The organism is Polaromonas sp. YR568 (assembly GCF_943369415.1).
Classification (GTDB): domain Bacteria; phylum Pseudomonadota; class Gammaproteobacteria; order Burkholderiales; family Burkholderiaceae_C; genus Polaromonas.
The window spans coordinates 1-213,875 of the sequence record NZ_CALRNF020000004.1 but is presented as its reverse complement, the minus strand read 5'-3'; the positions used below and the strand labels follow the sequence as shown (position 1 = coordinate 213,875).

At 64.3% G+C, this 213,875-nt stretch carries 210 protein-coding genes and 4 tRNA genes; 116 read left to right on the top strand and 98 right to left on the bottom strand.

Annotated elements, in window-relative coordinates:
- Positions 1–139: IS3 family transposase (locus ACLV74_RS04880; RefSeq protein ID WP_411878256.1), on the top strand; the 139-nt coding region annotated here is incomplete at its 5' end.
- On the opposite strand, the gene ACLV74_RS04875 is transcribed toward ACLV74_RS04880, so the two are convergent.
- The 8 genes from ACLV74_RS04875 to urtA form a co-directional block, all read right to left on the bottom strand.
- A complete protein-coding gene (locus ACLV74_RS04875; RefSeq protein ID WP_411878250.1) occupies positions 132–1,172 on the bottom strand; it encodes an aliphatic amidase in 1,041 nt (346 codons plus the stop codon). The two genes, ACLV74_RS04880 and ACLV74_RS04875, sit on opposite strands and share 8 nt — an antisense overlap.
- A gap of 161 nt (positions 1,173–1,333) precedes the next feature.
- Positions 1,334–1,675: a zinc ribbon domain-containing protein gene (locus ACLV74_RS04870; RefSeq protein ID WP_411878249.1), complete on the bottom strand. Its 342-nt coding sequence runs from the start codon at positions 1,673–1,675 to the stop codon at positions 1,334–1,336.
- A gap of 18 nt (positions 1,676–1,693) precedes the next feature.
- Positions 1,694–2,923 (bottom strand): formamidase, encoded by a 1,230-nt coding sequence (gene fmdA, locus ACLV74_RS04865; protein WP_411878248.1) that lies wholly within the window; start codon positions 2,921–2,923, stop codon positions 1,694–1,696.
- Between the two features lie 59 nt (positions 2,924–2,982).
- Positions 2,983–3,672 (bottom strand): urea ABC transporter ATP-binding subunit UrtE, encoded by a 690-nt coding sequence (gene urtE / locus ACLV74_RS04860; RefSeq protein WP_007866241.1) that lies wholly within the window; start codon positions 3,670–3,672, stop codon positions 2,983–2,985.
- A 10-nt stretch (positions 3,673–3,682) separates the two neighbouring features.
- Positions 3,683–4,426 (bottom strand): urea ABC transporter ATP-binding protein UrtD, encoded by a 744-nt coding sequence (gene urtD / locus ACLV74_RS04855; RefSeq protein WP_411878255.1) that lies wholly within the window; start codon positions 4,424–4,426, stop codon positions 3,683–3,685.
- 37 nt (positions 4,427–4,463) lie between these two features.
- Entirely contained in the window at positions 4,464–5,651 is a 1,188-nt protein-coding gene (gene urtC / locus ACLV74_RS04850; RefSeq protein ID WP_411878247.1) for an urea ABC transporter permease subunit UrtC, read from the bottom strand.
- Positions 5,652–5,706: 55 nt separating this feature from the next.
- Entirely contained in the window at positions 5,707–6,621 is a 915-nt protein-coding gene (urtB, locus tag ACLV74_RS04845; RefSeq protein WP_411878246.1) for an urea ABC transporter permease subunit UrtB, read from the bottom strand.
- 127 nt (positions 6,622–6,748) lie between these two features.
- Entirely contained in the window at positions 6,749–8,011 is a 1,263-nt protein-coding gene (gene urtA, locus ACLV74_RS04840) for an urea ABC transporter substrate-binding protein (RefSeq protein ID WP_411878245.1), read from the bottom strand.
- Positions 8,012–8,260: 249 nt separating this feature from the next.
- Between urtA and ACLV74_RS04835 the strand changes: the two genes are divergently transcribed.
- From ACLV74_RS04835 to ACLV74_RS04810, 6 genes are all read left to right on the top strand, one after another.
- Entirely contained in the window at positions 8,261–11,635 is a 3,375-nt protein-coding gene (locus tag ACLV74_RS04835) for an ATP-binding protein (RefSeq protein ID WP_411878244.1), read from the top strand.
- A complete protein-coding gene (locus ACLV74_RS04830; protein WP_411878243.1) occupies positions 11,628–12,518 on the top strand; it encodes a response regulator in 891 nt (296 codons plus the stop codon). Before ACLV74_RS04835 ends, ACLV74_RS04830 begins: the two co-directional genes overlap by 8 nt.
- A 116-nt stretch (positions 12,519–12,634) precedes the next feature.
- Positions 12,635–13,210: a dCTP deaminase gene (dcd, locus tag ACLV74_RS04825; protein WP_411878242.1), complete on the top strand. Its 576-nt coding sequence runs from the start codon at positions 12,635–12,637 to the stop codon at positions 13,208–13,210.
- A gap of 53 nt (positions 13,211–13,263) precedes the next feature.
- Positions 13,264–13,875 carry a DUF6088 family protein gene (locus tag ACLV74_RS04820; RefSeq protein ID WP_411878241.1) on the top strand — a complete coding sequence of 204 codons (612 nt, stop codon included), beginning with the start codon at positions 13,264–13,266 and terminating at the stop codon, positions 13,873–13,875.
- Positions 13,876–13,910: 35 nt separating this feature from the next.
- Complete coding sequence (locus ACLV74_RS04815; protein ID WP_411878240.1) at positions 13,911–14,201, top strand: nucleotidyltransferase family protein; 291 nt, start codon at positions 13,911–13,913, stop codon at positions 14,199–14,201.
- A 43-nt stretch (positions 14,202–14,244) separates the two neighbouring features.
- Positions 14,245–14,562 carry a DUF86 domain-containing protein gene (locus tag ACLV74_RS04810; RefSeq protein WP_411878239.1) on the top strand — a complete coding sequence of 106 codons (318 nt, stop codon included), beginning with the start codon at positions 14,245–14,247 and terminating at the stop codon, positions 14,560–14,562.
- Between the two features lie 33 nt (positions 14,563–14,595).
- On the opposite strand, the gene ACLV74_RS04805 is transcribed toward ACLV74_RS04810, so the two are convergent.
- Positions 14,596–15,018, bottom strand: a complete 423-nt coding sequence (locus ACLV74_RS04805) for a universal stress protein (protein WP_411878238.1) — start codon at positions 15,016–15,018, stop codon at positions 14,596–14,598.
- Between the two features lie 256 nt (positions 15,019–15,274).
- Here ACLV74_RS04805 and ACLV74_RS04800 point away from each other — a divergent pair, with 256 nt between their 5' ends.
- Both ACLV74_RS04800 and ACLV74_RS04795 read left to right on the top strand, forming a co-directional pair.
- Positions 15,275–15,811 carry a hypothetical protein gene (locus ACLV74_RS04800; RefSeq protein WP_411878237.1) on the top strand — a complete coding sequence of 179 codons (537 nt, stop codon included), beginning with the start codon at positions 15,275–15,277 and terminating at the stop codon, positions 15,809–15,811.
- Positions 15,812–15,815: 4 nt separating this feature from the next.
- The gene (locus ACLV74_RS04795) at positions 15,816–16,349 is read left to right on the top strand and encodes a hypothetical protein (protein ID WP_411878236.1); all 534 of its coding nucleotides are present in this window, start codon (positions 15,816–15,818) and stop codon (positions 16,347–16,349) included.
- A gap of 6 nt (positions 16,350–16,355) precedes the next feature.
- Here ACLV74_RS04795 and ACLV74_RS04790 read toward each other — a convergent pair whose 3' ends face one another.
- Positions 16,356–17,273 (bottom strand): delta(1)-pyrroline-2-carboxylate reductase family protein, encoded by a 918-nt coding sequence (locus ACLV74_RS04790; RefSeq protein ID WP_411878235.1) that lies wholly within the window; start codon positions 17,271–17,273, stop codon positions 16,356–16,358.
- 160 nt (positions 17,274–17,433) lie between these two features.
- Between ACLV74_RS04790 and ACLV74_RS04785 the strand changes: the two genes are divergently transcribed.
- Together ACLV74_RS04785 and ACLV74_RS04780 are read left to right on the top strand one after the other, a co-directional pair.
- Positions 17,434–17,823 carry a hypothetical protein gene (locus ACLV74_RS04785; RefSeq protein WP_411878234.1) on the top strand — a complete coding sequence of 130 codons (390 nt, stop codon included), beginning with the start codon at positions 17,434–17,436 and terminating at the stop codon, positions 17,821–17,823.
- 61 nt (positions 17,824–17,884) lie between these two features.
- Positions 17,885–18,139, top strand: a complete 255-nt coding sequence (locus ACLV74_RS04780; RefSeq protein ID WP_411878233.1) for a hypothetical protein — start codon at positions 17,885–17,887, stop codon at positions 18,137–18,139.
- Here the strand turns inward: ACLV74_RS04780 and pcp are convergent.
- On the bottom strand, positions 18,136–18,810 hold the full coding sequence (gene pcp, locus ACLV74_RS04775) for a pyroglutamyl-peptidase I (RefSeq protein WP_411878232.1): 675 nt from the start codon (positions 18,808–18,810) through the stop codon (positions 18,136–18,138). The genes ACLV74_RS04780 and pcp overlap by 4 nt on opposite strands.
- Positions 18,811–18,854: 44 nt before the next feature.
- Here pcp and ACLV74_RS04770 point away from each other — a divergent pair, with 44 nt between their 5' ends.
- Complete coding sequence (locus tag ACLV74_RS04770; protein WP_411878231.1) at positions 18,855–19,703, top strand: 2-keto-4-pentenoate hydratase; 849 nt, start codon at positions 18,855–18,857, stop codon at positions 19,701–19,703.
- 18 nt (positions 19,704–19,721) lie between these two features.
- Here the strand turns inward: ACLV74_RS04770 and ACLV74_RS04765 are convergent, their stop codons facing one another.
- Positions 19,722–20,444, bottom strand: coding sequence for a DUF4136 domain-containing protein (locus tag ACLV74_RS04765; RefSeq protein ID WP_411878230.1), 723 nt, complete (start codon positions 20,442–20,444; stop codon positions 19,722–19,724).
- A gap of 153 nt (positions 20,445–20,597) precedes the next feature.
- Here ACLV74_RS04765 and ACLV74_RS04760 point away from each other — a divergent pair, with 153 nt between their 5' ends.
- The 3 genes from ACLV74_RS04760 to ACLV74_RS04750 all read left to right on the top strand — a co-directional run bounded on the left by ACLV74_RS04760 (position 20,598) and on the right by ACLV74_RS04750 (position 24,290).
- Entirely contained in the window at positions 20,598–21,476 is an 879-nt protein-coding gene (locus ACLV74_RS04760; RefSeq protein WP_411878229.1) for a neutral zinc metallopeptidase, read from the top strand.
- A gap of 339 nt (positions 21,477–21,815) precedes the next feature.
- A complete protein-coding gene (locus ACLV74_RS04755) occupies positions 21,816–23,261 on the top strand; it encodes a DEAD/DEAH box helicase (protein WP_411878228.1) in 1,446 nt (481 codons plus the stop codon).
- Between the two features lie 93 nt (positions 23,262–23,354).
- Positions 23,355–24,290, top strand: coding sequence for a YihY/virulence factor BrkB family protein (locus tag ACLV74_RS04750; RefSeq protein WP_411878227.1), 936 nt, complete (start codon positions 23,355–23,357; stop codon positions 24,288–24,290).
- Here ACLV74_RS04750 and ACLV74_RS04745 read toward each other — a convergent pair.
- Positions 24,282–25,154, bottom strand: a complete 873-nt coding sequence (locus ACLV74_RS04745) for a symmetrical bis(5'-nucleosyl)-tetraphosphatase (protein ID WP_411878226.1) — start codon at positions 25,152–25,154, stop codon at positions 24,282–24,284. The genes ACLV74_RS04750 and ACLV74_RS04745 overlap by 9 nt on opposite strands.
- Entirely contained in the window at positions 25,139–25,393 is a 255-nt protein-coding gene (locus tag ACLV74_RS04740) for a hypothetical protein (RefSeq protein ID WP_411878225.1), read from the bottom strand. Before ACLV74_RS04740 ends, ACLV74_RS04745 begins: the two co-directional genes overlap by 16 nt.
- Before the next feature lie 141 nt (positions 25,394–25,534).
- On the opposite strand from ACLV74_RS04740, the gene ACLV74_RS04735 reads away from it, so the two are divergent.
- From ACLV74_RS04735 to ACLV74_RS04685, 11 genes are all read left to right on the top strand, one after another.
- Complete coding sequence (locus tag ACLV74_RS04735; RefSeq protein ID WP_411878224.1) at positions 25,535–25,804, top strand: hypothetical protein; 270 nt, start codon at positions 25,535–25,537, stop codon at positions 25,802–25,804.
- Positions 25,801–26,178 (top strand): hypothetical protein, encoded by a 378-nt coding sequence (locus tag ACLV74_RS04730; RefSeq protein ID WP_411878223.1) that lies wholly within the window; start codon positions 25,801–25,803, stop codon positions 26,176–26,178. The genes ACLV74_RS04735 and ACLV74_RS04730 overlap by 4 nt, the downstream gene beginning before the upstream one ends.
- Positions 26,175–26,426 (top strand): hypothetical protein, encoded by a 252-nt coding sequence (locus ACLV74_RS04725; protein ID WP_411878222.1) that lies wholly within the window; start codon positions 26,175–26,177, stop codon positions 26,424–26,426. Before ACLV74_RS04730 ends, ACLV74_RS04725 begins: the two co-directional genes overlap by 4 nt.
- On the top strand, positions 26,423–27,625 hold the full coding sequence (locus ACLV74_RS04720) for a replication initiation factor domain-containing protein (RefSeq protein WP_411878221.1): 1,203 nt from the start codon (positions 26,423–26,425) through the stop codon (positions 27,623–27,625). The genes ACLV74_RS04725 and ACLV74_RS04720 overlap by 4 nt, the downstream gene beginning before the upstream one ends.
- A gap of 24 nt (positions 27,626–27,649) precedes the next feature.
- Positions 27,650–27,982, top strand: coding sequence for a hypothetical protein (locus ACLV74_RS04715; protein ID WP_411878220.1), 333 nt, complete (start codon positions 27,650–27,652; stop codon positions 27,980–27,982).
- Positions 27,983–27,984: 2 nt separating this feature from the next.
- Entirely contained in the window at positions 27,985–28,212 is a 228-nt protein-coding gene (locus tag ACLV74_RS04710; RefSeq protein ID WP_411878219.1) for a hypothetical protein, read from the top strand.
- Positions 28,209–28,373, top strand: a complete 165-nt coding sequence (locus ACLV74_RS04705; protein WP_411878218.1) for a hypothetical protein — start codon at positions 28,209–28,211, stop codon at positions 28,371–28,373. The genes ACLV74_RS04710 and ACLV74_RS04705 overlap by 4 nt, the downstream gene beginning before the upstream one ends.
- A 10-nt stretch (positions 28,374–28,383) precedes the next feature.
- Positions 28,384–28,518, top strand: a complete 135-nt coding sequence (locus ACLV74_RS04700; RefSeq protein ID WP_411878217.1) for a hypothetical protein — start codon at positions 28,384–28,386, stop codon at positions 28,516–28,518.
- A 150-nt stretch (positions 28,519–28,668) separates the two neighbouring features.
- A complete protein-coding gene (locus ACLV74_RS04695) occupies positions 28,669–28,881 on the top strand; it encodes a hypothetical protein (protein WP_411878216.1) in 213 nt (70 codons plus the stop codon).
- Between the two features lie 95 nt (positions 28,882–28,976).
- Positions 28,977–29,234, top strand: a complete 258-nt coding sequence (locus tag ACLV74_RS04690) for a hypothetical protein (RefSeq protein WP_411878215.1) — start codon at positions 28,977–28,979, stop codon at positions 29,232–29,234.
- Between the two features lie 100 nt (positions 29,235–29,334).
- The gene (locus ACLV74_RS04685; RefSeq protein WP_411878214.1) at positions 29,335–29,904 is read left to right on the top strand and encodes a hypothetical protein; all 570 of its coding nucleotides are present in this window, start codon (positions 29,335–29,337) and stop codon (positions 29,902–29,904) included.
- Here ACLV74_RS04685 and ACLV74_RS04680 read toward each other — a convergent pair.
- Positions 29,885–30,166, bottom strand: a complete 282-nt coding sequence (locus ACLV74_RS04680; protein WP_411878213.1) for a hypothetical protein — start codon at positions 30,164–30,166, stop codon at positions 29,885–29,887. The two genes, ACLV74_RS04685 and ACLV74_RS04680, sit on opposite strands and share 20 nt — an antisense overlap.
- Before the next feature lie 406 nt (positions 30,167–30,572).
- Here ACLV74_RS04680 and ACLV74_RS04675 point away from each other — a divergent pair, with 406 nt between their 5' ends.
- Positions 30,573–30,875, top strand: a complete 303-nt coding sequence (locus tag ACLV74_RS04675; protein WP_411878212.1) for a hypothetical protein — start codon at positions 30,573–30,575, stop codon at positions 30,873–30,875.
- Between the two features lie 484 nt (positions 30,876–31,359).
- Here ACLV74_RS04675 and ACLV74_RS04670 read toward each other — a convergent pair whose 3' ends face one another.
- Positions 31,360–32,454: a ParB/RepB/Spo0J family partition protein gene (locus ACLV74_RS04670; protein WP_411878211.1), complete on the bottom strand. Its 1,095-nt coding sequence runs from the start codon at positions 32,452–32,454 to the stop codon at positions 31,360–31,362.
- Positions 32,455–32,903: 449 nt separating this feature from the next.
- Here ACLV74_RS04670 and ACLV74_RS04665 point away from each other — a divergent pair, with 449 nt between their 5' ends.
- The gene (locus ACLV74_RS04665) at positions 32,904–33,515 is read left to right on the top strand and encodes a recombinase family protein (RefSeq protein WP_411878210.1); all 612 of its coding nucleotides are present in this window, start codon (positions 32,904–32,906) and stop codon (positions 33,513–33,515) included.
- 18 nt (positions 33,516–33,533) lie between these two features.
- On the opposite strand, the gene ACLV74_RS04660 is transcribed toward ACLV74_RS04665, so the two are convergent.
- Complete coding sequence (locus ACLV74_RS04660; protein WP_411878209.1) at positions 33,534–34,154, bottom strand: hypothetical protein; 621 nt, start codon at positions 34,152–34,154, stop codon at positions 33,534–33,536.
- A gap of 118 nt (positions 34,155–34,272) precedes the next feature.
- Between ACLV74_RS04660 and ACLV74_RS04655 the strand changes: the two genes are divergently transcribed.
- Positions 34,273–35,610, top strand: coding sequence for a hemolysin family protein (locus ACLV74_RS04655; protein ID WP_411878208.1), 1,338 nt, complete (start codon positions 34,273–34,275; stop codon positions 35,608–35,610).
- 173 nt (positions 35,611–35,783) lie between these two features.
- The gene (locus ACLV74_RS04650; RefSeq protein WP_411878207.1) at positions 35,784–36,656 is read left to right on the top strand and encodes a DUF2726 domain-containing protein; all 873 of its coding nucleotides are present in this window, start codon (positions 35,784–35,786) and stop codon (positions 36,654–36,656) included.
- A gap of 275 nt (positions 36,657–36,931) precedes the next feature.
- Here the strand turns inward: ACLV74_RS04650 and ACLV74_RS04645 are convergent, their stop codons facing one another.
- The 5 genes from ACLV74_RS04645 to ACLV74_RS04625 form a co-directional block, all read right to left on the bottom strand.
- Complete coding sequence (locus tag ACLV74_RS04645; protein WP_411878206.1) at positions 36,932–37,291, bottom strand: hypothetical protein; 360 nt, start codon at positions 37,289–37,291, stop codon at positions 36,932–36,934.
- A 46-nt stretch (positions 37,292–37,337) separates the two neighbouring features.
- Positions 37,338–37,805, bottom strand: coding sequence for a hypothetical protein (locus tag ACLV74_RS04640; RefSeq protein ID WP_411878205.1), 468 nt, complete (start codon positions 37,803–37,805; stop codon positions 37,338–37,340).
- A gap of 10 nt (positions 37,806–37,815) precedes the next feature.
- Positions 37,816–40,212: a filamentous hemagglutinin N-terminal domain-containing protein gene (locus ACLV74_RS04635; RefSeq protein ID WP_411878204.1), complete on the bottom strand. Its 2,397-nt coding sequence runs from the start codon at positions 40,210–40,212 to the stop codon at positions 37,816–37,818.
- A gap of 20 nt (positions 40,213–40,232) precedes the next feature.
- Complete coding sequence (locus ACLV74_RS04630) at positions 40,233–41,897, bottom strand: ShlB/FhaC/HecB family hemolysin secretion/activation protein (protein ID WP_411878203.1); 1,665 nt, start codon at positions 41,895–41,897, stop codon at positions 40,233–40,235.
- A 440-nt stretch (positions 41,898–42,337) separates the two neighbouring features.
- Complete coding sequence (locus tag ACLV74_RS04625; RefSeq protein WP_411878202.1) at positions 42,338–42,625, bottom strand: hypothetical protein; 288 nt, start codon at positions 42,623–42,625, stop codon at positions 42,338–42,340.
- Positions 42,626–42,769: 144 nt separating this feature from the next.
- Here ACLV74_RS04625 and ACLV74_RS04620 point away from each other — a divergent pair, with 144 nt between their 5' ends.
- Complete coding sequence (locus tag ACLV74_RS04620) at positions 42,770–43,135, top strand: response regulator transcription factor (protein WP_411878201.1); 366 nt, start codon at positions 42,770–42,772, stop codon at positions 43,133–43,135.
- 500 nt (positions 43,136–43,635) lie between these two features.
- The gene (locus ACLV74_RS04615) at positions 43,636–44,184 is read left to right on the top strand and encodes a hypothetical protein (protein WP_411878200.1); all 549 of its coding nucleotides are present in this window, start codon (positions 43,636–43,638) and stop codon (positions 44,182–44,184) included.
- 139 nt (positions 44,185–44,323) lie between these two features.
- Here the strand turns inward: ACLV74_RS04615 and ACLV74_RS04610 are convergent.
- The 10 genes from ACLV74_RS04610 to ACLV74_RS04565 all read right to left on the bottom strand — a co-directional run bounded on the left by ACLV74_RS04610 (position 44,324) and on the right by ACLV74_RS04565 (position 57,644).
- Positions 44,324–44,399: transfer RNA gene (locus tag ACLV74_RS04610), tRNA-Thr, on the bottom strand.
- Positions 44,400–44,421: 22 nt separating this feature from the next.
- A complete protein-coding gene (locus tag ACLV74_RS04605) occupies positions 44,422–45,429 on the bottom strand; it encodes a class 1 fructose-bisphosphatase (RefSeq protein ID WP_411878199.1) in 1,008 nt (335 codons plus the stop codon).
- 73 nt (positions 45,430–45,502) lie between these two features.
- Entirely contained in the window at positions 45,503–46,360 is an 858-nt protein-coding gene (locus ACLV74_RS04600) for a tetratricopeptide repeat protein (RefSeq protein ID WP_411878198.1), read from the bottom strand.
- A gap of 17 nt (positions 46,361–46,377) precedes the next feature.
- Positions 46,378–49,101, bottom strand: a complete 2,724-nt coding sequence (gene pepN, locus ACLV74_RS04595; protein ID WP_411878197.1) for an aminopeptidase N — start codon at positions 49,099–49,101, stop codon at positions 46,378–46,380.
- 90 nt (positions 49,102–49,191) lie between these two features.
- Positions 49,192–50,296, bottom strand: a protein-coding gene (prfB, locus tag ACLV74_RS04590) for a peptide chain release factor 2 (protein ID WP_411878196.1) whose coding sequence is annotated in 2 segments (ribosomal slippage) — positions 49,192–50,214 and positions 50,216–50,296 — 1,104 coding nt in all. Because the reading frame shifts where the segments join, the coding sequence is not laid out codon by codon here.
- Positions 50,297–50,427: 131 nt separating this feature from the next.
- Positions 50,428–51,630: an ATP-binding protein gene (locus tag ACLV74_RS04585; RefSeq protein ID WP_411878195.1), complete on the bottom strand. Its 1,203-nt coding sequence runs from the start codon at positions 51,628–51,630 to the stop codon at positions 50,428–50,430.
- Positions 51,627–52,244 (bottom strand): chemotaxis protein CheB, encoded by a 618-nt coding sequence (locus tag ACLV74_RS04580; protein ID WP_411878194.1) that lies wholly within the window; start codon positions 52,242–52,244, stop codon positions 51,627–51,629. The genes ACLV74_RS04585 and ACLV74_RS04580 overlap by 4 nt, the downstream gene beginning before the upstream one ends.
- Positions 52,241–53,065, bottom strand: coding sequence for a CheR family methyltransferase (locus tag ACLV74_RS04575; protein ID WP_411878254.1), 825 nt, complete (start codon positions 53,063–53,065; stop codon positions 52,241–52,243). Before ACLV74_RS04575 ends, ACLV74_RS04580 begins: the two co-directional genes overlap by 4 nt.
- 92 nt (positions 53,066–53,157) lie before the next feature.
- Complete coding sequence (locus ACLV74_RS04570) at positions 53,158–56,625, bottom strand: response regulator (protein WP_411878193.1); 3,468 nt, start codon at positions 56,623–56,625, stop codon at positions 53,158–53,160.
- Between the two features lie 83 nt (positions 56,626–56,708).
- The gene (locus ACLV74_RS04565; protein WP_411878192.1) at positions 56,709–57,644 is read right to left on the bottom strand and encodes an alpha/beta fold hydrolase; all 936 of its coding nucleotides are present in this window, start codon (positions 57,642–57,644) and stop codon (positions 56,709–56,711) included.
- Positions 57,645–57,652: 8 nt separating this feature from the next.
- Between ACLV74_RS04565 and ACLV74_RS04560 the strand changes: the two genes are divergently transcribed.
- Positions 57,653–59,416, top strand: coding sequence for an acyl-CoA synthetase (locus ACLV74_RS04560; RefSeq protein WP_411878191.1), 1,764 nt, complete (start codon positions 57,653–57,655; stop codon positions 59,414–59,416).
- A gap of 60 nt (positions 59,417–59,476) precedes the next feature.
- Here ACLV74_RS04560 and ACLV74_RS04555 read toward each other — a convergent pair whose 3' ends face one another.
- Positions 59,477–60,142: an OmpA family protein gene (locus ACLV74_RS04555; protein WP_411878190.1), complete on the bottom strand. Its 666-nt coding sequence runs from the start codon at positions 60,140–60,142 to the stop codon at positions 59,477–59,479.
- A 267-nt stretch (positions 60,143–60,409) separates the two neighbouring features.
- On the opposite strand from ACLV74_RS04555, the gene ACLV74_RS04550 reads away from it, so the two are divergent.
- From ACLV74_RS04550 to plsY, 4 genes are read left to right on the top strand one after another with little or no spacing between them, the layout of a single operon-like run.
- Entirely contained in the window at positions 60,410–61,471 is a 1,062-nt protein-coding gene (locus tag ACLV74_RS04550) for an aldo/keto reductase (protein WP_411878189.1), read from the top strand.
- Positions 61,468–61,920 carry a hypothetical protein gene (locus ACLV74_RS04545; protein ID WP_411878188.1) on the top strand — a complete coding sequence of 151 codons (453 nt, stop codon included), beginning with the start codon at positions 61,468–61,470 and terminating at the stop codon, positions 61,918–61,920. The genes ACLV74_RS04550 and ACLV74_RS04545 overlap by 4 nt, the downstream gene beginning before the upstream one ends.
- Positions 61,921–61,923: 3 nt before the next feature.
- Entirely contained in the window at positions 61,924–62,430 is a 507-nt protein-coding gene (locus ACLV74_RS04540) for an aminoacyl-tRNA deacylase (RefSeq protein WP_411878187.1), read from the top strand.
- A 43-nt stretch (positions 62,431–62,473) separates the two neighbouring features.
- Positions 62,474–63,106 (top strand): glycerol-3-phosphate 1-O-acyltransferase PlsY, encoded by a 633-nt coding sequence (gene plsY / locus ACLV74_RS04535; RefSeq protein WP_411878186.1) that lies wholly within the window; start codon positions 62,474–62,476, stop codon positions 63,104–63,106.
- Between the two features lie 36 nt (positions 63,107–63,142).
- On the opposite strand, the gene ACLV74_RS04530 is transcribed toward plsY, so the two are convergent.
- Both ACLV74_RS04530 and ACLV74_RS04525 read right to left on the bottom strand, forming a co-directional pair.
- A complete protein-coding gene (locus ACLV74_RS04530) occupies positions 63,143–63,835 on the bottom strand; it encodes a TIGR02281 family clan AA aspartic protease (protein WP_411878185.1) in 693 nt (230 codons plus the stop codon).
- Positions 63,836–63,837: 2 nt separating this feature from the next.
- Positions 63,838–64,323 (bottom strand): YajQ family cyclic di-GMP-binding protein, encoded by a 486-nt coding sequence (locus tag ACLV74_RS04525; protein ID WP_411878184.1) that lies wholly within the window; start codon positions 64,321–64,323, stop codon positions 63,838–63,840.
- A gap of 45 nt (positions 64,324–64,368) precedes the next feature.
- Between ACLV74_RS04525 and murB the strand changes: the two genes are divergently transcribed.
- The 3 genes from murB to ACLV74_RS04510 all read left to right on the top strand — a co-directional run bounded on the left by murB (position 64,369) and on the right by ACLV74_RS04510 (position 67,569).
- Positions 64,369–65,433 carry a UDP-N-acetylmuramate dehydrogenase gene (murB, locus tag ACLV74_RS04520; protein WP_411878183.1) on the top strand — a complete coding sequence of 355 codons (1,065 nt, stop codon included), beginning with the start codon at positions 64,369–64,371 and terminating at the stop codon, positions 65,431–65,433.
- A gap of 60 nt (positions 65,434–65,493) precedes the next feature.
- On the top strand, positions 65,494–66,294 hold the full coding sequence (locus tag ACLV74_RS04515) for a glycine-rich domain-containing protein (RefSeq protein ID WP_411878182.1): 801 nt from the start codon (positions 65,494–65,496) through the stop codon (positions 66,292–66,294).
- 129 nt (positions 66,295–66,423) lie between these two features.
- The gene (locus ACLV74_RS04510; RefSeq protein ID WP_411878181.1) at positions 66,424–67,569 is read left to right on the top strand and encodes a Fic family protein; all 1,146 of its coding nucleotides are present in this window, start codon (positions 66,424–66,426) and stop codon (positions 67,567–67,569) included.
- Between the two features lie 65 nt (positions 67,570–67,634).
- Here the strand turns inward: ACLV74_RS04510 and ACLV74_RS04505 are convergent, their stop codons facing one another.
- The 6 genes from ACLV74_RS04505 to ACLV74_RS04480 form a co-directional block, all read right to left on the bottom strand.
- Positions 67,635–68,828 carry a GIY-YIG nuclease family protein gene (locus tag ACLV74_RS04505; protein WP_411878180.1) on the bottom strand — a complete coding sequence of 398 codons (1,194 nt, stop codon included), beginning with the start codon at positions 68,826–68,828 and terminating at the stop codon, positions 67,635–67,637.
- The gene (locus ACLV74_RS04500; protein ID WP_411878179.1) at positions 68,821–70,944 is read right to left on the bottom strand and encodes a DEAD/DEAH box helicase; all 2,124 of its coding nucleotides are present in this window, start codon (positions 70,942–70,944) and stop codon (positions 68,821–68,823) included. Before ACLV74_RS04500 ends, ACLV74_RS04505 begins: the two co-directional genes overlap by 8 nt.
- A gap of 91 nt (positions 70,945–71,035) precedes the next feature.
- Entirely contained in the window at positions 71,036–72,130 is a 1,095-nt protein-coding gene (locus tag ACLV74_RS04495) for a hypothetical protein (protein WP_411878178.1), read from the bottom strand.
- Complete coding sequence (locus tag ACLV74_RS04490) at positions 72,127–74,922, bottom strand: class I SAM-dependent DNA methyltransferase (protein WP_411878177.1); 2,796 nt, start codon at positions 74,920–74,922, stop codon at positions 72,127–72,129. The genes ACLV74_RS04495 and ACLV74_RS04490 overlap by 4 nt, the downstream gene beginning before the upstream one ends.
- Positions 74,923–75,043: 121 nt before the next feature.
- The gene (argG, locus tag ACLV74_RS04485) at positions 75,044–76,372 is read right to left on the bottom strand and encodes an argininosuccinate synthase (protein WP_411878176.1); all 1,329 of its coding nucleotides are present in this window, start codon (positions 76,370–76,372) and stop codon (positions 75,044–75,046) included.
- Between the two features lie 54 nt (positions 76,373–76,426).
- Positions 76,427–76,753, bottom strand: coding sequence for a pyrimidine/purine nucleoside phosphorylase (locus tag ACLV74_RS04480; RefSeq protein WP_411878175.1), 327 nt, complete (start codon positions 76,751–76,753; stop codon positions 76,427–76,429).
- A 201-nt stretch (positions 76,754–76,954) separates the two neighbouring features.
- On the opposite strand from ACLV74_RS04480, the gene ACLV74_RS04475 reads away from it, so the two are divergent.
- Together ACLV74_RS04475 and ACLV74_RS04470 are read left to right on the top strand one after the other, a co-directional pair.
- Entirely contained in the window at positions 76,955–77,530 is a 576-nt protein-coding gene (locus tag ACLV74_RS04475) for an RNA polymerase sigma factor (protein WP_411878174.1), read from the top strand.
- A 103-nt stretch (positions 77,531–77,633) separates the two neighbouring features.
- Complete coding sequence (locus ACLV74_RS04470) at positions 77,634–78,407, top strand: anti-sigma factor domain-containing protein (RefSeq protein WP_411878173.1); 774 nt, start codon at positions 77,634–77,636, stop codon at positions 78,405–78,407.
- Positions 78,408–78,493: 86 nt separating this feature from the next.
- Here ACLV74_RS04470 and ACLV74_RS04465 read toward each other — a convergent pair whose 3' ends face one another.
- Together ACLV74_RS04465 and ACLV74_RS04460 are read right to left on the bottom strand one after the other, a co-directional pair.
- Complete coding sequence (locus ACLV74_RS04465; protein ID WP_411878172.1) at positions 78,494–79,228, bottom strand: glycine zipper 2TM domain-containing protein; 735 nt, start codon at positions 79,226–79,228, stop codon at positions 78,494–78,496.
- A gap of 202 nt (positions 79,229–79,430) precedes the next feature.
- Positions 79,431–79,775, bottom strand: a complete 345-nt coding sequence (locus ACLV74_RS04460; RefSeq protein WP_411878171.1) for an ArsC family reductase — start codon at positions 79,773–79,775, stop codon at positions 79,431–79,433.
- 115 nt (positions 79,776–79,890) lie between these two features.
- Here ACLV74_RS04460 and pip point away from each other — a divergent pair, with 115 nt between their 5' ends.
- The 10 genes from pip (at position 79,891) to ACLV74_RS04410 (ending at position 88,341) form a co-directional block, all read left to right on the top strand.
- The gene (gene pip / locus ACLV74_RS04455; RefSeq protein WP_411878253.1) at positions 79,891–80,823 is read left to right on the top strand and encodes a prolyl aminopeptidase; all 933 of its coding nucleotides are present in this window, start codon (positions 79,891–79,893) and stop codon (positions 80,821–80,823) included.
- Positions 80,824–80,959: 136 nt separating this feature from the next.
- Positions 80,960–82,273: a bifunctional tetrahydrofolate synthase/dihydrofolate synthase gene (folC, locus tag ACLV74_RS04450; RefSeq protein WP_411878170.1), complete on the top strand. Its 1,314-nt coding sequence runs from the start codon at positions 80,960–80,962 to the stop codon at positions 82,271–82,273.
- A gap of 91 nt (positions 82,274–82,364) precedes the next feature.
- Positions 82,365–83,165 (top strand): SPOR domain-containing protein, encoded by an 801-nt coding sequence (locus tag ACLV74_RS04445; RefSeq protein WP_411878169.1) that lies wholly within the window; start codon positions 82,365–82,367, stop codon positions 83,163–83,165.
- An 18-nt stretch (positions 83,166–83,183) separates the two neighbouring features.
- Positions 83,184–83,669 (top strand): CvpA family protein, encoded by a 486-nt coding sequence (locus ACLV74_RS04440; protein ID WP_411878168.1) that lies wholly within the window; start codon positions 83,184–83,186, stop codon positions 83,667–83,669.
- A gap of 34 nt (positions 83,670–83,703) precedes the next feature.
- Positions 83,704–85,233 carry an amidophosphoribosyltransferase gene (purF, locus tag ACLV74_RS04435; protein WP_411878167.1) on the top strand — a complete coding sequence of 510 codons (1,530 nt, stop codon included), beginning with the start codon at positions 83,704–83,706 and terminating at the stop codon, positions 85,231–85,233.
- Between the two features lie 2 nt (positions 85,234–85,235).
- Entirely contained in the window at positions 85,236–86,456 is a 1,221-nt protein-coding gene (locus ACLV74_RS04430; protein ID WP_411878166.1) for an O-succinylhomoserine sulfhydrylase, read from the top strand.
- A gap of 8 nt (positions 86,457–86,464) precedes the next feature.
- Positions 86,465–87,859 carry a glutamate--tRNA ligase gene (gene gltX, locus ACLV74_RS04425; RefSeq protein ID WP_411878165.1) on the top strand — a complete coding sequence of 465 codons (1,395 nt, stop codon included), beginning with the start codon at positions 86,465–86,467 and terminating at the stop codon, positions 87,857–87,859.
- A gap of 77 nt (positions 87,860–87,936) precedes the next feature.
- Positions 87,937–88,012: transfer RNA gene (locus ACLV74_RS04420), tRNA-Ala, on the top strand.
- Positions 88,013–88,089: 77 nt separating this feature from the next.
- Positions 88,090–88,165 (top strand) — tRNA-Glu (locus ACLV74_RS04415).
- Positions 88,166–88,264: 99 nt separating this feature from the next.
- Positions 88,265–88,341, top strand: a tRNA-Asp gene (locus ACLV74_RS04410).
- Positions 88,342–88,503: 162 nt separating this feature from the next.
- On the opposite strand, the gene ACLV74_RS04405 is transcribed toward ACLV74_RS04410, so the two are convergent.
- The 3 genes from ACLV74_RS04405 to ACLV74_RS04395 are packed head-to-tail and all read right to left on the bottom strand — an operon-like array spanning position 88,504 to position 92,384.
- The gene (locus tag ACLV74_RS04405) at positions 88,504–89,895 is read right to left on the bottom strand and encodes a c-type cytochrome (protein ID WP_411878164.1); all 1,392 of its coding nucleotides are present in this window, start codon (positions 89,893–89,895) and stop codon (positions 88,504–88,506) included.
- Positions 89,892–91,664: a GMC family oxidoreductase gene (locus tag ACLV74_RS04400; RefSeq protein ID WP_411878163.1), complete on the bottom strand. Its 1,773-nt coding sequence runs from the start codon at positions 91,662–91,664 to the stop codon at positions 89,892–89,894. The genes ACLV74_RS04405 and ACLV74_RS04400 overlap by 4 nt, the downstream gene beginning before the upstream one ends.
- A 9-nt stretch (positions 91,665–91,673) precedes the next feature.
- On the bottom strand, positions 91,674–92,384 hold the full coding sequence (locus ACLV74_RS04395; RefSeq protein WP_411878162.1) for a gluconate 2-dehydrogenase subunit 3 family protein: 711 nt from the start codon (positions 92,382–92,384) through the stop codon (positions 91,674–91,676).
- Between the two features lie 186 nt (positions 92,385–92,570).
- Between ACLV74_RS04395 and ACLV74_RS04390 the strand changes: the two genes are divergently transcribed.
- The gene (locus ACLV74_RS04390; RefSeq protein ID WP_411878161.1) at positions 92,571–93,230 is read left to right on the top strand and encodes a DUF1345 domain-containing protein; all 660 of its coding nucleotides are present in this window, start codon (positions 92,571–92,573) and stop codon (positions 93,228–93,230) included.
- A 16-nt stretch (positions 93,231–93,246) separates the two neighbouring features.
- On the opposite strand, the gene ACLV74_RS04385 is transcribed toward ACLV74_RS04390, so the two are convergent.
- From ACLV74_RS04385 to ACLV74_RS04370, 4 genes are all read right to left on the bottom strand, one after another.
- Positions 93,247–94,410, bottom strand: a complete 1,164-nt coding sequence (locus tag ACLV74_RS04385; RefSeq protein ID WP_411878160.1) for a serine hydrolase domain-containing protein — start codon at positions 94,408–94,410, stop codon at positions 93,247–93,249.
- Positions 94,411–94,730: 320 nt separating this feature from the next.
- On the bottom strand, positions 94,731–95,669 hold the full coding sequence (locus ACLV74_RS04380) for a DMT family transporter (RefSeq protein WP_411878159.1): 939 nt from the start codon (positions 95,667–95,669) through the stop codon (positions 94,731–94,733).
- A complete protein-coding gene (locus ACLV74_RS04375) occupies positions 95,666–96,187 on the bottom strand; it encodes a methylated-DNA--[protein]-cysteine S-methyltransferase (protein WP_411878158.1) in 522 nt (173 codons plus the stop codon). The genes ACLV74_RS04380 and ACLV74_RS04375 overlap by 4 nt, the downstream gene beginning before the upstream one ends.
- Before the next feature lie 195 nt (positions 96,188–96,382).
- A complete protein-coding gene (locus ACLV74_RS04370) occupies positions 96,383–97,891 on the bottom strand; it encodes a DNA-3-methyladenine glycosylase 2 family protein (protein WP_411878157.1) in 1,509 nt (502 codons plus the stop codon).
- A gap of 218 nt (positions 97,892–98,109) precedes the next feature.
- Here ACLV74_RS04370 and ACLV74_RS04365 point away from each other — a divergent pair, with 218 nt between their 5' ends.
- From ACLV74_RS04365 to ACLV74_RS04350, 4 genes are all read left to right on the top strand, one after another.
- Positions 98,110–99,495, top strand: a complete 1,386-nt coding sequence (locus tag ACLV74_RS04365) for a phosphomannomutase/phosphoglucomutase (protein ID WP_411878156.1) — start codon at positions 98,110–98,112, stop codon at positions 99,493–99,495.
- Between the two features lie 227 nt (positions 99,496–99,722).
- Positions 99,723–100,736 carry a lipopolysaccharide heptosyltransferase I gene (gene waaC, locus ACLV74_RS04360; protein ID WP_411878155.1) on the top strand — a complete coding sequence of 338 codons (1,014 nt, stop codon included), beginning with the start codon at positions 99,723–99,725 and terminating at the stop codon, positions 100,734–100,736.
- Positions 100,733–102,121 (top strand): 3-deoxy-D-manno-octulosonic acid transferase, encoded by a 1,389-nt coding sequence (locus tag ACLV74_RS04355; RefSeq protein ID WP_411878154.1) that lies wholly within the window; start codon positions 100,733–100,735, stop codon positions 102,119–102,121. The genes waaC and ACLV74_RS04355 overlap by 4 nt, the downstream gene beginning before the upstream one ends.
- A 3-nt stretch (positions 102,122–102,124) precedes the next feature.
- Complete coding sequence (locus ACLV74_RS04350) at positions 102,125–102,268, top strand: hypothetical protein (protein WP_411878153.1); 144 nt, start codon at positions 102,125–102,127, stop codon at positions 102,266–102,268.
- Between the two features lie 17 nt (positions 102,269–102,285).
- Here ACLV74_RS04350 and ACLV74_RS04345 read toward each other — a convergent pair whose 3' ends face one another.
- The 9 genes from ACLV74_RS04345 to ACLV74_RS04305 all read right to left on the bottom strand — a co-directional run bounded on the left by ACLV74_RS04345 (position 102,286) and on the right by ACLV74_RS04305 (position 113,258).
- Positions 102,286–103,311, bottom strand: a complete 1,026-nt coding sequence (locus tag ACLV74_RS04345) for a cupin-like domain-containing protein (protein WP_411878152.1) — start codon at positions 103,309–103,311, stop codon at positions 102,286–102,288.
- Positions 103,312–103,372: 61 nt separating this feature from the next.
- Positions 103,373–104,731, bottom strand: coding sequence for a TolC family outer membrane protein (locus ACLV74_RS04340; RefSeq protein WP_411878151.1), 1,359 nt, complete (start codon positions 104,729–104,731; stop codon positions 103,373–103,375).
- A gap of 57 nt (positions 104,732–104,788) precedes the next feature.
- Positions 104,789–105,145 carry a rhodanese-like domain-containing protein gene (locus tag ACLV74_RS04335; protein ID WP_411878150.1) on the bottom strand — a complete coding sequence of 119 codons (357 nt, stop codon included), beginning with the start codon at positions 105,143–105,145 and terminating at the stop codon, positions 104,789–104,791.
- A 36-nt stretch (positions 105,146–105,181) separates the two neighbouring features.
- Entirely contained in the window at positions 105,182–105,871 is a 690-nt protein-coding gene (locus ACLV74_RS04330) for a protein-L-isoaspartate O-methyltransferase family protein (protein WP_411878149.1), read from the bottom strand.
- Between the two features lie 86 nt (positions 105,872–105,957).
- Positions 105,958–109,185 carry an efflux RND transporter permease subunit gene (locus ACLV74_RS04325; RefSeq protein WP_411878148.1) on the bottom strand — a complete coding sequence of 1,076 codons (3,228 nt, stop codon included), beginning with the start codon at positions 109,183–109,185 and terminating at the stop codon, positions 105,958–105,960.
- A 12-nt stretch (positions 109,186–109,197) separates the two neighbouring features.
- Positions 109,198–110,400, bottom strand: coding sequence for an efflux RND transporter periplasmic adaptor subunit (locus ACLV74_RS04320; protein ID WP_411878147.1), 1,203 nt, complete (start codon positions 110,398–110,400; stop codon positions 109,198–109,200).
- A complete protein-coding gene (locus tag ACLV74_RS04315; protein WP_411878146.1) occupies positions 110,397–111,095 on the bottom strand; it encodes a TetR/AcrR family transcriptional regulator in 699 nt (232 codons plus the stop codon). Before ACLV74_RS04315 ends, ACLV74_RS04320 begins: the two co-directional genes overlap by 4 nt.
- Before the next feature lie 162 nt (positions 111,096–111,257).
- Positions 111,258–112,037 (bottom strand): YdcF family protein, encoded by a 780-nt coding sequence (locus ACLV74_RS04310; RefSeq protein ID WP_411878145.1) that lies wholly within the window; start codon positions 112,035–112,037, stop codon positions 111,258–111,260.
- Between the two features lie 24 nt (positions 112,038–112,061).
- Positions 112,062–113,258: an acyl-CoA dehydrogenase gene (locus ACLV74_RS04305; protein ID WP_411878144.1), complete on the bottom strand. Its 1,197-nt coding sequence runs from the start codon at positions 113,256–113,258 to the stop codon at positions 112,062–112,064.
- Positions 113,259–113,405: 147 nt separating this feature from the next.
- Here ACLV74_RS04305 and ACLV74_RS04300 point away from each other — a divergent pair, with 147 nt between their 5' ends.
- The 3 genes from ACLV74_RS04300 (at position 113,406) to msrA (ending at position 115,343) form a co-directional block, all read left to right on the top strand.
- On the top strand, positions 113,406–114,302 hold the full coding sequence (locus ACLV74_RS04300) for a LysR family transcriptional regulator (protein ID WP_411878143.1): 897 nt from the start codon (positions 113,406–113,408) through the stop codon (positions 114,300–114,302).
- 48 nt (positions 114,303–114,350) lie between these two features.
- On the top strand, positions 114,351–114,686 hold the full coding sequence (locus ACLV74_RS04295; RefSeq protein WP_411878142.1) for a hypothetical protein: 336 nt from the start codon (positions 114,351–114,353) through the stop codon (positions 114,684–114,686).
- Between the two features lie 114 nt (positions 114,687–114,800).
- On the top strand, positions 114,801–115,343 hold the full coding sequence (gene msrA, locus ACLV74_RS04290) for a peptide-methionine (S)-S-oxide reductase MsrA (protein WP_411878141.1): 543 nt from the start codon (positions 114,801–114,803) through the stop codon (positions 115,341–115,343).
- Positions 115,344–115,404: 61 nt separating this feature from the next.
- On the opposite strand, the gene ACLV74_RS04285 is transcribed toward msrA, so the two are convergent.
- Entirely contained in the window at positions 115,405–116,376 is a 972-nt protein-coding gene (locus ACLV74_RS04285) for a succinylglutamate desuccinylase/aspartoacylase family protein (protein ID WP_411878140.1), read from the bottom strand.
- 173 nt (positions 116,377–116,549) lie between these two features.
- Here ACLV74_RS04285 and ACLV74_RS04280 point away from each other — a divergent pair, with 173 nt between their 5' ends.
- Positions 116,550–116,930: a hypothetical protein gene (locus tag ACLV74_RS04280; RefSeq protein ID WP_411878139.1), complete on the top strand. Its 381-nt coding sequence runs from the start codon at positions 116,550–116,552 to the stop codon at positions 116,928–116,930.
- Between the two features lie 107 nt (positions 116,931–117,037).
- Positions 117,038–117,307 carry a hypothetical protein gene (locus ACLV74_RS04275; RefSeq protein ID WP_411878138.1) on the top strand — a complete coding sequence of 90 codons (270 nt, stop codon included), beginning with the start codon at positions 117,038–117,040 and terminating at the stop codon, positions 117,305–117,307.
- Positions 117,308–117,315: 8 nt separating this feature from the next.
- On the opposite strand, the gene ACLV74_RS04270 is transcribed toward ACLV74_RS04275, so the two are convergent.
- Genes ACLV74_RS04270 through ACLV74_RS04255 form a run of 4 tightly spaced genes read right to left on the bottom strand, consistent with a single transcriptional unit; the run spans position 117,316 to position 120,069 of the window.
- Positions 117,316–118,227: a metal ABC transporter substrate-binding protein gene (locus ACLV74_RS04270; protein ID WP_411878137.1), complete on the bottom strand. Its 912-nt coding sequence runs from the start codon at positions 118,225–118,227 to the stop codon at positions 117,316–117,318.
- A 38-nt stretch (positions 118,228–118,265) separates the two neighbouring features.
- Entirely contained in the window at positions 118,266–119,180 is a 915-nt protein-coding gene (locus tag ACLV74_RS04265) for a metal ABC transporter permease (RefSeq protein ID WP_411878136.1), read from the bottom strand.
- Complete coding sequence (aztA, locus tag ACLV74_RS04260) at positions 119,180–119,944, bottom strand: zinc ABC transporter ATP-binding protein AztA (RefSeq protein ID WP_411878135.1); 765 nt, start codon at positions 119,942–119,944, stop codon at positions 119,180–119,182. The genes ACLV74_RS04265 and aztA overlap by 1 nt, the downstream gene beginning before the upstream one ends.
- Entirely contained in the window at positions 119,938–120,069 is a 132-nt protein-coding gene (locus ACLV74_RS04255) for a hypothetical protein (protein ID WP_411878134.1), read from the bottom strand. Before ACLV74_RS04255 ends, aztA begins: the two co-directional genes overlap by 7 nt.
- A gap of 207 nt (positions 120,070–120,276) precedes the next feature.
- Between ACLV74_RS04255 and ACLV74_RS04250 the strand changes: the two genes are divergently transcribed.
- From ACLV74_RS04250 to ACLV74_RS04200, 11 genes are all read left to right on the top strand, one after another.
- The gene (locus tag ACLV74_RS04250) at positions 120,277–120,804 is read left to right on the top strand and encodes a Fur family transcriptional regulator (RefSeq protein ID WP_411878133.1); all 528 of its coding nucleotides are present in this window, start codon (positions 120,277–120,279) and stop codon (positions 120,802–120,804) included.
- Positions 120,801–121,457, top strand: a complete 657-nt coding sequence (locus ACLV74_RS04245; RefSeq protein WP_411878132.1) for an ABC transporter ATP-binding protein — start codon at positions 120,801–120,803, stop codon at positions 121,455–121,457. Before ACLV74_RS04250 ends, ACLV74_RS04245 begins: the two co-directional genes overlap by 4 nt.
- Positions 121,454–122,656 carry an ABC transporter permease gene (locus ACLV74_RS04240; RefSeq protein WP_411878131.1) on the top strand — a complete coding sequence of 401 codons (1,203 nt, stop codon included), beginning with the start codon at positions 121,454–121,456 and terminating at the stop codon, positions 122,654–122,656. Before ACLV74_RS04245 ends, ACLV74_RS04240 begins: the two co-directional genes overlap by 4 nt.
- 7 nt (positions 122,657–122,663) lie before the next feature.
- Complete coding sequence (locus ACLV74_RS04235) at positions 122,664–122,957, top strand: hypothetical protein (RefSeq protein WP_411878130.1); 294 nt, start codon at positions 122,664–122,666, stop codon at positions 122,955–122,957.
- 52 nt (positions 122,958–123,009) lie between these two features.
- Positions 123,010–123,570, top strand: a complete 561-nt coding sequence (locus ACLV74_RS04230; RefSeq protein ID WP_411878129.1) for a DUF3299 domain-containing protein — start codon at positions 123,010–123,012, stop codon at positions 123,568–123,570.
- Positions 123,551–123,982 carry a hypothetical protein gene (locus ACLV74_RS04225; RefSeq protein WP_411878128.1) on the top strand — a complete coding sequence of 144 codons (432 nt, stop codon included), beginning with the start codon at positions 123,551–123,553 and terminating at the stop codon, positions 123,980–123,982. Before ACLV74_RS04230 ends, ACLV74_RS04225 begins: the two co-directional genes overlap by 20 nt.
- A gap of 80 nt (positions 123,983–124,062) precedes the next feature.
- Positions 124,063–126,186: a TonB-dependent receptor gene (locus ACLV74_RS04220; protein WP_411878127.1), complete on the top strand. Its 2,124-nt coding sequence runs from the start codon at positions 124,063–124,065 to the stop codon at positions 126,184–126,186.
- 48 nt (positions 126,187–126,234) lie between these two features.
- Positions 126,235–127,197, top strand: coding sequence for an AEC family transporter (locus ACLV74_RS04215; protein WP_411878126.1), 963 nt, complete (start codon positions 126,235–126,237; stop codon positions 127,195–127,197).
- A gap of 22 nt (positions 127,198–127,219) precedes the next feature.
- Positions 127,220–127,582, top strand: a complete 363-nt coding sequence (locus ACLV74_RS04210; protein WP_411878125.1) for a DMT family protein — start codon at positions 127,220–127,222, stop codon at positions 127,580–127,582.
- A gap of 187 nt (positions 127,583–127,769) precedes the next feature.
- Positions 127,770–128,417 (top strand): DUF47 domain-containing protein, encoded by a 648-nt coding sequence (locus tag ACLV74_RS04205; RefSeq protein WP_411878124.1) that lies wholly within the window; start codon positions 127,770–127,772, stop codon positions 128,415–128,417.
- A 127-nt stretch (positions 128,418–128,544) separates the two neighbouring features.
- Positions 128,545–129,582: an anion permease gene (locus ACLV74_RS04200; protein ID WP_411878123.1), complete on the top strand. Its 1,038-nt coding sequence runs from the start codon at positions 128,545–128,547 to the stop codon at positions 129,580–129,582.
- Here ACLV74_RS04200 and ACLV74_RS04195 read toward each other — a convergent pair whose 3' ends face one another.
- Both ACLV74_RS04195 and ACLV74_RS04190 read right to left on the bottom strand, forming a co-directional pair.
- Positions 129,583–130,068, bottom strand: coding sequence for a hypothetical protein (locus ACLV74_RS04195; protein WP_411878122.1), 486 nt, complete (start codon positions 130,066–130,068; stop codon positions 129,583–129,585).
- A 7-nt stretch (positions 130,069–130,075) separates the two neighbouring features.
- On the bottom strand, positions 130,076–130,612 hold the full coding sequence (locus ACLV74_RS04190; RefSeq protein ID WP_411878121.1) for an N-acetyltransferase family protein: 537 nt from the start codon (positions 130,610–130,612) through the stop codon (positions 130,076–130,078).
- 216 nt (positions 130,613–130,828) lie between these two features.
- Here ACLV74_RS04190 and rpsP point away from each other — a divergent pair, with 216 nt between their 5' ends.
- The 7 genes from rpsP (at position 130,829) to hisC (ending at position 136,247) form a co-directional block, all read left to right on the top strand.
- Positions 130,829–131,089: a 30S ribosomal protein S16 gene (rpsP, locus tag ACLV74_RS04185; protein ID WP_411878120.1), complete on the top strand. Its 261-nt coding sequence runs from the start codon at positions 130,829–130,831 to the stop codon at positions 131,087–131,089.
- A gap of 14 nt (positions 131,090–131,103) precedes the next feature.
- Positions 131,104–131,712 carry a ribosome maturation factor RimM gene (gene rimM / locus ACLV74_RS04180; RefSeq protein WP_411878119.1) on the top strand — a complete coding sequence of 203 codons (609 nt, stop codon included), beginning with the start codon at positions 131,104–131,106 and terminating at the stop codon, positions 131,710–131,712.
- A gap of 62 nt (positions 131,713–131,774) precedes the next feature.
- On the top strand, positions 131,775–132,554 hold the full coding sequence (trmD, locus tag ACLV74_RS04175) for a tRNA (guanosine(37)-N1)-methyltransferase TrmD (RefSeq protein WP_411878118.1): 780 nt from the start codon (positions 131,775–131,777) through the stop codon (positions 132,552–132,554).
- Positions 132,555–132,697: 143 nt separating this feature from the next.
- Positions 132,698–133,063, top strand: a complete 366-nt coding sequence (rplS, locus tag ACLV74_RS04170) for a 50S ribosomal protein L19 (RefSeq protein WP_411878117.1) — start codon at positions 132,698–132,700, stop codon at positions 133,061–133,063.
- A gap of 81 nt (positions 133,064–133,144) precedes the next feature.
- The gene (locus tag ACLV74_RS04165) at positions 133,145–133,852 is read left to right on the top strand and encodes a CoA pyrophosphatase (protein ID WP_411878116.1); all 708 of its coding nucleotides are present in this window, start codon (positions 133,145–133,147) and stop codon (positions 133,850–133,852) included.
- A gap of 269 nt (positions 133,853–134,121) precedes the next feature.
- A complete protein-coding gene (locus ACLV74_RS04160) occupies positions 134,122–135,150 on the top strand; it encodes a CobD/CbiB family protein (protein WP_411878115.1) in 1,029 nt (342 codons plus the stop codon).
- A complete protein-coding gene (gene hisC / locus ACLV74_RS04155) occupies positions 135,147–136,247 on the top strand; it encodes a histidinol-phosphate transaminase (protein ID WP_411878114.1) in 1,101 nt (366 codons plus the stop codon). The genes ACLV74_RS04160 and hisC overlap by 4 nt, the downstream gene beginning before the upstream one ends.
- Before the next feature lie 24 nt (positions 136,248–136,271).
- Here the strand turns inward: hisC and rsgA are convergent, their stop codons facing one another.
- From rsgA to ACLV74_RS04140, 3 genes are read right to left on the bottom strand one after another with little or no spacing between them, the layout of a single operon-like run.
- The gene (gene rsgA, locus ACLV74_RS04150; protein ID WP_411878113.1) at positions 136,272–137,255 is read right to left on the bottom strand and encodes a ribosome small subunit-dependent GTPase A; all 984 of its coding nucleotides are present in this window, start codon (positions 137,253–137,255) and stop codon (positions 136,272–136,274) included.
- Positions 137,252–137,572 (bottom strand): 4a-hydroxytetrahydrobiopterin dehydratase, encoded by a 321-nt coding sequence (locus ACLV74_RS04145; protein WP_411878112.1) that lies wholly within the window; start codon positions 137,570–137,572, stop codon positions 137,252–137,254. Before ACLV74_RS04145 ends, rsgA begins: the two co-directional genes overlap by 4 nt.
- Positions 137,569–138,858 (bottom strand): M48 family metallopeptidase, encoded by a 1,290-nt coding sequence (locus ACLV74_RS04140; protein WP_411878111.1) that lies wholly within the window; start codon positions 138,856–138,858, stop codon positions 137,569–137,571. Before ACLV74_RS04140 ends, ACLV74_RS04145 begins: the two co-directional genes overlap by 4 nt.
- Positions 138,859–138,893: 35 nt before the next feature.
- Here ACLV74_RS04140 and orn point away from each other — a divergent pair, with 35 nt between their 5' ends.
- On the top strand, positions 138,894–139,457 hold the full coding sequence (gene orn, locus ACLV74_RS04135; protein ID WP_411878110.1) for an oligoribonuclease: 564 nt from the start codon (positions 138,894–138,896) through the stop codon (positions 139,455–139,457).
- A gap of 176 nt (positions 139,458–139,633) precedes the next feature.
- Here the strand turns inward: orn and ACLV74_RS04130 are convergent, their stop codons facing one another.
- A complete protein-coding gene (locus ACLV74_RS04130) occupies positions 139,634–139,816 on the bottom strand; it encodes a hypothetical protein (protein ID WP_411878109.1) in 183 nt (60 codons plus the stop codon).
- Between ACLV74_RS04130 and ACLV74_RS04125 the strand changes: the two genes are divergently transcribed.
- Positions 139,815–141,761, top strand: a complete 1,947-nt coding sequence (locus ACLV74_RS04125; protein ID WP_411878108.1) for a DEAD/DEAH box helicase — start codon at positions 139,815–139,817, stop codon at positions 141,759–141,761. The genes ACLV74_RS04130 and ACLV74_RS04125 overlap by 2 nt on opposite strands.
- 192 nt (positions 141,762–141,953) lie before the next feature.
- On the opposite strand, the gene ACLV74_RS04120 is transcribed toward ACLV74_RS04125, so the two are convergent.
- The 3 genes from ACLV74_RS04120 to ACLV74_RS04110 are packed head-to-tail and all read right to left on the bottom strand — an operon-like array spanning position 141,954 to position 144,786.
- A complete protein-coding gene (locus ACLV74_RS04120; protein ID WP_411878107.1) occupies positions 141,954–142,922 on the bottom strand; it encodes a Bug family tripartite tricarboxylate transporter substrate binding protein in 969 nt (322 codons plus the stop codon).
- Positions 142,923–142,926: 4 nt separating this feature from the next.
- Positions 142,927–143,859, bottom strand: coding sequence for an alpha/beta fold hydrolase (locus tag ACLV74_RS04115; protein ID WP_411878106.1), 933 nt, complete (start codon positions 143,857–143,859; stop codon positions 142,927–142,929).
- 60 nt (positions 143,860–143,919) lie between these two features.
- Positions 143,920–144,786 carry a fumarylacetoacetate hydrolase family protein gene (locus ACLV74_RS04110; protein WP_411878105.1) on the bottom strand — a complete coding sequence of 289 codons (867 nt, stop codon included), beginning with the start codon at positions 144,784–144,786 and terminating at the stop codon, positions 143,920–143,922.
- A gap of 259 nt (positions 144,787–145,045) precedes the next feature.
- Between ACLV74_RS04110 and ACLV74_RS04105 the strand changes: the two genes are divergently transcribed.
- Complete coding sequence (locus ACLV74_RS04105) at positions 145,046–145,717, top strand: FadR/GntR family transcriptional regulator (protein ID WP_411878104.1); 672 nt, start codon at positions 145,046–145,048, stop codon at positions 145,715–145,717.
- 24 nt (positions 145,718–145,741) lie between these two features.
- On the opposite strand, the gene ACLV74_RS04100 is transcribed toward ACLV74_RS04105, so the two are convergent.
- From ACLV74_RS04100 to ACLV74_RS04085, 4 genes are all read right to left on the bottom strand, one after another.
- Positions 145,742–146,638: an NAD(P)-dependent oxidoreductase gene (locus tag ACLV74_RS04100; RefSeq protein ID WP_411878103.1), complete on the bottom strand. Its 897-nt coding sequence runs from the start codon at positions 146,636–146,638 to the stop codon at positions 145,742–145,744.
- A 94-nt stretch (positions 146,639–146,732) separates the two neighbouring features.
- Positions 146,733–148,091, bottom strand: a complete 1,359-nt coding sequence (locus ACLV74_RS04095) for an NAD(P)H-dependent oxidoreductase (RefSeq protein WP_411878102.1) — start codon at positions 148,089–148,091, stop codon at positions 146,733–146,735.
- Positions 148,092–148,249: 158 nt separating this feature from the next.
- Positions 148,250–149,131: a phytanoyl-CoA dioxygenase family protein gene (locus ACLV74_RS04090; RefSeq protein ID WP_411878101.1), complete on the bottom strand. Its 882-nt coding sequence runs from the start codon at positions 149,129–149,131 to the stop codon at positions 148,250–148,252.
- A 33-nt stretch (positions 149,132–149,164) separates the two neighbouring features.
- Entirely contained in the window at positions 149,165–149,851 is a 687-nt protein-coding gene (locus tag ACLV74_RS04085) for a GntR family transcriptional regulator (RefSeq protein WP_411878100.1), read from the bottom strand.
- Positions 149,852–149,987: 136 nt separating this feature from the next.
- Here ACLV74_RS04085 and ACLV74_RS04080 point away from each other — a divergent pair, with 136 nt between their 5' ends.
- Positions 149,988–150,881: an alpha/beta hydrolase gene (locus tag ACLV74_RS04080; protein WP_411878099.1), complete on the top strand. Its 894-nt coding sequence runs from the start codon at positions 149,988–149,990 to the stop codon at positions 150,879–150,881.
- 7 nt (positions 150,882–150,888) lie between these two features.
- Here the strand turns inward: ACLV74_RS04080 and ACLV74_RS04075 are convergent, their stop codons facing one another.
- The 3 genes from ACLV74_RS04075 to ACLV74_RS04065 form a co-directional block, all read right to left on the bottom strand.
- Entirely contained in the window at positions 150,889–151,866 is a 978-nt protein-coding gene (locus ACLV74_RS04075; protein ID WP_411878098.1) for a GMP reductase, read from the bottom strand.
- A 217-nt stretch (positions 151,867–152,083) separates the two neighbouring features.
- Positions 152,084–155,122, bottom strand: a complete 3,039-nt coding sequence (locus ACLV74_RS04070; protein WP_411878097.1) for a VIT domain-containing protein — start codon at positions 155,120–155,122, stop codon at positions 152,084–152,086.
- Positions 155,123–155,193: 71 nt separating this feature from the next.
- Positions 155,194–155,799, bottom strand: coding sequence for a hypothetical protein (locus ACLV74_RS04065; RefSeq protein WP_411878096.1), 606 nt, complete (start codon positions 155,797–155,799; stop codon positions 155,194–155,196).
- A 363-nt stretch (positions 155,800–156,162) separates the two neighbouring features.
- Between ACLV74_RS04065 and ACLV74_RS04060 the strand changes: the two genes are divergently transcribed.
- Positions 156,163–157,512 carry an NAD(P)/FAD-dependent oxidoreductase gene (locus ACLV74_RS04060; protein WP_411878095.1) on the top strand — a complete coding sequence of 450 codons (1,350 nt, stop codon included), beginning with the start codon at positions 156,163–156,165 and terminating at the stop codon, positions 157,510–157,512.
- Positions 157,513–157,580: 68 nt separating this feature from the next.
- Complete coding sequence (locus ACLV74_RS04055; RefSeq protein ID WP_411878094.1) at positions 157,581–160,010, top strand: UvrD-helicase domain-containing protein; 2,430 nt, start codon at positions 157,581–157,583, stop codon at positions 160,008–160,010.
- 3 nt (positions 160,011–160,013) lie between these two features.
- On the opposite strand, the gene ACLV74_RS04050 is transcribed toward ACLV74_RS04055, so the two are convergent.
- The 4 genes from ACLV74_RS04050 to ACLV74_RS04035 form a co-directional block, all read right to left on the bottom strand.
- A complete protein-coding gene (locus ACLV74_RS04050; RefSeq protein ID WP_411878093.1) occupies positions 160,014–160,778 on the bottom strand; it encodes an iron dicitrate transport regulator FecR in 765 nt (254 codons plus the stop codon).
- Complete coding sequence (locus ACLV74_RS04045; RefSeq protein WP_411878092.1) at positions 160,775–161,620, bottom strand: BPSS1780 family membrane protein; 846 nt, start codon at positions 161,618–161,620, stop codon at positions 160,775–160,777. The genes ACLV74_RS04050 and ACLV74_RS04045 overlap by 4 nt, the downstream gene beginning before the upstream one ends.
- A gap of 149 nt (positions 161,621–161,769) precedes the next feature.
- Positions 161,770–162,720, bottom strand: a complete 951-nt coding sequence (locus tag ACLV74_RS04040) for a homoserine kinase (RefSeq protein WP_411878091.1) — start codon at positions 162,718–162,720, stop codon at positions 161,770–161,772.
- Positions 162,721–162,774: 54 nt separating this feature from the next.
- Positions 162,775–163,125: a hypothetical protein gene (locus tag ACLV74_RS04035; RefSeq protein WP_411878090.1), complete on the bottom strand. Its 351-nt coding sequence runs from the start codon at positions 163,123–163,125 to the stop codon at positions 162,775–162,777.
- A 155-nt stretch (positions 163,126–163,280) separates the two neighbouring features.
- Between ACLV74_RS04035 and polA the strand changes: the two genes are divergently transcribed.
- A complete protein-coding gene (gene polA, locus ACLV74_RS04030; protein WP_411878089.1) occupies positions 163,281–166,112 on the top strand; it encodes a DNA polymerase I in 2,832 nt (943 codons plus the stop codon).
- An 18-nt stretch (positions 166,113–166,130) separates the two neighbouring features.
- Here polA and ACLV74_RS04025 read toward each other — a convergent pair whose 3' ends face one another.
- The 5 genes from ACLV74_RS04025 to ACLV74_RS04005 form a co-directional block, all read right to left on the bottom strand.
- Complete coding sequence (locus ACLV74_RS04025) at positions 166,131–167,183, bottom strand: SRPBCC family protein (protein ID WP_411878088.1); 1,053 nt, start codon at positions 167,181–167,183, stop codon at positions 166,131–166,133.
- 16 nt (positions 167,184–167,199) lie between these two features.
- Complete coding sequence (locus tag ACLV74_RS04020) at positions 167,200–168,138, bottom strand: methyltransferase domain-containing protein (protein WP_411878087.1); 939 nt, start codon at positions 168,136–168,138, stop codon at positions 167,200–167,202.
- A gap of 46 nt (positions 168,139–168,184) precedes the next feature.
- A complete protein-coding gene (locus ACLV74_RS04015) occupies positions 168,185–168,598 on the bottom strand; it encodes a hypothetical protein (protein WP_411878086.1) in 414 nt (137 codons plus the stop codon).
- A 35-nt stretch (positions 168,599–168,633) separates the two neighbouring features.
- Positions 168,634–169,143: a thiol-disulfide oxidoreductase DCC family protein gene (locus tag ACLV74_RS04010; protein ID WP_411878085.1), complete on the bottom strand. Its 510-nt coding sequence runs from the start codon at positions 169,141–169,143 to the stop codon at positions 168,634–168,636.
- A 67-nt stretch (positions 169,144–169,210) separates the two neighbouring features.
- On the bottom strand, positions 169,211–169,783 hold the full coding sequence (locus tag ACLV74_RS04005; protein WP_411878084.1) for a GbsR/MarR family transcriptional regulator: 573 nt from the start codon (positions 169,781–169,783) through the stop codon (positions 169,211–169,213).
- A 140-nt stretch (positions 169,784–169,923) separates the two neighbouring features.
- Between ACLV74_RS04005 and ACLV74_RS04000 the strand changes: the two genes are divergently transcribed.
- The 12 genes from ACLV74_RS04000 to ACLV74_RS03945 all read left to right on the top strand — a co-directional run bounded on the left by ACLV74_RS04000 (position 169,924) and on the right by ACLV74_RS03945 (position 178,985).
- Positions 169,924–170,832, top strand: a complete 909-nt coding sequence (locus ACLV74_RS04000) for a helix-turn-helix transcriptional regulator (protein WP_411878083.1) — start codon at positions 169,924–169,926, stop codon at positions 170,830–170,832.
- 153 nt (positions 170,833–170,985) lie between these two features.
- Positions 170,986–171,786 (top strand): fumarylacetoacetate hydrolase family protein, encoded by an 801-nt coding sequence (locus ACLV74_RS03995; RefSeq protein ID WP_411878082.1) that lies wholly within the window; start codon positions 170,986–170,988, stop codon positions 171,784–171,786.
- A 143-nt stretch (positions 171,787–171,929) separates the two neighbouring features.
- Entirely contained in the window at positions 171,930–172,844 is a 915-nt protein-coding gene (locus ACLV74_RS03990) for a dienelactone hydrolase family protein (protein WP_411878081.1), read from the top strand.
- A gap of 408 nt (positions 172,845–173,252) precedes the next feature.
- Positions 173,253–174,089 carry a ZIP family metal transporter gene (locus ACLV74_RS03985; RefSeq protein ID WP_411878080.1) on the top strand — a complete coding sequence of 279 codons (837 nt, stop codon included), beginning with the start codon at positions 173,253–173,255 and terminating at the stop codon, positions 174,087–174,089.
- An 83-nt stretch (positions 174,090–174,172) separates the two neighbouring features.
- On the top strand, positions 174,173–174,529 hold the full coding sequence (locus ACLV74_RS03980; RefSeq protein ID WP_411878079.1) for a helix-turn-helix domain-containing protein: 357 nt from the start codon (positions 174,173–174,175) through the stop codon (positions 174,527–174,529).
- Positions 174,519–175,763 (top strand): type II toxin-antitoxin system HipA family toxin, encoded by a 1,245-nt coding sequence (locus ACLV74_RS03975; protein WP_411878078.1) that lies wholly within the window; start codon positions 174,519–174,521, stop codon positions 175,761–175,763. Before ACLV74_RS03980 ends, ACLV74_RS03975 begins: the two co-directional genes overlap by 11 nt.
- A 155-nt stretch (positions 175,764–175,918) precedes the next feature.
- On the top strand, positions 175,919–176,146 hold the full coding sequence (locus ACLV74_RS03970; RefSeq protein ID WP_411878077.1) for a hypothetical protein: 228 nt from the start codon (positions 175,919–175,921) through the stop codon (positions 176,144–176,146).
- Positions 176,146–176,400 carry a hypothetical protein gene (locus ACLV74_RS03965; protein ID WP_411878076.1) on the top strand — a complete coding sequence of 85 codons (255 nt, stop codon included), beginning with the start codon at positions 176,146–176,148 and terminating at the stop codon, positions 176,398–176,400. The genes ACLV74_RS03970 and ACLV74_RS03965 overlap by 1 nt, the downstream gene beginning before the upstream one ends.
- A 255-nt stretch (positions 176,401–176,655) precedes the next feature.
- Entirely contained in the window at positions 176,656–176,853 is a 198-nt protein-coding gene (locus ACLV74_RS03960; protein ID WP_411878075.1) for a hypothetical protein, read from the top strand.
- A 73-nt stretch (positions 176,854–176,926) separates the two neighbouring features.
- Positions 176,927–178,177: an FAD-dependent oxidoreductase gene (locus ACLV74_RS03955; RefSeq protein WP_411878074.1), complete on the top strand. Its 1,251-nt coding sequence runs from the start codon at positions 176,927–176,929 to the stop codon at positions 178,175–178,177.
- 141 nt (positions 178,178–178,318) lie between these two features.
- On the top strand, positions 178,319–178,498 hold the full coding sequence (locus tag ACLV74_RS03950) for a hypothetical protein (protein WP_411878073.1): 180 nt from the start codon (positions 178,319–178,321) through the stop codon (positions 178,496–178,498).
- Positions 178,499–178,676: 178 nt separating this feature from the next.
- Positions 178,677–178,985, top strand: a complete 309-nt coding sequence (locus tag ACLV74_RS03945; protein WP_411878072.1) for a hypothetical protein — start codon at positions 178,677–178,679, stop codon at positions 178,983–178,985.
- 112 nt (positions 178,986–179,097) lie between these two features.
- On the opposite strand, the gene ACLV74_RS03940 is transcribed toward ACLV74_RS03945, so the two are convergent.
- From ACLV74_RS03940 to ACLV74_RS03930, 3 genes are all read right to left on the bottom strand, one after another.
- Complete coding sequence (locus ACLV74_RS03940; protein ID WP_411878071.1) at positions 179,098–179,997, bottom strand: sulfurtransferase; 900 nt, start codon at positions 179,995–179,997, stop codon at positions 179,098–179,100.
- An 11-nt stretch (positions 179,998–180,008) separates the two neighbouring features.
- Entirely contained in the window at positions 180,009–180,911 is a 903-nt protein-coding gene (locus ACLV74_RS03935; protein ID WP_411878070.1) for a DMT family transporter, read from the bottom strand.
- A gap of 123 nt (positions 180,912–181,034) precedes the next feature.
- Positions 181,035–182,153 (bottom strand): aromatic ring-hydroxylating oxygenase subunit alpha, encoded by a 1,119-nt coding sequence (locus ACLV74_RS03930; RefSeq protein ID WP_411878069.1) that lies wholly within the window; start codon positions 182,151–182,153, stop codon positions 181,035–181,037.
- Positions 182,154–182,432: 279 nt separating this feature from the next.
- Between ACLV74_RS03930 and ACLV74_RS03925 the strand changes: the two genes are divergently transcribed.
- The 6 genes from ACLV74_RS03925 (at position 182,433) to ACLV74_RS03900 (ending at position 189,599) form a co-directional block, all read left to right on the top strand.
- Positions 182,433–182,699, top strand: a complete 267-nt coding sequence (locus tag ACLV74_RS03925; RefSeq protein ID WP_411878068.1) for an exodeoxyribonuclease VII small subunit — start codon at positions 182,433–182,435, stop codon at positions 182,697–182,699.
- 55 nt (positions 182,700–182,754) lie between these two features.
- Positions 182,755–183,675, top strand: coding sequence for a polyprenyl synthetase family protein (locus tag ACLV74_RS03920; protein ID WP_411878067.1), 921 nt, complete (start codon positions 182,755–182,757; stop codon positions 183,673–183,675).
- An 81-nt stretch (positions 183,676–183,756) separates the two neighbouring features.
- Positions 183,757–185,658, top strand: a complete 1,902-nt coding sequence (gene dxs / locus ACLV74_RS03915) for a 1-deoxy-D-xylulose-5-phosphate synthase (protein ID WP_411878066.1) — start codon at positions 183,757–183,759, stop codon at positions 185,656–185,658.
- 257 nt (positions 185,659–185,915) lie between these two features.
- Positions 185,916–186,995, top strand: coding sequence for a TRAP transporter substrate-binding protein (locus tag ACLV74_RS03910; protein ID WP_411878065.1), 1,080 nt, complete (start codon positions 185,916–185,918; stop codon positions 186,993–186,995).
- Positions 186,996–187,209: 214 nt separating this feature from the next.
- Positions 187,210–188,289, top strand: coding sequence for a TRAP transporter substrate-binding protein (locus ACLV74_RS03905; RefSeq protein WP_411878064.1), 1,080 nt, complete (start codon positions 187,210–187,212; stop codon positions 188,287–188,289).
- Between the two features lie 230 nt (positions 188,290–188,519).
- Entirely contained in the window at positions 188,520–189,599 is a 1,080-nt protein-coding gene (locus ACLV74_RS03900; RefSeq protein WP_411878063.1) for a TRAP transporter substrate-binding protein, read from the top strand.
- A gap of 171 nt (positions 189,600–189,770) precedes the next feature.
- Here ACLV74_RS03900 and ACLV74_RS03895 read toward each other — a convergent pair whose 3' ends face one another.
- From ACLV74_RS03895 to selD, 3 genes are all read right to left on the bottom strand, one after another.
- On the bottom strand, positions 189,771–191,561 hold the full coding sequence (locus ACLV74_RS03895; protein WP_411878062.1) for a TRAP transporter large permease: 1,791 nt from the start codon (positions 191,559–191,561) through the stop codon (positions 189,771–189,773).
- 15 nt (positions 191,562–191,576) lie between these two features.
- A complete protein-coding gene (locus ACLV74_RS03890) occupies positions 191,577–192,176 on the bottom strand; it encodes a TRAP transporter small permease subunit (protein ID WP_411878061.1) in 600 nt (199 codons plus the stop codon).
- Positions 192,177–192,431: 255 nt separating this feature from the next.
- Entirely contained in the window at positions 192,432–193,505 is a 1,074-nt protein-coding gene (gene selD, locus ACLV74_RS03885; RefSeq protein ID WP_411878060.1) for a selenide, water dikinase SelD, read from the bottom strand.
- 300 nt (positions 193,506–193,805) lie between these two features.
- On the opposite strand from selD, the gene ACLV74_RS03880 reads away from it, so the two are divergent.
- The 7 genes from ACLV74_RS03880 (at position 193,806) to ACLV74_RS03850 (ending at position 203,481) form a co-directional block, all read left to right on the top strand.
- The gene (locus ACLV74_RS03880) at positions 193,806–194,426 is read left to right on the top strand and encodes a hypothetical protein (RefSeq protein ID WP_411878059.1); all 621 of its coding nucleotides are present in this window, start codon (positions 193,806–193,808) and stop codon (positions 194,424–194,426) included.
- Positions 194,427–194,545: 119 nt separating this feature from the next.
- The gene (locus ACLV74_RS03875; RefSeq protein WP_411878058.1) at positions 194,546–195,163 is read left to right on the top strand and encodes a hypothetical protein; all 618 of its coding nucleotides are present in this window, start codon (positions 194,546–194,548) and stop codon (positions 195,161–195,163) included.
- Positions 195,164–195,250: 87 nt separating this feature from the next.
- Positions 195,251–198,250, top strand: a complete 3,000-nt coding sequence (locus tag ACLV74_RS03870; RefSeq protein WP_411878252.1) for a hypothetical protein — start codon at positions 195,251–195,253, stop codon at positions 198,248–198,250.
- An 11-nt stretch (positions 198,251–198,261) separates the two neighbouring features.
- Positions 198,262–198,900, top strand: coding sequence for a tail fiber protein (locus tag ACLV74_RS03865; RefSeq protein WP_411878057.1), 639 nt, complete (start codon positions 198,262–198,264; stop codon positions 198,898–198,900).
- 41 nt (positions 198,901–198,941) lie between these two features.
- A complete protein-coding gene (locus ACLV74_RS03860; RefSeq protein WP_411878056.1) occupies positions 198,942–200,318 on the top strand; it encodes a hypothetical protein in 1,377 nt (458 codons plus the stop codon).
- 7 nt (positions 200,319–200,325) lie between these two features.
- On the top strand, positions 200,326–201,204 hold the full coding sequence (locus ACLV74_RS03855; RefSeq protein ID WP_411878055.1) for an FkbM family methyltransferase: 879 nt from the start codon (positions 200,326–200,328) through the stop codon (positions 201,202–201,204).
- On the top strand, positions 201,205–203,481 hold the full coding sequence (locus ACLV74_RS03850) for a glycosyltransferase family 2 protein (protein WP_411878054.1): 2,277 nt from the start codon (positions 201,205–201,207) through the stop codon (positions 203,479–203,481). It abuts the gene before it with no gap.
- Positions 203,482–203,496: 15 nt separating this feature from the next.
- Here ACLV74_RS03850 and ACLV74_RS03845 read toward each other — a convergent pair whose 3' ends face one another.
- Together ACLV74_RS03845 and ACLV74_RS03840 are read right to left on the bottom strand one after the other, a co-directional pair.
- Positions 203,497–204,999 carry a protein kinase domain-containing protein gene (locus ACLV74_RS03845; RefSeq protein ID WP_411878053.1) on the bottom strand — a complete coding sequence of 501 codons (1,503 nt, stop codon included), beginning with the start codon at positions 204,997–204,999 and terminating at the stop codon, positions 203,497–203,499.
- A 16-nt stretch (positions 205,000–205,015) separates the two neighbouring features.
- Positions 205,016–206,011 carry an FHA domain-containing protein gene (locus ACLV74_RS03840; RefSeq protein ID WP_411878052.1) on the bottom strand — a complete coding sequence of 332 codons (996 nt, stop codon included), beginning with the start codon at positions 206,009–206,011 and terminating at the stop codon, positions 205,016–205,018.
- A gap of 561 nt (positions 206,012–206,572) precedes the next feature.
- Here ACLV74_RS03840 and ACLV74_RS03835 point away from each other — a divergent pair.
- The 3 genes from ACLV74_RS03835 to ACLV74_RS03825 are packed head-to-tail and all read left to right on the top strand — an operon-like array spanning position 206,573 to position 210,136.
- Positions 206,573–207,241 (top strand): hypothetical protein, encoded by a 669-nt coding sequence (locus ACLV74_RS03835; RefSeq protein ID WP_411878051.1) that lies wholly within the window; start codon positions 206,573–206,575, stop codon positions 207,239–207,241.
- Between the two features lie 10 nt (positions 207,242–207,251).
- Complete coding sequence (locus tag ACLV74_RS03830) at positions 207,252–207,920, top strand: glycoside hydrolase family 25 protein (protein WP_411878050.1); 669 nt, start codon at positions 207,252–207,254, stop codon at positions 207,918–207,920.
- On the top strand, positions 207,917–210,136 hold the full coding sequence (locus tag ACLV74_RS03825; RefSeq protein ID WP_411878049.1) for a hypothetical protein: 2,220 nt from the start codon (positions 207,917–207,919) through the stop codon (positions 210,134–210,136). The genes ACLV74_RS03830 and ACLV74_RS03825 overlap by 4 nt, the downstream gene beginning before the upstream one ends.
- A 19-nt stretch (positions 210,137–210,155) precedes the next feature.
- On the opposite strand, the gene ACLV74_RS03820 is transcribed toward ACLV74_RS03825, so the two are convergent.
- Positions 210,156–211,922: a hypothetical protein gene (locus ACLV74_RS03820; RefSeq protein WP_411878048.1), complete on the bottom strand. Its 1,767-nt coding sequence runs from the start codon at positions 211,920–211,922 to the stop codon at positions 210,156–210,158.
- Between the two features lie 453 nt (positions 211,923–212,375).
- Between ACLV74_RS03820 and senA the strand changes: the two genes are divergently transcribed.
- Positions 212,376–213,623 carry a selenoneine synthase SenA gene (gene senA, locus ACLV74_RS03815; protein ID WP_411878251.1) on the top strand — a complete coding sequence of 416 codons (1,248 nt, stop codon included), beginning with the start codon at positions 212,376–212,378 and terminating at the stop codon, positions 213,621–213,623.
- Positions 213,624–213,875 lie beyond the last annotated feature (252 nt).

The following is a 213,875-nucleotide window of genomic DNA, read 5'->3' as shown; positions in this document are numbered from 1 at the left end:
CGCCGCCGACATCTCCGACTACATCGTCGGCTTCTACAACAGCCGGCGCCTGCACTCAACCCTGGGTTATCTGCCTCCCAATGTCTATGAACGACAAATGGCCGAACGTGCCCTTATCGAGGTGTCCGAAATTACTTGACCAGCACACTGCTCTGGTTCGGAATCCCCTCCATGGGCGCCTCATCCGTGCCGATGGTCGTCCGCGTGAACGACTCCACCTGCGTGCGCGCGGCCTCAGGATCGCGCAGCCAGTCGGCGTAAAAAGTGAAGGGGCAGGTCGGTGTTCCCTTGTCACCGTCGCCTGAGTTGATCATGCCGGTGTAGCCGCGGTGCAGCAGCTTGAATAAATGGTTTTCCGACTGGCCGTTGCGGCGGAAGTCGCGGATCAGGCTCTTGGACAGCGCCGCGTACTGCACGCCCATTTCTTCCTCGCCGCATTCGCCCAGCGTGCGGCCGTCAAAGCCTATCAGCGCCGAGTGGCCGAAATAGGAATACACGCCGTCAAAACCCGAGGCATTGGCCACCGCCACATAGGTGTTGTTGGCAAAGGCCATGGCCTTGGAGATCAAAATCTGCTGTTCCTTGGCCGGGTACATATACCCCTGGCAGCGGACGATGAGCTCAGCACCCTTCATCGCGCAGTCGCGCCATATCTCGGGGTAGTTGCCGTCGTCGCAGATGATCAGGCTGATCTTCATGCCCTTGGGCCCGTCGCTCACGTAAGTGCGGTCGCCGGGGTACCAGCCCTCGATGGGTACCCAGGGCATGATCTTGCGGTACTTCTGCACGATCTCGCCCTGGTCGTTCATCAGGATCAGCGTGTTGTAAGGCGCCTTGCGCGGATGCTCTTCGTGCCGCTCGCCGGTCAGCGAGAACACGCCCCAGACCTTGGCGCGCCGGCAGGCCGCCGCGAAGATCTCGGTCTCAAAGCCCGGCACGGTGGCGGCATTCTCATGCATCTCCTTGCTGTCGTACATGATGCCGTGGGTGCTGTACTCGGGGAAGATCACCAGGTCCAGGCCCGGCAGGCCCTTCTTCATGCCTTCGAGCATGCGCGCGATGTTGTTGGCGTTCTCCACCACTTCGGCTTTGGTGTGAAGCCGCGGCATCTTGTAGTTGACCACCGCCACGCCGACGGTGTCCTTGCTGCTTGATATGTCGCCGTGAATCATGTCAAAACTCCTTGTTCTCTTCGGTAGCCGTTACACCAACCGCGACCCAAAGCGATCGGCGTGATTTAACCCAGGAACAGCGCGGAACTGGCTTTGCCAGGCCGCAGATGTCGCCCCCTTGAGGGGGAGGCGCCGCAGGCGCCTTGGGGGGGAGCCCATGTCTAGTGGCTGATCATCCAGGGGCGCTTGCTGGGGAAAGCCTTGTTGCCGTTGGGCGCCGTCAGCGTGGCGCCGCGCTTGCCGCTTGAGCAGCAACCGCAGCCGGCCGGATGCTTGAGCCGCGCATAGTCGCCCGAGCGCTTGGGCTCATGCCGGGCACGCTCGTTGGTGTCCATGGCGCGGCGCGCGCCGTCTTCCATCAGCGCCAGCGAGGGCGCGACGGACAGGATGCGCGCGGCAGGGCCGCCGCAGCCTGGGCAGGCGGCCGCCTGGTTGCGCATGGAGACCGAGCGCAGCGCGTCGAAGCTGCCGCACTGCGGGCAGTCGTAGTCGTAGGTAGGCATGGTGCGGCGCCTTCCGTGTCAGGGCAGGTCGTGCGACAGCGGCATGCTGATCTTGCCGTCGATGTGCTTGATCGGCCCCGAGGCATTCGGGTTGATGTCGAAGTCGAAGATGCCGGTCGGCAGCCACAGCGTGGCGCAGGAGTTCGGCACGTCGACCACGCCGCTGATGTGGCCCTGCACCGGCGCCGTTCCCAGGATGGAATAGGCCTGCGCGCCCGAATAGCCGAATTTCTTCAGGTACTCGATGGCGTTCAGGCAGGCCTGGCGGTAGGCGACGTTCACGTCCAGGTAGTACTGCTTGCCGGCCTCGTCGACCGAGATGCCTTCGAAGATCAGGTAGTCGTCGTAGCGCGGCGTGATTACGCTGGGCTTGAAGATCGGGTTCTTGATGCCGTACTTGGCCATGCCGCCCTTGATCAGCGTGACCTTCATGTGCACCCAGCCGGCCATCTCGATGGCGCCGCAGAAGGTGATTTCGCCGTCGCCCTGGCTGAAGTGCAGGTCGCCCACCGACAGGCCCGCGCCGTCGACATAGACCGGGAAGAACACCTTGGAGCCGCGCGACAAATCCTTGATGTCGCAGTTGCCGCCGTGCTCGCGCGGCGGCACGGTGCGCGCGCCCTCGGCGGCGGCCTTGTCGCGCGCCGCGCCCGTCATCTTGCCCATGTGGGCGGTGCCGGCCGAAGGCGGGTTGGCGAGACCCGTGCGCGTCGGGTCGCTGTCGATCAGCGCCTGTTCGCGCGTGTTCCAGGTGTCCAGCATGGCCTTGTCGGGAAGGCAGCCGATCAGGCCGGGGTGGATCAACCCGGCGAAGTTCACGCCCGGAATGTGGCGCGAACTCGTGAACATGCCCTTGAAGTCCCAGATCGATTTCTGCGCTTCGGGGAAATGGTCGGTCAAAAATCCGCCGCCGTTCTTCTTGCTGAAAAATCCGTTGAAGCCCCAGAGGCTGTCCTGCTTGGCGCCTATGTCCAGCAGGTCGACCACCAGCAGATCGCCGGGTTCCGCGCCCTTGACACCGACCGGGCCAGAGAGGTAGTGCACGGTGCTCAGGTCGATGTCGCGCACGTCGTCGGCGCTGTCGTTGTTCTTGATGAAGCCGCCGGTCCAGTCGAAGGTTTCCAGGATGAAGTCATCGCCCGGGTTGACCCAGCAGGCCATGGGGATGTCCGGGTGCCAGCGGTTGTGGATGTTTTCGTTAAGGGTGGGCGACTTCGTCAGGTCAACCTTGATCAGCGTGTCGGTCATGCCATATCTCCTGGTGGTGGTGGGTAAGAAAAAAGAAGGAAAAGAAAGGAAAGAAAAAATCAGACGGAAAGAAACTGCTTGATGCGCGCCGTGTCGGTGCCGGCACGGGTGCTTTCATGCACCAGCTGCCCGCCCTCGATGACGAACAGCCGGTCGGCCACGTCCATCGCGAAGCTCAGCACCTGCTCCGACACCACAATCGTGATTTCGCGCATCTTGCGGATCTCGTTGAGGGCGCGCGCGATGTCCTTGATGATGGAAGGCTGTATGCCCTCGGTCGGCTCATCCAGCAGCAGCACCTTGGGGTTGGTCACCAGCGCGCGGGCAATCGCCAGCTGCTGCTGCTGGCCGCCCGAGAGGTTGCCGCCCTTGCGGCTGCGCATGTCGAAGAGCACCGGGAACAGCGCGTAGATCTCGTCCGGGATCTGCTTGTGTTTGGCGTTCTCCAGGCCGGTCAGGATGTTTTCCTGCACCGTCAGCGTCGGGAAAATCATGCGGCCCTGCGGCACATAGGCCACGCCCTTGGCGACGCGCTGGTAGCTCTCGTCCTTGGAGATGTCCAGGCCGTCGACTTCAATCGTTCCGGACTTGAGCGGCAGGATGCCGATCAGCGACTTGAACAGCGTGGTCTTGCCCATGCCGTTGCGGCCCATGATGGCCACGGTTTCGTTCTTCTTGGCGCTGAAGGTGATGCCGTGCAGCGCCTCGCTCTGGCCGTAGCTGACGTGGAGGTTGTTGACGTTGAGCATGGTTTTCTCCTTAGTGGCCCAGGTACACGTCGATCACGCGCGGATCGGCCTGCACTTTTTCCATCGATCCTTCGGCCAGGATCTTTCCCTGGTGCATGACGGTGACCTTGTCGGCGATGCGCTTGACGAATTCCATGTCGTGCTCGATGACGATCATGGCGCGGCCCTTGCAGATGCGTTTGAGCAGCTCGGCCGTCAGCTCGCGCTCGCGCACGCTCATGCCGGCAATCGGCTCGTCCAGCATCAAAAGCTCCGGGTCCTGCATCAGCAGCATGCCGATTTCCAGCCACTGCTTCTGCCCGTGCGAGAGCAGGCCGGCCTCGGTGTCGACCTGGCCGTCCAGGCCGATCTCGGCCGCCACGGCCTGCACGCGCGCCTTGACTTCCTCGGTGCGCTTGAAGAACAGCGCGCCGAACACGCCGCGCCCGCGCGGGAAGGACACTTCCAGGTTCTGGAACACGCTGAGGTTTTCGTAGATGGACGGCGTCTGGAACTTGCGGCCTATGCCGGAGCGCACGATCTGGTATTCGGGCAGCTTGGTCATTTCCGTGTTCTTGAACTTGATGCGGCCTTGGCTGGCGCGGGTCTTGCCGCAGATCAGGTCCAGCAGCGTGGTCTTGCCCGCACCGTTGGGGCCGATGATCACGCGCAGCTCGTTCTGGTCGACGTAGAGGTTCAGGCTGTCTATGGCCTTGAAGCCGTCGAAGGACACCGTCAGGTCTTCGACCGACAGCACAAAGTCATTGGGGCTCATGGCGGCGGCGGGGGTCATGATGGATTCCTTGGGTGGTTCAGGTTTGCTGGCTGCTCAGGCCTGCGGGCAGCGTGGGCGATTCAGGCGTCGCGGCCGGCGGGGGCGCCAATGGCGGAGCGGCTGGCGGCGCGACCTTCTCGGGCCGCGTAAACCGTTTGGCCAGCCAGGGCTTGACGCGCTGCGTGTAGACGCCGGCCAGGCCGTCGGGGAAGGCCAGCACCACGCCCAGGAACATGCCGGCCATCAGGAACAGCCAGAGGTCGGGAAAGCTTTCGGAGAAATAGGTCTTGCCGAAGTTCACCAGCAGCGCGCCGTAGACCGCGCCCACCAGCGACATGCGCCCGCCCACGGCGGCGAAGATCACCATCTCGATGGAGGGCACGATGCCGACCAGCGAGGGCGACATGAAACCGACCTGCAAGGTGAACATCGCGCCGCCCACGGCCGACAGCATGGCCGCAAAGCAGAAGGCGAAGACCCGGAACATGGCCACGTCGTAACCCGAAAAGCGCACGCGGTCTTCCTTGTCGCGCATGGCCAGCAGCAGCGTGCCCAGCTTGCTTTTCTGGATCCAGGTGCACAGCACGATGGCGCCCAGCAGCAGGCCCACGGTGAGGAAGTAGAGGATGTACTTGGCGCTGTCGGTGCGCGTGTCCCAGCCCAGGATGGTCTTGAGGTCGGTCATGCCGTTGACGCCGCCGGTGTAGCCCTGCTGGCCGATGATGAGCACCGTGAGGATCAGCGCCACGGCCTGCGTGATGATGGCGAAGTAGACGCCGCCCACACGCCGCTTGAACATGGCGTAGCCGATGATGAAGGCCAGCAACGTGGGCACCACCAGGATCAGCAGCAAGGTCAGCGGGAAGGACTGGAAGGGCTTCCACCAGATCGGCAGCGCGGTGATCTGGTTCCAGTCCATGAAGTCGGGAATGCCGGGCGTGGACTGGATCTTGGTGGTGATGGGGTCGCTGGCTTCGAGTTTCAAAAACATCGCCATGCCGTAGCCGCCCAGGCCGAAGAACACGCCCTGGCCCAGGCTCAGCACGCCGCCGTAACCCCACAGCATCACCAGGCCCAGCGCGACGAAGGCATAACTGAGGTACTTGCCCACGAGGTTGAGGCGGAACAGATCCAGCGCCAGGGGAAAGGCCACCAGCAGCACCAGGGCCAGCAGGGCGACGTTGCCCAGGCCGTTGCGCACTATCCATTGCTTGAGGCTGTTCATGAAAAACTCCGGTTGTCTAGGGTTGCCGTGGAATGCTGTGGAAATAAGGGGAAGCTCAGCGCCGCACCTTGGAGGCGAACAGGCCTTGCGGGCGCAGCATCAGGATGGTCACGATGGTCATCAGCGTCAGCACCTTGGCCGTGGAGCCGGTCATGAAGAACTCGGCGATGGACTGCGTCTGCGCGATGCCGAAGGCCGAGACCACGGTGCCCAGCAGGCTGGCCGCGCCGCCGAAGGTGACGACCAGGAAGGCGTCGACGATGTAGAGCGAGCCGCTGGTGGGGCCGGTGGAGCCAATCGTGGTGAAGGCCGCGCCGGCCACGCCGGCGATGCCGCAGCCGATGGCAAAGGTCAGGCGGTCGGTCTTCTTGGTGTTGATGCCGGTGGCGTTGGCCATCACGCGGTTGGCGACGGTGGCGCGCACACGCAGGCCCCAGCGCGACTTGTGCAGCGCAATCAGCACGCCGCAGGTCACGACCAAAGTCAGCGCCATCACAAACATGCCGTTGATCGGAATGTCCAGGCCTTCAGCCGGTGCCCAGGAGCCCATGAGCCACTCGGGCAGGGTGGGGCTGACTTCCTTGGCGCCGAAGGTGGTGCGAAAGATCTGCTGCATGCCCAGCGACAGGCCCCAGGTGGCCAGCAGGGTGTCCAGCGGGCGTTTGTAGAGATGGCGTATGAAGGCCCATTCGGCCAGCCAGCCGACGGCGAAGGCAAAGATGAAGGCCGCGACGATGGCAAACGGGAAGTAAGCCTGCACGAAACCCGGTGCGTAGGTTTCGGACAGGTGCGAAAAAAGGTAGATGGTGTAGGCGCCTATGGTCATGAACTCGCCATGCGCCATGTTGATCACGCCCATCTGGCCGAAGATGATGGCCAGGCCCAGGCCCATGAGCAGCAGCACGGAAAACAGGCTGAGCCCGGCAAAGCCTTGCATCAGGCCGATGTTGAGCATTTCGGAAAGATTCATGGTGGGGCTCCGGTGCGGGTCAAAAAGGCGGGGCGTCTGCGAAGAAAGAAGATAGGGAAAAGAAGAAGCCCCTGCCGGCTCACCCAGCCACATGGCTGAGTGAACCGGTAGGAGCCAGCGCCGCCGCTTACTGGTAGCCCTTGGGGAAGGGGTTGGGTTCGATCAATGCCGGCGATTCGGCGACCACCTTGAACTGGCCGTCGGCCTGCGCCTGGCCGATGCGGGCCTTGCTCCACAGGTGGTGGTTCTCATGCAGCTTCACGTAGCCTTCGGGCGCGGTCTTGAGCTCGATGCCGGCGGAGGCCGCGGCGATCTTGTCCACGTCAAAGCTGCCGGCCTTTTCAACCGTGGCTTTCCACAGCCAGGGGCCGAGGTAGCCGGCCTGCGTCACGTCGCCGATCACCGCGTCCTTGCCGTACTTGGCCTTGAAGGCGCTGACGAAAGCCTTGTTGTTGGGGTTGTCCAGCGACTGGAAGTACTTCATGGAGGCGTAGAAGCCGTTCATGTTCTCGCCGCCAATACCGAGCACTTCGTCTTCCGTGACCGAGATGGTCAGCAGGAACTGCTTGGCGGCGGTGACACCGGCGGCCTTCAGCTGCTTGTAGAAGGCCACGTTGGAGCCGCCCACCACCGCGATGAAGATGCAGTCGGGCTTGGCGACCTTGATCTTGTTGATCAGCGAGTTGAAGTTGGTGTGGCCCAGCGGGTAGTACTCTTCGCCGACGACCTTGCTGCCGGTGAGGTGGGCTTCAATGTGCTTGCGGCCTATCTTCATCGAGGTGCGCGGCCAGATGTAGTCGGAGCCGACCAGGAAGAAGGTCTTGGCTTTCTTTTCTTTAGACGCCCAGTCCAGGCCGTAAAGGATTTGCTGCGTGGCTTCCTGGCCGGTGTAGATCACGTTCTTGCTCTGCTCCAGGCCTTCGTAAAAGGTCGGGTAGTACAGCATGCCGTTTTCTTTTTCGAAGATGGGCAGCACGGCCTTGCGCGAGGCCGAGGTCCAGCAGCCGAAAACGGCGGCGACCTTGTCGTTGACCAGCAGCTTCTTGGATTTCTCGGCGAAGGTCGGCCAGTCGGAGGCGCCGTCTTCCTTGATGACCTTGATCTTGCGGCCCAGCACGCCGCCCATGGCGTTGATCTGGTCGATGGCCAGCTGCTCGGCCTGGATGGAGCCGGTTTCTGAAATCGCCATGGTGCCGGTGGCCGAGTGCAGCTGCCCCACGGTCACTTCGGTGTCGGTGACGGCCAGCTTGGTCGTGTTGACCTTGGCCGTGGGGAACTGCTGCGCTTGCGCCCAGCCGGGCAGGCCGGCCAGCGGCAGGGCCGCGGCGACGCCCTGCATGAGGCGGCGGCGGTTGATGAAGGAAGATGGATCGCGATCGTCGTTGGACATGCTGGGCTCCTGCGGTTGATGAAAAACTGAAATTGAAAAGTCGAAAGGTGAAGGAAAAAACTGACGCAATAAAAAGAGGAAGGCTTACGTTCGGGTCAGGTGAATCATGTTCACAAGGGCTGCGCATCCCTATACGTCAATCAACGTAGCCCCCCTTGCTGGTGCGCTGCACCAGATGCGGGCACACTTCTTGCGGGACGTTGGGGAGTGAGTTGCCGCAGCCCTACGGCCGTTTGACGGAGACCCGCCTTGACCATCGCCACCCAGAAAATTTTCCGTATTCGACGCGAGTACAACGCGTGGGTGGCCGACGAATCCATCGAGGACTACGCGCTGCGCTACACGCCGCGCGGCTTTCGCAAGTGGTCGGAGTGGCGCGTGGGCAACACGGCTTTCGGCGCGATGTCCTTCCTGGCGCTGGAGGCCATAGGCGGCGCCATCGCGCTCAACTACGGCTTCACCAACGCGCTGTGGGCCATCCTGGTGGTGGGGCTCATCACCTTCTTCACCGGCCTGCCCATCAGCTACTACGCGGCGCGCTACGGCGTGGACATGGACCTGCTGACGCGCGGCGCCGGCTTCGGTTACCTGGGCTCGACCATCACCTCGCTGATCTACGCGAGCTTCACTTTCATCTTCTTCGCGCTGGAGGCGGCCATCATGGCGCTGGCGCTGCAGATGTACCTCGACATCCCGATTGCCTGGTGTTACGTGATCAGCGCGGTGGTCATCGTGCCCATGGTGGTCCGCGGCATCACGCTGATCTCGCGCCTGCAGATGTGGACGCAGCCGCTGTGGGGCGTGTTATTGCTCCTGCCTTACCTGGCCGTGCTCTGGAAGAACCCGCAGGCGTTTTCGGACTTCACGGGCCTCACCGGCCGCACCTCGGGCAGCAGCGAGTTCGACCCGCTCATGTTTGGTGCGGCCGCCACCGTGGCGTTCTCGCTTGTGGTGCAGATCGGCGAGCAGGTCGACTTCTTGCGCTTCCTTCCTGAAAAGACGCATGCGAACCGCAGGCGCTGGTGGGCCGCGGTGCTGATGGCCGGGCCGGGCTGGATCGTCCTGGGCATGCTGAAGATGCTGGGCGGCGCCTTCCTGGCCTTCCTGGTGCTGCAGCACGAGTTGCCGGCCTCCAAGGCGGTGGAGCCCACGCAGATGTACCTGGCCGGCTTCGCCTACGTGTTCAGCGACCCGGCCTGGATCCTGGCCGCGACCGTGGTCTTCGTCGTGGTGTCGCAGCTCAAGATCAACCTGACCAATGCCTACGCGGGTTCGCTGGCCTGGTCCAACTTCTTCGCGCGCCTCACGCACAGCCACCCGGGCCGTGTGGTGTGGCTGGTGTTCAACGTGGCGATCGCGCTGCTGCTGATGACGCTGGACGTCTTCTCAGCGCTCGAAAAAGTGCTGGGGCTTTACAGCAACGTCGCGATTGCCTGGGTGGGCGCGCTGGTGGCCGACCTCGTCATCAACAAGCCGCTGGGCCTGAGCCCGCCGGGCATTGAATTCAAGCGCGCGCACCTCTACGACATCAACCCGGTGGGGCTGGGCTCCATGCTGCTGGCGACCGTGGTTTCGGTGTTCGCCTATACCGGCGCCATGGGCGCCAAGGCAGAGGCCTTTTCGCCTTTCATCGCGCTGGGCATGGCGCTGGTGCTGTCGCCGCTGCTGGCCTGGGTGACCAAGGGGCGCTATTACGTCGCGCGCAAGCCGCAGGCCATGGGCGTGCCCGGCCAGATGGTGCGCTGCCACGTCTGCGAGAACGCCTTCGAGGCCGAAGACATGGCCAGCTGCCCGGCCTACGGCGCGCCCATCTGCTCGCTGTGCTGCACGCTGGAGTCGCGCTGCCACGACCGCTGCAAGACGCGCTCGCGCGCGGCGGAGCAGGCCGAGGAGTTTTTGAGCAAGCTGCTGCCGAGCGCGTTGTCCAGCCGCGTGAACTTCCGCGTCGGCCACTACATGGTGGTGATGCTCTCGCTGTGCGCGCTGCTGGCCACGGTGATGGGCATGGTCTACATGCAGGAGACCACCTTTCCGCCCTCGGGTGATCTTTCAGGGCTGCTGCGCTCGGCTTTCGTCAAGGTCTTCGCCATGCTGCTGCTGATCGTCGCGGTCTGCAGCTGGTGGGTGGTGCTGGGCAGCGAGAGCCGGCGCATGGCGCAGGACGAGTCGAACCGGCAGAACCAGCTGCTGTCGCGCGAGATCGAAGCGCACCAGCGCACCGACGCGGCGCTGCAGACCGCCAAGGAAGTCGCCGAGTCGGCCAACCAGGCCAAGACGCGCTACGTGGCCGGCATGACGCACGAGCTGCGCACGCCGCTCAACAGTATCCTGGGCTATTCGCAAATTCTGCTGAAAAGCGAAGCATTGGCCAGCACGCCGCGCGTCGCCGTGCAGACCATACAGCGCAGCGGCGAGCACCTGTTGCAGCTGGTCGACGGCCTGCTGGACCTGGCGCGCATCGAGGCCGGGCGCCTGCGGCTGGAGCCGATTCCCGTGCCGCTGCCCGACTTCCTCGAAGGCCTGGTCAGCATGGTGCGGCCGCAGGCCGAGGCCAAGGGCGTGGATTTTTTCTATACCCACAGCGGCCGCATGCCGGCCTGGGTGCAGGCCGACGCCAAGCGGCTGCGCCAGATCATCATCAACCTGCTGAGCAATGCGGTGATGTTCACCGACACGGGCAGCGTGAAGCTGCATGTGGACTGCCGGCGCGAGGTGATCCGCTTCGACGTGGTGGACACCGGCATAGGCATCGCGCCGCAGGACCAGCAGCGCATCTTTTTGCCCTTTGAGCGCGGCGCCGCGGGCCGCCGCCGCGGTGAGCCCGGCACAGGCCTGGGCCTGACCATCACGGGCCTTTTGACCGCGCTGATGGGCGGCGACCTCACACTGCAAAGCGAACCCGACAAAGGCAGCACCTTCAGCGTGCGCCTGTATTTGCGCGAGATCGACGACCCCGGCCCGCTCGCCGACCCGCCGCACCAGATCGCCGGCTTCTTCGGCAAACGCAGGACACTGCTGGTGGTCGACGACCAGCCGGTGCAGCGCCAGATGCTGGCCGGCATGCTCACGCCGCTGGGCTTTGACGTCAAGGAGGCGGCCAGCGGCCTGGAATGCATAGACAGCCTCAAGGACGGCGTGCCCGACGCCATCCTGCTGGACATCAGCATGGACGACCTGGATGGCTGGGAAACCGCACTGCAGATACGCCACCGGGGTTATGCCGATGTGCCCATCATCGTGGTGTCGGCCAACGTGTTCGAGAACCAGGCCTCGCGCCTCAAGGCAACCGGCTGCCAGGCTTTTGTCGGCAAGCCGGTGCTCGAATCGGAATTGATGGACGCCTTGCAGCGCCACCTGGGGCTGGAGTGGGTGACCTCGGTGGTCTCGCCGGCGCCGCTGGCAGGCCCGTCGGGGGAAAGCTCGCTGGGCCTGCCAGAGGAGGCCCGCGCCGGGCTGATACGCCTGGTGAAGCTGGGCCACGTGCACGGCCTGCACCGCCTGCTGGACCGCGTCACGGCCGAAGACCCGGCGCTGGCCGCCAGTTGCGCGCGGCTGCGCGGCTTTGTGAGCCGCTGCGAGCTGGAATTGCTGCTCGACCATTTGACGGAGGACGTCGATGCTTGAGGCTGAAGAACAGCGCCCCGTGGTGCTGGTGGTGGACGACGCCCCCAGCAGCCTGGGCATGCTCTGTGACACGCTGGAAGGCGAGGGCTACACCGTGCTGGTGGCGCGCGACGGTGGCTCTGCCCTGCAGCGCCTGGAACTGGTCGCGCCCGACGCCATCCTGATGGACGCCGTCATGCCCGGCCTTTCGGGCTTCGACACCTGCCGGCAGATCAAGGCCAACCCGGTCATGGCGCACATCCCGGTGATCTTCATGACGGGCCTGTCGGAGACGCCGCACGTGCTCGAAGGCTTTGCCTGCGGCGGCGTGGACTACGTCGTCAAGCCGCTGCGCGCGCAGGAGGTGGTGGCGCGCCTGCACACCCACACGCGCAATGCGCGCATGACGCGGCTGGCGCGCGAGGCCGTGGACGTGGCCGGCTTCGGCGTGGTGCTGGTCGATGCGCGCGGGCGTATCGCCTGGCGCTCGCCACAGGCGGCCCTGTGGCTGCAGGGTGCCGAGAGCGGCGCGCAGCCGGGGCGCCTGCCCGATGCGGTGTATGCCGCGCTGGAGAGCGACACCGACGAAGTACTGCTGGCCCTGGCCGGCGTGCAGCTGTCGGTGCGCAACATGGGCCGGGTCGGCATAGGCGAAACCATGCTGCTGCTGGAGCAGCGCGGCGCCAATGCCGCCTCGCCCTCGCGCCTGGCCAATGCCGCGCTGACGCCGCGCGAAACCGAGGTGCTCTCCTGGCTGGCCAAGGGCAAGACCAACCGCGACATCGGCGACATCCTGGGCATGAGCCACCGCACGGTGAACAAGCACCTGGAGCATATTTTTGAGAAGCTCGGCGTCGAGACCCGGGCGGCTGCCGCGGCGCTCGCGACCGGACACGTGTTTTAAGCGCTTCGCCTTGACGGGTGGGTGCCGGCCGCTCCTGAATCCATAGCGGGCCGGAGCTCAAGGCCGGGCGGCTGCCGGCTTGCCTACAATCAGGGAACAGTGAGGAGTTCCCCCGAATGAGCATCAAGAGCGACAAATGGATACGCCACATGGCGGAAACCACCGGCATGATCGAGCCCTTCGAGCCCGGCCAGATACGCGCCACGGCCGCCGGCCAGAAGATCATCAGCTACGGCACCAGCAGCTACGGCTACGACATCCGCTGCGCGCCCGAGTTCAAGGTCTTCACCAACATCCACAGCACCGTGGTCGACCCGAAGAACTTCGACGAGAAAAGTTTCGTCGACTTCCACGGCGACAGCTGCATCATCCCGCCCAACAGCTTCGCGCTGGCCCGCACCGTCGAGTACTTCCGCATCCCGCGCAACGTGCTGACCATCTGCCTGGGCAAAAGCACCTATGCGCGCTGCGGCATCATCGTCAACGTCACGCCGTTCGAGCCCGAGTGGGAAGGCTACGTGACGCTGGAGTTTTCCAACACCACCCCGCTGCCCGCCAAGATCTACGCCGGCGAAGGCTGCGCCCAGGTGCTGTTCTTCGAGAGCGACAAGGACGACGTCTGCGAAGTCAGCTACAAGGACCGCGGCGGGAAGTACCAGGGGCAGGTTGGGGTGACGTTGCCCAAGGCCTGAGCGCCAGCAGTCGGACAGATGTCCGGCAGCATCCTGCTACCGCCTAAGACGGTTTGCGGCAGCTGGCACAGCGGATTGCGCGCCTGGTTCGCAAAGAGCCCGCGCGGGTGTTCACCCCGGCGGATTTTCTGGACCTTGGCACACCCCATGCAGTGGGCATGGCGCTGTCGCGCATGGTGCGCGCAGGCGCATTGCGCCGTGTGGCGCGCGGCCTGTATGACGTGCCGCGCAACCATCCCTTGCTGGGCGAACTGAGCCCGTCTACCGATGCGGTGGTGCAAGCCGTGGCCCGGCGCGACGGCGTAGTGGTGCAGCCCCTGGATGTGGAGGCCACGAACCTCTTGGGTCTGAGCGAGCAGGTGGTCGCCAAGCCGGTGTATGAAACCAATGGCCCCAGCCGGAAGCTGTGGGTGGGGGAGCAGGAGATTGAATTCAAGCATCGATCACCCCGGCGCGTCACGGCCGCAGCCGAGTCCAGCAACCTCGTGTTTGCGGCGCTACGCGGCCTGGGCAAAGCCCATGTGACGATGGAGCGCGTGGCGCACCTGCAGCAGATGCTGCCGCCGAAGCAGCGCGCGCAGTTGCTCAAAGATTTGCCGCTGGCGCCGGCGTGGATGCACCCGTATTTGCGCCACATCTCTTCGCGCCAGCGCGAAGAGATGTGATACAAAGATTCAACTTCCAGCCAGAAAGTCAACCCATGCGCCCATCGACAGCACTACACACGCACCGCGAAGCCATCCGTGCTATCGCTCTGCGTCATCGGGTGACCAACGTGCGCGTGTTTGGCTCGGTCCTGCATGGTGATGACATTGAGGGTAGCGACCTTGACATCCTGGTAGAGCCAACGGCAGAGACCACCATGATGGACATTGCCAAAATTCAGCTTGAACTGGGCCAATTACTCAGCGTTGCGGTGGATGTGCTCACACCCAGGGGTTTGCCTGAAAAATTCCGTTCTCAAGTGATTGCCGAGGCGCAGCCGCTGTGAGCAAACAGACGCTCTACGGGCTCTGGACTATCTGACTCACATTGTGGAAGCTATAGACCGCATTGACCGTTATGCGGACGGCATGACCGAGTTGTCTTTTCTCTCTGATGAAAAGACGCAAGATGCCGTAGTGCGTAACTTCGAAGTTTTGGGTGAGGCGGCCAACAACATTGAAAAGCTACACCCGGTCTATGCCAAAGCGCATGCCGATGTTCCCTGGGCCTTGATGTACACCATGCGCAACCGGGTAGCGCATGGCTATTTCAAGGTTGACTACGAGTTGGTGTGGAAGACCATTCATGCTGATTTGCCGGAATTGCGCGCGCAGGTGGCCGCACTATTGGACGCCTCAGAAAATTGAGGGCCGGTTTCGGCCCCGGCCCCGAAATCCCCCTTACTTCACCAGCAACACAGGCGTCTCGCTCTCAGCGACCACACGCTGCGCCACGCTGCCGATCAGCGCGCGGCTCAGCAAACCTTGTCCGTGTGTGCCCATCACGATCAGGTGGGCTTTTTCGCGCTTGGCGGCGCGCAGGATTTCCGCGGTGGGCGAGCCGACCACGGCGACGGTTTTGAACGACATCTTGTGGCGCTTGAGGAAGCGTTCGATGGGTGCCAGCACCTTCTGGGATTCTTCGGCGTGATACGCCGTGACGTTGGCGGCGCCCAGCATGGTCTTGACGCGGCCCGGGACGGGGGCCTGCACATTGAGCACCACCACCTCGCCTTCGGCGCCCGCGAGGTCTTCGTGGTTGACCAGGAAGGCCAGGGCTTTTTTGGTGTACTTGCTGCCGTCGGCAGCGAACAGAATCTTCATGGTGTTATCTCCGGTTGAACGGGCCAGCGTAACACCAGAGGCCGTCTTGAAACATTGCAGGCCAATGCCGATGCCCAAGCCACCTTTCGAATCTTCACCTTGCGCGGCCTGAAAGTTTTTGGTGCTTGCCGTCTTCCCGAGGCATACCGGGCCCAAAAAAGCAATGGTCATAAACACAAAAAAGCGGTTGTTCAGTGCCGAAACATCGTGTTACATTCGCTGCCGTACCCGATAAGCATGACAAAAAAAGGGAGGCATGAATGTCTGTTGGCCCACTATCAATTTCCATCAAGGCGCTGCCTTTTTTGCGCAGGCCGTTGCCGCTGACGCGTTTTTCGGCGGCACAAGCTTGACCCGCCTGGCAGCCGGCGCGGCCATGGCGCTTGTCTTCTGTCTGGGCGGTTGCGCCTCGATCACCAGCGGCACCAGCCAGCGCATTGCGGTTACTGCCGTGTGTGAGGGCGACATTGTTCCCGCCACTTCCTGCAAGCTGAGCAACGACAAGGGAAGCTGGCAACTCACCACGCCGGAATCCATCGCGATCCGCAAGTCCTACGGCGAACTGACCGTCGCCTGCAGCAAGGCGCAGTCCAGTGGCTCGGCCCGGTTCGTCTCCAAAAACAACAACGGCGCCTGGGGCAACCTGCTCGCGGGCGGCCTGATTGGCTACGCGGTCGACTCGGGTAACGGGGCGGGGTTTAACTACCCCGAGGACGTGGCGGTAGTGCTCGGCAGCCCGTGCCCGCCGCAAGCTGTTTCAACAACACCAGTTTCAACAACCATGAAGGAGTGAGGATATGAAGTTTCTGAAATTATTGTGCGCGGCCGTTGGCGCCGCCGTGGTTCTGCAGCTCACCGGTTGCGCCGCCTCGGCCACCTCGCAAGCCATGACCGTGAAGCCGGGCAGCGTCGCGACCGTCAACCCCAAGCTCAAGGGCGCGGTCAAGCTGGGTGAAGTGACGGGGGGCAAGGCCACCAACCCGATGTGGACCTCACAGGTGGACGGGGCCAGTTTCAAGAAGGCCCTGGAGGACAGCCTTGCCATCAGCGGTTATCTCGCCACCGATCCGGCGCAGGCGAAGTACGCCGTATCGGCCAACCTGGCGGAACTCGACCAGCCTCTTATGGGATTCACCCTGGACGTGAAGTCCAGCATTACCTACCAGGTGGCGGGCCCGGGCGTGACGCGTGACTACCCCGTCAAAGCCACCGGCAGCGCCACCGTGTCGGATGCCTTCATGGCCGTGGAAAGGCTGCGCCTGTCCAACGAACGTTCCATCCTTGAGAACATCAAGGAATTCCTCAATCAGCTGGCGAACTTCAGCGATTAAAAAAGACTAACCCGCCGCGCGCGCCGCGGCCAGGTCCCAGCCCGCCCAGCCGCAGCTTTTGAACAGCACCGGCCCGGCGGGTTTTTTCATGTCCTGGCGTATCACGTCGCCCAGGGTGGCGAAGCGGGCGACGTCCAGGCCGGCCTGCAGCAGGTCGCCGGCTTCATGCACTGCGTCGGCGGTGTCGACAAACACATCGCCCTGCGCCGCGACGTACTGGCACAGCGCGGCGCTCAGTTCCACCATGGTGGGCGTGAAGGCGCCGACGGCGCTGATAAAGCCGTCGTCGCGCGGCAGGGCGCTGAGCACCACGCCGCCGGCGGGCGTGCAGATGGCGGCCAGCGGGCAGTCGGCCAGTGCGACGTCGGCGTCGGGCACGACGCGCGCATTCAGGCCCAGCGTCTCTGCATGCCATGCCAGCGCCTGGGCGCTGGCATGGCTGCGCGAGGTGATGCGGAAATCGCGCACGCCCAGGCCTTCGGCAAATGCCTCCAGATGCGCAAGGCCCTGCACGCCGGCGCCTACGACCAGCATGGGCCCCCGGGTGTTGGGCGCCAGCTTTTGCGCGGCCAGCAGCGAGACGGCGGCGGTGCGCCTGGCGGTGACGGTGGGGCCGTCCAGCATCAGCCGGCGCCGGCCGGTGATCACGTCAAACACCACCACGTCGCCCTGAATGGCGGGCAGGCCGGTGCCGGCATTGGCGGGGGTCAGGGTGATGAGCTTGGTGATCGCGGTGCGGGCGTCCAGCGCCGGCATCACAAACAGGCTGCCGCCGCCGGGCAGGGCCTGCACCACCCGCTGCGGCACGCGGACCGACTCGTCCTTGAGCAGGCGCGTGAGTTCGGTGACCAGCTGCGGATAGGGCAGCCGGGCGGCCGTCTGGCCAGCGTCCAGCGAGGTGGGAAGCGGGTTGGGCGTCGTCATGCCTGAGATGGTAAGCGGGATGGCCGGCGATGTGGTGAATGGGCCGGTGCGCCTGCCGGGTACGCGAGAGGTTTTTATCCTACAGCGTGACGGGCTGGGCGCCGAATGGCGGATTGCAAGGCCTGCCTAACATGGAGCCATCACCACCGGGAGGGCCGCCATGTTTTCTGACCATACGCCAAAAATTGAAGAGACACCTTACAAAAAGCTGCTGCTGATCGCGGCGGGTCTTGTCATTCTTTGCCAGCTGGCCGCCATGGCTTTTGTGGCGGAGTCTCAGGTCGCCAAAGCCAGGGAGCGGGACAACCAGCGCAATGCCCAACTCGCCGCAATCTCTCAATGCATGGAAACCAGCGCCGGCGCTGCGCGCAGCCAGTGCATCCAGCAGGCCAGTGTGGTCGCCACGGCGTCGCCGCAGCCCGCCACCGCCAGCGCGGCCAAGGAACCGGCCTATGCCGATGCCTCCACCTCCTCGGGTGGTGTGATGCCCGCCCATTCGCCGTCGCGGCCGCCGCAAGGCTTTATGGCCGCGTCTTTCGCGATTCGTTAAGCCCTTCCAGCCGTCCGCTGTCAGGCCCGCGTAGGGCTGGCGCGGTTAGCATGGGCGCACGATGAAACCGTCGCGCCCACCCTCCGGCCCCCTCTCACGTCTTTACCAGCCGCGCAATCCGCTGTTCTGGCTGATGCTCACGCTCAATGCGCTTTCGCCGGCGCTTGCCTGGGTGGTCAACAACCGTCCGCTCAATGCGTGGGCGACCGTGGTGCTCACCTGTTTTGCGCTGGGCAACGCGGTGCTGGGCACTTTTTTGCTGTGGCGCCTGCTGCGCGAAGAGCCCGCCGCGCCCGCGCAGGACGACACACCCTAGCTCACAGCCCCCGCGCCTTTGGCGATGTCCTGCGTCGTGGCCAGCGCCGCCGCCACGGCAAGCCGCAAGCCGCGCACGATTTCCTCCAGCGGCAGGCTGGGCGCGCCTTGCTCCGGCAGGTAAGGCACATGGATGAAGCCGCCGCGCGTGCGTTTAAAGCCGCGTTTTGTGGCCAGCGCATGCATGAGCGCATAAAACACGTGGTTGCAGACAAAGGTGCCCGCCGTTTGCGAGACCTCGGCCGCCACGCCCGCTTTCTGCAGCGCCTGCAGCATGGCCTTGATGGGCAGGCTGCTGAAGTAGGCCGCCGGCCCGCCGGCCACCACCGGCGTGTCGACAGGCTGGCCGCCGTGGTTGTCGGGAATGCGGGCATCGTTGACGTTGATGGCAACGCGCTCCAGCGAGATCGCGCCGCGCCCGCCGGCCTGGCCGACGCAGATCACCAGCGCGGGCTTGTGCAAGGCGAGCAGGCGCACAAGTTCGGCGGCGGAGTCCTTGAACACGGTGGGCAACTGCGCCGCAACCAGAAGGTGGCCGCCAATGCGCTTGCCGCGCAGCGCCTTCACCGCCAGCCAGCTGGGGTTGAGGGGCTGGCTGCTGTGCCCGGTATCGCCAAAGGGGTCGAAACCGGTCAACAGGACGCGGGGGAGGGAGGAGGCTGTGGTGGGCATGCCGCCATTGTGAAGGACAGCGGTGTTTTGGCTACCATGGCCCCATGAACACCTCAGCCCATCCGGACATTCCCGCGCTGGTCGCCGACCTCACGCGCGCCCGCCTTGACGCCAGCCCGCTGCCCTGGCCCATCACCGTGCCGGCCGATGTGCCGCTGGCCTATGCCACCGCGCTGGCTGTGCGCGCGGCGCGCAGCGCGCAAGGTGAGCGCCCGGTGGGTTACAAGGTGGGCTTCACCAACCGCACGATCTGGCCGCGTTATGAGGTGTATGGCCCGATCTGGGGAACGGTATGGGACAGCAGCCTGGCGCATGTCGACGCCTCCGGGCCGAACGAAGGCGTGCTGTCGCTCAAGGGCCTGTGCGAGCCGCGCATAGAACCGGAGGTGGTGTTCGGCCTGCGCGAGGCGCCGCCGCCCGATTGCACGGCTGCGCAGCTGGTGGCCGCGATCGACTGGGTGGCGCACGGTTATGAAATCGTGCACACGCATTTCCCGGGCTGGAAGTTCAGCGCCGCGCAAGGAGTGGCTGATGGCGGCCTGCATGGCCGGCTGCTGGTGGGCCACAGCGTCAAGCTGCCTGCCGGTACTGCATCCGAAGCGCTCATGGAAGCCTTGGCGGGATTACGGCTCAAACTCTACGGGGACGGTGTGCTGAAAGACGAGGGCGTGGGTGCCAATGTGCTGGACGGCCCGGTGCAGGCGCTGCTGCACTTTGTGCGCGAGCTGCGCGCCACGCCCGATGCACCGGTTTTGCGGGCCGGCGACCTCATCACCACCGGCACGCTGACCGATGCCTGGCCGGTGCAGGCGGGGCAGACCTGGCATACGGAAATCGAGGCGTCGGGGCCCGTGGCCGGCGCGCTCAAGGGACTGAGGGTGCGATTCGAATAAGCCCCGATAGCGTGACCCTTATTTCTTGATCACGGCCCCGGTCTCGCTGTCGAACTTCACGACCCGCACCTGGCCGTTCTGGCCGGGGAAGTCGTCGAACACCGCGCGCACCAGGTAGGGCACGACCAGCGGCAGCTCGCCGCTGCCGCCTTCGTAGACGGCGCGCGATTCAAACACCGTGCGCGGCGGCTTGCCGGGCGGTGTGTCTTTGGTGTCGAGCAGCCGCAGGCGCAGGCTGCTGGTGTAAATCGTCACGCTCATGGGCCGGTCGCCCACGTAACGCGGCCCGAAGGGGTCGGGCACCCAGCCGCCGCCGTAGAGGCGCCCGGCGGCGTCGCGGTAGGGCGGCAGGAAGACCATGTTGTCCTGGTAGACCGGCTGCAGCCAGGTTTTTTCGTCGCTGCGGCTGCTGGTGGCCACGTCGACCTGCAGGCGCCCCACCTGGCCTTCCGCCGCGCGCCTGAGGCCGCGTCTTTCGAGTTCGGCCTGCACATAGCCTTCGTAGGTGGCCTGCTCCAGCTGCCGCGTGGTGTCCATGGGCGTGATGTAGCTGAAGGTGCTGCCCGCCGCGTCGGCCGGCCACTGGTTGAAGCTGGTCACGCGCGTGGTGATGGGGCTGGCGCAGGCCGTCAGCAATGCGGCCAGCAACAGCGCCAGCCAAAGGCGTGGCGAGAAAAACACGGAGCCGGCGACGCGCTGCGGGCCGGGACCTGAGGGCATGGGGTGGGTCAAAGTGTTCATGGGAAATGGATACACCAGGGTTCAATTTTGTTCCGCGGCGGGGGGCCGCTCAAGTAAAGTCGGCGCATGCGCTGACAGCGGGCCGGGCTCTGGAGCTGCTTACGCGCCCGGCCCGGCAGGCCAGTATGCACCGATGACTGACAGGGAGACACCATGAAGTGGGAAGGCAACCGCGAATCCGACAACGTTGAAGACCGCCGCGATGACGGCGGCGGGGGCGGCGGCTTCGGCTTCGGCGGCCGCAGCATTGGCATAGGCACCATCGTCGTGGCGCTGGTAGGCGGCTGGATCTTCGGCATCAACCCGCTGACCATCCTCGGGCTGCTCAGCGGCGGCGGGCCGCCGGCCCAGGTGCAGCAGCAGGGCCCGGCCCACAAGCCGCCGGCCGACGACCGCATGGCCAAATTTGTCTCCACCGTGTTGGCGGATACCGAAGACGTCTGGACCGACGTCTTCACCAAGGGCGGCGCCACTTACCAGAAACCCCGGCTGGTGCTCTTCAGGGGCGCCACACAAACCGCCTGCGGCCAGGGCCAGGCCGCCATGGGACCGTTTTACTGCCCGGGCGACCAGAAGGTCTACATCGACCTCGGCTTTTACGAAACCCTGCGCAGCCGCCTGGGCGCACCCGGCGACTTCGCCCAGGCTTACGTGATCGCGCACGAGGTGGGCCACCATGTGCAGAACCTGCTGGGCATCAGCGGCAAGATGGACCAGATGCGCGGCCGCGTCAGCAAGGCCGAATACAACGCCCTCAGCGTGAAGCTGGAGCTGCAGGCCGACTGCTTTGCCGGCGTCTGGGCGCACAACGCGCAGAACGCCCGCCAGATCCTGGAGCAGGGCGACGTCGAGGAAGCCATGAATGCCGCCGCCAAAATCGGCGACGACGCCCTGCAGCGCGCCGGCGGCGGCGCGGTGGTGCCGGAAAGCTTTACCCACGGCACCAGCGCCCAGCGCCAGCGCTGGTTCGACACTGGTCTTAAAACCGGCAGCGTCAAGGCCTGCGATACCTTCAGTGCCCGGAGTTTGTAGTTGAATAGGGATTTGGCCTTGCCGGACGGAGGTGAAAAGCTATTAAATCAATAGCAATATGCTGCCGGAACCCCATCCGTCCGCCGGCCTCGAATAGCCATGAAGGCATGAATGGCCGGCAAAACCGGCGAATTCGCCCAAAGTGCGACAATAGAGGGCTAAGGAAGCTCCGTACAAGCCCCGCCTCGCGGCCCCCGTCGCGCGGACCCGGGCGGTCTGCGGCGTTACCTTTCCCGCCAATGGCTGTGCTGTTGGCTGTATACGCGCCTTGGCAATCCCATCCCCGACCGCGCGCTACCACCGCAACAGTTACCCGCTAGTGTTAGGCAGAGCTTTCTTATGACATCCTCTTTTTCCAATCTTTCCCTGGCCGAACCGCTGGCCCGCGCCGTCGCCGAAATGGGCTACGAAACCATGACCCCCATCCAGGAACAGGCCATCCCGGTCGTCCTGCAGGGCAAGGACGTCATGGGCGCCGCGCAGACCGGCACCGGCAAGACGGCAGCCTTCGCCCTGCCGCTGCTGCAGCGCATGATGAAGCACGAAAATGCCTCGACCTCGCCCGCGCGCCACCCGGTGCGCGCCCTGGTGCTGCTGCCCACGCGCGAACTCGCGGTGCAGGTGGCCCAGCAGGTCGAGCTCTACGCCAAGTACACCAACCTGCGCAGCACCGTGGTGTTCGGCGGCATGGACATGAAGCCGCAGACGGCCGAGCTCAAAAAAGGCGTGGAAGTGCTGGTGGCCACCCCCGGCCGCCTGCTGGACCACATCGAAGCGAAGAACGCGGTGCTCAACCAGGTCGAATACGTGGTGCTCGACGAGGCCGACCGCATGCTGGACATCGGCTTCCTGCCCGACCTGCAGCGCATCCTGAGTTACCTGCCCAAGCAGCGCATCACCTTGCTGTTCTCGGCCACCTTCTCGCCTGAAATCAAGCGCCTGGCCTCCAGCTACCTGCAGGACCCGGTGACGATCGAAGTGGCGCGCTCCAACGCCACGGCCTCCACCGTCGAGCAGCACTTCTACAGCGTCAGCGCCGACGACAAGCGCCGCGCCCTGCACCAGATCCTGAAAGAACGCGGCATGAAGCAGGCCTTCGTGTTCGTCAACAGCAAACTCGGCTGCGCGCGCCTGGCGCGCTCGCTGGAGCGCGAGGGCCTGAAGACCACCGCGCTGCACGGCGACAAGAGCCAGGACGAGCGTCTGAAGGCGCTGGAAGCCTTCAAAAAGGGCGACGTCGACCTGCTGGTCTGCACCGACGTGGCCGCCCGCGGCCTGGACATCAAGGACGTGCCGGCGGTGTTCAACTTCGACGTGCCCTTCAATGCCGAAGACTATGTGCACCGCATCGGCCGCACCGGCCGCGCCGGCGCATCCGGCCTTGCCGTGAGTTTTGTGGCCGCCAGCGACAACCGCCTGGTCGCCGACATTGAAAAGTTGATCAAGACCAAGATCGAACTCGAACCCCTGGAATTCGAAGAAGACCGCCCGCGCATCAGCGAGCAGGGCCGCATCAACGACGGCCGCCGCATGTACCGCGAAGGCGAGGACGGCGGCCCGCCGCGCGAGGCGCGCCAGCCCCGCGAGCGCCGCGAATACACGCCGCACCGCCAGCCCGCCGCGGCGCGCGATCCCTTTTTCGACCAGCCTTACGAGGCCACCGCCGCGCCCGACGCCCAGCCCGCCTGGGAAGCCGCGGCCAAGGCCGCCCCCGCGCGCAGCGGCGTGTCGGCCAACATCAAGCCCAAGAAAAAAGTCGCGGCGCTGTTCAAGACCGCCGGCTAAGACTCCCACCGCGCCGCGCCGTCGGTTCACGCCTACGGCGGCTTGCGCGCCTGTCCGGGGCGGCTTGTGCCCCAGGCTTTCTAAGCTGTCGTCATGATGGCGAAAACCGACCCGCACCCGAAAGCCTGGCCGGCCTTCGCGCTTGCCTTGCGCTTTGAAAAACCCCTTCTTTTTGTGCGGCCGGTCGTCCGGCCCTTGTGGCGTGCCGTCGACCACTGGATAGAGGCGGGCGGCATGCGCATGAGCGCGGCCATGTCCTTCTACGGCATCCTGAGCCTGGCGCCGCTGCTGGTCCTGCTGGTGGCCGTGCTCGGCTGGTGGCTGGACCGCAGCTACATCGAAGTGAACCTGGTCGACCAGATCCGCAGCGTCATAGGCGCACAGGGCGCCCAGGTGGTGCAGCAGGCGCTGTCCAGCGCGCAGGCGCCTTCGGAGGGCATCACGGCATCGCTGTTTGCCTTTGCGCTGCTGCTGTCCGGCGCGACCGGCGTCTTCGCCGAGCTGCAGGACGCGTTTGAGCGCCTCTGGCGGCAGGGCAGCGGCGAGCCGCTCCAGCAGAAGTGGTGGCACAGCGCCTCATTGCGCCTGCGCGGCGTGGCCTACATCCTGGCCTTCGGTTTCCTGCTGCTGGTGTCGCTGGCGATATCGACCTTTTTAAGCCTGCTGTCGGGCTGGGCGGGCAGCTACCTGCCGGTCGAAACACTCGCCTGGGTGCTCAACGAAGTCGTGTCTTTCGGGTTTTGCGTCGCCCTGTTTGTGGCCCTCATGAAAATGAGCGTCGGCCCCAAACCTGCTTTACGCTATCTGGTGATGGGGTCTGCCGCGGGGGCCATCCTCTTTGCGGTCGGCAAGCACCTGATGGCCTTTTACCTCTCGACCGCCGCCGTGGTGTCGGCCTACGGCGCGGCGGGCTCGCTGGTGGTGATCCTCATGTGGATCTACTTTTCGTCGGCCGTGCTGCTGCTGGCCGCCAGCATGGCGCGCGCCTGGGCCGACGAGGCGGCCGCGCGGCCGCAGCTTTCAGCCTGACTTGCCGGCCTTGCCTGGTTTTCCTGGCTTTAGCGCCTGCTCGCACTGCACGGCGACCAGCTCAAAACTTCCAGGCTCCGCCCCCAGTTTCGCCGCCGTGAGGCAGCCGCCCCAGACGCAGCCGGTGTCCAGCGGCAAGGTGTTGTTGTGCAATTGGGGCGCGCCGCCGTCCTTGGCCAGCGTGGACCAATGGCCGAAGGCCAGCGGCGTGCCGGCGGTCTTGCGCCCGGTCACGTCGAACCACGGCAGGTAGCCCTCGGGCGCATCGCCGGCGCCTTCGGTGCTGCTGAACTCCATCACGCCTTCGGGCGTGCAAAAGCGCAGGCGCGTGAGCGCGTTGACCACCACGCGCAGGCGGTCGGCGCCCTGCAGGCTGTCGTGCCAGTGGTCCGGCTCATTGCCGTACATCGCGCCGAAAAATTCCTTGAGATTGCCGCCGCGCAGCACCTGTTCCACCTCGGCCGCCAGCGCCATGGTTTGCGCCGCCGACCACTGCGGCAGCACGCCCGCATGCACCATCAGCCAGCCGTGGCGGTGCATGGCCATGGCGCGATGCCGCAGCCAGTCGAGCAGCGCCTCGCTGTCTTTGGCCTGCAGGATGTCCTGCACGGTGTCCTTGCGGCCCGGCTTGCGCGCGCCCTGCCACAGGCCCAGCAAATGCAGGTCGTGGTTGCCCAGCAGGCACTGCGCGGCGTCGCCCAGGGCCGAGAGGCTGCGCAGCACCTGGAGCGAGTCGGGGCCACGGTTGACGAGGTCGCCGAGGATGTAAAGCGTGTCGCGGCTGGGCGAGAAATCCATCTTCTCCAGCAGGCGCTGAAAAGGCGCGTGGCAACCCTGCAGGTCGCCGATCAAGTATTGAGCCACGATCTCCCGGCTTCTTTAACCAGCATTGTTTTGCAGGCGCTGTCTTTCGCCGATTCGAGCGCAGCGATGCAGATCCATTTTTCTACTGATTCGCCCATGAGCTTGGCAATAGCTCCTGCAACTGGCGGGCTCAAGTGCCCTTGAATGCGTGCGTTGTGTAGGGCGTTGCGGTTCAGTTTTAACTCGCGATGCCAGTACGGCGCAGCTTCGATTTTCAAAGCTGCGTCAAGCAGGTTCATGGTGCTTTGCATGGTTGATGCTCCAACTGTATGAAATTTGCAACTAACTTGGGTGCATCGTAACAAACTACTTGCACCTAAAGTAGTTGCATTTTATGCTCCGGCATGCAATCAAGGTGATTGCACTCAAAGGAGCGACCGATGATCAAAGCAGCAGAAGCTAGACCCGCCCAGGGCATGACGTTGCACGATTGTTCGCCCCCTCAAAACGCCGTAAGTCCTGCAAGGGTCGCTCCGGTGGTGCAAGCGGAAGAGGGGGCGAGCATCCTGTATCAGCTGGAATACGTGGACAGCCAGGGCGCTGGCGACCTGGTCATCCAGTCTGGGTACAGCGCAGCTGACGCCGCTGTCTACCTCCGCAGCCTCCTGGCCCTCGGCATTTCGCCCATCACCGTCAGGGTGGTCGCATGAGCAGCGATCTTCAATCAAGCCTAAAGCGCACGCTTTCACTGCCCTACTTCGAAGTCTTGCCAGCCGTCACACAGCGCATCAATCAGGCACGTGATCCCGTCCGGGAGGCCCAGACTTCGGAGCTGATCCTTGCTCTTTTTCAGTCGAGCAATAGTTTTTTCCCGGTGGATTTTGGGAATGCCTTGGAACTCGGCACCGAGGCCGCGCATGAAAGCGTGCGCATTGGCGACGGGGATGACGCCGTCTCCGTCGACTTGTCTGCGCAGTATCTCGAGCCCTTCGTGCGAAGTTTTGGGGATTGGTGGCTTGGTCATGGGCGCCAGCTTATCGCGAAATACATGCCGGAGATGCAGGTAAACGAGGTGATCGCATGAGCCGGCCAATCCAAGGCCAGTCCGGCGCCGCGATGGTCTATTCCAATATCGGCCAGCTTGCCCACGCCGAATTTTTGAAGACATGGCCGTTCATGGCCGGGAAAACTCTTGATGAGATTTACGCCATGAGTCGCGAAGCGGCGAAGCCCGCTCGCGCCGAAGGGGCCCCGCTTGCGGGGAAGGGCGCGAGCGGCAGCGAGCCGGTCTCGAACCTCCCCGTTGGTAATCACGGGGATAACAACCTATGACACGCCCCAGTCGCTCATCACTGGTCCTGGACGGTTCCGAAGTTAAATACCGCCTCGAAGCTGAACGCCTGGCTTCCAAAACCCCGGTCCATGTCGATTGGGTCCGGTTCACGGTCCTGAGGCGCAATGCCCCTTACGTCCCCGTCAATTTCCTGTTCCCACACCCCGACACCAATATTTGGGACGACAGCTACAGGGCGGCGCAGCAAGCCCGCGTGCTACGAGAAATACCCGACTGCGATTTTGACGCATCGACGCAAGCCCTCGACCTCGCGCAAACCGTGGCCGCTGCCCTCGGCCCTGACTTCACCGTCAATCCCGAATTCAAAAAAGGCCATGACTTCTACAAATTCCGCTGGTGCATCGAGCGCAATGGCGCGGAATGCGGATGGGTCGGCTTCCTGTCCTCCGGCGACTCCCCGCGCCAAAAAGCGCAAGCGCAAACCATCCATTGCAACCTGTTCGGGATGGCTTGCACTTTCGCCGCGCACGGCTGGCGTGATCGCCTGGCGGCCATCCTGGAAGAACGCGAAGCGACCTTGACCAGGTGCGACCTGGCCCTCGACTTCTTCGACGGGTTCCCGGGCGGCATCAAGTCCATTCGAGACGACTACAACGAAGGCCGCTGCAACGTCGGCGGCAAGCTGCTCAAGGTGAATTTCGTGGGCGACTGGTCCGAACACTCCAAGGGCGGACGCTCCATCTATTTCGGCTCTAAGGAAGCCGGCAAGGAAACCAACGCCTACGAGAAGGGTGATCAGCTCTTTGGGGTGGACGCCGGTAGCCCTTGGCTCCGCCTGGAGCTTCGCTACGGCAACAAGCTGAGGGTGCTACCCGTGGACATGCTGCGCAGGCCCGCTGACTTCTTCGCAGGTGCATCTGACTGGCACGCTGCGGCGCTTGCCCTGGCTGATGCTGTAGCGAGCCCGCAAAAGGTTTCCACCATCGAGCGCCTGCCGCTCGAAACCATCGAAGCCGAATGCGTAAAAAACATTCGCTGGACCCTCCAGACCGCCGCGCCATCCGTGGCCGCTGCCTTCCAGTACCTCGGCGTTGAAGAGTTCCTGACCTTCGTCAGCAACCAGAAGCTGCCAGGCCGGCTTCAAAAATTCATGCCCGCTGAGTTGGGCCGAGCATTCACGGCGGCATTCGGTCGCCTTTCACAGCCAGAGGGTTCCCCGGCCTTCATAGCGGCTTAACAGGGGGATAGGAGTTACTCAACCATGAAAATGAAAAGCCAAGCCATTTGCACCGGCATTAAAGAGTCGTCGGGCGTCTTCGAAGAAACCAAGAAGGCCTTCAGTTCCACCACGTTCCACCTGATCGTGGACGTCGCCGAAAACTCGGCCGGCCGCTCCATCGGCTCCGTCTCGCGCCCCTTCAAGTTCGGCGATGCCACCGAATTTGAAAAGTGGGCGCACCTGGACAAGTCCTGGCCCGTCACTGGTCTGCTCTGCGATTGCGAGTTCGACGTCGTGGCCGGCGCTGACAACGCCTCCAAGCTCACGCTGGTGGGCATCAAGCCCGCCGCACAGCAAATGCAAAAAGCGGCCTGACCATGCGCCTCCTCATCCAGTCCAAAACTACCGGGAAGTTCCTCTGTCCTGCACTGGATGGGGGCGAACCTGTGTGGGTGGCATCGCTGCGCGAAGCGGGCGGCGGTGTCGTCTCCGACCTCGAAGCGGTGAACCAGCTCGTAGAAGACAACTGCGACTTTGAAGACATGCCGCAGCTCATTGACTTGGACCGTCTCGGCACGGCCCGCGATTACACCAAGGGCGCATGAAAAAGAACATCCAAGCGTTTCGCATGCGAAACCACACCCGCACCCATAACCGCTTTGCGGCGGCATGGGTCTACATCCACCAGGCGCTCATTACCTGCGTCGAGGTCCTGCGCCTCGGCGTGCGCGATGCCCGCGCCATATTGCGCCATCGGGCGCGCTAGGGGAGGGCACATGGCGCAATTCAGCTGCAGCGCGTGCGGGTACGAAGGCCACTTCGTGGAATTCAAGGTCGAGCCCGAGTCGGACGCCGACGAGCCCGACCTGGAATGCCCGGAATGCGGCTCTGAAAAAGTCTCGGAGGACTGATATGCCTGATTGTTCTGGTGGTGATTCTTCGTTTGTCGGGGTTTGCCAAAACTGCCGCTACGTGATTGAAGAGGACGAAATTGATGACTCGCAAGCGGGGGTTGAATGCCCTTCGTGCGGCTCGGATGACGTGGTGTTTGAGGAGGCTTGATGCGCTTCCTCATCTGCACCGTGGACCTGGAGCCGTGCCCTCCACAAAACCTGTCCTCGCTCAGCCTGGCTGAAGCGCTGGACCCCGCCCTCCTGGGAATCACACCCCAGGGGATTCTTAAAACCTACTCATGGGGATTGGGTGCCGTGCTGATGATGTGGCTCATCGGATACGGCATCGGTTTGGCGACTGGGTTGATCCGCAAAGTTTGACTCCAGCCGGGAGGCTGCCAGCGTTGGGAAACGTCGTGGCCTCTCGGGTGTAGTTCCGAATGTCTCGGAAAGCACCATTTGAATAAGGAATTCAAATGAAGCTCTTCAAAATCGCAAAGAAATACGGCAGCACCGCTGCCGCCAAGGTCGCAGCCACCGGCACGGCCCTCACGCTCCTGGCGAGCCGCGCCATGGCCCAGACCGCTGACCCCAGCGTCCTGGACCAGTTCCTGGACGCCATCGGCCTGAGCACTGTTGCCGGCAAGGTGATCGCCGTCGGCCTGATCATCGTCGGCATCGCCCTGGCCTTCAAAGGCCCCGACATCGCCAAGCGCGTTATCCGCAAGGTGTAATCGTGCTGACCGGTGCCCTCGTAGCCCTGTTCTGGGCCGTCATCGCCCTGATCGGTGCTCTGAGCGGCATCGGTTTCTGCATCGCGGTCGGAGGCGGCAAATGAAGCGCCTTCGCTCGCTGTTCGTCGTCGCAGCCCTGCTGCTGCCGCTGTCCCTCCTGGCCGCACCCGTTGCGGCTCCTACCGCGTTCGATAGGTTCATGAGCCTGGCCACCGGCTCCGGCAAAACCACCGTCTCCCTGGGCTCCGACGGCACGCCCCTGGCCGCACCAGGCGTGCCCAGACTGGAAACTGATGGCGGCCTTCCCAAAGCCACCGCGACCGGCAGCGTCGTCAACCCAGCCGGCAACCGCGTACCCGTCACCGCTACCGCCCGCGTGCCTGCTGCTGAGGTCGCTGGTGCCACCGGTCGGCTGTTCGGCAAACTTGCGAAAAGTGCCGCCGTCTATCTCGGCGTGGGCCTTGCGTTGTATGACTTCGCCAAGGAAATGAATTTCATCCTGTCGCGCAACCCGGATGGTTCCATTGACGTCAAGAAAAGCGACCCAAGTGTGTGTTCTGAGGCGCCCTGCTATGAATACAACATCACAGATTATTCAGGTCATTCAGGGCCGTTCTTTTCGACGCCTCAAGGCGCTTGTGCTTGGGGCGTTACCTCGATGGGTGCTTAGCCCTGCCATCGTCCACAAGCTTGATGAACTCCACGCCATCAACAGTTATCAGCTTGATGCCGCCCCAGTGGTCCCAGCCATCCGCCGTTTTGTTCAATGTCTCGATCCTCGCGCCGTTGTGGACGGCGTCTATCACGGTCTGGCGCGAGACCTCAAGCGGTAAGCCTGTTACTTTTTCGTCGTCGTAAATGATGTGGGCGGTATCAATGTATTGATCCGAGTACCGCACCGCGCAGATGCCAAGAGTAGGGGAAGTGATCATGGAACAGTCCTCGAGGGGATGGTGTCAACCATCGTAGTACTGCTGGGAGGGATGGTCTGTTCGGCTTCGTACATACCAATCGCAATGTTGCGTGCACGGCAGCGTGCAGCAGGCGGATACCCTTATCCAGTTGCCCCCGCTGGAAATTTTCCTGCACGGTGCCCGAGACGTGGCCAAGAACGTCCCGCTACCTGGTGTAGCTAGAAATACTCAGGTTTTGACTACCGGAGGGGGTCTACTTTAGAACAAATGACTGTATGCTTGTACAGTGATTTTCGATGTCTACGTTCTCGGCGGAAAGGGTGGCGACCCTGTGGAAGCACTGCGCGCCGGCCCAAAACGGGGAGAGTTGATCATCCGGAGGCGATGGCCGGACGGCCCTCGGACTGATCTGGAATGCTTTCTTATGGAGCCTGGCACCCGTGCCCAGCTGCTGCCGGCGCTGTTGAATCCCGCCGTCATTGCCATGAACAGTCTTGGCATGACCGTTGAAGGCACCATAGCGCACCAATTCCGTAACTCGGCTAAAGCCAAAGTCGAATATTCCAAAGAGCGCTGGTTGTGCAAACTGCCTGGCGCCAAGGCTGTTTTGGACACGGAAAAGCTACTCAAGCGAAGCGCTGCCAGGCTTAATCGCGCATTGGCCAGCGGGTTTGACCCTGCACATGACGACCGGCCGGAACACCCAGATGATGGGCCATTGATGTGACACCAACTTAGTCGTCCGTCGGGCGCTGTATACGTTCCAACGAACCTCCGAAGCGCTTGCTGGGGGTTATCAGCACCCAAGTTTCGTCACAGGACATGCAGTCATATCTGGCTACCAATAGCTCCTTGCTAGGCGTCCTAGCATCTGCAATTTCTTTAAGACTGTTAGCGCTAATCAAATCATCAAGGATGCGTGCAAAAGCGGTGTACGTATTGGTTTCGTTGAATTCAGTGTTTTTAAGGTCGCAATTTTCACAATCCATCCCCATCCTTTGATATTTGAACAAGGTCTGGAGCTTGAATGGGCAGTTTCGAAAGTAGTTGATCCATGTCAATGCATATTGAATCAGTGTGCCAGGCGAACGGAAACGGCTGCATCAGGCATTTACCCAACGCAAGCCGTTGCTTCGCCAAGCCGGTCCAGTCCGACAAGCCAGACAATGAGCATCTCGCCGACCTCATTAACACTTCGCACCCCATCTCTATCAGGCCCCTCCGTGCATCAGTTGGTGTACCTCTCCGGCCAGGTCCGCCAGCGTCAGCTTGATGCTGGAACTGCCCAGGATGAATGCCGCGCTCTTCCAGTTGTCCGCGTCGTAGTTCTCCTCAATCAGCTTGTGCAGGCCGCGCAGCTTCAAAACGTCTGTAGCCTTGGAAAGCGCCTTGCCGGCGTCGTGGTCCTTCTTGTAGTGACCTGCAATCTCTGCCTGCTGCGCCTTGGTCAATCCCTGGATCAGCTCGGCGACAGGCGCATGACCTTCCTCGGTCAGCTGGTCGTTAAGGTCGCGCTCCGCGTCCCAAGCGTCCCATTTAGGCGGCTCAGGCTCCTTCGCTTCTCCATCCAGCGCCAGGCTCCCTTGCTTTGCCGCCTTCTTGTCCGCCTTCTTCTGCGCAATCTCCGCCGCCAGCTCTTCCTTGAGCGTCGCCAGCAGCGCCCGCGCCTCCTCCCGTCCGGCCTTGCCCGCCTCCAGCCGGTCCACCAGCTGGGTCCCCCGCGGATACCACTTACCGGTTTTTTCGATCTGGTTCACCACCAGGACCAGCTCCAGGTCCTCCGTCGTCTCGCTCTGCATGAACTGCCTGGTGTAGTAGCCCAGGTTCTCCACCGACGCCGCCAGGTGCTTTGAAACCCAGGACTTGGACTTCTTCACCAGCTGGCAGATTTCCGAAAGCGTCTTGCCTTGGTCAGCCAGGCTGCGCAGGCCCGCAGCCAGCTCCATCAAGGACAGGTCCTCCCGCTGCACGTTCTCCACCAATTGGAGGATGCCCGACCGCTCCTCGTCCGCCTCCCCAATAAGCGCCGGCACATGGGAGAACCCAGCCAGGTGCGCAGCCCTGCAGCGGCGCTCCCCCGCAATCAGCACAAAACGATCACCCAGCGGCCGCAACAGCACCGGCTGCAGCATGCCCTGGGCTTTCAGCGACTCGGCCAGCTCCTGCAGCTCCTCGTCGCCCAGGCCGGACCCGGTGCGCACCTGCGGCAGGAAGTCGATGATGTTCAGAGACACAAACTCAAGCGTCGGTTTCGCATGCGAAACGGAAGGAACAGCGGAAAGGATCTCGGTAGTAACAGCGGTCATGGAAATCTCCAAAGGAAGTTGATGAACGAGGGGAGTTAAAAAAACATCCTCTCGCTCGGGCTTCCTCGTTCCCCCGAGTAGGGGGCGGAGGGGGGTGCTGGTAGTTCAACAAGAAAAAACCGGGATGACCCGGTTGCCGCTGTATTAAAAATCCCCCCACAAGTGCCCCTCACACCGGGATGGGGTCTTGTGGGGGGATTCAGCGGCTACCGGGGCAGCCCGGTTTTTTCACAGCGCTAGGCCTGGCGCCCGCAGCCGACGTGACACAAAGCGCAGCGACTGGCACCAAAGGGTGCAGCCGGGCCGGATTACCGATAGCAAATTTCGAGCACAAAAGAATTAGAAAAGGTCAGGCCAGCATTAGTACCAATTCGAGCCTGCAACAAGTTCGATCAGGTGCTATGATTTTGTGAGCACACCGGAGCGGCAAGGGATGTGAGGGGAAGCAAGTGCTAATTGGTTACGCGCGTGTGTCTAGTAGGAAGCAAGAGACGTTTCTGCAGTTGGATGCTTTTAAAAAAGCTGGCGTCCAGAAGATTTTTACAGAGAAGGCTGTTTCCGTTGGAAATAGGCCGGAGTTACGTCGTGCTATCGCTGCAGTTAACAAGGGTGACGTTCTTGTTGTATGGAAGCTTGATAGGGTTGTGCGCAGTCTCAAGGAATTGCTAGAGATACTCGAAGCGCTTCAGCAGCGCGGTGTTGGGTTTCGAAGCCTCACAGAGCCGATAGATACGTCTACGCCTGTCGGTGAGTTCATTGTCCAGATACTTGGTGCCGTCGCTCAGCTGGAACGGTCGCTTATACGTGAGAGGGCGATTGCCGGGCAAGTGGCCGCGTTGAATCGGGGTGTGCGTTGGGGTGGTCAGCCTCGGGTTTTGACGGAAGCCGATGCGCAGGAGGTGTTTTTGCTCCGCTCCACCGGCTTATTCACAAAGGCCACGCTGGCCGATATGTTTGGGGTAAGTGAGTCAACTGTCACTCGTGCATTTGTCGCCCGTAAATACCCTGAGAGATTGATTGCTAGGCGAATGCCTGTTCTCGGAAAGTTACTAAACCCATGAGCCGTTTCACCAATAGGATCAAGCGGCGTACTTGCGCATGAAGAGGTTCACCCCTTCCAGCATCAGGCTAGCTCGCGCCTTGTCCGCTACTTCCTCCCATTTTCCGTGAGCTGCACTGTTTCTGAGGCCTCCCCACGACGTGATGTCCTTTATGTCTTGCCTTGTTATCAGACTTTCAGCCATCAAAACCTGGGCATAGGAATCAATTGACGGCTTGCGTCCCCCCATGGATAGCCCAAGGTTTTCAATCCAAGTACGGAGGAATTCTTCTAGTGTCGCGCCTATCAATACTATCGGGGCAGCCGGATGGACTGAGTTCGTGTTTAGCAAAGATTGAGCTTGTTCAAGCAGATCGTTTACTACGTCAAGTTGAGCTTGGCGTTGTGGTGATATCTCGTTGGCGAGACCCGCCTCAATATAGGATGCAAAATTATCTAGAGTCGCTACTAACGTAATGCTGGAGTTGACATTTATTTGATGGTCCGCCGTTTTGTAGAAGGCGCTGTTCTGTCCTGCGAATTTCGCCAAAAACTCGAGGATTTGCGCTTGTACCCCTCGCAAGGTACCCCAGGACGTTCCGGCGCTAGTGACCAGCCCTTTTATGCGTGTTATCTGCTGTATCAGCGCAGCATTGTCCATGGTGTCCCTCGTTTCTATTTTTAATCGCGCCGGCTAGAAAGCACAGCCATTGCCTCCCATATGTAAACCATGTCACCAATGAAGTAAAGTGACATGTGTTTATTTTGCGCCAGGCCCCATGGACTTTTTGCTGATTGCTTTTTTGACGCTGCTCAACGGCGTGTTTGCCATGTCGGAAATGGCCCTCGCCTCCAGCCGCAAGGCCCGGCTCACGGCCATGGGGGAATCCGGTGACAAGGGCGCTCAGGCGGCGCTGGGCCTGCTGGACAACCCTACGCAGTTCCTCTCGTCGGTGCAGGTGGGCATCACCTCCATCGGCATGCTCAACGGCATCATCGGCGAGGCGGCCTTCAGCAGCGGCCTGGCCGCCTGGATACAGACCTTCGGCGCGCCGCCGCGCGCCTCCGAGATCAGCGCCACCGCGCTGGTGGTGACGGTCATCACCTTCATCACCATCGTCTTCGGCGAACTGGTGCCCAAGCGCATCGGCCAGCTTTATCCGGAAACCGTCGCGCGCCTGGTCTCGCGCCCCATGATGTGGGTGGCCACCGGCTTCAAGCCCTTTGTCCGGCTGCTGTCCCTCAGCACGCAGACGGTGCTCAAGCTGCTGCGCGTCGACAACAGCGCCGGCCGGGCCGTGACCGAGGAAGAAATCGCCGCCAGCCTGGAAGAGGGCGTGGACGCCGGCCTGATCGAGGAGCACGAGCACCAGATGGTGCAGAACGTGTTCCTGCTCGACGACCGCCTGCTGACCTCGCTGATGCTGCCGCGCTCCGACATCGAGTGGCTGGACGCCTCCGACACCGTCGCCCAGGCCATTGCCAAAGCCGGCGAGACCGGCCACTCCTGGTACCCGGTGTGCCGCGGCGGCCTGGACGACGTCGTGGGCGTGGTCAACGTCGCCAAGCTGCTGGCGCTGCGCGGCCAGATCGAGCCCGTCCCTTCCGCCAGCGGCCCGGGCGCCGTGCCCTCGGTGGCCGACCGCATAGGCGCTTACGCGGTGCCGGCCGTCTTCGTGCCGGAAACGCTGACCGGCATGGAACTGCTCGAGCAGTTCCGCGCGCGCTCCACGCGCATCGTGTTTGTCGTCGACGAATACGGCGTGGTGCAGGGGCTGATGACGCCCATGGACATGCTGGAAGCCATCACCGGCGAACTGCAGCCCGGCGCCCAGGTCGATGCCTGGGCCACCGAGCGCGAGGACGGCAGCTGGCTGATCGACGGCGTGATGCCCGTGGCCGAACTCAAGGCCAGGCTGGACATCCGGGACCTGCCGGAAGAAGGCCGGGGCCGCTACAACACCGTTGCCGGCCTGCTGCAGAGCGTTTCGGGCCGTCTGCTGAAGACCGCCGAGGTGGTCGAATGCGCCGGCTGGCGCTTTGAAGTGCTGGACCTGGACGGCAAACGCATCGACAAGGTGCTGGCCAGCCCGCTGCCGGCGACTCATGGGTTGTAATTTTGTGTTATTCGGTTACTTGGGTTCTGCCTGCTTTTACGAACCATTGTGTGACTTATGTCGCGTTTTAAAGCGCGCACGCCGACAGTGACACGCGGCAACAACACCCGCACACGTAAACGGTTGTAACTTCAACATGCTGTGTTTAAACTGAAAAAAAAGTGAAGGCACACATGTTTGATGTTTTCGTGTTGGCGCTGACAGCGACGGCACTGTCAGGAATGGCGACGGGGGCGGCTTGCCATCACGGCTGGCTGGCGCGCGCTGCGCGCAAGAAAAGACGCATTCCGAGCCACTGGCATCTGCAGGCCCGGCCCCTGCTGATCAATGCCGAGCAGGAAGTCTGGCACTGGCTGCAGCGCGCCTTTTTCGACCACCACGTGCTGGTCAAGGTCCCGGTCATCCGTTTTGTCTCGCCGCGCAACGAAGCCGAAGGCCAGCGGTCTTTTGAGCTGCTCAAAAGCGTTTACTGCAGCTTCACCGTGTGCGCCGCCGACGGCACCGTCATCGGCTGCCTCGACGTTCCCGGCCCGCAGGGCCTGCGCGCCAGCAACCGCGACCTCAAACGCAAGCTGTTTGCCGAATGCGGCATCGCCTACGCCGTGGTGCGCGCCAGCAACCTCCCCACCCTGGAAGACGTGCGCGCTGCCTTCCTTGGCGAGATCGACCTGTCCGACGACGAACCGGCCCTGCCGGGCACGCTAGGCCAGCCGCCCATGGCCATGCCGGTCGATGAAGCCGATGACATGGCCACCGTGCCCGACACCATGCGCGCGGCCGACGGCGCCGCCCTGGTGGCCGATACCCAGCACGCGAAGCAGGCGCAGCAGACAGCGCATGTGGACATGGCCGCCATGGCCGCCGCGCGCAGCAGCCTGCAGGCCAAGCTGGAGCGCAACCGCAAGATACGCTTCACCAACTTCGACCCACTGAGCACCGGCTCCGGTATTGTTCATGACGACGCCGAGCACCACTTCGCGGTGCAGTGGGAAGACTCCTTCATCACGCCCGACGAGGCACCGCCGCCCGGCGCCGCCGGCGCATAAGGCGTTTCAGGCCGCCCGGTCGCGCCGGTCGGTTCGTCAGTTGGCTTTCGCGGCCTCAAACAAGGCCTTCATCTCCGCCGGCATCACGCCGTCGCGTGCATAACCCGCCGCCCAACCCATCTGCAGTTGGCCCCGCGGCGTCGGGGTTCACGGCCTTGGCCGGCTGCCGGTTCCCAGGTACTCATGGGTGGTGAGCGCGACCCGTGAGGGCATGAAAAAAGCCCCTGTTCCTTGCGAAACAGGGGCTTGGTCCGGGCCCGGCCGGTGTCAGTGGCTCAGCGAACGACGCAATCCACGGCGCTGGGCTTGTTGCCGGAGGCCGCGCCATTGCCGGCGGCCGAGCTGCTGAACGTCGGCGGCGGCGTGAACAGGATCGCCGGGTTTTTCGGCACCAGGACGGGCGGCTGCGTCGGCGAGGCGGTGTAGCCAAACTGGCCCGCCGCGAAGTTGGTGGTGCCGCCTTTGTTGGCCAGGACGATCTGGCCGTCCGTCACGCTGACATACAGCCCGGGTGGGAGCGTGGGAGCGACGAGGGGCCGCGGCGAGGCCGACTGTGGAAGGACGCCCTGCGCCAGGGCTCCGGTGGAGGCCAGGGCGGCCAGCAAGGCCAGCGAATTCAAGGTGAATGTTTTCATGGGGTTTCCTGCGATGTGATGGGCTAAGAGGGTCTGCTCAGGCGGCTCAAGGCTGCCTGAGGGAAACCTCCATGCTGGCACCGCCGCGCAACTCGCCCGCAGGGGTCGTGATCACGGTGGCGTCGCGGCTGCGTTTGGCCAGCGCGCCGGCCGTGCTGCTGAAGCCGCCTTGCGTCAATTCCAGCTCCACCTTGTCGAGTTCGGGCCTGGCGGCGTCATAGCTGTAGCGCGTCAGCACCAGCAGCGACTCGGGCTGCAGCACCATGGCGGCGCCGTCCACAAACTCCAGGCGGGCAAAGGTGTTGCGCCCGGTGGTCACGGTGTCGCCCTGGCGCAGCGGCGAGTTCTCGGCCAGCACCCGGGTGCGGCCCTCGGCGTTTTTGGCCACCGTCAGGCCGGCCACTTTGGTGACCGTGCCGACGACCTGGGCTTGGGTTTGAGCCTGTACCAGCGGGGCCAGCACCAACAGTGCCAGCAGCGAAAACAGGCGGGAAAAAATCAGGGGCAGCTTCATGTCATGCGCCTTAGTTGCAGAAGGTTTTAGGAGGCGGCTTCTGTGACGCCGTCCCGGATTTCACCGCCACCAGCTCTTCTTTTTTGTCGTCGTTTTTCGCGTCCGACTTGCTGTCGTCCGGTGTCGAACTGGTGGCTGCCGCGCCACTGCTGCCACCGCCGGATGACCCGCCGCCGCTGGATCCCGAGCTGCCGGCCGCCGGGATGGAGGCCGGCATGGCGGCGACCTTCTCGGGTGTGAAGTCATCAGACTGCGGAACAGACGGCTTGCCGGTGGTCACGGTTTTGATGATGTCGTTCAGTGCCTGGACAACCGGCCTGATCGGGGCCGAGGCGGTCGGCGGCGACAGTACCTGGCACTGCGCCGAATTCGGCGCAATCGTGCAGATGTCCGGAATGGTTGGGACCGGAACGGTCGCCGTCGGTATCGGTGTCGGGGTCGGTACCCACGGCAAAATGACCGGTGTCGGTATTGGAGGGTCGACCCTAATGCGCGCAGCGGCCGTGCCTGCGCCCGTGTAGCTGATGGCCAGGCTCCTCTGGAAGCCGGCGCTCGACTGCTGGGGCGCATCGATGCTGCTGAAACTGCCGCTGCTGCCGTCGCCCACCGCGGTCACCACGTCAAACGTCGAGTCCAGGGCCGGCACAAAACCGTTGATCGCGCGGATGCTGAGCTTGCCGTTCAGGCTGGCCTTGTTGGTCGCCAGCTGGTCGAAGCCGTCCGCGGCCTGCAGTTCGATGTTGAGCACGCCGGTGCTGCCTTGCGTGTAGTTGCCCTGCACGGTCAGCCTGCCTATGGCGCCGGTGCCGCCCGGCGACACGGTGCCGTTGTTCGACAGCGTTCCCGTCAGGGTGCCCGCGCCGGACAGCGTGCCGCCGGCCAGCACATTGACGGCGGCGGCGTTGATGGCCGAGCCGCCCGTCAGCGTCGTCGTACCGGCTGCGATGTTCAGCGTGCCGTTGGCATTGCCCCCGCTTTGCGACGCCGTGAGCGCGCCGCCGTTCAGCGCCAGGTTGGCATTGAGTTGCACCGCGTGGTTGTCCGCCGGGTAGTTGTTCAGGTAGTTGCTGTTCAGGTTCAGGTCCAGCTTGTTCGACGTGCTGGTGATGGCCGCGTTGATGATGATGTTGTTGTTGGCGCGAAGCGTCAGCGCCGCATCGGCCCCGGCGGTCTTGGCGATGGCGGCCGACACCGTGATGTCGCCGTGCACAACATCTGTGCCCGGCTCGCCCGTGCCCGTGGTGATGCTCACGTTGATGCCGTTGTCCAGCGCATTGGTGATGGTGCTCGCGCTGATGTGGGCACCGGCCGCATTCGACGTGATGGCGTTTTCACCCGTCGCGCCGGAATTCGGCCCGCTCGCCACGATCTCGATGTTGAAGGGGTCGATATGCCATTCGCCGCCTTGGCCCACCGTCGGTGCCTTGACCACGTCCAGGGATTTTTTGCCCGAGGTGTCGACATAGCCGCCGCGGCCCGTGCTGCCGGTGGCCGATACATTGCCGTCAATCACCGCCGCGTTTTCGGCAATCAGCACCACGTTGCCGCCCGTCGTGCCGTTGGCGCTGATGTTCGACGTGGCCGAGGTCTTGATGTCGCCCGAAGCGCGCAAAAAGATGCGCCCGCCTTCCCGCACCGCGCTGGAGGCATTGATGGTGCCGCTGTTGCTCACCAGGCCCGCGGCCAGGCCTACGCGCCCGGCTTCGGCCGTGATCCGGCCCATGTTGCGCGCTTCACCCGGCGTGCCGGTGATGGCCACGGAAACACCGGGCGTAGCCGTGTCCACCAGCTGCACGGTCTGCCCCGCCGCCAGCAGCACCTCGCCCTGGGGCGCATTCAGGCTGCCGTTGTTGGTGACCTTGGCGCCCACCAGGTAGATGCTGCCGCCGCTGGCCGCGTTGACGATGCCTTCGTTGCGCACCTCGCCCGGCGTGCCCACGCCCTTGAAGTTCATGCGGCTGGCCAGGAAATCACCGTCGCTCACGTTGAGCGAGCTGGCGATGAAACGCGCCACGTCGATGCGCGCGCCCGGGCCCACCATGATGCCGGCCTGGTTGATCAGCCACAGCGCGCCGTCGGCCCGGATCTGCCCCTGGATCAGCGACGGGTCCCCGCCCGTGACGCGGGCCAGCAGCGCGGCCGAACTGTTCAACTGGCGTATGTCGACCAGCGCGCCCGAGCCGACGTTGAAGCTCGCAAAGTTGGCAATCGCCTGCTGGCTGGTCTGGTTGATGTTCAGCGTGTTGCCGTTGCGCGTGATGGTCGCGGCCCCTGACGTGACGTTTCCGCCCGTGGGCAGGGCGCCGGCCGGCAGGGCCTGGGCAAAGGCCTGCGTGGCGCAGGCCACCAGCAGGGCGCTGGCCAGCAGCGAGAGGCGAAGTTTTCTGGAATGCAGGTTCGAATGCATGGTGGGCTGCCTTGTGTTTGTCAGAACGCCAGCGAGGCGCTCAGGTGGGCATTCCAGTCGCCCCGCTTTTCCGTGGTGGAGGTGCCCGCGTTGTTTACGCGCGCCAGGTCGACGTTCAGGCTGAAGTCGCGGCTGAACACATAACGCAGGCCCGCGCCCATGCTGGACACCGTCACGCTGGCCGGCACGCCGCTGCTACCCACGTTGTTGTTGCTGCCATGGCCCGCGTCCATAAAAAACACCGCGCGCAGCTGGCCCGGCAGGCCGACGCTGCCGGAAAGCTCAGGCGTATACAGCTCGGCATTCGCCACGATGCCGCTGTCCGCCGCCACCGCCCGCTCCTGGAAGCCGCGCACCGTCGTCGACCCGGCCAGGCCGAATTGCTCGCCCGACACCAGCGGCGTGTTGGTGTACTGCGCATTGCCCGCCAGGCGCGCCTGCCAGCCGTTGGCAAAACCCTTGAACAGCGAGGCCGTGGCGCGCGCCGCCATGAAGCCGTCGCGCGTGCTGCGGTTGCCCGGCGTCAGGTAAGAGTAGCGGTCCGTGCGGCCGTCGATGTTGGTGTAACGCTCGCCGCTGGCAATGTTGCGCGACAGGCCCACGCTGTAACCGGAGATCTGGTCCACAGTCTCGGTCTGGCTGCTGTAGGTGATGCTCAGCGGCGTGGTGGTGTAAGGCACGCAGGACGCGATGGGCGGTGTCGGCGGCGCAATGCTCACCGTGACGCCGCCCACTTCGCAGCGAGAGTCGATCTGCTTGTGGTCCAGGCCCAGCACCAGCCTGGCCGTGCTTTCGCCGCTGCGGCCCAGGAAGTGGTTCCAGTGCAGGCCGTACACGTCGCCCTTGCCGGTAAAGCCCAGCAGCCCGCCCAGCACCGGGGAGGTGGCCGGCGAATTGACGCTCGATTTGCCGTAGATGAAGTCGATGCTGTCGCCAAAGGCATACAGCGGGATGCGGTAGCCCACCGAATAGACGTTCAGGTGCACGCCCGAAGGGCTGTCCGGCGAGGTCGTGTAGGCCAGCGTGCCCACCTGGTCGCGGTTGAACAGGTTGGCATGCTGCACGGCAATGCCGGTGCGCCAGCGGCCGCTGGACGGCGAACCCGTGTTGTCCAGCGTCGTGATGATGCGCAGCGGCTTGTTGTCGCTGACCGTCACCGTCGCATCTATGGTGCCCGGCTTGTCACCCTCGGCCAGCGACACGCCGACCTGCTTGGCCGGGCTTTCATTGGCCAGCTGGATGGATTCCGAAATCGCGCCCAGGCTGGGCGCCTGGCCCACCTGCAGCCGCACCAGGCTGGCTCGGATGTTGGCTTCGTCGAAATGCTGGTTGCCCGTCACGGTGATCGAGGAAATCACCGTTTCCCGCACCAGCAGCTTCACTGCACCGCCGGCCAGTTCCTGCTCGGGCACCGACACCAGCACCGTGCTGTAACCGGCCTTGCGATAGGCCTCCTGCAGGGCTTCCACCGCCAGCTGGATATCGGCAAAACCGCGCTGCGGCCCGGCCAGCGGGCCCACCAGGCGCTCGACCTCGGCTGCCGGCAACAAGGTATTGCCTTCCACCTGGAAACGCGTGATCTCAAAACGCTCATCGACCGCCAGGGCTGTTGTTGCAGCGGCCATGGCAAAAGCGCCGGTCAGGCCGCAACGGGCCAGGTAACTGATCAAGCGGCTTTGTCTCATTTGTTCTTAGTCCACGGGAGGCGGTGGGCTGAACAAATGACTTGGAAAACCAGGCTCTCAAAGGGCTGTGTTCAGGGCTTGGTTGATCGTAACAGGACGTAAGCGAAATGCGTACTTTCGGCGTAACGCATTTTGTAAAGGGCGGGGTTTGTTGTCCGGTTGCCGCAGTTTTTGCGCGGGGGATGAAGGGCGCTGGCGTTCGATATTGCCGCTACAACGAAGAACGCCGAAGCTTCAATTGCAGCGGTCGTCTGAGGCGGGGATTCGCGCACGGATCGAATCGCGCGCACACAAAAAAGCCTCCGCGAGGGGAGGCTTTGTCTTTCGGGGCCTTGCTGCCATCAAATGGCGACTTCAAGAAGAAAGGGGTAGTGATCTAACTGCGCCGCGGTCTTGCCGCAGCTCCAGGTGGTGCCGGACAGCAAACCGCCGGCGCTTTGTTACGGCTTTTGAACTGATTTCGACACGTGCTTTTCAAGGACTTCTGTCGCCTCTGCCAGCTTGGAGGCGGTTGCCTTCAGTTTTGTCTTGACCTCTTTAGTCCGTTTAACGGCTTCCTTCGTATCTTCGGAGGGTTTGGCCTTCACCGTTTCGGTGGCCAAGACGGCGTGGACCACTGCGAGTTCCTGTGCCGCATCACGGATCTCTTCGACCACTTCCTTGTTTTCTTCGACCACATCTTCCAGTGGTGCTTGTGGAGAGGTTGCTTTACTTTTGACTGGGTTCATAGATTTCGATTTTCCGCCAATAACGTAAGCCGTACGCACGGGCAAGAACTATTTCATGTAAAGACTTTGGCCTACAAATCAAGCAAGGCATCTCGGGTTAAATCGCGGCTATTCCGTTACCAACACTCACATGAGTACACGTCGATGCCCATCCTGACGATTCTCATAGAAGACAGCAAGACAATACGGGATGCCCTGATTCCATCGATGGCCGAAATGGCGGACGTGGAGGTTATCGCGATTGCCGACACGGCCGCCGGCGCAATAGAGGCGCTTGAGGAGCATAAAGTCAGCTGGCAATTGGCCGTCTTGGATCTATTCCTGAAAGAAGGGCATGGGTTGACCGTGCTGCGGGCGTGCCGTGATCGACGGCCGAATCAACATGTGGTCGTACTGACGAATTACGCCACTGATGACATCCGGCGCTCTTGCGCTGAATCGGGGGCCGATGCGATTTTTGACAAATCAACTGAACTCGAAGCGTTTTTCGAGTATTTGCGAGCGTTATAGCCGCCATCCAGGCCGTGAGCATCCGTTGTTCACGAAGAGCGCAGGGCAGGCTTCAGCTGTGTGGATCAACCTCAAAGTGCGCCGCTGCTTCCGCGATTTTGTTGCCTCGATTCCGAGTCAGGTGGCCAGCTTCTCGCCGTAAGGATATCGCTTGCTGGCGCTGACCCGCTTTGGGTACTTGGGCTCGCTCTCGTCCGGTCCCAGGTGCTTCTTCATTGTGTTGCGAGCCAGGCTGTAAGCCTTGAAATCTCGCGGATGGACATCTCATCCCGCAATGCCCAACGTCTGGCGGCATCCAATGTCGCCACGTCTGTCCTCCTCAATTCCCCTGCTTTAAAACAAGCAGGGTAGTGTTTGCGTGGGGCAGATTTCGATGGAATTGAACACCGGAAGGTCTCCCATCGGCTACAGGACGGCTGGACTCGATGTTTGTACGCATGCAGCAAGCTCGGCCTTAAGATGTCTGCTATCGGCCAGAAGCGGACATGAGGAGATGTGAAATGTGGAACTGCGTGTGGTTGGGTGCGCGCCACTTAACGGCGCTGACTGTCGTGCTCTTAGCGCCTATTTCTGTCGTGGCGCAGGACAACATTGCCGGTGAAAAATTCATCATCGAACGTGCACTTACCGTGCAAGCCCAAGATCTGCGCGACGGGCCACCATTCACCGCCATTTCTCAAAAGCTTGGCGTCAGCTTTCAACCGGCATTTGATTTGGGCGGCGGCCTGACGATTTCGAAACTTGCAAAGGGGCCAGAATTCCTTGCGCCCGAGACTACGTTGATTACTGTTCAGAGGCAGGGCAAACCGTCCACCGTTCTGAACCTGCTGATTAATCGAAAAGCCGCTTGCATTCCGCTTGCGGAAATCGCGAAGCATCCAAATTGTGGGACGGCAATCGATTTTATCGGGCCCAAGTTGCCTGGCGCACCGACATCCTCGAAACCTGATGGCTTGGCCTGCCAAAAAAGCGCCACGCGGACCACTGAAGCCAGGCTGCACTCACGTGACTTGACATGCGTCGTTACCGTGGTGATTCTTGCCGAATGATGTCTGCTTTGGGCCCAAAGCGGACCTTGGAGTTGATCGAAAAAGGTTGATCCAGGAACCCCGAGTCGCCATAACTGGATCGGGTCACGCGGTGGTTCCATGAAAAAGCCCCTGTTTCTTGCGAAACAGGGGCTTTCATTGGTGCCGGAGAGATGAATCGAACACCCGACCTTCTCATTACGAATGAGCTGCTCTACCGACTGAGCTACACCGGCGTTTTAGGAATACAGCCCGAGATTATAGCCCGGAGTGGTAGGAGGTCACCCGCTCGACCTCATTTTTGGAGCCCAGCATCACGCTGACGCGTTCATGCAGCTTGGTGGGCTGCAGGTCCAGGATGCGCTCTTTGCCGTTGGTGGCGGCGCCGCCGGCCTGTTCGATGAGCCAGCTCATGGGGTTGGCCTCGTACATCAGGCGCAGCTTGCCGGCCTTTTCGGGTTCGCGTTTGTCCCAGGGGTACAGGAAGACGCCGCCGCGGGTCAGGATGCGGTGCACGTCCGCCACCATGGAGGCGATCCAGCGCATGTTGAAGTCCTTGCCGCGCGGGCCTTCCTTGCCCTGCAGGCACTCGTCGATGTAGCGCTTGACCGGTGCGTCCCAGTGCCGCATGTTGCTCATGTTGATGGCGAACTCTTTGGTGTCCTCGGGAATCCTGACGTTTTCTTCGGTCAGCACGAAGGAGCCTTGTTCGCGGTCCAGCGTGAACATGGCGACGCCGTCGCCCACCGTCAGCACCAGGGTGGTCTGAGGGCCGTAGACGCAGTAGCCGGCCGCGACCTGCTTGTTGCCGGCCTGCAGGAAGTCTTTTTCTTCGACGCCGGCATGGCCTTCGGGCTTTTTGAGCACGCTGAAGATGGTGCCGATGCTGACGTTGACGTCGATGTTGCTGGAGCCGTCCAGGGGGTCGAACAGCAGCAGGTATTCACCCTGGGGGTAGCGGTTGGGCACCACGTAGATGCTGTCCATTTCTTCCGAGGCCATGGCCGCCAGGTGGCCGCCCCATTCGTTGGCCTCGATCAGCACCTCGTTGGCGATGATGTCGAGTTTTTTCTGCACTTCGCCCTGCACGTTCTCGCTGCCGGCGGTGCCCAGCACGCCGCCCAGCGCGCCTTTGTTGACGGCCTGGCTGATGCTTTTGCAGGCGCGGGCCACCACTTCGAGCAGCAGGCGCAGCTGCGACGGGATGTGGCCGTCCATGCGCTGCTGCTCCACCAGGTAGCGGGTCAGGGAGATTTTTTGGGACATGGGGGCTCCGTTCGATGAAAGGTTGGATCGGTTGGGCGGTGATGTTGTTGTCGGGTATGGCCGGGCGAGGTGATCAGCGGGGCTTGCCTTGCGGTTTGCGCTCTTCAAATTCGGCCAGCGTGGCCTGGGCGCTCTCCAGCAGGTACTCGTCGTCCTCGGCGCGCGCAATGTCCACGCGTTGCTGGAAGAAGGCGCGTGCTTCGGCAGTCCGACGTGCTTCGTGCGCGAGCACCCCGAGCTGGAACAAGGCGTCGAGCACGATGTCGGTGTCCTCCAGGGCCTTGCCCAGCGCCAGGCGCTGTTGCAGCCAGGTTTTTGCCTCGGCATGTTTGCCCAGCTGGTAGGCATTTTGCGCCAGGTTGTTGATGACGCCGGACATGCGCCTGTCCGTGCCGAAGCCGAAGGCGGCTTGCGCATCGGTGAACAGTTGCCGGTTGTGCGCCAGCGCTTCGGCGAAGCGACCGGCCTCGTGCAGGGCGTAGCCGATTTCTTCGCGCATCCCCAGCTTCTGCTCGACGCTCAGCGTGACGCCTTCGTGCGCGGCCCAGTGGACCGACTGCTGAAGGTGTTCGATGGCGGTGTCGTATTCCTTGGCCTCCAGGGCCGACTCACCGATGGCGTAGTGTTGTTCATAACGCTCGGTGGGGGTCAGCTTGCCTTTGGCGGCGCGCATGGCCAGGGCGCGCAGGCCCAGAGGCAGGCCTTCGGTGTCCTGCTGGCGTTTGCGGAACACCACGAACTGCAGCCACAGCAGGTCGGCCATTTCGTCGGAGTCGGCTCCCACGGCTTCGGCCAGGGGCTGCAGAGCGGCCAAGTCGGCCGACATGCGTGAACCGCTGAACATACTGCTGGTGTCGTACACGGTGCCGCGCAACCGGTTGAACTTCTTCGCGAACCGCTGTGCGGGGGTACCGAATGAGAAGAATGCCATGGCGGTGTCGTTCTCGTTCAGTCGGCTAATGCGCGAGTGACCACTTCATGCGTGTCTTTGCTCAAATCGGTCTTGGCCGCGACGCGCGCAATCGCTTCGCGCGCCGCGCTGCGGTAGGGCTCGGCCAGCTTGCTCCAGCGGTCCAGCGCGCGCGCCAGGCGGGCGGCCACCTGCGGGTTGATGGCGTCGAGTTCCATCACGCGCTCGCTCCAGAACACATAACCGGCGGCGTCGGCGCGGTGGAAGGCGGCGGGGTTGCCCTGGCAGTAGGTGCTGATCACGCTGCGCGCGCGGTTCGGGTTGCGCAGGCTGAAGTCGGCGTGCTTCATGAGCTGCTTGACGGCGGGCAGGATGTTGCCGCCGCGATCCGGCGCGCCGGCCTGCAGGCCGAACCATTTGTCGATGACCAGGGCTTCGTCCTTGAACATGGCGTGGAACAGCGGCAGGGCCTCGGCGGCCAGGGCGTGGCCGCTGGAGACCAGCGCGGCCAGCGCGTTGAAGCGGTCCGTCATGTTGCCGGCGTCCTTGAAGCGCTGCAGGGTTTTCTGCGGCCAGGCGGCGTCACCGCTGGCCTGCGCGGCCAGGCACAGGTTGGTCAGCGCCAGGCCCGCAAGCGCGCGCCGGCCCGAGGAGACGGCGTCGGGCGTGTAGGCGCCGGTGTCGTGGTTGGCCTGGTAGGCGGCTTCCCAGTCGGCCGTGAGCGCCGTGGCCAGCTGCAGGCGCATGGCTTCGCGCACCGCGTGGATGCGCTGCGGGTCGACCACGGCCAGCTGCTCGGCCAGGTAGGTCTCGGACGGCAGCGTCAGCACCAGTTCCTTGAAGGCCGAGTCCAGCGTGGGGTGGCGCAGCACCTGGCGCATGGCGTCCAGGTAGGCCTCGTCGAGCACGGCGGCGGGCGTGGACACCGCGGTGACGGCGGCGATGGCGCGGTTGACGGCCAGGCGCTGGCCGGCTTCCCAGCGGTTGAAGGGGTCGCTGTCGTGCGCCAGCAGGTGCAGCAGCTGGGCGTCGGTGTAGCTGAACTCCAGCACCACGGGGGCGGTGAAGCCGCGCAGGATGGAGGGCACGGGCTCGGCGTCGATGCCGGTGAAGGTCAGCATCTCGCTGGGCTGCGTGAGCACCACGGTGCGTGTGGTGGCCGGTGCGCCGCTCTCGCCGGCGAGCTGCAGCGGCAGGTCCTGGCCGTCCGCGCCCAGCAGGCCCAGGCCGACCGGAATCACAAAAGGCTGCTTGACCGGCTGGCCTACGGTGGGCGCGCAGCTTTGCGCGAGCGTGAGGGTGTAGGTGCGGGCGGCGGCGTCGTAGCTGCCTTGCGCGTGCACGCGCGGCGTGCCGGCCTGGCTGTACCAACGCTTGAACTGGGGCAGCAGGCGCGCCAGGTCCGACGTCGGGTTGGCGTCTGCAATGGCCTGCGCAAAATCGTCGCAGGTCACGGCGTGGCCGTCATGGCGCTCGAAGTACAGCGTCATGCCGCGGGCAAAACCCTCGCGGCCCACCAGGGTCTGCATCATGCGCACGACTTCGGCGCCTTTTTCGTAAATGGTGACGGTGTAGAAGTTGCTGATCTCGACATAGCTGTCGGGCCGCACGGGGTGCGCCATGGGGCCGGCGTCCTCGGGGAACTGGGCGGTGCGCAGCACGCGCACGTCCTCGATACGCTTGACGGCGCGGGCCGAGGCCTCGCCGCACAGGTCCTGCGAAAACTCCTGGTCGCGGAAGACCGTGAGGCCTTCCTTGAGGCTGAGCTGGAACCAGTCGCGGCAGGTGACGCGGTTGCCCGTCCAGTTGTGGAAGTACTCGTGGCCGACCACACTTTCGATGTTGGAGAAATCCACGTCGGTGGCGGTGGCCTGGTTGGCCAGCACGTACTTGGTGTTGAAGATGTTCAGGCCCTTGTTCTCCATGGCGCCCATGTTGAAGTCGCTGGTGGCGACGATCATGAAGCGTTCCAGGTCCAGCGGCAGGCCGAAGCGTGCCTCGTCCCAGGCCACCGAATGCATCAGCGAGGTCATGGCATGCTCGGTCTTGTCGAGGTCGCCGGGGCGCACGTAGACCTGCAGCGTGTGTTCCTTGCCGGCGCGCGAGGTGATGCGCTGCTCGCGGCTGACCAGCTGGCCGGCCACCAGGGCGAACAGGTAGCTGGGCTTTTTGTGCGGGTCCACCCATTTGGCGAAATGCCGCGCGCCGTTGGGGCCGGGCTCCAGCGGGCCGTGGTCGACCAGGTTGCCGTTGGACAGCAGCACCGGGTACTTCGCCTTGTCGGCGCGCAGGGTCACGGTGTAGCTGGCCATCACGTCGGGGCGGTCCAGGAAGTAGGTGATGCGGCGAAAGCCCTCGGCCTCGCACTGCGTGAAGAAGGAGTCGTTGCTGACGTACAGGCCCATCAGCTTGGTGTTCTTGGCCGGGCAGGTGGTGGTGAAGATTTCCAGGTCGAAGGGCTCGCTGCCTTCGGGCAGGTTCTCCAGCACCAGCTGGTTGCCTTCCATCTTGAAGGAGGTGCCCTGGCGGTTGACCAGCACGCGCGACAGGTTGAGTTCCTCGCCGTCGAGCTTGAGCGGCAGGGCCGGCACGTCGTTATTGCGGCGCAGCCGCATCTTGTTGAGCACGCGCGTCTTCGCCGGGTCCAGGTCGAAGCACAGGTCGACGCTGTCTATCCAGTAAGCGGGGGCGATGTAGTCGGCGCGGTTGATGACCACCGAGGGCCCTTGTCCTGATTCACGGTCATCGAGCATTTGCAACATGGCTACTTCCTCAAAACGGTCTAAAAACTCAAAAACAATTTATCAACGATACCCGGGATGGCCGGTGCCGGCCGCCCGGGCGGGCCTGTATCAAACGCCCTGCTTCAGCGAGGCTTCGATAAAGACGTCCAGGTCCCCGTCCAGCACTTTCTGCGTGGCCGAGACTTCGACGTTGGTGCGCAGGTCCTTGATGCGGCTGTTGTCCAGCACATAGCTGCGGATCTGGTGGCCCCAGCCCACGTCGGTCTTGGTGTCTTCCAGCTTTTGCTGGGCTTCCTGCTGCTTGCGCAGCTCGAAGTCGTACAGCCGCGAGCGCAGGCGCTTCCAGGCGACGTCGCGGTTGCTGTGCTGGCTGCGGCCGTCCTGGCACTGCACGACGATGCCGGTCGGGATGTGCGTCAGGCGCACGGCCGAGTCGGTCTTGTTGATGTGCTGGCCGCCGGCGCCGCTGGCGCGGAAGGTGTCGGTGCGCACGTCGGCCGGGTTGATGTCGATCTCGATGGAGTCGTCGATCTCGGGATAGACGAAGACCGAGGCGAAGGAGGTGTGGCGCCCGCCGGAGGAGTCGAACGGCGATTTGCGCACCAGGCGGTGCACGCCGGTTTCGGTGCGCAGCAGGCCGAAGGCGTATTCGCCCTCGATCTTGATGGTCGCGCCCTTGATGCCGGCGGTGTCGCCGGGGGATTCGTCCTCGACGGTGGTCTTGAAGCCCTTGCGCTCGGCGTACTTGAGGTACTGGCGCAGCAGCATGCTCGCCCAGTCGCAGGCCTCTGTGCCGCCGGCGCCGGCCTGGATGTCCAGGAAGCAGGGCAGCGGGTCGGCCGGGTTGTTGAACATCCGGCGGAATTCCATTTTTTCGACTTCGGCGGCGATCTTGGCGGCTTCGCCTTCAATCGTCAGCATGCCGGCTTCGTCGCCTTCGGCCTTGGACATCTCGAAGAGCTCGATGTTGTCGGAGAGCTCCGCCGTCAGGCGGTCGATGACGTGGACCACGTCTTCCAGCGATTTCTTTTCCCGGCCGAGTTCCTGCGCGCGCTTGGGGTTGTCCCAGACTTTCGGGTCTTCCAGCGCGGCGTTGACTTCGTTCAGCTTTCGTTCTTTGGCAGGGTAGTCAAAGATACCCCCGAAGCTCGTTGACCCGGTTGCTCAGGTCCACGAGCTGGTTGCTGATGAGGTTGCTGCGTTCTGCGTCCATGATGAGAAGGTCCTGTGAGGCTGTCGGTGTAGGGGAGCGCCGTGAAGGCGTTAACCGGCTATTTTCTCACGAGCGGGGCCCTGGGGCGGCAAAAAGGGAATATGGCGGGCAGGCCGGCCCGGAACCGCTGCTCAGGCCCCGTTTTCGCCCGGCGGGGACACCGGCAGCGTCACGGTGAAGGTCGCGCCCCGGCCCGGCTCGCTTTGCACGCCGATGCGGCCGCCGTGGGCCTCCACCAGCTGCTGGGTGATGAACAGGCCCAGCCCCAGGCCGCCGGTGCCGTCGTTGCCGGCGGCGCGCTCGAACTGCTCGAAGATGCGCTGCTGGTCTTCCGCTGAGATGCCCATGCCCTGGTCGCTGACTTCAATGCGCACGCCGCCCTCGGCCGGGACCGCGCTGACGGTGACCGGCTTGCCCTTGCCGTAGCGCAGGGCATTGGTCAGCAGGTTGATGACGACCTGCTCGATGCGGAACTCGTCCCAGGTGCCGGTGATGGGCTGGCCGGCTTCCAGCGTGATGCTGCTGCCCGCGGCGGCGGCCTGGTTGGCCAGGTTGCCGGCCACGCGCTGCAGCAGGGCGGGCAGGTCGACCTCGCTGGGGCGTATCGACAGCCGGTTGCTGCGGATGCGCGAGACGTCCAGCATGTCGTCGATCAGGCGCACCATGCTCTGGATCTGCCGCTGGTCGCGCGCCACCATCTTCTGCAGGTAGGCCGCGTCGAAGATCGCGGTGTTGCCCCGGTCCAGCTGCATCTTGCGCAACTGCGCCTCCAGGAACAGCGTGTTGAGCGGCGTGCGCAGCTCGTGCGCCACCATGGACATGAAGTCGTCGCGCATGCGCACGGCGTTCTGCAGCTCGCCCTGGGCGGCCTGCAGTTCCTTGAGCAGCGTTTCCTGCTCCTGCCGGCTTTTTTCGAGCGCCTGGACCTGTCGGCGCACTTCCTGGCGCTGGCGGTACAGCTCGACGAAGACGCTGACCTTGCTCCTGACGGCGTCCACGTCGAGCGGCTTGTAGAGGAAGTCGACGGCGCCGGTCTCGTAGCCCTTGAAGGCGTAGTTGAGCTCCTTGCCGGCGGCCGTCACGAAGACGATGGGAATGCTGCGGGTTTTTTCGGTGCCGCGCATCAGCTCGGCCAGCTCGAAACCGTTCATGCCCGGCATCTGCACGTCCAGGATGGCCAGCGCGAATTCGTGCTGCAGCAGCAGCGCCAGCGCGTCGTCGCCGTTCGATGCCTGGAAGATGACGCGGTCGTCCTGCCGGATCAGCGCATTGAGCGCCAGCAGGTTTTCGGGCAGGTCGTCAACGATCAGGACTTTGGCGCTGTGGTCGCTCATGGCAGGGTATCCAGTTGGAGAAGCAGGCGGCGTATGCCGTCCAGGGGAAGCACGAGGCTGGGTTGCAAAAGGGCGATGGCGGCTTCGGGCATGGTGGCGACCTGGGCCTCGGCCGGGTCCTGCACGACGGTCAGGCCGCCGCATTCGCTGATCCGGGCCAGGCCCGCCGCGCCGTCGAAGTTGGCGCCGGTCAGCAGGATGCCGGCCAGGCGCGGGCCGTAGGCGTCGGCCGCCGACTCCATCAGCAGGTCGATGGAAGGGCGCGAGTAATGCACCGGGGCTTCGCAGCTCAGCGAAAAGGACCTGTCCTTTTCAATCGACAGGTGGTAGCCCGCGCCGGCGAAGTACAGCGTGCCGGGAGCGATGCCTTCCTTGTCGGCGGCTTCGTGCACCTTGATCGCCAGGCGCTTGCGGAAGATGTCCGCCAGCAGGCTGTCACGCGTCTCGGGCAGGTGCAGGATGGCCACGATGGGCAGGCGGTAGCGGTCGGGCAGGCCGCTGAGCAGCTTGAGCAGCGCGTCCACGCCGCCGGCCGACGCGCCTATCACCACCGCGTCCACTTTCCGGAGCGGGAAGCCGTCATCGGCAACAGGGGTGGCTGCGCGCGTGCTCATTTTTTGCGGAAGATGCGCTCGCCGCGGTCCAGCGCCTCGAAATGGTTGGCGTAGGCGGAAAAGTCTATGCTTTCCTTGCTGCCCAGGCCCAGGATGCCGCGGTGGCTCAGGGACTCGTGGAACAGGCCCAGCGCGCGGTTCTGCAGCTGCTTGTTGAAGTAGATCAGCACGTTGCGGCACAGCACCAGCTGGGTTTCCGAAAACACGCTGTCCGTCGCCAGGCTGTGGTCGGCGAAGGTGATGTTCTCGCGCAGCGACTTGTCGAAGACGGCGGCGTTGTAGGCGGCCGTGTAGTAGTCGGAAAACGCGCGCTTGCCGCCGGCCTTCTGGTAGTTCTTGGTGTGGCCGCGTATGCTTTCGAGCGGAAAAATCCCCTGGCGCGCCTTGTCCAGCGATTCGGGGTTGATGTCGGTCGCATAAATCAGCGCGCGGTCCAGCAGGCCTTCCTCGCGCAGCAAAATCGCCAGCGAATACACCTCTTCACCGGTGCTGCAGCCGGCGATCCAGACCTTGATCGACGCGTAGGTGGCCAGGCGCGGCACCACCTGCTGGCGCAGCGCGAGGAAAAACGAGGGGTCGCGGAACATCTCGCTGACCGGAATGGTCAGGTACTGCAGCAGCTGGTGGAACATCAGCGGGTCGTGCAGCACCCGCGCCTGCAGCTCCGAGATGGTCGGGCATTCGAGCTGGCTCAGCGCATGCAGCACGCGGCGCTTTTGCGAGGCGCCCGCGTAGTCGCGAAAGTCGTAGCTGTAGCGCAGGTAAATCGCCTCCATCAGCAGGCGCAGCTCGATGTCGGTGTTGCTGGGCCCGGCCGGCATGGCGGCGGCCATGGCCGCCGAGCTGCGGATCACCGGCGCCTCGGGCTTGCCCGCAACGTCGTCCGCGTTGACAGCCTTGCCTTTGCTCATGCTCACAGACGTTCCAGGTTGGGCATCCAGACGCGCAGCAGCGAGAACAGCCTGTCCAGGTCAATGGGTTTGGCCAGGTAGTCGTTGGTGCCGGCCCGCAGGCACTGCTCCTGGTCGTCCTTCATGGCCTTGGCCGTGACGGCGATGATGGGCAGTTTCTGGAAGCGCGGGTTCTGGCGTATGCGGCGCGTGGCTTCCAGGCCGTCCATGCCGGGCATCATCACGTCCATCAGCACCAGGTCGATGTCGGGAACTTCCTCCAGCTTGCGGATGGCTTCCAGGCCGTTGCGGCCGATTTCGACCTGCACGCCTTTTTGCTCCAGCGCGCTGGTGAGCGCGAAGATGTTGCGCACGTCGTCGTCCACCAGCAGTATCTTGCGGCCCTCGAAGACGCGGTCGCGGCTGCGCGCGGTCTTGAGCATGGTGCGGCGCTCGGCCGAGAGTTCGGACTCGACCTTGTGCAGGAACAGCGTCACTTCGTCGAGCAGGCGTTCGGGTGAACGCGCGCCCTTGATGATGATGGAGCGCGAATACTTCATCAGCTCCGCCTCTTCATCGCGCGTCAGGTTGCGCCCGGTGTAGACGATCACCGGCGGGAAGGAGGAGATGTCTTCGCTGGACATGCGCTTGAGCAGCTCCGCGCCCTGGATGTCGGGCAGCTTCAGGTCGATGATCATGCAGTCGAAGATGGTGGTGGCCAGCAGCGCGAGGGCTTCGGCGCCGGTCTCGACCGCCGTGATTTCCACGTCCTCGTCGCTGATCAGGTGCGTCACGCTGTCGCGCTGCATCGCATCGTCTTCCACCAGCAGCACGCGCTTGACCTTTTGCGTGAGCTTGTCTTCGAGCTTCCTGAACACTTCCTTGAGCTGTTCGCGCGTGGTGGGCTTGATCGCATAACCGATGGCGCCCATCTGCAGCGCGGCTTCGCTGCGGTCCTGCCCCGACACCACGTGAACGGGAATGTGGCGGGTCTGCGCGCTTTCCTTCAGGCGCTGCAGCACCATCAGGCCGGAGCCGTCGGGCAGGCCCATGTCCAGCAGGATGGCGTGCGGCACGAACTGGCTGGCCAGCGCGAAGCCGTCTTCGGCGCTGTGCGCGACCAGGCAGCTGTAGTTGAGCTCGTGCGCCAGGTCGTAGAGGATTTGCGCGAAGGCCGGGTCGTCCTCGATCACCAGCACCAGGCGGGCCTTGAAGGCGGTGTGGCGGTCGTCGGCAAAGCCGGGCGCCAGGGGCTGTGCCGCTCTGGCCGGAACCGCCACCGGGGCCGGGGCCGGTGCGGGAGCGGCCGGCGCGAATGCCGGTGCGGATGCGGGCAAGGCTTGCGGCTTGCTCCAGTCGGAGGGCAGGCGCAGCGTGAAGGTGCTGCCCTTGCCTTCGCTGCTGGTGACGCTGATCGAGCCGCCCAGCAATGCGGCAAGGTCGCGCGAGATCGACAGGCCCAGGCCCGTGCCGCCGTAGCGCCGGCTGGTGGTGCCGTCGGCCTGGCGGAAGGCGTCGAAAATAATGGCCTGCTGGTCTTCGCGTATGCCAATGCCCGAGTCCTGCACGGCAAAGGCGACGTAGCCGCCGGCTTGCGGCGACACGGTCAGGCGCACGGCGCCGGCCTCGGTGAACTTGACGGCGTTGGACAGCAGGTTCTTGAGGATCTGCTCGACGCGCTGGCGGTCGGTGAAGAGCGATGCCGGCGTGGCCGCGTCCACCGTGACCTCGAAGGCCAGGTGTTTCTGGCCGGCCAGCGGCTCGAAGGTGTTCCTGAGCGAGTCGGCCAGCTTGCCGACCTGGACGTCCTCGGGCGAGAGTTCGAGCTTGCCGGCCTCCACCTTGGAGATGTCCAGGATGTCGTTGATCAGGTTGAGCAGGTCGTTGCCGGCCGAATAGATGGAGCGGGCGAACTTGATCTGTTCCTCGCTCAGGTTGCCCTTGGGGTTGTCGGCCAGCAGCTTGGCCAGGATCAGCGAGCTGTTGAGCGGCGTGCGCAGCTCGTGCGACATGTTGGCCAGGAACTCCGACTTGTAGCGGCTGGCGCGCGTGAGCTCCTCGGCGCGCAGCTCCAGCTGCGTCTGCGCCAGGCTCAGGGCCTCGTTTTTCTGGTCCAGCGACACGGCCTGCTCGCCGAGCTGCACATTGGTCTGCTCGAGTTCGGCCTGCTGGTTTTCCAGGTTGGCCTGCGACTCCTTGAGCACGCGCGACTGTTCCTCGAGTTCCTCGTTGGCGGTGCGCAGCTCTTCCTGCTGCACCTGCAGCTCTTCATTGAGCTGCTGGGTTTCGGCCAGCAGGTCCTGCAGCCGCTGGCGGTACAGCGCGCTGTGGATGGAGGTGCCTATGCTGCCGCCTATGAGCTTGACGAACTCGATGTCGCGCGGGCTGAGTTCGCGCAGGAAACCGAACTCGACCACGCCGTTGACCAGTCCTTCATGCGCCACCGGCACGATCAGCACATGGCGCGGCGCGGCCTCGCCCAGGCCGGAGCTGACCTTGAGGTAGCCGGCCGGCAGGTCGTCCAGTTGCAGCACGCGGTTTTCGAGTGCCGCCTGGGCCACCAGGCTTTCGTTGCCGGCGAAGGTGTGCCCGGCCTCATCGGCCTGCCGGCTGAAGCCGTAGCTCGCGATGCGGCGCAGGCCGCCGTCGTCTTCGCGCAGGTAGGCGGCGCCGACTTCAAAACGCAGGTAGCCCGCCAGGAAATCCAGCACGCTGCGGCCCAGGTTGCCCAGCACCTGCTGGCCGATCATGTGCTCGGCGAGCTGTGTCTGGCCGGTGCGCAGCCAGGCCTGCTCCTGCACCACGGCGGCGTCGGCGGCCTGCTGGCGCAGCGCCACGGCGTAGGAGTCGGACAGGCGAACCAGCTCGCGACGGCCGAAAAAGGCCAGCAGGCCGCTCACGCTCACGGTAAAGACGAGGTAGAACAGCACGCTCCACAGCGTGATGGTCTTGGCGTCTTCATTGCGGTCCTGCAGCAGCCGCCTTTCCATGGCGACGAAGGCTTGGAACTCGCGGCGCATCTCGTCGGTGATGACCTTGCCTCGGCCCGCGCGAACGACATCCTGGTAGTTGCCCTGCTGGCGGCGCAACTCGATGGCGTTTTGCCCGAATTCGTTCCATTGGGCCTGCAGCGAGGAGATGCGTCGCAGCCGGTCCACCTGCTGGGGGTTGTCGCCCACCAGCGTCGACAGCGCCGCGATTTCACTGCCGATGCGCGACTTGGCGATGTCGTAGGGCTGCAAAAAGGTTTCGTCGCCGGTGATCAGGTAACCGCGCATGCCGGTTTCCATGTCGATGCTGAGCTTGCTGATCTCGTTGGCGTTGCCTATCACCCGTTCGGTGTGCTCGACCCAGTTCAGGGACGAGAGAAGGAAAAAGATCAGGCCGACGAACAGCGCGGCGCTGAGCGCGCCCATGCCCAGGGGCAGGGTGATGTTGCGCGTCAGGATGCTGCGAAATTTGTCCTGGTCGATGCTGGCTGTCCCGGTCATGCTTGTCTTTGCTTTCAGCTTGTTACACCGCAAAAAGCGTCAAGTGTGCCCCAGGCAGGCCGATTTCCTTGTAGGCGGAAGCCTCAGCTTGCGAAGTTTTCGATCAGCCCGGCCAGCGCTTCAGGCTGGTCGTGGTGCAGCATGTGGCCCGCGTCCTGCACCACCGCGACACGGGCGTCGGGCACCTGTTTGATCCGCTCGTGGTACTCGGCAAGTGAGTACTTGCCCTGCCACCAGGTGGCCAGGGAGTCGTCGGACGCCTCGACGGCCAGCACCGGGGCCGTGATCTGGCGGTAAATCGCGAGCGCTTCATCGACGCGGTACAGCTGGGCGCTGGTGATCTTGTGCGCGGCTTCGCCCAGGATCTGCCATCGGCCGGCCGCGTCCGGCCGCGCCCAGTGGCTGGCCAGCCAGCCGGCCTTGTCGGCCGACAGGCGGGGGTTGGTCCTCATCAGGCGGCGCGCCACACCGTCCACGCTGTCATAGGCCTTGAGCGCCAGCGTGCCGCGCTGCAGGCTTTTGAGTTCATCCATCCATTTGGCATAGCGGCCCGGGGCCTGCTCGGCCTGGCTGGGCGGCAGGCCGAAGCCTTCGAGGTTGACGAGCCTGCGTATGCGCGCGGGCCGCACGCCGGCATACAGCATGGCGACGTTGCCGCCCATGCTGTGGCCGACCAGGTCCACGGGACGCTCGCCCGCATAGTGGTCGAGCAGGAAATCGAGGTCGGCGAGGTAGTCGGCGAACCAGTAATTGTCGGCAGGGCTGCCTTCGGGGCCGGAGCCCGTCAGCCCGAAGCCGCGCCAGTCGGGCGCGATGATGGTGCGGCCCTGCGCGAAGGCGTCGGAGAGCGCGTCGACCATGAACTGGTAGGACGCGGCGACGTCCATCCAGCCGTGAACCAGTACCAGCGGGGGCAGCGCAGGGTTCGTTTCAACTGCGCTGTCCCAGATCCGGACATGGTAGTTGAGGCCGCGTATAGGGACAAACTCGCTGCGGGAAGATCGTTTTTCTTTGTACATTGAATACCATGATAAAGAGACACGAAGCCAAGCGCAGTCAAAAGAGGGACAAGCCGGCCGGCACACAGCCTGATCACTACGCGGCGCTGCACGCCGGCTTTCACTGGCAGGTCGATGACTATTTCAACATCGCCGAGGCCTGCTGCGGCCGCTGGGCACGGTCCCAGCCCCGGACCGCCATACGCGTGCACAAGCCGGGCGCAAAAACCGTGCTGCACAGCTACCAGGAACTGCAGAAGGCGGCCGATGCGCTCAGCCACGTGTTGACGGGCCTCGGGGTCAAGCGCGGCGACCGTGTCGCCATCGTGATGCCGCAGCGCCTGGAAACCGCGGTGGCTTATATGGCGGTGTTCCAGATGGGTGGGGTTGCCATGCCGCTGTCCATGCTGTTCGGGCCTGAGGCGCTGGAATACCGGCTGCAGGACAGCGATGCCGTGGTGGCCATCTGCGATGAAAGTTCGATGGACAGCCTCAAGGCCATTCGCGGCAACTGCCCGGCGCTGCGCACGGTGATTGCCGCAGGCGCGGCGCGGGGCCAGGGCGACCTGGACTATGAAAGCGCATTGGCGGCGCACAAGGGCGCATTCACGGCGGTCAAGACCAAGGCCGAAGAAGGCGCGATCCTGATCTACACCAGCGGCACCACCGGCCCGCCCAAAGGCGCGCTGCTGCCGCACCGCGCGCTGATCGGCAACCTGCCGGGGTTTGTCTGCAGCCACAACTGGTTTGGCTTTGACGGCAAGAGCAACAAAAAATCCGATGCCGTGTTCTGGTCTCCGGCGGACTGGGCCTGGACCGGCGGCTTGATGGATGCGCTGCTGCCCAGCCTGTATTTCGGCCGGCCCATCGTCGCCTTCAACGGCCGCTTCAGCCCCGAACTGGCCTTCAGCCTGATGGCGGAGCAGGGCGTGACGCATACCTTTTTGTTTCCGACGGCCCTCAAGGCCATGATGAAGGCCTATCCCAGGCCGAGCCAGCATTTCAGGATGACGCTGCAGGCCATGATGAGCGCCGGGGAGGCCGTGGGCGACGCCGTGTTCAGCTACTGCCGCGAGCAACTCGGCGTGACCGTCAACGAGATGTTCGGCCAGACCGAGATGAACTATGTGGTCGGCAACTGCAGCCGCCTGTGGCCTGCGCGCCCCGGCAGCATGGGCAAGGGCTACCCGGGCCACCGCGTGGCGGTGATCGACGATGAAGGCAATGAATGCGCTGTCGGTGTGCCCGGCGACGTATCGGTGAACCGCTACGACGTGCACGGCGACCCGGACCCGATTTTCTTTCTGGGTTACTGGAAGAAAGACGCGGCCACCCAGGGCAAGTTCACCGGGGACTGGTGCCGCACCGGCGACCTGGCGCGCCGCGACGCCGAAGGCTATCTCTGGTACGAAGGCCGCGCCGACGACGTGTTCAAGGCCGCCGGCTACCGCATAGGCCCCGGCGAAATCGAGAACTGCCTGGTCAAGCACGCGGCCGTCGCCAATGCCGCCGTGGTGCCCAAGCCCGATCGCGAGCGTGGCGCTGTCGTCAAGGCTTATGTGGTGATTGCGCCTGACCAGGTGGCGGCCCGCGCGGGCCATCCGGGCGGCGCGGCGCGCTTTGAGGAGGAACTCACCGCGAAGCTGCAGGCCCATGTCAAAAACATGCTGGCGCCTTATGAGTACCCGAAGGAGATTGAGTTTATTGACGCGCTGCCCATGACGACGACTGGAAAAGTGCAGCGACGCGTGTTGCGATTGCAGGAGGAAGAACGTTTCAAGGCGCAGTCATAGCCCTGAGGCAGACATAAAAAAAGCACCCGAAGGTGCTTTTTTTATAAGTGAAACCGGTGCTCAGCGTGCAGCAACTTGTTCAGCCACATAGATTTCAACGCGGCGATTCTTGTCACGGCCTTGCTGCGTGGCGTTGTCCGCAACCGGCTCACGCGAACCGCGGCCGTCCGTCACGATGCGGGTGCGGGCCACGCCGCGGCTGACCAGGTAGTCGCGGGCCGAGTCGGCACGGTCTATCGACAGCGGGTTGTTGATGGCGTCGGAGCCGGTGTTGTCGGTGTGGCCGATGATGGTGACCGTCGTGACCGGGTTCTGGTTCAGGCTGGTGGCGAACTGGTTCAGGATGGGCGCGAAGTTGGACTTGATGGCCGAGCGGCCCACGTCAAACGACACGTCGCTGGGGATGTCGAGCTTCAGGCGGTTGTCGGTGGTCTGGCTCACGGCCACGCCGGTGCCCACGGTGGCCTGTTCCATCGCGGCCTTCTGATCCTGCATTTTCTTGGACCAGATGTAGCCGCCGCCCGCGCCGACTGCGCCGCCCAGGACTGCGCCCGTAGCCGCACCCTTGGAGCCGCCGGTGGCCGCGCCCAGCAGCGCACCCGCAACCGCGCCAATGCCGGCGCCCTTGGCCGTGCCCGACTGGGTTTCAGTCATGTTGGCGCAACCGGAAAGGGTGAAAGCGGCCAGGACCGCGCAGGTCAGGGAAGTGATGGTCAGTTTGTTCATGTAAATGCTCCTCGGGAAGATTGGACGATGCCGTTGTGAAGCTGTCTTGATGGATTCAGGATTCAGCCCGAACGGATTAAATCGTTGGTGTGTGAATACTAGGCAGGCAATTGGTGAAGAGTTGTAAGACAAGGGCGCGAATTGGGCTTCCAGCAAGCCGCGGGTTAAGCCCGTAAACTAGCCGCTTTGTGAACTTCGCCGCGCCGTATTCCCGGTGACGCAAGCGCCAATACCGTCCATTTCCATCTTCTTTCAACCGAAACTCCCATGAATAAAGTTCAACTCGGCTCCAGCGACCTGCACGTGACCCCTATTTGCCTGGGCACCATGACCTTCGGCGAACAGGTGGATGAAAAAACCTCGCATGCCATCCTGGACCGTTCGCTGGAACGCGGCGTCAATTTCATCGACACGGCCGAGATGTATTCGGTGCCGGCGCGCGCCGAAACCTGCGGTTCGACCGAAACCATCATCGGCAACTGGTTCGCCAAAAACCCGTCGGCCCGCGCCAAACTGGTGCTGGCCACCAAGGTGGCCGGCCCCTCGCGCGGCATGCCCTGGGTGCGCGAAGGCGGTGGCATGACGGCCCAAGACATCGTGGCTTCCTGCGACGCCAGCCTCAAGCGCCTGCAGACCGAGGTGATCGACCTGTACCAGATCCACTGGCCCGAGCGCCACGTTCCGGCCTTCGGCGCGCTGTATTACAACCCGGCGCAGGAGCGCTCCGCCACCCCCATCCATGAGCAGCTCGAAGCGCTGGCCGGCCTGGTGAAGGCGGGCAAGGTGCGCGCCATTGGTCTCTCGAACGAAACGCCCTACGGCGTGCACGAGTTCGTGCGCCTGGCCGAGCAGCACGGCCTGCCGCGCGTGGCCGCGGTGCAGAACCCGTACTGCCTGATCAACCGCACCGTGGAAAACGGCCTGGACGAAACCATGCACCGCCTGGGCGTCTCGCTGCTGGCCTATTCACCGCTGGGCTTCGGCCTGCTGACCGGCAAGTACGATGAATCGGGCACCGAAGGCCCGAATGCGCCCAAGGAAGCGCGCATCGCCAAGTTCGAGTCCACGCGCAAGCAGCGCTGGGGACGCCCCGAGGCGCTGGCCGCCGCGCGGCGCTACAACGCGCTGGCGCGCGCCAACGGCCTCACGCCGACGCAACTCGCGCTGGCCTTCTGCTACACCAAGTGGCAGGTCGCCAGCACCATCATCGGCGTGACCTCGGTCGCGCAACTCGATGAGGACCTGGACGCCTTTAGCACCAAACTGAGCCCCGAAGTGCTCGCTGAGATCGACAAAATCCGCTGGGAAGCGCGGGATCCGGCATTGTGAAAAGGCTCACGCGGTCTGCAATCTTTTTTAGCTTGCTTGCCGCTGGCTCCCTGAGCGTCGCCTTGTCGAAATTCACGGGGGAACGGATCATCAATTTCAGGACCAACGAGTACTTGTTTGATCAGCGCTCCATCGCGGCATTGAAAAGACACCTGTGCGCGGCGCAGGCGGATGGGGTTTCGATTGAACCCATCGTCGTGGTGGGGGATGCTGAGGATTCCGAGCGCGATGCCGATGCGTTGGCATGGGCAAGAGCCTCGAAAGTGGCTGCTGCACTGGAAGAAATCGGCATACCCAGAAAACTTCTTTTTGTCGGCATCAATCGGGCGGGTGGCCTGTCGCCAAGATTGGCTGATACCGGGAATCGAAAAGGAGTAGAGGTTTCCTTTCAAGGTTTCAGGGGAAAGCCGGTACTGGACTCTTGTGGTGAGGGCTTCAAGCCCTCTTAGCTTATGAAACGGCACGTCAGTGAAACGCCGGCCACGCAGCTGCTGAAGGCCAACAAGGTTGCATTCACCGAGCACCCCTACGAATACCTGGAGCACGGCGGCGCCCAGCACAGCGCCGAGGTGCTGGGCTTTGACCCCTTTACCGTCGTCAAGACCCTGGTCATGCAGGACCAGGACGCCAAACCCCTGCTGGTGTTGATGCACGGCAACCGCAAGGTGTCGACCAAAAACCTGGCGCGGCAAATAGGCGCCAAGTCGGTGGAACCCTGCAAGCCCGAAGTCGCGAACCGCCACAGCGGCTACCTGGTCGGCGGCACCTCGCCCTTCGGCACGCGCAAGGCGATGCCGGTCTATATCGAGGAAAGCATCCTGGCCTTGCCTAAAATCGCCATCAACGGCGGGCGGCGCGGCTACCTCATCGGGATTGACCCGCAGGTCTGCGTCACATTGCTCGGTGCAAAATCGGTGAACTGTGCGCTCAGCCTGGACAATGCCGCGGGCTACGGCTGAACTCCGGCCGGGGCCGGCGGCCACTACATAAAGAGGGAGACCCATGATTTACGCATACTCAATCGGCGCCACGCTGCTGGCTTACCTGCTTGGTTCACTGTCGTTCGCGGTGATCGTCAGCAAGCTCATGGGCCTGAGCGACCCGCGCAGCTACGGCAGCAAAAACCCGGGCGCCACCAACGTGCTGCGCTCGGGCAGCAAACCGGCCGCCGTGGCGACGCTGCTGCTGGACGCCCTCAAGGGCTGGCTGCCGGTGGTGCTGGTCAAATGGTTTGGTGCCGACTACGGCCTGGGCGACGGCACGGTGGCCGCCGTCGGGCTTGCGGCCTTCCTCGGGCATTTGTACCCGGTGTTTTTCCAGTTCAAGGGCGGCAAGGGCGTGGCGACGGCGGCGGGCGTGCTGTTGGGCGTGAGCTGGATACTGGGACTGGCCACGCTGCTGACCTGGGTGATCGTGGCCTTCTTTTCGCGCTACTCCTCGCTGGCGTCCCTGGTCGCCGCGGTTTTCGCGCCCCTGTATTACCTGTTCGGCGACCGCGAGGCCTGGTACGTCGACAAGGCCATCCTGCTGGTGATGTTTGCCATCAGCGCGCTGCTGGTGTACCGCCACCGCGAGAACATCAGCAAGCTGCTCAAGGGGACGGAGTCGAAGCTGGGCGGCGGCAAGAAACGCTGAGAAGCCGTCACGGCGGGTTGCCGCTGCCCGCTGTGATCAGAAGCGGCGCGTCAGCACCATTTCTTCGTTGGTGCGGTTCATCTGGAAGCGCGTGAGGAAGCTGTTGCCCAGCAGGACGAAGGGCATGTCGCGCGAGGCCACCACGGCGGGCACGTTGAAGACTTCCACATCGCCCACGCGCACGGAGCCGAGGTTGACCTGCCAGCCCACCGTCGTGCCGTTGGCGGTGCCCAACTGGACAGGACGGCCCGCTTTGTAGTCGACGCCCATGCGGTCGGCGTCGGCCGCCGACATGGAAATGACGCTGGCGCCCGTGTCGACCAGGAACTGGGTGGTCTTGCCGTTGATCTGGCCGCGTGTCATGAAGTGCCCGTCGCTGCCAGCCATGAGCACGATCCTGTTGCCCTGTCCCGCCTGTGTGGCCGCGCCGCCGCCTGCGCCGCTGCTCACGGGCGCTTCGCCCACCCGCAATGCGTGGCGCTTGCCGGAGAGTTCGACCACTGCCTGGTCGCCCGAGGTGGAAACCACCTTGACGCCCTGGTGCGTCTCGCCGGGGGCCACCGTTTTGGGGGCGCCGCCGTCAACCACCAGCAAGGCCTTGTTTCCCAGCATGCCGGCCAGCTTGACCGATTGGGCCTGGGCCGCGCTGTGCAGCAGGGCCGAAGCCCCAAGCAGCAGAAACGCCAGCGCACGCGTTGCGCAACCCGGTGTCCATGCCAGGGACTTCATGGCTAGTCGCGGAAGTTGTTGAAGCTCAGCGGAAAGTCGCTGATCTCGGTGCGGATCATGGCCATGGCGGCCTGCAGGTCGTCGCGCTTGGCGCCGGTCACGCGCACCGCGTCGCCCTGGATGGAGGCCTGCACCTTGACCTTGCTGCCCTTGATGAGTTGCTGGATTTTCTTGGCCTGCTCGGCCTCGATGCCGTTGCGCACCTTGGACACCTGCTTGACCTTGTCGCCGCCGATTTTTTCGGACTTGCCGATGTCGAGGAAACGGATGTCGACACCCGCCTTGGTGAGCTTGTTGCGCAGGATGTCGTTCATCTGGTCGAGCTGGAAGTCGCTGTCGCCGATCAGCGTGATGTCTTTTTCCTTGAGCTCGATGGAGGCGGAGGTGCCCTTGAAGTCGAAGCGCGTGCCGATTTCCTTGCCGGTGTTTTCCACGGCGTTTTTGACCTTGACCAGATCGGCTTCAAGAACGGTGTCGAAAGAGGGCATGATGCAAGTCTTTATTACGGGTGTTGGAGTGAGACAATCACCCGGATGTTAGTCGAGAAAAACGTTCCGCTCCAGCATTCCAACAGCTTTGGCATCGTGGCCAAGGCCCTGAGCCTGATCCGCGTGGCCGATGAGGCCGATATCGCCGCCGTGCTGCAGGACCCGGCCCTGAAAGCCGCGCCCAAGTTCGTGCTGGGCGGCGGCAGCAACATCGTGCTGACCGGCGACGTCAAGCCGCTGGTGCTCAAGGTCGAAATCATGGGAAAGCGCCTGGTCGGCGAAACCGCCAAGGCCTGGATCGTGGAGGCGGGCGCCGGCGAAAACTGGCACGACCTGGTCACCTGGACCCTGCAAAACGGCTACCCAGGGCTGGAAAACCTGGCGCTGATCCCGGGCACGGTCGGTGCCTCGCCGGTGCAGAACATAGGCGCCTACGGCGTGGAACTCCAGGACCGCTTCGAATCGCTGGACGCCGTGGACCTGACGACGGGCCAGGCTTTCACCCTCCATGCCGCGCAATGCGCCTTCGGCTACCGCGATTCGGTGTTCAAGCACAGCAGCGCCGTGCCCGGCCCGGCCGGCCACGGCTTCGGCCTGGCGGACAAGGCCTTGATCACCCGCGTGCGCTTTGCCTTGCCCAAGGCCTGGAAAGCCGTGCTCGGTTATGCCGACATCGAAAAAAAGATGCAGCAGTTGGGTGTGCAGGCGCCGAGCGCCTTGCAGATTTACGAATGGATCTGCGAAATCCGCAAGGCCAAGCTGCCCGACCCCAAGGTCATAGGCAACGCCGGCAGCTTCTTCAAGAACCCCACGGTGTCGCCCGAGCAGTGCGCCGACATCATCCAGCGCGAACCCAAAATCGTCCATTACCACCTGGCCGACGGCTCGGTGAAGCTGGCCGCGGGCTGGCTGATAGACGCCTGCGGCTGGAAAGGCAAGTCCATCGGCAACGCCGGCGTCTATGAAAAACAGGCGCTGGTGCTGGTCAACCGCGGCGGCACGGCCGACCCCGTCACCGGCGGCGAGGTCATGACCCTGGCCAAGTCCATACAGACCAGCGTGTATGAACGCTTCGGCATCCTGCTGGAGCCCGAGCCGGTGGTGGTCTGAGGCGTGGCGCGGCTGGGCAAGGTTTACAGGGGGCCGCAGGTATCGCCGTGGCGCCGGCTGGTGCTCCGGCATTCACGTTCCACCGCCGGGACCCTGGCTTTCACCTGGGTCTGTCTGCTGTGCGCCATGATGTTTGCGGGCTGGCGCGTGCCGGGCTGGGTGATGACAGGCGTTTTCGTGCTGTTCGTGCTCATGCTCGCGGCCGGCATCTGGGCCACCCGTGAGCGCAGCCGGCTGGTCCGCGAGGCGCCGCTGCCGAAATTCCTCAGGCAGAAGCTGCTCGCGAGTTACCCGCACCTGAACCTCAGGGACGCCGAGCTGGTCGAGCGCGGCTTGCGCCAGTTTTTCATCGCCTGCCAGCGCAGCAACAAGCGCTTCGTCGCCATGCCCTCGCAGGTCGTCGACAGCATGTGGCATGAATTCATCCTGCACACCTCGGCTTACCGCGAGTGGTGCGACCTCGTGATAGGGCGCTTCATCGACCATGTGCCGGCCGAGGTGCTGGGCCGCAAAGCCTCGACCAACGACGGCCTGCGCCGCGCCTGGTTCTGGGCCTGCCGCGACGAATCCATCAACCCCAAACAGCCCAGCCGTCTGCCGCTGCTGTTCGCACTCGATGCCAAGTTCGCGATTCCCGGCGGCTTTGTGTACCTCGCCGATTGCCGCGGCGTGCGCCGTGACGGCGAGCAGGCGCAGGCACAAGCCTATTGCGGGGAAAGCTTTTCGGACGGCAGCTACAGCGGCGACGCTGACGGGTTTGGCGGCAGCCACACCTCGTCTTCCAACGGCGGCTGCGGCAGCAGCGGGGATGGGGACGGTAGCAGCGGATGTGGCTCCGGTTGCGGCGGAGGCGGCGACTAGCTGGGTTTCACCGGGTATTGGCACCTTCTTCTGGCATCTGCGCCCTGTTCAAGCCTGCTTTCATACTTGCGCTTCGTATTAAAGATTGGTTTAATGTGATTCGGCTCCATTAAAGACTTCTTTTGCACCATGCGCAGCACCGGCACTTACCTTGGCTCCACCACCAGCGGCGAGTCCGTGCAGGCGTTTGTGCCGCACAAGCTGCCGCCCGCAAAGCCCGCGCTGGCGCCCGAGTGCTATGTGGAAGCCAACCGGATGGCCGAGCTGGCGCTGGCCCGCTTGTCCGGCGTGGCCGGGCTGGTGCCGTCGGTGGATTGGCTGCTGTACAGCGCCATCCGCAAAGAGGCGCTGCTGACCTCACAGATTGAAGGCACCCAGGCCACGCTGGACGACCTGTTTGACGAAGAAGCCGGCTTTGCGGTGAGCAACACCGACGACGTGGAAGAGGTCACCAACTACCTGCGCGCCTTCCGGCTGGTGCAGTCGCAACTGCGTGACCCTGCCGGGCTCCCATTGAGCGTGCGTTTGCTGTGCGATGCACACCGGCTCTTGCTGGATGGTGCCCGCGGCAACGGCAAACAGCCAGGCGAGTTGCGTCGTTCCCAAAACTGGATTGGTGGCACCCGGCCCGGCAACGCGGTGTTTGTGCCGCCACCGCCCGAGCGGGTGCCCGCACTGCTGGCCGACCTGGAACGATTCATCCATGACGCGGCGCAACCCCTGCCGCCGCTGGTGAAGACCGCGCTGATTCATTCGCAGTTTGAGACGATTCACCCCTTCCTCGATGGCAACGGCCGCATCGGACGCCTGCTGATTGCCGCGCTGCTGGAGCATTGGCGTTTGTTGCCGGAGCCATTGATGTACCTCAGCGGCTACCTGAAGCAACATCAGGCCGAGTACTACCGCCGCCTTTCCAACGTCCGCACCGAGGGTGACTGGGAAGGCTGGGTGGCGTTTTTCCTGGAAGGCGTGGCCGTGGCCGCGCAGGATGCCGAGCGCAACATCGTGGCCGTCGCCACGCTGCTGGCGACCGACCGCCGCAGTTTGCTGGCTTCGCCCAAGGCAGGGCCCAGCAGCTACCGTTTGTTTGAAATGCTGCCCATGATGCCGCGCTTCACGATCGACCAGGTGCGCCAGAAGCTGGCCACCAGCTTCCCCACCGCCACCGCGGCGGTCAAGGTGCTGGAGGATTTGGGCATCGTTACTGAGCTGACCGGGCAGAAGAAGAATCGCAGCTACAGTTACACGGCGTACATTGCACTGCTGGCTGAATAAGAAATTCGAGGGGAGGGAGCGTGCTCATCAAATTTGCGCAATTTGACGGCGGGCGTTCCCCAGATCTATTCAACAAGTCGCCCGCTTGCGACGTCATAGTGCATCCTTGTGATTGAACCGTCCTGAATTCGTTGTACTGCTTCGTCAATGACGTCCAACCGGACCAAGAACCATTCTTGGGGCTTTACGGGTTGGCCAAAGCGATCCTCAATCGTCAAGTCCAGCCGAGCGGCCCCGAACAGGCGGTGGAAGATGTTTTCCAGCTTAACGCGATTCATGTTGTGTAGTTTGTAGGTCGCTACCACCTCGACATCTGAGAGGAGATAGGTGGCATCATTTTTTGCGGCTGCGATGCGGCTTTCGACCTTCCCTCCTGTTACGCCGATCTTGTGGATCAGCTGGCGATGTTCGGCGACGAAGGGAAGATTCGATAGGCTTCGAAGTACATAGATGGTCCCGCTCGCGATGTCTCCCTCTTCGGGGGGGCCTCCAAACAGTGGGCCAGCTTCAGGGTCTGAAATCAGCCGGGCTCCATCGTCCCGATGAAGTGAGCGCTGTAGCGAGCGCATCAGAACACTGGCCTCGGTGCCATTGTCAAATACGACCCGCAAGCGGCTGTCGCGGCGTCCGTATTCGGTGGTGAATTCCTCGCCCACCTCGGCAATGTAGGCAATCTGCCCACCAATGATGAAGTAAGCCCCCAGCACAATATCGTCCAATGCCTTTTCTTTGGACTGGAAGCTGCGACCTTGCCGAATTCCTGATTTGAGCTCGCTACGTACCGCATCGAACAAGGGTTCGAACTGCGCGAAGTCCACGCATTTTTCTCGATTGGCGATCTCTTCGGCTAAGCGTTTTTCTGCAATGGACCGAACGTGCTTCAAAACCCGGATATCTTGTCCGTCGACGCTGGGCACGTCCACGCCAAGTTCAGCCAGCAGGGCATCTTCGTCCAATGCATCGACATCAGTGCTTGCGACTGAAGCGCCTGCCAGCAGCCCTGGGGCATCCAGCCCTGCCAGAAGGGCGTGTGCCTCCGGCAGCTTGCGCAACTGATCCAGCCTCACAGCATAGAGTCGCTCGAAGATGTCACCCCCTTCGCCATGCTGGGGTGCTCGACCGTGCGTCTGGTGGAAGCGAAGGATGTCCTCAAAGCCTGCGATGATTCGTTCCTCGCGTGGGGTGCGACTGGAGGCCTTTATTGGCGTCGCGTCGACCCCCAGGGCGTCCAGCAGTTCGTCGTCATCCAGGTCAGCCATTGCTGGATTCCCCTTGAGCCAACGCCGCCTTGGCCTGCGCGCGGTAGCGCGCGAAGGCGGCCACGCCTTCAGCCATCCGTTTTTCCCAAGCATCGCTCGAATTGATGTCGGGCAGGCGGCCTCGCTCGTTCTTGAACTGCAAGGCACGCTTTGAGAGGTCGCGCGCTTCGTCCTCGGGGATGCTTACCTTCTTCGCTGCAATGGCGGCCTGCACCTGGCGCAGCGACTTCTCATCCATCGCTTTGGCCAGCACCGAATAGGCAGCGTCGAAAGGGTTGATGCTGTCGATCAGGTCGATGTCCAGGTCGCGCACATTGACGAACTTGCGCACACCGTCCAGTAACGCCGTGTTGCCCTGTACCGCGCTACTGCCACCAGCGTCGGCCTGGGCCAAGGCTAACTTGGCCTGCTGGGTGATGTTCATGGCGGCGATAGCGTGCTGCCGAATCGCTTCCTGGTCGCCCTCGCTCAGCTCCGGGTAACGCTCGCGCACGATCTTGCCCATTCGTAACTGAGTCAGCTCTTCGGGCACGGTATTTTCCTTGTCGAACAGGCCGCGCTCTAGCGCGATCTTGTCTTGCAGGAAGCTGGTCACTACCTCGTTCAAGTCTTCCTTGCAGATGCGGGTGGCCTCGGGAGTCTCTGGCTTGGCCAAGCCGTTGATCTCGACGTGGTATTGGCCGGTGGCCTCGTTCACGCCGACGTTGGCGCCACCTTCCTGGTAGCCCTGCCCTTCGTTGTAGACAAAGCCATCTTGGGCACCCGCATTCTTGGGTGTGAACTCATAGCGCGGCGCCAGCACCTGTTCCATCAACAGGCTGGCCGAGATGGCCTTGAGCATGTCGTTCACCGCCTCGGTTACGGCGGACTGCTCGGCCGTGGGCTCGGCAATCAAATTGGTGAAGCGCGAGCGTTCCTTGCCTTTGGCGTCACGCGTGGCACGGCCAATGATTTGCACGATCTCGGTCAGGCTGCTGCGGTAGCCGATGGTCAGCGCGTGTTCGCACCAGATCCAGTCGAAGCCTTCCTTGGCCATGCCCAAGGCGATGATCACGTCCACGTGGTCGCGGTTTTCCTTTTGCGCTGGGTCTTTCAGCGCACCAAGAACTCGCGTGCGCTTTGCTGCGTCGCTATCGTCCACCAGATCGGCCACCTTCAGCACGCGACCCTCTTTGGTTTGAACCAGATGAAAGCCCGTGGCAGGGTCAACGCCGGTCCAGGTGCCCATGCCGTGCATGATCTCATCCACCTCGCGCTGCTTGTCCTTCAGGCTCTCGCGCGCGTTGACGTTCGGGATGTGGACGATGGTCTTCAGCGCCGGGTCCAGCACCTTGGTCACTGCATCAACATACGGCCCGGTGTAGAAGAAGTAGCCGATGTCCAGCGACTTGAGCCACTGGTAGCCGTTGAGCTGCTCATAGTAGGTGTAGGTGATGGTTTCGAAGCGGGATTCGTCCGCAGGGCCCAACACAGCCTCGCTGTCGCCACGGAAGTAGGAGCCCGTCATGGCCACCAGGTGCACTTTGTCGCGAGCGATAAAGGCGCCCAACTGCTTGCCCAACACGTTGTCCGGGTTGCTTGAGACGTGGTGAAACTCATCGATTGCGATCAGGCAGTCATCGAAGGCCTCTATCCCCATCGCTTCCACCGCAAAACGGAAGGTCGCATGTGTGCAAACCAGCACCTTGTCGCTGCTGGCCAGGAACTGGCGTACGGCATCCACCTTTGACTTGGCCGCGCGGGGCTCATCACCACCGGGCGCATTGCACAGGTTCCACTGCGGGGCAACCTGCCAGTCCCAGTAAAAGCCGAACCGGGTCAGGGATTCGTCGGCGAAACTGCCACCGATGGACCGCTCAGGCACCACCACGATGGCCTGCTTCAGGCCCTGGTTGTGCAGTTTGTCTAGTGCGATGAACATCAGCGCCCGGGACTTACCGGAGGCCGGTGGCGACTTGATCAGCAGGTATTGCTCGCCGCGCTTGGCATAAGCGCGCTCCTGCATGGCGCGCATGCCAAGCTCGTTGGCCTTGCTGGATGCGCCAGTGCGAGCCGTGGCGATTGAAACCGACGGCACCGTGTAGGCGTTAGTCGAATTACCGGATTGATCGCTCATGACCTCCTCCCTTGCGAGACATTCGCTTCAGGCACATCGAAAGACCACGCAGTGACATCCGCGCGCAAAGACTGCCCCTCAGATGACGCACTCAAAATACACCCCACTGACGTCCGCTCGACATCTTGAAGGCCCCTTGAATAGTCAAGCTTTGCTTGAGCCATTGATTCTTCTGTGCTTTAGTGCCGATAGATAATTCAAAAACTCCTGGCTTCCACCTTCGAAATAGCAAATATTCATTGTCGTAAGCAGAAGGTGCGCCTGGGCCGGGCACTGGTAAAACCAGCTTTTCCATTTTGTTATCACTATAGGTCATGGAAAATTCACCACTATGCCCGCCTGCAAATTTCAATTGAACATCTCCAATATGCGAATTCTTCGGGAGATCATCAGGGGGGAATCCGAAAAACACTCGAGAAAGGCGTTTCATCATTAGCTGATTCCCCGGGAGATGCGGACCTCGATTCTTGGTAATGTTTCCCGCCTCAATCCAAAAATTCCTGCACACCCTCAGCTTCTGCAATTCCTTGCTTGACAGGCTACCGGTCCCAGCGTCGGGGCTTGCAACATCATCTTCGGTCGGGATAGGAGACCTCAAGTTGTCATTGCGCTCAAATATTTCGCTGTAACGATCTAAGAGCGACGTGGTCAAAGGCTCGGCATCGTGCCAGATACCGCGAAACCACGTCCTCATAGCGCTCATCGACGCCACAGCGGTAGGCTCGCCTGGAACCACGCGAGCCACGCTCAAGACAAGACCCGCTTCGATACCTCGTGAGAGTCCCGATCTGGACATATTTCCAGAGCCAACAAGTGCAAAATCGCGCTGGGCAGTCCGAATCAAAAACGTCTTGGGGTGAAATGGGACCTTAGGCGCGCAATCATGCTGAAGGCAAAACTCGGCATTGTGAATCCGAATCGATAAGTTCGGAACAGAGTTCAAGTAGTTGAGTGCTACGGGCTCGGTTCGACAGTAGTCGAACGAAGTAATCCACCTCTTGGGCATGGTCGCCCAAGCCCCCCCCAAAGCGACCTCTGCCCGCTTGACAAAATCGAGTGCCCCACCGCTCGTGATGTACGCGACGGCCGCGTCTATCCGCTCCACCCCTCCGGTTTGTAAAATAGTTTGAAGCGCATCCAGAGTGGTGCGAGTGCTGGGCTGAATAATGTGGTCAGATTGACTCATGCAGGCTTCCGGGTGTTTGAGGACGTCTTCGGGACAGCTGAAGAGTTAGTTTCTAGGCTTGCATATAGTCCAAACAACTTCTCGATCCGTTCCGTATCATTGCGGAAAATTCGCCCGATATAGATGCGCTCAAGTACTTCATCATTGCGCTCATGTGCTCGCCGCAAATTCTCGGGCATCGACTCGGGATCGTAAAGATCAGCAATCGTTTTCGGGAAATGCGCCTCACGCGCCAAAAGAATTTCCTCGGCACAATGATTCAGCTCGACTTTATTTCTTTCAGTCAAAAGTGGAACGGGAAAGGTGTTCCAACCGATGGTGTTGGAGTATCTGAAATCACTTTTTATCTTTCCGCAGACTGTCGCGACCCACATCAAATGAAGGCGCGAACTAAACAAAGCCAGACTCCATAATGGCGCGTCGTAAATAGCAAAAGCGCTGTCGGCGACAATCGTAGAGCTATCGAAAAGCACAATGGGAAGGTAAGGCCTGGATTCGGATGAATGACGCGGCACCAAGAATAAATGCGACTTCGCCACGCCCTGAATCTGAACAAATCGGTAGGGTTTTTTGGCGAAAGACTGTGTAGATGGCGCCTTCATCGCCAATCTTTCTCGAGCCACCTCTTTAAATCGCTCGTCAAGCGCGGGAATTTGAGATGCTTTCTCGTAGTCCGACTCGCTTACCCAGACGCAGACGCGTTTGCCGCCGTGTATCGCGTCTTCTGAGCCGATAAAATCCCTGAGGTACTTCGCTGCCCTCCCGTCTTTGGCAACGAGCGCTTTACGTTCGTCAGTGGTCATCAGAAGACGGCCACCGTCTCGAGGCATGTTGCCGAACATCATTTGAGGAAGACCATTGATCGGCGCAGCCACCGCTTCAACCACAAGGTTTGGGCCCGGTGTCAGATAAGCATTAATGAATTCAACGTCCCTCGAAGTAATGCCGCCATTCTCAGAAAACGAAAAAAGTCGTCGGGTTTTGCCAGGATTTTGGGAGATACCAATGATCGAGACGATTACTCCCGCGTTGTTGCTGGCAAGGTTAGACCACTTAAACGAGGTGTGCGCGAATGTAATTTGTTGATTTCGCTCGAAAACAAGGGGCCAAAGAATGGGGACCTGCTGTCCCTGACAAACCGAATTCGTACTTACGAATGCCGTCGCACCCTTACTTTGTTGCCCGTAATTGGCCGCCTTCATAAACCATCCCGCCACATAGTCGAGAGATTTCCAGCTGGACGTCAAACCCGAAAAAATACCTTCAAGGTCTGCCTTCTGCTCTGGGGTCTGCAGTTTATTTCCCAAGTAGGGCGGATTTCCGCAGATATACGTCTCCCCACCCTCATTCTCAAAGTCAATTTCGGCCTGATTCAGCGGCGTGCCAAACAGATCATCCGCGAGCAGCTTGACACTGGTGCCGGTGGGCCGGCACACACTCGTCCAGTCCAACTGCAACGCATTGCCACAAACAATCCAGTTCTGAGCATCCAGAGGAAGAAACTCTGCTAGGGCGTCTTTCTGTCCGCGATACATCACGTCAGACTGGAACTCGGCAATGATTAACGCCAACCGCGCGATCTCCGCCGGAAAGTCACGTAGTTCAATACCGCGGAAATTGGTCAGCGGTATTTCTGACTTCAGGTCGGTCTCACCCCGGCGGCGGTTAACCTCCGCCTCAATCTCGCGCATCTGCTTGTAGGCAATGACCAGGAAGTTGCCCGAGCCGCAGGCTGGGTCGAACACCCTGATCCGCGACATACGCTTGCGCAGGTTTAGCAACTTGCGCTCGTTTTCATCGGCCTCGGCCAACGCTGTGCGCAGGTCGTCCAGAAACAGGGGGTTCAACACCTTCAGAATGTTGGGCACGCTGGTGTAATGCATGCCCAGGGCGCTGCGCTCTTCGTCGTCGGCCACCGCCTGGATCATGCTGCCGAAAATGTCAGGGTTGATCTCGCGCCACTTCAACGCGCCCGCATGCAGCAGATAGGTTCGCGCCATGCGGGTAAAGCGTGGTACCTCGGTACTGCCAGAGAATAGGCCACCATTCACGTAGGGAAACCCGTTGATCCAGCCTGGTAGGCGCGGCAAGGCGGTGGGGCGGTCGGCCACCTTCATGTTCATGGCCCGAAAGATTTCGGAAAGGACCGCGTGGGTATTGCCGCCATCGCGGTCGCTCATCTGGTCGACCATTCGAGTGAACAGTCCTGCGCCGTTGAAGATGTCGGTGTCTTCTGCAAAAAAGCAGAACACCAGACGCGCCATGAAGTGGTTCATGTCGGGCCGGCGCTCGTTGCTGGCCCAATCCGGGTTTTCGCGGAGAAGTTCGACGTAGAGCTTGTTCAGCCGCCCGGTGGCGCGAACATCAATCGGGTTGTCTTTGATCTCCTTGATCGTGGAGATGCCGGCGAGGGGCAACAAAAAGCCGAAGTGATTGGGGAAGTCCGCATAGTCGCAGGCCACGGTCTCGCCGCTGGCCAGCTCTTCGGCCTCCAGCGTCTGGCCATCTGTTGCGAGGATGAACTTGGCCTTTGCCTTCGTCGTGGCCAGGCTGACGCGCAGGGCCTTGAGCGTGTCGCCCACAGTGCCCGCCGCGCACACTGCGAGGTGGATGTTATTGCGCAGCAGCACGCCGCCGGCCACGTCCGAGGCATTGTTGTTACCCGTTCGCAGGCGCTTGAGTGTGGTGTCCTTGTTGCCGAAGGCAGCCAGAAACGTGAACGGGAACTCCGCTGCGTCAAAGGGTTGCAGAGCCAGTTCTGAAATGGCTTGTTCGATTTCTACGGCGTTCATTGGTGCGGCACTAGTGGTGAATATGCTCGGTGCGATCCGATCGGTGGGATCCCAGTCTGGATCAATTCTGATGATAAAAAAAGCCCGCGTTCGCGGGCTTCATTATTGGGCCTATCTCAGCTTACTTACCCAGCTTCAAGAAATCATCCCCCTTGCCCAATTCCAGCAGTCCCGCATTGGAATAAATCCCCAGCTTGTCGCGCGTGTCGACAATATCCAAGTTGCGCATGGTCAGCTGGCCGATGCGGTCGGCCGGCGAGAAGGGCGCGTCCTCGACTTTTTCCATGCTCAGGCGCTCGGGCTTGTAGGTCAGGTTGCTGGAGACCGTGTTCAGGATGGAGTAGTCGTTGCCGCGGCGCAGTTCCACCGTGACTTCGCCGGTGACGGCGCTGGCCACCCAGCGTTGGGCGGTTTCGCGCAGCATGATGGCTTGCGGGTCGAACCAGCGGCCCTGGTAGAGCAGGCGGCCGAGCTTGCGGCCGTTGTCGCGGTACTGCTCGATGGTGTCTTCGTTGTGGATGCCGGTGACCAGGCGCTCGTAGGCGATGAACAGCAGCGCCAGGCCCGGGGCCTCGTAGATGCCGCGGCTCTTGGCTTCGATGATGCGGTTTTCGATCTGGTCGCTCATGCCCAGGCCGTGGCGCCCGCCTATGCGGTTGGCTTCGAGGATCAGTTCGACCAGGCTGCTGAAGGTCTTGCCGTTCAGCGCGACGGGCCGGCCTTCTTCAAAGCGCACCGTGACTTCCTCGCGCTTGACTTCGACCTCGTCTTTCCAGAAGGCCACGCCCATGATGGGGTTGACGATCTTCATGCCGGTGGCGAGGTGTTCCAGGTCCTTGGCCTCGTGCGTGGCGCCCAGCATGTTGGAGTCGGTCGAATAGGCTTTTTCGGCCGACATCTTGTAGCCGAAGCCGGCCTGGGTCATGAAGGCCGACATCTCGGAGCGCCCGCCCAGCTCGTCGATGAAAAGCTGGTCCAGCCAGGGCTTGTAAATCTTCAGGTCGGGGTTGGTCAGCAGGCCGTAGCGGTAAAAGCGCTCGATGTCGTTGCCCTTGAAGGTGCTGCCGTCGCCCCAGATGTTGACCTTGTCGTCTTTCATCGCCGACACCAGCATGGTGCCGGTGACGGCGCGGCCCAGCGGCGTGGTGTTGAAGTAGGTGACGCCGGCGGTGGTGATGTGGAAGGCGCCGCTTTGCAGGGCGGCAATGCCTTCGGCCGCCAGCTGGTTGCGGCAGTCGATCAGGCGGGCTTTTTCGGCGCCGTACTGCATGGCCTTGCGCGGGATTTCGTCGTAGTCGGGCTCATCGGGCTGGCCCAGGTTGGCGGTGTAGGCGTAAGGGATCGCGCCCTTGAGCTTCATCCAGTGCAGTGCGGCGCTGGTGTCGAGGCCGCCGGAAAAGGCGATGCCGACTTTCTGGCCGGCGGGGAGGTTCTGGAGGATGGTGGCCATGGAGGGTTCCTGGAGGATAGGTGCGGAGATGCGTGAAAAGAGGGATCAGTCAGATCAGCCGAAGTGGCAGATGTAGTGATAGGCCGCTTCGCCGGCGGCGACGCGGATCTCGAATTTGGCGTTGCCGGGGACGCTGAATTTCTCGCCGGCCGAGGACTTGACCCAGTTGTCGCTGCCGGCCAGTTTGTATTCGCAGGCGCCGGCCACGCATTCCATGACCTCGGGCGCGCCGGTGCTGAAGGTGAGGGTGGCCGGCAGGATCACGCCCACCGATTTTTTGCTGCCGTCGGCGAAGGTGATGCCGTGGCTCACGCATTTGCCGTCAAAGTACACATTGGCCTGGGTGCTGACGCTGACGTTGTCGATTTTTTGGGTGGGCATGAAAAGGGCTGGAAAGGTGGGAAAAGACGAGGAGGGCCAAGAAAGTGCGCGGGACCAGGGAAAACGCTGCCCGCCGCAGCCGGGCCGCCCGGCGCCAAAAACCACCGATTTTAGGGCACCCCGGCGCCCCGGCCGGGCCCGGCTTGAATCCGTTGGTCCGTTCGCCGCGTATTCCTGTCATCGATACCTGAGAATGTGCCCATGAAACCAGAAAGCCCGGATATTCAGTTGATTGCACTGATTGACCGCGTAGCCCACGCCGATGAAATAGCCCTGCGGGAGCTGTACGACCTGACTTCGTCCAAGCTTTACGGCGTCGCGCTACGCGTCGTGGTGAACCGCGAATGGGCTGAAGACGTGTTGCAGGAGGCCTTTTTGACCATCTGGCGGATCGCCGGCGACTACAAGGCCAGCCTTTCGCCGCCCATGGCCTGGATGGGGCTGATCGTCAGGAGCCGGGGCCTGGACTTCCTGCGCCGCCGCGCGTCGGACCGCGCCGACGTGGCGCAGGAACTCGACGATGTGGTGTCCGACACCGTGGCGGGCGACTCGCCCAACCCCATGGACACCACCCAGGCCAGCGAACAGGCCTGGGCCTTGCACCAGTGCCTGGGCCGGCTCGAACACAAGCAGCGGGAAGTCGTGAGCCTGGCCTATCTGCGCGACCTGAGCCATGGCGAACTGGCCGAACAATTGAAACTGCCGCTGGGCACGGTCAAGACCTGGATACGTCGAGGCCTGGAGCAGCTGCGCGGCTGCATGGCGAGGTTCGCATGAATATGGCCCCCACGTTCGTCACTTCGTGTTCCTGCGGCGGTTCGCTGCCCCTTTCCTTGAGTTTTGGGGCTAATTCTCCTTGGGGCGGCCCGGCGGAAAATTTATGAATATCCAGAACAACCCCTCCCTCATGGACCAACTGGCGGCCAGCTACGCGCTGGGCACCTTGCGCGGCGGCGCGCGCAGGCGCTTCGAGACGCTGGCGCGTGACAACGCCACGCTGCGCGCGGCGGCGCTGGTCTGGCAAAGCCGGCTGGCATCGGTGGCCGAGTTGCAGCCGCAGGTGGCGCCCAGTCCAGCGGTCTGGAAACGCATTGAAAACCTGGTCCGGGCCGACAAGGAGGCGCGCGCCATGCAGGCAGCTAGCAATGTTGCGCCGGCTGCAGCCGGCTGGTGGGCCAGCCTGGGCCTGTGGCGCGGCGCCAGCGCTGCGGGCGCCCTGGCGGCGGTGGCCGCCGTGGTCGTCGGCCTCAATGTGAATTCGCGGCTGGGCGGGCAGGTGAGCGAACTGTCGGCGAGGCTGACGGCCACGCCGGAGATCGAATACGTGGCCGTGCTGACGGATGACAAAGCGTCGGCGTCGCTGCTGGTGACCTTTGACCCCAAGAACAAAACCCTGGTGCTCAAGCGCGTGGGCGGGTTCCGCGAGCAGCCCGACAAGTCACTGGAACTGTGGGCCCTGCCGCCCGGCGCGGCGCCCAAATCCCTGGGTGTGCTGGGTGCGGACCCGGTGATTCGCCTGACCGCCGCAGGCACAGACATGCGGCAGGTTCCGGCACTGGCGATCTCGCTGGAGCCCAGGGGCGGCGTGCCGCCGGGCAGCGGGCCGACCGGGCCTATCCTGTTCAAGGGTGCGCTCATCGAGACGCCTAAATAAGGCTAGGGCCGTAACGAGCGGGCAACAAAAAGGGGCGTCAGTGACGCCCCTTTTTGGATTCAGCCGAAAGGCGGTGAAAGGTGGTGTTAGCGCCAGTGGCCGTGGCCGTAGCCCCGGCTGTAGCCGAAGTTCAGCGACACGCCGATGGGCGGGTAATACGGTGCGTAGTAAGGCCGGGGATAGTAGGCCGGGTACACCGCGGGCTGTACATACACCGGCTGTGCATAGGCCGGCTGCACATAGGTCGTGCCTTGCTCGACGACGTAGCCCGGTTGCACCGGAACCGTCTGGTTGTAGGCCTGGGGCTGCGGTGCGGACTGGAAGGTCTGGGGTGCGGGCGTCATGGCGCCGACCGGCGAGACCTGCAGGCGCACATACTGGCCGGGGTCGGTGGCCATCTGGGTGGTGTACTGCGTGCCCTGGTATTCGTAGACCACGTTGAAGTGGCTGGGGCGGTTTTCGTAATAGGTCTGCGTCGTGCATTGCTGCATGTTCTGGACCTGGTTGTTCGAGCCCTCGATGCGGTCGCCGATCATGGCGCCGCCGACCAGGCCGATCACGGTGGCCACCGCACGGCCGCCGCCGTTGCCGATGGCGTTGCCGGCTGCGCCGCCGGCCAGGGCGCCCATCAAGGCACCTGCGCCCGAGTTGGGGGACTGCGTGATGACCGGCTGGTTGCTGCACACCTGGCGCGGCACGGCGACCTGTTGCACCACCGGTGTGCTGGAAATCACGCGCGCCAGGATGTCCATGGCGGAAGCCGGCACGGCGGCAAAGCCCGCTGCTGCGGCGAGGGTGGAGAGGACGAGTGCTTTTTTCATGGTTCAAACCCTTTTCAGCAAATGGCTGAAGTTGCGCCGCCCGTCAGGCCTGCCCGGGGTGCGGGCGGCGGCTCAGGCGGCTAAGACGATTTTAGTAAGTCAGAGTCGTTTTGGGGCTTCGAGTTCGGTAAATCGACGGTAAAGCTTTAAAGCACGGCTCCGTAGGGCAAAAAACGTGAAAAAGCACGCGTTTTAATGGGGGTCAAACCCGCGCGGCCCAGGCCGCGGCATCGAACCCGACCGTCATGTCCTTGCCCCAGTCGACCACGGGGCGCTTGATGACGCTGGGGTTGGCCAGCATCAAGGCCTGGGCGCCGGCGCTGTCCTGTGCGCCGGCCTGCGTTGCCGGGTCCAGCTTGCGCCAGGTCGTGCCCTTGCGGTTGAGCAGCGTTTCCCAGCCGGCGGCCTGTGCCCAGCGCTTGAGTTGTTCGGGCGGGACGCCCTGCTTTTTGAAATCGTGGAACTGGTAGTCGACGCCGTGTTCGGTGAGCCAGGTGCGGGCCTTTTTGACCGTGTCGCAATTGGGGATGCCGTAAAGAATGATCATGCGATGATTCTGTCAGATGCCGGGACGCCCCGCGCATCGTTCGCCTCAACACTTCACGGATTGCCTATTCATGACCGCTGCTTCGGCCACACCCACCGCTTCTCCCGAAACCGTCCTGTATCCGCCTCTTGAACCTTTCCGCACCGGCGTCCTGGAAACCGGCGACGGCCATTCGGTGTACTGGGAGCTGTGCGGCAACCCCGAGGGCAAGCCGGCGGTGTTCCTGCACGGCGGCCCCGGTGCGGGCTGCTCGCCCGAGCACCGCCGCCTGTTCGACCCCGAGCGCTACTGCGTGCTGCTGTTCGACCAGCGCGGCTGCGGCCGTTCGCGCCCCAGCGCGTCGCTGGACAACAACACGACCTGGGACCTCGTGGCCGACATCGAGCGCCTGCGCAGCCTGCTGGGCGTGGAGCGCTGGCTGGTGTTCGGCGGCTCCTGGGGCAGCACGCTGGCGCTGGCCTATGCGCAGACGCATCCGGCCCGGGTGTCCGAACTGATCCTGCGCGGCATCTTCGCGCTGCGCCGCGCCGAGGTGCTGTGGTACTACCAGGAGGGGGCGTCCTGGCTGTTTCCCGACCTGTGGGAAGGTTTTCTCGCGCCCATTCCCGAAGCCGAACGCGGCGACCTGATGGCCGCCTACCGCAAACGCCTGGTCGGCACCGACAGGGCGGCGCAACTGGCGGCCGCGCGCGCCTGGAGCCTCTGGGAAGGCCAGACCATCACACTGCTGCCGGACCCGGCCTTTGCCGCGCTGCACGGCGGCGATGAGTTCGCGCTGGCCTTCGCGCGCATCGAAAACCATTTTTTCGTGCACGCCGGCTGGCTCGAAGAAGGCCAGCTGATACGTGACGCGCACAAGCTGGCCGGGATTCCCGGCGTGATCGTGCAGGGCCGCTACGACATCGCCACGCCGGCCAAAACCGCCTGGGATTTGCACCGCGCCTGGCCTGAAGCGGACTTCCAGCTGGTCGCCGATGCCGGCCATGCCTTTAACGAGCCCGGCATCCTGAAGCGGCTGGTTGCCGCCACCGACCGCTTCGCTGTCTGACGTTTCTTCCCTCATCAACAGGGGCCGCGGAACTGGCTTTGCCAGGCCGCAGGCGCCGCCCCCTGCAAGGGGGGAGGGCGCTACACGCAGTGAGCGCCAACAGGGGTATTCCAGCTTTGCGACAATGCTGGCCTGTATGGAACAAGCGCAACTCAAAACACTCGACGACTGGCTGGCCTACTGCGAGCACCTGCACCCCGTGGGCATAGACATGGGCCTGACGCGCATCAGCGCCGTCGCCAGACGCATGGGCCTGGCCTTCGACTGCCCCATCATCACGGTGGCCGGCACCAACGGCAAGGGCTCGACCTGCGCCATGCTGGAAGCCATTCTGCTGGAGGCCGGCTACCGCACCGGTGTGTTCACCTCGCCGCACCTGGTGCATTTTGAAGAGCGTTGCCGCGTGCGCGGCGACATTGTGAAGGCGGCCGACCTGGTCACCCGGTTCGAGCGCGTCGAGGCGGCCCGCACACAGGGCGAGGTGATCTCGCTGACCTATTTCGAATTCACCACGCTGGCCATCCTGCAGTTGCTGGCCGACGCCAAACTGGATGTGGTGATCCTGGAAGTCGGCCTGGGCGGCCGGCTGGACGCCGTCAACATGCTGGACGCCGACTGCGCGGTGATCACCAGCATAGACCTGGACCACATGGAATACCTGGGCCCGGACCGCGAAAGCATAGGCCGCGAAAAAGCCGGCATCATGCGCGCCGGCAAGCCGGTCATCGTGAGCGACCCGGTGCCGCCGCAAAGCGTGGTTGACCACGCCGCCGCAGTGGGCGCCGACTTGTGGCGCTTCGGCACCGATTTCAATTTCTCGGGCGACAAGCAGCAGTGGGGCTGGGCCGGGCGCGGCCGGCGCTATGCCGGACTCGCTTACCCCGCACTGCGCGGCGCCAACCAGCTGGTCAATGCCTCCGGCGTGCTGGCGGCGCTGACGGCCTTGCGCGACCGCATTCCGGTGACGGCCCAGGCGGTGCGCAACGGCCTGTCCATGGTCGAGTTGCCCGGGCGCTTCCAGATCGTGCCGGGCCAGCCCACGCTGGTGCTGGACGTGGCGCACAACCCGCATTCGGTGGCGGCGCTGGCCGAAAACCTCGATGCCATGGGCTTTTACCCCTGCACCCACGCGGTGTTCGGCGCCATGGCGGACAAAGACCTCGCCCCCATGCTGGCGCGGGTCGCGCCGCTGGTCGACAAGTGGTATTTCACCGATCTGCCGACGCCACGGGCCGCGACGGCCGCCGATTTGCAGGCGCGCTGGATGGCGGCCAATACCCGGCCCGACGCCACCTCCAGCACCCACCCGTCCCCCGAAGCGGCGCTGCAGGCGGCGGTAGGGGTTGCGACCCCCGCTGATAGAATTGTCGTGTTCGGCTCCTTCTACACGGTGGGCGGCATCCTGAAGGACGGCGTGCCGCGTCTTTTGGCGCCGCACCTGGCCAATTGAAGCCGGACGGACCGGCCCAGCCCAGCGCTCCCGGAGGGCCTGGAGCCCACGTTCACCGCTAACGTCACCCTTATCGGATTCAAGCCACACCATGTCGTTTTTCAACTTCCGCCGGGGCGGCTCCAATGCTGCTCCCAACGCCGGGTCAGCCGCTCAACCGGAAAGCGTGGAAGTCATGCGCAAGCGCGCCAAGCACCGCCTGATCGGCTCGGCCGTGCTGGTGCTGATAGGCGTGGTGGGTTTCCCGCTGCTGTTCGACACCCAGCCCCGGCCCATCCCGGTCGACATCCCCATCGAAATCCCCGGCAAGAGCACGGTCAAGCCGCTGGTGGTGCCGGCTGCGCCGACGGCCACGGCACCTGTGGCAACGCCCGCCCCGGCACCAAGCCCAACGCCGGCCGAAAAAGTCGCCGCCAACGCCAGCCTGGCGCCCAGGGAAGAAATCCTGCCGTCCAGGCCTGCCGTTGCCGTTCCCGCGCCGGCAGCCGTCAAAAACGAAGTGAAGCCAGAGGCCAAGCCTGAAGCGAAGCCCGTGGCCAAGCCCGAACCGAAGCCTGAACCGAAGCCGGCCGCCAAACCCGCCGCTGCCAGTGCCGACGCGGCCCGTGCCAGCGCGCTGCTCAACGGCACCACGCCGCCGCCCGCAACGGCCGCCGAGGCCGAAGGCCGGCTGGTGGTGCAGGTAGGCGCCTTTGCCGACGTCGCGAAGGCGCGCGAGGCGCGCCTGAAACTCGAAAAAGCCGGCATGAAGACCTATACACAGGTCGCGGAAACCAAGGACGGCAAGCGCATACGGGTCCGCGTGGGGCCGTTTGCCACCAAGGCCGAGGCGGAAAAAGCGGCCGGAAAAATCAAGGCCCTTGATTTGCCCGCCGCCATCCTGACCTTGTAAGTAACAACTGGCTGATTCGTGACGGCTGTTGACTGGGTTTTGCTGGGGGTGCTGGTGTTTTCCATGCTGCTGGGCGCATGGCGCGGGCTGGTGTACGAGGTGTTGTCGGTGCTGGGCTGGGTGGTGTCGTTTTTTGTGGCGCAATGGTTTGCGCCCGACCTGGCCACCCGATTGCCCGTGCAGTCCGCGTCCGATCCGATTCGCTACGCGGCGGCGTTTGTGCTGATTTTTATCGCCACGGTGTTCGCGGCGGGGCTGCTGGCTTTTATCTTCAAGAAGCTGGTCGCCGCCATCGGCCTTGCCCCTGTGGACCGTGTGCTGGGCGCCGCCTTCGGCGTGTTGCGCGGAGTGATTTTGCTGCTGGCCGCGACCGTCGTGATCGACATGACGGCGCTGAAAACCAGCAGCTGGTGGCAGGAATCGAAGGGCGCGCCTGTGCTGGCTGCCACGCTCAAGGCCCTGAAGCCGGTGCTGCCCGAGAAATTTGCGAAATATTTAACCTAACTTTGAAGAGTCAACTCATCATGATCGGAACACCATGTGCGGGATAGTCGGCGTCGTCAGCAAAGCCCCGGTCAACCAACTCATCTATGACGGCCTGCTGCTGCTGCAGCATCGCGGCCAGGATGCGGCGGGCATCGTCACGCAGCAGGGGCGCAAGTTCTACATGCACAAGGCCAAGGGCATGGTGCGCGACGTGTTCCGCACGCGCAACATGCGCGCGCTGCCGGGCACGGTGGGCCTGGGCCAGGTGCGCTATCCCACGGCCGGCAACGCCTACAGCGAGGATGAGGCGCAGCCCTTCTACGTCAATGCGCCCTTCGGCCTGGTGCTGTCGCACAACGGCAACCTGACCAACGCGGCCGAACTCAAGGCCGAGCTCTTCAACACCGACCACCGCCACATCAACACGGACAGCGACTCTGAAGTGCTGCTCAACGTGCTGGCGCATGAGCTCGAAAAAACCACGCGCGGCCTGCCGCTCAAGCCCATCGACGTGTTCGCCGCCGTGCGCGGTGTGCACAAGCGCGTGAAGGGCTCCTATGCCGTCGTCGCGCTGATCGCCGGCCACGGCCTGCTGGCCTTTCGCGACCCCTTCGGCATCCGCCCGCTGTGCATAGGCCGCGGCCAGAACGAGGGCGGCGCGACCGTCATGGTGGCCAGCGAATCGGTGGCGCTGGAAGGCACTTCGCACCAGTTCGAGCGCGACATCGCGCCGGGCGAGGGCGTGTTTGTAGACATGGAAGGCGTGGTGCACGCCGAGCAGTGCGCGCCCAATGCAAAACTCAATCCCTGCATTTTCGAATTCGTCTACCTGGCGCGCCCCGACTCGGTGCTGGACGGCATCTCGGTCTACCAGGCCCGCCTGAACCTGGGCGAGACGCTGGCCAAGCGCGTGGTCTCCACCGTGCCGCCCAGCGAGATCGACGTGATCATCCCCATTCCCGAATCCAGCCGCCCCAGCGCCACGCAGCTGGCGCACCTGCTGGGCATTCCCTATCGCGAAGGCTTCGTCAAGAACCGCTACGTGGGCCGCACCTTCATCATGCCGGGGCAGGGCGTGCGCAAGAAATCCGTGCGCCAGAAGCTCAACGTGATCGCCAGCGAGTTCAAGGGCCGCAATGTGCTGCTGGTCGACGACTCCATCGTGCGCGGCACCACCAGCCGCGAGATCGTGCAGATGGCGCGCGACGCCGGCGCCAAGAAGGTCTACCTGGCCAGCGCCGCGCCGCCCGTGCGTTTCCCCAATGTCTACGGCATCGACATGCCCACGCCGGGCGAACTCGTGGCCCACGGCCGCACCATCGAAGAGATCCGCGAAGTGATAGGCTGCGACGCGCTGATCTACCAGGACGTGGACGGCATGAAGCGCGCCATCGGCTCGCTCAACACCAAGCTCGACGGCTTTGACGCTTCCTGCTTTGACGGTGTCTACATCACCGGCGACGTCACGGCCGAAACCATTGCCGCGATGAACTCGCAGCGCGCCGACACCGCCGAAAAAATCGGCGAAGACAGCGACGTCGACGTGTCCCGCCTGGCACTGCCCAACCCGCAGGAAGCCTGAGCATGACCAGCCCAAAAAGAAAACTGCCCGACAACCTGCATCGCGACACGCTGGCCGTGCGCGTGGCGCTGGAGCCCAGCCAGCACGGCGAAAACTCCGAAGCGCTGTACCTGACCAGCGGCTTTGTGCAGCCCGACGCCGAAACCTCGGCGCGGCGTTTTGCCGACACGACGGAGGGCTACACCTACGGCCGCACCTCCAACCCCACGGTCACCAGCTTTGAGCGCCGCCTCGCCGCGCTCGAGGGCACGGAAGCGGCCATAGGCGCCTCCACCGGCATGGGCGCCATCCTGATGATGTGCATGGGCCTCCTCAAGGCCGGCGACCATGTGATCTGCTCGCGCTCCATGTTCGGCTCGACGATCGCCCTCATTGGCCGCGAGTTCGGCAAGTTCGGCGTTGAAACCACGTTTGTGTCGCAGACTGACGTAGGCGAATGGAAGGCCGCGCTGCGCCCGACCACCAAGCTGCTGTTTGCCGAAACACCGACCAACCCGCTGACCGAGGTCTGCGACATCGCCGCGCTGGCCGACCTGGCGCACAGCGTGGGCGCCTTGCTCGCGGTCGACAACTGCTTTTGCTCGCCGGCCCTGCAGCGGCCGGCGGAGTTCGGCGCCGACCTCATCATCCATTCCGGCACCAAGTACCTGGACGGCCAGGGACGTGTCATGGCCGGCGCGATCTGCGGCCCGTCCAAATACATCGTCGACGTGTTCGGCCCGATTGTGCGCACCGCCGGCATGACGCTGGCGCCTTTCAACGCCTGGGTCGTGCTCAAGGGTCTTGAAACCCTGAGCATCCGCATGCAGGCCCAGAGCGCCAATGCGCTGGCCGTCGCGCAGTGGCTGGAAACCCAGCCCGCCGTGGCGCGTGTGTACTACCCCGGCCTGCCGTCGCATCCGCAGCACGCGCTGGCCATGCGCCAGCAGTCGGGCGTGGGCGGCGCGGTGCTGTCCTTCGACGTGCGCGGCGGCACACCCGACGTGGCGCGCGCCAATGCCTTCCAGGTCATCAACAGCACGCAGGTGCTCAGCATCGCCACCAACCTGGGCGACACCAAAACCATCATCAGCCATTCCGCCACCACCTCGCACGGGCGCCTCAGCGAAGAGCAGCGCCAGGCCGCCGGCATAGGCCAGGGCCTGATACGCCTGGCCGTCGGGCTGGACCACGTGGACGACATCAAGGCCGATCTTTCGCGCGGCCTGAACAGCATCGCATGACTGCCCCCATGACAACAAAGACCCGCACCCGCTTCGCCCCTTCGCCGACCGGATTCATCCACCTCGGCAACATCCGCTCCGCGCTCTACCCGTGGGCCTTTGCCCGCGCGACCGGCGGCGACTTCATCCTGCGCATCGAAGACACCGACGTGGAGCGCTCCAGCCAGGAAGCCGTCGACGTGATCATCGAAGGCATGCGCTGGCTGGGCCTGAACCACGATGAAGGCCCGTTCTTCCAGATGCAGCGCATGGACCGTTACAAGGCCGTGCTCGCGCAGATGCAGAAGGATGGCCTGGTCTACCCCTGCTACATGAGCGTGGCCGAGCTCGACGCCCTGCGCGAAAAGCAGATGGCTGCCAAGGAAAAACCGCGCTACGACGGCACCTGGCGCCCCGCGCCCGGCAAGACATTGCCGCCCGTGCCCGCAGGCGTGCAGCCGGTGCTGCGCTTCATGAACCCGCAAGGCGGCAGCGTGGTCTGGGACGACAAGGTCAAGGGCCGCATCGAGATCAGCAACGACGAGCTCGACGACCTGGTGATTGCCCGGCCCGACGGCACGCCGACCTACAACTTCTGCGTGGTGGTCGACGACATCGACATGGCCATGACGCACGTGATTCGCGGCGACGACCACGTGAACAACACGCCGCGCCAGATCAACATCTTCAAGGCCCTGGGCAAAGAGCCGCCGGTGTATGCCCACCTGCCGACCGTGCTCAACGAGCAGGGCGAAAAGCTCAGCAAGCGCAACGGTGCCAAGCCGGTGACGCAGTACGCCGCCGAAGGCTATCTGCCCGACGCCATGGTCAACTACCTGGCACGCCTGGGCTGGAGCCATGGCGACGACGAGATCTTCAGCCGCGAGCAGTTCATCGCCTGGTTCAACCTGGACCACCTCGGCAAGAGCGCCGCGCAGTTCGACGAAGCCAAGCTGCGCTGGGTCAATGCCCAGCACCTCAAGGCCATGGCCGACGACAAGCTCGCCGAGGCGGTCATGCCATTCCTCGCGGCGCAGGGCGTCACGGGCCAGGACGCCGCATGGATCGCGCGCGGTTGCGGCCTGTTCAAGGACCGCTGCAGCACGCTGGTGGAGCTGGCCGGCTGGCTGCAGCGCCTGGTCACCGGCGGCCAGCCCGCCGCGGAAGACCTGGCCACGCACGTGACCGACGCCGTGCGCCCCGCGCTCGCCAGGCTCGCCGACGCCCTGGGCGCCGCCGAGTGGAGCAAGGCCGCGATTTCCGCCGCCATCAAGCAGGTGCTGGCCGACACCGGCCTGAAGATGCCGCAGCTCGCCATGCCGGTGCGCGTGCTGGTTCTGGGCACGCCGCAAACCCCCTCGCTGGACGCGATTCTGGAGCTCATGAGGCGCGAAGATGTGGTCTCCCGGCTCAAGCTTGTTTGAGGGTTTTAAAAAGATCAAATTTTCGGGCTATAATTCAAGGCTCGACACAATTGCAGGGCAACTTGCAATAGCTTGAAGGGGGTATAGCTCAGCTGGGAGAGCGCTTGCATGGCATGCAAGAGGTCAGCGGTTCGATCCCGCTTACCTCCACCAAAGTTTGTCGCGAAGAATTTGAAGTTAGCCGGGACTTTGTGTCACCACAAAAGCCCGTCCGGAAGTTCCAAGGTTTTGACCCTATCGTCTAGAGGCCTAGGACACCACCCTTTCACGGTGGCTACAGGGGTTCGAATCCCCTTAGGGTCGCCAGCATTCATCACCTCGTGTGATGTCCAAGGCGCAAGTTGACAACCGCAGTCCCGCAAGGTTCAGCGACTTGGCTCGAAAGAGCGAATGTTGTCACTACCAGGAGTGGTAGTTCAGTTGGTTAGAATACCGGCCTGTCACGCCGGGGGTCGCGGGTTCGAGTCCCGTCCACTCCGCCAGTATTGGATTTTGTGCAGCCATTCGGCCTGCCCAAGATCAAAAAAGCCCCAGCGATGGGGCTTTTTTCATGGCTGATCGGTTTTGACTGTTTCTGGCGCTGTCGGCAGGCGCTTGCCGTTACCGGCCTCGCTGTTTGCGTGGCCGGGTCCATCAAGCTGCAACTACTTGCCGGCTGCCTTCGCCGTCTTTGCCAGGCTGTCGCGCACCTTTTTCACGTCGGATGCGCTCACCGCTGCAGCCGCGTTGCCCCACGAACTGCGCACAAAACTCAAAACATCGGCCACGTTCGCGTCGGTCAGGCGCCAACCCAGTGCCGGCATGGCGATCCGCGACGGCGCTTCCATGGTGTGTGCCATCGCGGAGCCTTCCAGCACGACGCGGATGAGCGAAGTCGGGTCTTTCGCCGCCACGGCGCTGTTGTGCGCCAGGGTGGGGAATGTTTTTTGCGCGCCCTGTCCGTCAGAGCGGTGGCAGGCGTTGCAGTTGTTCATATAGACCATGGCGCCCACGCGGCCGACATCGCCGTTGCGCAAGGCGATGGCAGCGGCGCTGGCCGATGCCGCAGCCGCAGGCGGCCGCACTGCATCACCGCCACCGAGTGATTTGAGGTAGGTCGCGATCGCGCCCAGGTCCTCGCGTGAAAGGTGCTGCGTGCTATTGCTCACCACCTCCGTCATCGCGCCAAATGCCGCTGTATGTGCCGTACGGCCGGTTTTCAGGTAATCGACGATTTCCTGGTTGGTCCAGGTGGCCAGACCCGGTGTGGCGGTGTTGCGCAGCGGCTGGGCATACCAGCCATCAATGACAGCACCGGCCAAAAAGCGTTCACCCTCGCTGTGGGTGGTGGCTTTCTCGGCCCCGGTGATACCGCGTGCCGTGTGGCAGGCGCCGCAATGGCCCAGGCCCTGCACGAGGTAGGCGCCGCGGTTCCACTCGGCGTTTTGTGCGGCCTCCGGGGCGTACACCTTGCCGGGCAAATACAGCATGTTCCAGCCGGCCATCAGCCGGCGCATGCTGAAAGGCCAGGGCAGGTCGGTTTTGGCGTTGTCCTGTTTCGCCGGCTGCACGCCTTTGGTGAAATAGGCATACAGGGCTTGCAGGTCGGCATCCGTCAGCCGGGAGAAGTTGGTATACGGCATGGCCGGGTACAGGTGTTTGCCGTCCTTGCGCTTGCCTTCACGCAGGGCGCGGTTGAAGTCGTCCTGGGTGTACCGGCCGATGCCCTGCTCGGGGTCAGGCGTGATGTTGGTCGAGACGATGGTGCCGAAAGGGGTGGCCATCGGCAGGCCGCCGGCAAAGGGCTTGCCGTTGGGACGAGAGTGGCAGCTGATGCAGTCACCGGCGCGCGCGAGGTATTCACCGCGCACCACCTGCGGATCGCGTGGCGGCGTGGCCGGCGCAGTGACGGCTGCGGGCGTGGCCGCGACCGGCGCAGCTGGCTTGTCTTGTGCCTTCACCAGCGCCGGCGTGGCCAGTGCGACCAGCAGCGCCACGGCGGCGAGGGCCGCCAGCACACCCGGCTTGAGGGTTTCCGTCGTGCGGTCTCCTTTCATGCCAGTGCTCCCGGGCTCTTGAGGTAGCGCTCACGAATGTGTTTCGCCGACCAGTAAGCCAGCGCCCCCACGATGCCGGTCGGGTTGTAGCCGAAGTTCTGCGGAAAGGCGCTGGCGCCCATCACAAATACGTTGGGTACGTCCCAGGCCTGCAGGTAGCGGTTAACGGCACTGGTGGAGGGGTCGGTGCCCATGGGTGCACCGCCGGTGTTGTGGGTGGACTGGTAGGCCCGCAGGTCGTAGTGGTCGCCGGGCTTCTTGAAGTTGGACGCCATCTGCCGCGGCCCCATGGCCTTCGCAATGCCTTCCATCTTGCCCTTGATGAATTGCGTCATCGCAATGTCGTTGGCCTTCCAATCGAAGGTCATGCGCAGCAGCGGCTGCCCATACACGTCCTTGTAGGTCGGGTCCAGGTCGAGGTAGTTGTTGCGGTAAGACATGACCGAACCCTGGCTGCCGATGCTGATGGCGTAGCGGTAGTTGTCCTTGATGGCTTTTTTCCAGCCGGCACCCCAGGCCGGCGTGCCGGGCGGCACACTCATCTGCTGGATGGGCCGCCCGCCGGTGACGACGCACGAGATGGATGCACCGCCGACAAAACCGAGGCCACCATGGTCGAAGTTGTCACCGTCAAAATCATCGATCACCGCGCCGCTGGCGCCCGCGCCGGCGAAAGGGTTCATCGGCTTGTCCGAATTGAAGAACAGCGAGACACCACCGTTCATCTGGTACGCGTAGTTGCGCCCCACCACGCCCTGGCCGGTGGCCGGGTCGTACTTCTTGCCGATGTTGGACAGCAGCAACAGGCGCACATTGTGGAACTGGTAGGCGCACAGCACCACCAGGTCGGCGGGTTGCTCTGTCTCGTTGCCGGCGGCATCGATGTAGGTAACGCCGGTGGCGCGTTTGCCGTCCGCCGCCATGTTCACGCGAATGACATGGGAGCGGGTACGCAATTCGAAATTGGGTCGTGCCATCAAGGTCGGCAGCAAGGTGGTTTGCGGCGATGCCTTGGAATACATGTAGCAACCGTAGCGTTCACAGAAACCGCAGAAGTTGCAGGGCCCGAGTTGCGCGCCGTGCGGGTTGGTGTATGCACGCGAGGCATTGGCTGCAGCCTGTGGAAAAGGGTGGTAACCCAGCTCGCGTGTGGCTTTCTCAAAAAGCATGGCGCTGTTCTGGTAGGCCAGCGGCGGCAACGGGTATTCGTCGGACCGCGCGCCTTCAAATGGGTTGCCGCCGGCCTGTACCTGGCCGCGCAGGTTGCCGGCCTTGCCCGAGACACCGCAGATTTTTTCAAAGTGGTCGAAGTGGGGCTCAAGTTCGTCGTAGCTCACGCCCCAGTCCTGCAGATGCATATCCGCGGGGATGGATTTTTTGCCATAGCGCTCTTCGTAGCGGCTGCGTATGCGCAGGTCATCAGGTAGCGCACGCCATTGCTGGCCGTTCCAGTGCACGCCCGCGCCGCCCACACCGTCACCGGGCAGAAACGATCCGAGCTGGCGGTATGGCACGGCGATGTCGCCCGGCGCGTGGCGCACGGTGACGGTTTCCCTGGCCAGGTTCTGGAAGAGCTTGCCGCGCACGCCGTAGCTCAGCTCGTCGGTGATGCGCGGGTAAGCAAAGTCAGGGTTGGTGTCGCGGTTCTCGCCGCGCTCCAGTGCCAGCACATTGAGGCCGGCGGCGGTGAGTTCCATGCCCATGATGGCGCCGGTCCAGCCAAAGCCGACCAGCACGGCATCCACCGAAGGTTTTTTGATCGCAGCCATGTGCGCTCCTTAACCTTGCGGTCCGTTGATGCTGACGGGCGGCAGCGGATACTGCACCGGCTTGCCGACCCAGTCGGTGAAGTCGGCGCGCGCGCCGGGAAAGCCGATCATCTTCCACGATGCAGCGTTTCTGTTTCCGCCGTGCATCGGGTCGCTCAGATAGCCCTCTTTGGTGTTCTGCAACAAAAATCCGAAGAAGGTCTGGGACGACAAGGTGTCGAACTTCACTTCACCCGATTCCAGCCCCTTGAGCAACTGGTCCTGTTGGCCGGCATCGAGCTGCGCAAAGGTCTTGCCGCCAAAGTTCTTCTTGGAATGGGCATCGGTCGCTTCAATGCCGGCGCGGTACACGTCGCGCGGCGCCAGCTTGCCCTGATAGCCGAACTCGGGTGCCGACTCGACAAACGGCCCCTGCATGTACCAGGTTGCCGCATGGCCGAAGGCCGCATCCATTTGCCGGTCGATGAATTCGGGAACACCCACTTCCAGCGCGCCGGGGCCTGTGGCATCGGCGGGTATGAGTCGCGCCACGGCGGCCTGCACAAACGCCCATTCGCCGGGATTGAAGTAGGCCGGCTGGTAGGGGACGGATGCCGCTTGCGGGCTTGCGGCGGATGTCGCGGGGCTATCGGGTGTACACCCTGCGCCTGCCAGGGCCGCGACAGGGACGATGGCAATGGATTTGCGTAGAAATCCGCGCCGGGCATTATCGATAGGCATCGCTGAACTTTTCTGGCGGCAGAGCCGCCTGTTGTTGTATGTTGTCTTGCGTTGTGAGTTCGCCCTTGCATCCTAGTCACGGCCCGCCGCCGTGTTTGTAGGCGGTTTTCGACAGTGTGATAACGCATGACTCAAGCCTTACAAATCCGGCCCCATGGAGTCAGTCCAGGCGGCACAATCGCAACCATGGTCAAACATCTTTCCGAAACCACGGGCCTTCAGCGGCTTACCCTGGGCCTCGCTTCCGGGCTGGTCGTGGCGGCCTTGCCGCTGCCCCTGGGCTGGCAGTTCTGCGGCCTGCTGGGCTGGTGCGCCGGCATAGCCGTTTACCTGGGGCTGGCCTGGTGGCTGTGCGTGCGCTTTGACGCCAAACGCACACGCGAACGCGCGCAGGCCCAGGATGAACCCAGTGTCGTGCTGTTCTTGCTGATGTTGCTGGCCACCATGGCCTGCGTCGCGGCCATCACGGTCGTGATGCAGGAGGCCAAGGACCTGTCGGGCATGGAGCGCACGCTGCACATCCTGCTGTCCGTCGCGGCGCTGGCCGCTTCATGGCTGTTCATCCAGACGATTTACGCCTTCCGTTATGCCCACCGCTACTACCAGGAAGAAAAACTCAACGAGCCGGACGGGCCCGGCCTGTGTTTCCCCGGCGGGCTGGACCCGGACTATTTCGACTTTCTGTATTACTCCCACGTGGTGGGCATGACCTCGCAGGTCTCCGACGTGCAGGTCACCTCGCGCGAGATGCGCCGGCTCACATTGGTGCACAGCGTGCTGTCCTTCGGCTTCAACATGCTGGTGCTGGCGCTCAGCATCAATGTGGTGGCTGGAGCGTTGCAGTAGGCGCCCGCCGGTCCTGTTATTTCGCGGTGACCACGTAACGGGCGTAGAGCTTCCCGGCCAGCTTCTGCATCACATCGTCGGTATTCGGCGTCGCCACATTGGTCATGACGACGATGGCCGCGTCGCGCTCGGTGTCGACCCAGATATAAGCCTTGTTCATGTTGTTGGAGCCGCCGTGGAAGGCCACGGGGTAGGCTGTCCAGTCCATCTTGGTGGAGGCCCAGCCCAGGGCGTATTGCGCGGCGCCCGCTACCGTGGTGGATGCGGTCGAGGCCGTCGACATGGAGACTACCGGTGTCACGAGTTTTTTCAGGGTCTCGGGCTTGACCAGGAAGGGTGCGCGTTTGCCTTGGCCCGCCATCCAGCTGCCCCAGCGCGCGAAGTCGAGCACCGACATGTGGGCGGTGCCGGCCGGGCTGATGACGAGCGGGTTGTCGGCCTCGGGGCCGCCCAGCATGGGCTTGAGTTTGCCGTCGACCAGGGCGTGGCCCAGTGGCGCGTCCATGCGGCCCAGCGTGGCCTGCGGGCCTATACCGGCGCTGGTCAGCTTGAGGGGCGTGAACACGCGCTCCGTGATCAGCTCTTCCCAGGATTTTTCGCCGACGCGCTCGATCATGGCGCCCACCAGGGTGTAGCCCAGGTTGGAGTAGGCAAAGCCTGTGCCGGGTTCGCGCGCCAAGGGTTTGGTGGCCACCTGTTGCAGCATCCAGTAGCGCTGTTCGTTGAGGTTTCCCGGTTGCCGCATGGTATTGGCCAGCAGCACGTCGAAGTCTTCGTTGTCGGAAGGAAAGCCGCTGGTGTGCGACAGCAGCTGGGTCAGGGTGACGCGGCTCACGCCGGCATCCATGCCGGCGGCCAGTTCGGGAAAGACCTGGGCCAGCGTGCTGTCCCACTGAAGCTTGCCGCTCTCGACCATCATGGCGGCCAGCAGCGCCGTCATGGCCTTGGTGTCGGAACCGATGTGAAAGCGGTCCTGGTGCGTGACGGGGATGGTGGTGCCGATGCGGCGTGTGCCGCCCGTACCCGCGGCCATCAGCTTGCCCTTGCTCACCACCGCGGCGGCCAGCGCGGGGAAGCCGGCCTGCCGTGCTTCTTGCGTCACCATCGCGTCCAGCGAGGCTTGAGCCCGTGCGCTGCCCAGGCAGGCCAGCAGGCAGATGCCCGGGAGCAGGGTGCGCAAGGCCGCTGTTGAAGTGAGTGGTGTGGTACGGCGCCCGGTCGTTTGACCGAAGGCGTGAAGCTGCAACATGTGAATCGCCCTTGTGTGAGTCAGATGAACGAGAACCGTGATTCTCACCCAGTGTGGGCGATGTTCGTATGACGGCGTATTACAGCTGAAACAGCTGTTTCTTCAGCGCCATCTTTTCTTTCTTGCGCTGGCTGGCTTCGGACTTGCGGTGCGAGCCGGCCTTGCGCTGCGCCGCCGGCGCCACCATCGGGTTGCGCGGCTTGGGCGCGGTCAGCTTGAGTTTGGTCTTGCGGGCGGAAGTCAGCGTTGCTTCAGCTCTTGCGGCCCAGCTTGAGCAGCCCCGTCGACAGCGCCGTGCCAATCACAATTACCACGGCGCAGATCACCATCCAGGCCGTCACGTGTTCGCCGAGGAAGAGCACGCCATAGAGCACCGCGAACACCGGCACCAGGAAGGTGACCGACAGCGCGCGCGGCGGGCCGGCGTTTTCAATCAGGCGGAAAAACAGGATGTAAGCCACGCCGGTGCAGACCACGCCCACCGCCAGCAGCGCCAGCCACGCATGCGCGCCCGGCATTTGCGCGGGCCACAGCCAGGCGGCCGGCAGGGCCAGGCCCAGCGTCGCGCCAATCTGGCTGCCGGCCGCGGTCACCAGCGGCGGCATGCCTGAGAGGTAGCGTTTGGTGTAGCTGGCCGAGATGCCGTAGCAGACGCAGGCCAGCAGGCAGGCCAGTACGGCCCAACCGGGCGCCACGCCCGAGGCGTCGGGCTTGAAGGTGGCCTTGTCCCAGGCCAGCATGGCGACGCCGGCAAAACCGACGATGAGGCCCAGGATGCGCGAGGCATTGGGTTTGTCCTTGAGCCACAGCCAGGCGATCAGCGCGCCGAACATGGGCACCGTGGCGTTGAGGATGGCCGAGAGGCCTGTGGTGATGGACAGCAGCGCGAATGAAAAGCAGGCGAACGGGATGCCCGAGTTCAGCACGCCGATGAAGAAAATCTTTTTCCAGTGTTTCTTCAGCTCGGGCAACAGCCCGCGTAGCCACACGATGGGCAGCAAAAACAGCGCGGCGATGCCCACGCGCACGGCGGCCGTCGGCAGCGGGCCGAACTCCACCGTGCTGATGCGCATGAACAGGAATGAAGAACCCCAGATCGCGGCCAGCATCACAAAATCGGCGACCCAGCTTTTGGGCTTGGCGAGGGCCGCGCCCAGTGGCGCGGCGATGCCTGAAGGACTGGAACTCACAGCATGGTCTCCTGAAGTGCGCCTTCGAGTTTCAGCAAGGCGGTTTTGCGGTGCAGGCCGCCGGCGTAGCCCGTGAGCGAGCCGTCGGAGCCCAGCACCCGGTGGCAGGGCACGATCACGCTGACCGGGTTGCGCCCGATCGCCGCGCCCACGGCGCGCACGGCCGCGGGTTTGCCGATGTTCTGGCTGATCTGGCCGTAGCTCAGGGTGCCGCCTTGCGGAATGGCCAGCAGCGCCTGCCACACCGATTGCTGGAAGGCCGTTCCGTGGCCCAGGTCCAGCGGCAGGTCGAAAGTCGTGCGCGTGCCGGCATAGTATTCGGCCAGTTGCGCGATGGTTTGTTTCAGCACCGGATGCTCCGGGTCTTCCCGCCACACGTAAGGCTTCACGAGCTGCGGCGGCAGGTGGCGCTGGCCCGCGAACCAGGTGCCGGCCAGGCCTTTGTCGGTCGCGGCAATGATCATTTCGCCCAGGGGGCTGTGGAAGGTTGTCTGGACGATGGAGTTGTCGTATTTCATCTTGTTCACCTCTTGAATGGTTTCGAGTTTCTGCCGTACCAGGTCTTTTTCAGTCCTGTCCAGGCTGCTTGTCGCTTGTCTCTTGTGGCGGGCAAAAGCTGGCTCGATCATTCACCGGCCATGTTCGCGCCTGGGCGCTGAACCGTCCAATGAAATCGAGGCGAGGCATTCATTCCGCCCACGCATGAATCGCCGTCAGCCGGGGCGCTCCAGCGTGCCGCTCCAGGCGCGTATCACCGCGTAGCTGCGCCAGGGTTTCCAGGCGTGCGATGCCGCTTCGGCCTCGCGCGCCGGGTTCTTCGTGCCCTGCACGCCCAGGGCCTTGTGCAGCGCCACGTCGCCCGCCGGAAATGCGTCGGGCCAGCGCAGCGCGCGCATCGCGATGTACTGCGCGGTCCAGTCGCCTATGCCGGGCAGAGCCTTCAGCGCGGCCCGCGTGGCATTGACGTCGGCGCCGCTGTGCAGCTGCAGGCGCTTGTCGGCCACGGCCTGCGCGATGCCGACGATCGCGGCCTGCCGCTGCTTGACGATGCCCAACTGCCCCAGCGCGTCGCCGCTGGCGGCTGCCAGCACGGCGGGCGCGGGAAAGAGGCGTGTCAGCTGGGGCCAGGGTGTTTCCACGGACTCGCCGAAACGGTCCACCATGCGCTGCGCCAGCGTGCGTGCGGCGGCCACGGTGATCTGCTGGCCCAGCACGGCGCGCACCGCGAGCTCATAACCGTCCAGCGCGCCCGGCACGCGCAGGCCGTCGCCTTCGGGAAAAGCGTCGTGCAGCACGCCGTTGATGGCGGCCGGGTCGGCGTCCAGGTCGAAGGTGGTGCGCACGCGGCGTATCACCAGCGGCAGCACTTCGCGCAGCGAATCGCTCACGCGCAGCACCAGGCGCGACCGCTCTTCTTCAAAACTCGCCAGCAGCCAGCCTGTGTGCAGCTTGCCGCCCGATTCGATGCTGAAGGTCCGGCCCAGGCAGGGCTGCGCGGCGTCGGCGTCAATGAACTCGATGGCGCTGATGCAGCGCTTGCTGAAGAACGCCAGCATGGCCTGAACGTCATAGGGAGGTCGGTAGCCCAGCCGTATGGTCGCGCCTTCGCCGACCTTGCCGGTGCGCTCGGGGCCCTGGCGCCGCAGCTGCGTGGGGTTGAGCTTGTAGTGCTCGACGAAGGCGGCATTGAAGCGGCGCACGCTGGCAAAACCGCTGATCAGCGCAATCTGTGTGATGGGCAGGTTGGTGTCGGCCAGCAGCTGCTTGGCGGTGTGCAGCCTGTGCGTCTGCAAGTACTGCATGGGCGAGACGCCGAACTGCGCCTCGAAGATGCGCCGCACGTGGCGGTCGCTCACGCCCAGCCGCGCGGCGAGTTTTTCGACCGAGGGGCCTTCTTCTGCCCACACCTCGGGCTCATCCAGCAGGCGCGCCGCCTGGTGGGCCAGGATGTAGGAAGCATCCTGGATGGACCACACCACCGAATGCGGCGCCAGTTCGGGCCGGCAGCGCAGGCAGGGGCGAAAGCCGGCGTTTTCGGCCTGCGCCGCATGGTGGAAGAAGCGGCAGTTTTCGCGCTTCGGGGTTTTCACGCTGCAGACCGGCCGGCAATAAATGCCGGTGGAGGTCACGCCGGTGAAAAAGCTGCCGTCGAAACGCGCGTCCCGCGCCTTCAGGGCGAGGTAGCAGTCGTTGTCGGCAAGAGGGGTGTTTTCGCGGTCCATGGGGGAAATGATACGCCGCGGGCCGTTCAAGACTAGCCGTTTTCGGACATGTCCCTGAGCCCCTGGGAGGCGGCCATTTCGGCGAATTCCGGGTGGCGCAATAGTCTGAACGGACTGCCCGGAAACGGTTGCCGCCTACAGGGGATGGCCGGGGCGCCACCTACAATCAAATTCACTCACTTCCAGCAGTCCTCCGTACTCCCCAGGAACCTCACCCGATGCAAATCAACCCGTCCATCTTCAAGGCCTATGACATACGCGGCGTTGTGCCGTCCACCATCCATGAAGAGATGGCCGAGGCCCTGGGCAAAGCCTTTGGCATGGCAGCGCTGGCGGAAGGTGAAAAAGCCGTGGCCGTAGGCCGCGACGGCCGGCTCAGCGGGCCTTCGCTGAGCGCGGCGCTGATGCGCGGCCTGGCCGCCACCGGCATAGACGTGATCGATGTAGGCATGGTGACCACCCCCATGCTCTACTTCGCCGCCAGCACGCTGGCCGGTTCGGGCATTCAGGTCACGGGCAGCCACAACCCCAAGGACTACAACGGCTTCAAGATGGTGCTGGCCGGCCGCGCGATCTACGGCGAGGAAATCCAGGGCCTGCGCCGCGTCATCGAGGGCGACAAATGGGCGTTGCCATCGCAAGGCGGGACCATCCGCCAGGTCGATGTGGGCACGGCCTACCGCGACCGCATCGTGTCCGGGATCAAGCTTGAACGCCCGCTGAAAATTGTGATTGATTCCGGCAACGGCATTGCCGGCGCTTCGGCGCCCGCCATCTTTCGCGCGCTGGGCTGCGAAGTGACAGAACTCTTCAGCGAAGTGGACGGCAACTTTCCCAACCACCATCCCGACCCCAGCAAGCCCGAGAACCTGCAGGACCTGATCAAGGCCCTGCAAAGCGGCGACGCGGAACTGGGCCTGGCCTTTGACGGCGACGGCGACCGCCTGGGCATCGTCACCAAGGACGGCCAGAACATCTACCCCGACCGGCAGATGATGCTGTTTGCCCGCGACGTGCTGTCGCGCGTGCCGGGCGGAACGATCCTGTTCGACGTGAAATGCTCGCAGCGCCTGGCGCCCGAGATCGAAGCCGCCGGCGGCGTGCCCATGATGTACAAGACCGGGCATTCGCTGATCAAGGCGAAGATGAAGGAAGTCGATTCGCCGCTGGGCGGTGAGATGAGCGGCCATATCTTCTTCAAGGAACGCTGGTACGGTTTTGACGACGGCACTTATGCCGGCGCCCGCCTGCTGGAAATCCTGAGCCGCGCGCCCGACGCAGGCATCGTGCTCAACGCCTTGCCGACCAGTTTCAGCACGCCCGAACTCAATGTGGCCTGCAAGGAAGGCGAGCCGCATACCGTGGTGGAGGCCTTGATCAAATCGGCGAAATTCGCGGCGCCCGCGAAAATCTCCACGATTGACGGCGTGCGTGTGGACTGGCCCGACGGCTTTGGCCTGATACGCGCGTCCAACACCACGCCGGTGCTGGTGCTGCGCTTTGAAGGCCATACCCAGCAGGCGATGGAACGCATCGAGGCTGACATGCTGGCCCTGCTGCGTAGCGTCAAGCCCGACGCGAGCTTCGCGGCTGCGGCGCATTAGGCCCACCCCCGTCCGGGCTCACTTCGTGTAGCCGTTCCCCCCTCAAGGGGGCGGCGCCTGCGGTCTGGCAAAGCCAGTCCCGCGGCCCCTACTGGTTTTTCTCCTCGAACTCTTAAACCCAGCATGAGCCGTGGAACCGGCTTTGCCGGGCCACAGGCGGGCGGCCCCCTCGGGGGGCAGGGAGCTACACGAAGTGAGCGACCGTGGGGGCCATAGAATGGCCGTTCATGAAAATTCTCCTGGTCAAGCTGTCGTCCCTGGGCGACGTGGTGCATACCCTGCCCGTGGTGCAGGACATACGCGCCGCGTTCCCTGGGGCGCTAATCGACTGGGTGGTGGAAAAGGCTTTTGCGCCCCTGCTGGCGCGCAGCGAAGGCTTGCACCGCGTCGTTCCCTGTGAGATCCGGCGCTGGCGCAAATCCTTCTGGACAGGCGCGACGCGGCAGGAATGGGGCGCTTTCAGGGCGCAATTGCAGCAGGACGCTTATGACGCCGTCATCGACCTGCAGGGCCTGACCAAGTCCGCGCTGGTGGCGCGACTGGCCAGGCTGGCGCCTGGCGGAAAGCGTTATGCCCTGGCCAACCAGACCGATGGCTCGGGCTACGAGGCGCCCACACGCTGGGTGGCCGACGTGGCGATTGCGGTTGAGCCGCACATCCACGCGGTGCGCCGCTCGCGTGAACTGGCGGCGCGTGCGCTGGGCTACACCCCTGCGGCCGCAACGCACTTTGGACTGAAAGTGCCCGCCAGGCCCGCGAAGACCCATGAACACTTCCCCAAGGGCTATATCGCGTTTGTGCATGGCACCTCGCGCGTCGACAAGGAATGGCCGCTGAGCCACTGGGTCGCGTTGGGGCAACGCCTGAACACGGCCGGCTACCAGGTGCTGCTGCCGCACGGCAATGCCGCCGAGCTGCGCACCAGCCAGACGATTGCCGAAGCACTCAACGGCACGGCGCCGGATTCCGCGATGCTGCTGCCCTTGCTGCCGCTGGATGCGATGGCCGAGGAAATCGCGCAATGCGCCGGGGTGATCGGTGTCGACAGCGGTGTGAGCCACATCGCCGTGGCGCTGGACCTGCCGCATGTGCAGATCTACAACTTCGACACCGCCTGGCGCACCGGGCCTGATGCGCTGGGCCTTGGCGGCCGGCAAACCAGCGTGTTTGCGCAGCCCGCGCCGGGTGTCGATGCCGTCTGGCAGGCCTGGCTGGCGTGCGGCGCGGAGGTGAACGCATGAGCGCCCTGGTCCTGAAACTCTATTCGCTGCTGATGTGGCTGGGCCAACCCTTGCTGCGCCGCAAGCTGGCGCGCCGCGCACAGCAGGAGCCCGGCTACCTGGAGGCGGTCGAGGAGCGTTTCGGACGCTACACGCAGCCGGCCGAGGCGGTGTCCGAGCTGGTCTGGGTGCATGCCGTCTCGCTCGGCGAAACCCGCACGGCGGCGCTGCTGCTCAAGGCCCTGCGCGCGCGCAATCCGGGCCTGCGCATCTTGCTGACGCACGGCACCGCCACCGGGCGCGCCGAGGGCGTGGCGCTGCTGCAACCCGGCGATGTGCAGGTGTGGCAGCCGTGGGACAGCCCGGGCGCGGTCGCCCGGTTTTTCCATCACTTCAAGCCGCGGCTGGGGTTGTTGATGGAAACCGAGATCTGGCCCAACCTGGTGGCCGGCGCGCAGGCGCGCGCCATGCCACTGGTGCTGGTCAACGGCAGGCTGTCCGAAAAATCCCTGCAGCAGGCGCTCAAGATGTCGCCGCTGTCCTTCCCGGCTTATGCCGCGCTGTCGGCGGTGTACGCGCAGACCGACGACGACGCGCGGCGCTTTCGCCAGGCGGGCGCCGTGGTGAGCGGTGTATTTGGCACCCTCAAATTCGATGCCTCGCCCGACGATGCCCAGCAGGAAAAAGGCAAGTCCTGGCGCCGCACGCTGGCGCAACCGGTGCTGATGTTCGCCAGCTCGCGTGAGGGCGAGGAAGAAATGTTCCTGAAGCAGATCAGTGCCGTAGCCCAATCGGAAAACCAGCAAGGCGCCGGCAAAAATGCAGCGATCGACGTCCGGCCCGAACCTGAGCCGCAAGCGCAGGCTGAAGGCATGGGAAGCCGCTTCAAGGTACTGCTGGTGCCGCGCCATCCGCAGCGTGTCAATGAGGTCGAGGCGCTGGTGGTGCGGCATGGCCTGCGCGTTTCACGGCGCTCAGGCTGGGACGATGCCGCAGGCGGCCCGGCCGGCGACGAGGCGCAGCTTGCCGACGTGTGGCTCGGGGACTCGCTGGGCGAAATGGCGCTGTATTTCGCGATGAGCGACGTCGCGCTGCTGGGCGGCAGCTTTGCACCCCTGGGCGGGCAGAACCTGATCGAGGCGGCCGCCTGCGGCTGCCCGGTGGTGATGGGCCCCCACACTTTCAATTTCACCGAAGCCGCCGAGCTGGCGGTGGAAGCCGGCGCCGCCCGGCGCGTGGTCGACATGGAGCAGGGCGTGCGCGTCGCGCGAAAGTGGATGGACAGGCCCGACGCCCATGCCGCGGCGGTGGCGGCGGGGCTGGCCTTTGCCGACCGCAACCGTGGCGCCACGGAGCGCACGGTCAATGCCTTGCAAACTTTTCTGGCGCCGGACAAAGCAGCCTAGGCCATGCCCAAAAACTTCCAGAACTCTGAAAACTCACCCGAAGGTGGCCCGAAGAAACGCCGTGTTCCAGTCTGGTTCTGGATGCTGCTTTTTATGGCGGCCTGTCTGGCCGGCTTCGGCGCCTACGTCATCGCGACGCTGCCCTGAGCGGGGAGGCGGCTGCGTTAGCTGCGCTTGGGAAGCACCTGATGGCAGGTGCAGTTACCCCAGGCGTAGAGATGCAGGTGATGCGCCCAATCGCGCAGCGTAGCCCAGGCGCCGCCGGTGGCAACTTCCCAGGGCGTGAGGCCGAACATGCCCAGGCTGATGGAGGGCTCCGCCGAGACCACCGAATGCCAGGTGCGCTTTGGAATGAACAGGGCGTCGCCGGCTTCAACGCGGGCGTGGTAGCCGTGGGCTTTTTCGAAGGACGCAAGCTCACGGGCCTGTTCGGGCAGGCGCGAGACGTTGATGTCGCTGAGCGTGGCGCCCCAGTCGTACTTGGCGGCCGGGCACATGTGCTGGCGCTGGTCGGGTGAAAAAAGGATGAATTCCTTGACGCCCTGCAGCTGCACAAACCAGTTGTGCGGGAAATCGTTGTGCAGGCCGGTCACGGTGTTGGCCGGGCCCATGAAGACGTATTCCCAGGTCATGCGGCCGGGCCACAGGCTCTTGATGAGCAGGTCGCGGCGCAACTCGGGGTATTTTTCCAGGATGTCCCACTGCGCCAGGTACAAGGTGGTCGGCTTGAACGACTGCATGTGGGCCCAGTTCAGGTGAAAGCGCTCGCCGGGTTTGTAGCCGTCCCGCACCGGCTTGGGCAGCAGGCCGGCCATGGGGTCCGGCGCGCGCTGCGCCGCCTTGCCGAGTTCCCGCAGGTAGGGCGCGACCGGAAGGAAAGGGCGGCCCTTGGTCACGCCCTGTTCGACCAGGCCGTCGGTGAACTTGACCGGTACTTCGGCGCCCTTGCCGGCACAGACGTCGGCGAGGAATTCAAACGACCATTTTTTCCATGCCGGCCAGTGGTGGATGCCGCCCTTGACCAGCACGGGTTTGTCAAACGGCGGCCGGCGGCCCGCGCGCTTGAGTTCTTCCCAGGTGGTTTCCTCGATCAGCTCGAAGCTGGGGCCTTTGGGCGCGTGTAGCGGCGCGCCGGTCACGCGTTCGGCTTCAATCGGCAAGGGCAGGGGATTGTTTGCGGGCATCAACATGGCGATTCTGGCCCGGGTGGGCCTTTGTTAGGGGTGTGAGCCGTGGCGGAAACGGAGAGGTTCAGGGGGCCAGCAGCGCGTTGATTTTCTGCAAATCCTCGGGCGTCAGCGTGCCGTTGGCCTGGCGCAGCTTCAGGTCGCCCAGCAGCACGTCGTAGCGCGCCTTGGCCAGGTCGCGCTTGGTCTGGAACAGCTGGCTTTGCGAGTTGAGCACGTCGATGTTGATGCGCACGCCGACCTGGTAGCCCAGCTTGTTGGCGTCCAGCGCGCTCTGGCTGGACAGCTCGGCCGCTTCCAGCGCCTTGACCTGGCCCTGGCCGGACTGCACGCCGAAGTAGGCGGTACGCGTGGCCTGGGCCACGGTGCGCCGCGCGCCTTCCAGGTCGCTTTTGGCCTTGTCGCGCAGCCACAGGGTTTCGCGCACGCGGTTTTGCGTGGCGAAGCCGGCGAACAGCGGCACGTTGAGCAGCACGCCGACGTTGGTGGTGTTGGTGCGGAAGGCAAACGGCGGGATGGTGGTAGCCGTGCCCGAGGGATTGCGCGAGACGTTGTAGCTGGCCTGCAGGTCCACCGTGGGCTTGTGGCCGGCTTCGGCCTTGTTCACTTCAAGCTCCGCGATCTCCACGTTGCTCTGCGCCTGGCGGATATTGGGGTGCACCAGTTCGGATTGCTCGACCCAGGTGTTGACGTCGGCGGGTGTGATGACCGGCAGGCCGACGGGCGTGGCCAGGGGCTTGGGCTGGGTTTCGGTTTTGCCGACCAGGGTGTCCAGTGCGATTTTTTTGACGCGCAGGTCGTTCTCGGCGGCGAGCTCCTGGGCGATCACCAGGTCGTAGCGCGCCTGCGCTTCACGCGTGTCGGTGATGGTGGAGGTGCCGACTTCGAAGTTGCGCTTGGCCGAGGCGAGCTGCTCGGCGACCGCGGCTTTCTGGGCGCGCACAAAGGTCAGCGTGTCCTGCGCGGCCAGCACGTCGAAGTAAGCCTGGCTGGTGCGCACGACCAGGTCCTGGTCGGCGGCTTGCAGCTGCGCCTGGGCCAGTTCCACCTGCCGGGAGGCCTGCTGGTAGGTGGCCCAGTTGGCGGGGCGGTACAGGGGCTGCGAAAGGTTCAGCGCGGCGTTTTGGGTGTTGAAGCTGCGGTCTATGACGGGCGCCGTGTTTTCAAACCCGGTGCGCGTCACGCCGGCCGAGATGCCTGCCGTCGGCAGGATGCCGGCCTTGGCCTGGTCGGCCCTGGCGAGGTTGGCGTCGTATTGCAGCTTGGCCGACTGGTAGGCGGCGTCGAAGGCGCGCGCCGATTCATACAGCTCAACGAGACTCTGGGCCCGGGCCAGGGGCGCCATGGCCAGCAGTGCCACGGCGGCCGCAATCGACAAGGGCAACATCACCGGGCGGGCCGGCGGTTTCTTGGGCGTTGTCATAAAGGGTCCTGAAGAAATGAATGAATCGAATGAATCGGCGAATAAAAAAACAGGAAGTCAGTAAAGCGGCACGGAGCGGTCCACCTGCTGCGACCAGGCATCTATGCCGCCCTGCAGGTTGACGACTTCGGTGAAGCCGCTTTGCGTCAAATAGTTGGCCACCTGCAGGCTGCGCATGCCGTGGTGGCACAGGCAGGCAATCGGCTGGCCGGCGCCGGCTTCCTGCAACTCGGCCAGGCGCGCCGGGATTTCACGCATCGGGATATGGACCAGCCTGAAACCGTCTTCCTTGACCGATGCCGTCTGCAGTTCCCAGGGTTCGCGCACGTCGAGCACCACGGGCAGGGCGGGCGCGCCCTCACCGGCGTTGTCGCGCCAGGCGGCGAAATCGGCGGGGTTGAGCTGGGGAATCATGGGCGGCACTTTCGGGATTTGTCGCAGGCTTGCGGTTTAGAAGCTGAAAGCCGAGGGTTCAGGGAAGTTCAACAGGCGCGGGGCCACGGTGTCCCAGGCCTGGGTGGTGCGCCAGGCGTCTTCGCCCACGCGCGTGACCAGGGTGGCGCGCATCATGGGTTCAAAGCCCACGATGGCGCTCAGGCGGCCGCCCACCTTGAGCAGGGACAGCAGCGAAGCCGGCACCTCGGCGACCGAGCCGCTAAGCACGATCACGTCGAAAGGGCCGCGCAGCGGGTCGTTGCTGGAGACCGCTTGCGCCAGCTTGGCCGCGCCGTCGCCGGTGCGCACTTCGGCGTTGTAGACGCCGGCGCGCTGCAGGTTGTCGCGCGCGGTCTGCGCCAGCGTGGGATCGATCTCGAGCGAGATCACCTGTTGCCCGCGGTGCGCCAGCAGGGCGGCCATGTAGCCGGAGCCGGCGCCGATTTCGAGGACTTTTTCGTGCTTTTGCACGGCCAGCTCCTGCAGGATGCGGGCTTCGACCTTGGGCGCCAGCATGCACTGGCTGGGGTTGGCCTGGGGCGGCAGCGGGATTTCCATGTCCACAAAGGCCAGCGCCTTGTGGGCGGCGGGGACGAAATCTTCGCGCTTGACCACGGCGAGCAGGGAAAGGACCTGGTTGTCCAGCACTTCCCAGGGGCGGATTTGCTGCTCAATCATGTTGAAACGGGCTTGTTCGTAGTTCATGGCGGACCTGTGGGTTGGCGGGATAGGGGAAGAAATAAGGGGAGAAAGAGGGGTGAAGAGGGTGTTCACGAGATCAACCTTTGATTTTAGCGGTCGCCCATGACGGTCGCGGCAGGGACGGCCGGCCGGTTTTTGGGGCCGAACTTGCGCTTGAACCACTGCGCCAGGTCGTCCAGGTAGCAATAAGTCACCGGCACCACCACCAGCGTCAGCAGCGAGGAGGTGATCACGCCGCCTATGACCGCCTGGCCCATGGGGGCGCGCTGCTCCGAGCCTTCCGTCAGGGCAAAGGCCAGCGGCACCATGCCGAAGATCATCGCCAGCGTGGTCATCAGGATGGGGCGCAGCCGGACCTTGGCGGCATGCAGCAGGGCTTCGCCGCGCTCCATGCCGGGCACGCGGTGGCCGTCCACGTCCACCTGGTCGGCGCGCATGCGGATGGCGAAATCGACCAGCAAAATGGCGTTCTTGGTGACCAGGCCCATCAGCATCACCACCCCGATGATGGAGAACATCGACAGCGTGGAGCGGAACAGCAGCAGCGCCAGCACCACGCCGATCAGCGTCAGCGGCAGCGAGGTCATCAGCGCCATGGGCTGCAGAAAGCTCTTGAACTGGCTGGCCAGGATCATGTAGATGAACAGGATCGCCATCACCAGCGCCGACACCGCATAGCCGAAGGACTCGGCCATGTTCTTGGTGGAGCCGCTGAACTGGTAACGGTAGCCCGGCGGGAAGTTGAAGTTGTCCAGCACGGCCTTGATGTCGTTGGACACCTCGCCGGCCGAGCGGTTGTAGACGTTGGCGTTGATCGCGACTTCGCGGGCCATGTCGCGGCGGTTGATCTGGTTGGGGCCGGTGCTTTCCTTCACCGTCGCCACCTGGTTGAGCCGGACGATGCGCGAGCTGCCGTCGGCGTTGCTGCCCATGCTGCTGCTCATGAAGGGCAGGCGCTCCAGGTCCTGCGGCGCGGTGCGGGCGCCGGGCGCCAGGCGCACGTTGACGTCGTAGGTCTGGTCGTCGGGCGCGCGCCAGTTGCCGACAGTCTGCCCGGCCACCAGGGTGCGCAGGGAGGCGGCGATCTGCGACACCGACAGGCCCAGGTCGGAGGCGGCGTCGCGCCGCACGTCGACCTCGATCACCGGCTTGTCGGCCTTGACGCTGGAGTCCAGGTCCACCAGGCCGGGAATGCCGCGTATCTTGTCGCTGACGGCGCGCGTGAGGCGCTCGAGTTCCTTGAGGTCGGTGCCTTGCAGCGAAAACTCCACCTGCTTGTTGCCGCCCACCGCGTCGAGCAGGCCGACGTGCGTCACCGTGATGCCGGGCACCTGCTTGAGCCGTTCGCGCAGCACGCCCGACATCTCGTCGACGCTGCGCGCGCGCGCCTTGCGGTCGACCAGGCGCACGTAAAGGCTGGCGTACATCTTGCCCTGGGCATTGCCGGTGTTGAGTGTGGCGAGCGTGTATTTCACTTCCGGGAATTCGCGCACGATGGCCTCGACCTGGCGGGCCTTGGCCTCGGTGTTTTCCAGCGAGGAGCCCACCGGCGTGTAGAAGTTGAGCGAGGTCTCCGAGAAGTCGGCCTTGGGCACGAACTCGGTGCCCAGCAGCGGCACCATGAAGATGCTGGCCGCAAAAATCACTGCGGCCAGCGCCAGCGTGGCCAGCTTGTGGCCCAGCGACCAGCGCAGGATGCCCTGGTAGCTGTCGCTCAGGGATTCGGTGGCGCGGTCGAACCAGCCGGTCACGCGGCCTATGGTTTTGTCATAGAAGGTGACGGGCGGGCCCTTCCGGCCGTGGGATTCAATCGCCGGGTCGTGCCAGATGCTGGAGAGCATGGGGTCCAGCGTGAAGCTCACGAACATCGAGATCAGCACCGCCGCCACGATGGTCACGCCGAACTCATGGAAGAACTTGCCGATGATGCCGCCCATGAAACCAATGGGCAGGAACACGGCGACGATGGAGAAAGTGGTGGCCAGCACGGCCAGGCCGATTTCCTGTGTGCCGTCGAGCGAGGCGCGGTAGGGGTCCTTGCCCATCTGCACGTGTCGCACGATGTTTTCGCGCACCACGATGGCGTCGTCGATCAGCAGGCCCACGCACAGCGACAGCGCCATCAGCGTGATCATGTTGATGGTGAAGCCGAACAGGTTCATGAACAGGAAGGTGCCGATGATGGAGATCGGCAGCGTCAAGCCGGTGATGACGGTGGAGCGCCAGGAATTGAGGAAGAGGAAGACGATGAGCACCGTCAGCAGCGCGCCCTCGATCAGCGTGCGGCGCACGTTCTCGACCGCCACGCGTATGGGGCGCGAGCCGTCGGTGATAAGCTCCAGCCGCGCGCCGGGGGGCAGCAGCGGCTGCAGCTCGGCCACGGCCTTGTTGAGGCCGTCGACCACGGCAATGGTGTTTTCGTCCTGCGCTTTTTGCACCGACAGCAGCAGCGTGCGCTGGCCGTTGTAGAGCGCCAGGCTGTCGAGCTCCTGCGCGCCGTCGGAGATGCGCGCCACCTGGTCGACGGTGACCGCCGCGGCCGCACCGCCGGCCGTGCTTTTGCGCGCCACGATGATCTTGCCGAAGTCTTCGGGCCGTTTCATGCGCGCGTCGATCTTGACGACGCGCTCCTGCTGCAGCGAACGGATCGCGCCCACCGGCAGGTCCTGGTTTTCGTTGCGCACGGCATTGACCACCTGGTCGGCGCTGATGCCCAGCGACTCCATGGCCTGCGGGTTGAGGTAGACGTTGATCTCGCGCTTGGTGCCGCCCACCAGGGTGACCGAGCCCGCGCCGCGCACGTTTTCCAGCCTTTTTTTGAGCACCTGGTCGGCCCAGTTGGTCAATTCAACGGCGTCCATGGGTTTGCCCTTGCCGGCGTTGGGCAACACCGCCACCGACCAGATGGCACGGCTGGCCGGGTCGAAGCGCAGCACGCGCGGCTCCTTGACTTCGTCGCGGAAGCTGGGACGTATGGCCGCGATTTTCTCGCGCACGTCCTCGGCGGCCCGGCGCCCGTCGATGTAGAGCTGGAACTCCATGATGACGACGGCCTGGCCTTCGTAACTGCGCGAGGTCAGCGCATTGATGCCGGCAATCGAGTTGACGCCTTCCTCAATCTTCTTGGTGACTTCGCTCTCGACGATTTCGGGCGAGGCGCCCGGGTATTCGGCGGTAATCACCACCACCGGGAAGTCGATGTTGGGGAACTGGTCCACCTGCATGCGCTGGTAGGAGAACAGCCCCAGCACCACGATGGCCAGCATGACCATGGTGGCGAACACGGGATTCTTGAGGCTGACCTGCGTGAACCACATGCGCGTGAAGCCTCAGGGGGCCGTCTTGGCCGGCGCGCTCGCCGCGGGCTGCGCGGAGCCGGCAGCGGTCAACTGCGTGAAGCGGACTTTGGTGCCTTCGCGCAGCGCGCCGATGTCGCCGCGAACGACGAGCGCGCCGTCTTCCAGGCCCTTGACCGCCACCACGGTGTCGCCGCCCGCGGCGCCGCGCACGCCCAGCTCCACGGTCTTGTGCACCACCACGCCGTTTTCAACGGCTTGCACATAGGGCGCGGGCTTGTCGGTGCGCACCGCGCTGACGGGCACCGACAGCAGCGAGGCGCGCGCCGTGCCCAGCGTGCCCTGGGCGAACAGGCCCTGGCGCAGCGGCGGGGCGCTGGCGTCGCCGGCGGCGCCGGGGTTGTCAATGGTCAGGTAGGCCAGCACGCTGCGGCTGCCGGCCTGCGCGCTGGGGTTGATGCGCGCGACCACGGCGGTCACGGGCTGGCGGCTGCCTTCGATCTGCAACTGGGCGCTCTGGCCCACGCGCACGTCCATGGAGTCGCCGGCGCTCAGCGTGGCTTCGAGCTCGAGTTTGCTGAGGTCCACGATTTCGACGATTTTGGTATCGATGCTCACGCGCTCGCCGGGCTGCGCCAGGCGCTGCGACACCTGGCCGGAAATCGGCGCCTTCAGCACGGTGTCGTCCAGCGACTTGCCGGCGACGTCGGTCGCGGCCAGCGCGGCCTTGTGGGTGGACTTCGCGGCGTTGAGGTTGGCCAGCGAGGTGTCCAGTGCGGTCTTGGAGATAAAGCCCTGGTCGACCAGCGCCTTGTTGTTGTCGTACTGGCGCTGCACCACGTCGACCTGCGCCTTGGCGGACTCGGCCTGCTCGCGCGCCTGGCGCACGCGCGACTGGTATTCGGCGGCGTCTATGCGCGCGATCACCTGGCCGGCCTTGACCACGTCGCCTTCCCGCACGGCCAGGCCTTGCAGTTCGCCGGGAACGCGGGCCTTGATGACGGCGGAATTGACGGCCTTGAGCGAACCCGAGACGGGCAAGCCCTGGACGACTTCACGCATCTGCGCCTTGACCACGTCGGTGGCGGCCAGTTCGACCAGGCCCATGTCCTTGGCCGCGCTGCTATCGGCCAGCGCCAGCTGCTGGACTTTTCGCGCGGACAGCGCGCGCAGCACGCCCACCGCGATGAGCAGCACGATCAGCCCGGCGACCGCCCACTTGACCCAGCGCTTCATGCCGCGGCTTTCCTGTGGGCCCGCACGGCTGCAACCACCGGCGCGGAGATGCCGTTCAGGATGGTGTCCACCTGGAAGGCGATGTATTTTTTGGGGTCCAGCTCCCGGTCGCTGCTGACGCACACGCCGGCGGAGTGCCTGGAGAGGATCAGGAAAATCATGGGCGCGACCACCAGGTAGACGGCGTAGTCCAGGTCCATGGGACGGAATTCGCCGCGGTCCATGCCGCGCTGCAGGATGCTGCGGATCAGCGCCTGGCCGGGCATGATGACTTCCTGCTGGTAGAAGGCCGCGATGTCGGGGAAGTTCTTGGCCTCGCTCATCATCAGCTTGGTCAGGCCCGAGGCGCGCGTCAAGCCCACGCGTTCCCACCAGCTGTTCATGCAGTAAGCCAGCAATTCGGGGGTGGTGCCTTCAAAAACGTCGAGCTCGGCGCGCCACTCGGTGAAGCGGCCCGAGATGTTTTCGCGCACCACGGCCTTGAACAGCTCTTCCTTGCTCTGGAAATAGAGAAACAGCGTGCCTTTGGAGACCCCGGCGCGGGCCGCGACTTCCTCGGCACGCGTGGCGGCAAAGCCTTTTTCGACGAAAAGGTCGAGTGCGGCATCAAGGAGTTCGCCCGGACGTGCTTGCTTGCGGCGTTCGCGTTTGGCGGCGACCGCGGTTTTGTCGCTGAAGAGTTTGGAAAGAGACATAGTTACTGACTGACTGGTTAGTAATATATCTGCTTACCTTCCGACCGTCAACCCAAACCGCATAGGCTACACCGGGGCCATCAGGGCACCTTGCCCGGCAACGTAAACCGTCGGTAAAGCCCGGCGGACGCTGCTTTGCGCGACAGGGCCTGTGGACGGCGCTTACGCCGGCAGGAAGCGGCCAAGGGCGAGGGCCAGCCACTCCCTCAGCACCTGCCGGGACGCCTGCAGGCCCTGCGCGGAGGGCAGCCATTCCAGCAACTCGCTCTGCGCCGGCAGCACATAGCCCGTAGGGGCGGGCGTGACGGCCAGGCCGGCCTGCTCAAAAGCCAGGACGGCGCGCGGCATGTGCCAGGCATGGGTCACCAGCGCAATGCGCTGCACGCCGCCTTGCCGCAGCAGCGGCGCCAGCAGGCGCGCGTTGCCGGCCGTGTCGCGCGACTGGGATTCGCTCCAGCGCAGCGCCAGGCCGTAGTCCTGCTGCAAGCTGCGGGCCGCGACTTCGGCTTCTGATTCTTTTTGCGAGCCATGGGCCGCCCAGCCCAGGCCGCCCGTGAAGGCCAGCGGCAGGCCGGATTGCCGGGCCAGCCAGGCGCCGTAGCGTAGCCGCGCCGCGGTGGCCGCAGCCGGCTGGCTGCGGCCGTATTCGGGCGCCGCGGGCAGCACGTCGCCGCCCAGGATGACGATGGCTTGCACCTTGCGGGCCTTGAGGTCGGCCAGGTTCAGCGGTGCGAATTGCGGCAAGGCCGCGCGGGCCAGCCACACCGCGGTGCCGTGGCAGCTGAGCACGGCCAGCAGCAGCACGGAAACCGTCGCCAGCGCGAGCCCGCTTCTTTTCCTGTTGAACCACGCCAGCACCAGGCCCAGCAAGGCCAGCACCAGCAGCGAGACCGGCGGCAATGCCAGGCCGGCCAGCACGGGCTTGAGTGCGCCTAATTCCATGGCCGGCCGGGGAAGGAGCGCTGATTAATAGAAGGCCTGCAGGCCGGTCTGCGCGCGGCCCAGGATCAGCGCATGCACGTCGTGCGTGCCTTCGTAGGTGTTGACGGTTTCCAGGTTGATCATGTGGCGGATCACGTGGTATTCGTCATGGATGCCGTTGCCGCCGTGCATGTCGCGCGCCATGCGGGCGATGTCCAGCGACTTGCCGCAGCTGTTGCGCTTGATCAGCGAGATCATTTCCGGCACGGCCCTGTCTTCGTCCATCAGCCGGCCCACGCGCAGGCAGGCCTGCAGGCCCAGCGTGATTTCGGTCTGCATGTCGGCCAGTTTTTTCTGGATCAGCTGGTTCTGCGCCAGCGGGCGGCCGAACTGCTGGCGGTCCATGGTGTACTGGCGCGCGCGAAACCAGCAGTCCTCGGCCGCGCCCAGGGCGCCCCAGGCGATGCCGTAGCGCGCCTTGTTGAGGCAGCCGAAGGGGCCCTTGAGGCCGCTCACGTTGGGCAGCAGGTTTTCTTCAGGCACAAACACGTCGTCCATGACGATTTCGCCGGTGATGGAGGCGCGCAAGCTCATCTTGCCTTCGATCTTGGGGGCGGAAAGGCCCTTCATGCCTTTTTCCAGCACAAAGCCGCGGATGCTTTCCTGGCCGCCGACCTTGCCGTCCGGGTCTTGCAGCTTGGCCCAGACGACGAAGACGTCGGCGATGGGGCTGTTGGTGATCCACATCTTGGCGCCCTTGAGGATGAAGCCGCCGTCCACGGGCTTGGCGCGCGTCAGCATGCTGGCCGGGTCGGAGCCGTGGTTGGGCTCGGTCAGGCCGAAGCAGCCCACCCATTCGCCGGTGGCCAGCCTGGGCAGGTATTTCTGCTTTTGCGCTTCGCTGCCGTAGGCATTGATGGGGTGCATGACCAGCGAGCTTTGCACGCTGATGGCGCTGCGGTAGCCGCTGTCGACACGCTCGACCTCGCGCGCCACCAGGCCGTAGCTCACGTAATTGAGGCCGGCGCAGCCGTAGCCTTCGATCGTGGAGCCCAGGAAACCCATGGCGCCGGCTTCGTTCATGATCTCGCGGTCGAATTTTTCGTGGCGCGCGGCCATCAGCACGCGCGGCTGCAGCTTTTCCTGGCAGAAGGCGTGGGCGGCGTCGGCAATGGCGCGCTCATCGTCGCTCAGTTGTTCCATCAGGAAAAACGGGTCTTGCCAGTTGAAGGTGGTTTTCATGGGTCTTGTCTCCGAAAAAGGGAAGGGTGCTTGCTTGCAGTGTAGGGGGCGCGGCACAAGGCGGCTGCGGCCATTGGGTGATTGTTTGACAAGCATGAATAGTTGTCTAATATCAAATAACGATTCAACGATATTATTTTTATATACATGGAATTCCGCCACCTCCGCTATTTCCTGGTCCTGGCCGAAGAATTGCACTTCGGCCGCGCGGCCCGGCGGCTGTCGATCTCGCAGCCGCCGCTGTCGCTGAACATCCAGCAGCTGGAAGCCTCCATAGGCGCCAGGCTGTTCACGCGCAACAGCAAGTCCGTGCAACTCACCGCCGCGGGCCTGGCCTTTGTGCCGGCGGCGCGCGCCCTGCTGGACCAGGCCGCGCAGGCGGCCGGCCATGCGCGCGACGTGGGGCAGGGCATGGCCGGCAGCCTGGCGATCGGTTTTTCGGGCACCATGCTTTACAGCGGCCTGCCCAACATCCTGGAGCGCTTCCAGGCCGAGCACCCGCTGCTGCGCCTGACGCTGAAAGAACTTAGTTCCAGCGAGCAGCTGGTGGAGCTGGCGCACGACCGGCTGGACCTGGGTTTTGTCCACACCACGCGCGTGCCGCCCGAGCTCTCGCAAATCCTCGTGTCCAGCCAGGCCTTTATCTGCTGCCTGCCGGCCGGCCATGCGCTGGCGCGCAAGCGTTCGCTGTCGCTTTCAGCCCTGCAGGGCGAGCCTTTTGCTGTCGTGTCGCGCGCGGTGTCGCCCGACTACCACGAGCGTATCCTGGCGATTTGCACCGAAGCCGGTTTTTACCCCGAGATGCGCTACGAACTGCGGCATTGGCTCAGCGTGGTGTCGCTGGTGTCGCAAGGCATGGGCGTGGCCCTGGTGCCGGCCGCGCTGCGGCAATCGGCCATGGCCGGTGCGGCCTTTGTGCCGCTGGATGCGGCCACCACGCCATACGACACACACTGCCTCTGGAAGACTGCGCGCGACCAGCAGTCGCTGACCGCTTTTGTGAAAGCGGTGCGCGCCATCGCGCCCCCCGGCGAAAGCCCCTAAAGGCCTTTGAAAAAGTATGTCCCGCGCACGGGGCCTAAAGCTGTCACCATGGGGCAGTTCATAGTTTTCAAGGAGAACGGCATCAACCCGTATATCTGGTGTGTGGTGGGTGTCGTCCTCGGCGGGGTGGCTTGCCTGCTCTCTGGCATCCGCGACAAAATCCTCGTTATCGAGAACCTGGGCGTCGGCGTGTTCGGCACTTTCATAGGCGGCGACTTCGTGGCCGCCATGTTCAAGCACGGCGCTGCGGCCGACAAGGGGCTCAGCATGGGCACCGTAGGCATGGCCGTGGCGGGTGGGGTGATTGCCCTGGTTCTGTTGCGGCTCATGCAACGCGCGGTCGGCCCCATGCATCGCAGCAAGGCCCCGCGCCGCCGCGATTGAGCCGGATTGAACCGTTGCCCGGCAAGGGCAAGCGCACCCGCCACGGCAGCTGCGCGGCCCGCGGCGTAAGATCTCCGCTCACTTCCCGACCAACGGATTCAAGCGGAGATTGCCATGTCCTCATCCCCCCAAACCATCACCCTGGGCGGCGGCTGCTTCTGGTGCACCGAAGCGGTTTACGTCAAGGTGCGCGGCGTCACCGACGTCGAGTCCGGCTACAGCAACGGCCAGGCCGAGCGGCCCAGCTATGAAGAAGTCTGCACCGGCCGCACCGGCAGCAACGAGGTGGTCAAGCTCACTTACGACCCGGACCAGATCACGCTCAAGGAAATCCTGGAGATTTTCTTCGTCATCCACGACCCGACCAGCCTGAACCGCCAGGGCAACGACGCCGGCACGCAATACCGCAGCGGCATTTATTACTCGACGCCGGAGCAAAAGGAAGTCATCGACGGTTTCATTCGCGACGTCAGCCAGGACAAGACTTTCGACAAGCCCATCGTCACCGAAGTGCTGCCGGTCGAGAACTACTGGCCGGCCGAGGCCTACCACCAGGATTACTTCGAGAACAACCCCAATCAGGGTTACTGCGCGTTTGTAGTCGGCCCCAAGGTCGAGAAATTCCGCAAGACCTTTGCCTCGCGCGTGAAGGAGTGAACCCCGGCGCTGTTCGTCCGCGGATTACGCAGGCGAGCGCGGATTCAAACCACGGTAGGTCTTACACCCGCCGCTGCGCGAAGTAAAACCATTCCTGGCCCACCTCGCCGCGCGGGTTGGGAAACACCACAAAGCCATCGGCCGGCGCGGTGATGGCTTCGCCGCCGTGCCGCGTGCCTATCGCTTCGCCGGCCTTCACCGCGTCAAAGCTGCGCCACTCGCGGGTGAAGGTGTCGCCCGCGTGCTCGCGGTCCATCACGTCGACCAGGCGCAGGATTTCACGCTCCATGGGAACCGGTGCGGCCGGCTGCGCAATCAGGCCCAGCAAGCCCAACGTCTGCAGGATGGCATAACGCGCCACCTGCACGGCCTGCGGGTCTTCATGCTGGCCGCATTCCAGCGTCACGCCGTAGCCGCCGCGCGAGCGCATGTACTCGGTCGTGCCCACGCCATAGTTCGGGTCCGTCACCAGGCTTTGCGCGCGGCCGGCGCCGCTCGCCTCGGCCAGGGCCGTGCGCCGCTTCACGCCGCGCGCATAAGTCTCCAGCCAGCCTTCGACGATGCGGTGCGGCCCGGTGTGCAGCGCCAGCTGCATTTCCTCGGGTGCGTGGGCGAAGGGCTCCAGCGCGCCCTGGTTGTTCTGCGGGCCTATCATCACAAAGGGCGCGCCGCCCGTGTGGAAGGAATGCAAATCCAGCAGCACGTCGTGCGCGTCCAGCAGCGGGCACAGCACGTTGGCGACGCGGTCTTCAAAGTCCTGCGGGATCGCGCTGGGCGCCATGTTGCGGTTGAGGTTGCGCTCGCCCATGCGCTGCTTGAGGCTGTAGGCCAGCGGGTTGGTCACCGGCACAAAGGTCACGGTGCCGCGCTCAATCGCCAGCGCGCCGCCGTCGATCTCTTCCAGCAACTGTGTGATGGCCCGCGTGCCGCAGGTCTCGTTGCCGTGCACGGCGCCGGTGACCAGCAGGCGCGGGCCCGGGGCCAGGCCGTGGTAGGTGTGGGCGCGCAGGTGGGTAGGGTGTTGGGTGGTCATGGTGAATGCGGGGTAGGGGGGGGCTTGATGGCGTCGGGTGACGTCGCGCCCATGTGACGTTATAGCGCAGCCGCGCATGGGTGCGCGGAATCCCCGGTATACATTAGCCTGCATCGCGGTCATGCCGCAGCGCAGCACACAGCACGGAACACGCACACGAAAGGCCCGCCGGTATGCACACAGCTTGCAAAACCCTCTTCCTGGTGCTGCTCACCGGTTTTGTGCTCTTCATCCTCGCCTTCGGCACACCCGTGCTGAGCATGTTCACCTCGGCCAAGGTGCTGGCATGGGCCGGCTGTTCATCGGCCGGTTTTGACACGCCGGCCATCCGCTGCAACCACGGCGGTGGCGGCGCGGTCAGCGAGCGTTTCGGGCCGCTGAGCTACTGGTTCACCACGCTGCTGGCGCCTTATCTGCTGGTCAAGCATTTGTGGGATGTGCTGTTGGCCTGGCTGGTCTTGACGCTGGTCTTTGGCGGGCTGGCGGCAGCCGGGGGCAATAAGCCGGCGCCGAAAAAAATGCCGGCATGGCCGGATACGCGTCCTGAAACCTGAGGGCGTGTTCGCCCTTGCCTGACAACTGAAACAACTCGTGAGGCCCGCGGTCCTGCAAGGTCTGCCGGCCTATCATGGGTACCGTGTTTTTCAGATACGGAGGCATCATGGACGCTGACCTTGACGGCTTGTCGCGTGAACAACTCATCGCTGAAGTGAAGAAGCTGCGGCAAGGCATTCGCGGGCACCGCGACAGCACGGGCCATGAGCTGTGCTGGCATCATCCCGCGCTGTGGGCGCTGCTGCCGGAGAAATCCGACCCGCTTCCCGTGGTGCCCGACTGGCCGCAGTTCCTGCGCGGCTGCCTGCACTACCGGCAATCGCTCGACGAACAATTGCCCCTGGCCCCCAGGAGCGACAAGCCCTACCGCAGCTAAAGGCCACCTCAGTTCTGTTGCATTCCCGACAGCAGCTGCGTCACGTTGTGCCGCATCAGCCTGAGGTAGGTATCGGCCGGACCGCCCTGAGCCGACAGGGCATCGACATACAGCTCGGGCCCCACCGTCACGCCGGCGTCCTTGCTCAATTGGGCCAGCAGCTTGGGGTTGCTCATGTTTTCCACAAACACGGCCCTGATTTTTTCGCGCCGGATCTGCCGGATGAGCAGGGCAACTTCCTTGGCGCTGGGCTCGGCTTCGGTTGAAAGGCCCTGGGGCGCGAGGAAGCCGACCTGGTAGTGGGCGCCGAAATAGCCGAAGGCGTCGTGCGAGGTGATCACCTTGCGTTTGGCGGACGGGATGGCCGCGAACTGTTCTTTGGCCCATGCGTCCAGCGCCTGCAGTTCTTTGACGTATGCCTCGCTGTTTGCCTGGTAGCTTGAGGCGTTGGCCGGATCGAGTTGGCCCAATGCCGCGGCGATGTTGCGCACATAGACCATGACCAGGGTCGGGTCCTGCCAGGCGTGGGGGTCGGTTTCCGCGTGGCTGTGGCCTTTTTCGGCGGGCAGGGTGCGGGGCTTGACCCCCTGCGACGCGACGACGCTCCGGCCTTTGTAGCCGGCGGATTGGACCAGCTTTTGTGCCCAGGGCTCAAAGTCCAGGCCGTTGGTCACCAGCAGCCTGGTTTGCAGGATGTTTTTGGCGTCCTGCGGTTTGGGTTCGAACACATGGGCGTCCTCATCAGGGCCTACCAGGGTGGTGACGGACACCCGGTCGCCGCCGACCACGCGCACCAGGTCGCCAAGGATGCTGAAGCTGGCGAGCACCGGCAATTTGTCGGCGGCATGGCTGGTGGCGGCCACGGCGAAAAGCGCGAGCGCCGCCAGCTGGGTGATCAATTTTCGGAGAGGGATTTTCATGAGGTGCCTTGGAGTGACGAAAGAAACAGGGAAAAGATTCACGCGGTGCGCTGCCAGCGATGGAGCGCACGCGGCAGCCAGCCGCCGGGCGCCAGCAGCAGGGAGGCGAAGTACAGCGCGCCCGCGCAGCCAATGATGGTGGGGCCGGAGGGTGTGTCGAGGTGGTAAGACAGCAGCAACCCAAGGTAGCCGGCCAGCATGGCTTGCAGGCCGGCGTTGACGAGTTGCGCGGGCAGGGTGTTGTGCCAGAGCCTGCTGGAGACGGCGGGCAGCATCATCAGGCCCACGGCCATCAGCGTGCCCAGGGTCTGGAACCCCGCCACCAGGTTGACGACCACCAGCATCAAAAAGCCCTGTTGCCACACCCAGGGCCTCAAACCCCGGCGGCCGACGGCGCTTAAAAACACCGGGTCAAAACTCTCCAGCACCAGGCCGCGGTAAGCGGCGGCCAGCGCCAGCACGCTCACGCTCGCCACCGTGGCCACCAGCAACAAGCCGGACGTGTCGACCCCCAGCGCGCTGCCGAAGAGGATGTGCAGCAGGTCGAGCTGCGTGCCGTGGCCGGAGATCAATGTGACGCCCAGCGCCAGGGCCACCAGGTAGATGGCGGCCAGGCTGGCGTCTTCCTTCAGCACGGTGGAGCGGCTGACAAACCCGGCGAGCGCGGCCACCAGCATGCCGGCGATGACGCCGCCCGCCGCCATGGCGGTGAGAGACAGGCCGCACAGCATGAAGCCGATCGCGACGCCGGGCAGGATGGCGTGGCTGAGCGCGTCTCCCAGCAGGCTCATGCGCCGCAGGCTCAGGAAAACGCCGAGCGGCGCGGCACTCAGCGACAGTGCCAGCGTGGCCACCAGGGCCCGGCGCATGAAGGCGAATTCGGCAAAGGGCGCCACCAGCAGGTTCCACATGTCCAGGGTCAGGCCATGGTGAATATTCAGCGTGCTGTCCATCAGGCCGCGGCCTCTTGCATGTGCGCTACCGGCTGCGGGGGAATGATCCCGAAACCCCCGGCGGTTTCGTCCCATGCTTCGGCCATGCTACGGGACCGCGCAAGATTGGCTTCGGTCAACACCTGAGCGCTAGGCCCCCAGGCCACCAGCTCACGGGCCAGCAGCAAGGCCTGCGGAAAGTGGCGGCGCACTTGCGCATCGTCGTGCAGCACGGCGATCACGGTGCGCTGCTGCCGGTGCCACTGCGTGACCAGCGCAAGCAGCGCCGAGGTGGTTTTGCCGTCCATGGCGCTGAAGGGCTCGTCCAGCAGAATCAGGTCGGCGTCCTGGACCAGCAAGCGGGCAAACAGCACCCGTTGCAACTGGCCGCTGGAGAGGGCGCCGAGGGGCCGGCGTTCAAACCCCTCCAGTCCCACGGCATGCAGGGCGGCATCGACGCGCGCCAGTTGTACGCCTTGCACGCCGCCCCACGCGCCTTGGGTGGGCCAGCAACCCAGCAGCACGCAGTCGCGCACGTCGATCGGAAAGCCGCGGTCAATTTCGGCGAGTTGCGGCAGGTAAGCGATGCGCGCGCGCGGCACGGATACGGCCACCCGCCCGGCCGTGGCCGGCAGCAACCCGGCGATGCTTTTGAGCAGCGTACTTTTTCCGGAGCCGTTGGGCCCGATTACCGCGGTGAGCGAACCCCGCGCAAAGCGGCCGCTGATGTGATGAAGCGCCGGGTGCCGGCGGTAGCTGACGCTGAGGCCTTCCAGTGTCACCACGGCGCGGACTCCAGGCTGGCCCAGCTGACCGCCAGCCACAGCAGTGCCACGGCAGGCACGACGGCCAGTACACGCAGCCAGGCGGGCCAGGCCAGCACGCTGCGTGCGGGATGTTTTTTGCTCATCAAGGGGAAGGGTGTCGGTGAGGGCGGCAAGTGATATCCCGTCTTTACAAATTCAGCCTGGAGGGTGTGCAAAAAAATCGCAGAATCAACGCGATAATGCAACTCGATTGCAGTATAGTTTAGTGCAACTGTGTTGCGTTATTTCTATGGCCTGACGTATCGCATGATTTATTGCGCGTATTTGGCAGACGGAAAACCCAAAGACCCATGGCCTCATCCATTCCCCCAAGCGGCCACGCGGCCGACCCCATAGACACGCTGCTGTCTGCCCACGGCCTGCGCCGTACGGCGGCGGCGCGCCGCGTGCTGGGCTGGCTGCTGGCGCATCCGGACACCAGCTACACGCATGCGCAGCTGCAGGCGGCGCTCGCTGACGACGATGCCGAGGTGGCGCTGGACCGGGTCACCTTGTACCGGCTGATTGACCGGCTCACGCAGGTCGGTTTGCTGCTGTGCCGGGTCGATGCCAAGCGCGTGCGGCGCTACCAGGCCATGCCCAGCAGCGTGCATGCGATCCCGCACTTTGAATGCCAGAGCTGCCACCGCGACAGCCCTTTGTCCGGGGCGCTTTCGGGCGCGCGTTCGGGGGCCTTGAAGGCCAGCGCCAAAGACCTGGAGCGTGCCGCGCAGACCGCGCTGGAGGCTTTGAAGGCCCTGGGCTACCAGGGCATGAGCATGGACTTCGCCGTGCGCGGCGTCTGTGCAGACTGCGCGACCGGTGCGGCCTCCTCATGATCAGCACGCGCCAGCTCGCGTACCGCTACGCAAAGGGTCCTGAACTTCGCTTCGAGGATGTGGACGTGGCGCAGGGCGGCGTGCTGCTGCTGCGCGGCGCTTCGGGTTCGGGCAAGTCGACCTGGCTGGCGCTGGCCGCCGGTTTGCTGGCGCCGGCTGAAGGCGACATCACCGTGGCGGGGCAATCATTGAAGACATTGGGCAAGCTTGCAAGTGATGCGTGGCGTGCCGCCACCATCGGCTTTCTGCCGCAAAAGCTGCATCTGAGTGCGGCGCTCACGGTGCACGGCAACCTGGCGATGGCGCAGTGGGCCGCGGGCCGGCCGGCCGATGAGGGCCGCATCAGCGAAGCACTGGCCGCGCTGGACGTTCAGGCGCTGGCGCAGCGCAAGCCGGCCCAACTTTCGGGCGGCCAGGCGCAACGCGTGGCGCTGGCACGCGCAGTGTTGCTCAAGCCGCAGGTGATCCTGGCGGACGAGCCCACGGCCAGCCTGGACGACGAGGCCGCGGCGGCTTCGCTGGACTTGCTGCGGGCGACGGCGCGGCAGCAGGGCGCGACGCTGGTGATTGCCACGCACGATGCCCGCGTGGCGGAATTTTTCAAAGACGAAAAAGGCTTCAAGGCCTTGCAACTCGGGCGAAGCCGGCCATGAAGACCATCGCATTCGCCTGGCGTTACCTGTGGTCGCGCCCGCTGGCCGCGGCGCTCAACCTGTTGCTGCTCACGCTGGGGCTGGCTTCCATCACTTTTTTGCTGCTGGTCGGCCACCAGATCAACCAGGCTTTTGACCGCGACCTGGCCGGCATCGATGTGGTGGTGGGCGCCAAGGGCAGCCCCATGCAACTGATCCTCTCGGGCGTGTTCCACCTCGACGTGCCGACAGGCAACGTGCCGCTGGCCGCGGTGAAGGAACTCGAAAAACACCCGCAGGTTGCCAAAATCATTCCCATCAGCCTGGGCGACAGCTTTCGCGGCTTTCGCATCGTGGGCACCACGCCCGAGTACATCAGCCATTACGACGCGCAACTGGCGCAAGGCACGCTGTGGGCCAAACCCATGCAGGCGGTGATAGGCGCGCAGGTCGCGCAGCAGAGCGGCCTCAAGGTGGGCGACAGCTTTACCGGCACGCACGGCCTGGGCGGCGGGGGCGAGGAACACAAGCTGAGCCCCTATGTGGTCTCCGGCGTGCTGGCGACCAGCCGCACGGTGCTGAACCGCCTGGTGCTCACGGCCACCGAATCGGTCTGGCAGGTGCACGAGACCGATACCGCGCTGGACGACGACGACCGCAAGGTGCTGGAAGAAGACCGCGAAATCACGCTGGCGCTGATCCAGTACAAAACGCCGCTGGCGGCGGTGACCTTCCCGCGCTACATCAACAGCAGCACCGAGATGCAGGCCGCCGCGCCGGCGCTGGAGATCACGCGCCTGCTCAGCATGGTGGGCGTGGGCACCGACGTGCTGCGCGCGTTGGCCGGCGTGCTGCTGCTCACCGCCGGCCTCAGTGTGTTTATCGCGCTGTGGGGCGCGGTGCGCGAGCGCCGGGCCGACCTGGCGCTGCTGCGCATGCTGGGCGCGCCGCCGGGCAAGGTGGCCGGCCTGCTGCTGTGCGAGGCGCTGTGGCTGGCGCTGCTCGCCACCGTGCTGGGCGTGCTGGCGGGGCAGGGCCTGACGGCCTTGCTGGCCTGGGCGCTGCAGCTGGAAAATTCCGTGTTGATCGGCGCCATGGCATGGCCGGTCGAACTGGTCAGTGTGCCGGTATTGGCCTTGGGGGTGGCGCTGGCGTCCGCGCTGCTGCCCGCCTGGGAAGCCTACCGGGTCAGTGTGTTTGAACTTCTCCAATCAAGGTAACTTTCTCATGACAAACCTTCGTTCCATCAAGACATTCCTCACCGTCTCCCCCATCCTCGCCGCCATTGCCGCGGTGGCGCTCAGCGTCAGCTTCTCCGTCGCCCATGCGCAGCACAACGACAAGGACAGCAAGGAAACCAAGGAAGACATCCAGCGCCACCGCGCCATGGCCGCCGCCCACGAAGGCGCGGCCAGATGCCTGGAGTCGGGTAAAAAAGACGAAGTCTGCGAAAAAGAACTGCAAGCCGCTTGCAAAGGTCTGGCGGTCGGCAAATACTGCGGCATGAAGCACGTTCACTGAGCCTGGCGAACCGTCCAGGCCAGAGCCCGCGCCACACCTGCAGGAGTCCCGCATGAACCCTATCCTTCGCAATTGCCTGAGCCAGGCCGCCGCGCTGGCCTGCGGCCTGTCCGTCATGGTCGCAGGCGCGCAGACGCTGTCTTCGCCGGTGGCGGGCGCCAAGCCGGCCGCGCCGGCGCCGGGCTTTGACTTGCCGGTGGGCCAGGGCGCCGGCGTGCACGGCGCCAACAGCCCGTTCCCGCCGCTCGCGGCCCGCGGCGACGTGGTGCCCTGGTCGGTGCTGACGGCGGTGAAGACCAAAAACGAGAAGAACCGCATCCTGCCGGTCTTCAACCTGGACCAGATGGCGCTGAACCAGAAGACCCAGCGCATCCAGGGCTTCATGATGCCGCTGGACCCGGGCGAAAAACAAAAGCACTTCCTGCTCTCGTCGGTGCCGCTGACCTGCGCTTTCTGCCTGCCGGGCGGGCCCGAGAGCATGGTCGAGGTCAAGACCAAAACGCCGGTCAAATACAGCATGGAGCCGGTGGTGGTGGAGGGGCGCTTCCTCGTCCTCAATGACGACTCTTACGGCCTCTACTACCGGATCACGGATGCCACCAGCGTCAAGTGAACGCCGGGGCGTGAGTCACGCCAGGGCCTTGCTTTGGCTGCTGGCCGCTTCGCTGCTGCTCGCGCAATTGCTGGGGCTGATGCACGGCGTGGTGCATGGCCCGCAGGCGCACATGCATTCGCATTCACATGCGCATCACGGCGGCCATCACCAGGAACACGCCGCGCTTGCGCATGCCGGAGAGGCGGGTGAGGGTGAGGGCAGCTGGCTGGCCGCGCTGTTCTCTTCGCATGACGGCGATTCGGACTGCCGCCTGTTCGACCAGGCCAGCCACGGCCAGGCGGCGCCCACCTTGCCCATGCTGAGTTTGCCGCTGGTGCTTTGCACCGTGGCGTTTGACATTTCCCGCGGCGAAGCACTCGCCCGCTGGGCCGCGCTCTTCGACGCGCGCGGCCCGCCTTCCACTCGCTGAGATCCCTCCAGTTGCTTCGTGCGGCCACCCTGGCCAGGCGCAGCCATGCCCTTTTGCTTTCTCCGATTCAGCGAGTCTCCATGAAACCACCTCCTCCAAACAGCGCACTGCGCGCTGCCCCTTTCCTGCGCGGCGCCGTCCCGCATGCCGTTCTGCTGCTGGCGCTTTCGTGCGCTATCGCCCACGCGCAAACCGCCGCGCCTGCAAGCACCCTCAAGGAAGTCACCATCACCGGCAACCCCCTGGGCGCCACAGACCTGATCGCGCCGGCCGCGCAGTATTTGGGCACCGGGCTGCTGCTGCGCGCCAAAACCACGCTGGGCGAAACACTGGACGGCGTGCCGGGCGTGAGCAGCACCTACTTCGGCCCCAACGCGAGCCGGCCCATCATCCGCGGCCTGGACGGCGACCGCATCCGCATCCTGGGCAACGGCGGCGCGACGCTGGACGCCTCCAGCCTGAGCTACGACCATGCGGTCACCAGCGACCCGATCAGCATCGAGCGCATCGAGGTGCTGCGCGGCCCCGGCGCCTTGCTCTACGGCGGCAGCGCCGTGGGCGGAGTGGTCAACGTCATCGACAACCGCATCCCGCGCGAGCCGCTGTTCGATGAAAAAGGCGGTGTGGGCGGCAAGGTGGACCTGGGCCTTGCCACCGGCAACCGCGAAAAAAGCAGCGGCGTGCTGCTTGAAGGCGGCAACAACCGCTATGCCCTGCATGTGGACGTGTTCAACCGCGAGACTGGTGACGTGAAGGTGCCCACGGACCTCGCCTGCGGCAAGGGCGGCATCAACACCTTCACCAACCGCATCTGCAATTCGGACAGCAAGGTGCACGGCGGCGCGGCCGGCGGCTCGGTTTTTTTCGACCATGGCTACCTGGGCGCCGCCATCAGCACCTACCGCAGCAACTACGGCACGGTGGCCGAAGACGACGTGACGATAGACATGAAATCGAATCGTGTGGCGCTGGAGGGTGAGGTGCGCGACCTGGGTGGCTTTATCCAGAGCGTGAAGGGCCAGCTGAGCCACACCGACTACCAGCACACCGAATTTGAAGGCCCCAATCCTGGCACCGTGTTCAAGAACAAGGGCAGCGATTTCCGGCTGGAGGCGCGCCACGCCCGTATCGGCAAGCTGGACGGCCTGCTCGGCTTCCAGGCCGAGAACAACCGCTTCTCGGCCGACGGCGCCGAGGCCTTTGCACCCTACAGCAAGACCTCGCAGAACGCCGTGTTCGCCTATGAGGAATACGCCACCGACTGGGGCAAGCTGAGCTTTGGCGGCCGTCTGGAGTCGGTCAAGGTGGAATCGCTGGGGAATCCGCTGGTGGCACGCTTCGCACCGCTGACGCGCGACTTCACGCCGCACAGCTATGCGCTGGGCGCCTTGTGGAATGCGGCGCCGGGCTGGCAGCTCACCAGCAACCTGGCCTACACCGAACGTGCGCCCAAGGACTACGAGCTTTTCGCCCAGGGGCCGCACGTGGCGACCAAAGCCTGGGAAACCGGCGACGCCACGCTGGGCAAGGAGAAATCCACCAGCCTGGACGTGGGCGCCAGCTGGAAGTCCGGCGCCAACAGCTTCAGCGCCAATGCCTATGTGCACCGCTTCAAGAACTACATCGGCCTGCTGGCCACGGGCAACAACTACGGGCAGGAGGACGGCGCGCTCAACCCGGCCGACCTGGACGGCGACGGCGCGGACGACAAGGACCCGGACAACAAGCTGCTGCCGGAGTTCGCCTACACCGGGGTGCGCGCGCGCTTTGTGGGCATGGAAGCCAGCGGCAACATACGGCTGATTGAGGGCGCTTCAAGCCTGGACCTTGCCCTGCGCGGCGATGTCGTGCGCGCCACCAACCTCAGCAACGGCCAGCCGCTGCCGCGTATCGCGCCGGCGCGCCTGGGCGCCAGCCTGATCTGGGCCAACGGGCCCTGGGGCGGCAGCTTGGGCTTTGACCACTCGATGGCGCAAAACCGCGTGGCCGCCGGCCAGCGCGCGACGTTCGCCTATACGCTGTGGAACCTCGCGGCCACCTACCGCATGAAGGCCGGGGTCAGCAACGTCCTCTGGTACGCGAAGCTGGACAACCTGACCAACCAGCTGGCCTACAGCGCGGCCTCGGTGCTGACCACCACGGCATTCCCCAAGGCGCCGCTGCCGGGACGCAGCCTGAAAGTGGGCATGCAGCTCGCGTTTTAAGCAATGCCGGGAGCAGGGCGGCGGGGACCGCAAGCTAAGATTGCGCGCATGAACCAGCTTGTCTTTGAGTCCCTGTTTCCGGTTGTGCTGTTGATTGCCGCGGGTTACGCGGCGGGCCGGGCCCAGTGGATCAGGGCCGATGCCGTCAAGGACCTCTCGAACCTGATTTTTTTGCTGCTCACACCGGCGCTGCTGTTTCGCACCATGAGCCGGGTGCGCATCGAGCAACTGGACTTCAAGCCGGTGCTGGCTTACTTCCTGGCCGTCATCATCCTCTTCGGCGGCACCCTGCTGCTGCAGGGCTTCAACCGCCGCGCCGCAGTGCTGGCGCTGGCCAATACTTTTTCCAACACCGTCATGATAGGCATCGCGCTGATAGGCCTGATGTACGGACCCGAAGGGCTGGTGACGCTGTTCACGCTGGTCTCGGTGCATTCGCTGGTGCTGCTGACCAGCGCCACGGTGGTGCTGGAGCTCGCGGTGGCCCATGAGCAAAAGCTGGGCACGAACGACGAGGTGACCTCCGCGCCGCGGCATCCGGTGGCCACCGTGATGATGGCCGTGAAGAACGCGCTGCTGCACCCGGTGCCGCTGCCCATCATCGCCGGCCTGCTGTTCGCGCAGACGGGCCTGGCGATTCCCGCAGTGGTCGACAAGCCGCTGGAGCTGCTCGCCAACGCCTTCGGCCCGCTGGCCCTGGTGATGGTGGGCGTCACCCTGGCCAACACGCGCGTGGGCCAACACTGGCGCCAGGCGCTGGCGCTGGCCGGCGTGAAGAATCTGCTGCACCCGCTGCTGGTGTTCGGCCTGTGCCGGCTGCTGGGCGTGAGCGGCGTGCCCATGGCGGTGATGGTGGTGGCCTCGGCCCTGCCTATCGGCGCCAACGTGTTTTTGTTTTCGCAGCGCTACAAGGTGGCCGAAGAGCTGATCACCGCCAGCGTGGTGGTCTCCACCGCGCTGGCCATGGTGACGCTGACCGTGGTGCTGTTGCTGGTCGGCCATTTCGGCTGATGTTTACACCGGAGTCCTTCTGATGCAATTCCTCCAATCCCTGCCGGTGTCGGCGCAAACCATAGGCCTGCTGCTGCTGTCCAATGTGTTCATGACCTTTGCCTGGTATGGGCACCTGAAGAACCTGGCGACCTCGCCCTGGTACGTCGCGGCGCTGATCAGCTGGGGCATCGCCCTGTTTGAATACCTGCTGCAGGTGCCCGGCAACCGCATCGGCTTCACCCAGTTCAGCGTGGGCCAGCTCAAGATCATGCAGGAGGTCATCACCCTCACCGTGTTCGTGCCCTTCGCCGTGTTCTACCTGAACGAGCCGCTCAAGCTTGATTACCTGTGGGCTGCGCTTTGCATGGTGGGCGCGGTGTATTTCATTTTCCGCTCCGCCTGACCCAATCCTTCACGGATAGGGGTTTTAAACCAGCCAGGGCCGCGGGACTGGCTTCGCCAGACCGCAGGCGCAGCGGCCCCCTCGGGGGGGCAGGAAGCTACACGCAGTGAGCGACCGTGGGGGCAAGGTAAACTTCCCGGTTGTCATAAAACCGTCATATTTCTGACGCATTCCCCCAGGAGTTCTCATGCTGTTTGGCAAATTGCTGCCGCGCGAAGGCAATTTTTTCGAGATGTTCAACCAGCATGCCGAACGGATCGTGGAGGCGGCCCATGCCTTTTCCAACCTGGTTGCCAATTACAGCGACGTGGAAAAGCGTGAGTCCTTCAACCGCGAAGTCGACCATGCCGAGCGCGCCGCCGACCGCATCACGCATGAGGTCAACCGCGCGCTGCACAAGACCTTCATCACACCGATAGACCGCGAGCAGATCCACAAGCTCATCAACACCATGGACGACGTCGCCGACCTGATCCAGGATTCGGCCGAAACCATGGCGCTTTACGACGTGCGCCACATGACGGACGACATCGTGCGGCTGACCGACCTCAGCGTCAAATGCTGTGAACGCCTGCAGGAAGCCGTGGCGCTGATCGAAAAAGTCAGCGATGCCGCGACGGCCGAAGCTGCGCTCAAGACCTGCGAGGAAATCGACAAGCTCGAATCCGACGCCGACCGCGTGATGCGCTCGGCCATGAGCCGGCTGTTCCGCGAGGAGCCCGACGTGCGCGAGGTCATCAAGCTCAAGGCCGTCTACGAACTGCTCGAAACCATCACCGACAAGTGCGAGGACGTGGCCAACCTGATCGAGGGCATCGTCCTCGAAAACTCCTGAAGATGGCAGCCCCCACGCTCCTCGCTTCGCGTAGTTCGCTGCCCCCCGAGGGGGCTGGCCTTGCTTGGGGCGGCCCGGCGCTGCGGCCCGGCGCATTCGTTTCCCTAGCCAACTCATTGAGATAAATATGCAAACCGTACAGGCCGCCCTGTGGGTGGTGTTCCTGCTGGTCTTCCTGGCCATCGCCTTCGACTTCATGAACGGCTTTCATGACGCGGCCAACTCGATCGCCACGGTGGTGTCGACGGGCGTGCTCAAGCCGGGGCAGGCGGTGCTGTTCGCCGCCTTCTTCAACTTCCTGGCCTATTTCATCTTCCACCTGAGCGTGGCGGCGACTATCGGCAAGGGCATCGTGATGCCGGGTGTCGTCGACACCCACGTGGTGTTCGGCGCATTGATGGGCGCCATCACCTGGAACATCGTCACCTGGTTCTACGGCATCCCGAGCAGCTCCTCGCATGCGCTGATAGGCGGCATCGTGGGCGCGGTGATCGCCAAGGCCGGCGCCAGCGCGCTGATCGCCTCGGGCGTGTTCAAGGTGGTGGCTTTTATCTTCGTGTCGCCCCTGCTGGGGTTTTTGCTGGGCTCGCTGATGATGGTGGCCGTGGCCTGGGTGTGTCGCAGGACGACCCCGTCGAAGGCCGACCGATGGTTTCGCCGGCTGCAGCTGGTGTCCGCGGGCGCCTACAGCCTGGGCCATGGCGGCAATGACGCGCAGAAAACCGCCGGCATCATCTGGCTGCTGCTGATCGCCGCGACCACCAGCAACGTGCAGGGTCTGCCGGTCTGGATGATGGCGACCACCGAGCACCTGCCGATCTGGGTGGTCATCGTCTGCTACATCGCCATCGGCTTCGGCACCATGTTCGGCGGCTGGCGCATCGTGAAAACCATGGGCCAGAGAATCACCAAGCTCAAACCCGTGGGCGGCTTCTGCGCCGAAACCGGCGGCGCGCTGACGCTGTTCCTGGCAACCGCGCTGGGCATTCCCGTTTCCACCACGCACACCATCACCGGTGCCATCGTAGGCGTGGGTTCCACGCAGCGAGCCTCCGCAGTGCGCTGGGGCGTGGCGGGCAACATTGTCTGGGCCTGGATTTTCACGATCCCCGCTTCAGCGTTCGTGGCCGCGATCGCCTACTGGGTCAGCCTGCAGGTGTTCTGATTACTGGGATATCTTCTTGGCTTCTTCAACTTGATATTCGAAGTAGCGCTGGAAGCTGAAGACGATGCTGGACATCAGTGAAATCGTGCCGAACAGCAGCGCGAACACCACCGCGCCTATGGTCAGCCAGTTGGTGTTGCCGGCCTGGGTGGCCGGTGTGCCGGCGTTGTGCAGCGCATTCCATTTTTCCGTCGGCATCAGGCCGTAATAAATAGCGGTCAGCGCCGTGCCGGCCAGCGTGAAGCCCAGCAGCGGAATCAGCACCCAGGCGAGGTGGTCGTCCTGGCCGTACAACCGCACACGTTCCACGCCCCACCAGCCCAGCGCGGCGGCGATAGGATGCAGCCAGGCCCAGACGTCGCCCAGGCCGAACAGGTAGAGGCGATGAACGCCAAGCTGGCCGGTGATGAAGGCCAGCCAGGCGGCCAGGGTTTTGTTTTTGGGGGCTTTGGGGACTATGGGGGAGGGGGCGGTGGCGGTCTGCATGCGGTGATTATGCGGCGGGCTGCCCGGGCGGCGCTTGCGTGTCGCCCGCGCCCAGGGTTTTTTCCATGATGACGATGTCGCGCCAGGCGCCGAACTTCCAGCCGCAGGAGCGGACGGTGCCGACCTCGGTGAAGCCCAGCGAGCGGTGCACGCCCACCGATCCGGCATTGGCTGAATCACCAATCACCGCCATGGCCTTGCGAATGCCCACGGCTTCAAACCGCGCCAGCAGCTCGGCCAGCAGGGCGCGGCCCAGGCCCTTGCGGTGCTGGTCGGGCGCCAGGTAAATCGAATCTTCCACCGAAAAGCGGTAGGCCGGGCGCGGCTTGAACCAGTTGCCGTAGGCGAAGCCGGCGATCTTGCCGTCCTGTTCGGCAACCAGGTAAGGCAATCCTTTGGACAGCACATCGGCACGCCGGGCGGTCATGTCGGCCACGCTGGGCGGCTCGGTTTCAAAGGTTCCGGTGCCGTGCAGCACGTGGTGGCTGTAGATGGCGGTGATGGCGGGAATGTCTTCGTCGCGGCTCGGGCGTATGAGGGGCATGTCGGTGGCAAAGGAGGTTGGGGAGGGTTGAACGGGAGGCAAAACGCTGTGAAAGCGAACCGAAGAAGGGCGAATTTCCGGTAAAACCGTTCCGCAGGCTATAATCTCAGGCTTTGCAGCAATTCGCTGGCCGGGTGGCCATGTCGTGTGTCTCAAGCGCTGCAGAACATTGGGGTATCTACTTTACCGGTAAGCCCCCCACCCGAAGGATTAATTATGGTCGTCATCCGACTTGCACGCGGCGGTTCCAAGCACCGTCCTTTTTTCAATATCGTTGTGGCTGACAAACGCGTTCGCCGCGACGGCCGTTTCATCGAGCGCATCGGTTTTTACAACCCGATTGCCAAAGGTGGCGAAGAAGGCCTGCGCATTGCGCAAGACCGCCTGACCCACTGGATCGGCGTCGGCGCACAGCCGTCCCCGACCGTCGAGCGCCTGGTCAAGCAAGGCGCTGCGGCTGCTGCCAAAACGGCCTGAGCTTTAGAAGTTTGATGCAGCCCGGCCTTCAGCCGTCCGCAGGCTTGATACCTTCAAGCCTGCCGGACGATGCCATCGAAGTCGGGCGCATCCTGGATGCCTGGGGCGTCAAGGGCTGGGTGAAAATCCTGCCGCACAGCACCGATCCGGAGGCCCTTTTTGCGGCCAAATCCTGGTTTCTGCAGGCGCCTGACGCCAAGTTCCGTCCAGGGTTCACCTTGTTTTCCGGCACCGTTACGCTCAGCGTGGATGAGGCCAAAGTCCACTCCGATACCGTCGTCGCCAAATTCGTTGGCCTGGACGACCGCAATGCCGCCGAGGCCTTGCGCGGCGCGCGCATCTTTTTGCCGCGCAGCAGCTTTCCCGCCGCCTCCAAGGACGAGTACTACTGGGTTGATTTAATCGGCCTGAAGGTCGTCAATCGCGAAGGCGTTGACCTGGGACTGGTGCGCGACCTGATGGCCACCGGCCCGCATTCCGTGCTGTGCGTGGAATACACCGCCCAGCAGGAAGACGGCAGCAGCACCACCGCCGAACGCATGATTCCCTTTGTCTCGGTCTATGTCGATGCCGTTGATATCGCCGGCAAGTGCATCACCGTGGACTGGCAGCCCGACTACTGACGCCTGCCGTTTTTCCGGGGCCATTGCTCCCCGGCGCCCGGCTCGCGCACAATGGCCTTCCCATGCGCTTTGACGTCATCACCCTGTTTCCCGAGCTCTTCGCGCCTTTCCTGGCCAGCGGGGTCACCCGCCGTGCCTATGAGTCGGGCCTGGTCGAGGTCAAGCTCTGGAACCCCCGCGAATTTGCCGACGGCAATTACCGCCGTGTGGACGACCGGCCTTTCGGCGGCGGCCCCGGCATGGTGATGATGGCCGAGCCGCTCACGCTGTGCCTTGAAGCCATACATGCCGATCGCGCCGCCGTTGCGGCGCCCAAGGTTCCCACGGTGCTGTTTTCTCCCATCGGCAAGGCGCTGGACCATGCCGGCGTCGAAAGCTGGTCGGCCAGTGCCGGCGCGGTGCTGATTTGCGGCCGCTACGAGGGGCTGGACCAGCGTTTCATCCAGGCCCACGTCGACCTGCAGATCAGCCTGGGCGACTTTGTGCTGTCGGGCGGCGAAATCGCCGCCATGGCTCTGCTGGATGCGGTGGCCCGGCTGCAGCCCGGCGTGCTCAACGATGAGGGCAGCCACCAGTTCGACAGCTTCAACCCGGCGCTCGACGGCCTTCTCGACTGCCCCCATTACACGCGTCCTGAAAGTTGGCGCGGCCAGTCTGTGCCGGCCACCCTGATGTCCGGAAACCACGCCCACATCGAGCGCTGGCGGCGTGAACAGCGGCTGGCCCTGACGCAACGCCAGCGCCCGGAATTGGTGCAAAAAGCGCGGGAACGTGGCCATTTAAGCGAAAGCGACGAGGCTTTTCTGGCCGATCTGGTCGAAAACCCGGACAAGGACGCTTGAGAAAAGCCCTGGCTTGCTATAATCAAAGGCTTTTCGATCCTCTGGCGGCCATCGCAACCATCTGAACCATCTCCGGATGAATCCATGGATTTGCGGTCTTTAGCGTAGCGCGTGCATGAACGAAAAAGTTAGATGGAAAAATCATGAATCTGATCCAGACCCTTGAGCAGGAAGAAATTTCCCGTCTCAACAAAACCATTCCCGTTTACGCACCTGGCGACACCGTCATTGTCAGCGTGAACGTGGTTGAAGGCACCCGCAAGCGTGTGCAGGCTTTTGAAGGCGTTGTGATTGCCAAGCGCAATCGCGGCCTCAATTCCAGCTTCATCGTCCGCAAGATCTCCAATGGCGAAGGCGTCGAGCGCACCTTCCAGGTGTACAGCCCGCTGATCGCCAAGATTGAAGTCAAGCGCCGCGGTGATGTGCGTCGCGCCAAGCTGTACTACCTGCGTAGCCGCAGCGGCAAATCCGCACGTATCAAGGAAAAGCTGGGCGCCAAGGCTGCGTAAAAGCAGCGTGGCCCCTGAAAAAGCCGCTCTCGATGAGCGGCTTTTTTGTGCCTGTTACGCTGTGCTCCTCTTTCTCTTTTCATGAACTCCACCAAGACCCTGCCGAAGTTTGATCCCCGCAGCATCCCGGTGCTGGGGATTGACGACCATCTCGCAGGCGTGGCGCTGGAGCGGCTCACCCCGCAGGCGCTGCGCGAGCGCTTCCGGCACCCGCCGGTCTGGACACCCGAGCACAGCGTCGAAAAAAAATTCACCGACCGCACGCCGGCGCTGGCGGCCGTGCTGCTGCCGCTGGTCATGCGCGAGGAGTTGATGCTGCTGCTGACCGAGCGCACCACCAACCTCTCCACCCATTCGGGCCAGGTCGCCTTGCCGGGCGGCCGCACGGACGACACCGACCGCGATGCGGTGGACACCGCCCTGCGGGAAGCCCACGAGGAAGTCGGCCTGCCGCGCGATCACGTGGAAGTGCTGGGCACCTTGCCCACGTATGTGACCGGCACGGCCTTCATCATCACGCCGGTCGTGGCGCTGGTGACCCCCGGCTTCGCGTTGCAGCCCAACCCCGGTGAGGTTGCCGACGTGTTCGAGGTACCGCTCGGCTACCTGATGAACCCCGCCCACCATCGCCGCCACGAAGTCGAGTTCGACGGCGTCGTGCGCCAATGGCTGTCCATGCCGTACTCCGACCCGGCGGCCGAAGGCGAGAGCAGCGAAGCCCGCGAGCGCTACATCTGGGGCGCAACCGCCGGTATGCTGCGCAATCTCTACCGCTTCCTGAGCGCTTGAATAGGCGCACCCCCGTCCAGGCTCACTGCGTGTAGCCTGTTCCCCCCTCAAGGGGGCGGCGCCTGGGGCCGGCGAAGCCGGACCCGCGGCCCCCCCTGGGGAAAGGCCCCCTACTGGTCGCGCTGCCCACATAATTCTTCAGGCCAGCAGGGACCGCGGAACCGGCTTCGCCGGGCCGCAGGCGCAGCGGCCCCCTCGGGGGGCAGCGCATTACACGAAGTGAAAAGCGTGGGGGCCCGCCTCACCGTGGGGGCCGCTATGATTCGTGCATGAGCTTTTTTGCCGTTTTGTTTGCCCTCATCATCGAACAGGCCCGGCCATTGGCCCGCGGCAACTGGATCCATGCGGGCTTTCGCGGGTGGGCGCGCTGGACCAACCGCAGCCTGGACGCCGGCAAACCTCATCACGGCTGGATCGCCTGGACGGTCGCCGTTATCGTGCCGGCGCTGGTCACCATGTTGATCCACTGGCTGCTCTGGAGCATCAACATCGTGCTGGCCTTTGCCTGGAGCGTGGCGATCCTTTACGTCACGCTGGGCTTCCGGCAATTCAGCCACTACTTCACCGACATACGCGATGCGCTGGACGACGGCGATGAAAATACGGCGCGCGAGTTGCTGGCGCAGTGGCGCCAGGTGGATGCAAGCGAGTTGCCCCGCAGCGAAATCGTGCGCCACGTCATTGAATACTCGGTGCTGGCCGCCCATCGCCACGTGTTCGGCGTGCTGGGCTGGTTCTCGGTGCTGGCCGCGCTGGGCCTGGGGCCTGCGGGCGCGGTGCTCTACCGCATGAGCGAATTCGTCTCGCGCTACTGGGCCTATAAACGCAAAACCGCCGCCGCGGCGGGTGAGGGCGCCAGCATGGCGCTGCAACTCGCCGCCAGCCGCGCCTGGGGCGTGATCGACTACGTGCCGGCCCGTGTCACCTCGCTGGGCTTTGCGGTTGTCGGCAGTTTTGAGGACGCGATCGACGCCTGGCGCAATTACACGCAGCGTTTTCCGGCCAACGCGCCGGCGGCCACCGAGAACCGCAACGACGGCATCATCCTGGCCGCCACCTCAGGCGCCGTGAATGTGCGCCTGGGCGGCGAGACGCTCAAGACCACCTTTTCGCCGGACAGCTCGCAGGGCTTTCAGGCCGGCGGGCTTGATGCGGAAGACGGCATGGCCACCGAGGCCACGCCGGGCCGTGAACCTGAAATCGGGCACCTGCGCAGCATCGTGGGCCTGGTGTGGCGCTCCGTCGTGCTCTGGATGGTGCTGCTGGCCTTGCTGACACTGGCACGCCTGCTGGGATGAGCGGTCCGCCGCCTTCGGCTTCGCCCTTGCCTTTCGGGCAGTCATTCTGGAGCCCCGCAGTCCGCGGTCTTGTGCCGTACGTGCCGGGTGAGCAGCCTAGCATTGCGGATCTGGTCAAGCTCAATACCAACGAGAATCCTTACCCTCCTTCGCCCCGCGCCGTTGCGGCCATCACTGCGGCGGCGCAAAACGGACTGCAGCTCTATCCGGACCCGCAAGCCGGTGCGCTCAGGCGGTCGATTGCCGGCTGCCACGGTATAGATGCCGGCCAGGTGTTTGCCGGCAATGGCTCGGATGAAGTGCTGGCGCATGCTTTCCACGCATTTTTTCGCCATAGCCAGCCCCTCTTGATGCCGGACGTCAGCTACAGCTTTTACAAGGTTTATTGCGGGCTCTACGACATTGAAGCCGGGCTGGTGCCGCTGGATGCGTCTCTGCGCATCGACGTGGCGAACTACACCGCGCCGTGTGCAGGCGTGGTCATTGCCAATCCGAACGCGCCCACCGGCACCGGCCTGCCGCTCGCGCACATCGAACAGCTGCTGCAGCAACAGCCGGAGCGGGTTGTGCTGGTGGATGAGGCCTATGTGGATTTCGGCGGCGAGACCTCCATCGGTCTGATTGCGCGTTATCCCAATCTGCTCGTGGTACATACGCTGTCCAAGTCGCGTTCGTTGGCCGGTCTGCGCGTTGGGTTTGCCGCCGGTCAGCGCCATCTGATCGAAGCCCTTGAGCGGGTCAAAGACAGCTTCAATTCCTATCCGTTGGACCGCCTGGCCATCGCCGGTGCTGTGGCCTCTTATGAGGACAGGGCTTACTTCGAGGCGACCTGTGCGGCAGTGATCGAAAGCCGCGAGTGGTTATGCCGGCAGCTGCAGGGCCTGGGCTTTGAGGTTTTGCCCTCGCGAGCCAACTTCCTGCTGGTCCGCCATCCTGGATTTGACGCCGCGGCCCTGGCGGCCGGATTGCGGGAAAAAAACGTCCTGGTGCGGCATTTCAGGCAGCCGCGCATCGATCAGCATTTGCGTATCAGTGTGGGTACGCCAGAACAATGTGGCGCACTGGTGCAGGCCTGCCGAGAGTTACTCAAGGCCTGAGGCGATCCGCATCAACTGGCTGCGTCAATAGCGCGATTGCGACAGCTCCGCGAACAGCTCGCTGTACAGGCGGTAGCGGTTCGCGCTGATGCTGCTGGGATGGTCGGTGGCGTTGACCTCGGCAATCACGCCGCAGCCCGGTTCATGCAGGTGCGTGCAGTTGTAGAACTTGCATTCCTGCGCATGGATCTTGAGGTCGGGCATGTAGCCGGCCAGCCGCATTGGCTCGATGTGGTGCAGGCCGAATTCCTGGAAGCCTGGCGAATCGATCAGCGCGGTCGTCCGCGTGTTCCCCTCTCCGGTGTCCACCCAGTACAGCGTGGTGCTGGTGGTGGTGTGCTTGCCTGAGTTGAGGGCTTGAGAGATCTCCGCCGTCAGCACGCGCGCGTCCGGCACCAGCAGGTTGGTCAGGCTGCTTTTGCCGGCGCCTGAGGGGCCCAGCACCAGGGTTTTTTTGCCGCGCAGCAACTCGACCAGTTCCTGCAATTCCGCCGCCTGTGTATTTGCCGGCCTGGAGGCTTCGGTTTTTGGCTTGATCGCGAGCGAAAGCATGCGGTAGCCCATGACCCGGTATGGCGCCAGCTTGGCCCAGGCCCGGGTGAAGGGTTCGCCCAGGTCGCTTTTGTTCAGCGCGATGACGGGCGTGATGCCTTCGGCCTCGGCGGCAATCAGGGCGCGCGTCAGCTGGCTTTCCGAGAACTCAGGCTCGGCGGCGATCAGGATCAGCACCTGGTCCAGGTTGGCCGCGAAGGACTTGGTGCGCATCTCGTCCTGGCGGTAAAACAGGTTGCGGCGCTCCTCGATCTTTTCGATGGTGCCTTCGTCTTCCGAAGGCAGCCAGCGGATGCGGTCGCCGACCACGGCCTGGCTTTTTTTGCCGCGCGGGTGGCAGATCAGGCGCTCGCCGGCGTCGGTTTCCACCAGCACGTGGCGGCCGAAGCCCGCCACCACCAGCCCCGGTTGCGTGCCCGCCATGGGGGCCGCGGCGGGGCGCGCGGGTTTGCTCAAGCCAGCAAGGCGTCTACCTTCGACGCGCAGAAAAAGTCGCTGACGGAGATGCCGTTCACATCGTGCGTGTTGAAGCGCACCGTGCATTTGCCGTAGCTCACCGAGAGGTCGGGGTGGTGGTCTTCGGCATTGGCGATGAAGGCCAGCGCGTTCACGAAGGCGATGGTCTCGTAGTAGTTCTTGAAGCTGTAGGTTTTTTCCAGCGAACCGTCGATCAGGCGCCAGCCCAGGGCCTGCTCGCCGTTGAGCTTGCTCAGCTGCGTCACGATTTCGGTGGCGCTCAGGGCGCGCCGGTTCTGGTGGATGGGGTTGCTCATGTCGCGGCGCTTTCAGGGGAAGGGGTCATGCGGCCCAGACGCTCTGAGGCCGGCGGGTGCGAGTAGTAGAACTTCACGAACACCGGGTCAGGCGTCAGCGTGCTGGCATTGTCCTGGTAGAGCTTGAGCAGCGCGCTTTGCAAATCCCGGCCGTCGGTCTGGGCGACGGCATAGGCGTCGGCCTCGAACTCGTGCTTGCGCGAGAACTGCGCAAACAGCGGCGAAATGAAGAAGCTGAAGAGCGGAACCACCAGCAAAAACAGCAGCAGTGCCAGCGCGTCGTTGGCGCCATTCAGATTCGGCCGCACGCCCAGGCCGGTATAAAACCACACCTGCGACGACAGCCAGCCCAGTAGCGCGAAGCCGGCCAGGCTCATGGCGAACATCGAGACGATGCGCTTGATGATGTGCTTGTGCTTGAAGTGGCCCAGCTCATGCGCCAGCACGGCGTCGACCTCGCCGGGGCTCAGCTGCTTGAGCAAGGTGTCATAGAACACCACACGCTTGGCGGCGCCGAAACCGGTGAAGTAGGCGTTCGCATGGGCCGAGCGTTTGCTGCCGTCCATGACGAACAGGCCCTTGGCCGCGAAGCCGCAGCGCTGCATCAGGGCCGTCACGCGCGCCTTCAGTGCTTCGTCTTCCAGTGGCTTGAATTTGTTGAACATGGGCGCGATGACGGTGGGGTAGAGCACCAGCACCAGCAGGTTGAAGCCCATCCACGCGCCCCAGGCCCAGAGCCACCAGAGGCTGCCCGCACTGCCCATCAGCCAGAGGATCAGCGCCACGATGGGCAGGCCTATGACCAGGCCCACCAGCGTGGATTTCACGAGGTCGGCCAGCCAGAGCTTGAAGGTCATCTTGTTGAAGCCGAAACGCTCTTCAATGCGGAAGGTGCTGTACAGGGTAAAGGGCAAGTCCAGCGCACCGCTGATGATGCCGAAGGCGGCCAGCAGGGCCAGTTGCGGCGCCAGGCCGCCCCAGGCGGCCAGGCCGGAGCCGGCCAGCGCCTGGTTGAGCGCGTCAATGCCGCCCAGCAGGGTCCAGCCCAGCAGCACGGCGGCGCCGAAGGCCATCTCCAGCATGCCGAAGCGTGCCTTGGTGACGGTGTAGTCGGCGGCCTTCTGGTGCGCTTCGAGCGAGATGGTGCCGGCGAAAGCCGGCGGCACGGCGCCGCGGTGGCGCGCCACGTGGCGTATCTGCCGTGTGGCCAGGTAAAACCTGGCGAGCAGGCCCAGCACCAGCGCGGCCGAGAACACCGCGGTGAAAACAAGCGAATAGTCGGTCATAGCGGGCAGTTTAGGCGATCAGCGAGAATCGGAGCATGCCCGAAATTGAAACCACACTCAAAAAATCAGACCAGAACCTCGTCTGGCTGGACTGCGAAATGACCGGGCTGGACCCGGAAAAAGAGCGCCTCATTGAAATCGCCGTCATCGTCACCGGCCCGCAGCTCACGCCGCGCATCGAAGGCCCGGTCCTGGCGATCCACCAGACCGACGAACTGCTGGACCAGATGGACAACTGGAACAAAGGCACCCACGGGCGCAGCGGGCTGATCGACAAGGTCAAGGCCAGCACCGTGAGCGAGGCGGACGCCGAAGCGCAGATCCTGGCCTTCCTGGCCCAATACGTTCCCAAGGGCGTCTCGCCCTTGTGCGGCAACACCATCAGCCAGGACAGGCGCTTCCTGGTCAAGTACATGCCCAAACTGGAAGCCTTTTTGCACTACCGCAACGTCGACGTGAGCACCTTCAAGGAACTCGCCAAGCGCTGGCGCCCCGAGGTTTACAGCGCTTTCAAGAAGCGCCAAAGCCACACGGCCCTGGCCGACGTGCATGAATCCATCGACGAGCTGGAGCATTACCGGGAACACTTCCTGAAGTAATTTGGCTGGCGTTCAGGGTGATTTACGAGGCTGGACGTGGGCAGGCTGCTCCTGAAATGAGAGCGACCGCAGGGCCAATATCCGTTAATCAACAGGGGGACTGGTAGAAACCCGTAAAGCACGCTATACTCATGGGCTTGCAGTTGCACTGGGTGCGCTGCATTTGTACATCTACCTCACACTTTTGGACTCCACAACGGAGTCACCGCTTCGGGCACATTTCTGCCGCCTGAGCCGCATATTCGTTTGATGGTTGATGTTTTATTAACCATGAACGAAGCCTTCCGCATCGCGGGAGGTGAAGTTTCCTGTTCCTTCGCCAAAAGCGCCGCGAACAGGTGATTAGTGAGAAAAAACATGACTGACTCTTTTGAGGCTCGTGGCGACTTTTTGCCTGAAGCCATTGCCAACGACAACAACGACACCGCTTTCAACGCCGTTCCGGATTTTTCCGATGCGCCTGAGGCCTCCACTTCGCTCGACGCGATCGTCGCGGAACCCAATGGTTTTGTAGCGCTTGGCCTGGCCAAGGAACTGCTGCAGGCCGTCGCCGACATGGGCTTCACCAAGCCCACCGCCGTGCAGATGGCCACCATCCCCAAGGCCATGCAGGCCCTGGATGCCGACCCCAAGGCGACCAAGTTCACCGACCTGCTGGTCTCCAGCCAGACCGGCAGCGGCAAGACCGCCGCTTTCCTGCTGCCCGTGCTGCACACGCTGCTCATGCAACAGGAAGAAGCCGAGCGCAATGAACGCGCCGAATTCGAACGCCAGAGCGCCGAGGCCGTCGCCCGCGGCGAAGCGCCGCTGAAAAAGCCCAAGCGCAAAGACCCGACCAACGCCCGCAACTTCAAGGCCGCCACGCCCGGCGCGCTGATCCTGTGCCCCACGCGCGAGCTGGCCCAGCAGGTCTGCGCCGACGCGATCGACCTGGTGCGCCATTGCCGCGGCCTGCGCATCGCCAACGTCGTTGGCGGCATTCCTTACCAACTGCAGATCGCCAAACTGCAGAACGCCAACCTCGTGGTCGCCACGCCCGGCCGCCTGCTCGACCTGCAGCGCAGCATGCAGATCAAGCTGGACCAGGTGCAGTTCCTCGTCGTCGACGAAGCCGACCGCATGCTGGACCTCGGCTTTGCCGACGACCTGACCGAAGTCAACCAGCTGACGATCGAACGCAAGCAGACCATGATGTTCAGCGCCACCTTCGCGCCCCGCATCATGCAACTGGCCACCCGCGTCATGCGCACGCCGCAGCGCGTCGAGATCGACTCGCCGCACGAAAAGCACACGTCCATCACGCAGTCGCTGCTGTGGGCCGACAACATGACCCACAAGCGCAAGCTGCTGGACCACATGCTGCGCGACACCACCATCAACCAGGCCATCGTGTTTGCGAGCACCCAGGTTGAATGCGACGGCCTGGCCAACGACCTGGTCCAGGAAGGCTTCAGCGCCGTGGCGCTGCACGGCGCGCTGGGCCAAGGCCTGCGCAACCGCCGCCTGATGGCTTTCCGCGACGGCCGCGTGCAGATCCTGGTGGCAACCGACGTGGCCGCCCGCGGCCTGGACGTGCCCACCATCACCCACGTGATCAACTACGGCCTGCCGATGAAAGCCGAAGACTATGTGCACCGTATCGGCCGCACCGGCCGTGCAGGCCGCGAAGGCAAGGCTGTCACGATCGCCGAGTTCCGCGATCGCCGCAAGATCCAGGACATCGAGCACTACACCCAGCAAAACCTCAAGCCCAGCGTGATCGCCGGCCTCGAGCCGCAGCAGCGTTTCGCACCGACCTCCGAGCGCCCTCGCGGCAACTTCGGCGGTGACCGCGGCGGCCGCAGCTTCGGCGGCGGCGGTGGTGATCGCGGCGGCTACGCCGGCCGCAAGCCGGCAGGTGGTGGTTTCGGCGGCGGTGCTGGTGGTGGCGGTGGCGGCTTCGGCGCTCCCCGCAGCCATGAGCGCGACGACCGCGGCGGCTCCTTCCAGGGCCGGGCTCCCGCGCCGCAAGGCAACTACGCAGACCGTTCCGGTTTCAACGACCGCGGCCCGCGCCGCCAGGACGACCGTGGCTTCAGCGGCGGCAATAACGCCGGCTTTGGCGGCGGTAACAACAACGGCAACGGCGGCGGCTTCGCCCCGCGTGACGACCGCAACTTTGGCGCGCGCAACGAAGGTTTCGCACCGCGCCCTGACTTCGCCAACCGCAAGCCTGGTTTCGCCAAGCCGGCCGGCAAGGTCTTCGTGCCCCGCGATGCCGCCAAGAAGGCCGGTGGCAAGTTCTCCAAGCCAGCGCGCGACTGATCGTCAGGTCAACCCGCACGGCAAATAAAAAGCCGCTGCAGACATTGTCTGCAGCGGCTTTTTTCATAAGCCGTCTGGATTGAGCCGCTCAAAAAACCCAGCGAAGCGGTCCTGGCTAGGCGCGTCGCTGCAGACAGTGCACCAGCACGGCAAGGCGGCGCAACAACGCCAGGAGGGTTTTTTGAGTGGCGTTTACTCGACTTTGATGCCGATCTCCTTGACGACCTTACCCCAGCGCTCCATCTCCTTGACCATGTAATCGGACATTGCTTCAGGCGTCGACGGCGTCGGCTCCACCCCGGCGTCGTACAAGGCCTTTTTGGCGTCCGGCGTGTTCATCAACTTGACGATTTCCGAGTTGAGCTTGTTCACGATGTCTTTCGGCGTGCCGGCAGGGGCCAGCAATGCCAGCCAGACCGAAGCCTCGTAACCCGGGACGCCCGCTTCCTGCATGGTCGGCACGTCGGGCAACTGCGGAATGCGCTTGGCGGTGGTGACGGCAAAGGCCTTGAGCCGGCCCTGCGGCACCTGCGACAGCGCGTTCGGTACGCCCGCGAAGCTGGTTTCCACCACGCCCGCCACTAGGTCGGTCGCCGCGCCGCTGCTGCCGCGGTAGGGCACGTGCTTGAGCGGCGCGCCCGTCATCGACACGAACAGCCCGCCCATCAGGTGCTGCGAACTGCCGTTGCCCGACGACGCATAGTGAATCGTCTCGGGCGCGGACTTGGCCAGCGCCACCAGTTCCTTCACGTTGTTGGCCGGCACCTTGGGGTTGACCAGCAGCACGTAAGGCGAATCGACCAGCTTGGAGACCACCGTGAAGCTCTTGATCGGGTCATACGGCATGGTCTTGTAGATCCACGGGCTGATCACGTGCGTCGTGGAAATCATCACCAGCGTGTAGCCGTCGGGCGCGGACTTGGCGACGAAGTCCGTGCCTATGGTGGAGCCCGCGCCGGCCTTGTTCTCGACGACGAACTGCTGGCCCATGGCGACGGACAGCTTCTGCCCCAGGATGCGTGCCACCACGTCGGTGAAGCCGCCGGGCGCGAAGGGGACGATGAGCCGCACCGGCTTGTTAGGGTAACCCTGCGCCGAAGCCATGCCCACGGCCAGCGACAAGGCGACACCCAGCAAGGCGGATTTGTGGAGAGTTTTCATGGCGCTACCCTTTGTAGGAAGGCTCGGGCATGGTGAAAAAGCTGTGCAGGATCTGGTAGACCATCATGTAGTTTTTCTGCTGGAAGCTCGCGTGCGAGATGCCGCGCATCACGCTGAACTGCTTGTTCATGTTGGGCAGCAGCTTGAAGTAGTCGATCAGGTCGTCCATGCCCGCGATGCCGTCGTACTCGCCGCGCAGGATGATGGTGGGCACGGTCAGCTTCTTCGGGTCCAGCAGCGGCAGCCTGGAGCACATGTCGACGTAAGTGCCGGTGGGCATGGAGTCGTCCAGCGTCAGGATGGCATCGGCAAAAGCCTCGACCACCCGTTGCTCCACGGTGTCGGGATGGTCGCGCTGGAAGATGCTGTGCACGAAAGGGCGGTCAATCGGGCGGCGGTTCTTGGCCAGGAACTCCGGCAGTTTTTTCTTGCGCTGTTCCAGCGTGTGGCTGCCTTCGCCGGTCCACACAAAGGCGTCAAGCGCCACCTTGGCGATGCGCTCCGGGTGCCGCTCGGTGAACAGGCCCGCCTTGAGCGCGCCCGATGAAATGCCGTACATCAGCAGCGACTTGGCGCCCGAGACCTTCATCGCGTATTCGGTGCCGGCGGCCAGGTCGTCGGCGCCGTTGCTGATGTCGAAGTTGATGTTGCGGTGCTTGTCCGAGCGGCCGTAGCCCTCGTTGTCCATGGTCCAGGTGTCAAAGCCGTGCTCGGTGAACCAGTCCATGGCCGACGAATGCGGCCGGCCCGGCACATGCAGGTCAAAGGTCGGCTGCGAGGCCATCGAGGACCCGTGCACAAAAAAGATCGTGCCCGCATGCGGTACCTTGGGTGAGGCCTTTTTCTCCCAGAGGAAAAGTTTGATATCGCCCTCGGGCGTCTTCTTGTGCGTCCAGTGTTCCACGCCGCCCGTCCACGTCACCTTCACGTCGCTCATCAATGTCTCCTGTTGTCGCGCCTTGCGGCGCCTTGTTCAAAACTCAACTAAAAACTCAATTCACACAAAACGGTTTTTGATCGCGCCTATGCCGTCGATCTCGACCCGCACCACGTCGCCCGCCTTGAGGTAGCGCGGCGGCGTCATGCCCATGCCCACGCCGGCCGGCGTGCCGGTGGCGATCACGTCGCCGGGGTAGAGGGTGATGCCGCGCGAGCAGGTCTCGATCAGCGTCGCGATGTCGAAGATCAGATCCGTCGTCTGCCCGTCCTGGCGCAGCTCGCCGTTGACCCAGCCGCGCACGCGGGTGCGCGTGCCGTCAAGTTCGTCGGCCGTGACGATCCACGGGCCCATGGGGCAGAAGGTGTCGAAAGACTTGCCCAGGTCCCATTGCTGGTGGCGCATCTGCACGTCGCGCGCGGTCACGTCGTTGACGATGGTGTAGCCGAACACATGCCCCATCGCCTCCGCGCGCGAAATGTTGCGGCCGCCCTTGCCGATGACAACGGCGAGTTCGGATTCATAGTCGATCTGCTCCGACAAACCCACCGGCAGCACCACGTCGTCATGCGGCCCGACCACGCACTCGGGCACCTTGGTGAAGACGATGGGCCAGGACTCGGGGTTGGCGTTGTTGTTCTTGAAAACCGAGGCCGACAGCTCTTTGGCATGGGCGTGGTAGTTGCGGCCCACGCAAAAAATATTGCGGCGCGGCACTGGCAACGGCGCCTCCAGCTTGATGGCAGTGATGTCGATGGCGCTGCCCTTCAGGGCGGGTTGCGCGGGGGCGCCACCGGCTTCTATGAGCGGCAGCGCGCCGGTGCGCGCCTGCCCGGGCGTCAGGTCAAAGGGCGTGACGCTCTGGCCGTCACTCGAAACGAGGCCGACATGCCGCCGGCCCTGGTATTGGAAAGTCGCGATGCGCAAATCTTGTCTCCTGTTGCGGGCCTCAAGGCCTTTTTTGATCTGGCGTCCATCGTAGAACCAACTTATACCAATGTGCAACCAGTGGAGATGTGAATGGCGCAATTTCCCGGGAAAACACCTATCTCGTACCGGTGATTGACAGGAAGATGTGATGAAACCAATTAAAACCAATTTACCGAATCATTCGCCCATCCCGCAAGGCCCGCTATCATCGGTCCGGTTCCCAATTTCTCCCGCCCACACCACCTTGCCCACCTTTATGGACAGCGCCGCAGCCTTGCAGGAAGCCATCCTCGACAACCTGAAGTCGCGCAAATGGCGCGCGGGCCATCGCATCCCGACCGAGCGCAGCTTCAGCGAGCAAAGCGGCCTGAGCCGCGCGGCGGTGCGCCGCGTGCTGGCCGGTTTGAAGGAGCGCGGCCTGATCACGCAGACGGTGGGCAGCGGCACCTACGTCAGCGCCAACATTTCCGAGGCGCTGGCCGCCACGCCAGAAGGCGCGCCGCCGCGTTCGGCCAGTCCGGCCGAACTCATGAGCGCGCGGCTCGCGCTGGAGCCGGCCATCATCGACATGGTGATAGGCAATGCCAATTCAGCCGACTTCGAGCGCATGCACGAATGCTGCAGCAAGGCCGAAGCGGCCACCACGCTGGAAGACTTCGAGCGCTGGGACAGCCTGCTGCATGAAGTCATCGCCGACGCCGCGCACAACAGCTTTATCTCCAGCGTCTTTCGCCTGATGAACCAGGCACGCTCGGACGCCGAGTGGGGCATGCTCAAGCGCCGCAGCGCCACGCCCGAGCGCCGGCTGGACTACCAGCGCGAACACCGCAACCTGGTGGAGGCGCTTCAGCAACGCGACGCGGCGCGCGCCAGGGAACTCTGCGTGGGCCACCTGCTGCACGTGCGCGTCAACATGCTGGGTTCCTGAGCGCTTGCTGAAAGAGGCGCGGCCTCAGCTCATGCCGTTGCGGCTGGCCAGTTCGACAAACAGCGCCGACTGGTCCAGGTCGGTCAGGCCGTGGTCCACACCCTCGGCATAGAGCTGCTCGAACAGCGCCGTGATGGGCGCTTCAAAACCTATCTCCTGCGCGGTTGCCAGCGCGTTGCGCATGTCCTTGAGCTGGATGTCCATGCGCGCGCGCGGCGCGAAGTCGCGCTCCAGCATGCGCTGGCCGTGCAGCTGCAGCACACGGCTGTCGGCAAAGCCGCCGGTGATGGCTTCCCTGACTTTGGCCATGTCGGCGCCGCCGCGCGAGGTGAACAGCAGCGCTTCGGCCACCGCGCCTATGGTGATGCCCACAATCATCTGGTTGGCCAGCTTGGCGAGCTGGCCGCTGCCGTGCGGGCCCACGTGGGTCGCGCGGCCGAAGTGGTTGAGCACCGGCAGCGCCCGCGCGAAATCGTCCGCCTTGCCGCCGGCCATGATGGCCAGCGTGCCGCTTTCCGCGCCGCCGGGGCCGCCCGACACGGGCGCGTCAAGGTGGGCGATGCCCAGCGCGCCCAGGCGCGCCGCATGGTCGCGCGACTCGCGCGGCTGGATGGAGGCCATGTCGAGAAAAAGGGCGCCCGGTTTCATCGCGGTAGCCACGCCATGCGCGAACAGCACGTCCTTCACCGCCGGACCGCTTTCAAGCATGCTGATGACGATGTCGGCCGAGGCTACCGCGACGTCCGCGTACTCATGGACCGCGGCCCCCAGCGCGGCCAGCGGGGCGGCTTTGCGCGCCGTGCGGTTCCACACCTGCGGCGCGTAGCCGGCCTCGCACAGGCGCAGGGCCATGGGAAGGCCCATGATGCCCGTGCCCAGAAATGCGATGGCGGGAAAGGATGTTTCGCTGGCGGTGGTCATTCAGTGTCCTCGTGCTTGGTGGCTTGAGCCATCATGAAGCACCCCGCGCGAGAAGGCTGTCAGCGAGCTTTCGGGTCGGCTTTTATACGGCTTTTTACGCGGCTTTTTTCAGGGCCGGCGCGAACATGGCCTCCATCTCCTGCCGCACTTTGTAGGCCGGGGTGGAGGTGTCCATCGCCACGTCGTTCCAGCTCAGGCTCTGGCCCTTCTTCACCGCGCGCACGACCTTGACCTGGTGCGCCAGGCCCAGCGGCAGCCCGCCCATCTTCATCGAGGTGTCGGCCGGCAGCAGCTTGCCCCAGACGGTGTAGCCGCCTTCGCCGTCCAGCATGTCGCCGGGCTGCAGGTCGCGCTTGGCCGTGGCCACCACGTCGGCGTTCCAGCAGGTCGCCACACCGGTGGGTTCACCGCGCAACGCAACGCTGGCGACCGAGACGCCGACCTCCAGGCCTATCAGGTGCCAGCGTTTGTACAGCGTGAAGTAGCGCCCGCTCGGGTCGGTGTGGGCGTTGTATTCCTCAAAGCAGTTCTTGATGTAGTCGGTCTCGGCTTCGACGGTGACCCACACGCCCATGCGGATGTCGTAGGGAATCTTGCGGCCGTTGGCTTCCAGCGAAGAGATGACCTCCACCATGCCTTTGCGTTCGAGCACACCGCCCTCTTGAATAGGTCGCGTGACGTAGGGAATGTCTTCCACACTGGCCGGCGGGTAGAGCAGGCCGTTGCTGGGCACCGTGAGGCCGGTGGCGTTGGCTACCGCGGTGGATTCGATGGAAGGTTTGGAGCCGTCGAGAAAGCTGTTGAACATCTTCGGGTTCAACCCGCCGCGCGCGGCCTGCTCGGGCGTGAGGCCGTAGTTGCCCCAGACCGTCTCCGGCGTCGACTCGCAAAAATGCGGCAGCCACTTGTGGCCGCGGCCCGCCGCCACCACCGGGAAGCCGCAGGTGCGCGCCCAGTCCACCAGGTCGCAGATCAGCGCCGGCTGGTCGCCGAAGGCCAGTGAATACACCACGCCGGCATCGGCCGCCTTGCGCGCCAGCAGCGGGCCGCAAAAAGCGTCGGCCTCGACGGTGACGTTGACCACGTGCTTGCCGTGCGCGAAGGCCTGCAGGCAATGCTCCACCGCCGCGATCGGGTTGCCGGTGCACTCCACGATGATGTCGATCTGCGGATGCGTGACCACCGCTTTCCAGTCGTCGGTGATCCAGGTCGTGCCCGTCTTGATCGCCGCCTGCGCCGAAGCGGCATTCGCCATTTCGGGCATCCAGCCCACGCGGGCGAGGTTGGTGCGCGCCGCGTCGGGCGACAGGTCGGCAATCGCCACCAGGTGCACGCCCGGCGTGCGCGGGATTTGCGCGAGATACATGGAGCCGAATTTGCCGGCGCCTATCAGGCCTATGCGCACCGGTTTGTTCTCGGCTGCGCGTTGCTGGAGTTTGGAATAAAGATTCATGGGTACTTCCGTAAATTCATTTTTCGGGCGAATCGCGTCGTTGCGCGTTGCTCGCAATCCTCATGTACCGGAAGTACATTCCGGTTGCTGTGCTCCGGGCGCCTTGCACTTCATCCCGAAATTCTGAATTTCCGGAAGCACCCAAAGCCGGGATTTGTCTAGGCTGCCTTGCGCTCAGGCGCAATCTCCTCCATCGAGGTCTGCAGCGCCGTGGCCGGCACGCCGTCCTTCCAGGGCAGGTCCACCGGGTAGTCCTTGAGCAGGCAGTCGTCGGGCAGGCAGCTGATGGGCGTGAAGTCGCGGTGGGCGATGTACTCGGGGCGCTTGTGGCGGCGGATGTGGTTGCTGACGGCGCACAGGCTCAGGTAGACGCTGACCCGGTTGAAGGGCGAGAGGTTGCTGCCCGAGGCGTGCACCAGGCATGAGTGGAACAAAATCATCGAGCCGGCCGGGCCCTTGGGGCTGACGATGCCGCCCTCTTTGCCGCCGGCGCGCTGCACCAGCTGGCGTATCAGGTCGTTGTCCACCGTCCACAGCGGGTAGCTGGTGGTGGTGAGGTCGTGCTTCGCATCGACCACGCCTTTTTTGTGGCTGCCGGGGATGAACATCAGCGGCCCGTTGTGCTCGGTCACGTCGTCCAGGAAGATGGCCACGTTCATCGCGCGCTCGGTCGGCATCATGTCGTCATTGAGCCAGGTGCCGTAGTCCTGGTGCCACTGCCAGACGTCGCCTTCGAACGCCATCTTGCCGTTGATCTTGAACTGGTGCATGTAGAGCTGCTCGCCCAGCAGGTCTTCCACCGGCTCGATCATGCGCGGATGCCGCGCGAGTTTAGCGAAGGGCTCGCTGTACATGTGGGCCGCGAAGTTGGTGCGCACCGCGTCCTTGCCTTTTTCGCGGATGTTGTAGTCCTCGCGCCGCTCGTAGAGCTCGGGCACGGCGTCGTTGAGCGCGCGGGTTTCTTCCGGCGTGAACATGCCGGGGAAAAACAGGTAACCGTCGCGGTCGAATTGGGCAAGTTGTTCGGGGCTCAGTCTCATCGCATGTCTCCTTCGGTAGTTGTTCGGGGCGCTTCAGGGGGCGGTGGAAGTGGCGGGCACGGCCAGCGCGCTGGACAGCAGCTTCGCCAGGTTGTGGCCGGCTTCCTCGCCGTGCTCGCGTATCAGCGCCTCGGCCTTGTCCGCGTCGCCGGCGGCGATGGCCTGGGCGATCGCTTCGTGTTCGTCCCAGATCGATTCGCGCATGGTCGACACCTGCAGCACCGCGCCCATGGCGCGGCGTATGTGGTGCCAGTGCAGCTGCGCGCTCTGGGCGATCAGCGGGTTGCCCGAGGCTTCATAAATCGCCGTATGAAAGCGCGCGTCGGCCGCCATCATGGCCTTGACGTCGCTGCCGCGCGCGGCCTTGCGCCCCTGGCTGATCAGCTGCGGGTCCAGCCGGGCGCGGGCGTCGGCGGCCAGCCGGGCGGCGAGTGCATCGAGGGCGCTGCGCACCTGGTAAATCTGCACCAGCGAGGCTTCGTCCAGCGGCGCAACCAGCACGCCGCGGCCGGGGGCGTCCAGCACAAAACCGTCTTTTTTGAGCAGGCGCAAAGCCTGCAGCACCGGCTGGCGCGATACCGCGAGCTGCGCGGCAATCTCTTCCTGTGTGATGCGCGCGCCCGGCGCCAGCGAACCGTCGCTGATGGCGTCCAGCAGGCTGCGGTAGACCTGGTCAACCAGGTCGGGGGTGGATTCGATTTTGATCAGTTGGGATGTCATCTTTGTACTCTGTATACAGAATACGCTGATCCGATGATCATTGATCCCGGGTTTACCCGTATGCGGCAACACAGGGGCCCGGCTGTGCCAAGATGGCGGCCACTGGATGCCTTTTTCCCTTTTCAGGAGAACAACAATGAACCCCTTTGATCCCGCCTGGCTGGACCGCATGTACAACAACCGCGCCCTGGTGCCGGACCACCCGGCTTATTTCGCGCGCTGGGCGGAGAACTCGCAATCCGTTCGCAAGCGCCTGCCGTGCCAGATCGACGTGCCTTACGGCGACCGCGCCGGCGAAATGCTGGATGTGTTTCCGGCCGGCGGCTTCGGCACGCAAGGCGTCAAGCCGGGCAAGGGCGCGCCGGTGCTGGTCTTCATCCACGGCGGTTACTGGCGCTCCCTGGACAAGTCCGACCACTCCTTCATCGTGCCGCCCTTCACCGAGGCCGGCGCCTGCGTGGTGGTGCCCAACTACGCCCTGTGCCCCGCGGTGACGATTCCCGACATCACGATGCAGATGGTCAAGGCCCTGGCCTGGACCTGGCGCCATATCGCCCGCTACGGCGGCGACCCCGGCCGCATCACGGTGGCCGGGCATTCGGCCGGCGGACACCTGGCGGCCATGCTGCTGCTGTGCGACTGGAAGGCCTATGCGAACGACCTGCCGGCGGACCTGCTGAAGAATGCGCTGTCGATTTCAGGCCTGTACGACCTGGAGCCCATGCGCCACACGCCCTTCCTCAAGGACTCGCTCAAGCTCACGCCCGAACAGGTCGCCAAGGCCAGCCCGGCCCTGCTGCCGGCCCCGCGCCGCGGCACGCTTTACAGCGTGGCGGGTGCGGACGAAAGCGCCGAGTTCCTGCGCCAGAACCTGCTGATCCAGGAGGCCTGGGGCGAGGGTGTCGTGCCGGTGTGCGAATCGCATTTGCGCCGCAACCATTTCAGCGCACTGGACGCACTGGCGGAGACCGAGCACCGGCTGCACAGCCTGGCGCTGGACTTGCTGGGGCTGGGCGCTACCCGCACATAGCAGGCGCTTACATCAGCAGGTGCTCACCCGCGTTGTCGCCGCCCAGCGTGACGTAGTTGACCTTGCGGATGTCCAGCAGTTTGGTGCCGCCGGAATAGCTGATGGAGCTCTGGATGTCTTCTTCCATCTCGCGCAGCGTGTCGGCCAGCGTGCCCTTGACCGGCTCCAGGATGCGCTTGCCTTCGACGTGCTTGTACTCGCCCTTGTTGAAGTCCGAGGCGCTGCCGTAGTATTCCTTGAAGAGCTTGCCGTCGACCTCGACGGTCTTGCCCGGGCTTTCTTCCAGCCCTGCCAGCATGGAACCTATCATCACCATGGTCGCGCCGAAGCGCACGGATTTGGCGATGTCGCCGTGCTCGCGGATGCCGCCATCGGCAATGATGGGCTTGGTCGCCACGCGCGCGCACCACTTGAGCGCCGACAGCTGCCAGCCGCCGGTGCCGAAACCGGTTTTCATCTTGGTGATGCAGACCTTGCCCGGGCCTATGCCGACCTTGGTCGCGTCGGCGCCCCAGTTTTCCAGGTCGATGACCGCTTCGGGCGTGCCCACGTTGCCGGCGATCACGAAGGAGGCCGGCAGCTTCTGCTTGAGGTAGGCGATCATCTTCTGCACCGTGTCGGCGTGGCCGTGCGCGATGTCGATGGTGATGTAGTCGGGCACCAGGCCCTCGGCGGCCAGGCGGTCCACGGTGTCGTAGTCGGGCTTCTTCACGCCCAGCGAGATGGACGCATAGGCGCCCTGGGCCTTCATGTCTTTCACGAACCGGACGTTGTCCAGGTCGAAGCGGTGCATCACGTAGAAGTAGCCGTTTTTCGCCATCCAGGCGCAGATCTCCTCGTTGATCACCGTCTTCATGTTGGCCGGCACCACCGGGATGCGGAAGCTGCGCCCGCCCAGCGTCGCGCTGGCGTCGCATTCCGAGCGGCTTTCCACGCGGCATTTGCGCGGCAGCAGCAGGATGTTGTCGTAGTCGAAGATTTCCATGATTCCCAAGCCTTAGAAAAAACTGTTGAAGAACAGAAGGCGCTTGGACTGGACCGGTTTTGTTTGCGGGCGCTGGCGCGAAGGCAAGGCCGAAACAAAAAAACCGGGCGCAATTGCTTGGGCCCGGTGATTGATTCTATGCGCCTCTCATGCGGGCGGCACCCGCCAAAGCGGTATAGCCTTTATATGCATAGTGCCATCTTGTCAGGCGCGCGCATCAACGCACCTCCACCTCGGCCACACGCACGGTCTCCTGGCCGCGCGTGAGCCGCAAGGTGGTCCACTCGTCGTGTGCCTGCGGCGTGCCGAAGCCGGTGGTCACGCGCACCATCACCGTGGTGCCGGCCGACAGCACCTGCTGGCGCTGGCCGTAGAACTGCGCCTCCACGCTGTATTTGCCGGCCTTGGCCGCCTTGAGCGAGAACTCCTCGGGTCCGTAGCCGCCCGTGGCGTCGGGGCTCATGGCGCCGCCTTGGTACGTCAGCCGGTTGGCATAGCTGGCTCTTTCGCCGTTCGGGTCGGTCACCCACATGTCGATGTCCGTGTCGTCCGTATCCCAGGCCATCACCACACGCAGGGCCAGCGGCAGGTTGCGGCGCAGGCGCGTGTCCACCCGGCCCAGGTCCAGCGCCGGCTGGCCGCTGGAAGCCGCTTGTGCGGCAACCGCGTTGAGTTCGGCCAGCGCGATCATGTTGATGCCGGCGAAGCGCCCGTTCCAGGGCTGCGACACCACTTCCCACAAGGCGTTGACGGCGCGTTGCGGCTGGCCGCTCTCGGCAAGCGCCAGGCCCAGGTCGCGCCAGGATTGCGGCTCGTTGGGCGCCAGTTCGCTGATGCGTTCAAACACCGGCACGGCCAGGTCGTTGCGTCGCGCCTGCACCAGGCGGTAGGCATACAGGCGCAGCAGCTGGCGGTTTTCCAGGTTCATTTCCGCCAGGTTGGACAGCACGCGCAGGCCCAGCTCGGCCAGGCCGCGGTCGAAGAACACGCCGGCCGCATCCATGTAGAAGGAACTGCTGCTGAGGTAAGCGGCGCGCTCGTCGAGGTAGACGCGGTAGAGATCATCCTTGGCGGCATCTTGCAGGCGCTTCATGTAGGGTGCGTCGGGCACCCAGGCTTGCAGCGCGATGGTGGGGATGGCGGAAGGTGGCGCCGCAGCGGACGAGGTTTTCGGCTGGCGGTTTTCCGCTTGGGCCATCCGCGCAGCAGGCGCAGCGGGTGCGGCAGCCGCCGCGACGGGGGCGACCTGCGCGGGTGCGGCCATGGGTGCACCTGCGAATGCCTGGTCCTTGCGGGCCATGAGATCGGCTCCGACCTGCTCACGCGCCCGCGAAGTTCCGCCCATCGCAGCGATCCCGCCGTGCACCTCCGTCTTGGGCTCAGCGCGTTTGAGTGCGTCTTTGGGAAAGTCCTTGTCCCACCAGCGCCGTTTGTTGTCGAACTGTTTCACCATGGCCTCGATATGCGCCTGCCGCGTCTGCGTGGCCTGCGCCATCAGCTGCTGGCTGATCCGCGCCATTTCATCGGCCAGCTCGGGCGGGGCAGGGAGTTTGTAGTTCGCGTAGTCGCTTGCCAGCTCCAGCACGATCAGTGAGCTGTTGGGTCCCACGATGCCGTGCGCTGCCGCAATGCGCTGAAGCTCGCCGCTGTGCAGCCCGGCGTTTTCCGCCAGCTCGGCGCTGCGCCACTGGGCCCATTGCTGGCCGGGCCAGCGGCCTGCGGTGGCCTTGGTGTTCACGTCCAGTGCCAGTGTGCGTTTGCGTCCATCCGGGTGTACCAGCGCAATGTCGATCCGGGCTTGTGTGTCGAGCAGCTCGCCCGCGACGGCGATGCGGCCCTGGTGCACGCTGGTCGTAGGCGCCACGAGTTTTTCTGCGGACAAGCTGGACAGCCGCTCAATGCGCCAGCCGTGCATCAGCATGGCCTGCGCGCCGCCCTCGGCCGTCAGCAGTGTGGCGTCCACCAGCGCGCCGCCCGTGCGGTCGGCCAGCCGCGCCAGGCGTGCGGTGTCTGCGGCCGCCGCGCCATTGATCACCATGACGGGCGCTGTGTGCAGGTAGTGGATGCTCTTTTTACCGTCCGTCATCAGGCCGTCCGTCACCATCACTGTCATGTCTGCGTCGGCGGGGATGGGCAAATTGTCAAAGTTGCTGGAGCCGTCAAACGGCTCTGCGCGCAAGGCATCGGCCAGCTCACCAAAGCGGCCGGGCGCCACCGTCAAGCTGCGCACCGGCTCGGCCTTGTTGCGCATGACCAGCAGGCTCACCTTGACGGTTTTATCCAGCTTGCGAAAGTAAGCCTCCAGCACCGGCAGCACGCGGGCTTGCGCTGCGGCCGAGGCCGATGCGTCCCACACCAGTGCGATGTGCGATGGGGCGGGGCGCTTGACCAGCTCATCACGAAAGTCCATCTGCGCGGCAAAAAACGGTTTGCCGCCGGATTCACCCACCATGACTTGCGGCTTGCCAGTGCGGCGCACCGCCAACTGCAGCCAACCGGCCGGGCCTTGGGGCGCCAGCCACTGGGTTTTCTGCAGGGAAAGCACCATGCCGCCAGCGCTGGCGTTGAGCTGCGCATCTGCGGGGGCTTGAATCAGCTGCACGTCCTGCCGCGCCGCGCCATGGGCACGCACGCTCACCTGCAGTTGCCCCACCACCGACGCAAACGCCAGCGGCACACGCAGCACGCCGGCATCGCGCTGGCGCGGCAGGGTTTCGTGGATGGTGATGACGACGCGGCGCTCCCCCTGCGCGGGGATGGGGTAGACGCGCAGCTTGTACTGGTTACCGGCTGTGGCTTCCAGCAGCCCGGGGTCCACGCGCCGGCGGCGGATGTCTTCAAAGATTTCCTGCCCCCTGGCCTTGGGCACCGATGCGGCGTCGCGCAGGCGGCCGTTCACATCCAGCGCGAAACCTGTGACCACCTGGCCCTCTTGCAGGGGAAACTGCAGTTCGCCTTCCAGCATGCGGGGATTGGGGTTGAAGAGGCGCAGTTCCACGCGGGTTTGCGCCTGGTCGCCGAAAAGGTCGACCTCCACAGATGCCGCGCGCAGCGCTATGGGCTGGCCCGAAGCGTTGTTGAGGGCGATCACCGGCGGCCGCCAGTCGGACGGCGGCGCGAATTTGCCGGAGGCGATGGGAGGCGGCGGGCTGAGCGCCAGCGCCTGGAGGCTGAAGCAGACCGCGGCGGTGGCCTGAAGGAAGCGGAGGGCAGTCAGCGCGTTGAAGTCGCTAAAGACGCGAAAGCCGTTTGGCATAAAAACCCCTTGGTTGTTGGCGATGCACCCTTAAACGGGGCGCGCGGCGCAACGGGGTTAAATGCCGCCAATTATTTTTCAGGAGCGCAACGCGACTGTGCTGCGGCCACCACCTGGCCTTTTTCGTTTTCTACCCAGCCCACCACCCGCATGCGCTCGGGGTTGGCACCTTCGGCGATGCTCATGGAGCGTTGGTCAAAAAAGCGGTTTTGCTCACCTTTTGATAGCGACTTGCGACCGTTCCAATTGGCCTGGAGCACGTTTCTTATCAAATTTCGCTCTACCGGCGAATTTTCGGTGCCCGCTGGCAAGGTTTCGACCAAAGCGAGCCACGCCGTCCACTGACGGCCTTTGGCGGCGGCCGGAACGGGCTTGAGTTCAATCGAGGCGCCAAGGTAGCCGCTCAGAGGGAGGCCATGCGCGACGCGCAGGGTGGCGCCTTTGAGCACGGTGACGAGAGATGTATGGGCAAAGATTTGCGCGGGCGGGCTTTGGCGCAGCGTTGCCAGGCGGTCCAGCGATTCGCGGGTGGCCACGGCCGACAGCGGTGCGTCCTCGCCCTTGCTGCCGGGCAACACCCAATCAATGGCCAACGCGTTGGCGCCGGCATTGGGTGTGGCCGGGTCCGCCCAGCAGGTGTCACAGTTGGCGTTGATAAAACGTTCCAGCAGCAGCAACGGCCGGCTTTGGCCGTCGCTGGAGCAGGACGACTGCGCATGCGCAATGCCGGAAAAACCGAGACCGGCCGCCAAAAGGCAGGTGGCCAGCCATGCAGGCCCTGTTTGGCTCAAACCTGTAGTCATGAGACCCCCAAAAAATACGGCTATGTTCGCAGAAGCGGCAGGCGGGTGGGAATTTACGGGCTTTCGTGCGGGGCAGGCGCAACCGGCGTCCGGCAGAAGGAACCGATTCCTGCAATTTGTGAAGAAGCAAGGTGGAAACTGCTGCGCCAGCGGTGTTACCCTGAACGCAGCCTTTCTCAATTGCAACCGCCTGCCTCGTACGCCGTTGCGCAAACCCGGGTTTTGCCAATGACTGTCATGAACGAAATTCCCGCTTCTGCTTTTACCTCCACTTGCGACGTCCTTATCGTGGGCGGAGGCCCGGCTGGTTCCACCATTGCCGCATTGCTGGCGGCCCAGGGGCGCGACGTGGTTTTGCTCGAAAAAGCGCATCACCCGCGATTTCACATCGGTGAATCGCTGCTTCCCGCCAATGTGGAGCTTTTCGAACGCCTGGGAGTGCGTGATCAGGTTGACCGCATTGGCATGCCCAAATGGGGCATTGAATTTGTTTCACCGGAACACGCGCACTGCAGTTACATCGAATTCGCCGATGCATGGGACAAATCGATGCCTTCGGCCTGGCAGGTGCGGCGCTCCGAGCTGGATGAGCTGCTCTTTCGCAACGCAGCAACGCGCGGAGCGAAAACGCTGGAAGGCTGTACCGTGCGCGATGTGGTTTTTGACGCGGAAGGCGCCACTGTTCAGGCCGAGCTGGACGACGGGGCAAAGCGCAGCTGGCGGGCCCGCTTCGTGGTGGACGCATCAGGGCGCGACACGCTGTTGGCGAACAAGCTGCGTTCCAAAGCCAAAAGCAAGGAACACAACAGCACGGCGCTGTTTGGCCATTTCACCAACGTCGAGCGGCTGCAGGGCAAGCGCGAAGGCAACATCAGCATTTGCTGGTTTCCTCATGGCTGGTTCTGGTTTATTCCGCTGGCCGACGGCACCACCAGCGTCGGCGCGGTGTGCTGGCCGTATTACCTGAAGTCGCGCGAAAAGCCGCTGCGCGAGTTTTTTATGGACACCATCGCCCTGGCGCCGGAGCTGAAACGGCGCCTTGCCAACGCCACGCTGGTCGACGATGCGGTGCACGCCACCGGAAATTTTTCGTACAGCAGCACACACGCCACCGGCGACCGCTACCTGATGCTGGGCGATGCGTTTACCTTCATCGACCCGATGTTCTCGTCAGGCGTGTACCTCGCGATGCACAGTGCATTTGACGGCGCCGAATTGGTGGCAACCGCGCTTGACCAGCCGGCCGGGTTGCCCGCTGTGCGCAAAAGCTTCGAGGCCATGATGCGCAAGGGCCCGAGCGAGTATTCGTGGTTCATCTACCGTGTGACCAACCCGACCATCCGCGAAATGTTCATGCATCCGGCCAATCCGCTGCGCGTCAAGGAAGCGCTGCTGTCACTGCTGGCCGGGGACATTTTCGGCAAGACGCCTTTTTGGGGCCGCCTGCGGATGTTCAAGGCCATCTATTACGGCATTTCGCTGGCGAACTTGCGCCGTACCTGGGCTGGCTGGAAGCGACATCGCATGGCCATTCGCGACGTAGGAGCGCTCAAGGGCGAGACCATCCTGAAGGCGGACGGCAGCTAGCCGGCAACGCGCAGGGGCCTTCGCCCCACGCGCCGCGGCGGGGCTGATGTTCTTTCTACAATGGGGGGATGTTCCCAGAAGTCCCCAGCTCCCCTCTCCTGCAAAACCTTAACCCGGAGCAACTCGCAGCGGTCACGCTGCCCAACACGCATGCGCTGATCCTGGCTGGTGCCGGCTCCGGCAAGACCCGGGTGCTGACGACACGCATCGCCTGGCTGCTGCAGACCGGCCAGGTCTCGCCAGGCGGCATCCTGGCGGTGACCTTCACCAACAAGGCGGCCAAGGAAATGCTGGCGCGCCTGTCGGCCATGCTGCCGGTGAACGTGCGCGGCATGTGGATAGGCACCTTCCACGGCCTGTGCAACCGCTTTTTGCGCGCCCACTACAAGCTGGCCAACCTGCCGCAAAGCTTCCAGATCCTGGACACGCAGGACCAGCTGTCGGCCATCAAGCGCCTGTGCAAGCAGTTCAACATCGACGACGAGCGCTTTCCGCCCAAGCAGCTGATGTGGTTCATTGCCGGCAACAAGGAAGACGGCCTGCGCGCCAAGGATGTGCAGGTGCGCGACGAAGAAGGCCGCAAGAAGGTCGAGATCTACGCGCTCTATGAAGAGCAGTGCCAGCGCGAAGGCGTGGTCGACTTCGGCGAGCTCATGCTGCGCAGCTACGAACTGCTGCGCGACAACCAGCCGGTGCGTGAGCACTACCAGCGGCGTTTCCGCCACATCCTGATCGATGAGTTCCAGGACACCAACAAGCTGCAGTACGCCTGGATCAAGATGCTGGCGGGGCAGGGGCCTGACGCCATCCAGGGGGCGGGCGCCATGCCGGGCGGTTCGGTGATCGCCGTGGGCGACGACGACCAGAGCATTTACGCCTTTCGCGGCGCGCGCGTGGGAAATATGGCCGACTTCGTGCGCGAGTTCGAGGTGCAGCACCAGATCAAGCTGGAGCGCAACTACCGCAGCTTCGGCAACATTCTTGACTCGGCCAACGAGCTGATCAGCCACAACAGCAAGCGCCTGGGCAAAAACCTGCGCACCGAGGCCGGCCCCGGCGAGCCGGTGCGCGTCTATGAATCGACCAGCGATTTCGCCGAGGCGCAATGGTTCGTCGATGAAGTGAAGCAGCTGGTGCGCGACGGCACCGAGCGCAAGGAGATCGCGCTGCTCTACCGCAGCAATGCGCAAAGCCGCGTGATGGAAACGGCGCTCTTCAACGCCGGCGTGCCTTACCGCGTCTACGGCGGCCTGCGCTTTTTCGAGCGCGCCGAAATCAAGCATGCGCTCGCTTACCTGCGCCTGCTGGAGAACCCGCGCGACGACACCAGTTTCATGCGCGTCGTCAACTTCCCGCCGCGCGGCATAGGCGCGCGCAGCATCGAGCTGCTGCAGGACACCGCGCGCGCCGCGGGCTGCTCGCTCTATGACGGCGTGAGCGCCGTCGCCGGCAAGGCCGGCGCCAACCTGGGCGCCTTCGTGGCCAAGATCGATGTGATGCGCGAGCAGACCAGCGGCCTGAGCCTGCGCGAGATCATCGAATTTGTGCTGCAGCACAGCGGCCTTGAGGAACACTACAAGACCGAAAAAGAAGGCCAGGACCGGCTGGAGAATCTGGCCGAACTGGTCAACGCCGCCGAGTCTTTCGTGAGCCAGGAAGGCTTCGGCCGCGATGCGGTGGCGCTGCCGGTCGATGAGCTGGGCGGGCGCCTCACGCAGTCGCCGGCCAGCCAGGGACTGGACGGGTCCGCGCCGCTGGTGGACGAACCCCTGCCCGAGGCCCTGGTGCCCGATAGCGAGACCGGTGAAACGCTCTCGCCGCTGGCGGCTTTCCTCACGCATGCGGCGCTTGAATCGGGCGACAACCAGGCGCAGGCCGGCCAGGACGCGGTGCAGCTGATGACGGTGCATTCTTCCAAGGGCCTGGAATTCGACTGCGTGTTCATCACCGGCCTGGAAGACGGCATCTTCCCGCACGAAAACTCCATGAGCGACCGCGACGGGCTGGAAGAAGAACGCCGCCTGATGTACGTCGCCATCACGCGCGCGCGCAAGCGGCTCTACCTCAGCCATTCGCAAACCCGCATGCTGCACGGCCAGACGCGCTACAACCTCAAGAGCCGGTTTTTTGACGAGCTGCCTGAAGCCGCACTCAAATGGATCACGCCGAAAAACCAGGGTTTTGCCTCAGGCATGGGCTCGGGCGCGTGGGGCGGCGGCGGTGGAAATGCGGGTGGCGGGCGCAAGGACTGGGCCAGCAGCGTGTTTTCATCCAAGGCCGGCGCTTCCGAGCGTTTTGCCAACCCGCCGGTGCCGCCGCAAAAAAGCGCGCCTTCGCATGGGCTCAGGACCGGCATGGAGGTGTTCCACGCCAAGTTCGGCGAAGGCAAGGTGATGATGCTCGAAGGCAGCGGCGACGATGCCCGCGCGCAGATCAATTTCACGCGGCACGGCGTGAAGTGGCTGGCCCTGAGCGTGGCGAAACTGACGGTCGTTTAGGCCTTATCGCTGCACCGGCATCTGCGCAGGGTGCATCTGGCCCGGCTGTGGTGGGTCCATATAGCCCCGGCCGTCCTTGATGCCTTTCCTGCCGGCAATCTGCCACGCGGTCTGCTGGCCTATCAGGCCGGCCAGGAACTCGAGTTCCTCATCGGTGTGGTTGATCGCGTTGGCCGGGGTCAGCAGGCGGCCGTCCCTGGGCGCCACTTCGCCCCAGAAGGACTGGTGATAGCTCGATTGCGACAGGGCCCGCTCGCCGTTCGACTCCATGTCGACCGTGCCGTAGCAGTTGCAGAAATAACTGCGGTTGCCTTGGGACGGGAACACCTCGGCGTACACGCCGGTGCCGCGTATGCCGGCCGTCAGGGTGGGCATGATGATGGAGCGGCTACTGCCCTTGCCCCAGACGCTGGCCACGGCGCCTGTGAGCAGGCGCAGCAGGCTCACGGTGTTCAGCGTGGTGCCGCGCTCCACCGTCATCACCGAGTTTTCGCGCACCTGGAAGGCCGAGTTGCCGATGACGAACATCAGGTTGGAGCCCGGCCCGGTCTGGATCTGGTCACCCGTCATGATGGTCTGGCCGTTTTGCAGCCGGCTGCCGTTGAGCAGGGCGTCGCCCCGCAACTCGACGATGTTGCTGCGCTGCTGGGCCATGGCGGCGGGCAGCCCGCCCATGGCGACCCAGGCCGCCGCGGCCTTGAGCGTGTCACGCCTCTGGAACCACAAAATCTCTTTTTCGCTACGGCCTTGCAACTGGTGCTGGGTCATGAAGGATCTCCTGGAGTAACGGTGGGGTCGTCGGTGTTGTGGGCGTCCTCAACGCTCCCCGGCGAGTCGTCGGGTGGCGTGGCCACGAAGCTATCACGAAATGTGAAGTAAATCGAGGTGGAAAACATCGCCGCCATCAACAGGGCCAGCGGCATGATGGCCGCCGCCATGAAAGTGGTGCTGCCCGTCAGTCCCGTGAGCACGCTGAGCACGATGCCGATGCCGAGGAACACGCCGAACCAGCCCAGGCCGTACATCAAAAACGCCCCGGCGTTGCGGATGCAGGCGACAAAGCTGAAAAACAGGCTCTTGACCGGCGAAATGCCGTGCCAGTGCACCAGCGCCGGCGCGTGCCAGAACAGCAGCGATATCGGCAGGTACAGCGCCATGGTGACCAGCATGGTCAGCTGGAACTGCGGCGCCAGCATGCCGTCGCGGCCGGCTTCAGCCGCTGCGGGGGCAAGGGCCGGCACGGTCGGCGCATCCACCAGGAAAGGCACGACCATCACGATGAGCAGGCAGGCCGCGGCATACAGGGCGCCCAGCACCAGCATGGCGCGCATGCGCTGGCGGCCGGCGCGAAAGGCGCTGATCAGTACGGTGGGCATGGGGAATTTGCCTTTGATGGCTTCCTGCGTGGCGGCCATCAGCCCCAGCGTGGCGGCCGGCACGATCATGAAGGCGAGGATCAGCCCCAGCACCGGCAGCAGGGACAGCAGCGTCCCCACCGCCATGTAGAGGAAGAACAGGCCCGACATGGCCAGCGGTTGCTGCAGAAAAGTTTTGACGCCCAGCTTGACCCAGGTGATGCCGGTGCTCGCGGGAACGATGTTGAGTTTCATGGTCTTCGGGGACTTCGCGGAAAAGGGCGGCCGGGGGTGAGCCGGCCGGGGTTTGCAGGGGCAGTGTGCCTTAAAGCGGCAGCCAATGCGGCAAGACTGTGTATCCGGCCCGGCCGGGGATGCGGACGCACCCCGCCGGGTCCATGGGGCTACAGAACGTAAGGGTGCGCAAGCCGCTCGCGCAGCACACGCTCGAAATGGCTGGGGTCGTGCGCCTTGAGCACGGCGGCTTCGCGCGGCAGGTGAAAGTCCCAGAGGCGCGACAGCCAGAAACGCAGGGCGCCGGCGCGCTGCATGGCCGGCAGCAGCTGGCGTTCCTGCGCGGTCAGGGGGCGCACCGACTGGTAAGCCGCGATGAAAGCCGCCGAACGCTCGTCGTCCTTGGCGCCCGTGGCGAGATCTATGCACCAGTCGTTGAGGCAGACCGCGACGTCGAACAGAAAGCTGTCGCAGCCGGCGAAGTAGAAATCAAAAAAGCCGGTGAGCTTGCCGTCCTCGAACATCACGTTGTCGCGGAACAGGTCGGCATGCACCACGCCGCGCGGCAGGCTGCGGCAGGCAGAGGACTCCGCCACATGGTTCTGATAGGCCAGCTCGCCCAGGATGAGGCTGCTTTGTTCGGGCGTGATGTAGGGCTGCACCACCGGCACGGTTTCGTTCCACCATTCCAGGCCGCGCAGGTTGGGCTGGCGCCGGGGGTAGTCCAGCCCCGCCAGGTGCATACGCGCCAGCGCCTCGCCCACGCCGGCGCAGTGCGCGGCCGTGGGCGCGAGTTCGCTGTGGCCGCGCAGCTTGCTGACAACCGAGGCGGGCTTGCCCTTGAGCTGGTGCAGGATGTTGCCCTTGGCGTCGGCCGCCGGGTCGGGCACGGGAATGCCGTGCGCCGCCAGGTGTCGCATCAGGTGCAGGTAGAAGGGCAACTGCTCAAAGCTCAGGCGCTCGAACAGGGTCAGCACGTACTGGCCCTGGTCGGTGTCGACAAAGTAGTTGGTGTTTTCGATGCCGCCGGCGGCACCCTTGATGTTTTGCAGCTGCCCCAGGTTCAGGGCGTTCAAGAACGCTGCAGCCTCGTCAAACGAGACTTCGGTGTATACGGCCATGCCTGAAACTGAACCCTGGAATTCTTGGAGAAGTATGTCTTGAAACGCGCGAGATCAGAACTTCAGAACGTTCCAGACGCGTGAGCCGTTGGTGTCGTTGCTTGTCGATGCAGGCGCGGTGCCCCGGGCGCCCTCGGCCGGCTTGACTTCATAGGCCGCGCCGCCGGTTTTGGGTTGCACGGTGATCTGCTGGGTCTCGCCGCCTACGCGCAATTCGTCGATGCGGGTGCCCGCGTCTTCGGTGCGTATGCGCTGGATGGCCTGGTCGGGACGGCCCGACTGGGACGGCGCGGGCGCCTCCACCCTGGCGGGGGGCGCTGCGTCCTGCGCAGGTGCCTGGGCCATGGCCGCGGCCAGCGGCAACGCTGCGGCTGCAGCGACAAGGAGGCGGAGAGCGTGTTTCATGCCTGCATTGTAGGCCTGCGAGGAGGGGCTACAAAGCCCCATCTGTCGTAATAAGGGGTTTGCCGGTGTAGGCGAAAAGCCCCTGTGCGGACCGGTTTCCGGCACTTGTGCCGCCCCCTGCAGGCCGGCGCCGATATCCCCGACAATCAGGCCCCATGAGTACCGACAAAAAAACGCTGCTGCTGGTGGATGGCTCCAGCTACCTGTATCGCGCCTTCCACGCCATGCCCGACCTGCGCGCCAACCCGGGCGACCCGGCCAGCCCGGCCACGGGCGCCATACGCGGTATGGTCAACATGATGCAGAAGCTGCGCAAGGACGTTCGCGCCGATTTCGCCGTCTGCGTGTTCGACGCCAAGGGGCCGACCTTTCGGGATGCCCTTTATCCTGAGTACAAAGCGCAACGCTCGCCCATGCCCGACGACCTGCGCAGCCAGGTCGAGCCCATCCACGAGGTGGTGCGCCTCCTGGGCTGGAAGGTGCTGGACGTGCCCGGCGTGGAAGCCGACGACGTGATCGGCACGCTGGCCTGCACCGCATCCCGCCAGGGCATTGAAGTCATCATCTCCAGCGGCGACAAGGATTTGAGCCAGCTGGTCGACGAAAACATCACCATCATCGACACCATGAACGACCGCCGCCGCGACATGGCCGGGGTCGAGGCCGAATTCGGCGTGCCGCCGCGCCTGATGGTGGATTACCAGGCGCTGGTGGGTGACGCGGTCGACAATGTGCCCGGCGTGCCCAAGGTCGGCCCGAAGACTGCTGTGAAGTGGCTGCTTGAATACGGCTCGCTGGACGCGCTGGTGGCCCGCGCCGGCGAGATCAAGGGCGTGGTCGGCGAGAACCTGCGCCAGTCGCTGGACTGGCTGCCCAAGGGCCGGGAACTGCTGACCATCAAGAAAGACTGCGAGCTGGACGAATACATCGCCGGCCTGCCGGCCCTGGATGCGATTGCCATAGGCCCGCAGCAGACCGAAGCCTTGAAGGCGTTTTACGAGAAGTACGGCTTCAAGGGTCTGGTCAAGCAGATCGAGATCGAAAGCACGCCGCCCGAACTGATAGGCGGCCCCGACGGCCGGCACAAGCCTCCACCCGCGGGCGGTTCGGGCGGCCGGTCCGATTCACCGGGCCTGTTCGACGAGGCGCCGCTGACCGACACGCCGCAAGCCGAACGCGCCAGCAACCTGAACTACGACACGGTGCTGACCTGGGAAGCGTTTGACCGCTGGCTGGCAAAGATCGAAGCGGCCGAACTCGTCGCGCTGGACACCGAAACCACCTCGCTCGACGAAATGCTGGCCGAAATCGTCGGCCTGAGCTTCAGCGTCACGCCCGGCGAGGCGGCCTATATCCCGCTGACTCACGACTACCCCGACGCGCCCGCGCAGCTGCCGCGAGACGAGGTGCTGGCGCGCCTCAAACCCTGGCTCGAAAACCCCGCCAGGGCCAAGCTGGGCCAGCACGTCAAATACGACCGCCACGTGTTCGCCAACCACGGCGTTGAAGTGCAGGGCTATGCGCACGACACCATGCTGCAAAGCTATGTGCTGGAAGCGACCAAGCCGCACGGCCTGGCCAGCCTGGCCGAGCGGCACGTGGGCCGCAGCGGCATCAATTACGAAGACCTGTGCGGCAAGGGCGCGCACCAGATCAAGTTCAACCAGGTCGACATCGCCAAGGCCGCCGAGTATTCGTGCGAAGACTCCGACCAGACGCTGGACGTGCACCGCGTGCTGTGGCCGCAGATCCAGGCCAACGACAAGCTGCGCTTCATCTACGAGCTGGAGATCCAGAGCAGCGAAACGCTGTACCGCATCGAACGCAACGGCGTGATGATCGACGCGCCCACGCTGGCCGCGCAAAGCCACGAACTGGGCCAGCGCATCATCCAGCTCGAAACCGAGGCGTACGAGATCGCCGGCCAGCCCTTCAACCTGGGCAGCCCCAAGCAGCTCGGCGAAATTTTCTTCGACAAACTCGGCATGCCGGTCATCAAGAAAACCCCCAGCGGCGCGCGCAGCACCGACGAGGAAGTGCTGGAAAAGCTCGCCGAAGACTACCCGCTGCCGGCCAAGCTGCTGGAGCACCGCTCGCTCAGCAAGCTCAAGGGCACCTACACCGACAAGCTCGCGCAGCTGGCGCTGCCGCGCACGGGCCGCGTGCACACCCACTACGCGCAGGCTGTCGCGGTCACCGGGCGGCTGTCCAGCAACGACCCCAACCTGCAGAACATCCCCATCCGCACCGTGGAAGGCCGGCGTGTGCGCGAGGCCTTCATCGCGCCCGCGGGCAGCGTGATCGCCAGCGCCGACTATTCGCAGATCGAGTTGCGCATCATGGCCCACATCAGCGGCGACGAAGCGCTGCTCAGCGCCTTCACCAACGGCCTGGACGTGCACCGCGCCACGGCCGCTGAGGTGTTCGGCGTGGCGCTGGAGCAGGTCAGCAGCGAGCAGCGCCGTTATGCCAAGGTCATCAACTTCGGCCTGATCTACGGCATGAGCAGCTTCGGCCTGGCGCGCAACCTCGGCATTGAAACCAAGGCCGCCGCAGCCTACATCGACAAATACTTTCAGCGTTATCCCGGCGTCAAGAACTACATGGACCAGACCGTGGTGTTCGCCCAGGAGAACCACTTTGTCGAAACCGTCTTTGGCCGGCGCCTCTACCTGTCGGAAATCAACGGCGGCAACGGCCCGCGCAAAAAGGCGGCCGAACGGCAGGCCATCAACGCGCCCATGCAGGGCACGGCGGCCGACCTGATCAAGCTCAGCATGAACAAGGTGCAGCAGGTGCTCGACGAGGAGAAGCGCGGCACCAAGATGATCATGCAGGTGCACGATGAACTGGTGTTCGAAGTGCCTGAAGCCGAGGTCGAATGGGTACGCACTGAAATCCCGCGCCTGATGGCCGGCGTGGCGGATTTGAAGGTGCCGCTGCTTGCCGAAATTGGTATTGGGCCTAACTGGGACAAGGCGCACTGACTCGGCGGCGCGTCGGCGTCAAGACAGCGCCGCGTCCCCAGTGTGTTCGCTGCGTGCCTTGTACATGTCCAGGATCACTTCAGAAAAATTACCCAGCAGGCGCTGGGCCACCCAGTTCGCATACGCGTCGAAATCCGTACTGATGCGATAGCTCACGCGAATATGCAGGCGTGTCCCGCCTTCTTCGGGTGTCAGCGTGTAGGAAGTGTCGCGCAGGTCGAAATAGGTGCCGCCCACTTTCACGTGGTCGTCCAGCGCGCCTGCGGGGAATGAATCTTCCGCGAAACGGTAGGTCCATCGCACATGCCGCTGCGGCTCCCACTGGCGTATCACCTCGTCGAAATGAACGCCCTTGCCCCAGGTGCTTTTGCGTATCGGGCCCTCGGCCGTGTGGGTTGTGATGCCGCTGACCGGAAGCGGAACGCCGATGCGGTATGCCCAGGCATGCTGCACCTCAGCAGGCTTGATCCCACGGGCATCGTTGATCTGGCGCCACACTTCCGCGGGTGTGGCTTGTATGAGCACACTGCGTTCCACGCTGCCCATGCGCTGCACCTGGTTTTGCGGAAATGCCATCGCCACCAGCAGCGGCAACGCGGCAATGCTGTAGACCGCCTGCTTTGGCCAATTGGTCAGCCGGCAAACAAGCCCCATGACCAGGCCGCCGAGCATGCCGAGAAGGCTGAACATCGGCAGGATGACGATGGCGCAGATCAGCCCCTCTATGAGGATGACCAGGCTGCCGAGCACAAACACGAAGGTCGCCAGCGTCGGTGCGAAGAGGTAGTAGGCAAAGCTTCTTCTCTTCTGCCGCTCGGCCGCATACACCGTGATGGCGCCCACTGCGAATGGTGCGAACCAGACAAAGCCGGCCGCCATCGCCGACAGCGCACTCCCCGGAGACCCGGAAAACATCAGGCGCAGAAGAAGCCCGCTCAGCGCTCCGGCAATAAATGGCGTCCAGCCTGAAAACGGCAGGCCGCCCGAAGACGCGGATTCTTCTTTCTGCGCGAGGATGCCATCGTGCGCGGCGGGAACCGTTGGTCCTGGCTTGTTTTGTTCTGCGGTCATGGGTGTGTTAACAGGTTTAGGGTGAGGCTTGTCCGTCGGCGGGTTTGCGCGCGGTGACCATGTAGTAGCCAAACCCGGGCAACCACACGCCCAGCAGGAAGGCCGCGTATGACGCCACGATGTGGCCGCGGCGCAGCGGAGACAGGCGAAAGCGGGCCCGCCAGAGCTCACGCAAGGCAAAGCGTGTGGCGAACAGCGGGATCTGCAGGGCGCTGGGCGCCAGGCGCAGGCTGATGTCCTGAAAGCGTATGTCGGTGAATCCCTGGCTTGCCAGCGCGACATGCAGGGCCTCCTTCTCGGCCAGTTCATTGACCGCCCAGTGGTGGCACCACAGCCTGTAAATCCGCTCCATGAATCCCGGCAGGGGCTTGGTGTTGCGCCGCAAGGCGTCGGCAATCACCAGCGTGCCGCCGGGCCGCAGCAGGCGGGCCGCCTCGCGCACCAAAGCTCGTTTGTCGGCCCCAGGCGCATGGCAGGCGCTTTCCAGTGCGTAAACCCCGTCATAAGCGCCCGTGCGCAGGCCGGTGTCCACATAGTCGGCCAGGTGAAAACGGACCTGGTTGGGCAAGTCAGCGGCCTGGTTAAGTTCGACACCCTGGACAATTTGCCGCGCCACCAGCGTGACGGCGTCCACGGTGCTGTGCTTGCGGTGTTTGGCGATGGACCTGGCGGTGGCGCCGGCGCCGCAACCAAGATCGGCCAGCAGCACGGCGCCGTCGCGCGGCAGCGCCAGCCGGTGCAGCACTTCCTGGTTCATGCGCTCCAGCATGGCTTCGCGTCCCAGGGGGTTGACCTTCCAGGACCAGTAGCCGAAGTGCATGTTCATACCGGGGCTCCAGGCGCGGTAGTCGTCGGCCACGGCGTTGTAGTAGGACCTGATGTCCGCCAGCCGTGCTTCCTTGCCCGTGGCCGCCGCAGTGGCGGTGTGGTGAACAGAAGGGGTTGTGGTGAGCATTTTTTCCTCCGTCAGTGTTTTCAGTCCTGAATATTTCCGGCGCCCCTCAGCGCGCATCGACCGCGGCGGCTGCGGCCGGCGTGGCGATGCGGGCACTCTGCACATGGGCGGCCAGGTCCCGCGCTGCTACCCATTGCCGCACCTGCGTCCAGACGTTGCGCGAGATGATGGCCACGGTGAGGAACACACCGGCCATCACCAGCGACAGCGAGCGCCGCACCGCGTCGACCAGGCTGCTGCGATCGCTGAATTCGCCGAAGCTCAGCATCAGCAGCAGGGTGCCCGACACGGCCAGCAGGTAGGCGCAGCGTATCCAGAACTCGGCGCCGCCTTCCGCGTCGCACAGCATGCGCATCACCTTGTAGAGGATGGGCTTGAGGTAGCTGATGGCGATGATGGGCCCGGCCAGCGCGATCAGCAGCGAGACAAAAAACAGGTTGGCATCGAGGTTGGCATGCATGGCGGTGTTTCCTTTCCTTGTTGAACGTGATGTGTTTAGCGTGGGCAACTGGCGGAATCGCAACGGGCGGCAGCCGAGCGTTCGGCGGCGCGGCGCACGGCGCCTTCAAACATCAGGCGCACCAGGCCGCGCGGGATGCGATGCCGGTTGCGTGCCAGCACGGGGTAACTCCATTCGGCCAGTGGGCGCAGCAGCGGCAAGCGCATCGCGCTGCTGACCCAGCCCAGGCCGACGGCTTCGTAGGCCAGGCGGAATACCTCCACGCCCTTGAGCACGCGGCCGTCGGCCGTGCGGGCGTGGATCAGCGCCAGCAAGTCCTGCATGGTCGCGCCTGCGGGCAGCTCGGAAAACTCGGGCGCCGAGACGTCGGCAAAGCGCAGGTGGCCTCCGGTGTTGCGCAGCATCAGGTTGCTCATCTCGGCGTTGCAGAGCGGGCAGGCCGACTCGTAGTACAGGGTCAGCGGGTAAATGGCCGGGTCCATGCCGGACTTGAAGCTGTCGTAGCGGGTGTTGCCGGAACGTTCGGTGTCGTGGATTGCAGTCATATTTCTCTCCTTTAGAAATTTCAGTACAAACAGAAATCAATAGTCAAAAAAAAGCCGACCGGCCTTTTTAAAAAGTAGGCGGCAACAACTCCGAAGGGTCCATGGGTTTGGCGTCGCTGTCGCCGCGCACGAACTTCTGCACGCTGGCGCCCATGCGCAGCACTTTTTCAAGCGTGGTGGGCGACAGGCGCAGCATTTCGTCGGCCCACAGGCCCAGCGATTCCATCAGCCTCAGGGTTTCACGCACGCGGTCCTGCGCGTCGGCGGCTTCGGCGTCAAAGCCTTCATCCTTCACGAGTTCGCGCAGCATGCGCACCGTCGGGTCGTATTCGCGCTCCTTGCGCTCGCGCACCACGGTGCGAAACAACTCCCAGACATCCAGCGAGGTTTCGTAATAGTCGCGCCTGTCGCCCAGCACGTGGGTGGCGCGTATCAGGTTCCAGTTCTGCAATTCCTTGAGGCTGTTGCTGACGTTCGAGCGCGCCACGGCCAGCGTGTCGGCGATGTCCTCGGCGTGCAGGGGCCGGCCATGGAAGAAAAGCAGGGCGTGGATTTGCGAGACGGTGCGGTTGACACCCCAGGCGGTGCCCATTTCTCCCCAGTGGACAACGAATTTGCGGGCGACGGGGCTGAGTTCCATGGGTTTGAATATACGCGGTCTGAAATTTCTGTCAATACAGAAATCTAAGATATGAAAAAGAAACAACAGGACCGGCGGCGAGCTTGCATGAAGGCTTTCTACCGATGCGCCCCGAAACGCGGGCGTTGAAAATACCTGCAATGACAGACATCAAGACCTACGGCATGTCCGAGCGGGCCGACCACCTGGACTTCGACATCCGGTCCCAGCTGGTGCGGCCGCCGCTGGTGCGCCCGCACCGGCACGAATACTTCCAGATCCAGATCAGCCTGCAGGGCGACACCGAGCAGAACGTGGCGGGCACGGTGCGGCCCTTCCGGCGCGGCCACCTGAGTTTTATCCTGCCCTATCGCGTGCATGTGATCCCGCACCCTGAGGGCTCGCGCTACGTCATCATCAATATGTCGCAGCAGTTCCTTCGCCCGGGGCTGGACGTGGACCCGCTGGACCTGGAAGACGTGCCCTTGAGCCGCGCGCCCGAACTGGCGCCGTTTTTGTTCCAGGAACACACCGATTTTTATTTTTCGGAAGACGAGTTTCCAGAAGTCGAAGCGCTGCTGGAAAAGCTCGCATTTGAAAACGCGCACCGCCGCTTCGGCTCCATCGAGATGATCCGCGGCCTGATGCTGCAGTTGATCAGCCTGGTGTGCCGAAAATACGAAGCCGAGCTGCTGCGCTTCTCCGCCAGCCAGGCGCAGCAGGGCAGCCGGCGCGCCAGCCTGCAGCGCGCGGTGCGCTACATCCGCGATCACCTGGCCGGCGAGGTGACGCTGGCCGACGCGGCGGCGGCCGCCTTCCTCTCGCCCAATTACCTCGCGCACCTGTTGAAGAAGGAAACCGGCAAGACCTTCACCGACCTGGTGACCGAACGGCGCCTGGAGTTCGCGCAGGAGCAGCTCACGCACAGCAGCCAGCGCATCGCCAGCATTGCCCATGCCTCGGGTTTTGCCGACGAGGCCTATTTCGCGCGGCGCTTTCGCCAGCGCTTCGGCCAGACGCCCAAGGCTTACCGCGACAGCGTGCGCGCGAAGATATCAGGCACGGTCTAGGGCTGCTGCGGCGCAACACCGCTGCATTGAATCGTCCGGTAAATGCGTAATTGCGTCTGCCTGTGCAAGGGCTGCCCGCCCTAAGCTTGATGGTTGGAGAAAAAACACGCTAACAAACCGCTCCAGCTTCCATCCCTAACTCAGGAGACACACATGACAAAACCAGACATGAGCAAACGCGGAATACTGCAGACAGGCGCCCTGATGGCGACGGGCGCCATCGTTGGCTGCGCCACGCCCGGCACGGCGGCCAATGCGCCGGCCACGCCGTTCACCGTGGCCGAGACCTACATTCCCATTGCGGGCAGCGCCGAAATGTTTCCGGTGCGCCGCATCTACTGCATTGGCCGCAACTACGCGGCCCATGCGATCGAGATGGGTTCGGACCCGAGCCGCGAGCCGCCGTTTTTCTTCCAGAAGCCGACCGATGCCATCCAGGTGGTGCCGCCCGGCAAGGTCGCCGACCATCCCTATCCCACGCTGACCAAAAACTACCATTACGAAGTCGAACTCGTGGCGGCGATGGCCAAGGGCGGGCGCAACATCCCCATGGACAAGGCGCTGGACCTGGTCTACGGCTATGCGCTGGGCCTGGACATGACGCGGCGCGACCTGCAGCGCGGCATGGGCGACCAGAAAAAACCCTGGGAAATCGGCAAGAGCTTCGACATGTCGGCGCCCATAGGCCCCATCCACAAGGTGGCGCAGACCGGCCACTACACCAAGGGCGCGATCTGGCTCAAGGTCAACGGCCAGGTCAAGCAGCAGGCCACGCTGAACCACATGATCTGGTCGGTGGCCGAGCAGATCTCCAAATTGTCCGAAGCGTTTGAGCTGTTCCCCGGCGACATCATCTACTCGGGCACGCCCGAGAACGTCGGCCCGGTGGTCAAGGGCGACGTCATCGAATGCCACATCGACGGCCTGCCGGAGCTCAGCGTCAAGATTGTTTGAGTTGACGTGAGGGGGCGGGGCGAAGGCAGGGAAAACACCCGTGTCATCGCCCCGCGGTGGCAAGAACTTCCGGAGCCGCATAGACTCCGACAGCTTGTTTCCTTTCGCCTTTCTTACCTCCAACAACTCACTGAGGAACCGCCATGCTTGAACACGACCAGAAAAAAGACTTCGACGCACTGTTGCCCGCCGGGCAGTCCACCGAAGCCGGCGCCAGCCGCCGCACCGCGCTCAAAGCTGCCCTGGGGGTCGGCTATGCCGCCACCGCCATGCCCATCATGGCGCAGACCGCGATCAAGACCTCCTCGGAAGGCCTGAAGACCGGCGAGACCACCTATGAGGTCAACGGCTTCAAGGTGCCCGCGTTTTTTGCGGCGCCGGCCGGCAAGACCAATTTGCCCGTGATCCTGGTGATCCAGGAAATCTTCGGCGTGCACGAATACATCGCCGACACGGCGCGGCGCTTCGCCAAGGCCGGTTACCTGGCCATCGCCCCCGAGCTGTATGCACGCCAGGGCGACCCCAGCACGTACAACGAAATGGCCAAGCTGATGGCCGAGGTCGTTTCCAAAGTGCCCGACGAACAGGTCATGGCCGACCTGGACGGCGCCGTGAAGTGGGCAGCCGCTAACGGCGGAAACACCAAAAAAGTCGGCATCACCGGTTTTTGCTGGGGCGGCCGCATCACCTGGCTGTACGCCGAGCAGAGCAAAAACGTCAAGGCCGGCGTCGCCTGGTACGGCCGCTTCGTGGGCCAGCCCTCGGCGCTCACGCCCAAGCACCCGCTGGACCTGGCCGCCAACCTCAAGGCGCCGGTGCTGGGCCTGTACGGCGGGCAGGACGGCGGCATCCCGCTGACCACCGTCAACCAGATGAAGGACGCGCTGGCCGAAGCCGGCGCCAAGGGCAACAAGGCGGCCGCCGCTTCCGAGTTTGTGGTCTACCCGCAAGCGCCCCACGCCTTCCATGCCGACTACCGTCCGAGCTACCGCAAGGAAGCGGCGGAAGACGGCTTCAAGCGCACACTGGATTGGTTCAAGACTCACGGCGTGGTGTAAAAAGCACCCCCGTCCAGGCTCACTGCGTGTAGCCTGTTCCCCCCTCGAGGGGGCGGCGCCTGGGGCCGGCGAAGCCGGACCCGCGGCCCCCACTGATGAAATACCCCTACGGGTTACGCCCCACTGAATTCTTTAACCCAGCAGGGGCCGCGGAACCGGCTTTGCCGGGCCGGAGGGCGGGCGGCCCCTTTTCCCGTGCAAGGGGCAGGGACCTGCCGCAGGCTCGAAGTGGGGGAGCGTGGGGGCTAACCTCTTGACAGCCGATATAAGATAAAAACAACCCCGGCCCGCTGGCATTGAATGCCGCGCCCGGGGTTTTGTCGTCTGTGGTGTAACCTCCGGGTTGCCACGCTGGGCGTTGGCTAATCATTTTGGGCTCAGGCCCAGTCAATACGGGCATATGCAGCTATGACTTTGCTAGCAATCTTGATGGGAACCCTGGCCGCCGGCATCGGCAGCGTGTGGCTGGCGGCCTTGCTCAGCTTTGGCGTGCTGGCCCGCTACACCCAGCACATGCTGAGCCTGGCCGCCGGCGCACTGCTGGCCACCGCTTTCATGCACCTGTTGCCCGAGGCCTTTGAAAGCCAGGCCGGCGCCAAGGAGCTGTTCACCACCTTGCTGGTGGGATTGGTGTTCTTTTTCCTGCTCGACAAGGCCGAGCTCTGGCACCACGGCCATGAGCACCATGGTGGAGAGCACCACGGCCCCGAAGTGGCGGCGCATGCGCAGCACGACCACACCGGGCACGTCCACGCGGCGCACGACCACCACGGCCATGGCCACGGCGAGGCCAGGACCGGCGGCTGGGCCGTGCTGGCCGGCGACAGCGTGCACGCCTTCGGCGACGGCATCCTGATCGCCTCGGCCTTTATGGCGGACTTGCGGCTGGGCGTGGTCGCCTCGCTGGCGGTGCTGGTGCATGAGGTGCCCCACCACATGGGCGACCTGGTGGTGCTGCGCCAGACTTCGAACAACCGCCGAGCCGCGCTCGTCAAGGTGTCGCTGGCCGGCGCGGTGACAGCGCTGGGCGGCGTGATCGGCTACGCGCTGGTCGACCAGCTCTATGACTACCTGCCGTTTTTCCTGATCATGGCGTCCAGCAGCTTTATCTACGTGGCGCTGGCCGATTTGATCCCGCAGCTGCAAAAACGCGTGACGGCCCGCGAAACCGTGGCGCAGATCGCCTGGCTGGCCATAGGCATAGGCCTGGTCACGCTGATCAGCGGGCTGGCGCACCACCACTGAGGCGTGTAGGGGTCCGGAGCGCTGGACTTGGTCTTTATTAATCAATATAATGACTTTTATGATGCTTAATAGTCATTTTATTGATGTCTAAAAAGTCAAATTCTCTGCTGGGCCTGCCCCCCGAAGCGCTGGATGCGCTGGTCCAGCTCGGCCAACGCCTGCGCGCATACCGGCAGCAACAGGAATGGACGATTGAAGAGATGTCCGGGCGCCTGTTTTGCTCGCCAACGACCTGCCGCGCGCTCGAATCCGGTAAACCCGGCACCAGCATGGGCGTCCTGGTGCATGCCTTGTGGCTGCTGGGGCAACTTGACTCTCTCAGCAGCGTGGCTGCGCTGTCGGGTGACTTTGCGGCTTCCATCACGGCGGGCCGCAAAGTTCGCAGGCGCGCCGCGGCAAGCAGGCCGGGCGCCATCAGCGAAAGTGACCGTGACTTCTGAGCACAGCCTGTATGTGGGCCTGGCTTTTGAGTCCACGGCAAACGTCACGCCTGCGGGTGTGCTCAAGCTCGTTCAGCGTGCTGCCGTGATGTCGGGTGAGTTTGCCTATGGACGCCAGTATTTGCGCCGCGCGGATGCCGAGGCCTTCAACCCAACACACCTGCCGCTCCAGGAAGCCATATTCAAGTTGCCGGAACGCCGGTTGCGTGACGGTGGCGCCATGCCTTTGACATTCCGCGATGCCTTGCCGGACAGTTGGGGCCGCAAGGTGCTGGAGGCCAAATACGGCCACGGGCTGTCGGACGTGGACGCCCTGTTGCTGACCAACGCCGACCGGGTGGGCGCCATGGTGTTCAGCGCATCCCTGCCCATTGAGCCCGCGCAGCCCGATGCCACGGTGTTCAAGCTGGACGACCTGGCGAACGCTGCCCGCCGGCTTGAGATGGGACTGGAGCCTGCCGCCGACATGAGACCGCTGCTGCAAGGCGGAACCCTGGGCGGCGCGCGGCCCAAGGCCACTTTTATTCATGGCGGCAGGCGCCACATCGCCAAATTTCCCGCGCGGGGAGATGCCCATGACATCGCCGTGCTGGAGGCCGCTACGCTCAGCCTGGCCAAAGCCTGCGGAATCAACGTCCCGGAGTTCTTCCTGCTTCCCGTGCCCACGGGCCATGCGCTTGTACTCCAGCGATTTGACAGGGAAGGGACCGTTGATCAGGAGCGGCGGCTTCACTACCTTTCAGCTTCGGCTTTGTTGAACGTCGCTTACGAAGACAACGCCGGCGGCAGTTATGTTGAACTGGCCCAGGCGCTCAGGCGCATTTCACTTCAACCCGAGGCCGACCTGCATGAACTGTATCGCCGCATGGTGTTCAACCTGGTGGCGGGAAACAGTGACGACCATGTGAAAAATCACGGCGTTCTGTTGTCGGGCAATGGGCGCTACCGCCTGGCCCCGGCCTTTGACCTGGTGATGCAACTGAATGGCAATACGGGTTATCAACTGCTGGCCATACTGCCCGGAAAGGCCGAGTCGAGCCTGGGCCTGGCGCGGCAAGCCGCCTCGCAGTTTGGCCTGTCCGAGAGCCAGGCGCAAGCCATCATCGAGCATGTCCGCGAGACGGTGCGCAGCCGCAGCCAGGCCTTGCTGGATGAACACGGCGCAGAGGTGGGACTGGCGCGCCAGGTGCGTGAATTCCTGGAAAAGCAGGGTGGGCGTATCGCGGCTGCCTGACGCGGGCGGTTGAGTACCAGGCTTCGCCCCACACCCTGTCAGACAGCGCCTGACAAATACAGGGCTTGGCGACCTATAGGCCGGGGTGGGGTGGGGCAAGAAGATAAGGGCAAGCATTCTTCAACCTCGTTCCACTGTGCAAAGGCAGGCCCGCCATGAACTTCCACTCAGACCCCACCACGGTTTCCAGTGCTTTTCGCCCCTCGACCGCGTTCGGCACTGGTGAACCGGCACAGCATAGGCAGACGCACCACAAACCGCGAAGCTTCCGCCGCCCGCGCGCTGCGGCTTACATCGCTTTTTTCATTACCGTATTCGCCAGCATGGCGGCCGCCGCAGCGCTGGTGACCCAAGACATGCCGCTGATGGTGGTGGGCCTGTGATGAGCACCCGCCGCAGCCATTCGCCGGATGGCGGCGTTCCACTGGGCGCGGGTTCCTCCGACGAGCCGGCGCACACGTTGCCAACCCAGATCACCCGGGCGCCGGCGGGAAAAGCTGACGCCACGCACAAACGCGCCAGCAATGAAGAGCCTGAACCGACGATCGAAGACGACTTGCCTTCGGACGGACGTGATGAAAAAGGCGAAGCGATGATCCGCGATTTACCGCGCAAAACAGGAAAGAAAGAAAAATAAGCATGGCCACCAATCCCAATGTTCCGCCGCCCGAGCCGCTGCCGCCTCTGAACACGCCGCCCGAGCCGGGCGAAGTGCAGACCACGCCCATGCCAATGACGCTGAAATAGGCGGGAAAAGCGCAGCCGGCAATGAAGGTAAAACCGGTGTAATGTCGCAAAGCCATTCCACAGGTGGCAACAGGACATTGCGCGACGGCTCTACACCGCTGTTACGGATCTCCTGCAGGGTTTGACTGCATCAAGGAGAACCGACATGCCGATAGACACCAGCCCCGAGGGCGCCGAACTGCTGCACCAGCCGGTCGTAAAACCATTCCCCGAGTTCAGCCCCAAAACGCCTCACCATGCCGACCAGGTGAGTGATGGCCACAACCACGACGCAGGCACGCCGGCCGACGTGCCGTCAGCCGCAAGCCCGACGCCGGGCCTGGCGCCTGCGCCACCGGGCTAGCCTTTCACTGCTTGCGCCGGCCGGCAAGCTTGTATAAGGTCGGGGGACTTTTTGCCCTCCACAGGGAGACACCATGGCCGACGTGTTGAATGTTCGCTGCTGCATCGCCGGCGGCGGCCCGGCCGGCATGATGCTGGGCCTGTTGCTGGCGCGCGCCGGTGTGCAGGTGTTGGTGCTTGAGAAGCATGCCGACTTCCTGCGCGACTTTCGCGGCGACACCGTGCATCCGTCCACCCTGGAAGTGATGCACGAGCTGGGCTTGCTGGAAAAATTCCTGAGGCGCCCGCATGACGAGGTCAGCGAGTTGCGCGCGGTGGTCGGCGGCACGGAACTGGTGCTGGCCAACTTCAAGCGCCTGCGCATCCGCTGCAAATTCATCGCGATGATGCCGCAGTGGGAGTTCCTGGATTTCGTGCGCGACGAAGCCGAGCTGTATCCCAACTTCCACCTGATCCAGAACGCCGAAGTCACGGGCGTGAGCGAAGAGGCCGGCACCGTGACGGGCGTGCAGGTCACGACGCCCGACGGCCCCTTGCGGGTGCGGGCGGACCTGGTCATAGGCGCCGACGGCCGGCGCTCGACGGTGCGCGGCGCCGCGGGGCTGGTGGTGCGCGACCTGGGCGCACCCATAGACGTGCTGTGGATGCGCCTGCCCAAGCTGCCGGGCGACCCGTCCACCACGGGCGGACGCATCACCACCGGCATCTTCCTGGCCATGATTGACCGCGGCAGTTACTGGCAGTGCGCCTATGTGATTCCCAAGGGCGGCATCGAACAGGTGCGCGCGCGCGGCCTGGAGGCCTTCAAGGCAGACATGGTGAAAGTGGCGCCGCTGTTCGCCGGCCGCATGGATGCGCTGGCGAGCTGGGACGACGTCAAGCTTCTGAGCGTGACCGTGGACCGGCTGGAGCGCTGGTACAAGCCCGGTCTGCTGTGCATAGGCGACGCGGCCCATGCCATGTCGCCGGTGGGCGGCGTCGGCATCAACCTGGCGGTGCAGGACGCGGTGGCGGCGGCCAATGCGCTGGCCGCGCCGCTGGCAGATGCCAATGTGGGCACGGCGGCCCTGACGCCTTTTCTGGCGCAGGTGGAAAAGCGCCGCCTGTTGCCGACCCGCCTGACGCAGTCGGCGCAGGTGGCCATCCAGAACCGGCTGCTCAGCCCGGTGCTGGCGGCGCGCGGCAGCGATGCCCCGCCCATGGCGCTGCCCTGGCCCCTCAAGCTGATGCGCCGCTGGCCCTTGCTGCAGGCCGTGCCGGCTTATGCGGTGGGCGTCGGCGTGCGGCCCGAGCATGTGCGCTCGCCGCTTGCCAAGCCTTTGTAGGCCTGCTCCTACGCAATCCGCAGGCATTGCCTACACGTGCCGGCTAGCGGGGCTCCTAAAGTGACTTAAATAAGCATCCCGACGGGATGCGGAATCACGCACCGGTGTTCCACACCGCAGCCTGCAGGCAAGGAGACCTCCATGAAAAGCAACACCACCGTTCACGCCCACAAACCCGAGCCCAGCCCGTCCAAAGGCCAGGTTGTGGACAGGCCGGACAACGGCTCCCGAAGCAGCCGCGGCGCAGGTCCCAGTTCGGGCGCACGGCGCGACAACCCGCACAAGCGCATACGGTTGACAGGCCACGCCCACGCCCGTTAAGCGTCGCTTTGGTGGTGGCATCGGGGATGCACTCATCGAAAAACCCCTACAGCCCTGTGGGACGCCGTCTCATGGGGCAAACCCGCAAGCGCCAGCTAAATTGAAGTCTGGCTGGTGTTCAGCCAAGTTCATCCAGATCGATTGACTCTTCATTTAAATTTCATAAAAGGAAACAGACATGCACGCATCCAAATTCAAACCCGCTGCCGCAACGGCCGTCGCCCTGGCAGCCTTGCTGGCACTGGGCGCTTGCGGCAAAAAGGTGGAAGACACCGGCGCGACGCCGGCGACCACGCCGTCGACTTCTTCGACGCCTTCCACTCCATCGACACCTTCCACCTCGTCCAGTGACAGCAGCTCAATGGGCTCTTCCAGTTCCAGCACCTCCACGGGTACCAGCGCCATGCCGACGCCAGAGGCCAGCGCCGCCGCCGCGAATGCGGGCGTGACGCCAGCCGGCACGCCGGCCAGCGGCGGCAGCAAGTAACAGAGAGAGTTATCGGCGCTCTTTCTTGAAAGAGTCGCCCAAAAAAAACGCCACCGGGCTGAATGCCGGGTGGCGTTTTTCCTTGTGAGGCGTGAGCCGGGGCAGGAGCGCGTCAGCCCTGCGCCACCGGGCGTTCCGGATCGCTGCACCAGTCGCTCCAGCTGCCGGCATACAGGCCGGTTCTTCCGAGGCCCGCGATCTCCATGGCCACCAGGTTGGGAATGGCGCTGACGCCGCTGCCGCAGTGATGGACCACGCTGGCCGGGTTGCGGCCTGCCAGCAGGGTTTCAAATTCGGCCTTGAGTTGTTCGGCGGGCTTGAACTTGCCATTAGCGCCGATGTTCTGGCTGAAGGGCCGGTTCAGCGCGCCGGGAATGTGGCCCGCCACCGGGTCCAGCGGTTCGACTTCTCCCTTGAAGCGTGGCGTGGCGCGCGCATCGATCAGGGTTTGCGCCGGGCGGCCGAGCTGGTCGGCCACGGTTTGCGCCGATACCAGTGTGGCTTTTTCGGGCCCGAGAAGGAAATTGGCCTGGAAATGGGCGGGCTCTTCGCCGCTGTTCACCGCGCCGCCCGCGGCTTGCCAGGCCTGCAGCCCACCGTCGAGCATGGCGACGTTCTCATGGCCGGCCCATTTGAGCATCCACCAGAGGCGCCCGCAGTAGTTGGCGCCGTTGCGGTCATAGACGACGGCCTGCATGTCGTTGCCGAAGCCGATGCTGGAAAGCCAGGTGGCGAATTTCTCGCGGTTGGGCAGCGGGTGGCGACCGCCGGAGGCGGGCGTATCGGCGCCGCTGGCCGTGATCACGCCATGCGCGCCCGGCACGCCGTGTTTGGCGCTCAGCGCGGTGTCCAGGTTGGCGTAGACGGCGCCCGGGATGTGGGCGGCGAGGTACTGCTCCTGGCCCGCGTTCGGTTTCATCAGGTCAAAGGTGCAGTCGAAGATGCGCAGCGGTTTGGCCGATGCGACCAGGGCTTGCAGCTGCTCTGCGGAAATCAGGGTGGTGTAGCTCATTGGGAAGCTCCTTAATGTTCTTCAGCGGGTGCATTCGGCGCGGCACGCGCGCGCAAAACCGTGGCGGCGATCGCGCTCACGATGATGAGCGCCATGCCGGCCCAGCCGATCAGGGGAATATTGTCGCCAAACAGGATCAGGCTGTAGACGGCGGCGAACACGATGCCCGAATACTGCAGGTTGGCCACCATCAGCGTGCCGCCGTGGTTCTCGGACATCGAATAAGCCTTGGTCATGGCCAGCTGGCCCAGTGACGCCAGTATGCCTATGGGCGGCAGCCACAGCGCGTGCTGCCAGTTCCAGGGCGTGATGCCCATGACCAGCATGCCCAGCGCGCCTGCCACGGCCGTGCCCACGGCGAAATAAAACACCGTTCGGGTTTCGGGTTCGCCCATGCGCGCGATCGCCATGACCTGCATATAGGCAAACGCGGCGCCCATGCCCGACAGCAGGCCCACCAGCCCGGCGAAGGTCTGGTTCTGGTCTATGGCCGGGCGCAACAGCATGACCACGCCGGTAAAGCTCGCCAGGATGGCCAGCACCAGCGGCCCCTGGCTGGGGCCTTTCTGGCCGGCCTTGCCCAGCATCAGCGCCCCGCCGACCAGGAAGGCCGCGATCCACACGCTGCTCATGTAGTTCAGCGTCATGGCGGTGGCCAGCGGCAAGTGGGCGATGGCGTAAAACCAGGCCGACAGCGACATCACGCCGATCACGCTGCGCCAGGCGTGCATGGCCGGGTAACGGGTGGCCAGCGTGATGCCGCGCGCGCGGGCATAAACGGCCATGAAGGCAATGCCCAGGATGCCGCGGTAGAACACCAGCTCGGCGCTGTTGAAATGCTCGGAGGCGTACTTGACGCAGACCCCCATGGTCGCAAACATGAACGAGGAAAAAATCATCCAGACGGCTTGCATGGCGGGCGGTGGAGGTTAGGGAGCGTGAAAGGGGAAGTGAAAAATGGCTGCGGCCCCGTTTTTTTTCGGAGCCGCAGCCATCATAGGCACAGGCGCATTGAGGTGCACGCCGGGAGCGGGTTCTCAAATCATCTGCGTGGTTTTGCTGGCGCCCATTTCGCGGCGGTACCACTCGTGAAAGTGCTGCATGCCGTCTTCCATGGGGCTCTGGTAAGGGCCGAACTCGTTGTCGCCGCGCACCATCAGGGCCTTGCGGCCGGCGTCCATGCGCAGGGCGATCTCGTCGTCTTCCACGCAGGTTTCCATATAGGCGGCCTGCTGCGCCTCGATGAACTCGCGCTCGAAGGCGCAGATTTCCTCGGGATAGAAAAACTCCACCACGTTGAGCGTCTTGTCCGGCCCCTGTGGGTGCAGGGTGCTGACCACCAGCACGTGCGGGTACCACTCGACCATCACATGCGGGTAGTAGGTGAGCCAGATCGCGCCGTACTTGGGCGGCACGCCCTTGCGGTACTGCAGCACCACGTCGTGCCATTTTTTGTAGGTATCGGTGCCGGGCTTGCCCAGCTTGTCGGAGACGCCCACGGTCTGCACCGAATAGGCGGGCTCGAGCTGCCAGCGCAGGTCGTCGGTCGTGACGAAACCGCCCAGGCCCGGGTGGAAGGGGCCGACGTGGTAGTCCTCGAGGTAGACCTCGATGAAGGTCTTCCAGTTGTAGTTGCACTCGTGCAGGTGCACCTTGTCGAGCTGGTAGCCGGTGAAGTCGAGGTCGGTATGGGTGGCCAGTTTGGCCATCTCGGCCGCGACGTCGCGGCCGGTGTCTTCAAACACCAGGCCGTTCCAGGTCGTGGTCTTGTAGCGGTTCAGGTTCAGGCAGGGGTCGATCTCGAAGTGCGGCGCGCCTATGAGTTCGCCCGAGGTGTTGTAGGTCCAGCGGTGCAGCGGGCAGACGATGTTGCTGCCGGTGTTGCCGCGGCCCTGAAGCATGGTCGACTGGCGATGCCGGCAGACGTTGGAGATCAGCTCTATGCCCGCGGCATTGCGCACCAGCGCGCGCCCTTCGCCCTCGTGCGGCAGGGCGTAGTAATCGCCCAGGTTGGGCACCGCCAGCTCGTGGCCCAGGTAGCGCGGCCCGCGCACAAACAGCTTTTGCTGCTCCCGCTCGTAGAGGCCCGCATCAAAGTAGCTGGAAATGGGAAGCTGGCTGGTGGCCTGCAGGAGACGAAGGCTGAGATCAGACATGCAAATTTCGGTGAACATGCCGCCGCGCAAGGCTTGGAGGCAGTTGACAAGCGAGGGAGCAGGCTGAGCGACAGCCCGCGGATGAAAACAAGGCCCGGTATCCCGCAGCGGCGCCGCCGCTGTTATCGAGAACTGTTATCAATTGTACCCGCGCGGGGCAAAAGCAGGGGCTTAGGGCGCCTGCGCCGGATAATGTGAATATTGCAATTGCAACCTCGGCGTGCCGGGGCCTGCAAACCACCCGCAGCGGCCTAAAATCAGGCCTTCACCCAAAGAACCATGGCCAAAAGCTCTTCCTCATCTGCTTCCGTTGCCTCTACCGCTTCCACTCCTCCCGCATTGCCCGCCAGCTATGAGGCCGCACTGCAGGAACTCGAGGAACTGGTGGACAGCCTGGAGTCCGGCCAGCTGCCGCTTGACCAGTTGCTGACCGGCTACCAGCGCGGCGCGCAGTTGCTGAAGTTTTGCCGTGACAAGCTCGAAGCCGTGGAAACCCAGATCAAGGTGCTCGAAGGCACGGAACTCAAGCCCTGGGTGCAGGAATAGCGGGCTCAGCCGCCGCTATCCAGACACCTGATCCAGACACAACCAGAGACCCCGATTGAACGCCCCTGAAAAACTGCCCCTGTTCACCCTGAGCGACTGGAGCGCAAGGCAGCTTGCCACCGTCGAACAAGCCCTGTCCCGCTGGGTGGCTTGCCCAACCGACGCGCCCGCGCCCGCCGGCCTGGGCGACGCCATGCGTTATGCCGTGCTCGACGGCGGCAAGCGCCTGCGCCCGCTGCTGGTCATGGCCGCCTGCGAAGCCGTCGGCGGCAATGCCGAAGCCGCCTTGCGCGCCGCCTGTGCGGTCGAACTGATTCACGCTTATTCGCTGGTGCACGACGACATGCCCTGCATGGACAACGACGTGCTGCGCCGCGGCAAGCCCACGGTGCACGTCAAGTTCGGCCAGGCCCAGGCGCTGCTGGCAGGCGACGCGTTGCAGGCACTGGCCTTTGAATTCCTCACACCTGAAGACGGCTCGGTCGATGCCGCCACCCAGGCGCGCCTGTGCCGCATGCTGGCCCAGGCCGCCGGCTTCCAGGGCATGGCCGGCGGCCAGGCCATAGACCTGGCCAGCGTGGGCATGCCGCTGGACTCGCAGCAACTGCACGAAATGCACCGCCTCAAAACCGGCGCGCTGCTCGAAGCCAGTGTGATGATGGGCGCGGCCTGCGGCCCCGTGACACAAGCCGCGCAGCAGGCCCTGCGTGACTACGGCGCGGCGGTCGGCCTGGCCTTCCAGGTGGTCGACGACATCCTCGACGTCACGGCCGACTCCGCCACGCTGGGCAAGACCGCCGGCAAGGACGCCGCCCAGGACAAGCCCACCTTCGTCTCGCTGATGGGCCTGGATGCCTCCAAAGCCTATGCGCAGCAGCTGCTGGCCAAGGCCCAGGCCGGCCTGGACGCCAGCGGCCTGGGCCGCACCGAGGCCTTGCGCGCGCTGGCCGACATGCTGGTCAACCGCCACCGCTAGCCAGTCGACCAAAACTGACTGACCGACCGACACGACAGACAGGGACAGAGGACACGGCCTCGCCATAACAACGACACCACGATGTACCCATTGCTTGAAACCATCCACAGCCCCGCCGACCTGCGCAAACTGCCGCGCACCGGCCTGAAACCCCTGGCCGACGAACTGCGCGCCTATGTGCTCGACAGCGTCTCCAAAACCGGCGGGCACCTGAGTTCCAACCTCGGCACCGTGGAGCTCACGGTGGCCTTGCACTACGTCTTCAACACGCCCGAAGACCGGCTGGTGTGGGACGTGGGCCACCAGACCTACCCGCACAAAATCCTCACCGGCCGGCGCGAGCGCATGGGCAGCCTGCGCCAGTTCGGCGGGCTGTCGGGTTTTCCGCGCCGCGACGAAAGCGAGTACGACACCTTCGGCACGGCGCATTCGTCGACCTCGATTTCCGCCGCGCTGGGCATGGCGCTGGCCGCCCAGCAAAAAGGCGAAGACCGCCATGCGGTGGCCATCATCGGCGACGGCGCCATGAGCGCCGGCATGGCCTTTGAAGCACTGAACAACGCCGGCGTGCACGACCACTGCAAGCTGCTGGTGGTGCTCAACGACAACGACATGAGCATCAGCCCGCCCGTGGGCGCGCTGAACCGTTACCTGGCGCAACTCATGAGCGGGCGCTTTTACGCATCCGCCAGGCAGATGGGCAAGCAGGTGCTGCGCGTGGCGCCGCCGCTGCTCGAGCTGGCCAAGCGCCTCGAATCGCATGCCAAGGGCATGGTGGTGCCGGCTACATTGTTTGAGAACTTCGGCTTCAACTACATAGGCCCCATCGACGGCCATGACCTCGAGTCGCTGGTGCCCACGCTGGAAAACATCAAGCACCTGATGGACACCCAGGGCGGCCCCCAATTCCTGCACGTGGTCACCAAAAAAGGCCAGGGCTACAAGCTCGCCGAAGCCGACCCCATCGCCTACCACGGTCCCGGCAAGTTCGACCCGGCCATGGGCCTGCAGAAGTCGGCCGCGCCGGCCAAACAGACCTTCACCCAGGTCTTCGGCCAGTGGCTGTGCGACATGGCCGAGCACGACAGCCGCCTGGTAGCCATCACGCCGGCCATGCGAGAAGGCTCGGGCATGGTCGAGTTCCACAAGCGCTTCCCCGGGCGCTACCACGACGTCGGCATCGCCGAGCAACACGCGGTCACCTTTGCCGCCGGCATGGCCTGCGAAGGCCTCAAGCCCGTGGTTGCGATCTACTCCACCTTCCTGCAGCGCGGCTATGACCAACTGATCCACGACGTGGCCTTGCAGAACCTGCCCGTCGTGTTCGCACTCGACCGCGCCGGCTTGGTCGGCGCCGACGGCGCCACGCATGCGGGCGCTTACGACATTCCTTTCCTGCGCTGCATTCCCAACATGAGCGTGGCCTGCCCCGCCGACGAGAACGAATGCCGCAAGCTGCTGAGCTCGGCCTTTGAACAAAACCACCCTGTCGCTGTGCGCTACCCGCGCGGCGCCGGCGCCGGCATCACACCCGACGCCGGGCTCGAGGCACTGCCCTTCGGCAAAGGCGAAATCCGCCGCGAAGGCGCGGGCATCGCCATCCTGGCTTTCGGCACGCTGCTCTATCCGGCCCTGCAGGCCGCCGAAAAGCTGGGCGCCACCGTCGTCAACATGCGCTGGGCCAAGCCCCTGGACACCGAGCTGCTGCTCAAGGTCGCGGCAAGCCATGAGGCTCTGGTCACAGTCGAAGAGGGCGCCATCATGGGCGGCGCAGGCAGTGCCGTCAGCGAAGCCCTGCAAGCCGCCGGCGTCGCGAAACAGGTGCTGCACCTGGGCCTCAAAGACGAATTCATCGAACACGGCGACCCTGCCAAACTGCTGGCTATGCAAGGGCTGGATGCCACCGGCATTGAAGCGGCAGTCACCGCGCGTTTCGGCGCGCTGCTGAAGCCCGGCAAGCCAACGCTCAAGTCCGTCGCCTGAGCAAGACTCTTAAACCCAGCAGGGGCCGCGGGACTGGCTTTGCCAGACCGCAGGCGCAGCGGCCCCCTCGGTGGGCAGCGACCCACACGAAGTGGGGGAGCGTGGGGGCCTTCAGCTTCTTGTCAGCTCTTCAAGGGTAAACCCGCCCGGCCGCCACCCCCCTGATTTCTAGAATTCCCCAGGACCTGCACAAGCAGTCTGGCCGGTGCATGCGCCGGCTCGCGAATTTTCATTTTTCACACTTCGGAGTCAACCTGATGGATCGTCGTTCACTCATCAAGCACGCGGGCGTTGCCGGCGTTCTGGCCGCCGGCGTTGCGCCTGCCGTTCACGCGCAGGCCGCCGTACGCTGGCGCCTGGCCTCCAGCTTCCCCAAATCGCTGGACACGATCTACGGCGGCGCGGAAACCTTCGCCAAACACGTCAGGGCCATCTCCGGCGGCAAGTTTGAAATCTCCGTGCACCCCGCCGGGGAACTGATGCCTGCCTTCAGCGTGGTCGACGGTGTGCAACAGGGCACGATAGAGGCCGCGCACACGGCGCCTTATTATTTTTTCGGCAAGGATGAAACCTTCGCCATAGGCGGCGCGATTCCCTTCGGCCTGAACAGCCGCCAGATGAGCGCCTGGACCTTCGAGGGCAACGGCCTGAAACTCATGCGCGAGTTCTACGCCAAGTACAACATGATCAGCTTTCCCTGCGGCAACACCGGCGCGCAGATGGGCGGCTGGTTCCGCAAGGAAATCAAGTCGCTGGCCGACATGAAGGGCCTCAAATTCCGCGTCGGCGGCTTTGCCGGCAAGGTCATCGAGCGCCTGGGCGGCGTGCCGCAAAACATCCCCGGCGGCGAGATCTACCAGGCGCTGGAAAAAGGCACCATCGACGCCGCCGAATGGATTGGCCCCTACGACGACCAGAAGCTGGGCTTCAACAAGGTCGCCCCCAACTACTACTACCCCGGCTGGTGGGAGGGCGGCCTGCAGCTGGACCTCTACATCAACCAGAAGGCCTACGACGCGCTGTCGCCCGAGTACAAGGCCATCGTGGAAGCCGCCAGCGCGGCCGCCCACGTCGACATGCAGGCCAAGTACGACGCCAAGAACCCGACGGCCTTGAAGCAACTGGTGGGAGCCGGCGCCAAGCTGCGTCCCTTCCCCGCGGACGTCATGAACGCGGCCTTCAAGGAGTCCATGAAGCTCTACGAAGAGCTGTCGGCCAAGAACGAGAATTGGCGCAAGGTCTACGCGGATTATTCGAAATTCCGCGGCGACCAGAACCTGTGGTTCCGCTTTACCGAAGCCACTTTCGACCGCTTCATGCAAAGCCAGAAGCTGTAAGCCCGCAGCCGGCCCATGCCGCCCCCAAAAGCCGCCTTTCCAGGCGGCTTTTTTCATGGGCGGTCTACGGGTAAGAACGGGGTGCCTTTGTGAAAAAGAGTGACAAAGTGTCCATGCCTTGCCGGCGCGTCCGGAAGTTTTGCAACTATTGCAGTACCTGCGGAAAACCCGGTGGGAGCCTATGGAAAACTTCTTATAACTTCAGGAGAGTTTTATGGATCGTCGCTCATTGATGAAGAATGCCGGCATCGCCGGTGTACTGGCCGCCGGCGTGGCGCCTGCCGTTCATGCGCAGGCGGCGCTCCGATGGCGATTGGCGTCCAGCTTTCCGAAGTCGCTCGACACCATCTTTGGTGCGGCCGAGGTGTTTGCCAAGGCCGTCAAGGCGATGACCGGGGGAAAGTTTGAAGTCTCGGTTCACCCGGCCGGCGAACTGATGCCCGCCTTCGGCGTGGTCGACGGCGTGCAGCAGGGGACCGTCGAGGTGTGCCACACCGCGCCCTATTATTTCTTCGGCAAGGACGAAACCTTTGCGCTCGGCTGCGCCATTCCCTTCGGCCTGAACAGCCGGCAGATGAGCGCCTGGATGTATGAAGGCAACGGCCTGAAGCTCATGCGCGAGTTCTACGCCAAGTACAACATCATCAATTTTCCGGGCGGCAACACCGGCTCGCAAATGGGCGGCTGGTACCGCAAGGAAATCAAGTCGCTCCAGGACATCAAGGGCCTGAAGATGCGCATAGGTGGCTTCGGCGGCAAGGTGCTCGAGCGCATAGGCGGCGTGCCGCAGAACATTCCCGGCGGCGAGATCTACCAGGCGCTGGAAAAAGGCACGATTGACGCCGCGGAATGGGTGGGCCCGTATGACGACCTGAAGCTGGGCTTCAACAAGGTCGCTCCTTTTTACTACTACCCGGGCTGGTGGGAGGGCGGCCCGCAGCTCGACTTCTTCATCAACAACAAGGCCTTCGACGCCCTCACGCCCGAGAACAAGGCCATCGTGGAAGCCGCCGCGGCCCAGGCCCACGGCGAGATGCAGGCCAAATACGATGCGAAAAACCCCGGCGCGCTCAAGCAGCTGGTGGGCGCGGGCACCAAACTGAGGCCTTTCCCCGTCGATGTCATGAACGCCGCCTTCAAGGAATCCATGGCACTCTACGAAGAGCTCAATGCCAGGAATGAGAACTGGAAGAAGGTCTACCCCGATTATTCGAAATTCCGCGCCGAGCAAAACCTCTGGTTCCGATACACCGAGGCTACGTTCGACCGGTTCATGCAAGCCCAGAAGCTTTGAATTTCAGGGCCTCGGGCCCTGTCAGCCTTCAGCAAGCCGCCTCCCGCAGGCGGCTTTTTTATTTTTAAAACACTAGGGGTAAAAACGGGGTGGAATGCCAATGAAAGCTGACAGAATCTTCCGTTGACCTACGCTTGAAAACGCAGCCTTTACGGGCCGTGCCGGCTTGAGCGGTCCGGCGGGCCCCGATCAGGGCCCGCACATTCGACAACCTTTGAGGAGATAGTATTTTGGATCGTCGCTCACTTATCAAAAACGCCGGTATCGCCGGTGTTCTGGCTGCCGGCATCGCTCCCGCAGTCCACGCGCAGGCCGCCATCCGCTGGCGCCTGGCCTCCAGCTTCCCCAAGCCGCTGGACACGATTTACGGCGGCGCTGAAGTCTTCGCCAAGAAGGTCAGCGACATGACCGGCGGCAAGTTCCAGATCAGCGTGCACGCGGCCGGCGAACTGATGCCCGCCTTCGGCGTGGTCGACGGCGTGCAGCAGGGAACGGTGGAAATGTGCCACACCGTGCCTTACTACTATTTCGGCAAGAACGAGGCCTTCGCCATCGGCGCGGCCATCCCCTTCGGCATGAACTCGCGCCAGATGTCTTCGTGGATGTTCGAGGGCAACGGCCGCAAGCTCATGAACGAGTTCTACGCCAAGTACAACATCGTGAGCTTCCCCGGCGGCAACACCGGCACCCAGATGGGCGGCTGGTTCCGCAAGGAAATCAAGACCGTGGCCGACCTGAAGGGCCTGAAGTTCCGTATCGGCGGCTTTGCCGGCAAGGTGGTTGAGAAGCTCGGCGTGGTTCCGCAAAACCTGCCGGGCGGCGAAATTTACCAGGCGCTTGAAAAAGGCACGCTGGATGCCGCCGAATGGGTCGGTCCCTATGACGACCAGAAGCTCGGTTTCGCCAAAGTGGCGCCGTTCTACTATTACCCCGGCTGGTGGGAAGGCGGCCCTGAAGTCGACTTCTTCATCAACAACAAGGCGCTGGATGCCCTGCCCGCCGAATACAAGGCCATCGTCGAAGCCGCTGCCTCGCACGCGCACATCGACATGCAGGCCAAGTACGACGCCCGCAACCCCGGCGCGCTGAAGCAGCTGGTGGCCGGCGGCACCAAGGTGCTGCCTTTCCCCGCACCGGTGCTGGAAGCCTCTTTCAAGGCCTCCATGGACCTGTACGAGGAAATCGCCGCGAAGAACCCGGACTGGAAGAAGATCTACGGCGACTACCGTGCCTTCCAGCGCGACCAGATCCTCTGGTTCCGTTTCGCCGAATCGCGCTTCGACACCTTCATGCAAACGCGCAAGATGTAAGAGCCGGATTCGTTCCGTTCAAAAAGCCCCGCTTGGCGGGGCTTTTTTTTGCCCGGCTTTTCCCGCGCGGTTTTCCCGCGTGCCCGGCATCCCCTCGCCGCCCCCAATCTCCTGCAAAGAGGCAAAAAAAAGCCCCGTGCAAACGGGGCTTTGGGGGAAACAGGCCTGCGCCTATTTCTTTTTCGTGGCTTCTTCAAGCGCCTTCATTGGGTCGATCTCGGCCGGCGCGGCCTCCGGCGCTGGCATGCCGCTCGCAGGGTCCGAGGCCGCCGGTTCGGGCGTGGCCGCGAACGGATCCGTCGCCGGCTCCATGGCAGGCATGTTGTTTTCCATCTCGATGCGCACCTTGTCCAGGTCATAGACCTGCTTTTTGTCCAGGCCGCTGGAGACAATGCCCGGGAACGCAATGATCAGGCCGACCATGATGATCTGGATCAGCACGAAGGGCACGGCGCCCCAGTAGATCTGCATGGTGGTCACCGGCTCGATCATCTTCTTGCTGACTTTGTCGGCATAGGCCTTGATGGGCGCCACGCTGCGCAGGTAGAAGAGCGCGAATCCGAACGGCGGGTGCATGAACGAGGTCTGCATGTTCACGGCCAGCAGCACGCCGAACCAGATCAGGTCTATGCCGAGCTTTTCCGCGACGGGCGCCAGCAGCGGCACCACGATGAAGGACAGCTCGAAGAAGTCCAGGAAGAAGGCCAGGAAGAAGATCAAAAGATTGACCACGATCAGGAAGCCGGTCTGGCCGCCCGGAAGGCCGGTGAGCAGATGCTCGACCCACTTCGGCCCATCAACGCCCTGGAAGGTCAGGCTGAAGATCGTGGAGCCGATCAGGATGAACACCACGAAGCAGGACAGCTTGGTCGTGGTGGCCAGCGCCTGCTTGAGCAGCGAGAAGCTGAGCCTGCGCCGCACCATGGCCATGATGAAGGCGCCCAGCGCGCCCATGGCACCGCCTTCCGTCGGCGTGGCGATGCCCAGGAAGATCGTGCCCAGCACCAGGAAAATCAGCAGCAGGGGCGGGATCAGGACGAAGGTGACGCGCTCGGCCATGCGCGACAACAGCTTCAGCCCGGTCACCTTGTTGATCACGGCGATGACGAATGCCAGCATGACGCCCGCGCACATGGAAACGACGATGGTTTCATCCGTCGCGACCGTGGTGACGGGCACACCCGTGACCCAGCTCTGCACGGCGGCGTAGTGTTCGCCGAAGTAGAAGGCGATGCCGGTCGAAATAACCGTCAGGACCAGCAGCGAGAGCAGGCCGTTTTTGCCGCTGTCTTCGCGGATGGTCCGCGCTTCGGCCGGCAGGGCGGGCACCCAGTGCGGCTTGAAGATGGCCAGGCCCACGACGTACAGCACATACATGCCGGTGAGCGCGAAGCCGGGGATGAACGCGCCCTTGTACATTTCACCGACGCTGCGGCCCATCTGGTCGGCCAGCACGATCAGCACCAGGGACGGCGGGATGATTTGCGCCAGGGTTCCCGAGGCGGCGATCACACCGGCGGCGATGCGCCTGTCGTAGCCGTAGCGCAGCATGATGGGCAGCGAGATCAGGCCCATGGAGATCACCGATGCGGCAACCACGCCCGTCGTGGCCGCCAGCAGCGCACCCACAAAGATCACGGCAAGCGCCAGGCCGCCGCGGACCGGGCCGAAAAGCTGGCCTATGGTGTCCAGCAAATCCTCCGCCATGCCGCTTCGTTCAAGGATCAGCCCCATCAGGGTAAAGAAGGGAATCGCCAGCAGCGTGTCGTTTTGCATGATGCCGAAAACGCGCAGCGGCAGGGCCTGCAAAAGCGCCTCCGGCAGCACGCCGAGTTCCACGCCGATGAAGCCGAAAAACAGGCCGCAAGCACCCAGGCTGAAGGCGACCGGAAAACCCATCAACAGGAAAACAATGAGCCCCAGAAACATGATCGGGGCGAGATTTTGAATGAAGAATGCCATGAATGTGTCTCCCGGTCAGCCAGCGTTGGTTTTGGTTTCAGCAAGCCTGCGGATGGCTTCGGCGAGTTCTTCTTCGGCGGTCTTCTCGACCTTCTTGACGGTCGGGTCCTCAATCAGGCCCTTGAGAAACGCGATGCGTTTGATCAGTTCCGACCAGCCCTGTAGCAGGAGCAGCGTGAAGCCCAGCGGGATCATGGCGTAGACCGGCCAGCGGATCAGGCCGCCGGCGTTGCCGGAGACTTCACCGGACTGCAGGCCGCGCAGGAAAAACGGGATGCCGTAATAAAGCAGGGCGACGCAGACCGGCGTGAGGAACAGCGTGAAGCCGATGATGTCCACCCAGATCTGGCCGCGCTTGGACAGCCGGCTTGAGACCACATCAATCTTGACATGTTCGTTTTGCAGCAGGGTGTAGCCCGCCGCGATGAGGAACGATGCGGCAAACAGGTACCACTGCACTTCCAGGTAGGCGTTCGAACTCACGTTGAACACCTTGCGGACGATGGCGTTGAGGCCGCTGATGACGGTGGAGGCCAATATCAGCCAGATGACGTGCTTGCCGATCTGTGTATTGAGCCAGTCCACCCCATTGGAAAATTTCAGTAATGCGCGCATTGTTTGTCTCCGGGGTAAAGGGGATCCGCATAAAAATTCATCCGGAGTCTCCGCTTTGGGCGGTGAGTCCGGATGGATCTTTGCAGCAATGAAATTCTATAAAGAACTATAGAAGGCAAGCTGACAGCATTTTGACGGTAGGCCCCCGGATACATAGGGGTAAACACGCGGTTCAGCCCCATTTGGCGGGCTTTTCAGGCTGAGGGCGTATTGGCCTGCGGTTTTGATGCTGCGCGGTACGAACGTGCGCCTGGCTCAGCGCACCGCCATGCCCGCGCCCACAGCAACTTCCCCGATCACCGCCGCCTCGCCAAAGCCCTGGGCGTGGAAGATCGCCAGCACTTGCCCGGCGCTCTCCGCGCTGCAGGACACCAGCAAGCCCCCCGAGGTCTGCGGGTCGCTCAGCAAGGCCTTGTCCACCTCGGAAAAGGCCGCCGGCAAATTCACTTCCGCGCCGTAGCTGGCCCAGTTGCGCCCGGAGGCGCCGGTCACGCAGCCTTGTGCCGCGAGTTCGCGCGCGCCGCTGATCACGGGCACGCGTTGCCAGTCGATGCGCAGCTGCAGGCCAGCGCCGCGCGCCAGTTCCAGGCCGTGGCCGGCCAGGCCGAAACCGGTGACGTCGGTCAGCGCGTGCACGCCTTCCATGCGCGCCAGTTCAATGCCGGGTTTGTTGAGTTGCGTGGTGAGCGCGATCATGCGGGCGTAACCCTCGGCATTGAGCTGTTCCTTCTTCAGCGCCGCCGACAGGATGCCCACGCCCAGCGGTTTGCCCAGCACCAGCACGTCGCCGGCGCGCGCGCCGGAATTTTTCTTGACGCGCGAGGGGTGGACCAGGCCCATCACCACCAGGCCGTAAATCGGCTCGACCGAATCAATCGTGTGGCCGCCGGCGATGGGGATGCCGGCATCGCGGCAGACGTCCTGGCCGCCGCGCAGGATGGCGCCTATGGTTTCCAGCGGCAGCACGTTGACGGGCATGCCCACCAGGCCGAGCGCCATGATGGGCGTGCCACCCATGGCGTAGACGTCGCTGATGGCGTTGGTTGCGGCGATGCGCCCGAAGTCGTAGGGGTCGTCGACGATGGGCATGAAGAAGTCGGTGGTGGCGATCAGCGCCTGCTCGTCGTTGAGCTGGTAGACGGCCGCGTCATCGGCGGTCTCAATGCCCACCAGCAATTGCGGCGGAATGTTCAGGCCCGGCAGGTTGCCCGAGTTCTTCAGGATTTCGCTGAGCACGCCCGGCGCGATCTTGCAGCCGCAGCCGCCGCCGTGCGACAGGCTGGTGAGACGGGGTGCGGCAGTTGGTTTGGGAGTGTCTGGTTTTGTCATCGGGCAACTTTCAAATCGGGTCAAGGCGGGGCGCATCACGTCCGGATGCTGCGCAGGTGCGCCAAGTTTATGGCAAGGCCGCGCACGCGGCTCAAGCGGCGCCCGCATGCGGCGCGGCGTGGGCAGTCCCTCCATTCACATCGCATCTAGGGGCGCGGCGCAAGGGTAATTTTCACCCGTGCTTTCTAGCGCTTTCTGTAATTGCCTGTAATCGCTTTGGCCATGTGCCTTCCCTAGAGTAGCACCACTGAAGCGGCAAAGCCCGCCGCCCCAGCAGACAAGCCACCACAGGGAATCACCATGGATATCAAACTGCGATTCGTCAACAAGTCCAGCGACGGCAACAAATCCGAGGTGGTGATCTACCAGAAGAGCGTGCTGACCACCATGGCTTCGCTGTCCGTGGCCTGGAAGGTGATCCGCTATTGCGGGCGCGATTGCACGCATCCCTTCGTCTATCCCGACGGCTACGAGGTGTCCATCAGCGACGAGTATGGAAACTTCACGCCGCGCCTGCGCGCCAAAAACGGTCAGATGCTCAGCCTCATCTCGACGCCGACCGGCGCGCGGCGGCTGTTGTACACGGGGCCGGCCGGCGCGTCGACCGAGCTGGACGTGCTCAACGCCATGGGCCAGGGCGCGGTCGACGTCTGCATCTTCAAGGACGGTCGCCTGATGGGCGCGAAGACCTCCGTGTCGCCCGGGCAGAAAGCGGTCTTCCAGTACCAGCCGGCGCTGTGGATAGGCGTGTGCTCCGAGGTGGTGCAGGGCGAGCCGATCAACTCGGCCGTGCTGCCGGGCATCAACACCGAGCTCTCGCTGATCGGCATCGCCAGCGCCGACATCGTGATGACCGGCGGCGGGCCGGGCGAGGGCTCGACCGCCTATGAATTCAATCTCGAGAACATCGTTCAGGCCTGAGGGCGACAGCCAGGCCTGAACACGCAGGGTTCGCCGCCGGGGCAGCAGGGCAACGATGGCAAACGGGCAACGCATGGTGCGCTGCCATTTTTTATCAACAGGATCAACAGGAGAAAACCATGGATATTGCACTGAACTTCATCAACAACTCGAATGACGCGAACAACTCGGAGATCGTGATCTTCCAGAAGAACGTCGCGACCAACTTCGACGAGCTCGCGGTGGCCTGGCAGGTCATCCGCTACTGCGGCCAGGGAGACAACCATCCCTTTACCTTCCCGATGACCATGCAGGTCGGCGCCAGCGACAGCTACGGCAACTACACGCCGCAGCTCGATGCGCAGAACGGCCAGCTGTTCCAGATGGCGCTGACGACCTCGGGCGACCGGCTGGTGCAGGCCGGCAGCGGCACCAGCTCCAAGGAAGTGCAGGTGCTCAACAGCCTGCCCGTGGGCGCCATCAATGCCAGCATCTACAAGGCCGGAAAACTGCTGGCGGTCAAGACCTCGATCGCCCCGCAGCAAAAAGCGGTGTTCGAGTTCAAGCCCACCATCTGGATCGGCGTGGCCTCGCAAATCGTGCAGGGCCAGGTCATGGACTCGGCGATCATCTCCAACATCAACACCGAGCTGTCCCTGCTGGGCATCGCCAGCGCCGACATCGTCATGACCGGCGGCGGCCCAGGCGCCAACTCCACGCCTTTCGCCTTCAACCTCGAAAACATCGTGATGTGCTAAAGCCGCTTCGCCGGCGCGCGGCCCCCGGGCCGCGCGCCGGTGATGCGGGCCGCATGCCGCCCCCACAGGAGCACCCGAGTGAACGAAATGGTCAAAAGAAGCTGGTCGGCCATGGACGGCTGCCTGGTCTTCGACTTCACCATCAATCGCGAACCGGGCGACGACATTCCGTCCATGGCCGGCGTGTCCTGCAGGTCCGGTCCGGCCGAAAACCAGCTGGTCACCATCACGCGGCTGTGGCCGGCCAAGCCTTTTGAATTCAGGTTCCGCTCGGGCTGCTACGTCTCGGGCTACCTGCAGCAAAAAACGCCGGTGCACATCGACGGCGTGACCAACACCGCCATTTTTGCCGACATCCATTACGGCATGAGAGGGCAGAGCGACGACCACCACTTCGAGGGCATCATGGTGGCCTGCCCCGCGCGCGGGCCGCTGCCGCCGCCAGGCCCGCCCTGGCCGCCGGGGCCGCCGCCCATAGAGCCGGATCCTCCCATAGACCCGGTCGAACCCGTTCCCATCGTCACCACCCATCCCGACGAGCTGTTTCCCTATGTCTACGTGCGGCGCTGGCCCAAGGTGAGCGCTGGCGACCTGCTCTACGGCTTCGTCCAGTACGCCGGCGCCAGCCCGCCTTCAAGCGCCTTCTTCGGCGACCTGGTGGATGCGCGCAACCAGCCGCGGGGAGGGCGCGAGGCCGCGCAGGAACTGGCCTTGAATTTCATCGACGGCGATGTTTACCCTGGCGGGTTCGTCGGCGGCATGGACAGCCTTGCCGGTCCCGTCAGCCAGTTTTCGCGGGTTTTCATGCGCCTGCCCAAACCGGACGGCGCGCCGGCAGCCTGGCTGGCCGAGGCCTGCGAACGTGTCACGCGGCTGCTGTCGCGCTACGCGCTGGACTGGCGCTACTTTGATTCCAGTGCCTATGCCGAAGCGCTGGACCGCGTCTGGCAGAGCTACTTTGCACTGGTGATCACCCTGGGATACGACACGGCGCTGCTTGATGAGTTGACCCGCGCATTGCTGATGGCGCACCTGGTCGAGGTGGCGCTGCAGCCTTACGCGAGCGTCACCGGCGCATCGACTGCCGGACCGACCGAAAGCGCCGAAAGCACTGAAAGCACCGCAAGCGCGGGAGCTGCGGCAACTGAATCGGTCGTGGCGGAGCAGTCCCACCTGACCGCGCAGCAGATCACCGAGCTGCTCCATGCCACGCCCGCGCTCAGCGCGCAGGTGTTTCCGCTGCCTGCCGCGCAAGCCCGGGCCCCTGATGCCTCCCCGCCGCCGGGGCCGCCTGGCTGGATAGAGCCCTATGCCATCGGCGACCTGCAGATGGTGCGCCAGCGCCTGCTGCGCTACCAGTGCGGCGAGATCGCGCGCATTGAAAACGTGATGCGCGGCGAACGCCGGGAGGTGACGCACAAGCGCACCCACCGCCAGGTCGATGAGCGGCACCAGAGCACGGACGAGCAGCAGCTCCTGCAGAACGACGCCGCGGACGAACGCAGCAACCTGCAGGAGGAGTCGCGCAAGACCGTGGCCGAGGCCAGCGAAACCAACCAGTACAACAAGTTCACCAGCAGTTACGGCCCGCCCACCCAGGCCACGCTGGACGGCTCCTGGACCAAGACCGTGCAGCCGGGCGCCGCGCCGGGGCTGGACGACACCACCCGCTTCGCGCGCGACATCCTGAACAAGACCGTCAACCGCATCAGCCGCAGCGTGAGCCTCACGCGCTCCAGCAGCACCATGAGCCAGACCGAGGACTCGGTGGTCAGCCTGGTCGACAACACGGCCGGCACCCACGGCATGCGCGGCGTGTTCCGCTGGCTCAACAAGGTGTATGAGGCCTGCGTCGTCAACTACGGCCAGCGCCTCATGATGGAATTCATGGTCTGCAGGCCCGCCGCGGCCTTCATCGCGGGTGAACAGGCCCTGGCCGGCCAGGACTTCGTCAAGCCGGTGGCGCCGCTGCGGCTGCACATTGCCACCTTTGAAGACATCAACCCGCGAAACTATGCCCGCCTGGGCGCTTACTACGGCGTGCTGGACCTGGAGCCGCCGCCCCTGGCGCAGCGCTTCGCCTCGGCGACCCTGCGCGAGGGGGAAGAAAAACAGGTCGCGATTCCCGGCGGCTACTGCGCCGCCAAGGCCTATGTCAGCTACGTCATCGCGCCCACCGGCCTGCCCGCGCCCGTGGTGCTGGTGGGACGGCAGACGTTCAATCCTCCCACTGATCCGGACGGGATGACGCTGTTCGGCGAGGACGACAGCGTGCCGGTGTCCGTGCTGGACTACCCGCCCAGCCTGTCGCCGCCTGTCGACCCGCAGGTGCAGGTCAACGTGGAAATCGCCTGCGCCCCTTCGGCGCGCTGCATGGACGAGTGGCGCATCCGCATCTACGCCGGCATCATGCGCGCCTACCAGGAGTGGCTGGCCGCCTACAACGCGCGCGCCGACGGCGGCGCCCGGGCCGGCATGTCCACCCGCTCGCCGCTGGCGAACCGGCAGATCGAGCAGCGCGAACTCAAGAACGCCTGCCTGCGCCTGCTGCTGGAGCGCCTGCTCGCGCTGACCGGCATGGCCTCCCAGGGCGCAGCGCTGTCGCCGCCCGCGGAATTCAGCGTCAACGAGCCGCGCTACCTGCAGTTCTTTGACGAGGTGCTGGAGTGGAACGAGATGGTCTACAGTTTTTACGCCAGCCCCGGCCTGGGCGCCGGCGAGGCCGAACCGGAACTGGGCAGCCTGGACGCCGACGACGACGCCCTGTTCGCCAGCTTCCTGCAGGCCGACCAGGCGCGTGTCCTGCTCCCGGTGCGGCCCGCGCACGTGCTGGCCTTCCTGTACTTCTATTCGGCCGGCATGCTGTGGCCCTCCGGTGACAGCCTGGCGCCCGTCAATCCCGGCGACATTCCCCTGGTCAACGACCTCAAGCATGCCGGGCCTGCGCGCCATCCCGCGCGGCACGTCGGTCCGTGCTGGGAAGTGGTGGTGCCGACCGCCATGCAGGTGCTCGACGAAGCCGGCGCCGGGACGGGCGTGGGCGGGGACATTGTGCCCGCCGCCGCCATCGGGAGCACCGCACCATGATGGCGCCGGGCATGAACAACCCCTTCTTCGTGCGCCCGGGCTTTGGCGAACTGCCGGTCGGCTCCGTCACGGCCTTCGCCGGCACCCTGGGCGCGCCCGACAGCGCCGGCGCGGCCACCACCGTGACGCCGCAGGACTACGTCACCGACCCTGTCGAAGCCTGGGGCTGGATGTTTTGCGACGGCCGCTCGCTGCCCACCTATGACTACCCAGAGCTGTTCGCGGTGCTCGGTTATGTCTACGGCGGCAGCGGCAACCAGTTCCTGATTCCCGACTACCGCGGATTTTTCCTGCGCGGCAACGGCACCGGCACGCAGAACGACCCCGACATCGCCACCCGCAAAGTGCCGCCGGGCGGCCAGGGGCAGAGCAGCGGCGTGGGCTCGACCCAGCCCTTCGCCGTGGAGACCCACGAGCACACCTACAACAGCGTCCCTGCGCCGGCCACTTCCTCGTCCCCCAGCACTGCCGCCGGTGCGCCCAGCACGACCACCGCGCTGACCACCGGCGGGCCGGTGCCGGGCCAGCCGGTTCCCGGCCAGCCCCCGCCCAGCCCGGTGCTGGTGAGCCAGTACGAAACGCGCCCGATCAACGTCTACGTCAACCACATCATCAAGTTCACCTACGGTCTGGCGCCCTTCATCCGATGACTTCCGATTGACCCACCCAGCATCTTCACAGGAGAAACAGCATGGCTTACAACAACGTCCGCTTCATGGGCTACGTGATCGACACGGCGCCCAAGTTGAACCCCGATGGTTCCAAAACCTACCTCGGGCTGAACAACCCGCAGCAGGACATCGAGGCGCGCTGCGACCTGATGCTGCGCGCCATGACAACCGCGCGCGATGCGCTGCCGGCGCAGTCCCCGCCGCTGCCGCCCGGCGACACCCTGAATGTCTTCATGGCACCCGAGTTCTTTTTCCGCGGCGCGTCGGGCGCCTACCAGATGGACGACGTGCAGCTGGCCATCGCGGCGCTGCAGCGCATCGCCGCCGACGACCAGTGGCTCGACTGGGTGTTCGTCTTCGGCACCATCCTGGGGGTGTCCTCGCCTACGCTCAACACGCCGCCTTACGACATCGACCCGCTGGCCAACAAGGAGGTCTACAACTTCGCGCTGGTGCAGCTGGGCGGTGTGGCGGTGCAGGGCGACACCGGCGCGCGCGTGGTGATGAAGGAGCTGATGTCCGGCGTGGACTTCATCGCCGCGGCGGCCAATCCCGGCGGCCTGCTGCTGGGCGACGTCGAGCACCTGGCGCCTTCCACCACCGGCGGCCCCGGGCGTGAACAGCAGGCGGTCAACTACGACGGCGCCGGCGTGTTCGAGCTGGCCGGCATCACCTGGGGGCTGGAGGTCTGCCTGGACCACCTCGGCACGGTGCGCCGCCTGCAGAAGTCGCCGCAGTTGCCGGGCGAAAACCTGGTCCAGCTGCAGCTGGTTCCTTCCTGCGGCATGGGTGTGCAAGCCCCGAGCGTGATCACCGAGTTCGGCGGCTACGTGTTCAATTGCGACGGCTCGCGCGCCGCCCGCCATTCCACGCTGGCCCAGCAGGTGCCGCCGCTGGTGAATGTGGCGCTTTCCACCAGCACGCCGGTCAGCGGCGCCCCCATAGCGCTGCAGAGCACGTCGCCGGTTCTGGACGTGCCCGTCAGCTCCCTGTACGCCAGCGGCCCCGGCGTGGTCAACATTTACCCAGCGCGCGCGATACCGGCCCGGCAAACCGTCCCGGGAAGCACCGTGCGGCTCTTCTGGCAGGCCAGCGCGGACTACCAGTTCGTCTTCCTGCTGGTCTACGACGACAACGGCAGCTACGTGACCATGATGTGCGAAGCGCGCAGCAGGAAGACCAACTTCCACGGCAACAACTACTACCTGCCGCTGTCGCTGCAAATGCAGGACTCCCTTAAGCAGGCCGTGAGTATCCAGATGCGCCTGGCAGTGGGCAGCAGCCCCTACGCGGGCGCGGTCTGGTGCAAGATCAGCGTGCCGGGCTTCACTTTCGAGGGCAATGCCTTCGAATTCAGCGCCAACACGTCCGGCCTTCCCCCCTTGACGGTCTGGTAGCCGGCGTATGGGACTGCTCGTGCAAGCCAACAGCTTTCATGCCGGCGCCCACGCGGATGCGCAGCACGAACTCAGCGTGTTCGTCCACCGCCGCGCCTTCCGGGTTCGCTCCAGCGATGCGCGCAAGGCCTTCTGGGGCCGCGTGGCAGCCGGCCTGTGGGAGCCGCAGACCTTCGAGGTGTTCCAGCGCTTCCTGCGGCCCGACCGTTCTTACATCGACATGGGCGCCTGGATAGGGCCCACGGTGCTTTACGGCGCGTTGCTGTCGCGCCGCGTGCATGCCCTGGAGCCGGACCCGGTGGCCTTTGCCGAACTGGCGACCAACGTCGATGCCAATCCTGCCCTGCGGCGAAAAATCCATTTGCATCCTTGCGGCATCGGCCCCGATAACGGCCCGCTGCGGCTGTATGCCGGCGGCCTTTATTTCGGCGAGCAAAGCCATTTCGGCGACAGCATGTCGGGCATGCTGGCCGCCCCGGGCGCCGTCGGCCAGCCCTGCCGCGAGGTCCCCGGCATGGACCTGGAGCGCTTCCTGGCGCTCCATGCCATCGATGACTGCAACTTCATCAAGATGGACATCGAGGGCGGCGAGTACGCCGTGATTCCCGGCCTGTGGCGGCGCCTGCCCCAACTGGGCCTGCCCACGCTGTACGTTTCCTTCCACGCGCCGGAGCCGGCGCGCCGCGAAGCGCTGATCCGCGCCTGCGCGGAGGAGTTGCTGCTGTGCTACCCGCGCTTTTACAGCGCGGTGGATGCCCGGGGCGTGGCGCTGGCGCAGTTGCTGGATGCGGTGGGCGACTGGGGCGACGAAGCGCCGGGCAGCCCCTGGCGCAAGCTTGAAATGCTGCTGGGCGCGGGCCTGGTGGCCAGCCATGAGGCGTGGTAGATGCCTGCCCCGCAAGACCGCCAGATCCTGATCGGCGTGTATGTGGCCGCGCATGCCGAGGCGCTGGCCGCCACCCTGGCCAGCCTGTTTGAGAACACGCCCATGCCTTTCGGCCTGCGGCTGCTGCCGGACCCGGCCGGCGAGGACCAGGCCCGGGCGCTGCAGGCGCGGTTCGCGGCCCACCCGGGCATCGCGCAACTGATCGGGCCCGTGCACGAAGGCGCGGCCGCCTGCTTCAACCGGCTGGTCGGCGTGCCGGCTGACGTCTATGTGTTTCTCGAGAATGGCGCGCGGGTCACGCCGGGCTGGCTGGAGTTGCTGCTGGCCGCGCTGGATGCCGATGTCAGCCACGGCCTGGCCGGCCCGACGACCAACCGCGGCTGGAACGAGCAGGCCGCGGCACCGGGTGGCAGCGCCACGCAGGAAGCCCTGTGGAACCAGGCTGATGCGCTGGCGGCAAGATTCGGCAGCGCATACACGCCGCTGGAGCCGCTGCACAGCCTGTCCGACTTTTGCTACGTGGTGAAAAATGAGGTGGTGGCCGCCGTAGGCGCCGCCGACACGGCCTACGCCCAGGGGCCGTGCTGGGAGATGGACTACAACATCCGTGCCGCGCGGGCCGGTTTTCGCGGGGTCTGGGCCCAGGGCGCTTTTGTGCACCGGGCGCCGCCGTGCCCGCGGCAGTCGCTGCTGCAGGACAGCCTGCTGGAAACCAGCAAACATCTCTACCAGGACCGCTTTTGCGCCTGGCGCGGCGAGGCGCAGCACCAGCCCGCGCCTTACCACGCGCATTGCGCCGGCGAGCAGTGCCGCTACTTCGCCATGCCCGAGCGCATGCGCATCTTCGTGCCGTTTGCCGCCGCCCCGGAAGCGATCACCGAGGCCACGATGCCGGCCACGGCGCCGCCCCTGCTGAGCTGTGTGATGCCCACGCGCGCGCGGCCCGGGTTCGTCGCGCAGTCCATCCGCTACTTCCAGCGCCAGGACTATCCGGCGCTGGAGCTCATCATCGTTTACGAGGACGACGGCGACCTGCCCGCCGACGTCGGCGACGCGCGCATCCGCTGCATCCGCATGGCCCCCGGCACCAGCATAGGCGCCAAGCGCAATGAGGCGGTGCGCCTGGCCCGGGGCGAACTGATCGCGCACTGGGACGACGACGACTGGTACGGCGAGCAGCGCCTGAGCCGGCAGGCCGCGCCCATCCTGCACAACATCGCCGACATCACCGGGCTCAACGACATGCTCTTCATGGCGCGGCCGCAGGCCGAGTTCTGGGCCGCCAGCCGCGCCTTGTTTCGCCGCCTGTTTGTCGAGAACGTCAGCGGCGGCACCTTGCTGTACCGGCGCAGCCTGTGGGAGGCGCATGGCCACTACCCGGCCACCTCGCTGCGCGAGGACGCCGACTTCCTGCAGAAAGTGCTGGGCGGCGGCGCGCGCCTGTGCCGCGTCCCGGGGCGCGAGCTGTGCGTCTATGTGCGCCACCACGGCAACACCTGGAAGTTCAAGGAAGGCCACTACCTGCAGCAGGATGCCTGGACGCTGATGCCGCAGCCGGAGTGCCTGCGGCGCGACCGCGATTTCTACTTTCCGCCGGCCGCCGCGGCGCAGGCCGGCGCCGCGCCGCCGCGTCCGCTGGTGTCCTGCATCATGCCCACCGCCGACCGGCGCGACTTCGTGCCGCAGGCGATCCGCAACTTCCTGGCGCAGGACTACAGCCCGCGCGAGCTGATCGTGCTGGACGACGGGCGCGACAGCGTGGCCGACCTCATTCCGCAACACGAAAGCATTCGCTACCTGCGGCTGGACCGCAAGTCCACCCTGGGCGCCAAGCGCAACATCGCCTGCGAGCTGGCCCGCGGCGAGCTGATCGCGCACTGGGACGACGACGACTGGATGGCGCCGGGCTGGCTCAGCTCGCAGGCCAGGGCCTTGCTGGCACAGGGGGCGGACATCTGCGGGCTGGACAAGGTGTTTTTCTACGCGCCGGAAGGGCGGCGCGCCTGGCAGTACGTGTACGACGGCCGCTCGCCCTGGGTATGCGGAGGCACCCTCTGCTACCGCAGGGAGTTCTGGCGCGGCGCGCCCTTTGCCGACATCGACGTGGGCGAGGACAACGCTTTTGTCTGGGCGCCGCAGCACAAGCGCATCGTGGTCAATCCCGACCAGCATTTGTACGTGGCCCGCGTGCACGCCCGCAACACCAGCCCCAAGGAGACCCTGAACCGGCGCTGGCGCAGCTGCCCCGTCGAGCAGGTCGAGCAACTGATGCTGTGAGGCCGCGCCTGTCGTTCAGGAAGGGTGGCTCTCCATCAGCCTGAACACCCTGTCTTCCTCTTTGTCCTCCTCTTCATGCCGCGCCGCCGCGCCAGCATAGGCTTCAAAGCGCATGTTGGCCGCCAGCTCGCGGCGGGCATGCTGGCTGGCCACGATGGCGCCCGGCCCGGCCACGCTGTTCAGGTGCAGCGCGACGTTGGCGCCGCGGTTGCGGCTGGAGGCATCGCCGCGCGAGTCCGGCGTCACGCTGTGGATGGCGCCCGATATTTCCAGCCGCACGCCGTGCTGGATCTCCAGCAAGCGGCTGCGGCGCTGCACGCGTGCGCACAGGTCCATGGCGGCGACGGCCGCCTGCCGCAGGTTCTGCTCGCCGCTCGCGCCCTGCTCGAAATGAAACAGCATGCAGTCGCCCAGCACCCCGGCGCTCTGGCCCTGGCCGCCCTGCACGGCGTTGGCGCACCAGCGCATCTGCTGCTCGCGGATTTCCTGCAGGTAGGGCAGGGCCAGCGAGGCGTTCCTCGCCGGGTACAGGCGCAGGCCCACACACAGGATGCCCAGGGCATGCTCCCCGCTGGAGGGCCGGGCCGCGATGTCCATGCTGTCCAGCGTCAACTGCTTCACGGCATCCACCGGGGCGGCAGGCGTCAGCGGGCCCTGGCGCGTGCCGCGCAGTTGCGCCAGGCATTGCGCCAGGTCCAGGTAAAGGCCGGCCGCGTCGGCCGTGCGCCGACGCAGGTCTTTGTGCAAGGCCTGCCGCAGCAGCGGCGCAACCGGCTGGCCGGCCAGTTCGTCGGGCAGGGCGAAGGGCGCCGCGCCCAGCTGGTGATGCAGCACTTCGTTGACATCCGCACCCTGGACGCAAGGCCTGGCGCTCAGGCATTCGAGAAATATCAGCGCCCAGGCATAGATGTCCGTCGCGGGGACGCAGGCTTCTCCGCGCAGCTGCTCCGGCGCGCAGTAGGCGGGTGTGCCTTCCGCACCCGCCATGAAGCGCGGCTCGCCGTGGTGGCTGGCCAGCCCGAAGTCCAGCAGCGTGAGGTGCAGCGCCCTCCCGGTGGACACGACCATGATGTTTTCGGGCTTGAGGTCGCGGTGCACGACCTGGTGCTGGTGCAAAAAGGTCAGGGCGTCCAGCAGTTGCGCCATCAAGGCCATGGCGTCCGGCAGCGGCAGGCCGCCGTTGCGCTGCAGGAAATCCCTGAGCGTCTCCCCCGGAATGAATTCAAGCACCGCGAAGAGCAGCCCGCCCGCCGCCAAGCCTTTGTCGATGAGTTTCACCACGTGGGCGTGCTGCAGCATCGCCAGCACCCGCGTCTCCTGGTGCAGGCGTTGCTGCACGCGCCGGTTCGCCGCGGGGTCGTGCGCCGAAGCCGGATGGGGAATCTTGATGGCGACAAGCTGGCCCGTGCTGCGCTGCCTGGCCTTGAACACCTGGCCTGATGCGCCTTGCCCCAGCAAACCCAGCGGCTGGTAACCCGGCGCGCCCACGGGGAAGCCGTGCGTGGGCACCGGCGTCATGGAGATGGGTGCCGGATCAGGCGGCGAGCGATTCTTGAGGGTAGCTCCGGCCCTCGGCCAGTGGGTCGAAGTCGGCTTCCTGGTCGGCGCCGCGCGTGATCCGGAAACGCAGATTGCCAAAACGCAAGGATCCGCGGCGGCGCTCTATCAGCTCCGGCACATGCGCGCCCTGCGGCAGCGCCAGCGCGAGCTGCTTGCGCATGCGGAAGATCTGGATGTTCAGGTGGCCCGGGTCCAGGCCCAGCATCTTGGCCAGGCGCTCGAGCTCGACCCAGCCCTGGGCGTGGGGCGCCAGCTGGCGCTGCGCATCGGCCAGACGCAAGCGTGCCAGGATCAGCAACGCATAGTGGTGCGAGCGCTCACCGAGGTCGAGATGAAGGCCGGCGTCGTCCAGTGCCAGCCATGCGTGCTCTTCATCCTGGCTTACCCTGAACGAAAGGGCCGGCTGCGATCGCTTCAAGAGGGTTTGGCCGCCGGCCATGCTGTCCATGGTGGAGATCACTTCGGCCACCGGCAGGAAGCACCAGAGCTTGCCGGAAAAACGGACTTCGTCGCCGTCTTCCAGGATCCAGCTGCCCCCGGGGGTCGTGCATACCCACTGGCCTTTTTCGCTGTGGTGAATCGACAGCTCGGCGGCGGGGCCCTGCGGCAGCAGGTTGGAACGGCCCAGCGTGATGTGCGCTTCGTCATGGCCCAGCGGCCACAGCAGATTGCAGGGCGGTGACAGCTCCTCCACCAGCCAGGCGCTATCCCCGTCATGTCCGAAGGCGATGATGCCGCCCACCCGCAACTCCAGTCCCCTGGTGCTGGGGATCAGCGTGCCGTCGAACAGGGTGCCGTTGCGGCTGTGGTCGCGCAGTTCCCAGGCTTTTCCGGTCCAGCGGATTGACGCGTGCAGTTGCGAGGCATCCAGGTTTTCCAGCAGGGTGTCGGCCGAACGGCCTCGCCCGAACACGTGGTGAGTCCGCAGGTAAATTTTGCGCTGCGTGGCGCGATTTCTCAGAATAGCCACTCGCCTTCCCCTCTTTCTTGCCATCACGCATCCTGACAAGAACCCTCACTCTGCGGCGCTCAGCATCTTGTCAATGTCGGAAAACCGTATCGTTCGGCCGCAGTATCGCGAGACGCTCCATCGTCGTCAAGCGGCAGGGGCCGGCATTTTTCAGAACAACTCCGTTTGGGCATTAATTGCCGGGATTCACGTTTCACAAGGCATGCGAACTCGCTGAAAATCATCCATGGCCGCTTGTGTTCGTGCGCTCCATGCGAGCCATGCCTTCGCGTACAGCATGGCGCAATTTGAAGCGCTGTTCAAGAGGGTTGCTGCCGGTTTGCGGCAGAACTTTTGCGCCTGTTTTTTGTACGGCGCATCGCTGGTAAGTCAAAACGTTGCATGAAGAAATCACGCGCGGGCCGGTTTGAATCTCAAAGTCTTAGCGCGTGCCTTGCGGGCATGCGGCGGTGCAGTCGCCCCTGTAATGCCCTGTAATCGCCAGCGCATGGGTCCATGCCGACAATTTGTTCAGCGAGGCGGCGGCCGCCATTCGCAGCGATTCCATTCACGGAGAAGTCCATGCCTTACCTCAGCAACGCCCAACGCAACCTGCTGGCCCCGGCCGGCGAAGACCATCCACGCGACGGCGAGACCGTGCCCACCTCGGACCAGGCGCCTTTCGTCTACGCCGCCTGCTGGGGCTGGGCCCTGACCGGCGAATACGAGAGCGCCGACAACGCCTACACCGCCGCCACCATCTACAACTCCGACGAAGGCGCTTTTGTGTTCGACAACGACCGCGTGCCGACCGGACTCAATGACGACTTCTTCAACACCACCGACATCATCTTTCCGCAGACGGTGTCCTTTCACCAGGTGCTGGCCGATAACCTTGAGGCCGCGCTGAACGGCGACGAGGACGCGCAGGATGCCTGCCGCGTGGCGCTGATGACGATCACCGCGCAGCTCAACGGCCACACGGTGCTGGGCAACGACGGCCCGGAGGTCTACACCATGGTCATGAAGTCCAGCAGCTGGTACGGCTGGGACCACTGGGGCATAGGCGTGCAGGCTACCGACGGCGTGACCACCACCTGGCAGCAGAAAGTCAGCGGCAGCCAGACGAACCCGCAAGCCCTGCAATACAACTGCGGCGTGATGTGGGACGAGCACCTGCCTCTGGAAACCGTGCTCAGGCTGGACGGCGTGCTGACGGCGCAGGTCGACATGCTCAACAACGTCGTCTGAGGGGCCCGCCATGCTGGTTCCAGGCATAGACGTCAGCCACTACCAGGGCGCCATCGACTGGCCCCGGGTAGCCGGCAGCGGCGTGGTTTTTTGCTTCGTCAAAGCCACGGAAGGGATTTACGTCGTGGATTCTTTTTTCAAGGAGAACTGGGCCGGATGCGCGGGCGCCGGCTTGCTGCGGGGTGCTTACCATTTCGGCCGGCCCGGCACCGATGCGCAAACCCAGGCACAGCAATTTTTCTCGGCCGTCGGCACGCTGGGGCCGCATGATTTGCCGCCGGTGCTGGATATCGAAACCCTGAACCAGTGCAGCCCCGAGGATGCGCTGCAGTGGGTGCTGGACTTCACAGCCGCCGCCGACACCTTGTTCGGGCGCCGGACCATGGTCTACACCGACGATGGTTTCTGGCAAAAACTGGTTCCCATCCTGGCTCGCGAGCCGGTGGCCGCGCGGTCACTGGCCGCGCGGCCGCTGTGGCTGGCCGACTATGTTTCGGATCCGGTGGTTCCTTCGCCGTGGCAGGCATGGTCCTGCTGGCAGTACAGCGACGGCAGCGTCAACGGCGGAACGCCGGTGCCCGGGGTGGCCGGCGATGTGGACCAGAACTGGTTCCGGCAGGCCGACCTTGAATCGCTGACTTCGCCGCTCCCACCACCCCAAGCCCAAGGATCGCCATGAGCAGCTACGTCACCCTCAGCATCGTCAACAACAGCCAGAAGAACGGCAGCGCCTCAGGCCTGGCTGATGACGCGATCTACCTGTTCTTCACCCAGGAAAAAATCAACCTGGCCTGGAGCATGGACCCCGCCACCGGCATCGCCACGCCCATGTCCGCGCCGGGCACTTTGGCGCCTGCGTTCACGCTGGCCGGCCTGGCGGCGGCCGGTGGCGCCATCCGGCTGGATGCCTCCGTGCAGGTCGATTCGGCGCGCCTGTATCTCAGCAGCTCGCCGAATGCGGTGAGCCTGTCGGCGGCCGGCAATGTCAGCGGGCCGACCGCCGGCACGGCCGGTTTCTTTTACGACTTCGTGGAACTCGCGCTGACCTGCACCACACCCGGCGCGCCGCCCGGCAGCGCACCGGACAACCTCAACGTGGACACCACCCAGGTGGACCAGCTGGGCATTCCGCTCACGTTGCAGGTCACGCCACCGGATCCCAACTTCAGTGAGGGCTCGGGCGTGGTGCCCACGCTGGACCGGCAGACCCTGTTCGGCAATTTCAAGGCCATGGCGGTGGGTCCGCTCGCGCCTTTTGCCGATTGTGTCTATCCCCAGGGCGTCGATGCGTCCTCGCCTTATCGCTTGCTCAATCCCGGCGACGTGATAGGCGGGCAGCTGCTGGCCACCAGCCTGCAGGGAACCCTGGCCGTCTCGGGTGTGTGCGGCGCCTGGCTGGCCACCTTCACCATCACCGGGCCGGGCACGCAAGCGCCGACCAACGGCGGCCTGAGTACCGGCATGCCGGTCAGCGGCCCGTTCATCCCGGCCGGCACCGTCGTGAGCAGCCTGCCGGACGCGCCCGCGGGCAGCACCGTGGTGATGGCCAGCGCGAGCACCGCCGCCGACAACCCCTTCACCGCCAGCACCAGCCCGGTGGAACTGTTTTTCATCACGCTGCCCGCCACCGCGCTGGCCACGTACTTCGACGCGGCCATCGACAATTTTTTTGCCTGGTACAAGAAGAATCCCGGCCTTCTGCAGGTCGAGCAGAACAACAACGGCAACCACATCTATACCGGCAACGTGGTGCAGGTCGGGGGCATCATCGACATCAACGGCAACAGCAACACCTACACCGTGCTGCAGTTCACCGGCGGCAACGGCGAGGCCTACAACCTCTACTACCCGTTCTTCAGCACCAATTCCGTTGCCGGCAAGACCACGCCTTTTGGCGCCGCCGTGCCGCCGCCGCCCGCGTGGTGGGCGCCGTCCAAGGGCTTGATGTATTACGCGCCGCCTTCGCTGATGGTGTTCGGCGCCAGCGGCGTGTTCGCCGACAACATCCAGCAGCCGCCCTATACGCCCAACAACAGCAGCGCGGTGCTGGGCGCGATTGAGAACGTCATCGTCACCGCGCTGGAGCGCGGTTACGCCAACACCTGGAAGTTCCTGCAGGGCGGCATCACCCCCGGCACCCCCGCCACCACCGCCACCGTCAGCCTGAGCGCCGGCGCCACCACGGCCGGCCTGGTGGACGGGATGGACATGGCCTCGTTCCAGATCGCCAACATCCCCATGACGGCGTCCATCCCGGTCGGCGCGCCGGTGGCCAGCTTCAGCGTGACGTCGCCGCTGGACATACTGCCCACCACCCCGGACCTGCTCACCTTCTCGCAGTTCTATCCCGCCGGCGGCACCTGGAGCGCCTTCGCGAACTTCCTGCACGACCCCGCCGTCATGACGGGCGGCCGCGCTTACGCCTTGCCCTTTGACGACCAGGGTGGTTTCAGTTCAGACCTGAATGCCGCGACCTCGGTGGCCAGCCCGGCCGGCGTGCTGGTGACGCTGGGGCCGTGGACGCCGGGCCCCGTCACGCCGCAAGCCGTGGGCGGCGACAGATTGCCCGTCAGGCTCAGCTGGCAGGCCAGTGAAGACTATTTTTTTGTTTTCCTGCTGTACTACGGCGACAACGGTGAGTACCAGAGGATGGAGATCCAGATCAAGAGCGCCGCCGGCCCGTTCAGCGGCGACGGCTACACCCTGCCGCTGGCGTTGCCGGCCGCGCCCTCGGCGGCAGAACTCGAAACTATCACCATGAACCTGGTGGATGTCGGTGCGCCCTACAGCTGGGGACTGTGGTGCAACATCCAAGTGCCGGGCTTTGACTTCGAAGGCAATGCCTTTGAGTTCAGCAGCCAATACAACGGCCCGCCGCCACTGACTGTCTGGTAGAAGCACGGGGCTCCACGGCCTAATGCTCCTTGTCCGCCCGGAGCTCACCCTTGGCGGCGTCGTAGACAAACAGCCGCTTGGCCAGCGCGGGCTGGTAGTTGAGCATGTCTATCAGGAAGCTCAGCGCACCCAGGTTGTTGCCCAGGCGGTCGAAGATGCCGTCCGCGCGGGCCTGTTGTTCGTTGGCGTCCGGCTTGAGCAGGCTTTCGACCAGCTCGCGCATGTGCGTCACCGCCAGCGCCGCCTGGTCCAGCGCCAGCATGGACAGCACGCCTTGCATCTGAGACAGCTGCTTGGGCACCACGGCCAGGAGCTGGGTGTCCTCGGGCGTGCGGAAAAACAGGTCCAGCGATTTTTCCAGCGCGGCGAGGGATGCGTGCAACTCGCCCACCACGCTGCCCATGGTCTGCTTGTCGTTGACGCGCTGGTAGAGCTGCTCCATCCACGATTCGAGGGGCTGGGCCTGCCCGCCGCCGCGCACGCTTTCAAGCCGTTCCGCGAGCCGCGCCGTGCGCGCCCACAGCTGGGGGTCGTTCGGGTCGAAATCGTCGAACACGGCTTCCAGGTAAAGCACGGCGGTGGCGAATTCCAGCGCCAGTTCGGGGCGGGGCGCCTGGCCGGAAGTGACCGTGGTGTCGATCACGCGCGTCATGGCGCGTGCCAGCGACTCGCTGGGCGGGTGCAGCTTGACCAGCGAATCCGTCACCAGGCTGAACTGGTCGATCAGCGTCTTGAATTTACTGAGGTCACCCGCGGTCGCGGCCGACCAGGTTTCCTTGGCCGAGGCGATGCGCTTGCGGGCCTGGGCGATCAGCGCCGGCGCGAAGCGGCCGAACTGCAGCGACTCGTAGTCGACCGGCTTGAAGCGCTTCAGGCCGTAAGCCGTGCGCACCGCCGACAGCACGGGCGAGTCGCCGGCGCGCTGGACTTTCGCCTGCGAGCACAGGAAGAGCAGGTCTTCCGCGAGCCTGGCCGAGGCCTCCGTGCCCTTGTCCAGCCACACGTATTGCAGCAGCACGCGCAGGGTTGCGCGCTTGACGTAGAGGTCGACGTTCAGCAGGCCCTGCGCCAGCGCCTCGAAAAAGCCGGCGGCAATCTTCCAGAAGGTGCGCGGCTCTATGCCGGTCTGCCCCTGCGCGAAACCCAGGCAGACCTCGCTCAGGCTGCGCGCGGCCTCCACATCGCCGGTGCGGATCAGGGTCAGCATCAGCTTGTCGAGCAGTTGCCGGGATTCGCCGCCGTATTCCCGGGCCGGGACGCTGATGGCCAGTGTGGGCTCAATCCAGCGCCAGTCGAAGACCCAGAGGTCGGCCGGGTGGATGCGGTCCGCGCCGACCAGGCCCTGGATGTCGCGGTACTGGGGAAACAGCGAGACGGCCGAGGCCGGCTTGCCCGCCAGCACGTCTTCCAGGTAGTGGATCAGGGAAAAACCGGCGAGCTCGATCTTGGACGCGGCGTCGGGGGTGCACAAAGCGGGCGACTGGATGAACTTCTGCACCGCCGTTTCCATGGCCCGCAGCACCAGCGCCGGGGCGCTCATGCCCACCATTTCCAGCGCGCCCACCGCCTGGTGCAACTGCTGGCGGGCGGTGCGCAACTGGGTCGCATCCAGCGCAGCAAGGTCGGAGTCGCGAGAGGCCTCGGCTTCGCGCATGAAGCGTTTCAGGGCTTTGGTCGAGCCTTCCAGTGATTTGCGCAATTCTTCCAGCACCCAGGCCAGCGGCCCAAGGTCCAGCAGGGTCAGGTCGAGTTCGGCGGGCGATGAATTCAGATCATGTAATTGCATAGATGGCCGGCCTGTGGGCCGAATTTCGGGGTTATGAAATCAAAGAACCGGAGTCAAACGCTGCACCGCCAGCCGCGATTCAATCTGGGGCGGCTCGCCGCAGTCTATCCGCGTCCTTGCCGAATCCGAAGCGGAAAATGGAAATCAGATGCGAATGGGCGACATTGGCCGTCCGGCGGTGCCCGTTTGTGTGGAACGGCCGATACACACTATTGACTTAGAAGCTGTTCACGGTCTGAATGCACCCCCGTTGAAACCGTGAACCGGTTGCCGGGGCCCGCCCGGCCGGTCTCTGCTATTCTGGTTTCAACGCGTGCGCGGATGTGGTGGCGCCTTGTTCCATCCACCGCCACCGCACCCGCCAGGACGGCTGCTTTGGCTTCAGACGCTACACCTAATTCATTACCCTCCTCATCGCCGGCCGCGGCCGACGCCTTGACGCGTTCGCCGGCCATGCGCGGCGCGGGCCGGGAACTCCTGTCGCTGGCGCTGATGGACGCGCGCAACCACACCCTGCAGCTGTTCGCGCAATACCAGCAGGCGCTGGAGTCCGGCGGCTTCGCCCTGGCGCAAGCGCCCACGGTCAACCCGCCTTTGTGGGAGCTGGGCCATGTGGGCTGGTTCCAGGAATGGTGGATTGCCCGCAACATGCAGCGCGCCCTCGGCACGCGCTGCGAGCCCGCGCACACCCGGCTCGCTTCCATCGAGCCGGATGCCGACCGCTGGTGGGGCACGCAGGCCGGGCCTCGCGGCGCGCGCTGGGACCTGGACCTGCCCGACATGCGCCACTGCCGCGCCTATTTGCTGGACACGCTGGAAGGCACGCTGGACCTGCTCGAGAAAACCGCGCCCGGCGGCCACAGGGGCGAGGGCAGCGACGATGCGCTCTACTTCTACCGCCTCTGCCTGTTCTACGAAGACATGCGCGGCGAAGCCCTCGTGCGCAACGCGCAAACCCTGGGCCTGGCGCTGGGCAAAAGCCTGCAGGCGGCCTTCACGCCAGCGCCCATGGCGGTGCGCGGGCCGCTGCTGATTCCGGCCACGGCGTGGCAAATGGGCAGCGCGGCCGGTGAGGGGACGGGCTTTGCCTTCGACAACGAGATCGCGCGGCACGGCGTCAACGTGCCGGAATTCGAGATCGACGCCCAGCCCGTCAGCTGGGCGCAGTACGTGGAGTTTGTCGGCGACGGCGGCTACGACCGCGAGGAACTCTGGCAACCCGACGGCTGGCGCTGGTTGCAGGGCCTGGCCGCTGGCGAGGGCCGGCGCGGCCCGCGTTATGTGGACCAGATCGGCATCGCCAGCGGCGCGGTGATCCAGAACCGCTTCGGCGTGCCGCACCGCATGCAGGCCAGCCAGCCCGCCATGCACCTGAGCTGGTGGGAGGCCGACGCCTGGTGCCGCTGGGCCGGGCGCCGCCTGCCGGCGGAGGTGGAATGGGAAGTGGCCGCGCATGCGGCGGCGCGGCGCGGCTTTCACTGGGGCGACGTCTGGGAGTGGGTGGGCACCACCTTCAGGCCCTATCCGGGTTTTGCGCCCGGCCCGTGGCAGGCGTATTCGCAGCCGCGCTTCGGCACGCACAAGGTGCTGCGCGGCGCCTCCTTCGCGACACGCGCGCGCATGAAAAATCCCAGGCACCGCGGTTTCGCCTTGCCGGAGCGGGACGACGTGTTCTGCGGTTTTCGTTCCTGTGCGTTGTAAGGCCGGGAGAGGGGTCCAATACAAACAAGGACACGCCGTGGCGTGTCCTTGTTTCTTCAGGTATTCGGGTTTCTGTCTTCGGCCGCTTGGTCTTCCTTCCCCACCCCTTGTGGATGCGCCGAGGAGCGCAGAGACAAGCGGATCAGGGCTGGCGTTGTCTGAGGTTCTATGGTTCGCGTCAAGCCATCGCGCGGGCAATCAGGGCTTCATCGAACGGTTTGCCGCTCTTCCACACCGCAAACGCCACCCGCA

Coding starts and splice junctions, on each gene's coding strand:
- ACLV74_RS03850 (WP_411878054.1), top strand. CDS start 201,205: ATGCCTGCCCCGCAAGACCGCCAGATCCTGATCGGCGTGTATGTGGCC.
- ACLV74_RS03845 (WP_411878053.1), bottom strand. CDS start 204,999: ATGACGCCGGTGCCCACGCACGGCTTCCCCGTGGGCGCGCCGGGTTAC.
- ACLV74_RS04375 (WP_411878158.1), bottom strand. CDS start 96,187: ATGAAATACGACAACTCCATCGTCCAGACAACCTTCCACAGCCCCCTG.
- urtD (WP_411878255.1), bottom strand. CDS start 4,426: ATGAGCCCCAATGACTTTGTGCTGTCGGTCGAAGACCTGACGGTGTCC.
- ACLV74_RS04700 (WP_411878217.1), top strand. CDS start 28,384: ATGGCGCAATTCAGCTGCAGCGCGTGCGGGTACGAAGGCCACTTCGTG.
- ACLV74_RS04370 (WP_411878157.1), bottom strand. CDS start 97,891: ATGGACCGCGAAAACACCCCTCTTGCCGACAACGACTGCTACCTCGCC.
- ACLV74_RS04330 (WP_411878149.1), bottom strand. CDS start 105,871: ATGAACTACGAACAAGCCCGTTTCAACATGATTGAGCAGCAAATCCGC.
- ACLV74_RS03945 (WP_411878072.1), top strand. CDS start 178,677: ATGCACGCATCCAAATTCAAACCCGCTGCCGCAACGGCCGTCGCCCTG.
- ACLV74_RS04805 (WP_411878238.1), bottom strand. CDS start 15,018: ATGAAGATTCTGTTCGCTGCCGACGGCAGCAAGTACACCAAAAAAGCC.
- ACLV74_RS04465 (WP_411878172.1), bottom strand. CDS start 79,228: ATGAAAAAAGCACTCGTCCTCTCCACCCTCGCCGCAGCAGCGGGCTTT.
- ACLV74_RS04250 (WP_411878133.1), top strand. CDS start 120,277: ATGGCCTCATCCATTCCCCCAAGCGGCCACGCGGCCGACCCCATAGAC.
- ACLV74_RS03910 (WP_411878065.1), top strand. CDS start 185,916: ATGGATCGTCGTTCACTCATCAAGCACGCGGGCGTTGCCGGCGTTCTG.
- ACLV74_RS04025 (WP_411878088.1), bottom strand. CDS start 167,183: ATGACCGCAGAACAAAACAAGCCAGGACCAACGGTTCCCGCCGCGCAC.
- argG (WP_411878176.1), bottom strand. CDS start 76,372: ATGGCCACCATCCTCCAGAACCTCCCCGCCGGCCAGAAAGTCGGCATC.
- ACLV74_RS04725 (WP_411878222.1), top strand. CDS start 26,175: ATGAGCCGGCCAATCCAAGGCCAGTCCGGCGCCGCGATGGTCTATTCC.
- ACLV74_RS04470 (WP_411878173.1), top strand. CDS start 77,634: ATGAATATCCAGAACAACCCCTCCCTCATGGACCAACTGGCGGCCAGC.
- ACLV74_RS03940 (WP_411878071.1), bottom strand. CDS start 179,997: ATGAGCTACACCACCCTGATTTCCGCAGAGCAGCTGCAAGCCCTGGTC.
- pcp (WP_411878232.1), bottom strand. CDS start 18,810: ATGCCCACCACAGCCTCCTCCCTCCCCCGCGTCCTGTTGACCGGTTTC.
- ACLV74_RS04740 (WP_411878225.1), bottom strand. CDS start 25,393: ATGAACCTGCTTGACGCAGCTTTGAAAATCGAAGCTGCGCCGTACTGG.
- ACLV74_RS04565 (WP_411878192.1), bottom strand. CDS start 57,644: ATGTACAAAGAAAAACGATCTTCCCGCAGCGAGTTTGTCCCTATACGC.
- selD (WP_411878060.1), bottom strand. CDS start 193,505: ATGACAAAACCAGACACTCCCAAACCAACTGCCGCACCCCGTCTCACC.
- ACLV74_RS04220 (WP_411878127.1), top strand. CDS start 124,063: ATGAAACCACCTCCTCCAAACAGCGCACTGCGCGCTGCCCCTTTCCTG.
- ACLV74_RS03925 (WP_411878068.1), top strand. CDS start 182,433: ATGGCCAAAAGCTCTTCCTCATCTGCTTCCGTTGCCTCTACCGCTTCC.
- urtC (WP_411878247.1), bottom strand. CDS start 5,651: ATGAACAGCCTCAAGCAATGGATAGTGCGCAACGGCCTGGGCAACGTC.
- ACLV74_RS04240 (WP_411878131.1), top strand. CDS start 121,454: ATGAAGACCATCGCATTCGCCTGGCGTTACCTGTGGTCGCGCCCGCTG.
- ACLV74_RS04265 (WP_411878136.1), bottom strand. CDS start 119,180: ATGGACAGCACGCTGAATATTCACCATGGCCTGACCCTGGACATGTGG.
- pepN (WP_411878197.1), bottom strand. CDS start 49,101: ATGTTGCAAATGCTCGATGACCGTGAATCAGGACAAGGGCCCTCGGTG.
- ACLV74_RS04525 (WP_411878184.1), bottom strand. CDS start 64,323: ATGCCCTCTTTCGACACCGTTCTTGAAGCCGATCTGGTCAAGGTCAAA.
- urtB (WP_411878246.1), bottom strand. CDS start 6,621: ATGAATCTTTCCGAAATGCTCAACATCGGCCTGATGCAAGGCTTTGCC.
- ACLV74_RS04575 (WP_411878254.1), bottom strand. CDS start 53,065: ATGCCGGCCGGGCCCAGCAACACCGACATCGAGCTGCGCCTGCTGATG.
- ACLV74_RS03970 (WP_411878077.1), top strand. CDS start 175,919: ATGAACTTCCACTCAGACCCCACCACGGTTTCCAGTGCTTTTCGCCCC.
- urtE (WP_007866241.1), bottom strand. CDS start 3,672: ATGCTCAACGTCAACAACCTCCACGTCAGCTACGGCCAGAGCGAGGCG.
- ACLV74_RS04120 (WP_411878107.1), bottom strand. CDS start 142,922: ATGAAAACTCTCCACAAATCCGCCTTGCTGGGTGTCGCCTTGTCGCTG.
- ACLV74_RS03980 (WP_411878079.1), top strand. CDS start 174,173: ATGTCTAAAAAGTCAAATTCTCTGCTGGGCCTGCCCCCCGAAGCGCTG.
- ACLV74_RS04755 (WP_411878228.1), top strand. CDS start 21,816: ATGACATCCTCTTTTTCCAATCTTTCCCTGGCCGAACCGCTGGCCCGC.
- ACLV74_RS04315 (WP_411878146.1), bottom strand. CDS start 111,095: ATGTCTCTTTCCAAACTCTTCAGCGACAAAACCGCGGTCGCCGCCAAA.
- trmD (WP_411878118.1), top strand. CDS start 131,775: ATGCGCTTTGACGTCATCACCCTGTTTCCCGAGCTCTTCGCGCCTTTC.
- ACLV74_RS04640 (WP_411878205.1), bottom strand. CDS start 37,805: ATGAAGCTGCCCCTGATTTTTTCCCGCCTGTTTTCGCTGCTGGCACTG.
- ACLV74_RS04005 (WP_411878084.1), bottom strand. CDS start 169,783: ATGGAACTCAGCCCCGTCGCCCGCAAATTCGTTGTCCACTGGGGAGAA.
- ACLV74_RS03960 (WP_411878075.1), top strand. CDS start 176,656: ATGCCGATAGACACCAGCCCCGAGGGCGCCGAACTGCTGCACCAGCCG.
- ACLV74_RS03860 (WP_411878056.1), top strand. CDS start 198,942: ATGGCTTACAACAACGTCCGCTTCATGGGCTACGTGATCGACACGGCG.
- ACLV74_RS04100 (WP_411878103.1), bottom strand. CDS start 146,638: ATGACCACCGCCAGCGAAACATCCTTTCCCGCCATCGCATTTCTGGGC.
- ACLV74_RS04620 (WP_411878201.1), top strand. CDS start 42,770: ATGCCCATCCTGACGATTCTCATAGAAGACAGCAAGACAATACGGGAT.
- ACLV74_RS04195 (WP_411878122.1), bottom strand. CDS start 130,068: ATGCAGACCGCCACCGCCCCCTCCCCCATAGTCCCCAAAGCCCCCAAA.
- ACLV74_RS04070 (WP_411878097.1), bottom strand. CDS start 155,122: ATGCCAAACGGCTTTCGCGTCTTTAGCGACTTCAACGCGCTGACTGCC.
- senA (WP_411878251.1), top strand. CDS start 212,376: ATGCGCGGCGCGGGCCGGGAACTCCTGTCGCTGGCGCTGATGGACGCG.
- ACLV74_RS04295 (WP_411878142.1), top strand. CDS start 114,351: ATGGGGCAGTTCATAGTTTTCAAGGAGAACGGCATCAACCCGTATATC.
- rimM (WP_411878119.1), top strand. CDS start 131,104: ATGCAGCCCGGCCTTCAGCCGTCCGCAGGCTTGATACCTTCAAGCCTG.
- ACLV74_RS04125 (WP_411878108.1), top strand. CDS start 139,815: ATGACTGACTCTTTTGAGGCTCGTGGCGACTTTTTGCCTGAAGCCATT.
- ACLV74_RS03950 (WP_411878073.1), top strand. CDS start 178,319: ATGAAAAGCAACACCACCGTTCACGCCCACAAACCCGAGCCCAGCCCG.
- ACLV74_RS04780 (WP_411878233.1), top strand. CDS start 17,885: ATGAAACCGTCGCGCCCACCCTCCGGCCCCCTCTCACGTCTTTACCAG.
- ACLV74_RS03825 (WP_411878049.1), top strand. CDS start 207,917: ATGAGCAGCTACGTCACCCTCAGCATCGTCAACAACAGCCAGAAGAAC.
- ACLV74_RS04635 (WP_411878204.1), bottom strand. CDS start 40,212: ATGCATTCGAACCTGCATTCCAGAAAACTTCGCCTCTCGCTGCTGGCC.
- ACLV74_RS04585 (WP_411878195.1), bottom strand. CDS start 51,630: ATGAGCGACCACAGCGCCAAAGTCCTGATCGTTGACGACCTGCCCGAA.
- ACLV74_RS03990 (WP_411878081.1), top strand. CDS start 171,930: ATGCTTGAACACGACCAGAAAAAAGACTTCGACGCACTGTTGCCCGCC.
- ACLV74_RS04115 (WP_411878106.1), bottom strand. CDS start 143,859: ATGAGCGACGTGAAGGTGACGTGGACGGGCGGCGTGGAACACTGGACG.
- ACLV74_RS04530 (WP_411878185.1), bottom strand. CDS start 63,835: ATGAAGTCCCTGGCATGGACACCGGGTTGCGCAACGCGTGCGCTGGCG.
- ACLV74_RS04600 (WP_411878198.1), bottom strand. CDS start 46,360: ATGGCATTCTTCTCATTCGGTACCCCCGCACAGCGGTTCGCGAAGAAG.
- ACLV74_RS04580 (WP_411878194.1), bottom strand. CDS start 52,244: ATGAGCACGCGCGCAGCCACCCCTGTTGCCGATGACGGCTTCCCGCTC.
- ACLV74_RS04475 (WP_411878174.1), top strand. CDS start 76,955: ATGAAACCAGAAAGCCCGGATATTCAGTTGATTGCACTGATTGACCGC.
- ACLV74_RS04480 (WP_411878175.1), bottom strand. CDS start 76,753: ATGCCCACCCAAAAAATCGACAACGTCAGCGTCAGCACCCAGGCCAAT.
- dcd (WP_411878242.1), top strand. CDS start 12,635: ATGAGCATCAAGAGCGACAAATGGATACGCCACATGGCGGAAACCACC.
- purF (WP_411878167.1), top strand. CDS start 83,704: ATGTGCGGGATAGTCGGCGTCGTCAGCAAAGCCCCGGTCAACCAACTC.
- ACLV74_RS03895 (WP_411878062.1), bottom strand. CDS start 191,561: ATGGCATTCTTCATTCAAAATCTCGCCCCGATCATGTTTCTGGGGCTC.
- murB (WP_411878183.1), top strand. CDS start 64,369: ATGTTAGTCGAGAAAAACGTTCCGCTCCAGCATTCCAACAGCTTTGGC.
- ACLV74_RS04190 (WP_411878121.1), bottom strand. CDS start 130,612: ATGCCCCTCATACGCCCGAGCCGCGACGAAGACATTCCCGCCATCACC.
- ACLV74_RS04060 (WP_411878095.1), top strand. CDS start 156,163: ATGAACGAAATTCCCGCTTCTGCTTTTACCTCCACTTGCGACGTCCTT.
- ACLV74_RS03965 (WP_411878076.1), top strand. CDS start 176,146: ATGAGCACCCGCCGCAGCCATTCGCCGGATGGCGGCGTTCCACTGGGC.
- dxs (WP_411878066.1), top strand. CDS start 183,757: ATGTACCCATTGCTTGAAACCATCCACAGCCCCGCCGACCTGCGCAAA.
- ACLV74_RS04085 (WP_411878100.1), bottom strand. CDS start 149,851: ATGACATCCCAACTGATCAAAATCGAATCCACCCCCGACCTGGTTGAC.
- ACLV74_RS04225 (WP_411878128.1), top strand. CDS start 123,551: ATGCCACCAGCGTCAAGTGAACGCCGGGGCGTGAGTCACGCCAGGGCC.
- ACLV74_RS04510 (WP_411878181.1), top strand. CDS start 66,424: ATGCGCAGCACCGGCACTTACCTTGGCTCCACCACCAGCGGCGAGTCC.
- ACLV74_RS04050 (WP_411878093.1), bottom strand. CDS start 160,778: ATGACCCAGCACCAGTTGCAAGGCCGTAGCGAAAAAGAGATTTTGTGG.
- ACLV74_RS04365 (WP_411878156.1), top strand. CDS start 98,110: ATGCAAATCAACCCGTCCATCTTCAAGGCCTATGACATACGCGGCGTT.
- ACLV74_RS04335 (WP_411878150.1), bottom strand. CDS start 105,145: ATGATTCCCCAGCTCAACCCCGCCGATTTCGCCGCCTGGCGCGACAAC.
- ACLV74_RS04790 (WP_411878235.1), bottom strand. CDS start 17,273: ATGACGACGCCCAACCCGCTTCCCACCTCGCTGGACGCTGGCCAGACG.
- ACLV74_RS04145 (WP_411878112.1), bottom strand. CDS start 137,572: ATGAGCAACCCCATCCACCAGAACCGGCGCGCCCTGAGCGCCACCGAA.
- ACLV74_RS04500 (WP_411878179.1), bottom strand. CDS start 70,944: ATGAGCGATCAATCCGGTAATTCGACTAACGCCTACACGGTGCCGTCG.
- ACLV74_RS04605 (WP_411878199.1), bottom strand. CDS start 45,429: ATGTCCCAAAAAATCTCCCTGACCCGCTACCTGGTGGAGCAGCAGCGC.
- ACLV74_RS04715 (WP_411878220.1), top strand. CDS start 27,650: ATGAAAATGAAAAGCCAAGCCATTTGCACCGGCATTAAAGAGTCGTCG.
- ACLV74_RS04055 (WP_411878094.1), top strand. CDS start 157,581: ATGTTCCCAGAAGTCCCCAGCTCCCCTCTCCTGCAAAACCTTAACCCG.
- ACLV74_RS03870 (WP_411878252.1), top strand. CDS start 195,251: ATGGTCAAAAGAAGCTGGTCGGCCATGGACGGCTGCCTGGTCTTCGAC.
- ACLV74_RS03930 (WP_411878069.1), bottom strand. CDS start 182,153: ATGTCTGATCTCAGCCTTCGTCTCCTGCAGGCCACCAGCCAGCTTCCC.
- ACLV74_RS04680 (WP_411878213.1), bottom strand. CDS start 30,166: ATGATCACTTCCCCTACTCTTGGCATCTGCGCGGTGCGGTACTCGGAT.
- ACLV74_RS04870 (WP_411878249.1), bottom strand. CDS start 1,675: ATGCCTACCTACGACTACGACTGCCCGCAGTGCGGCAGCTTCGACGCG.
- orn (WP_411878110.1), top strand. CDS start 138,894: ATGCCCGAAATTGAAACCACACTCAAAAAATCAGACCAGAACCTCGTC.
- ACLV74_RS04355 (WP_411878154.1), top strand. CDS start 100,733: ATGAGCGCCCTGGTCCTGAAACTCTATTCGCTGCTGATGTGGCTGGGC.
- ACLV74_RS04670 (WP_411878211.1), bottom strand. CDS start 32,454: ATGACCGCTGTTACTACCGAGATCCTTTCCGCTGTTCCTTCCGTTTCG.
- ACLV74_RS04800 (WP_411878237.1), top strand. CDS start 15,275: ATGAATGTCTGTTGGCCCACTATCAATTTCCATCAAGGCGCTGCCTTT.
- ACLV74_RS04765 (WP_411878230.1), bottom strand. CDS start 20,444: ATGAACACTTTGACCCACCCCATGCCCTCAGGTCCCGGCCCGCAGCGC.
- ACLV74_RS04875 (WP_411878250.1), bottom strand. CDS start 1,172: ATGATTCACGGCGACATATCAAGCAGCAAGGACACCGTCGGCGTGGCG.
- ACLV74_RS04770 (WP_411878231.1), top strand. CDS start 18,855: ATGAACACCTCAGCCCATCCGGACATTCCCGCGCTGGTCGCCGACCTC.
- ACLV74_RS04020 (WP_411878087.1), bottom strand. CDS start 168,138: ATGCTCACCACAACCCCTTCTGTTCACCACACCGCCACTGCGGCGGCC.
- waaC (WP_411878155.1), top strand. CDS start 99,723: ATGAAAATTCTCCTGGTCAAGCTGTCGTCCCTGGGCGACGTGGTGCAT.
- ACLV74_RS04300 (WP_411878143.1), top strand. CDS start 113,406: ATGGAATTCCGCCACCTCCGCTATTTCCTGGTCCTGGCCGAAGAATTG.
- ACLV74_RS04040 (WP_411878091.1), bottom strand. CDS start 162,720: ATGGCCGTATACACCGAAGTCTCGTTTGACGAGGCTGCAGCGTTCTTG.
- ACLV74_RS04785 (WP_411878234.1), top strand. CDS start 17,434: ATGTTTTCTGACCATACGCCAAAAATTGAAGAGACACCTTACAAAAAG.
- ACLV74_RS04255 (WP_411878134.1), bottom strand. CDS start 120,069: ATGAGCAAAAAACATCCCGCACGCAGCGTGCTGGCCTGGCCCGCCTGG.
- ACLV74_RS04045 (WP_411878092.1), bottom strand. CDS start 161,620: ATGAAACTCAACATCGTTCCCGCGAGCACCGGCATCACCTGGGTCAAG.
- ACLV74_RS03880 (WP_411878059.1), top strand. CDS start 193,806: ATGGATATCAAACTGCGATTCGTCAACAAGTCCAGCGACGGCAACAAA.
- ACLV74_RS04205 (WP_411878124.1), top strand. CDS start 127,770: ATGCTGTTTGGCAAATTGCTGCCGCGCGAAGGCAATTTTTTCGAGATG.
- ACLV74_RS04540 (WP_411878187.1), top strand. CDS start 61,924: ATGAAACGGCACGTCAGTGAAACGCCGGCCACGCAGCTGCTGAAGGCC.
- ACLV74_RS03875 (WP_411878058.1), top strand. CDS start 194,546: ATGGATATTGCACTGAACTTCATCAACAACTCGAATGACGCGAACAAC.
- ACLV74_RS04695 (WP_411878216.1), top strand. CDS start 28,669: ATGCGCTTCCTCATCTGCACCGTGGACCTGGAGCCGTGCCCTCCACAA.
- ACLV74_RS04310 (WP_411878145.1), bottom strand. CDS start 112,037: ATGGAATTAGGCGCACTCAAGCCCGTGCTGGCCGGCCTGGCATTGCCG.
- ACLV74_RS04230 (WP_411878129.1), top strand. CDS start 123,010: ATGAACCCTATCCTTCGCAATTGCCTGAGCCAGGCCGCCGCGCTGGCC.
- ACLV74_RS04210 (WP_411878125.1), top strand. CDS start 127,220: ATGCAATTCCTCCAATCCCTGCCGGTGTCGGCGCAAACCATAGGCCTG.
- ACLV74_RS03820 (WP_411878048.1), bottom strand. CDS start 211,922: ATGCAATTACATGATCTGAATTCATCGCCCGCCGAACTCGACCTGACC.
- ACLV74_RS04490 (WP_411878177.1), bottom strand. CDS start 74,922: ATGAACGCCGTAGAAATCGAACAAGCCATTTCAGAACTGGCTCTGCAA.
- ACLV74_RS04570 (WP_411878193.1), bottom strand. CDS start 56,625: ATGACCGGGACAGCCAGCATCGACCAGGACAAATTTCGCAGCATCCTG.
- ACLV74_RS03935 (WP_411878070.1), bottom strand. CDS start 180,911: ATGCAAGCCGTCTGGATGATTTTTTCCTCGTTCATGTTTGCGACCATG.
- ACLV74_RS04340 (WP_411878151.1), bottom strand. CDS start 104,731: ATGACAACGCCCAAGAAACCGCCGGCCCGCCCGGTGATGTTGCCCTTG.
- ACLV74_RS04285 (WP_411878140.1), bottom strand. CDS start 116,376: ATGACCACCCAACACCCTACCCACCTGCGCGCCCACACCTACCACGGC.
- ACLV74_RS04090 (WP_411878101.1), bottom strand. CDS start 149,131: ATGAGACTGAGCCCCGAACAACTTGCCCAATTCGACCGCGACGGTTAC.
- rplS (WP_411878117.1), top strand. CDS start 132,698: ATGAATCTGATCCAGACCCTTGAGCAGGAAGAAATTTCCCGTCTCAAC.
- hisC (WP_411878114.1), top strand. CDS start 135,147: ATGAGCGGTCCGCCGCCTTCGGCTTCGCCCTTGCCTTTCGGGCAGTCA.
- ACLV74_RS03855 (WP_411878055.1), top strand. CDS start 200,326: ATGGGACTGCTCGTGCAAGCCAACAGCTTTCATGCCGGCGCCCACGCG.
- ACLV74_RS04505 (WP_411878180.1), bottom strand. CDS start 68,828: ATGGCTGACCTGGATGACGACGAACTGCTGGACGCCCTGGGGGTCGAC.
- msrA (WP_411878141.1), top strand. CDS start 114,801: ATGTCCTCATCCCCCCAAACCATCACCCTGGGCGGCGGCTGCTTCTGG.
- urtA (WP_411878245.1), bottom strand. CDS start 8,011: ATGTCCAACGACGATCGCGATCCATCTTCCTTCATCAACCGCCGCCGC.
- ACLV74_RS04215 (WP_411878126.1), top strand. CDS start 126,235: ATGAACCAGCTTGTCTTTGAGTCCCTGTTTCCGGTTGTGCTGTTGATT.
- ACLV74_RS04615 (WP_411878200.1), top strand. CDS start 43,636: ATGTGGAACTGCGTGTGGTTGGGTGCGCGCCACTTAACGGCGCTGACT.
- ACLV74_RS04655 (WP_411878208.1), top strand. CDS start 34,273: ATGGACTTTTTGCTGATTGCTTTTTTGACGCTGCTCAACGGCGTGTTT.
- ACLV74_RS04015 (WP_411878086.1), bottom strand. CDS start 168,598: ATGCATGCCAACCTCGATGCCAACCTGTTTTTTGTCTCGCTGCTGATC.
- ACLV74_RS04305 (WP_411878144.1), bottom strand. CDS start 113,258: ATGAAAACCACCTTCAACTGGCAAGACCCGTTTTTCCTGATGGAACAA.
- ACLV74_RS04035 (WP_411878090.1), bottom strand. CDS start 163,125: ATGAAACACGCTCTCCGCCTCCTTGTCGCTGCAGCCGCAGCGTTGCCG.
- ACLV74_RS04815 (WP_411878240.1), top strand. CDS start 13,911: ATGCGCCCATCGACAGCACTACACACGCACCGCGAAGCCATCCGTGCT.
- ACLV74_RS04270 (WP_411878137.1), bottom strand. CDS start 118,227: ATGAAAATCCCTCTCCGAAAATTGATCACCCAGCTGGCGGCGCTCGCG.
- ACLV74_RS04650 (WP_411878207.1), top strand. CDS start 35,784: ATGTTTGATGTTTTCGTGTTGGCGCTGACAGCGACGGCACTGTCAGGA.
- ACLV74_RS03830 (WP_411878050.1), top strand. CDS start 207,252: ATGCTGGTTCCAGGCATAGACGTCAGCCACTACCAGGGCGCCATCGAC.
- polA (WP_411878089.1), top strand. CDS start 163,281: ATGAGTACCGACAAAAAAACGCTGCTGCTGGTGGATGGCTCCAGCTAC.
- rpsP (WP_411878120.1), top strand. CDS start 130,829: ATGGTCGTCATCCGACTTGCACGCGGCGGTTCCAAGCACCGTCCTTTT.
- ACLV74_RS04130 (WP_411878109.1), bottom strand. CDS start 139,816: ATGTTTTTTCTCACTAATCACCTGTTCGCGGCGCTTTTGGCGAAGGAA.
- ACLV74_RS04390 (WP_411878161.1), top strand. CDS start 92,571: ATGGTCAAACATCTTTCCGAAACCACGGGCCTTCAGCGGCTTACCCTG.
- gltX (WP_411878165.1), top strand. CDS start 86,465: ATGACAACAAAGACCCGCACCCGCTTCGCCCCTTCGCCGACCGGATTC.
- ACLV74_RS04075 (WP_411878098.1), bottom strand. CDS start 151,866: ATGGAAATCTTCGACTACGACAACATCCTGCTGCTGCCGCGCAAATGC.
- ACLV74_RS04445 (WP_411878169.1), top strand. CDS start 82,365: ATGTCGTTTTTCAACTTCCGCCGGGGCGGCTCCAATGCTGCTCCCAAC.
- ACLV74_RS04685 (WP_411878214.1), top strand. CDS start 29,335: ATGAAGCGCCTTCGCTCGCTGTTCGTCGTCGCAGCCCTGCTGCTGCCG.
- ACLV74_RS04630 (WP_411878203.1), bottom strand. CDS start 41,897: ATGAGACAAAGCCGCTTGATCAGTTACCTGGCCCGTTGCGGCCTGACC.
- ACLV74_RS03955 (WP_411878074.1), top strand. CDS start 176,927: ATGGCCGACGTGTTGAATGTTCGCTGCTGCATCGCCGGCGGCGGCCCG.
- ACLV74_RS04080 (WP_411878099.1), top strand. CDS start 149,988: ATGAACCCCTTTGATCCCGCCTGGCTGGACCGCATGTACAACAACCGC.
- ACLV74_RS03890 (WP_411878061.1), bottom strand. CDS start 192,176: ATGCGCGCATTACTGAAATTTTCCAATGGGGTGGACTGGCTCAATACA.
- ACLV74_RS04550 (WP_411878189.1), top strand. CDS start 60,410: ATGAATAAAGTTCAACTCGGCTCCAGCGACCTGCACGTGACCCCTATT.
- ACLV74_RS04760 (WP_411878229.1), top strand. CDS start 20,598: ATGAAGTGGGAAGGCAACCGCGAATCCGACAACGTTGAAGACCGCCGC.
- ACLV74_RS04560 (WP_411878191.1), top strand. CDS start 57,653: ATGATAAAGAGACACGAAGCCAAGCGCAGTCAAAAGAGGGACAAGCCG.
- ACLV74_RS04720 (WP_411878221.1), top strand. CDS start 26,423: ATGACACGCCCCAGTCGCTCATCACTGGTCCTGGACGGTTCCGAAGTT.
- ACLV74_RS04430 (WP_411878166.1), top strand. CDS start 85,236: ATGACCAGCCCAAAAAGAAAACTGCCCGACAACCTGCATCGCGACACG.
- ACLV74_RS04235 (WP_411878130.1), top strand. CDS start 122,664: ATGACAAACCTTCGTTCCATCAAGACATTCCTCACCGTCTCCCCCATC.
- folC (WP_411878170.1), top strand. CDS start 80,960: ATGGAACAAGCGCAACTCAAAACACTCGACGACTGGCTGGCCTACTGC.
- ACLV74_RS04275 (WP_411878138.1), top strand. CDS start 117,038: ATGGACGCTGACCTTGACGGCTTGTCGCGTGAACAACTCATCGCTGAA.
- ACLV74_RS04400 (WP_411878163.1), bottom strand. CDS start 91,664: ATGGCTGCGATCAAAAAACCTTCGGTGGATGCCGTGCTGGTCGGCTTT.
- ACLV74_RS04165 (WP_411878116.1), top strand. CDS start 133,145: ATGAACTCCACCAAGACCCTGCCGAAGTTTGATCCCCGCAGCATCCCG.
- ACLV74_RS04730 (WP_411878223.1), top strand. CDS start 25,801: ATGAGCAGCGATCTTCAATCAAGCCTAAAGCGCACGCTTTCACTGCCC.
- ACLV74_RS04350 (WP_411878153.1), top strand. CDS start 102,125: ATGCCCAAAAACTTCCAGAACTCTGAAAACTCACCCGAAGGTGGCCCG.
- ACLV74_RS04095 (WP_411878102.1), bottom strand. CDS start 148,091: ATGAATCTTTATTCCAAACTCCAGCAACGCGCAGCCGAGAACAAACCG.
- ACLV74_RS04405 (WP_411878164.1), bottom strand. CDS start 89,895: ATGAAAGGAGACCGCACGACGGAAACCCTCAAGCCGGGTGTGCTGGCG.
- ACLV74_RS03985 (WP_411878080.1), top strand. CDS start 173,253: ATGACTTTGCTAGCAATCTTGATGGGAACCCTGGCCGCCGGCATCGGC.
- ACLV74_RS04710 (WP_411878219.1), top strand. CDS start 27,985: ATGCGCCTCCTCATCCAGTCCAAAACTACCGGGAAGTTCCTCTGTCCT.
- ACLV74_RS04795 (WP_411878236.1), top strand. CDS start 15,816: ATGAAGTTTCTGAAATTATTGTGCGCGGCCGTTGGCGCCGCCGTGGTT.
- ACLV74_RS04200 (WP_411878123.1), top strand. CDS start 128,545: ATGCAAACCGTACAGGCCGCCCTGTGGGTGGTGTTCCTGCTGGTCTTC.
- ACLV74_RS04690 (WP_411878215.1), top strand. CDS start 28,977: ATGAAGCTCTTCAAAATCGCAAAGAAATACGGCAGCACCGCTGCCGCC.
- ACLV74_RS04105 (WP_411878104.1), top strand. CDS start 145,046: ATGGACAGCGCCGCAGCCTTGCAGGAAGCCATCCTCGACAACCTGAAG.
- ACLV74_RS04645 (WP_411878206.1), bottom strand. CDS start 37,291: ATGAAAACATTCACCTTGAATTCGCTGGCCTTGCTGGCCGCCCTGGCC.
- ACLV74_RS04245 (WP_411878132.1), top strand. CDS start 120,801: ATGATCAGCACGCGCCAGCTCGCGTACCGCTACGCAAAGGGTCCTGAA.
- ACLV74_RS04160 (WP_411878115.1), top strand. CDS start 134,122: ATGAGCTTTTTTGCCGTTTTGTTTGCCCTCATCATCGAACAGGCCCGG.
- ACLV74_RS04750 (WP_411878227.1), top strand. CDS start 23,355: ATGATGGCGAAAACCGACCCGCACCCGAAAGCCTGGCCGGCCTTCGCG.
- ACLV74_RS04735 (WP_411878224.1), top strand. CDS start 25,535: ATGATCAAAGCAGCAGAAGCTAGACCCGCCCAGGGCATGACGTTGCAC.
- ACLV74_RS04555 (WP_411878190.1), bottom strand. CDS start 60,142: ATGAACAAACTGACCATCACTTCCCTGACCTGCGCGGTCCTGGCCGCT.
- ACLV74_RS04000 (WP_411878083.1), top strand. CDS start 169,924: ATGACAGACATCAAGACCTACGGCATGTCCGAGCGGGCCGACCACCTG.
- ACLV74_RS04010 (WP_411878085.1), bottom strand. CDS start 169,143: ATGACTGCAATCCACGACACCGAACGTTCCGGCAACACCCGCTACGAC.
- ACLV74_RS04625 (WP_411878202.1), bottom strand. CDS start 42,625: ATGAACCCAGTCAAAAGTAAAGCAACCTCTCCACAAGCACCACTGGAA.
- ACLV74_RS04280 (WP_411878139.1), top strand. CDS start 116,550: ATGCACACAGCTTGCAAAACCCTCTTCCTGGTGCTGCTCACCGGTTTT.
- ACLV74_RS04705 (WP_411878218.1), top strand. CDS start 28,209: ATGAAAAAGAACATCCAAGCGTTTCGCATGCGAAACCACACCCGCACC.
- ACLV74_RS03865 (WP_411878057.1), top strand. CDS start 198,262: ATGAACAACCCCTTCTTCGTGCGCCCGGGCTTTGGCGAACTGCCGGTC.
- ACLV74_RS04395 (WP_411878162.1), bottom strand. CDS start 92,384: ATGCCTATCGATAATGCCCGGCGCGGATTTCTACGCAAATCCATTGCC.
- ACLV74_RS04660 (WP_411878209.1), bottom strand. CDS start 34,154: ATGGACAATGCTGCGCTGATACAGCAGATAACACGCATAAAAGGGCTG.
- ACLV74_RS03835 (WP_411878051.1), top strand. CDS start 206,573: ATGCCTTACCTCAGCAACGCCCAACGCAACCTGCTGGCCCCGGCCGGC.
- ACLV74_RS04140 (WP_411878111.1), bottom strand. CDS start 138,858: ATGACCGACTATTCGCTTGTTTTCACCGCGGTGTTCTCGGCCGCGCTG.
- ACLV74_RS04830 (WP_411878243.1), top strand. CDS start 11,628: ATGCTTGAGGCTGAAGAACAGCGCCCCGTGGTGCTGGTGGTGGACGAC.
- ACLV74_RS04460 (WP_411878171.1), bottom strand. CDS start 79,775: ATGATCATTCTTTACGGCATCCCCAATTGCGACACGGTCAAAAAGGCC.
- ACLV74_RS04345 (WP_411878152.1), bottom strand. CDS start 103,311: ATGTTGATGCCCGCAAACAATCCCCTGCCCTTGCCGATTGAAGCCGAA.
- ACLV74_RS04675 (WP_411878212.1), top strand. CDS start 30,573: ATGGAGCCTGGCACCCGTGCCCAGCTGCTGCCGGCGCTGTTGAATCCC.
- plsY (WP_411878186.1), top strand. CDS start 62,474: ATGATTTACGCATACTCAATCGGCGCCACGCTGCTGGCTTACCTGCTT.
- ACLV74_RS03905 (WP_411878064.1), top strand. CDS start 187,210: ATGGATCGTCGCTCATTGATGAAGAATGCCGGCATCGCCGGTGTACTG.
- ACLV74_RS04320 (WP_411878147.1), bottom strand. CDS start 110,400: ATGAAGCGCTGGGTCAAGTGGGCGGTCGCCGGGCTGATCGTGCTGCTC.
- fmdA (WP_411878248.1), bottom strand. CDS start 2,923: ATGACCGACACGCTGATCAAGGTTGACCTGACGAAGTCGCCCACCCTT.
- ACLV74_RS03995 (WP_411878082.1), top strand. CDS start 170,986: ATGACAAAACCAGACATGAGCAAACGCGGAATACTGCAGACAGGCGCC.
- ACLV74_RS04325 (WP_411878148.1), bottom strand. CDS start 109,185: ATGTGGTTCACGCAGGTCAGCCTCAAGAATCCCGTGTTCGCCACCATG.
- ACLV74_RS04495 (WP_411878178.1), bottom strand. CDS start 72,130: ATGAGTCAATCTGACCACATTATTCAGCCCAGCACTCGCACCACTCTG.